126 protein-coding genes, 9 tRNA genes and 3 pseudogenes (1 of these 138 cut by a window edge) are annotated in these 165812 nt (G+C 45.0%); 88 read left to right on the forward strand and 50 right to left on the reverse strand.

Annotated elements, in window-relative coordinates:
• Together QME20_RS00770 and QME20_RS00775 are read left to right on the forward strand one after the other, a co-directional pair.
• On the forward strand, positions 1-685 hold the 3' portion of the coding sequence (locus tag QME20_RS00770; RefSeq protein WP_049586506.1) for an MFS transporter. The gene continues 638 nt to the left of window position 1, outside the view; the window shows 685 of its 1323 coding nt (coding positions 639-1323); its start codon lies off the left edge, out of view; its stop codon occupies positions 683-685.
• A 71-nt stretch (positions 686-756) separates the two neighbouring features.
• Entirely contained in the window at positions 757-1569 is an 813-nt protein-coding gene (locus tag QME20_RS00775; protein ID WP_281715251.1) for an alpha/beta hydrolase, read from the forward strand.
• A 69-nt stretch (positions 1570-1638) separates the two neighbouring features.
• Here QME20_RS00775 and glgC read toward each other — a convergent pair whose 3' ends face one another.
• Positions 1639-2925, reverse strand: a complete 1287-nt coding sequence (gene glgC / locus QME20_RS00780) for a glucose-1-phosphate adenylyltransferase (RefSeq protein ID WP_014976266.1) — start codon at positions 2923-2925, stop codon at positions 1639-1641.
• Between the two features lie 763 nt (positions 2926-3688).
• Here glgC and QME20_RS00785 point away from each other — a divergent pair.
• Together QME20_RS00785 and QME20_RS00790 are read left to right on the forward strand one after the other, a co-directional pair.
• Complete coding sequence (locus QME20_RS00785; protein ID WP_014976267.1) at positions 3689-4222, forward strand: SRPBCC family protein; 534 nt, start codon at positions 3689-3691, stop codon at positions 4220-4222.
• A 76-nt stretch (positions 4223-4298) separates the two neighbouring features.
• Complete coding sequence (locus QME20_RS00790; RefSeq protein WP_281715252.1) at positions 4299-5453, forward strand: MFS transporter; 1155 nt, start codon at positions 4299-4301, stop codon at positions 5451-5453.
• 6 nt (positions 5454-5459) lie between these two features.
• Here the strand turns inward: QME20_RS00790 and QME20_RS00795 are convergent, their stop codons facing one another.
• The 7 genes from QME20_RS00795 to QME20_RS00825 all read right to left on the reverse strand — a co-directional run bounded on the left by QME20_RS00795 (position 5460) and on the right by QME20_RS00825 (position 13918).
• On the reverse strand, positions 5460-6146 hold the full coding sequence (locus tag QME20_RS00795) for a hypothetical protein (protein ID WP_231514273.1): 687 nt from the start codon (positions 6144-6146) through the stop codon (positions 5460-5462).
• A 613-nt stretch (positions 6147-6759) separates the two neighbouring features.
• Positions 6760-7656: a hydroxymethylglutaryl-CoA lyase gene (locus QME20_RS00800; protein WP_281715300.1), complete on the reverse strand. Its 897-nt coding sequence runs from the start codon at positions 7654-7656 to the stop codon at positions 6760-6762.
• A 4-nt stretch (positions 7657-7660) separates the two neighbouring features.
• Positions 7661-9679, reverse strand: coding sequence for an acetyl/propionyl/methylcrotonyl-CoA carboxylase subunit alpha (locus QME20_RS00805; RefSeq protein ID WP_281715253.1), 2019 nt, complete (start codon positions 9677-9679; stop codon positions 7661-7663).
• On the reverse strand, positions 9669-10469 hold the full coding sequence (locus tag QME20_RS00810) for an enoyl-CoA hydratase/isomerase family protein (RefSeq protein ID WP_281715254.1): 801 nt from the start codon (positions 10467-10469) through the stop codon (positions 9669-9671). The genes QME20_RS00805 and QME20_RS00810 overlap by 11 nt, the downstream gene beginning before the upstream one ends.
• Before the next feature lie 11 nt (positions 10470-10480).
• Positions 10481-12088: a carboxyl transferase domain-containing protein gene (locus tag QME20_RS00815; protein ID WP_039229963.1), complete on the reverse strand. Its 1608-nt coding sequence runs from the start codon at positions 12086-12088 to the stop codon at positions 10481-10483.
• A gap of 256 nt (positions 12089-12344) precedes the next feature.
• On the reverse strand, positions 12345-13514 hold the full coding sequence (locus QME20_RS00820) for an isovaleryl-CoA dehydrogenase (RefSeq protein ID WP_049586522.1): 1170 nt from the start codon (positions 13512-13514) through the stop codon (positions 12345-12347).
• Positions 13511-13918, reverse strand: coding sequence for a MerR family DNA-binding transcriptional regulator (locus QME20_RS00825; RefSeq protein ID WP_014949161.1), 408 nt, complete (start codon positions 13916-13918; stop codon positions 13511-13513). Before QME20_RS00825 ends, QME20_RS00820 begins: the two co-directional genes overlap by 4 nt.
• A gap of 352 nt (positions 13919-14270) precedes the next feature.
• On the opposite strand from QME20_RS00825, the gene QME20_RS00830 reads away from it, so the two are divergent.
• The 4 genes from QME20_RS00830 to QME20_RS00845 all read left to right on the forward strand — a co-directional run bounded on the left by QME20_RS00830 (position 14271) and on the right by QME20_RS00845 (position 19799).
• The gene (locus QME20_RS00830; RefSeq protein WP_049586525.1) at positions 14271-15446 is read left to right on the forward strand and encodes an acetyl-CoA C-acyltransferase; all 1176 of its coding nucleotides are present in this window, start codon (positions 14271-14273) and stop codon (positions 15444-15446) included.
• Between the two features lie 101 nt (positions 15447-15547).
• Positions 15548-17038 (forward strand): alpha/beta hydrolase, encoded by a 1491-nt coding sequence (locus tag QME20_RS00835; RefSeq protein WP_281715255.1) that lies wholly within the window; start codon positions 15548-15550, stop codon positions 17036-17038.
• Positions 17028-18263, forward strand: a complete 1236-nt coding sequence (gene kynU, locus QME20_RS00840; RefSeq protein WP_187446445.1) for a kynureninase — start codon at positions 17028-17030, stop codon at positions 18261-18263. The genes QME20_RS00835 and kynU overlap by 11 nt, the downstream gene beginning before the upstream one ends.
• A 132-nt stretch (positions 18264-18395) precedes the next feature.
• Positions 18396-19799, forward strand: coding sequence for a transporter substrate-binding domain-containing protein (locus tag QME20_RS00845; RefSeq protein WP_187446458.1), 1404 nt, complete (start codon positions 18396-18398; stop codon positions 19797-19799).
• A 19-nt stretch (positions 19800-19818) separates the two neighbouring features.
• Here the strand turns inward: QME20_RS00845 and QME20_RS00850 are convergent, their stop codons facing one another.
• Positions 19819-21474 carry a FapA family protein gene (locus tag QME20_RS00850; RefSeq protein ID WP_014976276.1) on the reverse strand — a complete coding sequence of 552 codons (1656 nt, stop codon included), beginning with the start codon at positions 21472-21474 and terminating at the stop codon, positions 19819-19821.
• Positions 21475-21601: 127 nt separating this feature from the next.
• Positions 21602-23032 carry an exodeoxyribonuclease I gene (gene sbcB, locus QME20_RS00855; protein ID WP_187446446.1) on the reverse strand — a complete coding sequence of 477 codons (1431 nt, stop codon included), beginning with the start codon at positions 23030-23032 and terminating at the stop codon, positions 21602-21604.
• Between the two features lie 241 nt (positions 23033-23273).
• Between sbcB and QME20_RS00860 the strand changes: the two genes are divergently transcribed.
• From QME20_RS00860 to QME20_RS00870, 3 genes and pseudogenes are all read left to right on the forward strand, one after another.
• A complete protein-coding gene (locus QME20_RS00860) occupies positions 23274-27056 on the forward strand; it encodes an ATP-binding protein (protein ID WP_281715257.1) in 3783 nt (1260 codons plus the stop codon).
• A 196-nt stretch (positions 27057-27252) separates the two neighbouring features.
• Positions 27253-28272 (forward strand): annotated as a pseudogene (locus QME20_RS00865) (isoaspartyl peptidase/L-asparaginase).
• A 180-nt stretch (positions 28273-28452) separates the two neighbouring features.
• Positions 28453-28872 carry a CBS domain-containing protein gene (locus tag QME20_RS00870; RefSeq protein WP_014949170.1) on the forward strand — a complete coding sequence of 140 codons (420 nt, stop codon included), beginning with the start codon at positions 28453-28455 and terminating at the stop codon, positions 28870-28872.
• Positions 28873-29051: 179 nt separating this feature from the next.
• On the opposite strand, the gene QME20_RS00875 is transcribed toward QME20_RS00870, so the two are convergent.
• Both QME20_RS00875 and QME20_RS00880 read right to left on the reverse strand, forming a co-directional pair.
• Positions 29052-31370, reverse strand: a complete 2319-nt coding sequence (locus QME20_RS00875; RefSeq protein ID WP_281715258.1) for a phytase — start codon at positions 31368-31370, stop codon at positions 29052-29054.
• A gap of 144 nt (positions 31371-31514) precedes the next feature.
• Positions 31515-34220, reverse strand: a complete 2706-nt coding sequence (locus QME20_RS00880) for a TonB-dependent receptor (protein ID WP_281715259.1) — start codon at positions 34218-34220, stop codon at positions 31515-31517.
• 374 nt (positions 34221-34594) lie between these two features.
• Between QME20_RS00880 and QME20_RS00885 the strand changes: the two genes are divergently transcribed.
• The 6 genes from QME20_RS00885 (at position 34595) to QME20_RS00910 (ending at position 43763) form a co-directional block, all read left to right on the forward strand.
• The gene (locus QME20_RS00885; protein ID WP_281715260.1) at positions 34595-35506 is read left to right on the forward strand and encodes a diguanylate cyclase; all 912 of its coding nucleotides are present in this window, start codon (positions 34595-34597) and stop codon (positions 35504-35506) included.
• 88 nt (positions 35507-35594) lie between these two features.
• Entirely contained in the window at positions 35595-36827 is a 1233-nt protein-coding gene (locus QME20_RS00890) for a helix-turn-helix domain-containing protein (RefSeq protein ID WP_281715261.1), read from the forward strand.
• A gap of 391 nt (positions 36828-37218) precedes the next feature.
• Positions 37219-38565, forward strand: coding sequence for a Na+/H+ antiporter NhaC family protein (locus tag QME20_RS00895; protein WP_281715262.1), 1347 nt, complete (start codon positions 37219-37221; stop codon positions 38563-38565).
• 100 nt (positions 38566-38665) lie between these two features.
• The gene (hrpA, locus tag QME20_RS00900) at positions 38666-42661 is read left to right on the forward strand and encodes an ATP-dependent RNA helicase HrpA (protein ID WP_281715263.1); all 3996 of its coding nucleotides are present in this window, start codon (positions 38666-38668) and stop codon (positions 42659-42661) included.
• Between the two features lie 257 nt (positions 42662-42918).
• Positions 42919-43221, forward strand: a complete 303-nt coding sequence (locus QME20_RS00905; RefSeq protein WP_014949177.1) for a PilZ domain-containing protein — start codon at positions 42919-42921, stop codon at positions 43219-43221.
• 284 nt (positions 43222-43505) lie between these two features.
• Positions 43506-43763, forward strand: a complete 258-nt coding sequence (locus QME20_RS00910; protein ID WP_281715264.1) for a DUF2061 domain-containing protein — start codon at positions 43506-43508, stop codon at positions 43761-43763.
• A gap of 100 nt (positions 43764-43863) precedes the next feature.
• Here QME20_RS00910 and QME20_RS00915 read toward each other — a convergent pair whose 3' ends face one another.
• Positions 43864-45057 (reverse strand): class I SAM-dependent methyltransferase, encoded by a 1194-nt coding sequence (locus tag QME20_RS00915; RefSeq protein ID WP_281715265.1) that lies wholly within the window; start codon positions 45055-45057, stop codon positions 43864-43866.
• 256 nt (positions 45058-45313) lie between these two features.
• Here QME20_RS00915 and QME20_RS00920 point away from each other — a divergent pair, with 256 nt between their 5' ends.
• Complete coding sequence (locus tag QME20_RS00920) at positions 45314-46291, forward strand: NAD(P)H-quinone oxidoreductase (protein ID WP_281715266.1); 978 nt, start codon at positions 45314-45316, stop codon at positions 46289-46291.
• Between the two features lie 36 nt (positions 46292-46327).
• Here QME20_RS00920 and rnhA read toward each other — a convergent pair whose 3' ends face one another.
• Complete coding sequence (gene rnhA / locus QME20_RS00925) at positions 46328-46798, reverse strand: ribonuclease HI (protein WP_014979088.1); 471 nt, start codon at positions 46796-46798, stop codon at positions 46328-46330.
• A gap of 111 nt (positions 46799-46909) precedes the next feature.
• Here rnhA and dnaQ point away from each other — a divergent pair, with 111 nt between their 5' ends.
• The 10 genes from dnaQ to QME20_RS00975 all read left to right on the forward strand — a co-directional run bounded on the left by dnaQ (position 46910) and on the right by QME20_RS00975 (position 53794).
• Entirely contained in the window at positions 46910-47629 is a 720-nt protein-coding gene (gene dnaQ / locus QME20_RS00930) for a DNA polymerase III subunit epsilon (protein WP_014976297.1), read from the forward strand.
• A 54-nt stretch (positions 47630-47683) separates the two neighbouring features.
• The gene (locus QME20_RS00935) at positions 47684-49174 is read left to right on the forward strand and encodes a TIGR03503 family protein (protein ID WP_281715267.1); all 1491 of its coding nucleotides are present in this window, start codon (positions 47684-47686) and stop codon (positions 49172-49174) included.
• 215 nt (positions 49175-49389) lie between these two features.
• A tRNA-Asp gene (locus QME20_RS00940) sits at positions 49390-49466 on the forward strand.
• Positions 49467-49497: 31 nt separating this feature from the next.
• Positions 49498-49574, forward strand: a tRNA-Asp gene (locus QME20_RS00945).
• 31 nt (positions 49575-49605) lie between these two features.
• Positions 49606-49682, forward strand: a tRNA-Asp gene (locus QME20_RS00950).
• A 31-nt stretch (positions 49683-49713) separates the two neighbouring features.
• Positions 49714-49790, forward strand: a tRNA-Asp gene (locus tag QME20_RS00955).
• A 31-nt stretch (positions 49791-49821) separates the two neighbouring features.
• Positions 49822-49898: transfer RNA gene (locus QME20_RS00960), tRNA-Asp, on the forward strand.
• Between the two features lie 317 nt (positions 49899-50215).
• Positions 50216-51769, forward strand: coding sequence for an EAL domain-containing protein (locus tag QME20_RS00965; RefSeq protein WP_039227048.1), 1554 nt, complete (start codon positions 50216-50218; stop codon positions 51767-51769).
• 101 nt (positions 51770-51870) lie between these two features.
• Positions 51871-52581, forward strand: coding sequence for a lipoprotein-releasing ABC transporter ATP-binding protein LolD (gene lolD / locus QME20_RS00970; RefSeq protein WP_281715268.1), 711 nt, complete (start codon positions 51871-51873; stop codon positions 52579-52581).
• Positions 52568-53794 (forward strand): lipoprotein-releasing ABC transporter permease subunit, encoded by a 1227-nt coding sequence (locus QME20_RS00975; protein WP_278346636.1) that lies wholly within the window; start codon positions 52568-52570, stop codon positions 53792-53794. Before lolD ends, QME20_RS00975 begins: the two co-directional genes overlap by 14 nt.
• Positions 53795-54035: 241 nt before the next feature.
• Here QME20_RS00975 and QME20_RS00980 read toward each other — a convergent pair whose 3' ends face one another.
• Positions 54036-55382 carry a dicarboxylate/amino acid:cation symporter gene (locus QME20_RS00980; RefSeq protein WP_281715269.1) on the reverse strand — a complete coding sequence of 449 codons (1347 nt, stop codon included), beginning with the start codon at positions 55380-55382 and terminating at the stop codon, positions 54036-54038.
• Between the two features lie 114 nt (positions 55383-55496).
• On the opposite strand from QME20_RS00980, the gene QME20_RS00985 reads away from it, so the two are divergent.
• Positions 55497-58046 (forward strand): Ig-like domain-containing protein, encoded by a 2550-nt coding sequence (locus tag QME20_RS00985; protein WP_061485672.1) that lies wholly within the window; start codon positions 55497-55499, stop codon positions 58044-58046.
• Positions 58047-58124: 78 nt separating this feature from the next.
• Here QME20_RS00985 and astB read toward each other — a convergent pair whose 3' ends face one another.
• Positions 58125-59465 carry an N-succinylarginine dihydrolase gene (gene astB / locus QME20_RS00990; RefSeq protein WP_281715270.1) on the reverse strand — a complete coding sequence of 447 codons (1341 nt, stop codon included), beginning with the start codon at positions 59463-59465 and terminating at the stop codon, positions 58125-58127.
• Between the two features lie 395 nt (positions 59466-59860).
• On the opposite strand from astB, the gene topA reads away from it, so the two are divergent.
• From topA to fdhD, 6 genes are all read left to right on the forward strand, one after another.
• Positions 59861-62515, forward strand: coding sequence for a type I DNA topoisomerase (topA, locus tag QME20_RS00995; protein ID WP_281715271.1), 2655 nt, complete (start codon positions 59861-59863; stop codon positions 62513-62515).
• Positions 62516-62654: 139 nt separating this feature from the next.
• Positions 62655-63206 (forward strand): DUF2058 domain-containing protein, encoded by a 552-nt coding sequence (locus QME20_RS01000; protein WP_014976306.1) that lies wholly within the window; start codon positions 62655-62657, stop codon positions 63204-63206.
• A gap of 348 nt (positions 63207-63554) precedes the next feature.
• On the forward strand, positions 63555-64394 hold the full coding sequence (locus tag QME20_RS01005; protein ID WP_239239922.1) for a leishmanolysin-related zinc metalloendopeptidase: 840 nt from the start codon (positions 63555-63557) through the stop codon (positions 64392-64394).
• Between the two features lie 206 nt (positions 64395-64600).
• On the forward strand, positions 64601-65512 hold the full coding sequence (locus tag QME20_RS01010) for a LysR family transcriptional regulator (protein ID WP_239239924.1): 912 nt from the start codon (positions 64601-64603) through the stop codon (positions 65510-65512).
• Complete coding sequence (locus QME20_RS01015) at positions 65505-66143, forward strand: molybdenum cofactor guanylyltransferase (RefSeq protein WP_281715272.1); 639 nt, start codon at positions 65505-65507, stop codon at positions 66141-66143. Before QME20_RS01010 ends, QME20_RS01015 begins: the two co-directional genes overlap by 8 nt.
• Positions 66133-66915, forward strand: coding sequence for a formate dehydrogenase accessory sulfurtransferase FdhD (fdhD, locus tag QME20_RS01020; RefSeq protein WP_281715273.1), 783 nt, complete (start codon positions 66133-66135; stop codon positions 66913-66915). The genes QME20_RS01015 and fdhD overlap by 11 nt, the downstream gene beginning before the upstream one ends.
• 65 nt (positions 66916-66980) lie before the next feature.
• On the opposite strand, the gene QME20_RS01025 is transcribed toward fdhD, so the two are convergent.
• The 4 genes from QME20_RS01025 to QME20_RS01040 form a co-directional block, all read right to left on the reverse strand.
• Positions 66981-69305 (reverse strand): FdhF/YdeP family oxidoreductase, encoded by a 2325-nt coding sequence (locus QME20_RS01025; protein WP_281715274.1) that lies wholly within the window; start codon positions 69303-69305, stop codon positions 66981-66983.
• Between the two features lie 142 nt (positions 69306-69447).
• Positions 69448-70458 (reverse strand): pyridoxamine 5'-phosphate oxidase family protein, encoded by a 1011-nt coding sequence (locus QME20_RS01030; protein ID WP_281715275.1) that lies wholly within the window; start codon positions 70456-70458, stop codon positions 69448-69450.
• 11 nt (positions 70459-70469) lie between these two features.
• Positions 70470-71147 (reverse strand): glutathione binding-like protein, encoded by a 678-nt coding sequence (locus QME20_RS01035; RefSeq protein WP_281715276.1) that lies wholly within the window; start codon positions 71145-71147, stop codon positions 70470-70472.
• A gap of 52 nt (positions 71148-71199) precedes the next feature.
• A complete protein-coding gene (locus QME20_RS01040) occupies positions 71200-71661 on the reverse strand; it encodes a nuclear transport factor 2 family protein (RefSeq protein WP_014979105.1) in 462 nt (153 codons plus the stop codon).
• Positions 71662-71823: 162 nt separating this feature from the next.
• Here QME20_RS01040 and QME20_RS01045 point away from each other — a divergent pair, with 162 nt between their 5' ends.
• Both QME20_RS01045 and QME20_RS01050 read left to right on the forward strand, forming a co-directional pair.
• Positions 71824-72714, forward strand: coding sequence for a LysR family transcriptional regulator (locus tag QME20_RS01045; protein ID WP_281715277.1), 891 nt, complete (start codon positions 71824-71826; stop codon positions 72712-72714).
• 202 nt (positions 72715-72916) lie between these two features.
• Entirely contained in the window at positions 72917-73381 is a 465-nt protein-coding gene (locus QME20_RS01050) for a GNAT family N-acetyltransferase (protein ID WP_281715278.1), read from the forward strand.
• A 133-nt stretch (positions 73382-73514) separates the two neighbouring features.
• Here the strand turns inward: QME20_RS01050 and QME20_RS01055 are convergent.
• From QME20_RS01055 to rne, 5 genes and pseudogenes are all read right to left on the reverse strand, one after another.
• A pseudogene (locus QME20_RS01055) lies at positions 73515-74133 on the reverse strand (HAD-IA family hydrolase).
• 81 nt (positions 74134-74214) lie between these two features.
• On the reverse strand, positions 74215-74892 hold the full coding sequence (locus tag QME20_RS01065) for a response regulator transcription factor (protein WP_014949203.1): 678 nt from the start codon (positions 74890-74892) through the stop codon (positions 74215-74217).
• A gap of 86 nt (positions 74893-74978) precedes the next feature.
• The gene (locus QME20_RS01070) at positions 74979-76547 is read right to left on the reverse strand and encodes a HAMP domain-containing sensor histidine kinase (RefSeq protein ID WP_281715280.1); all 1569 of its coding nucleotides are present in this window, start codon (positions 76545-76547) and stop codon (positions 74979-74981) included.
• A gap of 207 nt (positions 76548-76754) precedes the next feature.
• On the reverse strand, positions 76755-77897 hold the full coding sequence (locus QME20_RS01075) for an oxidoreductase family protein (protein WP_049588740.1): 1143 nt from the start codon (positions 77895-77897) through the stop codon (positions 76755-76757).
• A 106-nt stretch (positions 77898-78003) separates the two neighbouring features.
• Positions 78004-81384 (reverse strand): ribonuclease E, encoded by a 3381-nt coding sequence (gene rne, locus QME20_RS01080; protein ID WP_281715281.1) that lies wholly within the window; start codon positions 81382-81384, stop codon positions 78004-78006.
• 841 nt (positions 81385-82225) lie between these two features.
• Between rne and rluC the strand changes: the two genes are divergently transcribed.
• Positions 82226-83167: a 23S rRNA pseudouridine(955/2504/2580) synthase RluC gene (gene rluC / locus QME20_RS01085; protein WP_014979112.1), complete on the forward strand. Its 942-nt coding sequence runs from the start codon at positions 82226-82228 to the stop codon at positions 83165-83167.
• A 3-nt stretch (positions 83168-83170) separates the two neighbouring features.
• Positions 83171-83878, forward strand: coding sequence for an HAD-IA family hydrolase (locus QME20_RS01090; protein WP_049588741.1), 708 nt, complete (start codon positions 83171-83173; stop codon positions 83876-83878).
• A gap of 51 nt (positions 83879-83929) precedes the next feature.
• Here QME20_RS01090 and QME20_RS01095 read toward each other — a convergent pair whose 3' ends face one another.
• Complete coding sequence (locus tag QME20_RS01095) at positions 83930-84550, reverse strand: nucleoside triphosphate pyrophosphatase (protein WP_049588742.1); 621 nt, start codon at positions 84548-84550, stop codon at positions 83930-83932.
• A 153-nt stretch (positions 84551-84703) separates the two neighbouring features.
• Here QME20_RS01095 and yceD point away from each other — a divergent pair, with 153 nt between their 5' ends.
• From yceD to QME20_RS01165, 14 genes are all read left to right on the forward strand, one after another.
• Positions 84704-85237: a 23S rRNA accumulation protein YceD gene (gene yceD, locus QME20_RS01100; RefSeq protein WP_049588743.1), complete on the forward strand. Its 534-nt coding sequence runs from the start codon at positions 84704-84706 to the stop codon at positions 85235-85237.
• A gap of 3 nt (positions 85238-85240) precedes the next feature.
• On the forward strand, positions 85241-85411 hold the full coding sequence (rpmF, locus tag QME20_RS01105; RefSeq protein WP_012518206.1) for a 50S ribosomal protein L32: 171 nt from the start codon (positions 85241-85243) through the stop codon (positions 85409-85411).
• Between the two features lie 15 nt (positions 85412-85426).
• On the forward strand, positions 85427-86452 hold the full coding sequence (gene plsX, locus QME20_RS01110; RefSeq protein WP_049588744.1) for a phosphate acyltransferase PlsX: 1026 nt from the start codon (positions 85427-85429) through the stop codon (positions 86450-86452).
• A complete protein-coding gene (locus QME20_RS01115) occupies positions 86449-87414 on the forward strand; it encodes a beta-ketoacyl-ACP synthase III (protein WP_014949212.1) in 966 nt (321 codons plus the stop codon). Before plsX ends, QME20_RS01115 begins: the two co-directional genes overlap by 4 nt.
• A 100-nt stretch (positions 87415-87514) precedes the next feature.
• On the forward strand, positions 87515-88444 hold the full coding sequence (gene fabD, locus QME20_RS01120) for an ACP S-malonyltransferase (protein WP_014949213.1): 930 nt from the start codon (positions 87515-87517) through the stop codon (positions 88442-88444).
• A gap of 9 nt (positions 88445-88453) precedes the next feature.
• On the forward strand, positions 88454-89194 hold the full coding sequence (gene fabG, locus QME20_RS01125; protein WP_187447457.1) for a 3-oxoacyl-ACP reductase FabG: 741 nt from the start codon (positions 88454-88456) through the stop codon (positions 89192-89194).
• 199 nt (positions 89195-89393) lie between these two features.
• A complete protein-coding gene (acpP, locus tag QME20_RS01130; protein ID WP_012518211.1) occupies positions 89394-89633 on the forward strand; it encodes an acyl carrier protein in 240 nt (79 codons plus the stop codon).
• Between the two features lie 80 nt (positions 89634-89713).
• On the forward strand, positions 89714-90952 hold the full coding sequence (gene fabF, locus QME20_RS01135; protein WP_049588746.1) for a beta-ketoacyl-ACP synthase II: 1239 nt from the start codon (positions 89714-89716) through the stop codon (positions 90950-90952).
• A 233-nt stretch (positions 90953-91185) separates the two neighbouring features.
• Positions 91186-92037: an aminodeoxychorismate lyase gene (gene pabC / locus QME20_RS01140; protein WP_014949216.1), complete on the forward strand. Its 852-nt coding sequence runs from the start codon at positions 91186-91188 to the stop codon at positions 92035-92037.
• Positions 92038-92150: 113 nt separating this feature from the next.
• Positions 92151-93170 carry an endolytic transglycosylase MltG gene (gene mltG / locus QME20_RS01145; protein WP_049588747.1) on the forward strand — a complete coding sequence of 340 codons (1020 nt, stop codon included), beginning with the start codon at positions 92151-92153 and terminating at the stop codon, positions 93168-93170.
• 59 nt (positions 93171-93229) lie between these two features.
• On the forward strand, positions 93230-93904 hold the full coding sequence (gene tmk / locus QME20_RS01150) for a dTMP kinase (RefSeq protein ID WP_281715282.1): 675 nt from the start codon (positions 93230-93232) through the stop codon (positions 93902-93904).
• A complete protein-coding gene (locus QME20_RS01155) occupies positions 93904-94791 on the forward strand; it encodes a DNA polymerase III subunit delta' (protein WP_168463428.1) in 888 nt (295 codons plus the stop codon). The genes tmk and QME20_RS01155 overlap by 1 nt, the downstream gene beginning before the upstream one ends.
• Positions 94792-94854: 63 nt before the next feature.
• Positions 94855-95637: a TatD family hydrolase gene (locus QME20_RS01160; RefSeq protein WP_014979120.1), complete on the forward strand. Its 783-nt coding sequence runs from the start codon at positions 94855-94857 to the stop codon at positions 95635-95637.
• Positions 95638-95672: 35 nt separating this feature from the next.
• Positions 95673-96230, forward strand: coding sequence for a pyridoxamine 5'-phosphate oxidase family protein (locus QME20_RS01165; protein WP_156086316.1), 558 nt, complete (start codon positions 95673-95675; stop codon positions 96228-96230).
• Positions 96231-96414: 184 nt separating this feature from the next.
• Here QME20_RS01165 and QME20_RS01170 read toward each other — a convergent pair whose 3' ends face one another.
• From QME20_RS01170 to QME20_RS01180, 3 genes are all read right to left on the reverse strand, one after another.
• Positions 96415-97047 (reverse strand): SDR family oxidoreductase, encoded by a 633-nt coding sequence (locus QME20_RS01170; protein ID WP_014949222.1) that lies wholly within the window; start codon positions 97045-97047, stop codon positions 96415-96417.
• Between the two features lie 193 nt (positions 97048-97240).
• The gene (locus QME20_RS01175; RefSeq protein WP_281715283.1) at positions 97241-100090 is read right to left on the reverse strand and encodes a ligand-binding sensor domain-containing diguanylate cyclase; all 2850 of its coding nucleotides are present in this window, start codon (positions 100088-100090) and stop codon (positions 97241-97243) included.
• 263 nt (positions 100091-100353) lie between these two features.
• Positions 100354-102174: a M2 family metallopeptidase gene (locus QME20_RS01180; protein ID WP_281715284.1), complete on the reverse strand. Its 1821-nt coding sequence runs from the start codon at positions 102172-102174 to the stop codon at positions 100354-100356.
• A gap of 225 nt (positions 102175-102399) precedes the next feature.
• On the opposite strand from QME20_RS01180, the gene QME20_RS01185 reads away from it, so the two are divergent.
• Complete coding sequence (locus tag QME20_RS01185) at positions 102400-102780, forward strand: gamma-glutamylcyclotransferase family protein (protein WP_281715285.1); 381 nt, start codon at positions 102400-102402, stop codon at positions 102778-102780.
• An 11-nt stretch (positions 102781-102791) separates the two neighbouring features.
• A complete protein-coding gene (locus QME20_RS01190; protein ID WP_075176436.1) occupies positions 102792-103157 on the forward strand; it encodes a DUF4870 domain-containing protein in 366 nt (121 codons plus the stop codon).
• 459 nt (positions 103158-103616) lie between these two features.
• On the opposite strand, the gene QME20_RS01195 is transcribed toward QME20_RS01190, so the two are convergent.
• The 3 genes from QME20_RS01195 to QME20_RS01205 all read right to left on the reverse strand — a co-directional run bounded on the left by QME20_RS01195 (position 103617) and on the right by QME20_RS01205 (position 105835).
• Complete coding sequence (locus QME20_RS01195) at positions 103617-103892, reverse strand: hypothetical protein (RefSeq protein ID WP_014949227.1); 276 nt, start codon at positions 103890-103892, stop codon at positions 103617-103619.
• Positions 103893-104111: 219 nt separating this feature from the next.
• Entirely contained in the window at positions 104112-104876 is a 765-nt protein-coding gene (locus QME20_RS01200) for a glucose 1-dehydrogenase (RefSeq protein ID WP_014949228.1), read from the reverse strand.
• A 44-nt stretch (positions 104877-104920) separates the two neighbouring features.
• Positions 104921-105835, reverse strand: a complete 915-nt coding sequence (locus tag QME20_RS01205) for a haloalkane dehalogenase (protein ID WP_014949229.1) — start codon at positions 105833-105835, stop codon at positions 104921-104923.
• Positions 105836-106080: 245 nt separating this feature from the next.
• Between QME20_RS01205 and QME20_RS01210 the strand changes: the two genes are divergently transcribed.
• The 3 genes from QME20_RS01210 to QME20_RS01220 all read left to right on the forward strand — a co-directional run bounded on the left by QME20_RS01210 (position 106081) and on the right by QME20_RS01220 (position 111355).
• A complete protein-coding gene (locus tag QME20_RS01210) occupies positions 106081-108204 on the forward strand; it encodes a 3-hydroxyacyl-CoA dehydrogenase NAD-binding domain-containing protein (protein WP_014949230.1) in 2124 nt (707 codons plus the stop codon).
• A gap of 160 nt (positions 108205-108364) precedes the next feature.
• Positions 108365-109546 (forward strand): acetyl-CoA C-acyltransferase, encoded by a 1182-nt coding sequence (locus tag QME20_RS01215; protein WP_281715286.1) that lies wholly within the window; start codon positions 108365-108367, stop codon positions 109544-109546.
• 9 nt (positions 109547-109555) lie between these two features.
• Positions 109556-111355, forward strand: a complete 1800-nt coding sequence (locus tag QME20_RS01220; RefSeq protein ID WP_014949232.1) for an acyl-CoA dehydrogenase C-terminal domain-containing protein — start codon at positions 109556-109558, stop codon at positions 111353-111355.
• Positions 111356-111735: 380 nt separating this feature from the next.
• On the opposite strand, the gene QME20_RS01225 is transcribed toward QME20_RS01220, so the two are convergent.
• The 5 genes from QME20_RS01225 to QME20_RS01245 form a co-directional block, all read right to left on the reverse strand.
• Positions 111736-112134 carry a DUF3718 domain-containing protein gene (locus tag QME20_RS01225; RefSeq protein WP_014949234.1) on the reverse strand — a complete coding sequence of 133 codons (399 nt, stop codon included), beginning with the start codon at positions 112132-112134 and terminating at the stop codon, positions 111736-111738.
• A 298-nt stretch (positions 112135-112432) separates the two neighbouring features.
• Complete coding sequence (locus QME20_RS01230; protein WP_014949235.1) at positions 112433-112831, reverse strand: DUF3718 domain-containing protein; 399 nt, start codon at positions 112829-112831, stop codon at positions 112433-112435.
• A gap of 332 nt (positions 112832-113163) precedes the next feature.
• The gene (locus QME20_RS01235) at positions 113164-113433 is read right to left on the reverse strand and encodes a sugar-binding domain-containing protein (RefSeq protein ID WP_049586643.1); all 270 of its coding nucleotides are present in this window, start codon (positions 113431-113433) and stop codon (positions 113164-113166) included.
• A gap of 217 nt (positions 113434-113650) precedes the next feature.
• Positions 113651-114043 (reverse strand): DUF3718 domain-containing protein, encoded by a 393-nt coding sequence (locus tag QME20_RS01240; RefSeq protein ID WP_014949240.1) that lies wholly within the window; start codon positions 114041-114043, stop codon positions 113651-113653.
• A gap of 167 nt (positions 114044-114210) precedes the next feature.
• A complete protein-coding gene (locus QME20_RS01245; protein ID WP_061094868.1) occupies positions 114211-115113 on the reverse strand; it encodes a LysR family transcriptional regulator in 903 nt (300 codons plus the stop codon).
• A gap of 231 nt (positions 115114-115344) precedes the next feature.
• Here QME20_RS01245 and QME20_RS01250 point away from each other — a divergent pair, with 231 nt between their 5' ends.
• Positions 115345-115794 carry a MaoC/PaaZ C-terminal domain-containing protein gene (locus QME20_RS01250; RefSeq protein ID WP_281715287.1) on the forward strand — a complete coding sequence of 150 codons (450 nt, stop codon included), beginning with the start codon at positions 115345-115347 and terminating at the stop codon, positions 115792-115794.
• Positions 115795-116068: 274 nt separating this feature from the next.
• Here the strand turns inward: QME20_RS01250 and QME20_RS01255 are convergent, their stop codons facing one another.
• Both QME20_RS01255 and QME20_RS01260 read right to left on the reverse strand, forming a co-directional pair.
• Positions 116069-116233 (reverse strand): entericidin A/B family lipoprotein, encoded by a 165-nt coding sequence (locus QME20_RS01255; RefSeq protein ID WP_014949248.1) that lies wholly within the window; start codon positions 116231-116233, stop codon positions 116069-116071.
• A gap of 17 nt (positions 116234-116250) precedes the next feature.
• Positions 116251-117237, reverse strand: a complete 987-nt coding sequence (locus tag QME20_RS01260; protein WP_168463577.1) for a mechanosensitive ion channel family protein — start codon at positions 117235-117237, stop codon at positions 116251-116253.
• 421 nt (positions 117238-117658) lie between these two features.
• Between QME20_RS01260 and QME20_RS01265 the strand changes: the two genes are divergently transcribed.
• The 14 genes from QME20_RS01265 to rpsO all read left to right on the forward strand — a co-directional run bounded on the left by QME20_RS01265 (position 117659) and on the right by rpsO (position 132946).
• Positions 117659-120364, forward strand: a complete 2706-nt coding sequence (locus QME20_RS01265) for a TonB-dependent receptor (RefSeq protein ID WP_281715288.1) — start codon at positions 117659-117661, stop codon at positions 120362-120364.
• A 189-nt stretch (positions 120365-120553) separates the two neighbouring features.
• Entirely contained in the window at positions 120554-120856 is a 303-nt protein-coding gene (locus QME20_RS01270) for a 4a-hydroxytetrahydrobiopterin dehydratase (RefSeq protein WP_014949251.1), read from the forward strand.
• Between the two features lie 201 nt (positions 120857-121057).
• Positions 121058-121134 (forward strand) — tRNA-Met (locus tag QME20_RS01275).
• A 53-nt stretch (positions 121135-121187) separates the two neighbouring features.
• Positions 121188-121264 (forward strand) — tRNA-Met (locus QME20_RS01280).
• A gap of 52 nt (positions 121265-121316) precedes the next feature.
• Positions 121317-121393 (forward strand) — tRNA-Met (locus tag QME20_RS01285).
• Between the two features lie 52 nt (positions 121394-121445).
• Positions 121446-121522, forward strand: a tRNA-Met gene (locus tag QME20_RS01290).
• Positions 121523-121704: 182 nt separating this feature from the next.
• Positions 121705-125040 carry an MHYT domain-containing protein gene (locus QME20_RS01295; protein ID WP_239219695.1) on the forward strand — a complete coding sequence of 1112 codons (3336 nt, stop codon included), beginning with the start codon at positions 121705-121707 and terminating at the stop codon, positions 125038-125040.
• A gap of 14 nt (positions 125041-125054) precedes the next feature.
• Complete coding sequence (locus QME20_RS01300; RefSeq protein ID WP_014976349.1) at positions 125055-126056, forward strand: two-component system response regulator; 1002 nt, start codon at positions 125055-125057, stop codon at positions 126054-126056.
• A 377-nt stretch (positions 126057-126433) separates the two neighbouring features.
• Positions 126434-126892 carry a ribosome maturation factor RimP gene (gene rimP / locus QME20_RS01305; RefSeq protein ID WP_014949254.1) on the forward strand — a complete coding sequence of 153 codons (459 nt, stop codon included), beginning with the start codon at positions 126434-126436 and terminating at the stop codon, positions 126890-126892.
• Positions 126893-126937: 45 nt separating this feature from the next.
• Positions 126938-128434, forward strand: a complete 1497-nt coding sequence (gene nusA, locus QME20_RS01310) for a transcription termination factor NusA (RefSeq protein WP_014949255.1) — start codon at positions 126938-126940, stop codon at positions 128432-128434.
• Positions 128435-128458: 24 nt separating this feature from the next.
• A complete protein-coding gene (gene infB, locus QME20_RS01315; protein WP_281715289.1) occupies positions 128459-131065 on the forward strand; it encodes a translation initiation factor IF-2 in 2607 nt (868 codons plus the stop codon).
• Positions 131066-131179: 114 nt separating this feature from the next.
• On the forward strand, positions 131180-131581 hold the full coding sequence (gene rbfA / locus QME20_RS01320; RefSeq protein WP_014949257.1) for a 30S ribosome-binding factor RbfA: 402 nt from the start codon (positions 131180-131182) through the stop codon (positions 131579-131581).
• A complete protein-coding gene (gene truB, locus QME20_RS01325) occupies positions 131582-132556 on the forward strand; it encodes a tRNA pseudouridine(55) synthase TruB (protein ID WP_281715290.1) in 975 nt (324 codons plus the stop codon). It begins immediately after the preceding gene.
• A gap of 120 nt (positions 132557-132676) precedes the next feature.
• Positions 132677-132946 carry a 30S ribosomal protein S15 gene (rpsO, locus tag QME20_RS01330; RefSeq protein ID WP_012518257.1) on the forward strand — a complete coding sequence of 90 codons (270 nt, stop codon included), beginning with the start codon at positions 132677-132679 and terminating at the stop codon, positions 132944-132946.
• A gap of 407 nt (positions 132947-133353) precedes the next feature.
• Here the strand turns inward: rpsO and rluF are convergent, their stop codons facing one another.
• The 3 genes from rluF to QME20_RS01345 all read right to left on the reverse strand — a co-directional run bounded on the left by rluF (position 133354) and on the right by QME20_RS01345 (position 136815).
• The gene (gene rluF / locus QME20_RS01335) at positions 133354-134112 is read right to left on the reverse strand and encodes a 23S rRNA pseudouridine(2604) synthase RluF (protein WP_014949260.1); all 759 of its coding nucleotides are present in this window, start codon (positions 134110-134112) and stop codon (positions 133354-133356) included.
• 142 nt (positions 134113-134254) lie between these two features.
• Entirely contained in the window at positions 134255-135067 is an 813-nt protein-coding gene (locus QME20_RS01340) for a hypothetical protein (RefSeq protein ID WP_039229603.1), read from the reverse strand.
• A 191-nt stretch (positions 135068-135258) separates the two neighbouring features.
• Positions 135259-136815, reverse strand: a complete 1557-nt coding sequence (locus tag QME20_RS01345) for a bifunctional GNAT family N-acetyltransferase/carbon-nitrogen hydrolase family protein (protein WP_014949262.1) — start codon at positions 136813-136815, stop codon at positions 135259-135261.
• A gap of 426 nt (positions 136816-137241) precedes the next feature.
• Between QME20_RS01345 and QME20_RS01350 the strand changes: the two genes are divergently transcribed.
• Positions 137242-137913, forward strand: coding sequence for a 2OG-Fe(II) oxygenase (locus QME20_RS01350; RefSeq protein ID WP_014949263.1), 672 nt, complete (start codon positions 137242-137244; stop codon positions 137911-137913).
• A gap of 208 nt (positions 137914-138121) precedes the next feature.
• Positions 138122-139807: a response regulator gene (locus tag QME20_RS01355; protein WP_049586659.1), complete on the forward strand. Its 1686-nt coding sequence runs from the start codon at positions 138122-138124 to the stop codon at positions 139805-139807.
• A gap of 119 nt (positions 139808-139926) precedes the next feature.
• On the opposite strand, the gene QME20_RS01360 is transcribed toward QME20_RS01355, so the two are convergent.
• The 3 genes from QME20_RS01360 to QME20_RS01370 form a co-directional block, all read right to left on the reverse strand.
• The gene (locus tag QME20_RS01360; RefSeq protein ID WP_049586661.1) at positions 139927-142512 is read right to left on the reverse strand and encodes an ExeM/NucH family extracellular endonuclease; all 2586 of its coding nucleotides are present in this window, start codon (positions 142510-142512) and stop codon (positions 139927-139929) included.
• Positions 142513-142841: 329 nt separating this feature from the next.
• The gene (locus tag QME20_RS01365; protein ID WP_348648714.1) at positions 142842-143132 is read right to left on the reverse strand and encodes a DUF2252 family protein; all 291 of its coding nucleotides are present in this window, start codon (positions 143130-143132) and stop codon (positions 142842-142844) included.
• Between the two features lie 140 nt (positions 143133-143272).
• On the reverse strand, positions 143273-144430 hold the full coding sequence (locus QME20_RS01370; protein WP_239257642.1) for a DUF2252 family protein: 1158 nt from the start codon (positions 144428-144430) through the stop codon (positions 143273-143275).
• A 294-nt stretch (positions 144431-144724) separates the two neighbouring features.
• On the opposite strand from QME20_RS01370, the gene ahpC reads away from it, so the two are divergent.
• From ahpC to QME20_RS01395, 5 genes are all read left to right on the forward strand, one after another.
• Entirely contained in the window at positions 144725-145288 is a 564-nt protein-coding gene (gene ahpC, locus QME20_RS01375) for an alkyl hydroperoxide reductase subunit C (protein ID WP_014949268.1), read from the forward strand.
• Between the two features lie 181 nt (positions 145289-145469).
• Positions 145470-147059, forward strand: a complete 1590-nt coding sequence (ahpF, locus tag QME20_RS01380; RefSeq protein ID WP_014976359.1) for an alkyl hydroperoxide reductase subunit F — start codon at positions 145470-145472, stop codon at positions 147057-147059.
• Positions 147060-147326: 267 nt separating this feature from the next.
• Positions 147327-149489: a TonB-dependent siderophore receptor gene (locus QME20_RS01385; RefSeq protein ID WP_281715291.1), complete on the forward strand. Its 2163-nt coding sequence runs from the start codon at positions 147327-147329 to the stop codon at positions 149487-149489.
• Positions 149490-149498: 9 nt separating this feature from the next.
• Positions 149499-150035, forward strand: a complete 537-nt coding sequence (locus tag QME20_RS01390; protein ID WP_049586664.1) for a hypothetical protein — start codon at positions 149499-149501, stop codon at positions 150033-150035.
• A 10-nt stretch (positions 150036-150045) separates the two neighbouring features.
• A complete protein-coding gene (locus QME20_RS01395; protein ID WP_281715292.1) occupies positions 150046-151530 on the forward strand; it encodes a PepSY-associated TM helix domain-containing protein in 1485 nt (494 codons plus the stop codon).
• A 314-nt stretch (positions 151531-151844) separates the two neighbouring features.
• Here QME20_RS01395 and QME20_RS01400 read toward each other — a convergent pair whose 3' ends face one another.
• A complete protein-coding gene (locus tag QME20_RS01400; RefSeq protein WP_281715293.1) occupies positions 151845-152423 on the reverse strand; it encodes a demethoxyubiquinone hydroxylase family protein in 579 nt (192 codons plus the stop codon).
• 205 nt (positions 152424-152628) lie between these two features.
• On the opposite strand from QME20_RS01400, the gene QME20_RS01405 reads away from it, so the two are divergent.
• From QME20_RS01405 to QME20_RS01415, 3 genes are all read left to right on the forward strand, one after another.
• The gene (locus QME20_RS01405; RefSeq protein WP_281715294.1) at positions 152629-153699 is read left to right on the forward strand and encodes an SMP-30/gluconolactonase/LRE family protein; all 1071 of its coding nucleotides are present in this window, start codon (positions 152629-152631) and stop codon (positions 153697-153699) included.
• Positions 153700-153952: 253 nt separating this feature from the next.
• A complete protein-coding gene (locus QME20_RS01410; protein ID WP_239257636.1) occupies positions 153953-155617 on the forward strand; it encodes a S41 family peptidase in 1665 nt (554 codons plus the stop codon).
• Positions 155617-156036: a hypothetical protein gene (locus tag QME20_RS01415; protein WP_281715295.1), complete on the forward strand. Its 420-nt coding sequence runs from the start codon at positions 155617-155619 to the stop codon at positions 156034-156036. Before QME20_RS01410 ends, QME20_RS01415 begins: the two co-directional genes overlap by 1 nt.
• Positions 156037-156127: 91 nt before the next feature.
• On the opposite strand, the gene QME20_RS01420 is transcribed toward QME20_RS01415, so the two are convergent.
• A complete protein-coding gene (locus tag QME20_RS01420) occupies positions 156128-158470 on the reverse strand; it encodes a YgiQ family radical SAM protein (RefSeq protein WP_281715296.1) in 2343 nt (780 codons plus the stop codon).
• A gap of 254 nt (positions 158471-158724) precedes the next feature.
• Between QME20_RS01420 and QME20_RS01425 the strand changes: the two genes are divergently transcribed.
• Complete coding sequence (locus QME20_RS01425) at positions 158725-159189, forward strand: EVE domain-containing protein (protein ID WP_281715301.1); 465 nt, start codon at positions 158725-158727, stop codon at positions 159187-159189.
• 89 nt (positions 159190-159278) lie between these two features.
• On the opposite strand, the pseudogene QME20_RS01430 reads toward QME20_RS01425, so the two are convergent.
• Positions 159279-159446: pseudogene (locus tag QME20_RS01430) on the reverse strand (DNA/RNA non-specific endonuclease); the annotation flags it as partial.
• 301 nt (positions 159447-159747) lie between these two features.
• On the opposite strand from QME20_RS01430, the gene QME20_RS01435 reads away from it, so the two are divergent.
• Together QME20_RS01435 and QME20_RS01440 are read left to right on the forward strand one after the other, a co-directional pair.
• Positions 159748-160494, forward strand: a complete 747-nt coding sequence (locus tag QME20_RS01435; RefSeq protein ID WP_061094891.1) for a hypothetical protein — start codon at positions 159748-159750, stop codon at positions 160492-160494.
• A gap of 50 nt (positions 160495-160544) precedes the next feature.
• Entirely contained in the window at positions 160545-161351 is an 807-nt protein-coding gene (locus QME20_RS01440; protein ID WP_187447255.1) for a DUF3307 domain-containing protein, read from the forward strand.
• Positions 161352-161468: 117 nt separating this feature from the next.
• Here the strand turns inward: QME20_RS01440 and QME20_RS01445 are convergent, their stop codons facing one another.
• Positions 161469-162299 (reverse strand): DUF4437 domain-containing protein, encoded by an 831-nt coding sequence (locus QME20_RS01445; RefSeq protein ID WP_049586677.1) that lies wholly within the window; start codon positions 162297-162299, stop codon positions 161469-161471.
• Positions 162300-162487: 188 nt separating this feature from the next.
• On the opposite strand from QME20_RS01445, the gene QME20_RS01450 reads away from it, so the two are divergent.
• Both QME20_RS01450 and QME20_RS01455 read left to right on the forward strand, forming a co-directional pair.
• On the forward strand, positions 162488-163447 hold the full coding sequence (locus QME20_RS01450) for a LysR family transcriptional regulator (protein WP_281715297.1): 960 nt from the start codon (positions 162488-162490) through the stop codon (positions 163445-163447).
• A gap of 246 nt (positions 163448-163693) precedes the next feature.
• Positions 163694-164920, forward strand: a complete 1227-nt coding sequence (locus QME20_RS01455; RefSeq protein ID WP_156078298.1) for a hypothetical protein — start codon at positions 163694-163696, stop codon at positions 164918-164920.
• 166 nt (positions 164921-165086) lie between these two features.
• Here QME20_RS01455 and QME20_RS01460 read toward each other — a convergent pair.
• A partial coding sequence (locus QME20_RS01460) for an IS66 family transposase (RefSeq protein WP_281715298.1) occupies positions 165087-165812 on the reverse strand: 726 nt, incomplete at its 5' end.

Genomic DNA, 165812 nt, shown 5'->3' on the forward strand with positions numbered 1-165812 from the left:
AGATGATGCGAATAAGCCGAGTGTAAAGTCGTCGCTCAAGATGTTACTGAAAATTCCGACGTGGTGGGGAATGGCACTGGGTATTTCCTTTGGATCATTCGGTAACTATGCCATATCGACATGGGTAATTGATTACTACGTTCGCGCCTTTGCGGGTTTAGATATTACACAGTTGCTAATCGTTTTTGGCATTATCAATGGCACCGCCTATGCGCTCGGTGTATGGCTAGGAGGCTACATTGCTGATAGATGGGGTAAGCACAATAAAAAAGCTTATGCGTTATTGCCCGCTATCGCACTTATTATTGGTGTGCCGGCATTTTATGCATCGTTACAAGTGCAAGATTTGTGGCTATCAGTAGGGCTCATGGCGCTGTTGTTATTCACCAGTGGTTCATACCTAGGCCCAAGTTTTGCGATGGCACAGACACTAGCTCCTATAAACGTAAGAGCCATGTCGACAGCGTTGTTCTTCTTTGTATTGAACATCATTGCGTTGGGCGGTGGCCCAACGCTGACGGGTATTATTAGCCAAGCATTGGTGCCATCTTTAGGCGAGACGGAGGCATTGAGACAGGCACTCATCTACCTGGTAGTTCCTTACGCGCTTTCTATTGCCGTGTTCTTATGGACGAGCACGAAGATTGTAAAAGATTGGGAAATGGCAGAAGCCAGAGGCTTATAGTATTATCGAACTTTCATGCTAAGGGGCTGATTTAAAGCCCCTTTGTTGTTTGAGTATAAAGGAGTGTTTTGGTGACGTCGTCAGAGTTGAGTTTTCATTTTGCCCATGCAAATGGATTTCCCGCAGGTAGTTATAGTGCGATGTTTTCAGCGTTGCCTAATCACTTTCATCGTCTTCATGTTGAGCGCTTTGGACACGATCCTCAGCTTCCAGTGAATGGTAACTGGCGCAATCAAGTTCAAGAACTCATCAAGCATATAAAAAAAGAGAACAAGGATCCGCGAGGCGTGTATGGTATTGGGCATTCATTTGGTGCTGTAATTACCTACATGGCGGCATGCGAGGCGCCAGAGCTGTTCAGAGGCATTATTTTATTCGATCCGCCACTTGTTGTTGGCCCGTTAAGTTACTTTTTTAAATTCGCGAAACACACGCCGTTAATTAACAAGCTAACGCCAGCAAAACTCGCGCAAACACGCAAGACCAGCTGGCCAAGCAATACTGATATGGTGGCGTACTTTCACAGCAAAGCATTGTTTAGGGACATGGATAAACGATGCGTGCGCGATTATGTAAAATCTGTAACAGCCTTAAAGGGTGACAATATTTCACTCACATTTCGTGCAGAAGTAGAAGCAGATTTGTTTCGCAATGTTCCGCACAATTTGGGTAAATATAAAGGTAAGCTTAAGTGTCCGGCCGTATTGGCGACAGGAAGCAAAAGTAACGTGTGTAAGCCCGAAATGTACTCGCGGCTTCTGAAGCATAATGCTATTGAGCATAGCGTGCTCGATGGTGGCCATATGTTTCCACTAGAACACCCTGAGCAGGTAGCGAGCTTTATTGAGCGTACATTAACGCATTGGAATAATGAGGCGAATTAAATATTACAGAGATTGATTTAAGCGTTTTAACGCCAAAATCAATCTCGCCATAACATTAGGATAAATGAGTTAGTCGTGCTTTCTAGGCTTGCTTAGTCCACCCACGGGCTGACCTAACATTTCTCGCGTCACCAGTACCACGCCTTTTTCAGATACGCGGAATCCACGAGCCTTGTCTTGCTCGTGATCGTAACCAATTGTAGTACCTTCAGGAATGACACAACCTCGATCAATAATCACCTTTTTCAGCTTACAATGGCGTTTAATTTCCACATCAGGAAGAATAACGGCGTCTTCAATAAGACCATAGGAATGTACGCGTACATTGGAAAAGCAAATAGATGAACGAAGTGTAGAGCCTGAAATTATACAGCCCCCAGAAACTACGGAGTTAATCGCTTCACCACGTCTGTCGTGGTCTTCCCAAACAAACTTTGCTGGTGGCAGTTGCTCTTGGTAAGTCCATATAGGCCATTTTCTATCGTAGAGGTTCAATTGAGGTACAGGAGCAACCATTTCCATATTGGCTTCCCAAAATGAATCGATAGTACCTACATCGCGCCAATAGGCGTTGTCTCCGCCACTTTTCTCAAAAGGATAGGCGTATACAGGGTGGTCGGCGATGATTGATGGAATGATGTCTTTACCGAAGTCTCGCTGCGAGCCCATATTTTCAGCATCAACACGTAATTGCTCGAATAAAAACTCTGTATCAAACACGTAATTGCCCATAGATGCTAAGCAGCGCGTTGGGTCATTAGGAAGTGGAGTCGGGTTAGCTGGCTTCTCTTCAAATCCGTTAATACGATAGTTTTCATCAACCGACATAACGCCAAACGCACCCGCGGCTTCTTCCAAGGGCACTGACATACATGAAACCGTCATTTTTGCACCAGACTCTTTGTGCTTGGCCAACATATCACCGTAGTCCATACGGTATATGTGGTCGCCTGAAAGGATCATGACATATTTTGGAAGCTCATCACGAATGATATCTATGTTTTGGAAGACCGCGTCTGCGGTTCCTTCATACCAACTGTCGGAGAAACGTTGAGAAGCGGGTAGGATTTCTACAGATTCGCCAAGTTCTTTTTTGAAATGACCCCAACCGCGAACCAAGTGACGAATAAGAGAATGCGACTTGTATTGGGTAACCACGCCTATTCGACGGATACCTGAATTAACACAATTTGATAGCGGGAAATCGATAATTCTAAATTTACCGCCGAAATAAAGTGCCGGTTTGGCTCGCCAATTAGTGAGCTCGTGTAGTCTAGAACCTTTACCACCCGCGAGGATGAGCGCATATGTATCGCGAGTAAGGTTACTGATGTAACGAGAACTTTGATCTGCCATTTCCTATAAACTCCTGTAATAAAGCGACAACTGTGTATCGATAGAAATATAAAAAGAAAACGAAGTGTTGCGATTGACTGCGCTATGCATGATAGGCCTGATTGAACAGGCTTTCTTGATAACCTAAATCCATATTACACAAGATAATTTAGAATGACAGCGCGATTTTCATGCTTTGTGATGAAATGGTAAATGTTTTTAAAAAATTGTAGGTTGGGGGGCTCTCGCCCTTACAGAGACACCCATCTTAATTCCCTTAATCTCATCCAATGGCATTCAACTGTTGCTCTTACAAAGACACCCACCCCTATCTCTTATTCTTAAACTGGAATAGGCTTCTTGAATTAAAATTTTAGCATGACACCCATCGCTACTATGAGTTGGTTACTTAGTAAATTTGACGATAAAAAAGTTAGCGAGACACACAACTCAATTTCATCATGCGCATCCAGAAAAGCCCTCGATCAAAGCAAGTCACTGTGTAGACACCCATTTTTAAACTGTAGAAAGTTAGTCTACACTTTGCTCGATAAACGAAGTGGTTACTTCATGCATCATAAGGTTTTATTGCCGAGTGTCCTTTCTCGGTAACGCGAAAGAGAAGGCTCATAATAGTTATTTTGAGTATAAATTTGCTTTCAACTGCGTTAAACATGACGGAATGGGTGTCTATCTAACAGTAAAATGAGCAAGAAAGATCTTTAAGTGACAAATGTTAATTAAATGTTATATTTGAAGGGTCAATTCTTTTATGGAGTCTCAGATGGGAGCGTTAAAAAAACTCTTAATGGTCGTAGGTGTTGTTATCGTATTATTTGTCGCAACAAGCTTTTTTATTCCTAAAGATTACAGCGTTGAAAGAACAATTAATATTGATGCTCAGCCATCAGAAATATATCCCTATGTCGTTGATTTGAAAGAGTGGAAGAAATGGGGCGTATGGTTCAAGCGTGATCCTGATATGAAACTTGATTATTCAGGGCCTGATAGAGCTATTGGGATGCGTTCCGAGTGGTTAAGTGAAACCGAGGGAAATGGAGAAATGGAGATTACGCAACTAGAGCATAACAGACGTGTGATGTACCGATTATATTTTCCCGATTTTGACATGGGTTCATCGGGCGTCGTAGAAATTGAGCCCACAGAAAATGGTTCTCTTGTAACCTGGAGAGATGAAGGCTCGGTAGATAATAACCCAATAAACAAATATTTTGCTTTGATGATGGACAGCATGATTGGTCCTGATTTCGAAATGGGTCTAGAAAATCTCAAAATACTCGCCGAAAACGCTGGGTAGGGCATACAACTTTCTGATCTGACTGAATAAGTGCACCGTATATGTTCAATCGAATTGCGGTGCATGCTTACCTTCCATGAAACAAAAAAAATTACTTATTACAGGCCTTTCGCTTAATAAACTAGCCGACCTACTGATCTCTGCTAAAACAACCTTGACCGCACTTCTTATTAGCATCGGCGCACCAGTTTGGATGATAGGCTGGCTGGTTCCAATTAGAGAGTCGGGCGCGCTTCTGCCTCAAGTACTTATTAGCATTTATCTTCGAAAACATACTCAGCGGCACTTGGTTTGGCGTGTCGGTATGCTCACACAAACGCTTTCAGTTTTCTGTATGCTGCTCGCGGTCATTTTATTTTCAGGGGGCTTGGCGGGTACCTTGATACTTATTTCCCTTGTCTTCTTGAGCCTGGGTCGCTCTGCCTGTTCTCTTACCGTGAAAGATATGGAGGCTGACGTAGCTAAGAAAGGAGAGCGGGGTAACCTAATCGGAATTGCATCTACCGTTTCAGGCATGGTCACCCTTGTTATCGCTATACCTTTGACAATTTACGACGGCTCTCTTTCTTCGAACGTGCTGCTGATAGTCTTGTGCGGGAGTCTTTTATCATTTGTTTTGACCCTTATATGTGTATGGCCTGTTAAAACGACGGTAGATGTGGGTGATAAAGAGGAGAAAGCGTTTAGTATTGACTTCGACGCCACGGTTTACAAATTCATTTTGGTAAGAGGGCTTTTCGTTCACTCAGCCTTGGTTGCGCCTTATTTTATGATAGAAAAAAATGGAGATGTAAAAGAGCTGCTTCCTATTTATATAGGAGCCGAAGCAATTGCTGCTCTTTTATCATCAATAATTTGGGGAAAGATTGCAGACAAAAGCGCAAAATTAACACTCCAAATTTCAGGGGTACTCGCAATAATTTCATGCATTGGTTTGCTTACATTGCAAACGACGACGATTGTAACCTCTGCACTGTTGTTTTTCTTGTTATCGGTATCCCATGCTGGCGTAAGAACCGGACGGAAAACATATAGTTTAGATGTTAAAGAAGGCCATGAACGAACAGAGCTGGTTGGCTTCTCAAACACGGCTATAGGTATGATTTTATTAGCATTCGGTGCACTTTACGCTGCATTAACCCCTGTTTTAACCTTTTCAGTGGTTTATATTATGGCTGGTATGCTGTTACTGGCAATTATCATTACTGTTATCTTACCTGACGAGAAGTAGAATGGTTTAGTCAAAGCATATCGCTGCCGAAGATATTTTGGCCATTCGTTTTCTTTTAGTATTTGCTTGGAACTTCCGCATAGATGAACCGTCTCCTGCCGCGACTGAAAACACGTTTTCGAAATCACTGATAATGTGATGCCAATGATGTTGGCATACACCAAGAGGTTTTACATGTTGAATGGGTCTCGTTTGAGCGGCTATCGAATCGGTGTTGCGCAACAGTTGGATTGACTGGTTAAGAAGATCGCAATAGTCATTCAATGTGAAATCTAAGCCGCGAGTGTTTCTACATCGTTGGTGGCTCTTTAATGGCATTAACCCTTTTATTGTCTTGTTTTGTGAAATACTCGTGTTCAATCTTTTATTAATGCTTGTGTGATATGAGTCTTGTAAGCCCGTTGCGACCTTTGCGCGTATAGGGTTTAAGTCAACATATGCCATACATGAAAGTAGAGCTTTTTCTGTTAGCAATGCTTGTGAACGGAAGCGACCTTCCCAAAATCTGCCAGTACAATCGTCCTCTTCGTTTGCTTTTCTCGCAATATACTCGTTTAAATTTCTCATGAACCAGCTTATGTCGTAGAGCCTTTTTCTATACACATCAGCAGTACTTTTAACTGTCTCATACTCACTTTCGCTCAAGATCTCGCCCTTCATAAACTTTTGAGTAAGTACGGTTCCTTTGTGCATTTTATGCCATTGATGTAACACAGTTTGTAATGACCATGAGAGCGCTGCCTCTTTATTCACGCATAAAACGATATGGACATGGTTACTCATAACAGCGTAAGCACAAATATCTATCGCGAATACCCGGCTCAAAAATAACAGCCGTTGTTCTACCCACGATTTTCGATGCTCGTAACTAACTCTATTGTTTCGGTCGTACCCGCAGAGGTAGCTACGGCGCACGCAGCGAGATATACAATGATAGTAGGGTGTATCTTTTAAACTAATGAGGGATTTTCTGCTTTGAGCCATGTTAGATAAATGCAAGGTAATTAGTCATTGTGTGACCTTAGCATTGTGAATATTCAGTTGTGACCTGACCGATGGACTTGTTTTGTTCTAGAAGAGACACCCAACGTAAGACTTTTCGCTGAAAAGCAATGAATATTTGAAGAGACATCCATTGCAAAGCTAACTTGCTGAGCGTGAAAGAATGTATTTATGAGTTTGTGCCTATAAACTTATAAAGACATCCATTACATAAACGGTGATTTTACGTGAAACTTCACAATTAGGGTGGGTGTCTTTCTTAGAGGGTAGAGGGGGCGCATTGCCGCATCCCCCCATCAGTTTTTTATTTTGCTAGAAGCGCATTAGCTACTTTCGACACGGGAGAGCGGCCTAAAAGTTCTGAAATGTAAGAAGACGCTTTTAACAACTTCGTCATGTCTATACCTGTTGATATACCCATACCGTTCAACATATATAGGACGTCTTCAGTTGCAACATTCCCACTTGCACCTTTGGCATACGGGCAGCCTCCAAGTCCTGCAACAGCTGAATCAATTGATGAGATGCCGTATCCAAGGGCAGTGTATAAATTCACTAGCGCTTGTCCATAAGTATCATGAAAATGGGCGGCAACTTTGCTGACATTAATCTCTTTCAATACTTCATCTAATAGTTGTCTTGTAGACATTGGTGTGCCTACGCCGATAGTATCGCCAAGGGATACTTCGTAACACCCCATGTCAATAAGTTCCTTACTCACCTGTGTAACGGCACTAGGTGAAATTCCACCTTCATAAGGACACCCCATTACACATGAAACGTAGCCCCTCACTTTGATTTTGTTTTCGCTTGCTAGGTCAAACACTGCCTCGAAACGCTTTAAGCTCTCGCTTATAGAACAGTTAATGTTCTTTTGTGAAAAGGACTCAGAGGCAGCGCCGAATACTGCAACCTCTTTCGCTCCCGCTTCAATAGCTGCCTCCAAGCCCTTAAGGTTGGGTGTCAATGCAGAATAATGAATCTTGTCTTCGGGGCTAAGCGCCTTAAACACCGCATCCGAGTTCGCCATTTGAGGCACCCATTTGGGCGATACAAAGCTTCCTGCTTCGATTCGGTTAAGGCCAGTTTTAGAAAGAAGTTGAATAAGTTCAATCTTTTGTTCGGCGCTTAAGGCCTGCTTTTCATTCTGAAGGCCATCTCGAGGACCTACTTCAACAATACTCACTTCTTTAGGAAACATCACATCAAACCTCGGCAGCTTCTTTAGTGGAGAACGCCAACAGTGTTGCGCCACCGTCAACTAGTTCACCGGGATTGAAAAAGAACTCTTCCACTGCACCATCGTGCGGGGCAATGATGCTGTGCTCCATTTTCATCGCTTCCATAACTAGTATAGGCTCCCCTTTTTTGACCAACACACCCTTTTCGACCAAATGCGCCACTATGGTTCCGTTCATCGGGGCACTGAAATTAGCGTCGCCATTATCATCGTTATCATCACCAAGAGATGCTGAGATTAGGGTGAACTTAGCATGGGTGTCTTTGTTGAAGAGTGTAAACACGCCATCATTATCTGAATACGTAAATGTTGATTTGTACCCATTAATTGTTGCATGCAAAGCACTATCTACCAGCTTGCCTTTAACGTTATAGGAATTGTCTCCAACAGATAGCTCCCAAGCATCTTCAGTTCCGTGACGCTGGTGTTTGACCCCAACATGCACTTCTTCTTGGTTGCAAAGCAAGGTGAGAGTTTCTGTGTGATTTGCGTTAGCACGCCACGCACCGGCGGTTGACCAAACAGATGGGGTTTTATCGCTTCTAGAAACTTTTCTATTTAAAAGTGAAAGCAATGCCATCACAGGAATGTTTACTTGGGTGTCATCGCTAGCTGCATCCTCACTTGTCGCGCTAAACAACGAATCATGGTGTTTCTCCACAAACGTAGTTGTAAGCTCAGCGGCAACGAACGCAGGGTGTGTAGCGACACGCTTTAAGAAGTCGATGTTTGTGCTTACACCGTCAATATAGTAGTCACCCAATGCACTAATTAGGCGTTTGAGCGCTATCTCACGGTTCTCTCCCCAAACCACGAGCTTAGCAATCATAGGGTCGTAAAAAACGCTTACCTCATCACCTTCAACGACACCTGTGTCAACGCGAACTACGTCGTTTTCTTTTGGCGTACGTAAAAGGCACAGCGTGCCGGTAGAAGGCAAAAACTCGTTGTTTGGATCTTCAGCATAAATGCGCGCTTCGAATGCGTGTCCTGTTAAGGTGAGTTCATTTTGTTGTTTGGGAAGGGGCTTTCCTTCGGCAATAGTTAATTGCCAGTGAACCAAGTCCTCACGGGTGATCATTTCTGTTACAGGATGCTCTACTTGCAAGCGTGTATTCATTTCCATGAAGTAAAATGAATCGTCTTCATCAAGTAAAAACTCAACCGTTCCCGCACCTACGTAGTTAATGGCTTTCGCCGCGAGTATCGCCGCTTCACCCATTTTTTCTCTCACTGACTGAGACATGTTGGGGGCAGGGGCTTCTTCAATAATCTTTTGGTGTCGGCGTTGAACTGAACAATCACGTTCAAAAAGGTATACGCCGTTGCCATGGGTGTCACAGAAAACTTGAATTTCAACATGGCGAGGGCGCGTCAGGTACTTTTCAACCAGCATGTGGTCGTCACCAAAGCTCGCCATAGATTCACGTTTGGCTGCGTTTAATGCTTGAGAAAACTCTTTTTCACTCCAAACTTGGCGCATACCTTTACCGCCACCGCCAGCAGCGGCTTTTAATAGGACTGGGTAGCCCATATCATCGGCAGCGCCTTTCAATACCGCTTCACTTTGATCGTCGCCGTGATAGCCTGGGACTAAAGGAACACCTGCTTTTTCCATAATGTGTTTAGCGGCTGATTTAGATCCCATCGCTTCAATTGCAGATGCTGGTGGGCCTACAAAGATAATATTGTTTTTGGCGCATAGATTCGCAAACTCAGCATTTTCTGAGAGAAAGCCGTAGCCTGGGTGGATAGCGTCTACACCAAGCTCCTTTGCTTTTTCAATGATCAACTCGCCTCGTAAATAACTTTCCTTCGACGGAGATGGCCCTAGATAAACAGCTTCATCAGCCATTTGTACATGAAGGGCATTTTTGTCGGCGTCAGAGTAAACGGCTACCGTCTTTATACCTTGAGTGTTGGCTGTCTTTATAACGCGGCATGCAATTTCACCACGGTTTGCAATTAGTAATTTATTTATCATTCTTAACCTCCACCCATGAAGCACTGCGCTTTTCTAAAAAGCCTGACAGACCTTCCTGACCTTCTTCAGATGTCCTAACTTGTGCGATAAGTTTGCTCGTCTTTGTGAGAAGCGCATCGTTAATCTCTTGCGTAGACACCCATTGCACTAAGTCTTTTGCTTTCGCCACTGCTTGGGGGCCGTTTTTCAGTATGTTTGATAAAATATTGTCGATAGTGCTATCGAGTTCGTCTTCTGTTACTGATTCGCTCAAAAGTCCAAGTCGTCTTGCTCTGCGCGCAGAAAATACTTCAGCGGTCTGGAAGTAGCGTCGGCATACTCGTGCGCCCATTGCTTCAACAACGTAAGGGCTGATAGTTGCTGGAATAAGGCCAATTTTAACTTCACTTAAGCAAAATTTACTGAGCTTGCTTCCAATAGCAATATCGCAACATGCAATTAAACCAACAGCACCGCCAAAAGCTGCACCTTGTACTCTTGCTATCGTGGGCTTCGGCATTTTATAAAGCGTCTGCAGCATGGTTGCTAATGCAAGTGCATCACTTTCATTTTGCGCTTCGGTATAACTGGCCATTTTTTTCATCCAGTTAAGATCGGCTCCTGCACTGAAACTTTTGCCTTCAGCTCTTAGGATTAGTGCCCTAACGCTTTTATCTTCCCCCGCTTTTTTAAAAACGCGAGTAAGCTCGTTTATCATTTCGTCGTCAAAGGCATTATGTTTTTCAGCTCTGTTTAAAGTAACAGTGGCAATGTTTCTTTCATCTACGCTGTAAATCACTGATTGTTCCATTACCTGCACTCCTACATTCTAAATATGCCAAATTGGGTGTCTTCGATAGGCTTGTTAAGCGCCGCTGAAAGCGATAGGCCAAGCACTAATCGAGTGTCCGCAGGGTCGATAACACCATCATCCCAAAGCCTTGCAGACGCATAGTATGGATGCCCTTGTTTTTCGTAAGTGTCGATGACAGGTTGTTTAAATGCCTTTTCCTCTTCTTGGGACCATGACTCGCCTGAGCGCTCTTTTTGGTCGCGCTTAACCTGGGCGAGAACGCCTGCAGCTTGTTCACCACCCATTACAGAGATTCGAGCGTTTGGCCACATGAAAAGGAAGCGTGGGTCATAGGCTCTGCCGCACATGCCATAGTTGCCTGCACCGAAACTGCCGCCGATAAGGACAGTAAGCTTTGGTACATTCGCACATGCTACAGCGGTTACCATTTTTGCACCGTGTTTTGCGATACCGCCGTGCTCGTATTGCTTACCGACCATAAAGCCTGTGATGTTTTGCAAAAATACGAGAGGGATTTTTCGCATGGCGCATAGTTCGACAAAATGCGCACCTTTAAGTGCGCTTTCACCGAAAAGTATGCCGTTGTTAGCCACAATGCCTACTGGGAAACCGAAAATGCGCGCAAAACCACAAACTAAGGTTGTGCCGTAAAGCGGTTTGAATTCATCAAAGTCTGAGTCATCCACAACACGCGCAATGATTTCTCTTACATCGTATGTCTGACGACTATCAGCAGGCACAATGCCGTATATTTCTTTGGTGTCGTAGCGTGGAGGTTTTACCTCGGCCACGTCCAGGCATTCTGGCTTCTTTCGGTTTAGTCTGGAGACAGCATTACGCGCTAATGAGAGCGCGTGGTGGTCGTTGTTGGCGAGATGGTCGGCAACGCCCGAAATTCGAGTATGAACGTCACCACCGCCAAGCTCTTCTGCGGTAACTACTTCACCTGTTGCAGCTTTAACAAGCGGTGGGCCGCCTAGAAAAATAGTCGCTTGTTCTTTTACGATAATGCTTTCATCAGCCATGGCGGGAACATAAGCACCGCCGGCTGTACAGGAACCCATTACTACCGCAATTTGAGGGATATTCTTAGCAGACATATTCGCTTGATTAAAAAAGATGCGACCAAAGTGCTCTCTATCTGGGAATACATCATCTTGGCGAGGTAAGTTAGCGCCACCTGAATCCACTAAGTAAATACAAGGTAGGTTATTTTGCTCTGCGATAGTCTGAGCGCGAAGGTGCTTTTTCACGGTAAGGGGGTAGTACGTCCCGCCTTTTACAGTAGCATCGTTAGCTACAATCATACACTCGATACCTGCAACAATACCGATACCGGCAACGACTCCGGCACAAGGTACATAGTCTTCATAGACTTCCCATGCTGCCAGTTGGCCTATTTCCAGAAAGGGCGTGTCTGGGTCAATCAGTGCGTTGATTCGGTCGCGAGGTAGAAGTTTTCCTCGAGACACGTGGCGCTCCGCCGCTTTTTCACCGCCACCTTGGCAAATTTGTTCGATTTTTTCGAGGAGATCATTTACCTGAGCCTGCATGTGTTCAGCATTTGCGATAAATGTTTCGGATTTAGTATTTATACTTGAGCGAAGAACGGGCATAACCCCTCCTTGTGTTGGGCCTAGGCGACGGCTGTCGCGTTAGCCACTAGTTAGCAAGATGATTAACAAGACACCCATGCTAAGCGCTTGCGCTGCGGTGGGTGTCTTTGCAATTCATTAGCCTATTAATAAAGTTCAGCGTTTCTAAATCTACTTTAAATAGAGTAGGGTGGGTGTCTTCCTAATTTCAATGACACAGGGAATGCCTGAGCTTTCCCTGTTTCAAACGAAGTTTGTTTCCACCCAGAACTCCGTATTACTTCGATTCGTTAAATAGCTCGCGGCCTATAAGCATTCGGCGAATTTCAGACGTTCCTGCGCCAATTTCATAAAGCTTGGCATCACGTAATAAGCGTCCCGTCGGGTATTCGTTGATGTAGCCATTACCACCAAGTAGCTGAATGGCATCTAATGCCATTTTGGTTGCCAGTTCCGCTGAGTAAAGAATAGCGCCAGCAGCATCTTTTCGCGTTGTTTCACCGCGATCGCATGATTGTGCAACGGTGTAGACATACGCGCGTGCGGCATTCATTTGCGTGTACATGTCAGCTACTTTGCCTTGTACTAGCTGGAATTGACCAATTGATTGACCAAACTGCTGACGGTCGTGAATGTAAGGTACTACGATATCCATGCACGACTGCATAATGCCTAGCGGGCCACCTGATAAAACAAGGCGCTCGTAATCTAGGCCACTCATAAGTACGCGAACACCTTCGCCTTCTTTGCCAAGAATGTTCTCAGCTGGTACTTCGCAATCTTCGAAAACTAATTCACAGGTATTAGAAGAGCGCATACCTAGTTTGTCGAGTTTCTGTGCGCGGCTAAAGCCAGGGAAATCGCGCTCTACGATAAACGCTGTGATCCCTCTTGGCCCTGCGTTAGGGTCGGTCTTAGCGTAGATAACAAATGTATGTGCATCAGGACCGTTCGTGATCCACATCTTGTTGCCGTTTAGAATGTATTTGTTGCCGCGTTTTTCAGCTTTTAACTTCATACTAACAACGTCTGAACCTGCATTGGGTTCACTCATTGCCAGTGCACCAATATGTTCACCGCTTACTAACTTAGGCAGATACTTTTCACGCTGGGCATCATTACCGTTTTTAAAGATCTGGTTAACACAAAGGTTCGAATGCGCGCCATAGCTCAAACCGATACCACCTGACGCGCGGCTAACTTCTTCCATTGCGATAGTATGCGCAAGGTAGCCCATATCAGAGCCACCATATTGCTCTGAAACAGTAACGCCCAATAGGCCCATATCACCAAGTTTTGTCCACAATTGGTTTGGGAATTGGTTGTCTGCGTCTGCTTGTTCAGCAAGAGGAGCAATCTCATTTTGTGCAAATTGATAGACCTGATCACGTAACATCTCGATGTCTTCGCCAAGTCCAAAATTTAAAGTAGGGTAGGAGGTGTTCATGCGATATTTCCTCGTTTGAGTTCTGCGAGTTCTTCACGGCAACGTGCTTCAACATCATCCAGTTCAGTCATTAACATCTGGATGTCTTCTAGCTGCTGTTTAAGCACCGCTCTTTTCTGTTCAGTCATTTCGAGCATGGCTTCTAACTGAATAGCCGAATTGGGGTTGGTGTCGTACATGTCGAACAGTGTTTTGACTTCAGCAAGGGAAAATCCTAGTCGTTTTCCTCGCAAGATCAGCTTTAAGCGCACTCTATCTTTGTTCAGATAAACGCGATTTTGTCCCGTTCTTGACGGTGACATTAGGCCTTGTTCTTCGTAAAAACGAATTGAACGAGGAGTAATGTCAAACTCTCGAGCGAGTTCGCCTATTGCATATGTTGTTTCGTCGTCGTACTTGCTCATTACACGTACCTTGTATTTCAGCGCTGTTTAACACCCTTGTTTTGACGTGGGTGTCTTTGTAATTAAATTCTCTGTAGTAGGTTGGGTGTCATTGCAATAGCACTATCGTTTTAAGGTAGATGGTTTTATATACCGCTATATTAAAACGTAGTGTTTGGTTGACACATACTTAGTACAGGTTTACGTTAACGTTAATTACATTTTACGTTAAGGTAAAGTAACATTTTGCTAACGTCAATTTTTCATGGTGAAGGCAAGACGTTGTAGCTGTTAGGGGTGTTTACTTTTGTATACATCTACGTAGCTTTCTTCACTTAACTCTATAATTTATATGAATTTTAAGGGCACGGTTATGAGTAACGAATCAGTAGTTATTGTCGCGGCTAAGCGCACACCAATGGGTGGTTTCAACGGTAATTTGTCTTCGCTTGCTGCGACCAAACTTGGAGAAGTTGCGATTAAAGCAGCCTGTGAAGAGATGGATGTCTCTGTAATTGATGAAGTCATCATGGGGTGTGTATTACCTGCTGGTCTTGGTCAATCTCCGGCGAGACAAGCGTCACTGGGGGCGGAGCTTCCGCTAAGTGCAGGTGTGACAACTATCAACAAAGTATGCGGGTCGGGCTTAAAAGCGGTAATGATGGCCCACGACTTAATTAAAGCAGGCAGTGCGACAGCAGTCGTGGCAGGCGGGATGGAAAGCATGAGTAATGCGCCATATATGTTGCCTAAAGCTAGAACGGGATATCGTATGGGCCATGGCCAAGTACTTGATCATATGATGCTAGACGGTCTGGAAAATGCCTATGACGGCAAAGCAATGGGCTGCTTCGCACAGGATACTGCTGATGAAGAAAATATTTCTCGCGGTGAAATGGATGAGTTTGCTCTAAGCTCGCTTTCCAAGGCACATGAAGCAATAAACAGCGGAACTTTCGTCGATGAAATAGTACCCGTTACAGTTTCGTCTCGTAAGGGCGATACTGTTGTTGATACCGATGAAGGCCCAGGTTCCGCTCGCCCAGAAAAAATTCCAACACTAAGACCGGCTTTCAAAAAAGACGGTACAGTCACGGCTGCTAACTCAAGCTCAATCTCTGATGGTGCAGCGGCACTGGTTGTAATGAGCGAAAGCAAAGCAAATGAACTTGGTCTAGCACCGCTTGCGCGCGTGGTTGCTCACGCTACAAATTCTATTGAACCTGAAAACTTCACTGTTGCGCCTGTTGGCGCTATGGAAAAAGTGCTGGATAAAGCAGGTTGGACGAAAGAAGAAGTCGATCTTTTCGAAATTAACGAAGCCTTCGCCATGGTAACCATGTTGGCTGTCAAGAAGCTTGGATTAGATGAAAGTAAAGTAAACGTAAAAGGCGGCGCTTGTGCATTGGGTCACCCAATTGGAGCCTCTGGTGCACGCATTTTGGTAACACTACTTCACGCGCTTAAGCAACGCGGTGGTCGCAAAGGTATCGCATCTTTATGTATTGGTGGTGGTGAGGGTGTAGCGCTTGCCGTTGAAATGCTCTAAGCCGCTATAGCTATAGATGGCAAATATGTAAAATATTTAATCACGGAGCCTAATCACATTGATTTCGCTCTGTGGTTCAATATAAAGAAAAATACAAAAGCATGAAGACAGTGACTAACGTTATCAATTCTATAACCCTTGCGGTTGCCCTATCCACTATAACGCTTGTTACGAAAGTCCAAGCTGACTCATCGTTTTCAGTAAACTCGACTTACGTAGACACCCACGATAACAATGGCACTCACTACGAGGAATCACGTTCTTTATCGAGTACTGAAGACACCCACGATGACTTAACTCTGTCTGCGCTTCACGAAACTCAATCAACCGTTGATGTTTCTAACAACGCTGTTTCGGAAGACACCCACACTAACGAAGAAAAAAAGACTTCGGATGACACCCATGCCAACAGTGCCCACGCAAACAGTGAATCGTCAGCTATTTACCCCAAGAAAATAAGCCAGGTGCCTTATTCAGCGTTGGGTGTCTTGCCAACAAGCGCCCACGCAAACAGTGAATCGTCAGCTATTTACCCCAAGAAAATAAGCCAGGTGCCTTATTCAGCGTTGGGTGTCTTGCCAACAAGCGCCCACGCAAACAGTGAATCGTCAGCTATTTACCCCAAGAAAATAAGCCAGGTGCCTTATTCAGCGTTGGGTGTCTTGCCAACAAGCGCCCACGCAAACAGTGAATCGTCAGCTATTTACCCCAAGAAAATAAGCCAGGTGCCTTATTCAGCGTTGGGTGTCTTGCCAACAAGCGCCCACGCAAACAGTGAATCGTCAGCTATTTACCCCAAGAAAATAAGCCAGGTGCCTTATTCAGCGTTGGGTGTCTTGCCAACAAGCGAAGCTGATGAACAATTCAGCTACGGCGATGACCCATTACAAACGATTTATACTTGGCACGGACGTTCGTCTACGAACGAAATGTATGCTGATAAAGCGTTAATATTTATTCACGGTGGGTGTTGGCTTAATGCCTACGGTTACGAACATGCGAAAGGGATGTATCATGCTTTAGCAGAGCTTGGGATGGGTGTCTACGTAACAGAGTATCGGCGCGTAGGTGATGAAGGCGGTGGCTGGCCCGGTAGTTTAGACGACGTGACACAAGCAATAAGTACAGCCTTAAAACGAATAGAGAACGAAGGGCGCTACACTAACATTTACATTGCGGGGCATTCTGCTGGTGGGCACTTAGCTCTGCTTGCTGCGCAACGTCTTTCTTCGTCATCCTTGAGCCTATCGCGCGCAAACATAAAACGGATTATCGGGTTAGCGGCAATTACGGACATCCAGTCCTATGCCATGGGACATAACAGCTGCCAGTCGGCTACAGCGAAATTCATGAATGGAACGCCTGAAGATGTTCCAACCGCATATCAAAGGGCGACACCACGCCCAACCCATGGCAGTTTGCCAATTACACTACTCCAAGGCGATGCTGATAGTATAGTGCCAGCGCGCCACGCTGTATTATCTGGAACCAACCCAAAAATAATTAAAAATGGTGGCCATTTCGATTGGCTTCACCCTGAATCAACATCCTTTGATGCTTTACTTGAGGTTATTAGTGAACATGATGAATAAGGTTTTTTCAGCTGAACAACTTGATATTAAAGATCCACTCCGTGACAAGGCGCAGGCGTTTTCGCTTCCCGCTAATACGGTCTATTTAGACGGGAATTCGCTAGGACCTCTTCCTAAGGCTGCGAAACAGCGAGCTGACGAAGTTGTCAATGAACAGTGGGGAAAGGGGCTCATTACAAGCTGGAACAAGCATCAGTGGATCCATCTACCTCAAATAGTGGGTGATAAGATTGGCGGCCTGATTGGCGCTAAAAGTGGCCAAGTTATTTGTTGTGACTCCATTTCTATTAATCTGTTTAAAGTATTAAGTGCGGCGTTGAAAATGCACCCAAGTCGCAAGGTAATAGCGACGACCCGCGATAATTTTCCTACCGACATTTACATGGTGCAAGGCCTGCTTGACTTACTAGGCAGCGATTACAGTATTCGCTATGTTGACGAAGCATGTATTGGATCACAGCTAACTGATGATATTGCCGTACTGATGCTGACACAGGTAAATTTCAGAAGTGGCAACAAACTCGATATGCAAACCATTACCGAGCAAGCCCATCAAAAAGGCATTTTAACTTTGTGGGATTTAGCGCACAGTGCTGGAGCATTTCCTGTCAGCCTAGACGCATGTAATGTGGACTTTGCAGTCGGCTGTACCTACAAATATCTAAATGGCGGCCCTGGTGCGCCAGCGTTTATCTATGTCGCTAAACGACATCAAGCACAGTATCAACAACCTTTGTCTGGTTGGATGGGGCACAGCTCGCCTTTCTCATTTTCCCCTGATTACGCTGGCGACAATTCTGTGAAGCAAAACTTGTGCGGTACGCCAGGAATTATTGGAATGAGCATTTTAGATGCGGCATTAGACGTATTTGAAGATGTATCACTTAAAGCTATTGATGAAAAATCCAAAAAGCTACAGGCATTTTTCATCGCTGAAGCCAAGCGCGCAGGTCTTCTGGACAAATTTTCCATTGTAAGCCCCAATATTGATAATCGAGGTAGTCAGCTAGCTTTCGCTCACGACCACGCTTACGCCATTTGCCAAGCGTGGATCGCTGAGGGGGTGATTGCAGATTTCCGTGCACCAAATATTCTGCGAATAGGTTTTGCGCCATTGTATTTAAGTTTCGTCGATATTGAAAAAGCGGTGGCAAGCCTTACCAAAATTATGAATAAAAAGCGCTATGAAATCGATGAGTTTCAGCAAAGACAGAGCGTTACCTAGCTGAAAAGCGAGATTATCAGCTAAATAATTGCAATTTTTGAATTTACGCTTAATACTTCGCGGTTGTCATCGATATCTTCACATGTTTTGGGTGTGCAGTTGAAAAAAATAAAAAAATATCTGCTTTGTACCATGTTGTTTGTAGGAGCGAATTGTTATAGCGCGCTCCTACAAGCAGAAGCTGGTCAAAAGGCGGCATCTGAACAATCTAATAATGTAACGTACTGTATAGATCCTAACTGGGCGCCTTACGAAGCAATCAGAAACGGTATCCATGTGGGGGTTTCTGCTCAGTATATGCAACTGATTGCTGAACTATCTGAATTAACGTTTACCCTAGTGCCCACTGAGAGCTGGCAACAGAGCCTAGAGTACGTTCAGCAGGGGAAATGCCAAGTTATCCCCATGCTAAATACTTCAGACTATCGAAAGCAGTTCCTCGACTTTAGCGTGCCGTATTTTGAAGCGCCCAATGTACTGGTGGCTAAGTCTGGAATGCCAATGATACAAGGCTACGCTGGAGTGGGAAATCGAGTAGTAGGGATTGTTCAGGGTTATCGCCAAGTTGAATATATTTCACGACACTATCCGGGGTTACGTTTAAAGCTTATTCCGTCTGAAGAAGAAGGGCTAAAGCAGCTGGCGAATGATGAGTTTGATGTAATGGTGGGCTCATTAATGAGCGTGAATATGCACATCAATAATTTGAAGTTGAAAGACCTCAATATTGTTGGTTACGCCGAGCCCTTCGACTCATTAGCTTTTGGTGTGAACAAAACCTATGGCCACCTGGTGGACAAGCTTAACTTTGCCATTGAGCGTATCCCAGAAACGCGAAAGGTAGAAATTTATAAGCAGTGGAATAATGTCCAAGTTCGCTATAGTCGTAACTATGTCGTTATGGTTTTGAGCACCGCGATTGTCATTTTAGTTTTCTTGCTTTTTACTTTTAGAAATAGAAACGTTAGCGGCTACAAGCGTATTATTAACCAGAAAAACGAGGAAATAGGTGCGTTACAAGCAACCTTGTTAGAAAAGAACAAGACCCTTGCTTTCTTGTCTGCTCACGACACGGTAACGGGGCTATATAACCGCAACCATATGATCCAGCGTGCGGAAGAAGAAATCTCACGTTTCCATCGATTTCACACTACGGCTTCGTTAATTGTTATCGAACTAACCCCTGTAAGCGATGACAGAGATTCAATTGAGCCCTCGGCTAAAGAAGAGGCGCTAAAAGCCGTGGCAACGAATTGTCTAAATACCGTTCGAGAAGTCGATGTTGTTTCGCGTTTTAGCGGTGAACAGTTCATTATCTTGTGCCCTCAAACCGAGTTAAACGCAGCTAAAAACCTTGCAGACAGATTGTTAGACTGCATTTCTACCCATCACTCGCTTGTCGAGAGCTTTAAAACGGCCATGGGTTTATCTGAACTCAGGGAGTCTGAGGAATTCACAGAGTGGTTTGAACGCACCATGAAGGCACTGTACCAGTCAAAGCGCCAAGGGTATGGCAACGTAACTGTGGCACAGTAACTTCAGTGAACTAGTTAGGTCAAATTAAAGGGTCGTAGTGCCATTGGTGCGAATCGTAACGAATTTGCGCCCTGTCGTATTCTCGCTCAGAACGCCAGTTACGGTTATTAAGCTTCGCCGAGACCCCGGGATAAAGACGTTTGTTTGCGATAAGTTTTATATCTGATTGGTAGTTTTCTTTTGCTGCTTTGACGTCGTTGGCTTTGTTTTCAAGCCACTCCAGCAATGCGCTCTCATTGTTAAAAAGCTCTAACGCTTCAGCTACTTTACGTTGAAGCTCTTTAGGTACTTTCTTACCTTGAATAAGGTTAATCTTTTCTTTGTGTTTAAGATTGTTTTCGCGAATTTGCTTCAACAATTCATCTAAAGAGTCTTTGCGCTCTAACAATTGGTTAAAGCCTGGGCTAAAATCAACTTTCAACGTACTGCCAGATACAGCGCCTAAAGTGCCAGCTTCAACGCGATCTTGGCTGATAATGTCACAAGCAAATAGATTTCCCATGGGCTTATCAATTTGTCCAACTATGACTGCGCCGCCGCAACGCAGGCGACTATACGCCAACTGACGACCAACGGTAATATTACCGCTACATTGAATATCAATGCCTTGACCGTGTTGAACGTGGATACTGCCGGCTGCGACTAATTGGCATTGGAATTCACCTTGGGTATCGTTAACTTTACCCATCGCGCCTTCGGTAATGATGATGTCGCCGCCAGACTCGATATACGCCGACTCCACAAAGCCGTTAATGGTTACATCTCCAGCGGCCTTGATCTGCATTTTCTCTGTAACATCGCCGTTTACCAATACTGCACCTTCGTAATTCACGTGCCCAGAGCCAACGTTCACGCCGCTACAAATGAAGGTATCGTCAATGTTCATTATCTGGTCTCGGTATTTCGGCATACCAGAAATTGCAGACATTAATAAATTGGCGTCGCTGTCGGACACCACGGTGCCGCTGCCCATTTTAAAGTTAACCCATTCGCCCGCAACGGCTGGAATTTTATTCCCTTTGATATCGAAGCCAGAACGGCCCTGAGTTGGCTCGGTTCTTCTCAGCACAGGCGTGTTCACTTTAACGCAAATAACTTCGCCTAAATTACGCATGTCCACGCGCTCGCCATCACCCGTCTGGGGTTTTAACACCCTTTCAAGTGCGTTTGGTACCAGGGGAATAAACTTTGAGTTTTTGCCATTTCTAGCTGGTAGGCCCTTCGCGACAATTTGTTCTAGTACTGTGCCTGGAGGAGACTGCCTTGCTTGGGTAAGCATAGATTCAATGGTTTTGGTGCTTAAGCCACGAATGATTCTGTTTTTTACTGCTAGAGATTTAACGGTACTTAATGAGGGAAGTTTACCGCCATAGGGTGTGGTCAGAACAAGGTTCGCCTGCATCCCATCCTCGGGAATGCGAAATTCAATTTCAGCATTTTTGCGCTCGCCAATGCGTTCCTGAACGACAGTGCTATCACCCGTCTTAAAATAATGATTAGCTGTATCACAGGCCGACTTTAACGCTTTTTCAGAAACATACAGCCGCTTAGTTTCACCGCTCTCTAGTTGCTTTCTTATTTCCCTACTATCAACTTCTGACGTGAAATCAGAAGGATTTAACTGTAAGTTAATGTAGGTTCTTGATTTGTCGAAGCTTATTGTTACGCCATTCATAACTTCTTTGTTCCCTTGCGCACGTGTATTCTTTTTATCGGCGGCATCTATCGATTACTTGACGTTGACTTTTTCTCGGCCTGTCTATTTTTTTCATCTACTAATTTAAGGCGTTCTAAAACGCCCGTCAAAGGTTTTCGGCATATTGGTAAAGTGCGCGTAAAATGGCCTGCTTCTCAGGATTGTCGCTGTGTTCATGCGCCAGTGATTCCAACCGCATCATATAGTTTTCTAATGTGATTGAGCCGTGAAAAGCTGAATCAGTCAGGCGAGCTTGGCGATGATGCTGCCACCTGGTCATTTCATCTGCGGTCAGCGTATTAGGATAATTTCTAGCGCGGTATCGAAATAGCTGCTTTCTGAGCCCTTCGTGCTGTGTTTTTTCACTCAGAGTGGCTAAATCATCGGGCTGTGCTTCAATTACACGCTCACACCACCTTCTGTCTTCGTCATTAAGAAACCCACCACTATATAGCGCGTGATCTATATCCAGTTCACCACTTTGAATGTCGTCATCATAGACATCTACGATTTTAGTGGCCAGTTCGGGCATACTGGCAAGTACTTTGTAATTGTCTAAGCAGCGCTCGCGATCCAGTCCTAGTCGTGCGGCATTGTCTTCTGTCATTGCTTTAGCTGTGGTAATAAACGGTGAGCGGTTGACGTGAATGAGCTTAAGCCCGGGTCTTTCTAACGCATCGTCAAATGTATCTGACGGGGCATAAAGCGCCTGTCTAATCTCTTCTGGTGTGTCATTCACTAAACTGTCAATGTCATGCGATAAATCGATAGCGATAAATGCGTTGCTGTTGGTTGGGTGCTTTGCCACAGGCATAACCCAAGTGCAACAGCCTTGAGAGGCAGGGAGTTTAGACGAGATATGAAGCAATACCGATGATTTAGTGAGATCAATTTGCTGCATAACCGTGTGTTTATTGCGTAACGACAGCGCATAATCGAAAAGGCGAGGCTGCTTTTCTTTTATCAGTTTAGCAAGCGCTATTGTGGCGTAGACGTCACTCAAAGCATCGTGAGCGTTTTCGTGGCCTATATTATTAGCAGCAGTTAACGCCTCAAGTTTAAAGCTTGGTGCACCATCTTCTCGGCGTGGCCAATTAATACCATCGGGTCTCAGTGCATAGCACGCTCGCGCTAAATCGATTATATCCCAACGGCTATTGCCATTTCGCCATTCACGTGAATATGGGTCGTAAAAGTTTCTATAAAACAGGTAGCGGGAAACTTCATCGTCGAATCGGATACTGTTAAAGCCCACACTACAGGTATTTGGCGTCGACATTTCCTGATAAATTCGCGCGGCGAAATCAGCTTCGTTAGAACCGTCGCGAATGGTTTGCTGCGGTGTTATGCCGGTCACCAAACACGCTTCTGGATGTGGTAAATAATCATTCGCAATGGCGCTCATGATATTTATGGGTTTACCAATCACATTTAAATCCATATCAGTTCTTACTGCAGCGAATTGGCAGGGGAGATCTTTTTGTGGGCTGGTGCCAAAGGTTTCAAAATCGTGCCACAAAAATGTAGGTGCGTGCATAACCACTATTGCGATGTTAGAGAAATATTGATGGCAGTGTACACCGCGAGAAATTGAATACCAAATGCTGGCGTTAATATGAACAGTGATTTACTTGTTCGCCATCGGCAAGACTTAGAAAAACGCGTTAATCATTGTCTTTTTTTGAGTATTTTGCGTTTTGATGTATCACGCGAAACTTGCGCACTAACAAAATGATGACTAGCTTTAAGTTATCAAAATTTATACGGATATTGCCTGTTTGTCGTTCCTTAAATCCAGTTCATCCATCAGTGAAGCTAAGAGTACTTTAGGCTTAGCGTTAGTACTTGCAACAGTGCTTGTTGTACTTGTTGTTGGTTTGTTCGAAAGTAATATCAAAGCGACGGCTGAATCTCAAACTTTCACGGCATTAGAAGAGAGTGCCGCCAGTGCTGAAAATGCTGCAAACTCTCAGGTGAGAAAGTATATCAATGCGCTTAACTTTCTACATCAGACACCACCTATAAGCGGCATCGTCCGCGCGACTGAAAATGAAAATCAAGACCCCAAAGACGGTACGACGTTGGAACAGTGGAAGCAGCGACTAGAAACGATTTTCGTTGCTTTTATCGAAAATAACGAAGAAGTGGATCAATTAAGGATCATTCAAGCCAATGAGGATGGAAGTGAGTTTATTCGGGTGGAAAGAAACGGGGGAAGTGTTTTAGTAGTTAAGGACAACGATTTACAACCTAAAGCAGCGAGAAGTTACTTCATAGAGAGTGTTAAGCGCAATAAGGGCGAGTTTTATATTTCAGATATCAATTTGAATCGTGAATATGGGAAGCTCGAGTTTCCTTATAAAAGCGTTATTCGCCTTTCTCTTCCAATCTTCAGCAGCTCTGGTGAGCGTTATGGTTTTATAATCATGAATGTAAACGCCCAGTTTCTACTGTCGCAAATGGAACAAACGCTTGTCGGCAATCAATTGCTATTTGTTACCGACAGTGAAGGCTTTTTTGTCAGTCATCCAGACAGTGATAAGTCCTTCTCCAGAGATTTAAATCCTATGGTGAATTGGGCGAGCGAGTTCGAAAGCCCTTCGAAAATAGGCAGGGCTAAAATTAAACAGACCGCACAGACAAACTCATCTTTGTATACGGTCACTCGTGCTTTTACGATAAATGGAAATCAGCAAACCGCCCCGTTTTTTCTTCATACGGCATTGTCTCAGTCAGAAGTGGCAGCCCTTATCAATGAGAAGAGGATTAGCGTTTACAGTGTAATTGGGGTAGTTACGCTAATTTTTGTAAGCGTTTTACTCTTCGTACACCGAAGTAACAGTAAAAACATTGAGCTGGCTAAGGTGCGCGGTGAGTCCGTTGCTATTATCGCTATATCTAAAGATGCGATTTTTAGCGTAGATTCTGCTGGCGTGGTGAAAAGTTGGAATATGGCAGCCGAGTCACTTTTTGGGATCCCAAGCCAGCTTATTTTAAATCATCACTATTCGTCATTTGAGCAGCTTTCTCTATTAGGGCTTGAATCGGTTCTCACCAAAGGCGGAAAGCAAAGTACCTTTACAACCCCTTACACCGATGACGAAAAAGAAGAGCACACGCTACTTATAACCGCATCTACCATTTGGGGTGAACAATCACAGTTTTCAGGTGTTGCTGTTGTAATTAGAGATGTGACTGACGAACGAAAGGCAAAAGACGCGATAGAAAGGGTAAACCTGAAGCTTGAAGAAAAAGTGGTAAGCAGGACGAAAGAACTTGTTGAAGCGACGCAAGAGGCGCGAAAAGCGAGCAAAGTGAAAAGCTCTTTTATTTCCAATATTAGCCATGAAATGAGAACACCGTTAAACGGGGTAGTTGGCTCCTTGGCGCTACTTAAGCGTCAGCCCCTTAATGAAAAAGCTGAACAGCTTGTTTCCATGATGGAAATTAGCTGCAACAATCTCAGTGTGCTGATTAACGACGTTCTCGACTTGTCTAAAATTGAAGCGGGCAATCTTGATATTAATAATCAATATTTTGATCCGCTTGCACTTATCGAGTCTATCGCCAAGGTCTTTGCCGTTAAGGCAGCTTCTAAAGGACTACAGCTTCTTGTTGATACAACAGGTCTTCCCCCGGTGGAAATAAACTCAGATCCACACAGAATCAACCAAATTCTTAGTAATTTATTGAACAATGCTATTAAATTCACTGAAGAAGGGCATATAAAGCTACAAGCATCGTTAAGTGATGTAGATGCGGGGACACAACAGCTTCATTTCAGCGTATGTGACACGTGCGTAGGGATAGCACAAGAAAATCAGCCCAAACTGTTTACCGCGTTTACGCAGGCTGATGCATCTGTTGCTACCCAATACGGAGGTACCGGACTTGGCTTGTCTATCTGCAAGCAATTGAGCCAGCTTATGGGAGGAGACATTACGTTCAATTCTGAAGTTGACATAGGCAGCACCTTCTCATTTTTCGTTACGCTTCCTGAAACAACGTACGACAGCGCGTTCGAGCATAAAATGGCGGTGGAAAACGAAAGTATGCTGCTTAATGGGATCACAATTGGTGTTTCTGCAAGTTATCCACCTTTAGAGGAAAACATCTGTTGTTTAGCCTTACACGTCGGTGCAGAGCCGCAAGTATTAGGTAAGCATTCTGAGTTAGGAACAGTACCTTGGACGCAATTAAATGCCATTATTGTGGACGAGGCCAGTTCACTCATTCGTGAGCTAGATGATATATGGCAGGCACAAGCTGCAACTAAAGACGCTGGTACGTTACCTGTGGTTTATATTCTTCAAAAACTAGAAGGGACACCTTTCCACTTTAATCACCTTGTGCCGCTTTACTTGCCAAAGCCATTATTCAGGTCGAGTTTTGCAATTGTCCAACAAGGGTTAGACGCTGCGCTGTCGGGATATACATTAAACCAGTCAGATATCTCATCAGGTAAAGGGAAAGCTGAGGACATCTCAAACGATGAAGGGGCAGCAGACGATACTGAGCAGCAATTGTCTATTGAGAATGCCAACTTATTGATAGTTGATGACAATATGATCAATCGCGAGGTGGCGAAGGGAGTGCTGGAAAGTTTACCTGTTAAATTGTTTACCTGCAGCGATGGTGAGGAAGTCGTGGCGTTCTTGACGAAATGTGAAAGCAAAGGCCGCAGAATTCACAGCATATTGATGGATTGCCAGATGCCTAATATGAATGGTTATGACGCTACCCGAGCCATACGAGAAGGTAAGGCAGGAGCGATGCACAAAGATGTACCTATAATTGCCATGACAGCCAATGCCATGCTCGGCGAAAAAGAGAAATGTTTAGAGGCAGGTATGGACGACTTTGCGACAAAGCCTGTCATGGCCGATGTACTTATTCCTAAAGTGAAACAATGGATAGTGCATCAAATAACGGCATTAGCAAGTGCAGAGCTTAACGATACTGATACGAGGTCAGGTACCGGAATTACTGCCAGCGAACCTCCACTGGTTGACAGTTTGTTGAGTGCCATCTCAAAAGAAATGGACTGCGACACGCTATCGCATTCAAGAACAGAGGCTCAGTCAAGTAAAGAGTCTGAAGTAGAAATAGCCCCCACGTTAAAAAACGCGAAAATAGCTAATGATATCGCCGCTCGCGAGGGCTCGGAGAAGGAGGCTGAAATTGATAACGTCAATCAAACTCAAGCTTATGAAAACAATTCAGAGGGGCTTGATGGATGTTGGGAAAAAGACGATGCCATTGCTCGGATAATGGGCGATAAAGCGCTATTTTCCCGTGTCTGCGACCTGTATTCCAGAAGCGCGCCTGACAAGCTTAAATTACTGCAGCAGGCTATTGATAGTCGAGACTTCGAAAAGGTTCAGGTGCTTTCATTGAAGCTCAAAGGTATGTCTGCAGATATTGGTGCCGTACAGTTACAACGAGACTTTGAGAGCTTATGGGAATTGTCAAAGGCGAAAAAGTGGGAAGACGCTGAAGCGCTACTCCCTTCCATCACCGATGATCTTAATACTTTCTTAGAGATCCTTGAGGTAGCCTAGCCTACCTAAGCTAATTGTGTCATCTTACGTCTAAGGTCGCGTAAAAATCGCATCAACAGAGCGCGTTGAATTGATTCTAGAAATCTGTACTCAAACCATCTCCCAGATTATGCGCGCACGTAAAAAGTAGCTATTAGGAGTAAAGCTTTTGAACCCATCTCGTATTTTTCGCCAGCCGAATAAAGTTCGACATGCACTGTATGCAATAGGCGCGCTTGCTGCAACGTTTGCCATTACGAGTGTTCCCGCATTAGCGGATGATTCCAAACAATTAGGAAAAACACCCGTAGCTATCGCTATTCATGGCGGAGCAGGAACCATTTAAAAATCATCGATGACGCCAGAAAAAGAAGCGGACTATAAAAGCGTATTAACCCAAGCGGTGCAGCATGGCTACGCCTTGTTGCAGAAAGGCGAAAAAGGTGAAGTGGCGGTAGTAGAAACCATCAAAATTCTTGAAAGCTCGCCGTTATTTAATGCTGGCATCGGTGCGGTATATACCTTCGACGGTGAGCACGAGCTTGATGCGTCGATAATGCACGGCGGCAGTAAAAATGCAGGTGCTGTTGCGGGGGTGAAAACAATAAGAAGCCCAATAGAGGCTGCGTTATTGGTAATGAATGAATCTCCACACGTTATGCTTTCAGGGAGAGGCGCTGAAGATTACGCAAAAGAAAACGGCCTTGAACAGGTAGACAACACCGTTTTTGATACCGAGTTTCGCAAGCAAGCTTTAGATAAAGCGAAAGCACGTATGCAGCAGGTATCGAGTGGTTACGGTTCGCAGCAAGGCAATGAGCGCTTTGGCACTGTTGGAGCCGTAGTATTGGATCAAGGAGGCAACATTGTCGCGGGAACATCCACTGGCGGAATGACGGCTAAACGGTATGGACGTATTGGAGACTCGCCTGTTATTGGAGCGGGTACCTATGCTGACAATGAAAGCTGCGCGGTATCGGCCACAGGACATGGTGAATATTTTATTCGATACAACGTGGCAGCAGATATTTGTGCGCGAATGAAGTACCAGGGTTTAACGTTAAATGACGCTGCGAACACTGTAGTTAACGACGTACTTGTAAACGCCGGTGGCGATGGCGGTGTGATTGCTATTGACGCTAAAGGTAACGTCGCTATGCCTTTCAATTCTGCGGGGATGTACCGCGCTAGTGTTGACATAAATGGTAAAGTTAAAGTGGCAATTTACAAGGACTGATCACTGAAAAACTATTTGTTATTTTAATGTTAAATGTGCTGGCTTGTATGCAACGAAAAGTCTAATCTTAAAGTGTGGGGGAAAATTGCTTTCACATGTGGTTAAAAATAATTGAAGTGCCGTAACGCCAATTAAGTCGCAGTATCGGTCACATTAGGCGCCACGGCTGGAGAATTGAAAATGGAATCGTTGCAAGTCAGTGATTATATGAATACTCACCCAGTGAAGCTTAATGTCGATATGCCCGTTGCGCAGGCTGTCGAAGTGTTATTAGCCAGTGGGCAGAGTGGTGGTCCGGTACTCGATAGCAAAGGCAGAGTGGTGGGCTTTTTGTCTGAGCAAGACTGTATCGCTCAAATGATTGCGTCAAGCTACTATCGCGAACAAATTTGTAGAGTAGGGGAAATCATGAAAACCCCTGTGATTTCTATCAAACCTTATATGTCGGTAATAGAGTTAGCGCAGTTGCTGTTAAAGGAAAAGCCGAGAGTTTACCCCATTGTTGATGATGACGGGGTACTGTTAGGCTCAATTAATCGAACGGCAGTGCTACGGGCTATTGATGTTCAATTAAATGATGGATACCAGCGCGCGGGCTAGGCTAACGCACTGTAATTTAGCTTGGTAGAATTTAGTGCTGCAGGTAGCGTAATGAATGAAGATGCGGCGCTGGGTTAGAAGGGCTAGAAGCTAGTGCGGCGCTATGTATTTTTCATATACCGGAGAGGAGGCGTTAACTTGCTTAACGCCTCCTTTTTATTTACTTTTCGAATTATTCGTTACATGTCTGAGTGGCGTTCACGCTTGGCGTTCGCTAATTTTCTGATCGCATCTTTAAGTGAGGCACCAGCAACTAGCTTAAAGTTTTGGGTCTCGCTAGGCATGACGTTTCTTCCATCTTGTACTACCCAAAGCCCTTCGGTGAACCTTCCTCCCAAGTTAGCGTTGGCTACATCAAGCCCATCTGTTTCCGACACGCCGTCAATTTGCGTGGCTTTATCTGCCGTAATTTGAACAAGCCCCATCAGCTCCAAGACTTCAGGGTTCTCAGTGTGTACGTGATAGATAGCATAGCTGTTATTACCCTGACTCGATGCGATTAGGTAAGTTTGTGAATCTACATCAAACAGAGCCAGCCCTTCAATATCAGCTTCTACCGGGGCTTCTATCTTTGCGATGAACCGGGGCTGATTGCTGTATGTTGTTAAATCTAGAGCCCAGATACCAGCACCTTCCTCACCTAAGTATGCCGTGCTCGTTTTAGTATCCACAACACATCCTTCTGGCTGTGAGGGCAGTGAAAAGGACTGTGTTAAATGTCCATCAACAGATTTGTCTGGAGCGATAGACACGCTATATCGCTCGAAGCGGCCACTGGTGTCGTTAGCAAATACATGAGCTATTCCGCCTGACACAAACAGACACATGCCGTATATATCATTGAGTGTAGTGCTTATGTGGCCAAGCTGAGTCATATGACCGCGTTTATCTATTTCAAATACAGACAAACTGTTATTCGACCGGTTTGATGCCACTGCGATATCGATAAGTGGCGTATCGCTTTGCTGTGCATTAGTTTCTGCCACAGATACCTTGTATCCCACATCAACGTTATTCACTCTGCCAACAGGAAGGCTTTGCACTAGCTTGCCGGCTAAGTCATAGCTATTTAATGCGCCTTTTTTGTCGGTGCCGATTATGCGGCTTTGTGAAGCGCTGTGCGAGTTGACCCATATGGCAGGGTCGTCAGCAGCGTCGCCATGATTTTCCACAGGGTCAGTTTCAACATCGGGTTTAACCTTGATAGTTAGGTTTGCATGTTGGGATGCGCTGTTATTTGTATATGCCTTCTCCATGTGATTTTCTTTTGGCGAGGTAGCTTTAAAATCGGTGCCGCATTGTCGATGAAGTAAAGCTGCGCTTAGTTTTGAGGGAAGTTCGGCAGAAAACACGTCGCCTGATTCATCATCATCAACAACAAGAGAAATGTGTGTGCCTTCTTCACTTAACGACAGGTGAACGAATTCAGGCTGAATAGAAGTAGACCTGTTGTTTGCTTTTAACTGGCGAGCTGCTGAGTTACTTTCGTTCGCCGTATTCATTAGCGAGACAAATTTCGTAAGACATGGCGCTTTAAGCCATACCCCGCTGGCATCCGGGCTCACCCAGGCAGCGATATCCACGCCATCTACCGTCGTTGAAGATAGGGTGGCTACACCTTCAATGGCAACATCTTGATCGTGAAAAATAAGGGTTTTTGCTAGCTCACTTTCAATATCGGTATCTAATTGCCACACACCGGCAAATTCGTCAGCAAGGTATAGCGTTTCGGTGTTGGCATTTATCGCGCAACTTTTAATGCCTGGACCTATCGCAAAGTCTCTAAGCGATAAAAAGCGCCCGTTGTAAAATTCATACTGATTCAGCGTGCCGGTCGCATCGATATTAACAATTTGCAGTTCGCCAGCGCTTGATGTTGTAGCACAAATGGCTTCAGAACCTTTGGTCAATTGAGTTTGCGGTTGATCAATCTCAAGAGACGCGGCGTTAATGCGATACACCTCTATGTACTGGGTGTTGTTATTGAACACTACTAAAGACACCCATTGTTTTGAATTAGACTCCACAACTTCGGCACGTGCTAAGGTGTAATGTCCCGCAATGAAGTGCTTTTTTCCTTCAGAGTTACTTAGTGAAATACCCTTATGTTCGTTAACGTTAATGTTGATAGCGTGGGTGTCATCGTAAACTTTATGTTTGTTGTTGGCGCGAGCGTCCTTGCTAGTGTTGTTAGCATGGGTGTCTTTGTAAGCGTCTTTGTAAGCGCTTTTGGTGTTGGAATGGTCCGCGTGCGTTTGGTAGTGCAGAGTCAGGCTTAGACCATTTTTTAGCTTTGTTAGCGGTAATGCGATGTCTTGGCTTTCTGCTTTTACTAGCTGGCTTTCGCTGTGCGCTAACTTGATATTTGCATGGGTATCTGCGCTGGTATTGGTATCGTGAGAGGCTGCGCAACTGAACAACGTCAAAAGTGCGCTTGAAAGTGCCGCTGTGGTAAATGTGGTTTTAAAAACTGTTTTGGTGTGACGCTGATTGGTCATTGTTGTTATTGTCCTGAAACTTACTGAGATCAAACCATGCATGGCGCATCGACTAAAACATGGCTTACAGATTATTAAGAGCAGGTTTGAAGGCCAAATTACCTACGGCCTTCAAACCCGATAATTAACTTTCGATATACCTGCCTAGTTAAGCTGCCAAGTAAAGCCAAGTTCGAACGTGCGGCCGTATTCTTCATACTGCGCGTTTTGGTTGCGCGTATCGAAATAGTTGTAGAAAGGTTCGTCACCTAAGTTGATGCCGTTGAAATACACCTGCATGCTGTCGTTGATGTAGTAGCGCGCCATGAAATCAACCTGTACGTGGTCGTCTTCAAATCTGAGCATGTCACCATCAATCTCTTCGAAATTGTCGCTTTTATAGGTGGTGGCTAGACGTACACTGAAGTCATTCGCTTCGTACCCAATGGTGATATTGCCAATGCGGTCTGATTGATTTGGTAACTGGGTTTCAAATTTTTCGCCATCTAAGAAGGTAGTCGCTTCAGAATCGGTAAAAGTAGCATTGGCGGAAATAATAAAGCCATTGTTGAAGGCTTTCACCCAAGAGAGTTCTAAGCCAGTTAAATCGGCAGAGTCGCCGTTTATCGGCTGTATGACTTCTTCAAAGCCTTCCCAACCAGTAGTGCCTGCAACATCAGCGTACACAACAAAATTGTCGATATTTTTGTAGAACAGCCCCGCTGAAATTACACCAATGTCACCCGGGTAGTACTCAATCGACAAATCAACGTTTTGTGCTTCGTAAGGTTGAAGGTCAGGGTTGCCAACTTCCGCCTCTCGTTCAGTAACAAAGACGCCATCATTTTCTTCCGTTTTACTCTCGATGATTTGAAATGCCGCTACATCTTCAAACTTTGGTCTTGAAATAGTTTGGGTGTAGGCAGCGCGAAGCTGAAGTTTATCTGAAACAGTGTATCTGGCATTTACACTGGGTAACCAATGATCGTAGTCGCGCTCTGCTTCCCATGGCGTATTTACCACTTCTTCCACGTCGGTTTCTTCGTTTTCTACAAGCTCTACTCGCATACCCGATGTAGAAAAGTCAGTACGTTCATAGCGTACACCTGCTACCAAATGAAGTTTATTTATATCTACGCTGCCCATGATATAAGCGGCAAAAATATCCTCTTCATTCACATAGGTCGCGCCACGAGACTCTACTTCAGAATTTAGGCTGTCTAATTCCAAGCTCTCGCGGTTTTCGTTAAAGTAGCTACGCATTTCACTTCGATTAAGCCCAGGCCCAAAGTCATCAAGAGAGTAGTCTGGACTGGCAGCTCCGAATTGCGAAGCGTCTAGGTCGTCGAATTCTCCATCAAAAATAGCGATGCTGCTGTCGCGGTCTTTTTCTCGGCTTCGGTATTTCGAGCCAATTTTTAACTCACCGATATAACCACCAAGGTTGATGGGGCGGGCGGCGTCGAATTTAATACTGGTTTCGGTATCTTTCGTGTAGTTATCTTCAAAGCTGATCTCATCGACTTCATAGGTTGATAAGTCCATGGCATCAGCGTTTTGTGACACGGTTGGACGCATAGTATTTAAGTCTGCGTCGATACTGTCATTTTCGGTTTTGAATACGTAATACAGTGCATCTGGCTCGTCTTCATCAGACTTTGCATAACCGAGCTGCCAGTTTGCTTTCCAGGTATCTAATTGGTGTTCACCACCAAGCGCCACAGTAAAAATACTCTGGCTTTCAAAGCGGTCTTTACTTTCTCTTTCTATTTCTGAGTCTTCGCCATCGAACGTGAATATATTACCTTGACGGTATTCGTCGTCAGAAAACTCACTGTAAAGTGTGCGAAGAAAGTATTGGTTGTTGAAGTCAGGACGAAAATCTATATTTAACGCACTCCCCAAACGTTCGCGAGTGATCGTGTAGTGACGTTGCTCAAGCTCATCGTCACCGTTACTTTCAACATTGTCTGAACCAAAATCTCGGTCAAAGTAGGAAATGGCGCCAGCCACCCCCCATTCAGGGGAAAGCTTCTTGGTAAACGTACCAGAAAGCTTTGGACTGGTTTCATCGCGTAAATCATTTTGACTGGCTTGCACGGTAATGCTCGCGGTATCACGAGCCTTATCAAACGCACTCACGCTTTTCACCGCGACTGAACCACCAATGGCGTCTCCGTCCATGTCGGGCGTTACCGATTTAGATACCTCCAACGTTTGGATGAGTTCAGAGGGAATAACGTCAAGGGCTACTGAACGTACGCCTGATTCAGGCGAGGGAATATTCAAGCCGTTAATGGTTACGTTATTCAAGTTGGGGTCGATACCGCGTATGCCGACGAAACGACCTTCACCCTGATCTCGCTCAATCGACAAGCCAGGTAAACGCTGTAACGACTCAGCAGCATTTTGGTCTGGAAATTGTCCAATGGCATCTGCGGATACAATAGACGAAATACGATCTGACGTTCGCTGCTGGTTTATGGCACTTGCCTGACCGCTTCGTTGACCACGTACCAAGATCTCATCGATGGTATCGCCGCTGCCAAACTCCACGGCTGCGCGCGCAATGCCGTTGTCCGTCACTTTTATCGCTTGCGTAACCGTTTCCTCACCAAGATAAGAAATTTCTAGCGTGTAAGTACCCTCTGGAATAGAGGGAAACCGAAATGTACCGTCTGTGCCAGCTTCAGTAACCAGTCCTAATTCTTTAAGCTTAATTTGAGCACCGGTATAGCTGCGCGTCTGTGCGGTGTCTTTTACTGAACCGATAATTACGCCATCAGCAGCTGAAGCAGGTATAGCGACGCTAAGGCCCATTGCCGCTATGCAGGCAAGTGTTAGAGAAGAGTACGCGGTTTTAATTTTCATTTATTTTCCAATTAATTAAGCAGTAAAAAGGCGTTTTGAATAAGTGCTAAGTAAGTGAATGAGTACCCTAAGAATCCTGCATGACAGTTATATGACGATTTGATGGAACAAGCGGTACACAATCGGTAATTGTCGCCTATTTGCAATTGGCTGAGCTAAATTGACCCTTGCTTAAATTACTGATTTTGTTTGGTTTATGTGTCTTTTTTTATGCTCCTAAAGTTCGCTGCCATCAAGATGTCACATTGCTGAGCCAAACTGACCCTCGACAGTTTCATCAGATTTGGGCAAGACTCTCGTTTTGTTATGAGCGCTGGCGGTGGCCGGACTAACGCGTGATGTATCCAATTCAAGAGATTTCCAAAGAGAGCACTATGTTTACCTTTACAAATTCAACACAATTTAGGCATCACAAGCTTTGGCTAGCATTTACATTTTGCGTAGTGGCGTTAGCGGTTTGTTTAGCTTTTATGTTTGGCAATGCAAAAGAAAGCACCGTGATATCAGGCCTCGATATTGTGGGAGAGGGAAGCATTGCTTTTTTAACTTTGGCGTGGATGCTAGCTGCGCTTGCCAGCCGTCCTCCAGGTAAAGTAACGAGCCTTCTCACGGTAGGACTCGGCTTCTTTCTATTTTCAGTCAGTTTAGATTTCTTGGATGAGTTTTTTCATTATCCCAAAGAGGCTTATTGGCTAAGCATGATTGAGTCTTATCCTGCGGCTGTGGGTATGGTAGTAATGACCGCGGCACTGTATCAGTGGCACCTAGAGCAGCGCGCGTTAAACTTGCAATTACGACGCAGAGAATGGGACTTTCGCGATCACGATGCTATCGATCCCATCACTCAGCTTTACCGCGCAGAATATTGGAAAACACAAATTAATAAATTACAGCAGTCTGGCAAGTCAGCTGTCATCGCCATTATCGATATCAATAACTTCTCTTTGTTCAACCAAAAACATGGGTATACAGAAGGCGATAGGTATCTGCACGATATTGCGCAATTGGTGATTATGAATTTGCGTCAGCAAGATTTAGCGTGCCGCTATGCCGGTGATAGGTTTGCTATTTTGATGCCAGACGTCTCGCCCATGCAGGCCGACGTTATCCTCAACGATATCAAAGTGAGCATTCAGCACCTTGCGTTTAGACACAGTCAAAATGCAAACGCTATTTACACCACCGCTCGCAGTACTCAAGTGACTTTGTTACCTAACCAACGCCTTGCGACAGTGCTTAACACCATGCTCTTTGAACTTGAGCGTGCCCATGGTAGCGCAGCGTAATTAGGCCGGTTTGGTCAGTGTATTTGGCGATAGTAATTGGTAGGGGTAACCGGTGAAGATGAATGAAGATGCCTGCAGCGAGTAACTTATGGATTTAATGTTACCAAGACTAAACGCACTACGAGACTCTGAGGACGAAGCAGCAATTGCGGGTGCTGAGTACTGTCATTCAACTCGTCTTTCTGGAGTGGGTGTCTCTCTAAAAGATGATGCTAAAGCGCTTGGCATGGGTGTCATCGATAGTGCTGGTAGTGCTGATGTAGTGATGTCTAGCCAAGATAAAGTAATAGTTGGGTATTGGTTAGTGAGGGCAGCACTTAATGTGGCGCTCTCTCGTGGCGCGAATAAAAATAAGCTCTTGCGCGGTACAGGAATTTTTGAAGACGCGTTGCAACACTATTCACTACTAAGCACAAAGCAATACTCATCGCTGTTAGTGAACGTTCAAAGTCAAGCGAGAGGCGGCGACGTCAGTTTTTTGCTGGGAGGGGCTTTCGCCTCGCAGTGGCCATCTAGTCCACTTAATGCGCTCAATGCATGTGAAAATGTAGAGCAGCTACTTTTACAGCTGACTCAACGCCACACATACCGGTGGTGTAGCCTACCGCTCTGTCAGTTTCAGCGTTTTGAGAACGCGGACCAAATAATGTTAGTGCCTCAGTTTACAGGGGTAAGCAGCAAACAGCTTCAGTTCTCCATTGAAGTGGCATTCGCAAGCGTTGTTGCACTTATGAAAAGTATAGCGAATAAGCGAATTCCTTTATCTTTCTCTTTTGCCGAGAGTCGACCAAGAAATATTGCTGATTACGAAACCCACCTTGGGCTTAAGTTATCGTTTAATCGCGCTTTTAACAGTATTTGCATTGAGAAAGACGTATTACGCCAACCTTTGGAGCTAATAGCTCAGTCGGATTGTTCTGCTGAATCACATGTTTCTCTGGAAGGTGTCGTTAGTAACAGCGCAACGCAAACAAAAGAAGGGGCTTCTATTGAATTGCAAAATCGCTTGTCTTTGCCTGATTTTGTGAGGCGTTATGTTTATGCATCCTCCAACACACAGGCAGCAAATATCGGACTACCTGAATTAGCGGAAACCTTAAACGTCAGTGTGGCTACGCTAAAGCGGAAACTAAAAGAGTACGGCACTAGCTATCGCGCGCTCTGCGAGGAAGTACAGCGCAATCATGTACTTTTACTTCTTTCGGTGCACAAAGTGAGTAACGAGACGGCGGCCAATGCAATGGGCATTAACGATTTACCTAACTTTCGACGAACGGTAAAACGGCTTACAGGTAAAACCCCTAGCGAGCTTAGAATTTAACGTAAATGACTGATAGCGCCTGTCCATATTTCTACGTAACAGAGCTATGCCACACACTTATGCCAAACATTTATGCAACACTGCTATTAAAAATAGCTGGGCGGCAGTCGCGTTCTACGGCTAAATGGTTGTAGCGTCACTCCTTTAATAACTCGAAATCCAATCGTAGCGTCTGGAACCGTGCAGATGAGTTAATTATTGGAAAGTAAATTTCTTTTCAATGCTTTAAAAACCTTTTATCCTTTGCAGCTTTAGCTTTTCACCGTTCAAGACCGTCAAAATATGGTTTCGTTGAAGCTTTTTCTTACGCATTCGCAACCGGCAGGTGGCTTTTCCGCGTAGCCTTTAAACTGTTGCTAGCAGGCAATAAAACCCAAAAAGAGAGTTTTCTGTGCACGAAAATAAAGACATTGCACCAAATTCTATTGCACCTAACCCGCTAGGTTTAACGCCTATTTTGCTTTTTGTGATCCTTGTTGTGGTAACCGGCATTACTACAAACGACATCACTGCGATGCCTATTGTGGTTGCGTTTTTTATCAGCGCTGGCTATGGGCTATGTTTAAACCCGAAAGGGAAAAAGGTCAGCTTCTCTGAAAAAGTACAAACGTTTTGCAAAGGCGGTGGCGATAAAAACATTATTCTTTTGGTGCTTATTTTCCTGTTAGCCGGTGCGTTTTATGCGGTGACTATTGATATTGGCGCTCGGGATGCCACGGTCAATTTGGCACTTCAATTTGTGCCTTCTTCACTTATATTGCCAGGCCTGTTTTTGATTTGCTGTTTCATATCATTTTCAATGGGCACGTCCATGGGCACCATTACCGCGCTCTCGCCCATAGGTGCAGGTCTTGCCACAAGTTTAGGGCTGCCGGTAGAAATGGCGCTGGGTATTGTGGTGGGGGGCGCAATGTTCGGTGATAACCTCTCGTTTGTTTCAGACACCACCATTGCCGCAACTCGTACCCAAGGCGTTCAGCTAAAAGACAAGTTCAAGGCAAACTTAATGGTTGCTGTGCCGGCGTGCATTGTCACCATGGCGTTGCTGCTTATGGTGGATGTTGATACTTCTGGTATTGTTGAAGGTGGCAGCTACGATTTTTGGCGCATAGTACCGTACTTGTGCATTATCGCTTTTGCGCTAACAGGGTTTAACGTCATTAGCGTACTTGCAGTGGGTATTGCCAGTGCCTGCGTAGTAGGCTTGCTACAAGGAAGCTTTACGCCACTTTCAATGATGCAGAGCATCCAAAAAGGGATGGGCTGGATGCAAGACTTAGCGATGATCGCCATAACCATAGGCGGCATTGTGGCACTTATGCACGCTAACGGCGGTATAACCTGGTTAATCGAGCGCTTAACTCGTAAGGTCACGTCAAAGAAAGGCGCTGAGTTCAGTATTGCTGGTTTGGTTAGCTTTTTGGACATTACAACGGCGAACAACACTATTGCGATTGTTACCGCAGGTCCAATTGCTAAAGACTTAAATGAAAAATACGGTGTTGACCCTCGTCGTACCGCATCACTTTTGGATATCTTTTCGTGCAGTTTCCAAGGTTTAGTCCCTTACGGTGCGCAGCTTTTAAGTGCCGCGGCCGTAGTAGGTATTTCACCGTTAGCTATTACACCGTACTGCTGGTATCCCATGCTGATTTTCGTGTTTGGTGTGGCGGCCATTTGGTTCGGTTTTCCCCGTTTTAAAACGCCCCAAGACGATGAATTAACCCAAAGCGCTTAAATTCTCGTAACGCTTAACACGCTGGCTTTTTAGGGCGGTATCTTCTAGGATCACCGCCCGAATTTTATTGATGATTAGAAACACGCTTTAGGATGTCACTTTGTCTTCAACACTTGCAATAAAACCTCTTTACAACAAACTAGATGATTGTTTGAGCGCAGATAAATTTCGCTTGAAGCGCCGCATTACACAGCTTGCACAAAAAGGGAATGATACATCTGGTGTTGAAGGAAAAGGCGCGGAGAAAAATGCTGCTAATTCAAAAGGTTCAAAACGTGACAGCGTGGTTAGCGAAGAAAGCTTAAAAGCGCAGTTTGAAAAGCTCGAAGGCGACATCAATGCATCGATAGAAAAGCGTAACTGGCGTAAAGACAACCTACCTAAAGTTGAATACCCACCGCTGCCAGTTAGCGATAAAAAAGAAGATATCAAAGAAGCGATTGCGAATAACCAAGTGGTGATTGTTGCGGGTGAGACTGGGTCGGGTAAAACTACGCAGTTACCTAAGATATGCTTAGAGTTAGGTCGCGGTGTAAACGGCATGATAGCCCACACCCAGCCAAGACGATTAGCGGCGCGAAGTGTAGCCACTCGTATAGCCGAAGAGCTAAACACGCCGCTTGGCGAAAAGGTGGGTTTTAAAATTCGCTTTAGCGACCAGGTAAGCGAGCGAAGCTACGTTAAGCTTATGACCGACGGTATGCTGCTAGCTGAAATGCAGCAAGACCGCTTTTTAAATCAATACGATACTATCATCATCGATGAAGCTCACGAACGCAGCCTTAATATCGACTTCTTGTTGGGCTATCTGCGTCAGCTGTTAGACAAGCGCCCTGATTTAAAACTCATTATCACCTCTGCCACCATCGACCCAGAGCGATTCTCTAAGCATTTTAATAATGCGCCTATTATCGAAGTGAGTGGACGTACCTATCCGGTAGAAATTCGCTACCACGCGCCAGAAGATAATGATGACGATATTGATCAAAGCGATGCCATCGTAAACGCAGTCGACGAGCTAATGCGTGAAGCACCGGGCGATATCTTAGTGTTCTTAAGCGGAGAACGCGAGATACGCGACACCCAAGATGCCTTGAGCAAACAGCATTATCGCAACACTGAAATTGTTCCGCTGTATGCGAGGTTGTCGGCGGCAGAGCAAAACCGCATATTTCAGTCGCACAGCGGCAGACGCATTGTACTTGCCACCAACGTGGCAGAGACCTCGCTTACGGTGCCTGGCATTAAATACGTAATTGACCCGGGTTTTGCCCGTATTTCACGCTACAGCGCCAGAAGTAAAGTGCAGCGTTTACCTATTGAGCCAATATCTCAGGCGTCAGCGAATCAGCGGGCAGGGCGATGCGGCCGTGTGTCTGACGGTATTTGTATTCGTCTTTATAGTGAAGAAGACTATTTAGGCCGCCCAGAATTTACTGACCCAGAGATCCTGCGAACCAACTTAGCGTCGGTTATTTTGCAAATGCTTGCTTTAGGGTTAGGCGATATCGCTGCGTTTCCATTTGTTCAGCCGCCTGATAACCGCAATATCAACGACGGTTTCCGTTTACTTGAAGAAATTCAAGCTATCGCGAAAGGCAAAGATAACCGAAAAACCAAGCAAAGCGGCAAAATGCAGCTTACTCCGCTAGGTCGTCAAGTAGCACGTTTACCTATCGACCCTCGCTATGCACGTATGGTGATTGAAGCCGAGCGCACGAACGCGCTCAGCGAAGTAATGGTGATTGCAGCGGGGCTTTCAATTCAGGATCCGCGCGAGCGCCCACAGGAAAAACGCCAGCAAGCAGACGAGAAGCACAGCGAATACCACGATAAAGATTCTGACTTTATCAGTCTTTACAACTTGTGGGTGGCGTTTAGAGAGCAGCAAAACGCACTGAGTCAAAACCAATTGCGCAAATGGTGTAAGCAAAATTTCATCAACTATTTACGTATGCGTGAGTGGCAGGACATTGTTAGCCAACTTAAAAAGTCTATCGCTGAGCTGGGCTTTGGCATTTCAAAGCAAGAAGCCGACTATCAGGCTATTCACCAAGCCATCGCCAGCGGCTTGCTGTCTCACATGGGCTTTAAAGATAAAGAGCGCGAGTATATGGGCTCGCGTAATTCGCGCTTTCTTATTTTCCCTGGTTCAGGGCTATCAAAGTCTCAGCCCAAATGGGTAATGGCAGCTGAGCTTGTAGAAACCTCTAAGCTATTTGCTCGTATGGTGGCAAAAATTGACCCAGCATGGGTAGAGCCTTTGGCCGAGCATGTTGTGCAAAGAAGCTATTCAGAGCCACACTGGTCTAAAAAGCGCGGTGCGGTGATTGCCTTTGAAAAAGTAACCTTGTTCGGGCTACCCATAGTAATGAAGCGTGCGAAGGTTTATAGCCTCATCGACCCGCCAATTTGCCACGAGCTATTTATCCGCGAAGCGTTAGTCGAGGGCAATACTAAGCTCAATTACAGTTTCTTACAGGAAAATCAGGCGCTGCTTGAGCAGGCTGACGAGTTTGAACAAAAGACCCGTCGTCGCGATTTGATAGTCGATGATGAAGAACTGGTAAGCTTTTACGCCAAGCGCATTCCGGTTGAAGCCAATAACGACGCGGCGTTTAAGAAGTGGTTTAAGCAACACGGAAGCAACGACAGTTTAACGTTTAAAGAAGAAGACGTATATCGTCAGCAGCCTGGGCAGTCGGTAGCAAACGCATTTCCTGATGTATGGCGCCAAGGCAATATTACGCTGCCGCTTCGCTATAACTTCGAACCTAACGCTGAAGACGATGGCGTAACTGTGGTGATTCCGCTGCCTGTGCTTAACCAAGTCGACAATATAGGTTTTGATTGGCTGGTGCCGGGGCTAAGACACGATCTAATTGTGGGTTTAATTAAAACCTTGCCTAAACGCTTGCGTCGTAACTTTGTGCCTGCGCCAAACTTTGCTGAAGCATGCCTTGCAGATATCTGTGAAACAGATAAGAACAACCGTCCGGTGCCTTTGCTTGAAGCTGTAACCGATAAGTTACGCAAAATGACAGGCGTTATTATTGAAAGCGAAGAATGGAATTTAGAACAGCTTGATAAGCACTTAAAAATGCACTTCGCGGTAGTTAATGACAACGGTGATGATATTGCCAAAGGTGACGACCTGCACGCGCTTAAACAGCAGTGTGCAGGGCAGGTGAAGCAAACCTTTGAGAAAGCCGCAACTCCGGAGTTAGAGCGAAATAACATCGAACAATGGGATTTCGAAAGCTTGCCAGAAACCTTTGTGCAGAAAGTTGGTGGGTTTGAAGTTCAGGCGTTCCCGGCTCTGGTACAAAAGGGCGATAAGGTAGATATTGCGCTAATTGAAGAAGCGGATAAAGCCCAAGTGCTGCATAAGCAAGGCGTGAATGTCTTGATTAAAAACGCGATGCCGTCGCCCCTTAATTATTTGCAAAGCAAATTACCTAATAAAGCCAAGCTGGGTTTGTATTTCAATCCATTTGGACAAGTGAAAGCGCTAATTGATGATTGTATTTTTGCGGGTATCGACGCCATTGTCAGTGATTACTGCAAAACCAATAACACCGACATTCGCAGCAAAGCCGATTTTGAGGCCTGTTTAGAGATTGCTCGTGCAAACATTAATGACAGTGTGTTAGAGATTGCCAAACAAGTGGAGCAGGGGCTTACCCTCGCGCACCAGTGCCAGAAGCAAATGAAAGGTAACGTGCCGCTGACCATGATAAACGCCTTAGGTGACTGTAAAGCCCACTTGGCATCGTTAGTTTTTCCTGGTTTTGTTTCTGAAATTGGCGAGAGCCGATTAGATGATTGGAATCGTTACATTAAAGGTTTAGCTCGTCGGCTAGAGAAGCTCCCCATTGATCCCAACAAAGACAGAATGCATCAGGTCACGGTAGAAAAGTCGATTAAAGAATGGGAAAAGGCGTGCAGCAAATACCCCAAAGGTAAAGTACCTCAAGCTCTTAATGATGTGCGCTGGATGATAGAAGAATTACGGGTTTCGTTGTTTGCGCAGCAGCTTGGTACGGCTTATCCCATTTCGGCTAAGCGTATCACTTTGCACCTCGCTGACTTTTAAAAAAGGGCGTTAGGTGTAAGGTAGCATCAATGAGCTAGGCTAGGGCATGCGGGCACATATTTGTTATCGCAAACAAAACAGCGGGCAGAAACGGCTGAGTCGCTGATTTAAGTGGGAAGGTAGTCGAAATTAGACCAAAGTACACTTTTAATAATTGTTGAATAAATATTATACAGTTCGATTGACAAGTTACCGGCATCGCCCTATAACATCAGATGTAGTCGTCAGCGTAACGCTAAAAATCAGGAGAAGTAGACATGTTGGGATACGACGATAAGCGAAATTTTTTCAGGATGATGGTAAATTCGCCTTGTCAGTTGCAAATTACTGATGATGAGTCGAGCCGCACCATGCAGGCAATGTGTAGAGATATCAGTGCTACAGGTATGTCTTTGGAAGTCGATGAACCCTCAATTGAGGTGGGTACACAAGTGAGTGTTGCAATAGAGTCATCTAGTTCGCAAATCCCATCTTTGGCAGCATTAGCGACTGTTGTGCGCTGTGAACCTGAATCCGAGTCAAGCTGCATTATAGGCGTCGAAATTTCTCAGATGAAATAGTCTAATCTAACGTTTTAGGGCGGGGTAAAAGCTTCGCCTTTTCGTGTCTAACTAAAAAGCACAAAGCGTCAGGGTCTACAGCAATGACGTCCTCGCGGTGTTGCTTCTTTCTTTACACTCCTATGTTGACCAGCCCGTTGTGGTTTGAAAACAGTCTTTCAGCTTTCATATACTAAACTGAATAGGCCGTTCAGTTTTTTCTATTTTAACTCTCAGTCTTAATTGCTAATAATTCTCATTAATGCGAAAGCAAACTGATTTAATATTTTGAGAGAGCGATGACTATGAAAAAGACGATGACCTTTGCAGTGATGCACTTTTCAGTGGCCTTTACGGTTGCCTACTTACTGACAGGAAGTGTGGTAGTAGGCGGTGCTGTAGCGTTGGTTGAGCCAGCCATTAATACCGTGGCGTTTTATTTTCACGAGATGGTGTGGAAGAAAGTTGAAGAAAAAGAGGGTGTTGTTAAGGAACAATCAGATGACAGTTCACAACAGTTATCAAGTCGCTTTTCTAACAATGAGATAACCTTTGCACCTTAAGGGAGTGGATTTACCTTCGTAAGCTTTTCGCACAACGTAATGTTAGCTCAATAGATTTCGTTAAGCGCCCTATACATCAACAAGGGCGCTTTTTTAATCGCTAGTCGTCGGTGACTTCACACACTAGACCTTTCAAGTAATAGCCTTCTGGATAGCTGCCAATGATAGGATGATCTGAGGCTTGATTAAGCCTTGCGATAATTTTGATAGTACGACCTGCATCAAGTGCAGCGTCTGCCACAACTTTCTGGAATAAATCTGCCGGCATAAGGCCAGAGCAGCTAAATGTAAGCAGCAGCCCACCAGATTTAACAGCATGTATGCCGTACATATTAATGTCTTTATAGCCGCGGGCAGCACGGTTTAATGTTGCCTTGCTGTCGACAAACTTTGGCGGGTCGAGTATCACCATATCAAACTGTTTGCCCTGCTCGTGATACTCCCTGAGTGCCTTAAACACGTCTTGGTTTACGTAATTGGCTTTGTTTTCGTCTAAACCATTGATGGCTACATGGTGCTTAGCCAAATCAAGAGCAGGCTGAGATACATCAACGTTAGTCACTGATTTAGCACCGCCAGCAAGTGCGTAGCAAGAAAACGTACCTGTGTAGCTAAAACAGTTGAGTACGTCGGCATCTTTCGCGTAGTGTGCAGCCGCCGCGCGACTGTCTCGCTGATCAAGGTAAAAACCGGTTTTATGGCCGTTCTCGATATCAACCACTATGTTGATGCCGTTTTCTTTTACTGTAACTTGCATAGGTGGTTCACCATGCAGTACACCAGTTACAGGCTCTAAGCCTTCTTTCTTGCGCACATCCACGTCGCTTCGCTCGTATATGTGTACATTAGGCATTAGCTTAGTAATTGCCCACACTATCTTATCTCTGTGTTTTTCGCCGCCCGCGCTCAAAAGCTGAGGTACTGCAACGTTGTCGTATAGGTCTATAGTGATCCCTGGAAGGCCATCACTTTCAGACGCTATCCAGCGAAACGCGTTGGTTTTGTTTGGGTCAAACAAGCGTTTGCGAAGGGCTAGTGCAGTTTCTAAACGGCGTAGGAAAAATCCGTTATCAATGCTTTCGTCTTTCTTGAATGTCCACATACGAACGCGAATTTTTGAATTTGGAGAGTAAGCGCCTCGCCCTAACCAGTCGCCTTCAGAGTCAAATACGTCTACCGTATCGCCAACTCGCGCGCGGCCCTTTAGTTCAGCCACAGCGCTTTCGAATACCCAAGGGTGTTTGCGGCGAAGTGATTTGTCTCTGGATGGCTGTAATATGACCTGTGCTGACATGAAGGCTCTCGTACTAATTTAATAAATGTGAAACAGAGTTAAGCGATTTTACTCGCTTATGAGAATGGTCGCGATTATACGCAATTTCATAAGTTCTGTGTTAATAATACCAATCTGCATAGATAATTACCCACTCAGCGAGAGTTAAAATGCTCTATCCGGACTGGTATAAACACAAAACAAACCCAAACTGTTTGATATAAAAGTACGTAGCCAAATTACGATTAGAATTTAAGACTAGGATTGGATGTAAATTATGCGATATGTCGATTTTGAAAAAGGATGCGGCCCAAGCGAACTTGTTGTAAAGGAATGTGAAGGGCTGTCGCTAGCACCAGGGAAAGTAAAAGTTGACGTAAAAGCGTTTGGGGTGAATCGTGCGGATACCTTACAACGCCAAGGGAATTACCCACCTCCACCAGGCGAGAGCGATATTCTTGGATTAGAGGTAGCCGGTGTGGTGTCAGAGGTTGCCAGTGACGTTACTGCATTTAAAGAAGGTGACGAAGTATTTGGTTTGGTTGCAGGTGGCGGCTATGCCACTGAAGTGATGGTTAATCCAGCCCATTTAATGCCCATCCCCAAAGGCATGCCGTTTTTTGAAGCCGCGGGTTTGGCCGAAGTGTTTCTTACGGCATTTCAGTGTTTGCGCACAATCGCGCATGTAAAGCCGGCTGAACGGGCGTTAATTCATGGCGGTGCAAGCGGTGTAGGGCTGGCTGCCACGCAACTTTGTCGATATTGGGGCGTACACAGTGCGGTAACGGCTTCAAGCCAAGATAAGCTTTCGTTGTGTGAAAGCAATGGCGCAGAGCATCTTATCAATTATAAGCAGCAACAGTTTGATGATGTGCTTAAAAAAGTCTGGCCTGAAGGGGTTGATATGGTGCTTGATATGGTAGGTGGCGACTACCTCAACCGTAACCTTAAAATACTGAAGCAAGATGGAAAAGTGGTTTACTTAGCGATGCTGGCAGGGAGATATGCTGATAACCTCGATATGGCTATGCTGTTAGGTAAAAGGGCGTCCATTATTGGCACGACACTTAGAAATCGAAGCGACGATTATAAAGCTGATCTAATTCGTGACTTTACTACCGTATGCTTGCCTGCTTTTGAGAATGAAGAGCTTAGGGTGAATATCGATACTCACTATAGCATTGAAGATATCAGCGAACCCCACGTGCGTTTGGAAAACAACGATACGCAGGGCAAGTTGGTTCTTTCTTGGTAAACGCTGCTTGGTAAACGCGCTTTGCAGTAAGCTTATCTAATTGCCAACGAAGCCTTCGTCGGGTTTCGTTGGATTGGCTTCTGCCGCATTGCGGGCCAGGTCGTCACAGCGCTCATTTTCAGGGTGCCCCGAATGGCCTTTTACCCAATGCCAGTTTACCTGATGCTTTTTTACCGCTTCATCTAGTCGCTTCCACAAATCTGCGTTCTTGACGGGTTTTTTATCTGCCGTGCGCCAACCGTTCTTGCGCCAGTTATGGATCCACTGATTAATACCATTTTTTACGTACTGGCTGTCGGTAGTTAATTCAACGTTGCACGGTTCGTTTAAACTATTAAGCGCTTCGATAGGGGCTAATAGTTCCATACGGTTATTAGTTGTGTGGGCAAAGCCGTCGCTCAACTCTTTCCTATGCTGCTTGTAAATCAGTACAGCTCCGTACCCGCCCGGTCCAGGGTTGCCTAAGCACGAGCCGTCGGTGTATATATGAATGGTCTTTTGAGCCACAGCGTTTCCTTTGATTTAACTGGCTTAATTTATATTATCTTTTCCCTTAGCGGTTTGCGAAGGGGTTGATATACTATCAAAAAATGAAAGTGTAATTATAGTAGAGGTTCCATGCGCCAAATTGTTCTCGATACTGAAACCACAGGTATTGACCCCAAAGAAGGCCACCGCATTATCGAAATAGGGTGTGTTGAAGTTGTTAACCGCCGATTGACGGGGAATCACTTTCACGTTTACATCAATCCGGGCCGTCACATTGAACAAGAGGCAATTGAAGTCCACGGTATAACCAATGAATTTCTTGCCGACAAGCCTACCTTTTCTCAAGTGGCTCAGGAGTTTGTGAGCTTTATCAAAGGGGCACAGTTAGTCATTCACAATGCGCCTTTCGACGTTGGGTTTATGGATCACGAGTTTGGCATGGAAGCGTCTACCAAAGGCGTTATTACTAACCAAATTTGCGATGTTCTCGATACACTTACTCTTGCTCGCCAAATGCACCCAGGCCAAAAGAACAACCTTGATGCATTGTGTAAGCGTTATGGTATAGACAATAGTCATCGTACCCTTCACGGCGCTTTGCTGGATGCGGAAATCCTGGCAGATGTTTATCTGTTGATGACCGGTGGGCAAACTAAGCTAAAATTGGCATCTAGCTCTGGCAGCGACGCTGACTCAACTGCCATTCGTAGAATTAACCGAAGCGCAAATAAATTAAAGGTTATTAAAGCCTCCGCCGATGAAATAACACAGCATGAGGCCCGCTTGGATATTGTCGAAAAAGCGGGTGGCAAATGTTTATGGCGTCCTCAGCCTGAAGAGGTGTCTTAGCAGAACATAATCAAACAGAACTAAAATAGCCAAACAATGCAGGAGCAGCGTAGCGTGAGAGTGTGGTTTTATTGGGTAATTTTTTTATCATTGTTTATACACTTAAGCGCTGGCGCTCAGTCGCAAGAAGACGAACGCGACGCTGCAAGGCAGCTTGCTGATAGCGCTGTACAAAATGCTCAATCAAGCAACACAACAACAGATACATCTCCTCTTACAGAGCTTGGTGATGAATACACCAACTCCATTCAACTGTTACAAAACCGCTTTCGCGTTGACTATAACGTTAAAGAAATCACCATGGTTTTCTTTAGGGAGTACGGTTCTGCCCCTGTAGTGCTGGTTAGACCCGATGGTTCAAAGCTATTTCAAGGGCGCGTCGACGAAGAAAAGGTGCAGTGGTACGACGCTGATACCTTTGACATGATCACCATCAAAGATCCTGTGCCAGGGCCTTGGCAAGCTGTAGGTCAAGTATTACCGCAAAGCCGTGTAATGGTTTTGTCTAATGTTGAACTTCATGCTGAGCCGTTACCGAATGTGCTGTTTGCCGGCGAAATACTTAAATCCACAGCCTATTTAACCAACAACGGCAAGCCTATAGAAAACAAACAGTTCAGAGATGTCGTCGACTTAGAGATTGAGTTTAAGAGTACCAATAACCCTAACTACGGCAACTTTGGTACAAATGACCAGCGCATAGCGACATTTAAAGACGATGGGCGAGGGATGGATGAGCGACCAGGAGATGGCGTTTTTACTGGCCAGTTCAACTTGAGAATACCGGCTGGTGAATGGAAGCCTATTTTTCGCGTAAGCACACCAATGTACACCCGCGAGCAAATAGGCGAACTTATCGTCTTACATGAAAATCCCGTGTCTATTGATGTTGAAATGGATGGAGGCGGAGAGGGCTATCATAAAATTATTATTGATGTAGACCGTGAATTAGTCGACATCGAGTCACTGCTAGTCGATGGCAAAGTGAAGTTTCCTAATTCCGATATGCAGAATTTTTCGCTAACAGAAGGCGGTGTGGATCCTCGAGAGCACTTAATTGTCGCCTACGAAGAAGGAATTTTTAGGGTAAAGCTCACTGCTTACGGCACGACAATGGATGGGCGCGATTTTATATTAGATGTCCCTGAATATAGTTTTGTGGCAGAGGGACCAGCCGAGCCTGAGGTTGAAGACCCTTTAATCAATGGAAAAGATCCTATCGTTGATGGCAGTGCACCCTTAATAACGCAACCTGAAGTGCCACAAGACGATATGCAGCCAAATTCGGTAGAAGATGAAATGGATGATGGGACGCTAACCCTCATTCTGGTGGCCGTAAATGGGTCTATAGTGCTCATCGGAGTAATCGCTGCTGCTGTAATTATTATTATGCGAAAAAAGGCGTCTGCGCCTAAGCAAGCAAATAGTACTGCAAAGCCATCGGGAGAAACCACCGATGCTGACCTTACTATGGAATCTGAACCTAAGGGGTTTAAAAAACTGCTAGGGCTATTCAAAAAGCGTGAAAAAGCTGAAAAGGAATAGCAGGGAGACCAGCGCTTCAGTTTAAGGCGTCGCTAATTTGTTCAGTTTGAATTTTATTTCGACATAATGCCTATTTAACAGGCAAACAAACCGCAGATGACAATTTTATTAATAAAAAGCGTTGACTCCACATAGGGGAATACGTATTATCTGCGCCGCAGTCAGGGGACAGGGCAACAACAGCCAAGTCAACTCACTGATAACATTGAAGATGTGGAGCGGTAGTTCAGTTGGTTAGAATACCGGCCTGTCACGCCGGGGGTCGCGGGTTCGAGTCCCGTCCGCTCCGCCATTAATCGAATAAAGCGCGCTTCCCATTATTCGGAGCGGTAGTTCAGTTGGTTAGAATACCGGCCTGTCACGCCGGGGGTCGCGGGTTCGAGTCCCGTCCGCTCCGCCATTAATCGAATAAAGCGCGCTTCCCATTATGCGGAGCGGTAGTTCAGTTGGTTAGAATACCGGCCTGTCACGCCGGGGGTCGCGGGTTCGAGTCCCGTCCGCTCCGCCATTAATCGAATAAAGCGCGCTTCCCATTATGCGGAGCGGTAGTTCAGTTGGTTAGAATACCGGCCTGTCACGCCGGGGGTCGCGGGTTCGAGTCCCGTCCGCTCCGCCATTAATCGAATAAAGCGCGCTTCCCATTATGCGGAGCGGTAGTTCAGTTGGTTAGAATACCGGCCTGTCACGCCGGGGGTCGCGGGTTCGAGTCCCGTCCGCTCCGCCATTAATGATAAGCTTTTCCTTCTTAGATAATTCCCCCTTCTGGGGACATTCAAAAAGCTCTTTTTTACTCTGTCGTTAAAATTGCTGTTCTCGCAATCGCACTTTATTTATTCTTACCCCCTTGTCATTTAGCCATTCAAGAAATTGCTCCATTTCCCAATTGCACAATGTGACACTAGAAACATTATTCCTCTTCGATTAATAGTCTTCTATAAAGTAAAAAAATATCCAACAAACAGTAACATGCCCTAAAGTCGTAGTGTCTTTTTTTTAATTTGTACTAAAGTTAGGTCGTTCACGCTAAAAAACACGGAAATTATGAATAAAAGCGACCAAAAACAGTACTTTCTTGCTGATAATTTAAAAGCAATTGGGGTGTCATTGCTAAGCGTAGTGGGTGTGACCCTATTACTCGCTATCGTTATGTTTGTGTTTATTCGAGAACAAGAGGAGAGTCGCGCTACAGAAATACTAGATAATGTGCGCGTAGTATTTAGAGATGCTGAGATCACGCTCGATTACCTAAATGCGCTTCCGTATCAAACCTGTGAAATGGATAACTTAGCGGAAATGCGAAAAACCTTGTTTCGCTCTCGATTTGTAAAAGAGATAGGTTTTTATCAAAATAACGAGCTATTGTGCAGTACTTATTTGGGCATTCTAGAAGAGCCCATGAAAGAGGTTAAGCCTGATTTTTATACTCAGCTTGGCGACGCTTTTTGGATAAATACCCCTCTTCAGCTTTTCGATAAACAAGCTACCGGTACTATAGTACAGCGCGGACGTTACAACGCTGTATTGGATATGGATAGCGTCATTGGTTACAGCTACACGCAAGATTGGCAGCTGTTCTACAATGGCGATCAGTTTTATCATATGGCAGGTAATCCTAGCCTTGTCGGTTCTACCCTTAGCCAAGATGACATGGACGCACGCACTGGCTACTTTTCCTTACAATTTATCCAGTGTGATGAACGCTACAATCATACCTGCCTAAAAGTGAAATCTGATCACGGTCGCGTACTAGATTTGCACATGGGCAAGCTGGTGTTGTTTGTGTTTGCTATGTTAATGACAGCAGCGTTGACGCATATGCTTACCTTTAACTATTTAAGACGACGACGTTCACTTGAGTCTCGCGTCAGTAAAGGGCTAAAAGAACATAAGTTCTATTGCTTGTACCAACCTTTTGTAAACTTGGAATCGGGAAAGGTCATTGGGTGCGAAGTATTGAGTCGATTTGAGGATGAATTTGGGCCGATTTACCCTGACGAATTTATTCCTCAGGTAAAAGAGCAGGATATGACCTGGGAATTTACGGTTGATATGATTACCACCGCCATGAGAGAACTCAACGAAAACCCAGAGATCCCCGAAGGCTTTAAGGTATCGTTTAATCTATTCCCCTTCGATTTTACCCGCGAAGGTTGTTTGGACCTAGACTTTGTACTAGATATGAACGTAAAGAACTTCAAGTTAGTTTTAGAGATCACTGAAGATGAGCAAATCGCCACTCATAGTGCGGTGAAGCATATTAAGTCACTGAAGAGTAAAGGCTTTTTATTTGCAATTGACGACTTTGGAGTGGGTTATTCAAATTTAAGCCAGCTTAAAACGCTAAACTGTGATTACCTTAAAATTGACCGCAGCTTTGTTATGGATATGGAAGATAACAGCATTCGTTCATCACTCATCCCTCACATTGTGAGTATTGCCGAAGGACTTAATGTTGATTTGATTGCAGAAGGGGTTGAAAACATTGATCAATGCAATGAACTGAAAGGATTAACCATCGGCTTTGGTCAAGGGTGGTTATTTGGCAAGCCACAGTCTGCGGATGCGTTGGCCAAAAGCGTTCAAGGCACGCAGTAATACAGATTGATATTTACGTTTTAGCGCTGTTATTTTTCAGTTGGTGTTGGTAGTGTTTAACGCTACCATTCACCGTCTGGAAATTAAAGAAGAATACTCGCATGCAGGACGTGCTAATTTGCCGCAATATTAATAAAACCTATCAAGATGGCAGTAATGCTACCCCCGTTTTACACGATGTCTCTCTTTCAATAAAAGCTGGCGAACATGTTGCTATTTTAGGTAGCTCCGGCTCAGGTAAAAGCACCCTTTTACATATTCTTGGAGGGTTAGATAAACCTTCTAGCGGTGAAGTCGAATTCAATGGAAGATCACTCGGTCAATTATCTGGAAATGCATTAGCAAAGCTTCGCAATGACGAAATGGGCTTTATCTATCAATTTCATCATTTACTCGGTGAATTCACAGCGTTAGAAAATGTAGCAATGCCGCTAAGAATTAGAGGGCTCTCGACCAAATTGGCCCACGAGAAGGCTCGTGAAATGTTAGATGAAGTTGGGCTTTCTCACCGCGTCGACCATTTACCATCGACCATGTCAGGCGGTGAACGACAGCGTGTGGCAATAGCACGAGCTTTAGTTACCGAGCCATCAGTAGTACTGGCCGACGAACCTACAGGAAATCTTGATGACTCGACGGGTGAGCAAATTTATAAACTGCTTACTAGCTTAAGTGATAAAAAAGGGACAGCGTTTGTTGTCGTTACCCATGATATTACCTTGGCCGGGAAAATGGACAGGGTGCTGAAGATAAAGGACGGCAGATTAGCGAGCGATACGTTATTCAAGGAGAGCCAAGATGCTCGCCTTTGAATTGGCCCAACGCTTCAGAAAAACACGTTCAGAACAGCGTTTCATCTCTTTTATTTCGATGTCATCCACCATTGGGATTGCCCTTGGTTGCTTTGTACTAATTGTGTTGCTGAGCGTAATGAACGGGTTTGAAAAAGAGCTTACAAGTCGTATTTTGAGTGTGGTTCCTCATGGTGAATTATATAGCAAGAGCGAAAGCGGGATAGAAAATTTAGACGCGCAGCTCTATCGTTTGTCTCAAGATAGCCGTATTGCCTCTGTCACGCCATACACAGGGATAACCGGAATGTTGCAGTCAAAGGGGGAGTTGAAGGCAATTAGCGTTACTGGTATTCCGGTTAACAGTGTTAGCGACAAATATGCTGAAAGAGTCACAAGTGAGGATTGGCAACGTTTTTCGACGCAGAAAAATGGTCTCATTGTAGGAAAGGGTATTTTCGCTTCCATGGACCTTAATATTGGTGACATTGTTCAAATACTCATTCCCCAAACAACTCAGGATCTAACCTTCAAAGCCCCACGTTCAATTACGCTTTCTATTTCTGGAGTGCTATCTGTTGGCGGTGAACTCGATAACCAGCTGGGTTTAATGCACTTGGAAACAGCGTCTGAAGCTATTGGTATTTCATCTAAGTCACAAGGAATTCAGTTTACACTTATCGACCCATTTTCATCTTACGACACGATGCGAGATATAGGTTACAGCTACCCTCAGGGTGTTTACATGTCTGACTGGACACGTACCCAAGGCCACTTATATAACGATATTCAGCTAGTTAGAGCTGTGGTGTATATCGCCTTGACGCTGGTCATTGCCGTTGCTTGTTTTAACATTGTGTCGTCACTGGTTATGGCGGTTAGAGACAAACAGGCTGCCATCGCAATATTAAAAACCATGGGAGCGACGGATCGTTTAATTCGCAATACCTTTGTGTTGCAGGGCGTTATCAATGGCGTTATAGGCATTACTGTAGGTGTGGTTTTAGCGCTACTGGTAGCACCTAATCTCTCTGAGATTGTTCGCTTTATTGAGGTGGCGATAGGCATAGAAATTCTATCAGGCGATATATATTTCATCGATTTCCTACCATCTGATCTACATTGGCAAGACGTTGTAGTAACCGTGGTTGTTGCTATGTTCTTGAGTGTGGGCGCTACTATTTATCCAGCGCAAAAGGCAGCCAAAGTATCACCTTCATCAGCGCTTCACTAACTTTAAGCTCAATAGGGTAAGTAATACCAGTCAGCATAGATCATTACCTACTCAGCGAGAGTTAAAATGTTCGTAATCGCGGCGTGATTACCGCAGGTATAGTGGTTCTACATCAAGGTGACACAATAAAGAGTACGGACAAACTAACTAAAAAGGCCAGCAATTGATGCTGGCCTTTTTTAGTATGCGACTGCTTCTGTAAACTCATATGTAAATCGAGCTAAAGAAGCTTTTGTAGTCGTTATTTATTCTTTTCAAAATGTTCGAAGTCCACATCTTCCTGCGTCAAACCGGCTTTAGGATCGTTATAAACGCTTTCGTCCAATGCTCCTTCGCTTTTAGCTACAATGCACGACACCATACAGTCGCCTGTAATGTTTACCGCAGTGCGTGTCATATCCAGCAGTCTGTCTACACCGATAATAAGTGCGATCCCTTCAACCGGTAGGTTCACTTGCTGCAATACCATAGCTAGCATTATAAGGCCCACACCTGGCACACCGGCGGTTCCGATAGAAGCAAGGGTGGCGGTAAGTACTACCATCATATAGTCGCCAAGGCTTAAATCGACAGCGTAAACCTGAGCAATAAAGACCGTGGCAACACCTTGCATGATGGCCGTGCCGTCCATGTTAATTGTTGCGCCTAGCGGCAGGGTGAACGACGATACCGAGTTACCTACGCCAAGCTTGTTTTTCGCCGTTTCCATAGTGACGGGCAAGGTAGCGCTACTGCTTGAGGTACTAAATGCGAATAGCGCAGCGTCACGCATTTTTTTCATCAAGATAACAGGGTTTAATCCCGATAAAGCTTTTAGCAGCACTGAGTAGGTTACCAGGCCGTGAAGGATTAACACGCCAAATACTAAGAAGAAATATTTCGCCAGGCTCAGAATTGTTTCGCCACCTATAGTGGAGAAGAGTTTCGCCATCAACACGTACACGCCGTAAGGCGCTAAGTTCATGATGATGGTAACAAGACGCATGATTACCGTATTAATATCTTCAAAGATAGCGGTCAGACGCTTGCCCGCATCACCTGTCATCGCCATAGCTATACCAAACAGTACGGCGAACACAATGATCTGTAGCATGTTGCCCTGTGCCATTGAGTTAATTGGGTTGCTTGGGAACATGTTAACGATAACGTCAGACAGGCTAGGGGCCTCTTTCGCTTGGAAAGTAGTTTCTGTTGTTAGATTTAGCCCATCACCCGGAGACACCACTAAAGCTATACTCATGGCTAGTGTTATGGCAATGGCGGTTGTGACAACATAGAGTCCGACTGACTTTGCACCAAGTCTTCCCAATTTACTAGGGTCAGACAGTGTGCTGGTTCCGCAAATTAAGGAAACAAACACAAGAGGAACCACAAGCATTTTTAAGCTGGCAATAAATATTTGGCCGAGAGTGGAAAATATACCTTCTACAAGAATGTTATACGTTGAGAACGCTAAACCGAATATCGAAAACGTAAAATCTCCGCTATCATCAAACAATAATTGGAGAAAGACACCAGTCAAGATACCGGCAGCCATGCCGATAAAGATGCGGGCGGTTAAACTATATTTATGTGCAGATGAAGACATTAATGTTCCCTGTGCATTTTTATATTTTTAATCTTTCGTAGTGTGCCAGATTCAGTTGATTTTTAAACATAAAAAACGACGCAATTGTCAATAAAAGAGGTTCAGGAACGAATTATGTCGACATTAGCGAAAACGCTAAGCCTAATTAGCGCATTATTTATGCTAACAGCATGTGGTGGGGGCGGTTCATCAGTCTCTCGAGATAACACGGACAACGGAAGCGGAGACGGCGGTACCACATCACCAACCTATTCAATCGCTTTAACACTGGAAAATGAAAGTGGAGCAAGCGACAACAGCCTTTCTGAAGACAATAGTCTGTTTGTTGTTGCGACCGTGTCAGATCAAGATGGCAATCCGCATGCAGACGCGTTACTTACCTTTACGCTAAGCAATGAACAACTAGCCGAGTTTGGCAACGACACGGGAACGGCGCGTACAAATTCAAATGGTGTAGCCCGATTACGCCTTAATGCCAGCACGGCTTCTGGAGATGGCGAAATTACCGCTGCGCTCGGTAGCGGCGAAACGGGAACTACTACGTTTTCAGCCACAGCGGTGACAAGCACCGACCCAACCACAATAAGTGTATCGCTAGCCTTACAAAATGCAGCTGGGGAAGCAGACAACAGCTTATCTTCTAGCAACGCATTGGTTGCACTGGCAACCGTGACCAATTCTGAGGGGGAGCCTCAAGCCGATTTGCTCCTAACTTTCTCATTGAGCAACGATGATTTAGCGACGTTTTCTAACGATACTGCCACTGCACTGACTAATGCTGAAGGCGTAGCGTCGATCGGTATGTCGGTGGGAAGCGCATCAGGGGATGGTGAAGTAACGGCTACTTTGCCAACGGGTGAAGCGGATTCAACTACATTCAGCTCTACGGGCAGTACAACGGTAAGTGAAGAGCCCGCGTCACTGGAGCTTTATGCTAACAGTATTCAACTCGCCTCAAGCGGTAGTGATGAAGTTGAGTTGATAGCACTGGTTAAAAATGAACAAAGTGTGCTGATGGAAGGGGTAGAAGTAAGCTTCTCTGCCGCATCAGGCGATGGGGTTGAACTTCAATTAACTCAACCAGAAACCGCCGCAGATGGTACAGCGCGCGCAATATTAACGTCTCAGAACGATGCGTCAAACCGCACCGTCACCATTACAGCAGGTGCAGGCAGCCTTACGCAAACAGTTGAAATTACCATTGCTGGTACAGAAGTCACCATCAACGGTGCATCGTCAGTTATTTTGAACGACAGCGTAGATTATACAATTCGTGTTCAGGACTCTGACGGAACATCAATTCTCAACCAAGACGTAGTGCTAAGTGCGGTTAACGGAACGCTTAGCAGCACGACTGTTAATACGGGCGCAAACGGACAAGCGACAGTGTCTTACACTGCATCAACGTCTGGCGAAGATACTATCACTGCGGCAGCACTTAACGCTGAGACAAGCTTTACGGTGCAAGTTCAGCAAGACGAATTTAACTTTGTCAACTTGCCTACAGAGGAAGTGCCGCTAGGGCAGACCCAAACTATTACGGTCCAGTGGCGTCAAGACAACACGCCTGTGGTGGGTCAGAATGTTACCTTTAGCGCGTCACGTGGTGTTATTGCGGGCAACGCAACTGTAGTGACCGATGCAGAAGGGCAAGCGAGTATTGATATCAGTGCGAATAATGCTGGTATCTCTTCAATTACTGCATCAGCGAGTGACGGAAGTGGAAATGTGTTGGTTTCAGCACTCACTCAGATTGAGTTTATTGCTACCACACCTCACACACTGATTGCCGATGCATCACCTGACATCATTGGCCCTGACGGTCAAACCAGTACCATCAGTGCAGTTGTTCGCGACGTTGATGGAAACTTAGTGAAAAACAGTGTGGTTAACTTCTCTGTATCTGACGTATCGACCGGATTTGTATCACCTTCTCAGGCAACCACCGACAGCAAGGGGATAGCGACCACCGTCTTTACTTCAGGATCGGTATCGACTCAAGACGCGGTAGTGGTTACTGCGTTTGTTGCTGACGACCCAGCCATTGACGACGAGGTTGTGTTAACAGTGGGCGCACGTGCTTTTGATATCTCGCTAGGAACGGGTAATGAGCTTGAAGAAGCCACATCGACTTCTTACCTGAAGCGCTTTGGTGTGTTTGTATCAGATTCTGCAGGTCAGCCCGTTAGTGGCGTCAACCTGACTGCGTCAGTTGCGCCGGTAAAATACGTAAATGGCGGTGAGTATAGAACCGGCTTTTGGGTATTCGACGATGATGCTTCTCAATGGGTTGCAATAGTAAATCAAAACTGTGAAACCGAAGACGTTAACGACAACGGTATTTTGGATACAACGCCAAGAGATGAAGATACCAATGAAGACGGTATGTTAACTCCTGGATTAATTGGAACCATCGCGTTTGCCAACGGTGCAGCGGTAACAGATGAGAATGGTTACGCGGAATTGGAATACCGTTATCCTCGCAGCTATGCAATCTGGTATGACGCTGTCATTTCAGTGTTCGGACAGTCTACAGGCAGTGAAGCAAGTGCGAAGATGCGTTACACCCTAAGTATCTCTGCTGACGACGTGACGGATGAAGGGGCGTCACCGCCGGCTAACCCATTCGGCGTAACTGATCAGTGTACGCTGGTCACACCATAAAGAGTTTATACTTAACAAGTAACAAAAAGCCGGCTTATAGCCGGCTTTCTTTTTCGCTTAATTTTAATCAGACTTAACTTATGCCTGTTGGAATGGGTAAACCGAACCAATTTTAAGGATTTGTGTAAGCTCATCAAGCGCAGTACGAGATTCAATTAGCAGCTGCGGATCGCGCAAGTCATCTTCACCTAATTCATCGCGATAGTGCTTGTCGACCCAAGTGTTTAGGCGAGCGAACTGTGTATCGTTGATTAACGTATTTTGATTAACTGCGGCAAGTTCTTGGTCATTCATCGCAACGCGCAAACGCAAACATGCCGGACCACCGCCATTACGCATGCTTTGTTTAACATCAAAATAATTAACCGACTTAATGGGCGTACCCAGAGTTACCAGCTTGTCTAAATAGCGCTTAACGGCTTCATTTTCCTCACACTCAGTTGGCGCGATGATGGTCATATCGCCGCTTGGAAGCGTTATTATTTGCGTATTGAACAAGTAGGTTTTCACTGCATCTTGCACTGATACTTCGGCAGTCGGCACTTCAATAAAGTGAAGCGGTTCGCTACCAAATTTAGCTTGAAGCTCTTTAAATCCAGCGTCTTTTTGATGAAACGCTTGCTCGTGGAAAAACAACACATTTTGGTTACCAACAGCGATCACATCGTTGTGGAATACGCCTTGGTCGATAACGTCTGGGTTTTGCTGCATGTAAACTACGCCATCGTCGTCTAGACCGTGTAAGCGAGCTACTGCTTGGCATGCTTCTAGCGTTTGGCGAGCCGGATATTTTTTCGGTGCTGGTTTGCTGGTATCAAATGCATGACGACCATAAACAAACAACTCTACGCCTGCCTGACCATAGTTGCTGCAAAGTCGCGTGTGGTTGGCTGCACCTTCGTCACCAAAATGCTCGTTATCTGGCAGGTGCTGGTGATGAGCAAAGTGCTTTTCATTGGCAAATGTACCGCGCAGGATATTGCCTGTAACCTGAGGCTCTAGTGAACGATGGAACTTGTTGGTTAAGTTTGCAGGGGTAAAGTGAACGCGACCATCGGCAGTATCGGCACTAGGAGACACAGTGGCGGCATTTGCAGTCCACATGCTACTGGCAGAACAACAAGCAAGGAAAATCTCGCGAGATTGCTTTGCAGCGCTTTCTAGCACGCGAGCATCAGAGCCTGTGAAGCCTAATCGGCGCAGTGCGGCGATGTCAGGACGCTCTTGTGGGGCCAACACACCTTGAACCATTCCCATATCGGCCAACGCCTTTGCTTTGGCTAAGCCTTGCTTTGCAGCTTGTTTTGGACTGCTCTTTGCGTTTGCGTTGTTCAGGGAAGCGACATTGCCAAACGACAAACCGGCATAGTTATGGGTAGGTCCTACAAGACCATCAAAGTTAACTTCAAACTGCTTCATACTTTCCCTCATTCTTGGAGTTTTGGCGCTCGACCCTATATGTTACTTTTCCATACGCACTGCGATTATTTTAATAGCAGCGGCAACGCTTTCGTTCTTTTACAGGGACAAACGATGCACTTCTTCACACCTGAACATGTTGTCAGGCTAGGTTGGAATGGCTGGCATTATACGGCTTTTAAGGCCAATGCCAATCGCGCTGTTTATTTATTGTACAGTTTTTGCGCGTGTTTAAAGCAAAGGAAAGAATAAGTATGAAGAAGATCTTGTTTTCCATTCACTTTGTAGATATATGTTAAAAAAGAGCGAGTACCCTATATACAGTGCAAGGTTGCTCCAATTTTCAGAATTTGACGTAAATAGTCATTAAAAATCAATAGGTTTAGTTCAATTATATGGCAAAATCACTGGTCATAGTCGAGTCACCAGCCAAAGCGAAAACGATAAATAAATATCTCGGTAAAAATTTTATCGTAAAAAGTTCGGTTGGCCACGTGCGAGATCTTCCGACGAAGGCTTTAGGCAAAGTAGAGCCTAAAAAACCGGCTAAAGAACTCAAAACTTTAAGCGAAGAAGAGCGTCAAGAATATCTTCGCCGTCACGAATATTTGAAGCTTGTAGACAGAATGGGTGTGGATCCAGAGAAAGACTGGAAAGCCCACTATCAAGTGCTACAGGGTAAAGAGAAAGTCGTTAACGAACTTAAAAAGCTTGCTAAAGATGCTGACACTATCTATCTCGCGACCGATTTGGACCGCGAAGGGGAAGCGATTGCATGGCATTTACAAGAGCTGCTAGGTAAAAAAGACAAAACTTACCAGCGAGTGGTGTTTAACGAAATTACTAAAAACGCGATTCAAGATGCGTTCTCAGATCCGGGCGAACTAAACATTTCTCGCGTCAACGCCCAGCAGGCTCGTCGATTCCTAGACCGTGTTGTAGGCTTCATGGTATCGCCACTTCTGTGGAAAAAAATTGCGCGAGGCCTCTCAGCAGGGCGAGTTCAATCGGTAGCGGTTAGGCTTGTTGTAGAGCGTGAACGAGAAATTAAAGCGTTTGTACCTGAAGAGTTTTGGGACGTACACGCAGATTTAACTAGCCAGCAAAAAGCGGCACTGCGCATGCTGGTAGCAAAGCACCAGGGCAATGCGTTCAAGCCTAAAAACAAGGCCGAAACTGATAAAGCGCTTGCTGACTTAGAAGGGGCTAACTACACGGTCGAAAGCCGCGAGTCAAAGCCTACGCAAAGTCGTCCTTCTGCACCATTTATTACCTCAACGCTACAACAAGCGGCAAGTACTCGATTGGGCTTTGGTGTTAAGAAAACCATGATGATGGCACAGCGCCTTTATGAGGCGGGCTACATCACCTATATGCGTACGGATTCAACCAATTTAAGCCAAGAGGCGTTGGACAGTGCTCGTGCGTACATTTCAGATAATTTTGGTGACAAGTACCTGCCTGATTCGCCAAATCGCTACGGCAGTAAAGAAGGTGCGCAAGAGGCGCACGAAGCGATCCGTCCTTCAAACGTGAGCATAAGTGCTGCAAGTTTAGGCGATATGGAACGCGATGCACAGCGTCTTTATGAGCTTATTTGGCGCCAGTTTGTGGCCTGTCAAATGACTCCAGCTAAGTACGATGCAACCACTATTAAAGTGGCGGCGGGTGATTACGAGCTGACGGCGAAAGGCCGCGTACTTAAGTTCGATGGTTGGACTCGCGTTCAACCTCAGCTTCGCAAAAAAGGCGAAGAAGAGCTCATGTTGCCTGATGTACAAAAAGGCGATGTGCTTGACTTAAAAGCGCTTGATCCTAAACAGCACTTCACCAAGCCTGTAGCGCGATTTAATGAAGCTTCGTTGGTAAAAGAGCTTGAAAAACGCGGTATTGGTCGTCCATCGACCTACGCCAGTATTATTTCGACGATTCAAGATCGCGGCTATGTGCGCTTAGAGAACAAGCGTTTTTATGCCGAGAAAATGGGCGAAATAGTAAACGATCGTCTGATGGAAAACTTTGACGATTTAATGAGCTATGACTTTACTGCCAACATGGAGCAGCATCTTGATGATATTGCTGAAGGCAAGAAAGATTGGAAGGACGTGCTCAACGACTTTTACAGCGGCTTCTACGGAAAACTGTTAAACGCTGAGAAAGACCCTGAAGAGGGCGGTATGCGCTTGAATCAGGCAGTGCCTGCAGGTGTTGAGTGCGATAAATGCGGCCGTGAAATGAACGTGAGAACCGCGTCAACTGGCGTATTCTTGGGCTGTTCAGGCTACAATTTACCGCCGAAAGAGCGCTGCACAAACACCATGAATTTAACGCCTGGTGACGAAGTCGTGAAAGTGGACGATGAAGAAGAGCTCGAAACAGAAGCGCTTCGTTCTAAAAAGCGTTGTCCTAAGTGCGGCACGGCGATGGACAGTTACTTGGTTGACGAAACCCGTAAACTTCATGTGTGTGGTAACACGCCAACATGTGATGGCACCTTAGTTGAAACAGGCACATTCAAGATAAAAGGCTATGACGGCCCCATTATTGAGTGTGATAAATGTGGCAGCGATATGGAGCTTAAAAACGGTCGATTTGGTAAATACTTCGGCTGCACCAAAGAAGAGTGTAAGAATACTCGTAAGCTACTTAGAAACGGTGAAGCTGCGCCGCCAAAAGAAGATCCGGTAGATTTACCTGAGCTTCCATGTGAAAAGTCTGACGCGCACTTTATGCTACGTGATGGCGCTTCGGGAATTTTCTTAGCGGCGCATAACTTTCCAAAGTCGCGTGAAACTCGTGCACCGAAAGTGGAAGAACTTGCTCGCTTTAGGGATAGAATTTCGCCGAAATTCTACTATCTTGCTGATGCGCCACAAACAGACCCTGATGGTAACCCTGCAATAGTTCGATACAGCAGGAAGACCAAACAGCAATACGTGATGTCTGAGAATGACAACGGTAAAGCAACAGGATGGTCTGCGTGGTACGACAATGGCAAATGGCAGGAGCAAGCCGCTAAAAAGCCAGCGACTAAAGCCAAGAAGAAGTAACGCCTTTAATTCGGAAAAGGTAAAAATAGACCTTTAATTGAAATTCACAAGCCCGACATTGTTCGGGCTTGTTACGTAGTTAAAAGACGGTAAACGTCTGCAAAGCGTATCAATAGAAACAGAGTAACAGAGAGTAATTATGGCCTCCTTACAAGACCAACTACTGAAAGCCGGTTTGGCCGATAAAGCGTCTGCAAAGCAAGCGCGTGCAGATAAACGCAAAAAACAAAAGCAAAAGAATAAGCAAAAACAACCTGTCGTTGATGAAGCGACTATTGCTGCTCAACAAGCAGCTGAAGAGAAAAAAGCGCGCTCACGCGAGCTAAACCAGCTTCAACAGCAGGAGCGAGAGAAGCGCTCAATTATTGCGCAGGTAAGGCAGCTTATTACGGTAAACAAACAACCGCGCAATGGCGAAACCTTACTTAACTTTACACACGACAACGTAGTAAAGCGTCTGTATGTGAGTGAAGAGATGCACAAGCAAGTGACAAAAGGTCGTTTGGCTGTTGTATTGTTAGATGACGCTTATGAACTAGTACCAGCCCCCGTTGCTGACAAAATTGCACAGCGCGACGAGGCTTCAGTTATTTACCGTGCTGATTTAGATAAGAGCGGAGCCGATGGTAAAGATGAAGAAGAAGATGATTGGTACGCCGATTATGAAATTCCAGATGATTTAACCTGGTAGGCCCTCTAATTGATTCTCGCAGCCGCGCTCTGTATCACAGAGCGTGGTAAGCGGGAAAGTAGACGTAAAAAAATTTCAATAATTCGCCCCCTCCCAATACGCCATTGTGCCAATGGCGAACGACTTACCGTTAAGCATTCTCTGTTAAAAAATTCAACACGTTGATCTTTAGTAATTTTTACTTTTGCCGTTAACAAGTAATCTTTCTCATAACTACTTACGGTTTTCTCTACTATAGTTTTTTTTAGTCCTAACCCTGTTGAGCTTTGAAATACAGCAAAGATGAACAGGCCTACGTTACTAATTTTATTTGCATCGAACGTTTTTTCTTAGTTTTGGAGGGGTGCCATGGGTGTCTCAATTAAGTGGTTCTTCAGTGTTGTGGTGTCGTTGTGTGTGTCTTTTTCAGCAAATGCAGGACTATTCAAAATTTCTATTAACGATCTTGGTGGTTTAACACCTTCACAATCCAGTGTTTTTGATGATGCAATCGCTTATTGGGAGTCTTACTTAATAGGCGTTCAAAGCGAGTTTAATCACAATATTGTTATAGATGCGAGTGGCGTTGCACTTGATGGTGTGGGTGGCATATTGGGTAGTGCTGGCCCAACGGGTATCACTCAGCTACCAGACAGCACTTTTGTTTATGCAAATAAAGGCCGCATGCGTTTTGATACGGCAGACCTTGCTAGCTTAGAAAGTCGCGGTACGCTTTTTGATGTCATCGTACACGAGATGGCCCATGTTATTGGATTTGGAACATTGTGGACGACCGACTTTTTTATTGCGGGCAGCCAATCTAACTACGCCAGCGGTTCAGGGCGTTACACCGGAGAGTACGCTTTGGAAATTTATCGTCGCGAGTTTGTGGAAAACGCCACATTTATTCCTGTAGAACTGGGGGGAGGAGCCGGCACTGCCAACAGTCACTGGGACGAACCTTGGCCTGGTGGTTCATCAGACCTGATGACAGGGTATTTGGGGCCATATCCAATTTCGTTAAGTGATACCACTGTAGCGTCGTTTGCTGATATTGGCTATTTGACTACGGTTACTCATGCAGTAAGTGAAGCCGCAACGGTATGGCTATTTCTATTTTCAATGGGACTTGTTGTAAGAAGGCATCATCAAAGGTCAACAGGCGCTAGTACACGTCGTCTACAAATTTTTCAGGCGATGTCGGTCTAGCAGCGTTGCAGCGCTTGCGCAGAACAAAATGCTAAATCTATGCTGGGCGAATAATCTTGAGTGATAGCTTCTATCAATCAGTATGTGCACATATCTTTGGGGTTTTTGGCTTATTCTAAAAACATGCGTTTAATGTACTTACAAGTCAAGCGTTCCATTGGTAGAATCATGATAGAAGCTATCTATCATGATTAAGGTATTGGTCTTTGGATATTCGTCAGCTCCGGTTTCTGGTCGCGTTAGATGAGACGCAGCACTTCGGTAAAGCGGCTAAGTCGTGCAATGTTACACAACCCACGCTTTCTTCACGCCTTCATAATTTAGAAGATGAGCTTGGTATTCAGTTGGTGGCTCGCAACCACAGATTCCAAGGCTTTACACCGGAAGGTGAAAGAATTTTGGCATGGGCAAGGAATATCTTAGCGGCGTGTGACGGATTACAAGCGGAAGCTGCATCGTGCAAAGGCGCCTTAGTTGGCCGACTTCGGATCGGTGCCGTTCCTCTAGCGAGTGTCGATCCTATCGACATTATTGACACCCTCTCAAAACAGCACAGTGCACTACAGTTTTCCTTACAAACACATAGCAGTGAGTATATCGTTAACGCGCTACACCGTAACGAACTTGACCTGGGTCTTTGTTACCTTGAAGGCATGAGCGCGCAACACTTCCATATTTTGCCGTTTAAAGCTACTCCAATGGTGTTGCTGTATCACCCCAATCATTACTGCTTTGAGCAAGATACCCTAAGCTGGCAGTCTCTTTCATCACTGCCACTTGGGTTATTAACACCTTCAATGCACTTTAGGCAGTCAATCACGCTAAACATGGCTAATGTGGGCGTGAACAATGAGCCTGTTATTGAATCAGACTCGGTTCATTGTTTACTGCAAGCAGTGAAAAAGGGGATGTGTTGTACGATCCTTCCAACCAACGTCGCAAAGGCCAAAGATGATTTAGGACTCGCCTATGTTACTGTTGACGATGGTAAAACCATTTCGCCTCTAGGGCTCATCATGCGAAAAGGCGAACCCAGCTCTCCCATTGCCAAGCAATGCTTTGAGTTTTTAAAAGGATATGAGGAGATTTTCAATAAAGGAGGCATATGCAGTGAGTAAAGTGAATATGACACTCATCGGTTTAGTGCTTGCGGGTGGTCAATCGCGCAGAATGGGGCAAGATAAAGCACTTATGCGTTATCAGGGCCGTACTCTCATCGATAATGCTTCGTTACTTTTACAGGCAGCGAGTTGCGATAAAGTGTTAATTAGTCGTAACGCGCCAGGCTTTTTGAATGACAAAATTGAAGATGCAGGTCCGCTTAGCGGAGTACATGCTGTTTTAGACGCACTATCTCAACCTGATAATCACAATGGCAATCCTTGTGAACTACTTGTTCTTCCCGTTGACATGCCGCAGATGACGCCCGAGCTTTTGAGAATATTAGTTTCGCGAGGGCGAGAGGCTGAAAAGGCATGTTATGTGGAAAAACGCTTTTTGCCTTTCTATATACCCGTTACTCAGGACACCAAAGCCCTCTTAGCCAACTATCTAGTTGAGCAAAGTAAAAGACGAGTGGTAGGATTTTTAGAAATTCTCAATGCAGTCTCTCTTAAAGAAGGCGACCTCAAAAAAACAGCGCGTAAAGAAGAAAGCGATAACAAAAAGCGTCTCGCAAATATGTCCAATGAAGATGGCGTAGAGTGGTTGAATGTGAATACTCCAGGTGATTGGCCACATGAAAAGTAACACTGAACAGCACGCATTGGTTTTAGATGCTGCACCCTATACTCAAAATTTTGCTCTTGCCGAAGAAGTCGCTTTAAGCATTAGTTACAACGGCATTAATTATGCCGTAATGCTGATAACCCCAAACGACATTGAAGATTTCATTGTGGGCTTCAGTTTAAGTAACGACATTATCGAACATCCTCGCCAGCTTTACGGTATTGAATTGACGCATCACAAAGAACACATCAATGCTGAAGTTGAAATTGCCAATCAGGCGTTCTGGAAGTTAAAGGAAAATAAACGGCAATTGGCGGGGGCGTCGGGCTGTGGGCTCTGCGGTGTTGAGGCATTAGACAACGCTTTGCCTCAATTGACGTCTATTGATGTATCGCCTTTGCCTGATGTGAGCTGGTTTAAAGGATTGCGAAGCCTTATATCCAATGCGCAAGCATTAGCTCAGCAGAGCGGTGCGGTGCATGGAGCGCTCTACATTGATGCTAAGCGCAATGTGCTGGCATGCCGAGAAGATATAGGAAGGCATAATGCTTTTGATAAATTAATTGGTGCTATCGTCACCCAAAAGCTCTTTCAACCTGAAGGTATTGTTGTGCTTACAAGCCGCTGCAGTTTAGAGTTGGTTCAAAAAGCGATAAGAGCTGAATTACCTTTGGTAGTGACGCTATCTGCTCCTACAGCCTTATCAGTAAAGTGGGCAAGCCGTTACGGTCTCACCCTGATCCATGTACCTAAGTATGACCCTCCAAGAGCTTACGCACCGCAAGAAAAGTAGTGCGCAGCGAGCCAGTTAGAAACAAAGGGCCTGTACTGATAAGTACCGGATAAGCAACGAAAAGCTTACACCGCAGAGACTGCTATTCGGCCATCTGATTCAGATTTCGAAAGTTTGATCGCGATAAATTTCGATGTTGGTGTGAACGTGCCATCACCGTAACTTTCTAGTGGTACTAACGGATTGGTTTCGGGGTAATATGCTGCTGCTTGACCTTGCGGGATGTCGTAAGCCACCAACATAAACTGTTTAACTTGGCGTGTTTTGCCGTCGTTCCACATTGACGTAATGTCGACTTTATCGCCATCGTTAAAACCCAGCTTCTTAATGTCACGTTCATTGACAAACAGAACGTCCCGCGCGCCAAACACGTTTCTGTAGCGGTCATCCATACCATAAATAGTTGTGTTGTACTGATCATGAGAGCGCAGTGTTTGTAAAATGAGGTCCGGCTCTTCACCTTTCGCAACGAGGTCAGCATTTAACAGTGAATCAGGCAGGGCGTTAGCAGCAAACTCGGCTTTGCCCGATGGTGTTAACCAGCGTCTCTCACCTGCTGCATTACCTAAATGAAAACCACCTGGTTGAGCGAGTTTGGTGTTAAAGTCTTTAAAACCGTCTATGGTGTCGGCAATGAGCTCACGAATATTGTCGTAATCGCTTATTAAGAAGTCCCAGTCTACCGGCGTGTTGCCTAACGTCGCCTTCGCGATACCAGCAATAATAGCGGGTTCAGAGCGAAGTTCGGGCGAGCTTGGCGGAAGTTGGCCATAAGAAATATGGACCATAGAAAACGTATCTTCCACAGTCACGCCTTGTTGCCCGCTAGCCTGCATGTCAATTTCAGTACGTCCCAAGCAGGGTAATATAAGCGCGTCTTTACCTGTGGTTAGGTGAGAACGATTTAACTTGGTGGCGATATGAACGGTTAAGTCGCATTGTGACAGCGCAGCGTGAGTACGCGGCGTATCTGGCGTCGCCTGGGCGAAATTACCGCCTAGGCCGATGAAAACTTTGGATTCACCACTTTCCATAGCCTGGATAGCTTGAATCGTATTGTGACCTCTTTCTCGTGGAACGGCGAAGTTAAACTTGTTCTCTAGTGCGTCAAGCAATGCTTTGGGGGGGACTTCGTTAATACCCACAGTTCTATCCCCCTGCACATTGCTGTGGCCACGAACGGGAGAAAGCCCTGCACCAGGCTTGCCCACGTTTCCTCGTAGTAGTTGTACGTTCACTATTTCCTGAACCGTAGCTACTGAGTGCTTGTGTTGGGTGATCCCCATTGCCCAGCACATGATCACCCGTTCTCCACGTTTGTACATGGTTGCCGCGTGACGTATTTCGTCTTTTGATAAACCGCTCTGCGCTTCAATATGCTCCCAGTTCGTCGCTTCAACGGCACTCAAATAGTCGTCCATTCCATTGGTATGTGCGTTAATAAAGTCGTGGTCGAAGACGGGAGGAGCATTGTTTGCTTTGGCTTCTTGTTCCCAAGTTAACAGCCATTTAGCGATGCCGCGCATAACCGCCATGTCACCACCAAGAGCAGGCCTGAAATAGGCGGTATTGGTTGGCTCAGAGCCATTGGTTAGCATCTCAACCGGATGCTGCGGGTTTTGAAATCGTTCAAGGCCACGCTCTTTTAACGGGTTGAAGCATACCACTTGCGCCCCTCTTCGTACTGCTTCACGAAGAGGTTCTAGCATACGAGGGTGGTTAGTTCCCGGATTTTGGCCGATAACAAAAATGGTGTCTGCTTTTGCAAAATCATTGAACGTAACTGTGCCTTTGCCCACGCCTATCGTAGGTTTCATACCTTGCCCCGACGCTTCGTGGCACATATTTGAACAATCGGGAAAATTATTTGTGCCAAATGCGCGTACGAATAACTGATATAAATAGGCGGCTTCGTTACTCGCCCGCCCGGAGGTATAAAACTCCGCCTGATGAGGGGAATGTAAACCCTTCAAGTGTTTGGCAATAAGTGCGAAGGCATCGTCCCATGATACTGGTTCGTAATGGTCTGCTTGAGCATTGTAGCGCATAGGGTGGGTGAGTCTCCCTTGTGACTCAAGCCAGTAATCGGTGTGCTTTTTCAGTGAGCCGACCGAATACTTTGAGAAAAATGTTGGGTCTACATAGCGACCGGTAGACTCCCAGTTCACTGCTTTAGCACCATTTTCACAAAACTTCACTAAACCACTTTCTGGTGATTCACCCCACGCACAGCCTGGGCAGTCAAAGCCTTTGTCTTGATTCGTTTTGAGCATGGCTCGTAAATTCTTAAGTGGCTTTTCGCTTTGGAGCCAGCTCTGGGTTACACTCTTTAGTGCTCCCCATCCGCCAGCGGGTTTGTTGTACGTTTTGATGTTACGCTTATCACTCATGTTCTGCCCCTGTGTCTAGGCGGGCATTTGCCCTTGTCTACAAAACCTAACCAAGACTTTTTGTCTAAACAGCGTAACCATTCTGGTTACGGTATTCCAATTGATTACGCTAACTAGATGATAGGGTTCATCAATTAACCGCTTATTTCCAGTCGCCTGTCTTTAGTGCATAGGGGGATATGTCTGTGATCTCATGGGAGTAGGGATACGCACCCGAAATATGTGTTACCGAGAATACCGAAAGAGACACAAAGCGCTCTGCACCTTCAAATGCGGTTATATTCGATTCGAGGGATTCGATACTCGCCTTTGCTTTAATAAACAGAAGGTCACCTGTTTCATTATCCCAAAAACACAGACCGACGCGTGGGTCTAGTAGGATGTTGCCCAAGGTATTAAAGAATTTATTACCGCTAAAATCGGGAAAGATTAACGAATTCCCTTCCACTTTAACAAAGCCTGCTTTGCCCCCCCTGTGAGAAACGTCTAGCCCTTCATTCGCTGCATGGCCTAAAGATTTATGTCGTGAGGCAATAAAAAACGTTTCAGCCCTTGATATTAGCGAGCGTGCACTTGGGGTGAGCACATTCGATGTTGAAGTAAAAAATGTAGAATCACCGGCTCCTACTGTGTTTTTCATTGGGGCAGTCTGAACGGCACGTTGTTTTTTGACTGTGGTTCGTTTGTGAATGTATTGGGGGCAGTTACCGAAACTTTGATCTACCAATACCGTAAGGTTTTCATTAGTTGCGTGACTTATCGTACCGTTCAACCGATTTCTTCGCCTTGTAGCGTATTCAATGCCGACGATTCCAATTTTGCTGCCTGAAGTCACGTCGAGATTTAACGAGTGTTGCATCATATTCCAAACTTCTACTGGTAGGCTAAAGCGCAATTGGGTAGCAGAGGGACTTTCTATGAAATCTCCTTCTCCCCAAACAGGCGTGGCTACAGGGTGGCCTTTTTCGTCTACCAAGGCGAAAACAGTGAACGGACTGGATGTAAAGAACTGCCTGTGTTGTTCCGGCATAACGCTACGGATAAAACCATTCGTCCGCTCACCGATTTCCCTGTCAATTTCCAGCTTTTTTTGCAGTGCAATTTCGCCTTGATGAAACGCTGGGTTCAAGGATGATAGCTTAGTTAGAGACATAACGACCTCAATTAACTATGCGGACTGGTATTGCGCGCTGGTGCGATGTCAGACGCTGGCATTGGGACAAAATTATCCAGACTCTCAACCGCATTTATCCAGGCATTGATAAGAGGAAATTTGGACAACGATATTCCTCCTTCAGGGGCATGAGCTATATACGAATACATAGCGATGTCTGCTGCGGTAACGTGTTCGCCAACCAAAAAAGTACTTACCGTGTTTCCTAGATGAGCCTCCATGTTTGCAAGTAACGTCTCGGTGGTGGCCAGTACTGTGGGCACATGAATCGTTGCTCCAAATACGTATTCCAATCGCGCGGCGGCCGGCCCTTTAGCAAGTTCACCCGCTGAGACTGATAGCCAGCGTTGAATTAGCGCTTTTTCTTTGGCGTTCTTTCCTAGCCAATAGTCACTGTCTGCGTATGCGTGGATCAAATAAACCAGAATGGCATTGGAGTCAGCCAAAGTGATATCACCGTCTGTTATCACGGGGACTTGTTTAAACACGTTAAGTGAGCTGAAGCGATCACTCTTGTGCTCGCCTTTGGCCATGTCAGGCTCAACGGTTGTGAAAGGGATGGCATTCAGTGTCATAAACAATGAAACTTTGTGACAGTGGCCAGATTTAGGGTTTTGAATCAAAACAATAGGGCTTTTTGGCAATGTTCTGCTTGTTGGATTTGTCATAAATTCATCCTCTCAATAGAAATGGTTAGTTGGGTGTTATTATCAACATTGTTTACAGCTCAAGCTCGGACAGAGTGGGAAAATCGTCAGGGCGTCGTTCGCCATCCCACGTGAACTTTCGGTCACTTTCTGAAATAGGATGTTCGTTGATACTGGCAATGCGTTTTTCCATTAGGCCATCAAGGTTGAACTGCCAATTTTCATTACCGTAAGCTCTATACCATTGACCAGAATCGTCTTTGTACTCGTATGCAAAGCGCACTGCTATACGGTTTGCGTTGAATGCCCATAGCTCTTTTACTAATTTATAGTTGAGCTCTTTGTTCCACTTTCTCGTCAAAAAACTCACTATTTGAGCACGTCCTTCAATAAATTCTGCTCGGTTGCGCCAACGGCAGTCAAAGGTATAAGCACCTGCAACTTTTACCGCATCTTTGGTGTTCCATGCGTCTTCAGCAAGTCGCACTTTTTGTGCTGCGGTTTCAGGTGAAAAGGGGGGAAGCGGTGGTCTCATAATTAACTCCTGTAGGCATTGGGCTGTAGTGTAAAAACGTTAACCTGAACGAAAACGTGCAAAAGCTGAGAGCGATACTAGAACTTTCCTTTTATTTAATAATTAGCTATTTTTGAAATTTATAATTTCATTGAGTGAAATAATATGGACAAGCTTTTGTGCATGAGAGTGTTTGCAGAGGCTGCTAAGTCGGGAAGCTTTGTAGGAGCTGCAGACGCGATGTCGATGTCAGCGCCTGCGGTTACTCGATGTATTGCACATTTAGAGGGACAGTTAAATACTCGATTTTTTCATCGGACAACGCGGCAAGTGAAATTGAGTGAGGTTGGTGAACATTACCTTATTCATGTTTCACGTATACTGGCAGATATTGAGCAAAGTGAAGCTGCTGTGTCTGGCATTGATTTAGTGCCCAGAGGTGAGCTTAATATCACGGCACCCATTTTGTTCGGCGAACGTTATGTAACGCCGATAATATCCCAATTTCTTAAGGACTATCCCGACATTAGGGTTAACGGGCATTTTCACGACGATGTGGTGAATCTAATTGATAGCAATATGGATGTAGCAATACGTATAGGTAACCCGAAAGACTCCTCGCTTTACGGTGTTACGGTAGGATACGTACGGCGTGTAACCTGTGCGGCGCCTAGCTACTTGGCGAGTAGCCCGGCCATAAAAAAGCCAGAAGATTTAAAACGGCATAGTGTGCTTTATCCGACGCGCTTTAACGAGCCAGCGGTATGGACGTATCACAAAAACGGCAGACCTATTGCCATTAAGCTAACACCTCGTTTTCAATCCAACCAAAACAGAGCGGCTATTAACGCCGCCATTGCAGGCGTTGGGGTTGTTCGGTTGATGTCCTATCAGGTTGCAGAAGCACTTAGAAGTGGTGATTTGGTAAGTTTGTTAGAAGATGTGGAAGACAAAAAGTTGCCTATACAGGTGGTAAGTGTTGAAGGGCGTAAGAACCTTACTAAGGTTAAAATGTTCATTGACTATGTCAAGGCAGGGTTGGCGAACAACGAGTATCTTAACCCTAGAGCCTGAATAATCCAGAGTATCTTGACCTACGCGTGTGGTGCTCAGGCTGTAGCATAAGTTGTGAGTAAAATGGGTTGCGTTACGCTAAACCAATCGTTATCGTCGCAGAGATTTCAAAGTTAGCATTTTAAAATTGACATCTATAACTTTAACAGGATCTGTTAAAGGCGCTACTCAAACGTTAATAATAAAAAATCATCGAGGCAACATGGTTTCCTGGCAATCACTTACATTTAATGAACTGACTAATCATCAACTCTTCGACTTGCTCAAGCTGCGTGTCGATGTTTTTGTCGTTGAGCAAAACTGTGCCTATCCGGAGCTTGACGAAAAAGACCGCCATCCAAAAACTCATCATTTAATGGGGTTTCAAGATAACAAATTGGTAGCGTGTGCACGATTACTTGGCGAAGGGGTTAGTTATCCATCGGTGAGTATCGGTCGAGTAGCTACCAGCGAAACTTTCAGAGGTAAAGGGGCGGGCAGAGCACTTATGCGTGAAGCCATTGATCATTGTGAGGCGTTATGGCCAGGCTGTGATATTGAAATTGGCGCGCAAGAGTATTTAAAACGGTTTTATGAAGGTTTTGGGTTTGAAGCCACCTCGACTATGTACTTGGAAGACGATATTCCTCACATCGATATGAAAAGAGCAGGCACGGCAACAGAGTAGCTCAGTGCTTAGCTCGAAATATTGGTTTGCATGACCTTTTATGGCCCAGGCGTTTAACCTAATAATTATGTTTACCCGTGCCAACCTTTAAGCTGTGCTTTTATGTGCACCTAGATACCATCAACCCTAACGCTTATTTGGCATCGGGTAATTGGGAGACTAATTCATCTAGTCCGCTTACCACCGTGTCAGGCGCTATTGCTAACGGGTAAAGTACCTTACCGGGGCGTGCAATGAACGCGGCTTGCCAGCCTGCCTGTTTAGCACCAGCAATATCCCAACCGTGGGCCGCCACTAACATAGCGTCTTCTGCTGCTATACCCATTTTTTCAATAGCCCACTCATACGTGCGTGTATCGGGCTTATAAAAGTTAATGTCTTCTACACTTAGTCGCTCGTCGAAATAAGACAAAAGATCAGCATTCTTAAATTGAGTATATACGCCTTGATTAGACGAGTTGGTAAGGCTTACTAGTTTATAACCCTTGTTTTTAAGTGCCTGTAAGCCATCGCGCACGTCAGGATAGGGTGTTAAGCTTCGCAATGGCGGTGTGGTCAAGCAAGGTCTCATTAACATCGAAAAAGATAACCTTTGGTGCTCGCAATTCCCGTGCAGACATTGCTGTATTCTTATCAGGCTGCGCGGCACCTCTGGTGTCTGTCTGAGCGAAGACTGGTGATGACAATAGACTAATGCCTACAGCGGTTGCGCAACATAGCCTTGAGAGTAATGAAGAAGGTGAGCGAGCCATAATTATCCTTTATAAAATTTGAACGAGTGTTCAAATTAGGCGGGATAACACATGAATGCAATAGCAAATGAGACGAAACGACTATTTTCTGGTGGTCAACCGATAGCCGTTGCCTCTCAGAGTTTCAATAAATATGGCATCACTGCTGTGAAGCTTTTGTCGCAGCCTACTGATATACACATCAACAACATTAGTTAGCGGATCGCTGTGACTTCGCCATACTCGACTTAATATGCGTTCTCGAGACAGCACTTTTTCAGCATTTTCTGCGAAGTAGTAGAGCATGTCGTATTCTAGTTTGGTGAGTGAAATCTCTTCCCCAGACAATGTCGCAATACGTGACTCGTCATCGATGTTTAACGGTCCGATGGTGAGGCCTAATTGGGTAACCGGTGTATTTGTCACTCTTCGGCTTAAGGCCGTTATGCGCGCAAGTAGTTCGTCAAAGTCAAATGGCTTGCACAAATAGTCATCCGCGCCTTGTTTTAAACCATTCACGCGCTCGCGTACTTCGTCCACCGCCGTTAGCAACAAAACCATAGGGGCATGGGGAAGCGACTTGATTGCGGGCAGCAGCTCTACGCTATCTTCATCACCAAACATGCGATCAAGTACAATAATAGCAGGGGCTTCATGACGAATGCGCGTGACTAAGTTGTGTAATGCCGACTCTTCGATGCACTCAAAACCTTCAGCGCTTAAGCCTCGTGATAGAAAGCGTAGCAAGGGGGCTTCGTCATCAGCAATAAGAATTTTCATTGTTGTTATGATCCTAGTCGTTCGAAGTTACTTAACGGTTGTTATTGGAGCCTGTTGACCGCTGCAAAAATGTACAGCAACGGTCATCAGGCCCTAGTCGCGTGGTCTTGTAAAACTGGCAGCGTCAACGTGAACTGCGAGCCTTTACCTAATGTGGAATGCGCACTCAATGTACCGTGGTGGGCTTCTGCTATCGCTTTAGCGATAGACAAACCTAGCCCCATTCCATTGCCTTTGCGCTTTAACCTAACGAAGCGTTCAAAAACGTGCTGCAAATCACTTGACGAAATGCCTTCACCGCTATCAATGACCGATACGTTGATATTCGGGCCTTCGCTCTCAACGCGCAGCACAATGGGCGTATCGGGATAAGAATATTTGTGCGCGTTTTCGATAAGGATGGTCAGTACCTGCGCAATTCTGTCTTTGTCGATGAGCACTTGGACCTCATTATTGGCAAGCCATTTAAGTTCTAAGTCTCTTGGCTTTGTGAGCTTTTGCCATAACGCCATATTTTGTGTAAGCAGGTTATGTAAGTCAGATTTAACCAGATCTACAGTAAATTCGTGCATCTCGGCACGCGCTAGCAGCAGCAAATCATCAACCAACTTACTTAAGTTCACGGCTTGCTCAAGTATGGTTTCTAGCGTTTCTTCATAAATCTCGTTGCTAGCCGCAGCCTGCCTAAGGGTTACCTGAGCTTCGCCACGAATAATGGTTAACGGTGTGCGCAATTCGTGACTTACATCAGCCATAAATTGTCGGCGCTTTGCGTCCAGCTGAGTGAGTTTATTGTTGGCTTCTTTTAAAGCCCGGGTTCGGCTCTCCACTTCAAACTCTAAGTGCTTACGATGGGCATCAGCCTGGTCTTCGTGTTCTTGTAGTCGCGCTATCATGGAATTTAGTGCTTTGACCAAGTCAGTAAATTCGCTATCCAGGGTTTCAGGCAATCGATAGTGGTAGTTTCCCGAGGCAATGGCATCGGTACCCGTGCGAATAACTGTAAGCGGCTGATACAGGGCATTGAATAGCCAATAACAACCCAGCAGAATGAAAGGACAGGTGATAAGGCCTAAACTGATAGTAAACCACACAATGCTGCTGTTTAGCGTTTCAATGCTAGCGTTAATGCGGGATACAACGCCTGTCTGGCGGTTTACTGCAGAGTTGATGGCCTCCCTAAACTGGTTGTCGATAGTTATTTCAAGTAATGTTTGAAGGCGCTGCTGTTGATTAAGTGGAGTACTGTCGTTACTTAGCGCAATAGCTCTAAACTCTTCCACAATGCCTTGAATCAGCGCTTCAAGTTCATCGGTATCTTCAACACTTCCTAATGTTGCCTCAAGCCCTAGTGCTTCGCGTTGGGCAAGTTCCAGAGATTTTATACGGTTCAACGAGTTTTCTATTTGTTGTTGTTTGTTTCTCACTTTCGCTTGGTTCGCATTCTTGCCAAAAATAAGCTCATCGGTTAGCTGTTTGAAAAGCCTGTAGGAAATACTTGATAACTGCTGGTGCTCTGACAGCAGGGATTGAGCGAGTTGAGCTTGCGCTAAGTTAGTGCGCGTTAAATGCGCAGATATGGCTGCACTGGCTAAAGCAATCAACAGAATAAAAGTGGAAAGTAGCCCAAAAAGGTAGAGTTTACGTTTGTACATTGGCAGCAGCGTTATGATTATTTGTCACTATATACGCTAAATGTAATTTAATGGTGCAGTTTCACGGCAATAAAATAGTAAGTCAGAGCAGATGGGCTACCAGCGACATGTCGTCTGAATTGGTGTAGAAATAGAACGTAAAAAAGGGCGCGCGAGAGAGAAAAAGTACGTTCATAAAAGTCGTGATCACTATGAAAACGTAATCGTTTAAGCCGTGCGCTCAAGAATAGACAAGGCAATATCTGTTTGATATTGGAGCTCTTCATCTATTTTCCAGTGTTCGGGGCTCCAACCCGCTAAGAACCGATAAAAGTCAGCGCAGGCGAAGGGGTACAGGTACTTCCATTCAGCAATGATAAGCGCAATATCAGCACGCTTGAAACAAGCCGAACTATCATTGTTAGCCAATCGAGTGTGTAGCGCATCTTCGAGCGCTTGAAAGTAGTTATCGAGCAATGCATCACGATGTTTCATGTGGGTTTGGGTTGATAGGGCACTGCCCAAAAAATACGCCACGTCCTTTATGCCTGCGCCATAACCCACGTACTGAAAGTCGACAGCTGCACAGTCAGAAAAATCTTCGGTAAAACAAAAGTTAGCCACTTTAGCATCGCCGTGCACCAAAGTGTGATAATGAGCGTCGCCTAACGTGGTAGATATATCGACAGCATGTTGCTTTAGTAATCCATCCGACATGGCGTTGAACTCATCTTCACGGGTTGCCAAGTGCCAATAAGTGCCTTCAGGCCATAATTGTAAACGTCGGCTATCAAATTCATCTCTCACATTGACAAAGCGTGCATGAAAGTTGGCAAGCCATTTTAGAACAGTGATGCATTGCGCAGCGGTAAGTGAAGAGGCCGTGCGAGAATAGCCGCTGTGTGCTAAGTCTTCCATAACAAGAAGGGAGGCTTCGCCCTGTTGGCTGTGCCCTAAGTATTTAGCTGTACGGCACGACGCATCAGTTTGGACTTGAACGTCGCTATAAAAACAGTTCTCTACCTTAAAAGATTGGCACTTACGGTTGTGGCTAGCTTCACCATTCCAGCCTTTAGGGTGAGAGAGCCTGTGTGGCGGAGTGGCGCATTTCACGACTACTTTTAGCGCTGCTTCGTCTTCACCTTGTTGCGCGCCAAGTGGGTTTTGTTGAGCTTGGTGATACTGGCTTTCTTGGAAAGGGCTTCTCTCGTCGTGATTCTTTGAAAAAGTATTATTAGGATAGCCCAAAGTGGCACGAAAGCACGCTCCGTAGCCACTCCAAAGAGGTTGAATCATTTGTGTGTCTAATACTTGCGCGTTACATACTTGGCTTAACCAATCTATATACTGCTGGTTTACCGTATCTGACATTTTATTCTCAACTCGGACTCGATGTTAAACGTACACTAACAAACAAAAAAGCCGCTCGAAAGCGGCTTTTACGTCAATTAGCTAGTAGCGCACTAGCGACTGGAAATTATTCAGCCACTGCTGCTACTTCGGTAACGTCATCTACCGACTGAGGAAGCGTTGTTACTGCTGATGCACGTGACGTTACGTGCGACATCGCTGCAGTTTTACCCGATACTGCGAGTGCAGGTCGTGTGTCGTCAGTTTTAGCGGTAAGCGCTACATCAACAAATGCGTCGTTTACTGCTGCAGGCAATGCCATAGGGTGCGATGCACCACGCTTTCCTTTGCCACTCGCTGCTAGGCTCGAAGAAGGCGCTGCTGTTGTTTCAGCTTTTTCTTTAGCCGCTGGCGTATCTGCTTTCGCTTCTTGTACCTGTGCTTCTGGTTCTGCAACTACAGGTGCGTCAGCCAAGTTTATTTCAACTTGCTCTGGCGATGCTGTTGCTTCGTCTTTAGCTTCTGGCGCCGTATCAGCTTGCGTTGTTTTAGCTTCAACTGCCGGTTCCGTTTGTGCTGCCGGAGCCGTTTCTTCAACGTTGCTTTCTTGCACTGAAGTTTGAGCTTCTTTAGCCGGTTTAGCTTCAGTTGTTGCGTTATCGTCTGCTGACGTTACTTCATCAGTTGAGTCTACAGCTTCCGAAGGTTTATCGTTCGCTGACGGCTCTGCATCCGCTGAAGGCTTATTTCCCGCTAAAGGCTCTGCATCAAACTGAAGTTCGTCCTGAACGGCTTCAACGTCAAGCTTTGCTTTCTCTTGCTTAGAAACAGGTTGCTCTTCAGCTGGCGCTAACTGCCCAGGCTCTTTTGCTTGTGTTTCTTCGACAACAGGTGCATCTGTCTTAGCTGTCGCTTCAACTTCTGCTTCTGGCTGCTGCGGTGACAACTCACCAGGCTGTTTAGCTTGCGTGTCTGAATCGTCAACTTGCTGCGACTCTTTCTTACGACGTTGGCCAGCCGCACGAACGTGACGTGGAGAGCGGCGTGAACGGCCACGGCCTTCACGTTTTTGACCATGCTCTTCACTGTTAGCGTCGGTATTCGCATCAGTGCCATCAACGGCATCACTAGTTATCGCTGATGAGTCACCTTCACCCTTAACAGCATCCGATACTGGCTTCGCTTCAGCAGGTTTATCCGCTGGCTTTTGCGCGGCTTTGACTGCTGGCTTTTGCTCATCCTTCTTCTGTTCAGCAGTGTTTTCAACCGGTGACTCTGCTTTCGGCGCTTTAGGCTTGGTGTCAGCTTTAGCTTTGTGCTGCGATGGCGCTTCTTTAACTACTGGCGCAGCCTGCGCTTCGTTTTGTTCAACAGTAGTTGCCCCGTTGTCATCTTTCTTCACACGGACGCTGCGGCGCTTGTCACGACGTTTTCTGCGTTCAGCAACTTCACGCTTCTTCTGCGCTTGGTTTTCTTGCTGCTCGCCGTCTTGCTTCTCGTGCTTAGGCTTTTGTTGCTCATCGCGAGGTTGTTGTGCCTTACGAGGCTTACGACCTTTGTTATTGCGCTTATCATCTTGATCTTGGCGCTGGTCTCGCTGCTGATCGCCGCGCGGTTTGCGATTATCATTCTGCTCACCATCGCGATTTTGGTCTTTACCTTGGTCTCTGTTTTGAGACTGATTGCCACGACGATTGTTCTTGTTGCGCGGCTTGCGGCGACGGTCGTCATTATTGCGGCTGCGGTTGTTTCTATTTTTATTACCAGACTGTGGCTTCTTGTCTTTATTGGTTTCTTCTTCGCTTTCGCTACCAAATAAATCGCTAATCCACTTACCAAATCGGGCAAATAGCGAAGGCACATCGTCGGCTTTCTTCGCTGGCTCTTCTTTTGGCGCAACTACAGGCGCAGCCGTTGGGGCAACAAGGCCCTTCAGTGCAGGCTCTTCGCGCTTAACCGGTGCAGAAGTCGTTGTTTCCGTCTCAGCTTCTACCGCAGGCATTAACTCTACGTCGTAACTCGCTCCAGATATAACGTCATCTGGACGTCTGCGTAATACCTGGTAGTGCGGTGTATCTAGGTTTGCATTAGGAATAAGCAGTAAATCAACACCGTGGCGCTTTTCGAGAAGCTGAATTGACTTACGCTTTTCGTTAAGTAGATAGGTCGCAACTGGAACAGGCAACTGTGCTTCAATTTGCCCTGTGTTTTCTTTAATGCTCTCTTCTTCCAAAATACGAAGAATAGACAGTGCCAAAGACTCAGTGCCACGAATGGTACCGTGACCAGAACAGCGAGGACACACGTGATGCGCTGATTCGCCTAAAGAAGGGCGTAAACGCTGGCGAGACATTTCCAAAAGGCCAAAGCGAGAAATGCGACCCAATTGCACTCGTGCTCTGTCGCTTCTCACCGCGTCTTTCATGCGGTTTTCGACTTCACGTTGGTGACGTACTGGCGTCATATCAATGAAGTCGATTACAACCAATCCACCTAGGTCACGAAGACGCAGTTGACGGGCAATCTCGTCTGCCGCTTCTAGGTTTGTGTTAAGCGCTGTCTCTTCAATATCACCACCTTTTGTTGCACGGGCAGAGTTAATATCTATAGAGGTTAGTGCTTCTGTTGGGTCGATAACAATTGAGCCGCCAGAAGGCAAACGCACTTCGCGTTGGAATGCAGACTCAATTTGGCTTTCGATTTGGTAGTGACTAAATAACGGCACTTCACCACGATAGAGCTTTACGCGATTTGCAAAGTCAGGGCGCACCAATTGAATGTGCTGTAAAGCTTGCTCATAAATACTGGTTTTATCGATAAGGATTTCGCCAATATCGCGACGTAGGTAGTCGCGGATAGCACGAACAATTACGTTACTTTCCTGGTGAATCAAGAAAGGGGCTTCACGTTCTTCAGCAACGCTAGAGATAGCTTCCCAATGGGTAAGCAAGACTTTTAAATCCCATTCTAGCTCTTCGTAAGATTTGCCAACCCCCGCAGTGCGAACAATCAAACCCATACCTTCAGGAAGGTCCAATTTGCTTAGTGACTCTTTAAGCTCTGTACGCTCATCGCCCTCTATTCGGCGTGAAATACCGCCAGCGCGAGGGTTGTTTGGCATAAGTACTAGGTAACTGCCTGCAAGCGATAAGAATGTAGTTAATGCAGCGCCTTTTTGGCCGCGCTCTTCTTTATCAATTTGAACAATTACTTCTTGGCCTTCTTTAATCACATCTTTGATGTTAGGGCGGCCTTCGAATTTGTAACCTTTAGGGAAGTAAGTGCGGGCAATTTCTTTGAGGGGTAGGAAGCCATGGCGCTCTGCACCGTAGTCAACAAAAGCAGCTTCTAAGCTGGGTTCAACGCGGGTAATTTTACCTTTGTAGATGTTCGCTTTTTTCTGCTCGTGTCCTGGACTTTCTATATCTAAATCATACAACCGTTGCCCATCGACAAGAGCAACGCGCAACTCTTCTTGCTGAGTTGCATTAATTAACATTCTTTTCATTGTATCTAACTCTGTTTTCGTACAGCCGTTAAGACACAAAATTAAAGTGACATGTGCAAACCCTCACCGCGCAACCTCACGGCTGGACGGGGACCTTGTTGTAACGTCGCATTATCCCTGGTGGGCAAACACTCACGCGAATAAACAAGCGCCTTTATCTTAAGCGCAAACCCATACGATCGTGAATTGACACGTATAATCGTACAGATGCATTCATGTTCACACTGCTTTAAGGATGTCGGGAGCGACTAGCCCTTATTACTCATTTCATTTTTTCAAGCGGCATCATTTTTGCCACTCAATTGTCATTTAATTCTGTTAGCTAAACGGCAAACTTATTTTATGTTCGCAAGCATGGCCTCGCTTTTTACGGCAGTGTAGTCGTTGCCTCTCTCGCGGGGTCGGTATGAATGTGTTATTTCATCGAACACTTATCATTGCTGATGTCACCGACGCTCAAACCATGCTTTTATCGTTTACAAGTTAAAACAACACACTCAGATGCGTGCTGATTTTCGGTCTTGTTGTTGTTTTTATAACGCTGTGTTTCACATTGTTAAAGTGCGGCAACGAAATGCCTGTTCCACACCTTTCTTTTTACGTGAATTTAATCGTGTTAAAAACATCGATAATTATCGCACTAAAAGTCAAATTTTAGCAAGGAAAGCGAATGAATAAATCCCATAAATTGAGATGTTAAATACAGAAAACATGCGCTTTGGATAAAAAGTATGCGCAAAGGTGGGTTTTCTAAGTCCTAGCTAAGCGCTGATATAATAATTATTTAGTAAAACGTAACTTTCAGTATGTTGGGCACTTTGCAATAGGGTATAATGCTTCTATGAAAGAAGAAGCTCCCCAAAAAGTACGTTTTGTAACGGTTGAAGCCGACTTGGCTGGTCAACGTATCGATAATTTTTTGCGCACCCAGCTAAAAGGTGTGCCGAAAAGCATGATTTATCGCATTTTACGCAAAGGTGAAGTGCGGGTGAATAAAGGTCGTGTTAAGCCTGAATATAAGTTACAAGCCGACGATTTAATCAGAATTCCACCGGTTCGCGTGTCGGAAGGTGCGCCTGCGCCATCGCCAAAGCTCGATAAAATTGCATCATTAGAGTCGCATATCCTTTTCGAGGACGACCGTATACTTGTTATCAACAAGCCATCGGGAATGGCAGTTCACGGAGGAAGTGGCTTGAGTTTTGGTTTAATCGAAGGCTTAAGAGCCTTGCGTCCCGATGCCAAATTTATGGAATTGGTACACCGATTAGACCGTGACACGTCGGGCTGCATTTTAATTGCTAAAAAACGTTCTGCCCTTCGCCACATGCATGAGCAGCTTCGCACTGGCAAAATGGACAAGCGATATAATGCGCTAGTTGCAGGTGAGTGGCCTAAAACCCGATTTAAAGTTAAAGCGCCGCTTCGTAAAAATGTGCTGCAATCGGGTGAGCGCATGGTAAGTGTAAGCGACGATGGTAAACCGTCAGAAACTCGCTATCGCATATTAGAGGAATACGCGGGTGCAACCTTGGTTGAAGCGTCGCCTATTACAGGTAGAACCCACCAAATTCGCGTTCACTGTTTGCATGCGGGTCATCCTATTGCTTGTGACCCAAAATACGGTGATGCGGATTTCGACGCGGCAATGCGCCAAAAAGGACTGAACAGACTGTTCCTTCACGCTCGCAGTATTTCACTGCTGCACCCAGCGACTGAAGAGCGCGTAACATTTACCGCGCCATTAGACGACACTCTCTCAAATACACTTAAAGCGCTGTAAGTTATGCATTCAAAAAAACAGGCTGTGGAAACACAGCCTTTCATTTCGTTAGATAAAACACTGCCTAAGTACAAACTTGTTATCTTCGATTGGGATGGCACGCTCATGGATTCGGCGGCAAAAATTGTTAGCTGCATGCAGCTTGCTGCAAAGCAGTGTGATATGCCTGTTCCTACCTACGACGAAGTAGGTCACATTATTGGTATAAGTTTAAAGCCTGCCATTAAACAGCTTTTTAATATCAAAGACGATGAGTTAGCCGAGCGTTTAGTCGCCGCCTATAAAGAGGCATTTGTCACTCGCGATATAACGCCGTGTCCTTTGTTTGATGGCGTTGAACAGTTACTTAGCAATTTGAAAGAAGCGGGATGCACATTGGCCGTTGCGACAGGTAAAGCGCGCCGCGGTCTTGATCGAGCGTGGGCACAAACAGGGACGGGACCTTTCTTTAGTGCGTCACGTACCGCCGATGAGGCAGAATCAAAGCCTTCGCCCGACATGCTCCTACAGTTACTTGATGAACTTTGTGTAAAAATAGAAGACGCCGTGATGATTGGTGACACAACCTACGACATGCAAATGGCGAAAACGATTGGTATGGATAGGATAGGTGTGTCATATGGCGTTCACGCGCAGGTTCATTTAGAAGCGTTGTTACCTGTAGCACTTGTACACTCTATAAGTGAACTAGAAACAGCGCTATTCAAATAGCGCTGGTTTGTAGCACTGCTTTGATACAACTGCTCTGACAGAATTAGTGGCTTACTGTGCAGCCATTGCTAATAAATCGACATCGAAGTGTGCGCTCAGTAATTCATTTAGCAGCATTATCGGAAGACCGATTAAACTGTTAGGGTCGCGGCTTTCTATTTTATCGAACAGTAATACACCCAAACCTTCGCTTTTAAAACTGCCGGCGCAATCGAGTGGTTGCTCTTTATCTACATAGGCGCGAATGGCAGTTTCACTGTTATGCCGAAAGAAAACGCGTGTTTCATCTACCTGCGTTATCGTTTTATTGGCGCTAGGTTGGTGAAGGCAAAGTGCAGTATAAAATGACACTTGCTTACCTTGGCATGCCATTAGCTGGTTTACTGCATTTTCAAACGTGCCAGGCTTGCCAAGTAGCTGCGGGCCCGCATCGGTTTGGACCAAAGCTACTTGATCACTACCTATAATAATGGTGTCGTTATTTACTTTTTCTAATTCAGCGGCAACCTTGTGCGCCTTTTGTTCGGCTAAACGTAAACTCAATGCAGTAGGGCTTTCGTTCGCAAAGGGCGTTTCGTCAATATCTGGTGCGTGGGTGTCTACCTGAATACCAATGTTGGCGAGCAACATTTTTCGGTATTGCGATGATGAGGCAAGAACAAGGGAGGCCACAATTACTCCTTTTATAAAATCAATATGTTGCGTACTTTCAGTTAGTAGTACAATGTTACATTATCACTGCGTACCACATACAGCGTTTTATTGTAGGTTAAAACGCAATTTTGCTTTGACAGGAAGGGGTTGACCCTATATCATGCGCGCCCTATGCAGAAAGTGAAACTCCCTCATTCGGTTGAACCGACTAAAAGTGCCATGAAACGTTCCGATTACCGGGGCGTGATTGCGTCTAAAGATATGGAACGATTGAGTGAAGCAGTTGTCCGATGCAATGACTATGTGGACGCAGAAGTACAGTTCGAAAAAGACGCGCAGGGTCTTACTGTCTTTCACGGCCATCTAGCCACGCAGGTAACACTTATCTGTCAAAGGTGTAATGGTGAACTCGATTATCCCGTGGAAGCGGAATTCTGTTTTACTCCAGTGCAGGGAGACGAACAGGAAAGCGATGACATCATTCCCGAGGCTTACGAACCGGTAGAGGTCAACGACCACGGAGAAGTTAATCTGCTTCAAATTTTTGAAGACGAGCTACTGTTATCTTTGCCAATTGTGCCCCTTCATGCAGAGTCGGAGTGTACAGTGAAGCAAGACGATATGTCGTTTGGAAAGATTGAACCGGAACAAGAGCGACAAAACCCTTTCGCGGTTTTGAAAGAACTTAAGCGAGACCAGGAGTAAGTTATGGCAGTACAACAAAATCGTAAAACGCGTTCTAAGCGCGGTATGCGTCGCTCACACGATGCATTGACAGGCGCGACTTTGTCTGTCGATTCAACGTCGGGCGAAACTCACCGTCGTCACCACGTGACCGCTGACGGTTATTACAAAGGCAAGAAAGTAATCGGCGCGTAATACGGCGACTACATTTTGTCTAAACTAACCATCGCGTTAGATATCATGGGGGGCGATCATGGTCCCCCTGTTATCCTTCCCGCAGCCGTAAAGGCTATTCAACTTCACCCAGACGTGCACTTCACGTTATGCGGTGATGAAGATACCATCAAAGCAGGTATACAGCCCCTTACCAACGCTGAACGAAACCGCGTTACTATTGTGCATTGCTCACAAATCGTTGAGATGGGCGAAGCGCCAACGTCAGCGCTACGAAACAAGAAAGATTCTTCTATGCGTCGCGTTATTGAACTTGTCGAAAGTGGCGAGGCAAACGCGTGCGTAAGCGCAGGTAATACCGGTGCACTGCTTACCTTATCGTTCTATTTGCTTAAAACCTTATCAGGCATTGATAGGCCCGCACTCATTAATATGATGCCTACAACAGGGCACCATAACGTATTTCTTTTAGATTTAGGCGCAAACGTGAACTGTACGCCTGAAATTCTTTTCCAATACGGCGTTATGGGCTCAGTGCTTGCGCAAGAGGTGGCGGGCATAGCATCGCCACGGGTTGCCTTATTGAACGTAGGCGAAGAAGATATTAAAGGTAACGCACAGGTAAAATCTGCCGACCAGCTTTTTAAAGATGCGCCAGGTATAAACTATATTGGTTATGTAGAAGGCGACGACATTTTCACCGATCATGCCGATGTAGTGGTAACAGACGGTTTTACTGGAAATGTAGCGCTTAAATCGAGCGAAGGGCTGGCTAAGTTAGTGATAAACGAAGTAAAACGCCAGTCACAGAAGAACTTTTATACCCGATTATTGGCAAAAATTGCCTTCCCATTACTGAAATCTATCTATAACAGCGTGAACCCCGACCAGTATAACGGTGCGAGTCTGATAGGATTGCGCGGCATTGTTATCAAGAGTCACGGAAATGCACAAAAAGACGCCTTTTATTACGCCATCGTGCAAGCAATGAAAGAAGCAAAGATGCATTTACCTGAAAAGATAAAGACAAAGATAGAAACGGTATTGTTGGAGCAGCTTTGAGCAAATATTCACGCTTTATAGGAACAGGTAGCTATTATCCCAGCGACGTGCGTACAAACGCAGATTTAGAGCAAATGGTGGACACCAGTGACGAATGGATCACTGACCGTACCGGGATAAAAGAGCGACGTATTATTGGAGCAGATGAAACCGCTGCTACCATGGGGGCAGAAGCCAGTAAGAAAGCCATTGAGATGGCTGGCATTGACCCGAAATCTATCGACATGATTGTGTGTGCCACCACGAGTGGTCGCTATGCGCTTCCAAGCACAGCATGTGAAATTCAACGCATTCTTGATATTGACGGTATCCCTGCATTTGACGTAGCTGCTGCATGTGCAGGTTACTGCTACGCGTTAAGTGTTGCTGATCAATACATTAAGTCTGGCATGGCGAAACGTATTCTTGTAGTCGGTACCGACTGTTTGAGCCGCTTGATAAACCCTGAAGACAGAACCATGGTTATCTTGTTTGGCGATGCGGCAGGCGCAACGATTATTGAAGCGAGTGATGAACCTGGCATTCTTTCCACACATATCAACGCATCAGGCTCTCATGGCGATTTGCTGTACGTGGGTAATCCAACCCGTGGTGACGAGCAGTCGGTTCACGAGAACTGGGGTGTGATGCGTGGTAATGAAGTCTTTAAGGTTGCGGTAACCAAGCTTTCAGAAGTGGTAGAACAAACCCTTGCTGCCAACGGTATGCAAAAATCTGATCTTGACTGGTTAGTACCTCACCAAGCAAACTTTAGAATTATTAAAGCGACAGCTAAAAAGCTGAATATGTCTCTTGATCAAGTAGTGCTTACGTTAGAGCAGTATGGTAATACCTCTGCTGCTACTGTGCCTACAGCGCTTGATACCGCTATCAGAGACGGGCGCATTCAACGCGGACAGCACTTATTACTAGAAGCCTTCGGAGGCGGATTTGCTTGGGCATCGGCGCTTGTACGCTATTAGCCTTGCAGATATTTGCCTTGGTGATATTTGCCTTGTTAGGGGGCACTCCAACTCCGACGTTTTCTCGCTTCTAGTAAATTAAAAATAATAAGGAATCGACATGACAAAGACAGCCTGTGTATTTCCAGGACAAGGTTCTCAAAGCGTAGGTATGCTAAAGGAACTTGCTGAGACTTCTCCGATTATCGAAGCAACGTTTAAAGAAGCCTCTGACGCGCTCGGCTACGATCTGTGGGATTTAGTCCAAAATGATACAGACGGTAAACTTAACGAAACCCATATCACTCAACCAGCGTTGCTTGCTGCTAGCGTAGCAATTTGGCGTGTTATTCGCGAGCAGGGCATCGATGTAGATTACCTAGCGGGTCACAGCCTTGGCGAGTACTCAGCATTAGTATGTGGCGGCGCCATGGATTTTGCTGATGCTATCAAGCTTGTGGAAGCCCGTGGTAAATACATGCAAGAAGCTGTACCAGCAGGTGCTGGTGCCATGTATGCCATTATCGGATTAGACGATGCCGCCATTGCGGATATTTGTCAGCAAACTGCTATTGCTACAGGCGATGTGGTTGCACCAGTTAACTTCAACTCTCCAGGCCAAGTGGTTATTGCAGGGGAAAAGAACGCCGCCGAGCAAGCTGCTAATGCGTGTAAAGAAGCGGGCGCTAAGCGCGCACTTCCTCTTGCGGTGAGCGTTCCTTCACACTGTGAGTTAATGCGTCCTGCAGCAGACAAGTTAGAAGACGCGTTATCGTCATTGAACGTTAATGAGCCTGCAATCAATATCGTGAATAATGTTGATGTCACTATTGAAACCCAAGGTGATGCAATCAAGAACGCATTAGTGAGACAACTATATTGCCCCGTTCAATGGACGCGTACTGTTGAATACTTGGCGGCAGCGGGCGTTGAGCGCGTTATTGAGGTAGGTCCTGGTAAAGTACTTACTGGATTGAACAAACGTATCGACAAGAGCCTAGAATCTCTTGCAGTTAATACACCTGATGGTGTTGAAGCATTAAAACAATAAGGAAACGCAATGAGTCAATTAGACGGTAAAATTGCGCTTGTTACCGGCGCAAGCCGAGGTATAGGCAAAGCGATTGCTACGCAGCTTGCACAGCAAGGTGCTACGGTTATCGGCACAGCAACCAGTGAAAATGGTGCACAAGCAATTAGCGATTATCTTTCTGAATTCGGCGGCAAGGGCTTTGCGCTAAATGTCACCGAAAAAGAAAGCGTAGATACCACGATTAAAGCGATTAATGAAGCACACGGTGGTATCGATATCTTGGTCAATAATGCCGGTATCACACGTGATAATCTGCTAATGCGCATGAAAGATGACGAGTGGCAGGATATTATCGACACCAACTTAACCTCAATTTTCACACTGTCAAAAGCGGTACTTCGCGGTATGATGAAGAAGCGTTTTGGTCGCATCGTGAACATTGGTTCAGTGGTGGGCAGTGCAGGTAATGCCGGACAGGCAAACTACGCTGCAGCGAAAGCAGGGGTCATTGGTTTTTCTAAATCTATGGCGCGTGAAGTGGCTTCTCGTGGTATTACCATCAACGTTGTAGCGCCTGGTTTTATCGATACCGATATGACAAAAGCGCTGACCGATGACCAAAAAGAAGCCATTTTCAAAGATATTCCGGCTAACCGATTAGGCGAGCCTGATGAAATTGCAGCCACTGTTGCCTTTTTAGTAAGCGATGGTGCAGCCTATATTACAGGCGAAACTATCCATGTAAATGGTGGTATGTATATGGGGTAAATTCGCAAAAATTGCGAATTTTCCTTAGTTTGGGGTGGTATTTACCCGAACTTGGATGTAAAAATAGTATTTTACGAATTTCGAATGTCGCTGGTTTGACCAGAAAATTTGTTTAAACTGGTGCTTGCAAGGATGCACCTTGCAAAATAAACTAGCGGCACTTTTATTATCTAGTGACGTTTAAGGGAAACCTAGAATTATGAGTAACATTGAAGAACGCGTTAAGAAAATCATCGTTGAACAACTTGGCGTGAAAGAAGAAGAAGTAAAAGCAGAAGCTTCATTCGTTGACGATTTAGGCGCTGATTCACTTGACACTGTTGAGCTAGTAATGGCTTTGGAAGAAGAATTCGATACTGAAATTCCTGACGAAGAAGCAGAAAAAATTACTACTGTTCAATCAGCAATTGATTACATCAACGCTAACAAAGACGCTTAAGTCTTAAGTAGCGACAAAACGGCTCTTCTAACAGAGCCGTTTTTGTATCTCCTACCTTAGTTCCAAAGCGAGGGCTTTTTGTGACAAAACGTCGCGTAGTGGTTACTGGTCTTGGAATGCTTTCACCATTAGGTCTTAATAGCGAAGACACATGGCGCAAATTGCTCGCGGGCGAAAGCGGCATCGGTGAAATCACCCATTTCGATTGTAGTAACTATTCAACCCGTTTCGCAGGTCAAATTAATGATTTTGATCCGCAGGAATACATTGAAAAGAAAGAAACCAAGAAAATGGACCGCTTTATCCAGCTGGGTATAGCAGCAGGCAAGCAAGCCTTGGTCGATTCTGGTTTAACTGTTTCACAAGATAATGCGCATCGTGTAGGTGTAGCTATTGGTTCAGGTATTGGTGGTTTAGAACAAATTGAACAAAACCATTTGAAACTGACAAATAGCGGTCCTAAGCGCGTATCGCCATTTTTTGTACCTTCAACCATTACCAACATGATTTCTGGCTTTTTGTCTATCATGGAAGGGTTGAAAGGACCGAATTTAAACGTTGTGACTGCTTGTACAACAGGCGTTCATAACATTGGTATTGCCGCAAGAACAATTGCTTATGGTGATGCTGATGCCATGTTGGCCGGAGGCGCAGAAGCGTCTATTACTCCGCTAGGCATGGCTGGTTTTGCCGCAGCACGTGCGTTGTCATCTCGAAACGACAACCCACAAGCAGCAAGCCGCCCATGGGATAAAGACCGTGATGGTTTTGTCATGGGTGAGGGCGCTGGCGTGGTAATGTTAGAAGAATACGAAGCAGCAAAAGCGCGTGGCGCGACCATTTATGCAGAACTGGTTGGTTTTGGCATGAGCGGCGACGCATACCACATGACTTCTCCACCCGAAGATGGTGAAGGTGCGGCAGCGTCTATGCAAAACGCGATAAATGATGCGAAGTTGGATGCAAGCGAAATCGGCTATGTTAACGCACATGGTACGTCTACGCCTGCAGGTGATATTGCCGAAGTGGCAGCAGTAAAACGCGTGTTCAATGACCATGCTCACAAGCTACTTGTTAGCTCTACCAAGTCAATGACGGGCCATTTGCTAGGGGCCGCCGGTTCAGTTGAGGCAATTTTCACTATTTTGGCACTGCGTGACAAAATGGCGCCGCCAACCATTAATTTGGATGAACCAGGTGAAGGCTGCGACTTAGACTTTGTTGCACACAAAGCAAAAGCATTCAATGAAGACTACGCACTGTGTAACTCATTCGGGTTTGGCGGTACGAACGGCTCATTGATTTTCAAGCGTATCTAATACGGCGTAATTAATATAGCGTAATTATCGCTGATTAAGTGAACTTCACGTATATTTAAAAGGCAGCTTCGGCTGCCTTTTGTTGTTTATACAGTTAAATCTCGCAGTAAATATCATAAAACTCAGGTCTCTTTGAGCACAGCTACAGCCAAATCAATTCAGCTAGACGTTGTCTGACCAACGCAAGTTGGTATACTTCCAACAACCACAATAACGGCGAACAAGAGTAGGCAGTGAGAATTATTCCTAGCGCTACGCCTATTTCATCAAGTGACAGGGCGTTTAATTATGGCGACGGTGTGTTTACCACATTGTTGGTAAGTGAACATCAAGTAGAATTATTGCCTTATCATATTTCACGTTTAGAGCACGATGCGGCAGCCATCAAGCTCAATATTGATATCCGCGCGCTTGAAGCCGCAATTGCTGAACAGGTTAAGACGATAAAGAGCGGTTCAGGTGATAACGCTTCTCCAAAATATGTGCTAAAAGTTCACGTGTCGGGAGGTCAAGCCGGAAGGGGGTATGCGCGAAGCGAAGACAGTGAAGCATTAGTCAGATTTAGCCAGCACCCTTACCCTGTCCATTACGATAGTCTTGCGAATGAAGGTGCAACGGTAATATGCGCTCAAACGCGGTTAGCCATTCAACCATTGCTTGCGGGTGTAAAGCATATGAACAGGCTAGAACAAGTCTTAATTAAGCACGAAGTAGACGACGCTGGCGTACACGATGCTATTGTTTGCGATACCCAAGATAACATTATTGAAGCGAGTGCTGGCAATGTATTTTTCTACCTCAATGAACAATGGTATACCCCGTCTTTGAAAGGAAGTGGTGTCAATGGCGTAGTCAGGCAGTGTCTTATTGATTCGCTGTTAAACGACAATTGTTCGCTTCACGTGGGGGAATATGACCTTTCTTATTTGCGAAAAGCGAGTGCAGTGGTAATTACCAATGCACTAATGGGCGTAATGCCGGTACAGAAAATACAAATGCCGGATTTCTCCTATGTCGATTTTGATGTAAGAAGCGATGCGATTGTAGCGCTAAAGACACGGCTTCAGACTGCGCTTCAAAATTAACTAAAACGCACTTCTCACAACGGGGTTCGTCAACGTTTTACGAGCTTCACCAGATTAGTAGTAAAAAGAAATAAAATGGAATGTAAAGCAATGAAGAAAGGGGAAGTTCAAGCATGAAGCGGGTAATTGTTATTCTATTATCTCTTGTCATGCTTGCCGTTGTTGGGGCAGCCTCTGGCGTAATGTATGTCTCGAGCAAGGTTACCGATGAACTAGTATTAAAAAGTGAAACCTTATTTACGATAGAGAGCGGCAGTAACGCTTATCGTACCGTGAAACACATGCGTAAAATAGGCATGACCGATGTGTCGCCCTTTGTTGCTAAGGTGTGGCTCAAATTCTTTGCAGGCAGTACGTCTGTTAAGTCTGGCACCTACATGCTGCGCCCAGGGCAGTCACTAGTAGATGTGTTTACCTTGTTTACTGAGGGCGATGAGCATCTCTTCGCAGTGAGTTTAGTCGAAGGCCTAACCCTTGCACAGTGGCTTGAGGCGCTTAAACAAAACACTGATTTGGTGTTTGATTTAAACGAAGGGAAATTAAACCAGCTCACTCAGGATAATGGTGTAGATTGGTGTTGCGAAAACGTTTCGCAGACAGAGGGCGTATATTTGGCTGATACGTATTTCTTTACCAAAGGCACAACCGCAAGCGAGGTATTGAAAAGAGCACACCGCGCGCTAATTGACTTTGTCTCTAGCGAATGGGAATTACGGGATGCCGAACTGCCGTTAGCCACACCTTACGAGGCTCTTATCTTAGCGAGTATCATTGAAAAAGAAACGGCTGTGCCTGCGGAACGTGACATGATTTCAGGCGTTTTCGTCAATAGGCTAAACAGAAATATGCGTCTTCAAACTGATCCCACCGTGATTTATGGTATCGGTCCTACGTTTGACGGAAACATTACCCGTAAGCACTTGCGAACAGCAACGCCTTACAATACCTATGTTATTAAAGGGCTCCCACCTACGCCTATCGCGATGGCAGGCAAGGCCGCCATTCACGCTGCGTTGCACCCACTGACAACGGATGCACTCTATTTTGTGGCGAAGGGCGATGGCAGCCATCAATTTTCTACGACACTAGCTGAACACAATGCAGCTGTGCGAAAATACCAGTTAAAACGATAGCCGTATTGATGCAGACAACCGATACGTTATAGCTAAATAAAAACAGAGTTTAAAAAGTAATGCGCGGAAAGTTTATTGTAGTTGAAGGCCTTGAAGGGGCAGGAAAAAGCTCAGTGATTGGGCTGATTGTTCAAGCATTAAAAGGTGCAGGAAAGCGCGTTGAGCAAACTCGTGAGCCAGGCGGCACACCGATGGCAGAAGCCATTCGAGAATGTGTAAAACACGACTGGGATGAGACCGTGAGTGAGGAGACTGAACTACTTCTTATGTATGCGGCGCGTGTGCAATTACTGACCAATAAGATCTTACCATCACTTGATGCTGGTGCGTGGGTGGTAGGTGACAGACACGACCTGTCATCTCAAGCCTATCAAGGCGGTGGTCGGGGCGTCAGTGAAAAAACGATGACGGCCATCAGCAACATCGCGCTTAAAGGGTTTAAGCCTGACCTAACCTTATACCTAGATGTCGAGCCAGCTGTCGGACTAGAGCGCGCCCGAGGGCGAGGGGAGCTTGACCGCATTGAGCAAGCGGGGCTCGCCTTTTTCGAACGAACTCGTGCTAAATACTTGTCGCTCGCTAAGCAAGATGAATCTATCGTCGTGGTAAGTGCGATGCAGTCTATGGAAAAGGTTCATCAAGACGTGACTGCTATTATCAACGACTATGTGACGACCATAAACAGCGCAAGCAGTGACATAGCGCAAAACGAAAGTATGCAGGGGAAAGGCTAATGCAAGTACTGCCTTGGTTTGCTGCAACGTTCTCGACGTTACTGTCGCGCTATTTGGCAAAAAAACTTCACCACGGTTTACTGCTGACAGGGCCGAAAGGGATTGGAAAATACCAACTCGCGCTAGGGTTAAGCAGCACGTTATTGTGTAAGCAACCAAGCATAGATGGGCCATGTGAACAGTGTCAAAGTTGCCATTTGAGGCAAGCTGGAAACCACCCAGACTTTCATGTTTTAGAAAGTGAAAAGCAGTTAGGTGTGGATAAAATTCGCGAGGGCATTGGCAAGCTATCAGGTACTGCGCAAATGGGGGGCAATAAAGTGTTGTTGATTCCCCGTGCCGATACCATGACGGAAGCGGCAGCTAATGCACTGTTGAAAACCTTAGAAGAACCCACAAATAATACCTTCTTGCTGCTGATCACTGACAGTATCAATAAAATTATGCCGACCATATTAAGTCGATGTGAACGGCAGATACTCTCACTCCCGTCAGTGTCAGACAGTTTGAACTACTTAAACGCTAAGGGAGTAGAAGATGCAAGCGAAGCGCTATTGGCAGCTTATGGCTATGCCCCTCTTCGCGTAGAAGAGGCTCTCAGTGGTGAAGAAGACATTAGCTATCGCAATTTTAGCGATGGTATGCAAGCGCTCTTAGCAGGCGATGCAAATTTGCAAGTACAAACGCTTGCGAATAAGTGGCAGGACAATGCGCCTCAAATCGCATTGTGGTGTCAACAGATGGCCCATGACGAATACATAAAACGTCAACAGGCTGTTGATTTTAAACGCTATGAAGCGTGTGTTGATGCGGTAAGAACGCTGCAGCACGCAGGTGTAAACAAATCAATGGTACTTTTTGGGTTACTAAAGCAATTTCAACGTTAATAGGCAAACGCTGGCTTGTCGAAGCCCTTTTGTCTGACAGCAATTTTTTAAAACAGGTGTAGTTTGTTCGTAGATTCTCATTGTCACTTAGACCGACTTAAGCAAGGGCCAGAAGAGCTGGCTGAAACCTTAAATTTCGCAAGAACCCGAGGTGTTGAACACTTCCTTTGTGTGTGCGTATCTGTTGGTGATTACGACAGCATGTTAGCAGCTGTAAGTCAGTTTGAAGATGTATCAGTATCTTGTGGTGTGCACCCACTACATCAAGATGAAGCGTGTAGCTATGAAGAACTGTTAGAGAAGGCGCAGCGTGAAGAAGTGGTAGCCATTGGCGAAACTGGGCTGGACTATTTTTATAGTCCGGAAAGTAAAGAAGTCCAGCTAACGTCTTTCGTCGACCACATCAAAGTAGCTAACGAAACTAAAAAGCCGTTAATTATTCATACGCGGGATGCAAGGGAAGACACCATTAACTTACTCCGCCAACACAAAGCTGCGCACACTAAAGGTGTTTTGCATTGCTTTACTGAATCATTAGACATGGCGCTGGCAGCAATAGAGATGGACTTCTATATCTCTATTTCAGGCATCGTAACCTTTAATTCAGCAGATGAATTGCGTGAAGTGGTAAAAGCGATCCCTTTAGAGCGACTACTTATTGAAACTGACTCACCATGGCTTGCGCCAGTTCCTCATCGAGGTAAACAAAACCAGCCAGGTTACGTGGTAGAAGTGGCAGAATTTATTGCTGAGCTTAAAGGCGTGACGGTAAAAGAATTAGCGGAAATTACCACGCAAAACTTCTACACGCTGTTTTCTTTAGCTGCGAAGAAGAAAGCCGCGTAGCGGTAAACCAGGCGATTTTACTCTCGGAGGTGGTTATGCCCCAGTGGCGACAAGGGTTGACAAAGAGTCTTCACCAAACCCGCAGTATGCCAGAAAGTCGTTACTTTCAGTTAGCTACTGTGGACGGTAGTGGTGTACCGTACTGCCGTACCGTGGTTTTTAGAGGGATCACCGACGACAACCAACTGGTGGTTATTTCTGACACCCGCTCAGATAAGTATGACCAGCTTGGCCAGAATCCTCACTCGCAGGTTTGTTGGTATTTTTCTAAAACCAGGGAGCAATATCGCTTCTCTTGTACTGCAACAATAATAACGTTACATCAAGATGCTGACTTAGTTACTCAGCACTGGAATAAATTGTCAGATGCGGGCAAAAAGCAGTTCTTATGGGGCGAGCCAGGCACGCCAAGAAACGATGGCTCGGCACTTCAGGTTGAAGGGGACTTTGGTGTAGTTCCACCTCACTTTTGCGTGATCATGCTGGCTATCGATAGCGTAGATTACCTGAATTTGAGAGGTAACCCTCAAAGTCGAGAGTGGCATCAAAAAGACGGAAATGGCAACTGGGTTAGCCAGTCATTGATACCGTAGGTAACCACCTCTAGTCTCTAAGTAGGACATATTAAGTGCGTGATACTGCCTATTCTGAGCACCACCTAAGTCAGCAGTATACAAACAGGCGACCTAAGCAAAAAGTAAGCCCTCTCTAGCTTGGATAGACGCGATAACGCATTGGCAAATGAGAGGGCGCCGATCACCTAGAAAAGTCGCTCACCTAGAAAATATGGGAAATTGGTGTATCACCTTTAAATAAATAAGTGATCAAGTCAGCATTACTTTCTCTTGCAACGCTTTCGACAATAGCTGTCGCTACATCTTCTCTTGGTATTACAGCATCGTCCCTATTGCTTGGCATATCGGTTCGTACTAAATGCGTGCCCGGTTCATTTAATAAAGTGCCAGGTCGAAGAATTACGTGATGTAAGCCGCTATTAATTAAATGCTCGTCGGCCATGTGTTTGGCAACCAAATATGGTTTTATTGCTGACTCCACGGCGTCAGGATCGTCTGCACCAATAGAACTAACCATAACAAATTTGGGTGTACCCGCCGCTTTTGCATAGTTAACCGCGTTGCGGGCCGCCCAAAGATCAATCATAAGTGTTTTATCTGCGCCGGTGCTACCGCCTGAACCTGCTGTGAATACCGCAACGTCCACACCTTCAAAGTGTGCTGAAAAATCTTTTTCTAGATCCTGCTCAACCACTGTGAGGTTGGCATTTTGGATATCTGACAGTTTGTCTGGGCTTCTTACTGGCGCTACGACTTTGTGACCGGCATCCAACAATTTCACTGTTGCTTGCTTACCAATTTGGCCTGATGCGCCGATTACTAATACATTTGCCATGTTTTCATCCTCCTTGTGGGTGATTTCGCTCATCTTAAGCTACTTAAGAATTCACAATACATAGGCGGGTAAAAAGGAAAGCGATCAATTACTGCGATAAAATGCATGACAAAACGTTTGCCTGCATGCATTGCCGTTTAAACGGCAATGCAATGGGAGAGAGAAACTAATGAGTATGATAATCAGCCAGCGGCTATTTTATCACCGTATTTCGGCCTGATTCCTTTCCGACATATAGCTTTTTATCGATAGCGTGAATGCAAGCCTCGACGCTATCGTAATCTCGTATATCTGCTACACCGCAGGTTATGGTAGCTGATACCGAGTAGGGGGGAGCATCGATTTCGTAATCAGCGACAGCTTTACGTAGCTTTTCTGCCACCCAAAATGCTTCTTGAACCTTTAATGAAGGCAGCAATATAAGAAATTCCTCACCGCCCCATCGCGCAATAACGTCACTTTCTCTTAAACTATCTTCCAGGATCCGAGCGATTTTGACCAGTACTGTGTCACCCACATGATGACCGTATTCATCGTTAATACGCTTAAAGAAATCAATATCAACAATTAGCAAGGAGAAAGTATGATTATGGCGTTTATAATTTTGCCATGCTGCCTTGGCTCTTTGTATAAAGTAGCGACGATTTTTGAGACCCGTCAATGCGTCCTCAGTTGAAAGCTGCGTTAACTTTTCTACGACCGCTTCTAGGTCTCGGGTTTTTTCCTCAACTTTTAGTGCGAGTTCAGCGGAGCGCTTTTTCAACGACGCTATCCTCAGCCACACCATCGATGAAATCAACAGCATGCCTAGCAGGGTAATTGTCACACGCCATATAGGCTTATCCCACCACGGTGGAACCACAACTATTTCAAGTTGCGCTGCATTGGTGCTCCATTCATTCTCTTGATTTATAGCTTTAACAGTGAAGCGGTAGCGTCCTGGGTCCAAGTTGGTGTAGGTGGCCGTTCTTGTCTTGTAGTCAGTAAAGCGCCAGCTGTTCTCAAAGTCTGCGAGTTTATAGGCATACCTAAGTTCGTTTGCATTCATATAATCAGTGGCGGCAAATTCAATAGTGAGCGCAATATCGTTATCTTTAAGTTCGATTACCTCGTCTAGGCGCTGTCTTTGCTGATAGGTTGTCCCGTTTTGCTCGTTCCTACTCACCGTTTCAACGTTTGTGAGGTGCACTTCAGGTGACCACTGTACATTTGCCACTTGTGAAGGAGTAAATTGTGTTACGCCTTCCGTTCCACCAAACAATATTGTGTTATTTTCAGTTACAGTGACAGAGCCAATATAGTAACCCGAAGACAGTGCGCCGTTTTCTGCACCGAAATAAGAAAGGGTAGACAAGTCAGGTGCTAAATACGCAATCCCTTTAATTGTAGAGATCCAAAGCCCATATTCATCATCTTCAACAATTGCCCCGATGGATACATTGCTCAATCGACTTTCAGGCTTAATTTGTGTCACTTTAATCGTTGATAAATCACTGCCTTCTTTAGACATAAAGAAGAGCCCAGCTGCTTGAGTTCCAATCCAATAACCACCGCGTTTTGACTGAGAAATCCACGTCACTACAGTTTGATCTGAAATCTTGTCCGTAAACTCACTGACGCTGGTTAAGTCGCCAGTCAGTTTATTCGCAACAAATAAACCGGATACCGTACTTAACCACGCGTTTTCATTGTCGTCCAAAACAATTCTCGTTGTCAGCGACAATGGCCATTGTTTTATCACTCTATCTTCTGAGGGGCGATATACAAATAGCCCATCGCTGTAGCCGCCATACCAAATGTCTCCGTCATCATCGATATTAATGCTGTAACCCGACTTACCATTCAGCGCAACGAATTCTAGGTTTCTGGTCTGAGGGTTCAGTTTGGCAAGACCTGTGCGTGTGGTTACCCATAAGGCATCGCTCTTTGTATGATAAAACACGCTCAACAGCTTATCGTTAGTGTCTTCGCTACTCGCCAATGCACCATGGGAAGTAAATGGGCCTTCTTGAGTTTTACTTATCGTGTCGTAAAGCCAAAGGCCCTTTTCGTTCGCTACCCATACTTGGTTATCTTTGTAATTCGATAAAGAGGAGATTATACGTCCTGCGCCTATTTCCTGAGAGTAGAAGTTGCTAAGCAGAGGGTTACTAATCGCAAACCCATCGTCTGTGGTGCCAACGACAACCAGCCCAGCTTTCGTTTGATAAAGGCTTGAAATTCTCTCTTTGGCCGCATCTTTCTCGTTAATCGGTGCACGCAGCACAGAGTTAGGGTTATGTGACGTTAAAATATTCAGCCCACGCTGAGTAGAAACCCATATATCACCGTTGTCCTTTAATAAGATGTCTGTAACGTAGTTATCAGATAATCCGTGAGTTTCAGATGTACATCCTTTGTCGATGGTGGTGCTTTGGTCGTCGGGGTTGAACAAACATGCACCGCGGGTAGCGGTACCCAACCAGAATCGAGATTTCTCTGCTGCCACCAGTCGAGTAAAGTTCGTGTTTTCAAAAGCCACTAACTCAAGTGACCTCTTAAACGGGTCAAGTTTATAAAGGCCCGAGGTGGAAGTGACATAAAGCGTGTTACCGATAAGCTCTATGTCTGTCAGCGTACTGGTGGTACTGGGAAGGTAGCTAACCAGTTCTACACTGTCTGATTCTGGAGAGTATGTGTAAAGGTTTCGTTCAGAGACTATCCAAAGCTGGCCATTGTGGGTGGTCTTGATCCTATTAATTACCTGTTTATTGAAAGGCTCTGACGCCGGTAACGTGTAGTGCTTGAACGACTCAGTATCAACATCTATACGGCTCAGCCCGCTGTATGTCCCCACCCACAGGTATTGACCATCTAAGCTTGCCTCTATCTGAAGGGCGAACAGGGTTTGGAGGCCTGTTGACTTGTCTTCTCCCCACAAGCCGAAGTTTCGAAATGTATAGCCGTCAAATTTATCGACACCAGACTGCGATGCCAACCACAGAAAACCATACTTATCTTCCGCAATATCTGAAATGGTTACGTGGGCGATACCACTATCCATATTGTAGGAATGAAACGCTGGGGCAATAGGTTGCGCGCGCGCAGGTAGGCTGCAAGTTGAAGCAAAAAAAATGAAAAGCGAAAGTACCAACAGGGGGCGCATAATATAATCAAAAATCACATGAAATTTATACACTAACGTTACGCGAATCTACCGCTCTTACAATGGTACAAAACTTTAAATTCAACAAAAAAGCCTCGAAATTCGAGGCTTTTTGGACTGCATCAATTATGTTAGCCAGTGGCTAATCATAACGGATATAGTTACCAGCCACACTGGCGTGTAGCATTTTGCTCATCTAACCACGTTTTTAGTGGAGCAAAGTAGTCAGCGATAGTACTGGCATCCATTTGCGGTGAGCCTGTCAGTGTTTCTAACGCATTTTGCCAAGGTTGGCTCATACCCATCTCTAGCATTTCGTTAAGTGCTTTACCGGCTTCTTCACTGCCGTAGATAGAACAACGGTTAAGCGGGCCCTCATCACCTGCAATGTCACACAGTGCTTTATGGAACTGGAATTGAAGGATATGCGCTAGGAAATAGCGTGTATAAGGTACGTTAGCAGGCACGTGATATTTTGCACCCGGATCAAACGCGTCAGCGCTGCGCTCAACAGGGGCCATCACACCTTGATACTTTTCTCTCAATTCCCACCATAGTTGATTGTATTGTTCAGGTGTTACTTCACCTGACATCACTTTCCAGCGCCATTGGTCAACCATCAGACCAAAGGGAATGAAGGCAATCTTGTCTAACGCAACTTGCATTAACATACCGATATCGTTTGATGCGTCTGGGATCTCATCAATTAACTCGATTTGCTTAAGATACTTAGGTGTTATTGATAAAGCGATGGTGTCGCCAATAGCCTCGTGGAAGCCGTCGTTTGCCGAACCACGGTAAAGAAGTGGTTGGTCTTTATAAGCGCGTTGATAGTAGTTGTGACCTAATTCGTGGTGAATAACGTTAAATTCTTCGCCAGTCTTTTGAATACACATCTTTATACGAAGATCGTCTTTGTCATCTAAATCCCACGCAGAGGCATGACACTGAACGTCACGGTCTTCTGGCTTTTGAAACATAGAGCGTTCCCAAAAGGTATCTGGAAGTTCTTCAAAGCCAAGCGATGAGAAAAATGACTCTGCTTGTTTAACCATGGCAATTTCGTCATAGCCCTGTTCAGCTAATGCGCCTGTAACATCAGGCACTTTCATTTCTTGCTGAGGTTTAACGATATCGTAAATATTCCCCCACGACTGTGCCCACATGTTACCTAATAAATGGGCTGGGATTGGTTTGTCTTGAGGTACTACGTCTTCGCCATAGTGTTCACCTAGCTTAGCGCGCACATGGCAATGTAGTGACTCGTAGAAAGGCTCTACTTGCGTCCATAAGCGATCCAATTCCTTGGGAAATTCATCTGCTGGCATATCGTACTTTCCACGCCACAAGGCGCTGACGTTTTCAAAACCTAGCTCTGCAGCGCCTTCATTGGTAAGCGATACTTGTTCTGCATAGAGTCCTGCCATTGGTTTAGATACTTCACGCCAGCCTGTCCAATATTCTAATAGCTTGTCAGCATCGCGTAGGGTGGCCATTTCCGAGCTCATTTCAACCAAGCTTTTACACGTACCATCTTCGCTGCAATACTCACCAGAGCCGTACATGGCACTTAAGTCAGAACCAATTTTCGCAAGCCGCTCTGCTTTTTTGGCATCTGCCGGCGGCGGCATTGTTAAACTGTTTTTAAGTAGATCAAGCTGTCTGCGGGTGTCGGCATCTACGTCTACATCGTTAAATTTCGCCGCTTCTTTAGCTAACTTTGCAACCTTGGTAGAAAGCACTTCATTAAAATAAGCACTGACTGCTGCTGTATCGAAATTGATATTCGTGGCGTAGCTCCACTCGGCGTGCGCGGCAGGAACTTGCATTTTTGCAATATCATTTTGCGCCTGTGTTAAAAACTGCTTTGCGTCTTGTGCAGTGAGTTGTGGTTTAGTTTCTGTTTGTGTTGTACTTTCGCCACATCCCATAAGCGAAACGCTTACCAATGCTGCTATTAGAGTACGTTTGTGATTGAGCATACTTTGTCCTTTAATTATTGTGTTTTTTACGTGAATCGACGTTCACATAGACATGCTCTTGCATTGTGTAACGCTGTGTTGCTTTTGTAAAACAAATTCGATATTACTCTCACAAAAGCACTGGCTTTTTTAGGCAATTTATAACTAGCAATGCGAACGGTTGGGGCCTGTTTTTAAATTTGCCTCAACACCTGACGAAAAGTTTTTTAGTAATGGGTCAAAGTAATGCAAAACAATGACAATGTAACGTCTGCTACACCTGATTTAGAAAGGTTGTTTATCTACGGAAGCCTTGCTCCTAATTGCCCAAATCACCATATCGTCGCTCATATTGATGGCCAGTGGCAGTCTGGTACGGTAGAAGGGCACTTAGTTCAACAAGGGTGGGGAGCAACTATGGGGTTTCCAGGAATTGTTATTTCTGATCTAAGTGAAGCAAAAGAAGAGGTGAAGGGCATGATGCTAACGTCTACTCAACTTGCCGAAAACTGGGCCATGCTGGATGAGTTTGAAGGTGCTCAATATGAGCGGGTCATTGTTCCTGTTAAGCTTGATGCCGGTCACACTGAAAACGCCCATATTTATCAAATCAAACCAACACAATAAAAAGGACCATTATGTCAACGGAAGAACCACTCTACTGGGGCTTGAACGCTCGAAGCTACTGTACACTCATTCATGTTTCTCAGTTATCCAGTTTCATTATACCTGGCTTAGGTATCATATTGCCTATCGTGCTATGGATTGCTCACAAAGATCAAAACGAAGACATCAATCAGCACGGCAGGGTGACAGCGAATTGGTTAATAAGCTTGCTCATATACTCTGTTATTTGTTTTGTCTTGACGCTGGTTATCATAGGAGCCCTAGGCTTCATCGCTCTTGGATTAATGAACATCGTCTTTGCTATCGTGGCAGCAGTCAAAGCGAACAAAGGAGAGTTGTGGGTGTATCCGCTAAGCTTTGAGTTTTTTAAACGTTAACCTAAAGAATCCTACGTCACGTCTAGCAAGAAAAACTACTACTGACGAGCGCTTTCGAAGGGCGTTTCCATGTTGAAACGCCTTCGTGCTTATCCCATTGCAGATACTGCAATTGCCAGCGTGAACAATAACGCGATGTGTTTTGGTTTTAAAAGCATGTTCACCTCTTTCCTGTGACTTCTTCTACCTGTGGTAATCTTGAAGGTAGTTTTCAAATAGGTGTCGCGCTATTCACAATTAGTATAATTAACTCATATGTCGCTAATGTCGTTACGAGGGCGTTATTTTTTCAAAAGCGCTATGTCGGCGGTTAGCACTTATCTATGCGGATTAATGGTATAAATATTTGATTCGTAGAATACTATTGCTGCGTGTGCGATTGAGTAAAAAAGAATAATAAACGCAAAGAAATGACGTTATATAAAGGATTAACCTGATAGACGAGTACTCGCCTAAAAATTACTTAGCGCTGAAGCGGTGACTTGGCAGTGCGCTATGAATAAGGTATTGGCTTTTGGATTGTTTGGTGGTTTGAAGCGAAACATCAGTACCGCGCTTCACCGTGCTTAGTGCTAGCGGTTTATTTTGACGTTGCTTCTTTAATAGTTGCGAAGAAGGCACTTCCTTCATATTTACAAGCGTAGATTGGGCTTCTTGCGCAATACTAACGTTAATCAACGAATAGGTTATACAAAGTGTGGTAGCTAAAAAAATGTTTTTACTTGGCTTTTTCATCACATTTTTCTCTTTTTGTTCAACTTAATCGCTAAATAAAATTATTGGGTTTTACTTGATAGGGGTTCGATTGCAGAGGCGGTTGCACTCGCCTCATTCATCGATTTTGTTTGTTCCTCTTCATTACACCTTAAGTAGAACGAAAGAGAAACATGATGAGTCATACAAAGGTATGTCAAAAAATACCTTTGCATGTATTTCGAAACTGCGAGATAAAAATTACCACGCTGTAACACCACCATCTACTGCTATGGTTTGCCCGTTCATGTAAGAGTTGCCAGGGGAAAGCATCAGCATCATGGTGTTAACGATTTCTTGCGGTTCGCCTAGACGTTTCATAGGACTTCCCATGCCTAGTTGCTCGCGCGCTTCAGGGGTGTTGTACCCGTCTACGTTCAAAATATTGGTAGGACTATAGAATGGGCAAATTGCATTAACGCGAACATTTTTTCGGCCGTATTCCACCGCGGCTGTGCGGGTTATCCCCGAAACCGCGTGTTTTGCTGCAGCATAAGCACCGCCTTTAGGGGCTCCACCTAGTCCTGCAAGTGAGCTTACATTTAAAACGTGCCCTTGCTTTTGTGCAAGCATAACGGGTATTTGGTACTTCATTCCAAACATAACGCCTTTTACATTCACAGCGAACTGCGAGTCCATGATTTCCTCTGTCATTTGATGAATTGGTGCAGGGTTATGCGCTATGCCTGCATTATTTACGGCTATATCCAGTTTGCCAAAGGTTTCAATGGCTGTTTCAACCAGCGCCTTATTTAGCGACTCGCTAGCAATATTACCCGCTAGCACCACGACATCAGTGAGTGCTTTTACATCCTTTTTCGTTTCCTCAAGGGCGGTTTCGTTAATGTCTGAAAGAACGAGTTTTGCTCCTCGGTTGGCAAGACCTAGCGATAACAAGCGGCCAAAGCCACTGCCTGCGCCGGTAATTAATACAACTTGCCCTGAAAAGTCGAGTAGAGCATCCATGGTAATCTCCTATTGGTAACTGTTTAATGTTTTTTGAAACGTGGCTATTTCAGCTGCGTTTGGTTTATAAATTGAATGAGTAATTTGGCTAGCATTTCCCCTTGGTCTTCCTGGATAAAGTGACCACCGTTTTCTACAAGGGTATGAGCCATGCCGCTGCTGCCAGGAATGAGCTTTTGAAATACCTTATCGCCACCTTTAGTGACAGGGTCGCTATCACCGAAAGCCGTAACAAAAGGTTTGTTATATTGCTTTAGCTTTTCCCATGCCTGTCTATTCGCCTGTGCCTCAGCATTGTCTGGGCTTGTAGGAACAAGAATAGGGAACATACGTGCACCTGCTTTAAAGCTTTCGTCTGGAAAAGGGGCGTCGTAAGCAGCAAGCGTCGCCTCATCTAGAACAGTGGTTGTGGCGTTTTGAATGATCGTAGATGTGGGAAATACGGCGACATCCTGTGAGAATCGGCGCCATTTGATGAAAGCATCACTTGGCGGGTGGTCTCCAGTGGGCAAACCGGTATTAGACACCATTACACCCGAAAAACGCTCAGGCATATCGGCGACAAGTCGCAGGCCTAGTAGACCTCCCCAGTCTTGACAAAATAGTGTAACGGGGCCTTTAGTAGCCTGTGAAAACCAGTCTTTTAGCCATATCACATGACGAGCGTAGGAGTAGTCCTCCTTTCTTACTGGTTTATCTGAGCGCCCAAAACCAATGAGATCCGGCGCGATGACATTGAATCCCGCATCAGCCAATATGGGCATCATCTTGCGGTATAAATAAGCCCACGTCGGTTCGCCGTGTATTAATAGCACGGTATGTCCATCTTTCGGTCCACATTGATAATGGGCCATTGTTATTTCACTGCTTACTGTGTCTGTTACTTCAGTGAAACAGGGGGAGTAGGGAAAGTCAGTGATCGTGTCGAAGGCGCTTTCCGGTGTTTTAAGCACTTGCATAGCCAATCATCCTTTTGTAAATAAAATGTAATTACAAGTGTTGCCTGATTAACAAAAACACCGGTTTTATTTTCTGTCAAATAAACCTTAGGCAAGGTAGGACAGGCTCTGCGCAGAGAAATGAATTCACAAAGGGGCTGGCGGTCAATATTAAATATTATGATAAATGTCTATAACACCAATAAACTTGGATGATTGACAACACTGCAATAACATCCAGTTAACGTGATAAACAGGACATGGTTATGACTGAGATGGAAAATAAAGCCGTAGAATATGCAGTACAACAGGGTGTTGCCACGCTGACAATGCAAAGTGCGCCCGTTAATGCGCTGTCACGCGCTATCAGAGTAGGGTTGATAGAAGGCATAAACAATGCACTAGATGACGACAGCGTACGTGCCATTGTTATTACTTCTTCACTACCTATTTTTTCGGGTGGAGCTGACATCAGCGAATTCTCTGGTGGCGATTTGTCTCCCATGCTGCCTGAGGTACTAGACAAGATTGAAAATGCGTCTAAGCCGGTTGTTGCTGTTCTCCCTGGACCAGCATTCGGCGGTGGCTTAGAAGTGGCGTTAGCTTGCCATCATCGCATCACCTTTGCCGACAATAAGGTGGGTCTTCCAGAGGTAAATCTAGGCATATTACCGGGCGCAGGCGGTACTCAGCGCCTTCCTCGTTTAGCCGACGCACAAACATCGTTAGAAATGATCGTAACAGGCAAGCCTACGTCGGTGGTCAAACTTCCAGGTGTCTTCGACAAAATTTCTGATAAGCCTGAGCATTTACTTGAAGATACAAAAGCGTATTTACAAGCATTAACGCCAGATAAAGCGATTAAACGCACCAGTGATATCACGCTGTCCATGTCTGACGAAACGCAGGCGGTGTTTGATGCAGTAACTGCACAAACTAAAAAAGCGACTCGTGGTTTCTTTGCTCCATTAAAATGTATCGAAGCGGTACGCGGCGCTTACACGCTCGCTTTTGAAGATGGCCTTAAAAATGAAGGCAAGCTTTTCATGGAGTGTATGAATACGCCACAGGCGCGTGCCCAGCAGCATTTCTTTTTTGCTGAACGCGCAGCAGGTCATGTGAGCGATTTCGACAAAAATACTCCTGAGCGCAACATTGATAAAGTTGCGATTATCGGCGCCGGAACAATGGGCGGTGGTATCGCTATGAACTTCGCCAATGCCGGCATTCCAGTCACAATGCTTGAGCTCAAAGAAGAAGCGCTAGAGAAGGGATTAGCGCTTATTAGAAAGAACTACGAAAACTCAGCGAAAAAAGGCAAGTTAACCCAAGAGCAGGTAGAGAGCCGCATGGCACTGCTTTCAGGTACTACGTCGTATGACGACTTAGCTGATGTTGATCTCGTCATCGAAGCCGTTTTCGAGAAGATGGAAGTAAAGAAAACCGTATTCTCGACGCTGGATAAAGTGTGTAAGCCAGGCGCCATTTTGGCTTCAAATACGTCAACACTGGATATAGACGAAATAGCGACAGCCACATCCCGTCCTGAAGATGTAATTGGTCTTCACTTCTTCTCGCCAGCGAATGTGATGAGACTGCTAGAAGTGGTTAAAGCAGAGAAGACATCTGCTGAAGTCATTAAAACCTGCATGAAGATGGCTAAACGCATCAAGAAAGTAGCGGTGTTGGTAGGCGTTTGCTTCGGATTCGTAGGTAACCGCATGATTGAGCCTTACGGCCGTGAAGCTAACCGCTTACTGCTTGAAGGAGCAACACCTGAGCAAGTTGATCGTGTTTTAACCGAGTTTGGCATGCCAATGGGGCCGTTCACTATGGGTGATATGGCTGGATTAGATATTGGTTACTATGTACGACAGTCTCGACAAGAGCACATTGCACACGACCCCGCTTACGGTGCAGTGGCAGATCGCTTGGTAGAAAAGGGGCGCAACGGACTCAAAACCGGACGCGGAGCTTACAACTATGAACCTGGGAGTCGAGTTCCTGTCCCAGATCCAGAAGTACTAGAAATTGCCAAGCAAGAAGCAGAACGTTTAGGCGTGGTTCAGCGTTCAGACATTAGCGATGAGGAAATTCTAGTACGCGTCATGTACTCATTGATCAACGAAGGTGCTGCCATCTTAGAAGAAGGCATTGCAGCTAAATCTAGCGATATCGATGTGATTTATGTTTACGGTTATGGCTTCCCTGTGTATCGCGGCGGCCCTATGCAATATGCCGACGAAGTAGGGCTAGGCACTATTTTAGATAAGCTGACTACCTATCGTGATCAATTGGGTGATTACGGAAAGATGTGGCTTGAACCAAGTGATTTGTTGGTGAAATTAGCCCAAAGCGGCGGCACGTTTAAAAGCTATAAAGCGAAGTAGACAAGGCTCTCGTTAGCGAGAGTTAATCGACGGTGAGAGCTAGCGATAGCTCTCGTTACCCGACATCCGAATTTGGTAAAGCTAGGTAACTTCGAGAGGAAGCACATAGGCCTAGCTAAACTTTGGCTGAACTTTCAGCCCAACTGAAAGGAATATGAAAATGCGCGATGCAGTTATCGTAAGTACAGCACGTACGCCAATCGGGCGCGCTTATAAAGGTGCACTGAACAATTTACCAGCCCCTTCATTAGGTGGCCATGCTATTCAAAACGCAGTAGCACGCGCAGGGATCGACCCTGCCAGTGTCGACGACGTGGTAATGGGCGCAGCGTTAACCCAAGGCAGTGGCGGCATGAATATTGGCCGCTTGGCTGGTTTAGCGGGTGGTTTACCGGTCACCGTAGCGGGCATGACACTCGACCGCCAATGCAGTTCTGGCATGTATGCCATTGCTACCGCAGCGAATTCAATTCGTACAGGCGATGCCAACATTATGGTTGCGGGTGGCTTAGATTCTATCTCTTTAGTGCAAAACAAAAATATGAATATGTTTCGTGCAGTAGACCCTGCACTGGTTGCTAAGCACAAAGATATTTATATGCCAATGCTTCAAACTGCGGAAGTGGTGGGTAAGCGCTACAACATTAGCCGTGACGTACAAGACGAATACGGTTACCAAAGCCAAATGCGCACAGCAGCGGCTCAAGAAGCGGGCAAGTTTGATGATGAGATTGTACCTATCACAGCAACGCAAGCCTTATTTAATAAAGAAACAGGTGAAACCTCTGAGCGTGAAGTGACCTTGTCGAAAGACGAAGGAAATCGCCCAGAAACAACGCTAGAGGGGCTTAAAGCGCTTAACCCAGTGATAGAAGGTGGTTGTATTACCGCAGGTAATGCAAGCCAGCTTTCTGATGGAGCCAGCGCGACAGTGATTATGGATGAGCACTCAGCGGCAAAAGGCAATGCTCAACCTCTTGGTATTTATCGCGGTATTGCAGTGGCAGGCTGTGAGCCAGATGAAATGGGAATTGGCCCAGTGTTCGCCATTCCTAAGCTATTAAGGCAGCATGGATTGACCATGGACGATATCGGTCTATGGGAGCTTAACGAAGCGTTTGCGGTACAGGTACTTTATTGCCGCGATAAGTTAGGCATTCCAGACGAATTATTAAACGTAAACGGTGGTGCCATTTCTATTGGTCACCCATACGGCATGAGCGGTGCTCGCATGGTGGGTCATGCACTCATCGAAGGTAAACGACGCGGTGCGAAATATGTTGTTTGCACCATGTGTATCGGTGGCGGCATGGGCGCTGCTGGTCTATTTGAAGTAATATAGGTATTGGGTATGGAAGGTTATAAAGCTCCACAACGTGACGCCATGTTTGTAACACATGAGCTACTAAATTATCAAAATCACTATCAAAAGCTAGGTTTCGACGAAGCATCTGAAGATCTGGTGTCGGCGATTTTCGCTGAAGCTGCAAAGTTTTCAGAGAACGTACTGGCGCCCATCAATGCATCAGGTGATGAAGAAGGGTGTAAGTGGGTTGATGGTGAAGTAACAACGCCTAAAGGTTTTAAAGAAGCTTATCAAACGTATGTTGAGGGCGGATGGCCAGGAATGTCTCACCCTGAGGAATTTGGCGGTCAGGCACTACCATATTCATTGTCATCTATCATTGCTGAGTGGTTCTCAGGCGCAAACCATTCTTGGGCGATGTACCCAGGTCTAAGCCAGGGCTGTATGGCAACAATAAAAGCCCATGGCTCTGAATTGCTACAAAAAATGTTCCTTGAAAAACTGGTTAGCGGTGAGTGGACAGGTACTATGTGTTTGACCGAGGCACACTGCGGTTCAGACCTTGGCATGTTGAAATGTCGCGCGGAGCCTCAAGAAGATGGTACCTACAGCTTAACAGGAACGAAGATTTTTATTTCGGCAGGTGAACACGACTTGTCTGAAAATATCGTACACATTGTGTTAGCTCGATTGCCAGATGCGCCAGAGGGTACCAAAGGTATTTCACTATTTGTTGTGCCTAAGTTTAACGTGTCTGAAGATGGCGAAAAGCAAGATAGAAACGCAGTAGGATGCGGAAGCATTGAACATAAAATGGGGATCAAAGCCAGCGCAACCTGCGTGATCAACTTCGATGGTGCAAAAGGTTATTTGATTGGGCCACCAAACCGCGGCCTAAATTGCATGTTTACGTTCATGAATACCGCACGTATTGGCACTGGTCTAGAAGGCTTGGCATCATCTGAAGCAGCATTCCAAGGTGCGCTTCGCTACGCAAAAGACCGCATTCAGTTCCGTTCATTAACAGGGCGTAAAAATCCTGATGGCCCAGCTGATCCTATTATAGTGCACCCTGATGTACGTCGTATGCTGTTAACGCAGAAAGCGTTCGCGGAAGGCAACCGAGCGCTTGCCGCTTACTGTATGCAGTTAGTTGACGTTACTTTGTATGGTAGCGACGAGGCTGAGAAGCAACTTGCGGATGCAAAACTTGCATTCTTAACGCCTATCGTAAAAGCCTTTTTAACTGAAACCGCGCAAGAAGCCACAAGTTACGGTATGCAGGTTTATGGCGGCCACGGCTTTATCAAAGAATGGGGTATGGAGCAGCTAGCTCGCGATACCCGTATCTGCACCATGTATGAAGGTACTACAGGTATTCAAGCCGTTGACCTATTAGGTCGTAAAGTAATGGGCTCTAATGGCGAATTGCTTAATGTGTTTGTTCAAGAAGTGCGCGACTACTGTAATTCATTGCGTGACAACGCTCAGTTTAGTGCTTGGACTAACGCGCTAAACTCTCATCTTGACGAGTGGCAGCAGATCACTATGGATATCGGGAAGGCAGCAGCATCGAACCCAGATGAAATTGGTGCAGCGTCTGTCGATTACTTAATGTATTCAGGTTATGTCACCGTTGCTTACTTCTGGCTAAAAATGGCAGTGAAAGCACAAGAACAGCTTGATGCAGGTAGCACCGAAACCGAGTTTTATAAGAGTAAAATCTTAACAACGGGCTTCTACTTTGACCGTTTGTTAACCCGTACTCGCTCACTGGTTTCGGCAATGCAATCAGGCGCAGACAACTTGATGTCTATGCCAGAGAGTATGTTCGCTATCGAGTAACGACATAAAAGTAATACACGTGCGTTACTAAAAGACGTACGAAAGGCCGAGAAAATAATGTAGCCGAGAAAATGATTTAACCAAATAATCATTTGGATACGTTATTTTGCTCGGCTTTTTTGTTTCTTAAAAACAACATAGAGGAAGTGAGCACAGTGGTTGTGTCAAAGTACGTGAATGTTGAGGGAGCCAGCCTTCATTATTTATCCCGAACGCGTCGCACTGGTTACACAGGGAAAAACCTGAATGGGTACAAAAAGAAGTGATAAATTTTATAGGGTTCTAGAAAGGGGTGAGGCCCCTAAAAGGGGCCTCCAGTGCGGCGTCCTGCCGCTACCATGTTGAATCGTTACATCACATGGTGTGATTAATTAGTTATATTAGATTCTGCCGTTAAGCTCTGTTGAAATAGGAGAGCTTTGAAGACCTTGTTCAGCAATCCACGCTTGAAGTGTCTTACCGTCTGACTCAGGCTCTGCTAAGTCTTTGCTTGGCATTTTCTTAACCAGTAGAGTACCTACTTCAACCGCATTGCTAGTAAGAGCAGTGCGAATTAGGCTTTGGCCGTTACAAGAAATGCCAGAGTAGTAATCGCGAAGCTTAAGTTTGTAGTCTGATTGAACGCTACGCATTTTCTTACGTAGTTCGCCCTTGTCATCTGCTTGAACAATCGTGCAAATGTTTGCAAGTGCTTCGTTGATGTCATTAGCCTGAGCTGCGTTAGAAAAAGCTAAAGTTGATGCTGCAATTACTAGAGAAGTTTTAACGATTTTCAACATGGTTAAATTCCTTCGGTTGTTGTTATTAAGATTGTGTTCGTTCGTTGAGATGCATTAAACCCGAATCTAACTATTTGAAAAACATGTTGTAAAATAACATGGTATGTCAAACCATACCTAAAGGGGGAGCTTGCGTTACGAGCTCACGCATACCGTAGCTTGATTACCTAAGTCACTGGGTTGAAGAACGTGAAAATTTAAAGAGACAGAAAGTAAAAAGGCCCCGTAGCGGGGCCTTTCATTGCAGCTGACGCTGCAACCATGTTGAATCGACTCACATGGCTATGTGAATTAGTGCTTAGATTCTATCGTTAAGCTCAGCAGAAATTGGCGAGCTCTGTAAGCCTTGCTCTGCTATCCACGCTTGAAGTGTTTTGCCGTCTGATTCGGGCTCAGAAAGGTCTTTGCTTGGCATTTTCTTAACAAGCAGTGTACCTACCTCAACTGCGTTGTTCGTTAAGGCCGTGCGGATAAGGCTTTGACCACCGCATGAAACACCTGAGTAATAATCACGTAACTTTAATTTGAAGTCAGACTGTACGCGACGCATCTTCTTACGCAATTCGCCTTTGTCGTCAGCCTGAACAATAGTACAGATGTTTGCTAGTGCCTCGTTTACGTCATTTGCTTGTGCTGCGTTTGAAAAAGCTAATGTTGATGCTGCGATGACTAGAGAAGTTTTAACGATTTTCAACATGGTTAAATTTCCTTCGTTATATTTGTTTAATTAATCGGTTTGTCTGTTCGGGATTAATTAAAAAACAATCAGGTCGAATGAAAAACATTCATTCAAATAACAAGGTATATCGAATAATACGTTAGACTAAAGATGTAACAGGTATAAAATGCGCTGTAGCCTTTAGTATTAAAGGGCGTAGGCAAACTAAGTTGAACTGCAATCGAAGATCAAAAAATAGCCAAATAAAGTGCAAAAAAACAACGTTAATGCTGTTTTTTTGCTTTTTGTTGAAGTTAATGCGTATTAAAAATGTACGCAATAGGCATTTTATTAATAAGAAAAGAACGAAATTAAGAAGTAAGCAGTGCTGAGGCAGTACGTTCTGTCGTGATGAGCCCATTGAGCAATTTCGATCGCAGAGCGCCTCTTATAGCGTGCAGTTTGTTGTCGCCCGCTGCAACACCCACTACAGGCTTTTCTGGCGTTGCTTTCAACTTAAAGCTCGTTACTCTCTCGTTAATATCGCAACTAATCAGCGCACCTTCTTCATTAAAGATCCAGCTTATGATGTGGAGAACGTTCAAACGGGTATTGTTCACATTGATGTTGGTGGTTTTCATCGGCCATATGAAGCCATGTATGTAGACAGAATAACGCCTGCATCCACAAATGACGATATCGCAACGTTAAAGGCTCAGGGAGTAGGGAATACTCTCCTTTTTTATGCATTGAATTTTATCAACTGATACAAAAGAAAAAAGCGACCCGAGGGTCGCTTTCTAAAGTGCAGATTTCTCTGCAACCATGTTGAACTGGTTCACATGGTGTGAAACTGTTTTATAGGCGGTCGTTGATAACCGCAGCAATTGGGTTGTCTTGCAGACCGTTTTCCGCAACCCAAGCTTGAAGTGTTTTTCCATCAGCTTCAGGTGCTTCTAAATCACTTTTTGGCATTTTCTTAACAAGTAACTCGCCAGCTTCTAAAGCATTGTTTAGCAGTGCTGTACGAATTAGGCTGTTACCGCCACAGCTAATTGCTGAGTAGTAGTCCTTAAGTTTCATACGGTAGTCTGATTCGACTGAACGCATTTTCTTACGTAGTTCGCCTTTATCGTCCGCTTGAACGATAGTGCAAATATTCGCTAGTGCTTCGTTAACATCAGCCTGTGCTACGCCCGACACACCTAATGTCGCTGCGATAACAAGAGAAGTTTTAACAATTTTCAACATGGTTAATTCCTCAAGTACTTCTATAGATTGTTTGTTTGTTTGTTCGAGAGGATTAAACGACAAAAATGAAATCTTGAAAACGTTCTAAGCGATACCTAGGTATGTGGTCTTATAAGTATGTGGAGACAAAAAAGCGCCCATAACGAGCGCTGTTTGGAGAAGTGGCGTTAGTGAGGTTTATAGTTGCTCGCTACTTCCATTATTTGTTCACGCATCCACATATGAGCGTGATCATGGTCGGCGCTTACGTGCCAATAAAGGAAATACTCTACAGGCGGTAAATCAAAAGGAACCTCGTACAACGCTAGATCGTAATGTTTAGCAAGGTGAAACGGCAGGCACGCGATTAAGTCTGTCTTCACTATCGTACTTGGTACGGTTAAAAAATGTTGACCTCGCATAACTTCCTTGCGTCTTTTGCCCATTTTATCTAACGCAATATCTATTGGGCCCACACCAGATTTACGCTGTGACACATTAATATGGCCTAATCGTAGAAAGGTATCTAAGTTAAGTCCGTTTTTGAGCGCAGGATGATTTTTACGCGCTAACACAACAAGTCTGTCTTGGGCGATTTTTTCTTTACACAAATGAGGGTCTGTAAATGTCGATGCATCTGAGTAAAAGTCCAACGTGCCCGATGCCATCGCCGAAACAACTTGGCTTCTAGGAATCTCGTAGTTGGTTAACCCGATATTTGGCGCCAGATTCTGCAAACGTGAAATGAGTCGAGGCATAATGCTTACTTCAAGCAAATCACGGCTGGCAAAGTTAAAGGATTTCTCGGCTGTGAGAGGGTCGAATGTATGACTTTCTTGCACACTTCTGCGTAGTAAGGCTAAGGCTTGTCGAGCTGGAACAATAATATTTTGCGCCACGGGGGTAGGCGTCATACTGTGGCCAGTACGAACGAACAGCGGGTCGTTAAGCATTTCTCTTAGCCTTGCTAAAGAGTTACTTACCGCTGGTTGAGTAATGCATAAGACATCTGCTGCCTTGGTTAAGCTTCCTGCCGTGTAAATGGCGTCGAATACTGCAAAAAGGTTCAAATCGATTCTATTGAGATTCATAACTAATCCTTTAAGAGCGAGTGCCCTGAAAAAAGCCAATAGATGAAGAGGCGCTAGTTTGTATCACGGTGCGTTTAATCGAAAGCTGTGATCCAATGCTACATAGCATCTACGAATAATTTACGTTAGTGTAACAAGAATATTTATAAATACCTATTATTAAAAGTTAATTGAAACATTCAAGGTAATAATAGTAGTTTTATCGTCAATAAATGGAGATTGGACTGAAAAATGAAAACACTTTTAGACTTAGCAGTGGGAGATATCCTTGAACAACCTGAATGGCTGACGGTTACGCAGGACATGATCAATCAATTTGCAGACGCTACCGGCGATAACCAGTGGATACATTTAGATGCTGCGCGCTGTGAAAAAGAAAGTCCCTTTAAAACAACAATTGCTCACGGCTTCTTGACTGCCAGTCTCATGCCTAAAGCATTCGCTGAAGTGATCGCGCCAAGCGAACGTATTGCGTCGATGATTAATTATGGCATTGATAAGTTACGTTTTCTTGAACCAGTAAAAAGTAATGACGCCGTTAAATACCAATTCAAACTTGTCGAAATCACTGAAAAGGCGCAAGGGAAGCTTTATAAAGTAGAGGCAAGTTGCCTGCTTAAGTCGAATGGGAACCCAGCGCTAATAGGTGGCTTTCTCATGCTCGCGGTACTTAAGCCTTGATAAATTGCTGTTTTACGCAGTAAAAGTGGCCGTACAGACTAGTACGGCATATTGCCGAATGCGTTCTACGGTGTGTGTACTATGTCGTTGTCTAGTTGATACGTCGCACCGTGTATTGCAAAAACATGGTGCCACAAAATAAAAAAGCCTGAGATGCTGGCGTTTGTTGACCTTTGATATATAGCAAAGGTCAACAGGGCCTAGTTTAGCGATCGTCAGGCTTTTACCTACACAGTCCTACTTTATCGGCAAGACCTATATCGACAGAAACGAGTTAGTTAGACGCTTCTTCGGCACCTTCTTCAATGGCTTCTCCAGCACTTTGAATATCTTTACCGGCCCCTTCGACTGTTGCACAACCGCCTAAACTCCCAAAACTGGCTGCGAGTATAAGTACTAAAAAAGCGTGTTTAAGTGTTTTTGAATTTAACATTTCCATTTGCATCTCCGTTAGTTTCATTCTTCTGCGGGTTGCTCAGGGTTATCACCCGCTTTCACATCAGACTGCTCAGTTGATGAATTTGTATTACCTTTACTTGAACTTCTCTCATCCTGCTTTTTAAGCATGCTATTAAGCTTATCTCCCCCTTTAGCATTGAAATCCAATGTTCTGATAGGGAAAGGAATAAGAATATCGTTTTCTTCTAATACCGTTTTTACTGTACTAATCGCGTCGTGGCGTACGACCATAAATCCAGGCTCTCCTGGATATCGAATCCAAAACCACAGTAATAGGTTGATACTTGAATCGCCAAAAGACTCTGCGTATACCGCGGTTTCTTCTTTTTTAATGACATAATCTTTTTCATTCATAGCATCCGTAATAACTTTGGCGGCTTCTTCTATATCATCAGCGTAAGAAATGCCTACAGGGACCTCTATTCTTCGATAACCAAGATATGAATAATTGGTCAATATATTTCGGAAAAGAATCTTGTTGGGTATAACTTCAAGTTGACCATAAAAGGTTTCAACTAAGGTGTTTCTAAGGTTTATTTCCTTTACGTTACCAAATACACCTTCTGCCTCAATGACGTCGCCAATCTCAAAGGGTTTTCGAATTCCCATGGCCACACCGGCAATGAAGTTTTCCGTCATGTCCTGAAACGCAAAACCAATGGCCAACCCGACAATACCTGCGCCTGCAAGTAAAGAGGTAACAGTACCTTTGAGGCCAACAAAGTCTAGCGCAATGAAAATTCCCGCTATTAAAACGATAGATTTGATTATGGAGGTGAGGAGGCTTGCAATTTGTCGAGACTCAAACGTTCTGCGCATAATCTTGCCAGCAACGTTGCCGATCACTTTGGCGATAATGCCAAAGGCTATTGCAATAAAAAATGCGACAACAATGTTAGGAAGAAGCGTAATGCCGCTCTCTACCCAAGACTCTAGCTTTTCGCTGAGTAATTTATAAACCTCATCTATTTTTGGAAACTCCATAGACCTCGTGCACCTTCATATAAAGTGTTCCTGATGTTTCAAGAATCATTCCTTTCAAAATAATCTTGTAACGTATTGAAAGTTAGAGGGTATGCCTGATTTTTGAGGTGCGCGATCAATCAAGCGTAATGAATAAATTTCCCATATTGGGAAACATATTCTCAATTGGGATATGGCTAAATTCAGTGGAGAGGCTTCAATTTATCCTAAAGGATATCTGGTCAGACCATGTGTAAAATTAATGTAAACATATTATTCACAATAAATTTACAAAGGTGAAATTCAAGCATAGTATCAATTGCGTAGGTCAATATTTGTTCATGGCCTCAGACAATAACAACACGAAATCGAACAGCCTGTCGCTAGCGGAAAGTGTGGGTAGTAATGCCGGTAGTGATAAGCCCAGATTTGGAATCACACTATGAAATTTAAAACGCGTAAGACAGCAGTGGCGGCAATGGTCGGTACTGCTTTATTTTGCTCTCCTTATATCGCATCAGCCCAAGAAGCAGACGTTGAAAGTGAGCAAGAAGCTAAGAAAGACGTAGAACTCATTTTGGTTACCGGTAGTTTTGTTCGCCGTAGCGAAAACTTCGAATCTCCTTCTCCACTAGCCGTGGTAGATAGCGTGGCTATCGACGCGATTGGCGCAAAGAATATTGCGGATATTACACAAACACTCACTATTAACACGGGTGCTGAAAACAACCCGGATGCATTTACGCAAAACGCAACAGCGGGTACGTCGAATATTAACCTTCGTGGTTTAGGCGTAGCGTCTACTCTGGTTTTACTTAACAATAAGCGTCAGGTCGTTACAGCGCAACCAACGAACGAAGGCCTGAACTTCGTCGATACCAGTTCGCTTGTACCGATGATTGCCATTGATCGTATGGAAATAGTTAAAGATGGTGCGTCGGCTCTATATGGTTCGGATGCCGTTGCAGGTGTCGTTAACTTTATCACCAAACGCAATTATGACGGAGCAATGGTAAGCCTTGACTATCAAGATGGTGCGCATGGCGACAACAAAGAATACATTTTACAAGGTTTATGGGGCGCAACCGGAGATAACGGAAGCGTACTAGCGGCGATAAGCTATACCAACCGTTCGCCGCTTTTTCTCAGCGATAGACGACTAAGTCGTCCCCAAGACGATACAAGTGCTCTGGGTAACCCAGGCTCTTTCTTCTTAAATATCCCAGGTGCAGGGGCACTGCCTATTATCGACCCTTACGGATGTGAGGAGTTTGGTGGCGCACCCGATTTACTTGCGCCAAGTGGTACAGTGCCAGGTTTAGAAATTGGTTTTTGCGGTTTTGATTTCGGTAAATTCTATTCATATGTTGCCGATGAGAGCCGAACAAATGCTTATGTACGTGCAGACTACGAGTTCGATAACGATATTACATGGTCGGCTGAATTCAGTTTAGCGAGAAACCGTGCAGAACGTGGTGGAGCACCGAGCTTCCCAATTTTAACCTCTCCAATTGTTCCGGATTACCATCCGCAGAATCCATTTGGTCAGCCTGTTGCTTTCTTCGGCCGCGCTGAAGGTAACGGCTTCCCTGGTGACCCAGCTAATACCGAATCAGATACCTTTCGCTTTAGCACCAGTTTACAAGGTGTGACAGATACTGGGTTCTGGGAAGTAAGCTATACACGTGCGGTTAACGATTTTGTATTTAGGGTTCCTGACGTACTAAATACCGAGTTTCAGCTTGCGCTATACGGTCTAGGTGGCTCTAATTGTGATCCTATCGCAGGAACGCCAGGGGTAGGGGATTGCGAATTCTTCAATCCATTTGCAACGTCTTACACAACGGCACCTAACTCTGATTATGTGGTTAGCTCCTTTACGGGAACCGAAGTGATTGACTCTAAAGCGGACCTTGAAGTTTTCGAAGCGATTACATCGTTTGATGTGTTCGAAATGGGCGGTGGCTTTGCGGCGTTAGCTTTGGGTGTTCAATATCGTGAAAACCAGCTTAGCCAAGATTACGATGATCTTGCTAACCAAGACAGTTTCACATTCGTTATCGGCAACCCTGATATTGATGGTAGCCAGGATGTATGGGCAGCGTTCGGTGAACTTGCATTACCAATAAATGACGAGTTAGATGTTCAACTAGCGGTTCGTTATGAAGATTACGGCGGTACCATTGGAAGTACGGTGGATCCAAAGTTAGCGATATCGTGGCGTGCGACTGATGAGTTTTCACTTCGCGGCTCGATATCTACGTCGTTTAGAGCGCCAACAGTGTTCTTAGCACAAGGTGGCGCAACGTCGTTGCAACAGCTTATTGACCCCGTTCAAGGTGCTACGGCATTTGTGGCTGTTAGAACATCGGGTAATGAAGAGCTAAAACCCGAAGAGTCGACAGCCTATAATATTGGCTTCTCATACGAGCCTTTCAGAGACTTTTCTGTTGAAGTTGATTATTGGAATTTCGAGTTTGAAGACCTAATCATTCAAGAGAACGCGCAGGCGGTACTAAATGAAGACCCGACTAATCCAGACCGCGTTATCCGTGCTGGAGACCCGATGACTGGGCCTGTTCTTCAAGTAAATAACACGTATGTTAACGCGAGTTCTATGGAAACATCGGGTATTGATTTTGTAACCAGTTATAAAATAGAGACAGACTTCGGTAACTTTACACCTACGTTGAATGCGACCTACATCACTAAGTATGACTTGATGGACCCACAGGCAGGAAACATTGATGGTGCTGGACGCCGTAACTTCAATAACATTGGAGTGTCTTCACCTGAATTACGTGCGAACTTGGGGCTGGCTTGGCAAAACGATATTCATGCAGCCAATATCTTCCTTCGCTACATCTCATCGTATGACGATGATCAAAATTGCGCGGACGGTAATGCTAACGTGGGTGGTTGTTCAGGTGGCTATTACGAAGTGGATAGTCACTTGACGGTAGATGCTCAATACAACATCGACTTAGGTGGCTTATATGATACAGAACAAAGTTATGTATTGACGTTAGGCGCAATTAACATGTTCGACGAAGAGCCTCCACAGCTATTCACTAACAGCGGGTTTGACTCTAAGGTTCACGATCCACGAGGTCGTCAAATCTATGCGCGCTTAGCTATCGAGTTCTAATCTGTTAATAAGGTAGAAGTATCGCCCCCCTTTGACTATAGAAGTTAAAGGGTGGCTTTTTGTAAACCTTAGCCTCCACTCCTCTTTGTGATTTTGTCTCCAGTCTCTTCTAATGTTAAACCAATCGATTAAAGTATCTCGTAGTAGGTAAGACTTTTACGTAATCATCAGTGATTGAAGGAGATAAGAATGGCGACGAAGCTGTCTGATAATGAAATTAACGAAAAATTGAAAGCGCTCAATGAACTGGTTTCCGATGACACACCATGGGAGCAAAGTGGAGACACTATCAAAAAGACGTTTATGTTTAAGAGCTTTATCCGAGCTTTTGGGTGGATGTCTCAAATTGCGATTTGGGCGGAAAAGCTAAAGCATCATCCGGAGTGGTTCAATGTTTATAATAAAGTAGAAGTAACATTGACTACGCACGACGCTGGTGGGCTAACAGAATTAGATTTTTCGTTGGCTGAAAAAATGGAAAAATTTAAATAGCTTGAATCTACGTGTGTAAATAGGAGCTGAAAATCGGTTAATTCGTATTAACTTTGTTCATGTTGGTCAATTAAACCGCTAACAGTCAGAAAAATGAAATATTTCGCATGCTGGTACTTGTGTTGCGAAAGTCCCTATGTATAATACGCACCACGTTGAAGCGAGGCATTAAATGACGCGCTTACAACAATAATTTTCTGGCGCGGGATGGAGCAGTCTGGTAGCTCGTCGGGCTCATAACCCGAAGGTCGTAGGTTCAAATCCTGCTCCCGCAACCACATAAAAAAACCAGAATTTCAAAGCATTGCAAAGGCAAGCTTTACCGTACAATCGCGGGATGGAGCAGTCTGGTAGCTCGTCGGGCTCATAACCCGAAGGTCGTAGGTTCAAATCCTGCTCCCGCAACCAATTTGAAAACCAGAATTACAAAGCATTGCAATCGCAAGCTTTACCGTACAAGCGCGGGATGGAGCAGTCTGGTAGCTCGTCGGGCTCATAACCCGAAGGTCGTAGGTTCAAATCCTGCTCCCGCAACCAAGAAAATAACCAGAATTACAAAGCATTGCAATCGCAAGCTTTACCGTACAGTCGCGGGATGGAGCAGTCTGGTAGCTCGTCGGGCTCATAACCCGAAGGTCGTAGGTTCAAATCCTGCTCCCGCAACCACTTTAAAAACCCAGCTTTTGCTGGGTTTTTTCTTTTCAGCAAAAAAACACTTTGACTTCTTGTTTTACACGATAATCTTGAATTAATTGCTACGAATTGATAACCGCACTTCATATGTGAATGTGCTAAGTTATAGCTGTCGCACCATTAGAAATTAGATTAATAGGTAGTATGGCCGCGTTATGATATCCCGTTTTTTTACTTTTGAAGAACACGCCACCTTAATAGAAGGTGCTTATCATGTTCCTTTGGTCATTCTATCGCTTATGGTGGCTGTGTTTGCTTCATATATGGCGTTTAATGTGGCAGGGCAAGCCGCGATCACCGAACACAAACTTCGACGAAATACCTTATTAGGCACCGGCAGCGTTGCATTAGGCGGTGGTATTTGGTCTATGCATTTCTTAGGGATGACCGCTTTTGATTTATGTCTGCCCGTTGACTATGATCCACTCATTACTGGGCTCTCTGCCGTTCCCGGGTTTGCCGCTGCTTGGGTGGCGCTTCACCTTTTAACTAAGTCCCGTATTAGCCTCGCTGAAATAATGATAGGCGGTGTACTGGTAGGTGCCGGTATTGGCACCATGCACTATAGTGGTATGGCCGCTATGGAAATGGCACCGCTTCTTCGTTATGACCTCGGTATGTTTGCTCTTTCTATTGTAGTCGCTGTGTGTTTAGCCATGCTGTCACTCTGGATTAAGTTTGGTATTACTGCTGCGACTAAAGCTAAGAGACTGTTAGGTAAACATGTATTGCTAGCCAGTATTATTATGGGCTTGGCCATTTCTGGTATGCACTATACCGGTATGGCAGCTGCTAGGTTCGTGTTACCACCTGGCATGGAAACTTCCGGTCAGTCCTCAGATATAGCGGTTTTCCTCGCTATTTCCATTGCTATTGTTACTTTGATACTCATCACTATGGTACTGGGCATTAGCTTGCTCTTTAAATACCGCGATGTAATGGTTCGTGCCATCGAGAGTGAGCGCATTCAAAGCGCGATAACAGATACTGCTGTCGATGCTATCCTTACTGTAGATGATAAAGGTATTATCAAAACCGCGAATCCTGCTGTTGAACGTATCTATGGTTACACTCAGCAAGAAATTATCGGTATGCACGCGCTCGACATTGTGACGCCTGAGAGACGCCACTTATACGGTGATGACTTTTTTAGTCAGCGGGTAGTACCAACAGAACAAATTATTGGCGCTGGCAGGGAAGTTGAAGTTTTACGTAAAGATGGCGAGAGAATACCCGTTAGTGTAGGGGTAGGTTATGCAAAAGTTGAAGGGAAGCCTGTTTTCGTGGCGTTTGCTTCTGATTTGCGTAAACGCAAAGAAATGGAAGATGCTTTGCGTGAAAGTGAGGCTAAGTTTAGAAGCCTTATTTCAAACATTCCCGGTATGGCGTATCGCTGCTTGAATATGCCAGGCTGGCCTATGGTATTTATCAGTGACGCTGTATTAGAGGTCACTGGCTACCCGCCGGAGGATTTTACTTTACCTAATCCGAAACGCTCATTTGCTGATCTCTACCATCCTGAGGATGCTGAACGTCTCTCTACCATAAGCCCTGAGGTAGGAGAATTTTCACATGAATATAGAATTATTGCGAAATCTGGCGAAGTTAAGTGGGTTACAGAGCATGGCGTTCAGGTTAAAGATGACGAAGGCATGGTACTGTATGTCGACGGCTTCATATCTGACATTACGCACAGAAAAGTCATGGAAAATGAGCTAAAAGCAGCAAAGGAAAAAGCTGAACAAGCCGCCGCCGCACGTACTGCTTTTCTAGCGAATATGAGCCACGAAATTAGAACGCCAATGAATGCAATTATTGGTTTTAGTGACTTGATGTTAGGCGAGTCGCTTCGGGAAGAGCAGAAATCCCACCTTACTACCATTAATCGCTCTGCTCGTTCATTACTCCACCTTCTTAACGACATCCTCGATAGTGCTAAGCTAGATAAAGGAAAGCTCGACTTGGATTATCGCGATTTTCTTATTCGCGAAGAGTTAGATTTGGTCATTTCTACATTTTGGTTAGAAGCTAAACGCAAGAAAGTTGGACTTGTACTCAATGTGGACGATTCAGTAGCTAATGGGTATAGAGGCGTACCCGAGCGCATGCGTCAGGTACTCAACAACCTTATTGGTAACGCAGTTAAATTTACCCACGAAGGTGAGGTGACAATTAACGTAAAAAGCGACGATAAATTTGTGTACTTTGATGTGTCAGATACGGGTATTGGCATGACGCAAGAGCAAGTGGAACGCGTATTCGATCCATTTACGCAAGCCGATGCGTCAATGAGTAGAAAATACGGTGGCACGGGGCTTGGCACTACTATTTCCAAGCAGTTGGTCGAACTGATGGGCGGGAGTATTTTCGCACGCAGTGAAAAAGGCAAAGGCACAACATTTACATTTAGACTTCCGCTGAAAGTTGTGGAAATAGATGAGCATATTTCGAGTGACACAACGTCAAAAGCTACGCGAATAGAAACCACATTAAATGTACTTGTTGTCGATGACGTCCAACAAAATCTAGAGCTTCTTTCATTGTTATTGAAGCGGGCTGGTCATAATGTAGATACCGCAACTGATGGTTTGATTGCATTTGAGAAAATGCAATCACAGTCATATGATGTTGTGCTAATGGATTTACAGATGCCCAAGCTAGACGGTTTGGAAGCAGCCAAACAGCGTCGAGAATTTGAAAAGGAAAATAGCTTACCTCCTACGCCCATTGTTGCGCTGACAGCTAGCGTATTGGTGCAAGATAAGCATGCTGCACAGCAAGCAGGCATGGAAGGCTTTGCCAACAAGCCAGTCGATTTTGCACAGCTGATGGAAGAGGTGGCTCGCGTACTCAATATAGATACAAACGTGATAGATAATGCCAAGGAAAATCCAGTAATTGGCACATCTGAATCATCGCATAAAGTCGATAAAAATGTATTGGATTTGAAAAAAGCGGTGGATTTGTGGGGAAGTGAAGAAGCCATCTTACAAGAAGTTGATAAATTCTCATCAACATGCAGAGATAAGATAGATGAGCTAATGGGAGCGGCTATTCGTGAAGATTACAAAGCTGTCGCTACGCTGTCCCACGGATTGAAAGGAACGTCAGGTAACCTCTGTTTAACCACTTTTTACCATACCACCAGAGAAATTGAAGCGCAGGCTTTAAAATCGACAGTGAATATTGAAGAGATCAATCGTCTTCGCGATGCGCTAGAAAGAATCGAATTAATGCTAAGTGAATCGCCACTGTACGCCGAGAATGCAATTAATGAAAGTATCGACAATGCGTTGCTGCTTAGTCATCTGGAAGCTATGCTCGATAGTGTAGAGCAAAACATGGTAGATGAAGATGAATTGTCATTTTTACGCGAGGTTGGGTGTTCTAGTCACAAAGAACAGATAACTCAAATTCTCTTAGATATCGATGATTTTGAGTTCGAGTTGGCGCATGAGCGCATCTCTACATTGATACAAGAATTAAAGTAGCCAAGAGACGCGGCATGTTAAATATTGAAATCACAAAACCTACTTTATTACTCGTTGACGATGAGCCAGTAAACCTAAGGGTTTTAAAGCAACTTCTCGCTAATGATTATCAGCTTATTTTTGCGAGAAATGGCGAAGAAGCGTTAAAGCTCACTGAGACTAGACAGCCAAATTTGATATTGCTTGACGTTATGATGCCAGGACTGACGGGTTTTGAAGTATGCCGCCAGCTTAAACAGCAAGCAGATACAAGGCACATTCCCGTTATATTCGTCACCGCCTTAAATGATGAACACGAAGAAACGGAAGGCTTCGAAGCGGGCGCTGTGGACTACATTACTAAGCCTATATCTCCGGCCATCGTAAAAGCGCGGGTTAAAACCCACCTCAGTTTGGTGCAAGCTGACGAGCTACTTGATAGCCGTTTACAAGTTGTACAGCGTTTAGGTAGAGCGGCGGAATATAAAGACAATGAGACGGGGATGCATGTCATGCGCATGAGCCATTATTCGAAAGAGCTTGCGCTTGCCTATGGACTTACAGATAAACAGGCTGAAATTCTGCTTCATGCTGCACCGATGCACGACATCGGCAAAATTGGTATTGCTGATAGTATAATGTTGAAACCAGGGAAGCTGACAGACGAAGAGTTTGCCACCATGAAAAACCACCCTGAGATTGGTGCGGAAATCATTGGTGATTGCGGCGATTCTTTGTTGTTGAAAGTTGCAAAGTCTGTTTCGCTTACCCACCATGAAAAATGGGACGGGTCAGGCTATCCTAAAGGGCTTGCGGGTGAAGATATTCCCATTGAGGGGCGTATTTGCGCCATTGCTGATGTGTTCGATGCCTTAACCAGCAAACGTCCTTATAAAGACGCCTGGAGTATTGAAAAAACGGTAGATTTTCTTCAAAGCCAAAAGGGAAAGCATTTCGAACCCAGACTTGTCGATTTGATGATAGAAATTATGCCTAAAATTCTTGATATTAAAGCGACATTTAAAGACGAAGACTAAGTCTGCTGGACTAAACGGCAATTAAAATACTTTCATGCAGGCCGAATTTTACACAGAAAAAATCGATACCCTCCAGTGTGTGCGCCTATTGGCTGTTGCTTAATGCGACGGCTATACGTATAATGTGCTCATTAAGTGATGAGAGCGGGCTCCCTCAGTACAGGAAAGTAACGCACTTATCATTAGCAAGCTATCACCTAACGGTGGTTTTACCCATAGGTTTGCAACTGCCCTTGTTGGCAGGTATGGGTTCAGAATTTTAATAAAAGCCCCGCTAGTCCGGGGCTTTTTGTTGTATTAAAACCTGGAGTCAGCCTCGCTGAGCCGGGTGATGACAGGTGGGCTTTAGGCCCTTTTTTCGTTTTTGGAGGTTTGCATTGGCAAAACTTGAAGAGAAACTAACCGAAATGCTAGAGCCAGGTGTTGAAGCACTGGGTTTTGAGTTGGTTGGGATCGAGTTTGTACGAGCGGGGAAGCATTCTATTCTTCGCGTTTTTATTGATCATGAAAACGGTATTACCGTTGATGATTGTGCAGATGTAAGTCATCAGGTTAGCGCAATTTTGGACGTTGAAGATCCAATTAGCACTGAATACAACTTGGAAGTGTCATCACCGGGTATGGACAGACCGCTTTTCAAAGAGAAGCACTATATCGAGTCTGTGGGTGAAGTGGTTCAAATTCGTTTGTCTATGCCAATGGATGACAGACGTAATTTTAAAGGCAAAGTACTCGCGTGCGAAAATGGCATCGTAAGTATTGAAGTGGATGGCCAGCAGTTCCAGTTAGCTGTGGCGAATATCGAAAAAGGTAACGTTGTTCCCACGTTCGATTAACGGAACAGCTCTGCTTTCATCGACGAAAGCAAAAGAGAGGCGAAAATGAATAAAGAAATTTTGTTAGTGGCGGAAGCCGTTTCAAATGAAAAACAAGTGCCTAGAGAGAAAATTTTTGAAGCGCTAGAGTTTGCGATCGCTAGTGCAACAAAAAAGAAAAACGAAGGCGAAATTGAAGTTCGTGTAAGCATCGACAGAACGTCTGGTGACTTTGATACATTCCGTCGCTGGTTGGTTATCCCTGATGATCAAGAACAGGAAAACCCATTTGCTGAAATTACGATTTCTGCTGCACAAATCGACGAACCAGAGATACAACTCGGCGATTATGTGGAAGAACAGATTGAATCTATTAAATTCGACCGCATAACTACGCAGACCGCAAAGCAAGTGATTGTACAAAAAGTACGTGAAGCTGAGCGTCAGCAAATGATTGCTGAGTACGAAGACAAAGTAGGTGAGCTGGTTACAGGTACGGTTAAGAAAGTAAACCGCGACAACATCATCATCGACTTAGGTAACAACGCTGAAGGTGTTATCTACCGCGATGACATGCTTCCTCGTGAAACTTTCCGTCCGGGCGACCGTGTACGTGGCCTTCTTTACGTTATTCGTCCAGAAGCTCGTGGCGCACAGCTATTTATTAGCCGTACGCACCCAGACATGCTAGTTGAGCTTTTCCGTCTGGAAGTACCAGAAATTGCGGAAGAGACACTAGAAATTAAATCTGCAGCGCGTGACCCAGGTTCTCGTGCAAAGATTGCGGTTAAAACTAATGACAAACGCTTAGACCCGGTTGGTGCGTGCGTTGGTATGCGTGGTTCACGTGTACAAGCCGTATCAGGGGAACTTGGCGGTGAACGTGTTGATATCGTGTTATGGGACGAAAACCCAGCGCAATTCGTTATCAATGCTATGGCTCCCGCCGAAGTGGCGTCAATCGTTGTTGATGAAGACAGCAACAGCATGGACGTAGCGGTTGAAGCAGACAACCTAGCACAGGCGATTGGCCGTAGTGGTCAAAACGTTCGCCTAGCTAGCCAGCTTACAGGCTGGGAACTTAACGTGATGACGGTTGAAGATCTCAACAAGAAGCACGAAGAAGAAAACGCGAAGGTACTTGATCTATTTACTGCTGGTTTGGACATTGACGAAGAATTCGCGTCTGTCTTGGTAGATGAAGGCTTTACAACGTTAGAAGAAGTGGCATACGTGCCTGCAAGTGAGCTTCTAGCGGTTGAAGGGTTAGATGAAGAAATGGTTGAAGAGCTGCGCAACAGAGCGCGCGCTTTCCTAACCACGCGTGCACTGGCGAACGAAGAATCGCTTGAAGGTGCAGAGCCTACAGAAGCCTTATTAAATCTTGAAGGTATGAGTAAACACGTGGCCTATGTGTTGGCCAGCCGCGGTGTTACCGACCTGGAAGAATTAGCAGAACAAGGTACCGATGATATCAGTGATATCGATGAACTAGACGAAGAGAAAGCCGGTGCGTTAATCATGGCGGCTCGTAATATCGTATGGTTCAGTGAAGAAGAGTAAGGTCAACAGGGGGAAAATTACGTAATGGCAGATGTATCTATTGAAAAGCTCGCCAGCGACATTGGTACGACCGTTGACCGATTGGTTGGCCAGTTTAAAGACGCGGGTATCACTAAGAGTGCCGGCGCTCAGGTAAACGAAGACGAGAAACAAAAACTATTGGATCATTTAAGTAAGCAACACGGCAGCGCAGCTGAACCAACGCGTATGACACTTAAGCGTAAGACAACAAGCACGTTAAGTGTTGGTAAGTCTAAAGAAGTGAAAGTAGAAGTACGTAAAAAGCGCACTTACGTTAAGCGTAGCGATGTTGAAGAACAGCAGCGTCAAGCGGAAGAAGAGGCGAAGCGTCTTGAAGAAGAAGCTCGTCTGAAGCGCGAAGCGGAAGAAAAAGCAGCAGCTGAAGCGAAAAAAGCCGCTGAAGAGAAAGCGCGTAAAGCTGAAGAAGCGAAGAAAGCCGCTGAAGAAGAGCGTGCCCGCCGTGCAGAACAAGCAAAGAAAGAAGCTGAAGCACGTAAGGCAGACGAGCCAGAACTGACTGAAGCTGAAAAAGCTGAAGCTGAAGCTGCGCGTCAGGAAGAAGAGCGTCTGCGTAAAGCGCAAGAAGAAGAAGCGCAGAAGAAGCTTGAAGAAGACGCGAAGAAAGCGGCTGACGAAGCGCGCAAGCTTGCTGAAGAAAACGAGCGTCGCTGGAAAGAAGAAGAAGAGCGTCGTAAAAAAGCAGAAGCTGAAGAAGTTCACTTGCACTCTAACCGTTACGCGCAAGAAGCGGAAGACGAAGAAGACATGCAGGTTGAGCGTTCATCACGCCGTCGTCGTAAGTCGAAGAAAAACGCGGGTGAGCACCTTAAGCAAGGCTTTAACAAGCCAGCTGCACCTGTAGAGCGTGTTGTTAAGCTTGGCGCAACCATCACCGTTGGCGAACTAGCAAGTAAGCTTGCTATTAAGTCTAACGAAGTTATCAAAACGATGATGAAGATGGGCGAGATGGCAACCATTAACCAAGTACTAGACCAAGATACTGCGGTACTAGTGATTGAAGAAATGGGCCATAAGTACGAGCTTGTTAACGACAATGCGCTTGAAGATGAGTTGTTGGCAGATGGCACTGGCGGTGAAAAAACCACTCGTGCACCTGTTGTAACCATCATGGGTCACGTTGACCACGGTAAAACCTCATTGCTTGACTACATTCGTCGCGCGAAAGTTGCAGACGGTGAAGCCGGTGGTATTACCCAGCACATTGGTGCATATAAAGTAGAAACAGAAAATGGCGAAATCACGTTCCTAGATACACCTGGACACGCCGCATTTACCGCAATGCGTGCTCGTGGTGCTACGGCGACGGATATCGTTATTCTTGTAGTTGCTGCAGATGACGGCGTAATGCCTCAAACGAAAGAAGCGGTACAGCACGCTCGCGCTGCTGGCGTACCTCTTATCGTTGCAGTGAACAAAATGGATAAAGAAACAGCTGACCCGGATCGCGTTAAAACTGAGCTATCTCAACTAGAAGTTATCTCAGAAGAGTGGGGCGGTGAGCACCAGTTCTGTAACGTTTCTGCGAAAACAGGTATGGGCGTAGACGAACTGCTTGAAGCTATCGTTCTACAAGCTGAAGTTCTAGACCTTAAAGCAGTAGCTGAAGGCCCAGGTCGCGGTATTGTTATTGAATCTCGCCTTGATAAAGGCCGTGGTCCAGTAGCATCTGTATTGGTTCAAGAAGGCCAATTACGCGCTGGTGACATTCTACTTTGTGGTGAAGAATACGGCCGTGTTCGTGCAATGCGTGACGAAAACGGTAATGAAATTAAGATTGCTGGTCCTTCTACGCCTGTGGAAGTACTTGGTCTGTCTGGTGTTCCGGTAGCGGGTGAAGACGCAGCCGTTGTTAAAGACGAGCGTAAAGCGCGTGAAGTAGCAGCGAAACGTCATCAGAAGAAACGTGAACTTAAACTTGCTCGTCAGCAGAAAGCGAAACTTGAAAACATGTTTGCGAACATGGAATCAGGTGACGTTAGCGAACTTAACATCGTACTTAAAGCTGACGTACAGGGTTCTGTAGAAGCAATTTCTGAATCACTTGTTAAGCTTTCTACTTCTGAAGTAAAAGTGAACATTGTAGGTAGTGGTGTAGGTGGTATCACTGAGACTGACGCAACCCTTGCGGCTGCATCAGGCGCTATCGTACTAGGCTTTAACGTTCGTGCCGATGCAACAGCGCGTCGCGTACTAGAAGCTGAAGAAATTGATTTACGTTACTACAGCGTTATCTATAACCTAATTGACGAAGTGAAAGCGGCCATGAGTGGTATGCTTGCACCAGAATTCAAGCAGGAAATCATTGGTCTTGCAGAAGTACGTGACGTATTTAAGTCACCGAAACTGGGCGCAATTGCGGGCTGTATGGTTACTGAAGGTAACGTTAAGCGTAGCAACCCAATCCGTGTACTTCGCGACAACGTAGTAATTTACGAAGGTGAACTAGAGTCACTGCGTCGCTTTAAAGATGACGTACAAGAAGTACGTAGCGGTATGGAATGTGGTATCGGCGTTAAGAACTACAACGACGTGAAAGTAGGCGACCAAATCGAGGTCTTCGAAATCGTTGAGGTTAAGCGCGAAATTTAATTGCCTTAGTTAATTCGGCATGTGAAAAACGGGGGCCGAGTGCTCCCGTTTTTGTCTGTATACAGTAAACAGGCTTCACGCATGCCCAGCGTTAAATAAGGAAAGGAGAGTATAATGGCCCGTGAATTTTCACGTACCGACAGAGTCGCTCAGCAAGTCCATAAAGAAGTGGCGAGCATTCTGCAAAATGAATACAAGCACCGCGTTGGCGACATGCCCTTGATCACGGTTTCTGACGTAGATGTGTCGCGTGACCTAGCGCATGCAAAAATCTTTGTGACTATCTACAACAGCACCGAAGAAGAAGGTAAAGCGCAAATTAAACAACTGGCAGAATACAAAAAGTTTATTCGCAGTATTCTAGCTAAACGTATTCGCATGCGCTCAGTGCCTGATCTTCACTTCTTTGAAGATAAATCGATTGTTGAAGGTATGCGTATCTCTAATCTTGTGTCTCAGACCATCGCAAAAGATGAGTCAAAGCGCGATAAAGACGATCCACAAGAGCAGGAGTAAATGGCAAGACGTCGTAAAGGCCGTGAGATTAACGGCATAGTATTGCTTGATAAACCGCTTGGTGGGTCATCTAACCAATTGCTTCAAAAAGTGCGCTGGCTGTACAAAGCTGCGAAGGCCGGGCATACAGGCGCACTTGATCCACTTGCCAGTGGCATGTTGCCGCTGTGCTTGGGTGAAGCTACGAAGTTTTCTCAGTTTCTTCTGGATGCAGAAAAGACCTACGAGGTAACTGCTCAACTGGGTGTTCGCACCACCACGTCTGACGCCGATGGCGAAGTGGTTGAAGAAAAGCCTGTTGATGTAAGCGAAGAACAAGTACGTGATGCGTGCTTGGCGTTTCTAGGTAAGAGCAAACAAATTCCATCCATGTTCTCAGCGCTTAAACATCAAGGTAAGCCGCTTTATCACTATGCACGTCAAGGCATAGAAATTGAGCGGGAACCCCGCGATATTGAAGTGTATGAACTGGATGTACTGCGTATTGAACTGCCGTTTGTAGAAATGCGCATTAAATGCAGCAAAGGCACCTATATTCGCTCTATCGTAGATGATTTAGGTCAGAACCTTGGCTGTGGCGCCTACGTGACTCGCTTACACCGTACGGAAGTAGCAGACTATCCTACGGATAAAATGGTCTCGCTGGATAAGTTAATTGAAATTCAGGAATCACTGGAAGAAGGTGACTTTAAAGCGCTGGATGACTTATTAATTCCTATGGATACCGCTGTAAGTCGTTTGCCATTTGTGACCATAAACGACGCTGAAAGAAACCGTTTTGATAACGGCCAATCAGTAAAAGGGGTTTGTAGCGAAGCGCTGGGTGAAGGCGTGTCTTACCGCGTTTACCATGGCGACGATACCAGTGGTGTTTTCTTAGGTGTAGGGGAAGGGGTTCTTGACCCGAAAGACCAAGGTATCCCTAAACAAGAAGTGTTTGTTAACCCAAAACGTCGAGTTGTTTATCCATTGTAGCTGCGCCGGTAAATAAAGACGGTTTATGGCTTGCTAAGTCTGTAAACGTCATTATAATACGGCGCTCATTCCGCTTTGCTGAATTAGTGATCGGCGAAGCATTAATATTAGGAGAATGATATGTCACTAACTAAAGCAGAAACCGCAAAAATCATTGCTGAGTACGGCGTTAAAGAAGGCGACACTGGTTCACCAGAAGTTCAAGTTGCTTTGCTTACTCACAACATCAACAAGCTTCAAGGTCACTTTGCTGATCACAAGAAAGATCACCACTCACGTCGTGGTCTTCTACGTATGGTTAGCCAACGTCGTAAGCTTCTAGACTACCTTAAAGGCAAGAACGCAGAGCGTTACCTTGACCTTATCAAGCGTCTAGGTCTACGTCGATAAGACTAGGTTTCAAGAAAAGCGCCCAATGGGCGCTTTTTTTTTGCAAAAATGTACAGCGAAGTGCAATACACCCTAGTACATGTATGAAGCCATCCAATTAACTTTGTGTTTGTACTACGCGTTAGTTCGACGATATGTTTTGCGTTTTGTATTCAAACATCCGCTCATCTGCAATAATGCTCGCTCATTTTGTAATTCTGTTTGCGACATCTTTGCAGAAAGAACGAAAGAGATAAGGGAAGCAGATATTGCAATAACAACAGAAGCCACCACGAAAAATACATCGTAGTTAGCCAATATTTCAGCACTAGGGGGAAAATCCTTTACCGAAAAAAAATGATAATGTCCGTTTTTCAAAGTCTTAAATTGTCTTATCAATAAACTACTACTAAATGTAGTAGTTTCATTTATTTACGCAACTCAACTTTGCTCGCTGTTTTTGTAGAAGAGCGAACTGCATTTTGCATAATAGTTAGTTCACGGCTTGTTAGGTTACGCCACTGGCCAGGTTTTAGTGAGCCGAGTTCAAGGTGCATGATTCGGGTTCGTTTTAGTTTGGTGACCTCGTACCCTAAAAACTCACACATTCTGCGGATTTGTCGATTAAGACCCTGAGTTAGAATAATGGTAAATGTATTTTTGCCCGTGGGTTTAACCACACAAGGCTTCGTCACCGTCCCTAAAATTGGTACTCCGCGAGACATACGGTTGACGAAGCGCTCACTGATTGGTTGGTTAACCGTAACTTCGTATTCTTTGTCATGAGCATTTTCAGCGCGCAGGATCTTGTTCACGATGTCCCCATCGCTGGTTAAAATGATTAAGCCTTCCGATGGTTTGTCTAACCTTCCTACGGGGAAAATACGTTCCTTGTGACCGATAGCGTCAATAATGTTGCCTTTGACATGACGCTCAGTTGTACAGGTGATACCAATGGGTTTGTTATAGACAATATATACGCGATCTGACTTGTCTGAGGCTACTGCGCCTACAACTTTACCGTCTACCTTTACAGTGTCACCAGGCCCCACTTTCGTACCCAGTTCAGGTGGTTGGTTATTAACGGTAACGCGATTTTGCTCAATGAGTTTATCCGCTTCACGGCGAGAACACAGGCCAGTGTCGCTAATATATTTATTTAAACGTTTGGGCGCTTGCTCACTCATTGCGCATTAGGTCCTATAGATTTCAAAAGAGGGCAATATTATCACGGCAAAAAGAAAGGGGCGATTCGCCCCTTTCTTTTTTATGCGTTAAACCGTGGTTTTTATTCTCGGTTGTATACTATTGCAACAGATTTAATCTGGTTTACTGGTTACCTGCAGCTGAAGGAGCCGAACCACTTCCACCCGTTGAACCACCGCTAGATACTACTTTGGTTGCTATATCGCGAATTTCGTTTTCCAAACTGGTAATGCGGCCAGATAAGGTCGTATTGCGTTGCTCTAACACAGACAGTTTGTCGGTTAAATTACGTACGCTTTGCTGAGCGCTTTGTTTATCGCTTGCTGCTTGCTCAAGTTGAACATTAACAGCGAGCAGTTCATCAGCTAACGAAGCAAGTTGATTCTTAACCGAGCCAATGGCCGCTGCTTGCGATTTTACATTTTCTGAAACTGAGTTGATGTTCTTATTCAAGGCGTTTTGAACGTTACCTACGCGGTCGCCAAGATCAGCAATCTCTTGTTGATTACGACGCCAAGCTGACGCCCACAACTTATCCATTTGTTCCCAAAGCTCGTTTGTCTTGTTGGTTAGCTCAGTAACTTTAACTTGCAGGGCAACAGTAGATTCACCAATTTCTTCACCTGTAGCAGATAACTTGTTTTCTAACTGTAATATGCGCTGCTCCGCTTGCTCAGCAACCACTTTTTGTTGCTCAAGCATGGTGTACAGGTAATAGCAACCACCACAGGCGGCTAAGGCGATGACGGCAACGAATACAACCCAGATTCCATTACCGTTTCCACCACCAGAGGGTTGGCGGTTTGCTGATGGGGCAGATGAAGGTGGAGGCGTTGCTTTTGTTGGCGCCGCCTGACGTTTTGTTTGGTAATCACGACGGTCTTCTTCATCCAATCTAATGGTTGGAAACTCGTCGTTTTTCGAATTATTTGCCATAGTAAATTTATAATCTCGTTATGTAGTACTAACTTCATCGCATTTAGATGCTTTAACTCAATAAGAAGACAGCACATTTATATTTGCGCGCTAAAGCATGTTATCGCTAAATTAAAGGAAATTCTACGGCTTATGCTCAATGTCAATTATACATAAGCCATAAAATCCGAGAGTTTCCTTAAAGCGTAGCGCTACTGCTTATCGCCGATCCATTCAACGCGATACAAATCTCGTCTTCTATCAAGATAATTCCGCACAGAGCCTTCATTTTGAAGCTTAGTGAGTTTATCCAAATCCAAATCAACAATGAGCGTCATTTCTGTGTTTGGCGTGGTCTCAGAGACAATTGCGTCATGTGGGAACGCGAAATCACTTGGCGAGAAAACCGCGGTTTGCCCATATTGAATATCTACGTTGTCCACTTTGGGTAAGTTACCTACGCTACCTGCAATTGCCACGTAGCATTCGTTTTCAATAGCGCGGGCCTGCGCACAGCGTCGCACGCGCAAATAACCGTTTTTGGTATCTGTCCAGAAGGGGACAAACAAAATTTGCATTTCCTGATCGGCAAGAATACGCGCAAGCTCTGGAAACTCCACGTCATAGCAGATCAAAACGCCGATTTTGCCGAAGTCGGTATCAAATGTCTTAAGGCTGTTTCCGCCTTTCATTATCCAATCTTCTTTTTCGTGAGGTGTTGGATGAAGCTTATACTGGCTTTCAATCGTGCCGTCGCGTTTGCAAATGTAGCTGACGTTATAGAGCTCTTCCTCTTCTACCACAGGCATAGAACCTGCGATAATCGTAATATTGTACGATACGGCCAAATGAGACACGGCAGTTAAAATCTCATCGGTATAGGTCGCTAAATGCCAAATTGCATCAATGGATGAATCTGACGGGCTCAGGCCCATTAATGGCGCGTTGAAAAACTCAGGGAACAGGGCAACGTCGCAAGAATAGTCAGACAAGGCATCGACGAAGTACTCTACTTGTTGTAAAAGCTCTTCTACATTATTGAAGTAACGCATTTGCCATTGAATACATCCGATTCGCGCGCTGGTCTTCCTGCTGGCGATGAGGGAAGGCGTGCCCGGTTCATAATAAATATTGTGCCACTGAAGTAGCGTCGCATAACCCTGTGAGGCTTCATCCTCTGGAAGGTAAGCCGACATGACTTGCTTGACTTCAAATCCATTTGAAAGTTGAAAAGTTAAAATGGGGTCGTAGATGTCTTTGAGCTTGACTTGCTCAATGTATTCATAAGGCGACAGCTCATGCGCATGGTTTTTGTAGTTCGGGATTCGACCGCCCGCCATAATGGATTTTAGATTCAAATTACGACAGAGCTCTTTACGCGCTTCGTAGAGACGACGACCAAGGCGTAGACCTCGATACTCGGGTGAAACAATTACCTCAACACCATAAAGCACATCACCGTTAGGATCGTGTGTGGTCAAATAAGCATCACCCGTAATTTCATCGTAGCTATGTTTATCCCCAAACTGGTCATAGTCTACAATCACTGAAATGGCGAAAGCGACCACTTTGCCTTTATCTTCAATACATATTTGCCCATCGGGAAATGTAGTAACTTGGGCTTTATAGTTAGAGTAAGGCCATGCGCCTCCAACGTTGGCGTATACCTCATCCATTAACGCTTTAACATCGTTGTAGTCGTCCAGTCTCAAATTTCTTAAGTCTAGATGATGTTCCGTTTCTTCTATTTGTGTTTGATCTTGACTCATGGGTTACTCTTTTTGCTAAAAATTTTAGTACGTACATTGCATATATCTTTACTAAACCGCCTTGCCATGCGTTTTTCAACTGTTAATTACAATCCGTATGTGCAGACGTAATGGCAACGGAAACAAGGGCAGAAGAAAAGTCTCTCAATCAACCCTCTTAAAATATACACCTCGGTTTACTTATTGATTTAGTTTACCTTTACCGTCATTTGCTCACTTTAAAATTGATATTAAATAAGCAAGAAGCGTGCGACTTCTTAACGACAAATAATTTTTCTTTTATCGATAAAAAAATAGCGCGGAAAATGCGTGGTGATGCAATTGCTATAGGATTCAACCCCGCGTATAAGTTCGCTAGTTTTTTAACATACACAACCCGCTCCTAACTACACGATTAGTTAACCGCTCAAAGGTAGAAATGCTCTGATGAATAGAGAACAACTTGCGTCGTATCAGCCTCTTCACGTTTTCGATGAAGCCATATTTGAAAATATCGTCGATGACTTAGTCACGAAAGGCTTTTCTATTCAAGAGCATGGTTTACCTGATTTCATTACACAAGCACTTTTGGCCTGCCAGCGTTCGATCTCTGAAGCTGAATATCAAGCGGCAGGTATTGGTCGCGCAGAGAATTATCAAAAAGCTGAAAAAGTTAGAGGGGACGAGATTTGCTGGATTACAGGTTCATCTAGCGAAGGCGCTTTGTGGCTTTCATGGTGTGAAGCCATGCAGCAGTATGTAAATCGTTCGCTCTTTATGGGGCTTTTTTCTTTTGAAAGTCATTTTGCCTGCTATGAGCCGGGTAAATTTTACAAACGCCATGTAGATGCGTTTAAAGGCCAGGGCAATCGCGTGTTGTCTTTAGTCGCCTATTTGAATGACGACTGGACTTCAGAAGATGGGGGAGAACTCGTGCTCTACGCTGATGAAAGTGATCTAATTGGAACAAGAGTGCTGCCAACGAAAGGTACTTTCGTTGTCTTTTTGAGCGAACAATTCCCTCATGAAGTATTACCTGCTGCCCGCAGCCGTCACTCGGTTGCAGGTTGGTTTAGGGTTAACGGAAGCGTTAACGACGCGATTGATCCGCCTCGATAAAAGCACTAATCACGTTGTGAAACGCACGTGTATCTAAAAACCAAGACTTATGTATAATAAGTTTAGGCTGTATGCGCGCTATTATTACAAAACTGGTTTGAATTATGGGCCAGCTCCTCTCGCGCACAGCTCGCGCAACATTGTGCCGTCGCAATAGCAAGTATTCTATTACGACGCTTAGGGAAAAGACGTTAGAAGTGATTGGTAAATGCTGGAAAAAATACCTGCCCCAACCCCAAGAGAAGAATTACATGTGCTGGTTATCGATAACCAGGGGCTTGTACATGATGTAGTGTCATCAGCTTTGCATGAAATTGGAATAAAAAACGTAAGCAGTGCTTTTAATGCCTTTCACGCGAAAAGGTTATGTGCTGCAAGACAATACGACTTTGTTTTACTGGCGTTTAACGTCAGTCACGACAAAGATGGCTTTCACCTTTTTGAAGAATTAAAACACCTTAATCACATCAACGACACCACCACGGTCATTTTTCTCAGTGCAGAGACATCGCCTGAATTGGTTAATTGTATTGTTGAATTGCAACCGGATGACTTTTGGGTCAAACCTCTTCAGCGCAACAAAATTGAGCTGCGTTTGGAATACCTTATCCAAATAAGGTTAAAGCTACATAAAATGCTTCATTGTATGCAGGTGGGGGACTATTCCACCGCTATGTACTATGCAGAGCGCCAGTTAAAAGATCCTTCGCTATCGGAGTATCACACCAGAATTAAACGCTTAATTGGTGATTGCTTATTGCAGCTTCGCGATTATCAAACTGCGGAAGACTACTTTAGAAGCTTATTGCAGAGCATGGATCATGCGTGGGTTCACATTGGTTTAACCCGGTCGTTGCTTCGACAAGATGAATTAGAAGAAGCCCAGCTACTGGTTGATGACTTATTGCAGCGCCACGACACGCGATTCTTAACCTTTGACTTGCTTGCTCAGTATTTTATTGAGAAAGAGCAGTTCGATATTGCCTACGAACAAATGAAAGAGGCGAGTAAGCTAGCACCTCGCAATATTGAGCGTAACAAACGGTTATGGGATCTTGCTCGATTGAACCACGATAAGGCAGGGCAACTTTCAGCCGTTCAAAATATGGCAAAGTTTGCTAAAAATTCTATCCATGACTCACCTCATCTAACGCTCAATGTTATTCGTTCAACCATTGATTTAGCCACAAGCCTTGGCAGTACGGAAGGCGAACGCTATATGAAACGCGCAGAATCTGAACTAGAAGAATTGAAACAACAAAAGGGCATGCAGTCTCAGCTTGGCGAGCAGATTGACGTCGTAAAAGCGCGTGTCTTGTGCTTGCGAGACGACAAAAAAGGGGCTGAAAAGTTGATGAAGGATCGTTCGGCATCTACCGACGGACTCTCGATGGAAGATAGCCTCGATAAAATGAAAGCATTTCACGAGTTAGGAATGCGTGAACACTGTGTGAGTATTTTAGATAAGCTTAGAAAGCAAATTGAAGGGGACACGTTTACTTCTCAAGTGGTAAATGAATACCTGAATCAAGAGTCGATTGAACGTACTGAAATTCAATTTACCACAAAAGAGCTTAAGCAAATGGCTGCGGTTAACTACAAAGAGAATCGGTTGTCGCCAGCCTTCAACAATTTACGCCAGGCACTAACACTGTCCCCTAAAGACAAACAAGTTGCACTGAGCTTGTTAAAAGTTATTACTCAAATCCACTTAGGGGATAATTTAACAGACGAGCAGATGGAAGCGGCCCATAAAGCGGCGAAGCTTCTTTTAAGTAGTGACTTGTCGCCAACCCAGGCTGAAAAGCGCGATCAGTATATAAGCCGAATCGGCATTGAGGTGGATGACAGTAACGCTGCTGACTTAGTCGGTGTGGTAGCCGTTAAAGCATAACGGTTACTACACAGACTGTTATTGAAAAGAGTACCAACAAAAAAGCTGCCTCCATTGAGGCAGCTTTTTTTACGTGAATGAAGCACACCCGTTAAGCGTGTACTTCATTCTTTCACTTTTTACTTCTTAACAGTAGTCGAACGACGACGAAAGCCAATCGCTGCAGCTAGCAGGGCAAGAATTCCTCCCATTGCTCCACCTGAGCTATCATTGTTTTCTTCTTCTTCCTCTTCAACTACGTCTGCTTGTAGGTCAAAGGTTGCGATGAATGGGTCGTGATCTGAGCTTCTAAATGGACCAACATCAGTAAAGGCGTAACCGTCTTCATCTGGGTAATAACGAAGCGCTTGATCGTACTGCAACTGGTAAGCTTCAACTGAGTTGATGTTCCAGTGAGCACCGTCAATGGCGTCTGCAAGCATAGCTTCACTTGCTAGTACGTGATCTAAACTACCCACCTGTTCAGTTCCGTAGAACCAATATGAGAAGCCTTCTGCATCAAACTCTTCAGCCAAGTTGTGATAGCCGAAGCTAGACTCTACGTCCACTGACGAGCCTTCATCCATACCTGTATTGACCGCAGTCGTAATAGTGTATCCACGAGATTCAGGTGTGTAATCGGTAAGTACAGCTACTGGATCTTCAGCGCTATAAGCGTTTAAGTCGCCTAAGATAACCTTGCGCTCTGGCAGGCTCTCATCACTTAGCGCGTTGCCTAATGTGATAGCCGCCGATACACGAAGTGCGTTACAGCTACCCTGAATCGTGGTAATTTCAGACGGCGCTTCTGCCACATCTTCTGCACACTGTGAACCTTTTGATTTAAAGTGATTCACGGCAACAAGGAACGATTTGCTGCTTTCAGTGTGTACAAACGATTGAAGAAGGCTTGGGCGCATGCGTGCCAGGCTATCTTCATCAATTTGTTGCTCTGGCATAGCAACTACCATGGCATCATTTTCTGGCGTCACTACTGTAGCTTTGTATAACAAGCCTACAGTAATTGCATCCGTACCAATTTCACTGCCATCACTGGTTGCGATGAATGAGTATTGCTCGGTTTCACCAAGTTCGGCGTTAATAGCATTAACTAGAGATTGGATAGCGCTATCTTCACCAAAACCATCGTTTTCGATTTCCATCAAACCGACAACGTCTGCGTTAAGGTTAACGATAGCTTCAACGATACGACCCTGTTGCAATTCAAACGCCACTTCATCGTCTGCGCCGCGGTTTTCGTCATAATCGAAATTTACGTCGCCATTTGCATCTACTTCACCATTAAAGTAGTTAAGCACGTTGAACGTAGCAATAGATAGGTTGCCTTCTGTAACCACTGGGTTTGCTTCGCGAGAAGACGTTACTTCGATAACGTCGCTTGGATTAATTCTGTAAGTGCCAAAACTGTAGTTTAGTGGGCCAGCAGCAGAAACCGAATCACCAATGCGAATGGCATTAGCGTAGCTGAAAGTAGGGAAGTAATTAAGTGCATCTGGGTACTGCGAGCTGCTGTTATCTTCGATTGTAAGAAGGCTTGTCTCGCTCGCTTCTTCTGCCGCAGTATAAGCTTCTGACAGAGGCGCAGCTACGTCGCTTGGTTGGCGTTTAATTGTATCGCTAACAACGATTTCACCAAAACGCCACAGGTTGTTTGTACTCGTCACTGTTGCATCAGTCACGCTAACAACCATACCTTCAACGGTTTCAAGGTCAAGTTCGTACGGCATAGAAAGTTCTACCGCTGCTACAGCATCCGCTGTACCACAATCAAGTGCAGCCACATCACTATCCATAGCAAGTGTGGTCATACCGTAGTTTTCTTCTACTTCACCGTAAAAGCGAACCAGGTTACCTGTTTCAACGTCGACAGAACCTTCTACAAATAAGCCTTCAGACGTGGCGTCGTCAGCGTCGTAATCAGACGCTTCTTCTTGGACAAAGAAGCCGCCAGCACGTGTGCCAGTTACAATAGCTTCAATTATAACGTTATTGCCAACTTCAGCAGAGCTGCTTTCACTGCCCTGTATAGCACTAATAAGTGTCGCGTCTGCACCGCAAATACCTAGCTCAACAGCAGGCTCTTCTGGAACTTCTACAACGTCACCGCCACCTTCAGTGGTAAATGTACCCGCTGGAAACGGCGTTGCAGCGTCAGTGTTAGTGGTCGAGCCATCAAGCGCGTCAACACCACTGTAAGTCCAGTTAGATGCTTCGAAACTGCCGCCATTTGCTGTTTGACCTGACGTACGGTATGCCCAACCGTCTAGGTACTCCCACGCGGTGCCACTACCGTCGGTGTTGATATCGCCAAACGTGTCAATAACGCTGCCATCTTTAAAAAGCTCAATAGCGTCGTCACCATTAATACCCATTGATGAAGTATCGTAGTCTGGTGCAGAACCGAAAAACGCAGTAAATCCATCAATTTCTGATGCTACGTAGATATAAGTACCAGCGCTTGCAGACGCACCAGCTGGAAACGTAAACTCTTCGCCATCAGTACCGCCGCCGTTGTTTGCAGTTCCAAGGGCATAGGTAGATAAATCTGCTATGTCATTGACTACGAAAAGTTCAACTGCTTTTGGAACACCACCGCTTAACGGTCCATCGATAACACCACTAATGACTAAATCGTTAGCTTGGATGGCGGTTGAAGAAAGTGCAGAAATGATTCCTGCAGATAGTAAAGTTAATGATGTTTTCACGTCATTTTCCCTTTGTAGTTTTCATTATTTTTAATTCACATAAATACTGCTTCTGCTTTTGCCGAAATAGAAAAAACAGAGTGATATGTGAAGCGCAATTTTCTTATTGCTTGAACTACACTAAGGGCATTTGTAATGGATAGGAATGACTTAACCTTATTCAAGCTGTTTTTAAAATATTACTTAAATATCAAGTTCTTATCATCTATAGGTAAGTTTACTCATACCTTTAACTCTTAACCAAAAGCTAATATAGGTGTTAAGTAATGCTAACGACACGTCTATGACAACAGTTCGCCTGGTAAAAAATACGCTTTTTATTGATATCTTTATTTCAGCGCACGAGTGAACAGCGCATGATCATCAACTACTTGTTCTGTATAAAGATTTGCTATTTTTACGAGCAGGCTTTTTACTTGAGAAAAAGACGTTGATGCTGACGACGCGAATCGTGTACTTCTTCTTCCGCCTCGGCAGTGAGCTAGCGCAAGGCTATACCCGCACAATTCGGCAAGATACCAATCCGCACAGATAATCACCCACGCAGCGAGATTTAAAATGTTCGTAATCGCGGCGTGTTGCCGCAGGTATAGTGGCTCTACATCAAGGTAACACAACAAAGAGTACGGACATTTTAAACTCGCCCTTCGGGAAGGTCTGGCAAGCTTCCTAGCTTCATTCTGGGAATTTGAAAGGGAACAGCCATTCCTGCATTCCCACGCTTCGCTAGGAAACTTGCCAGCGCCTTCTGAGTGGGCGATTATCTGTGTGCATTGGTATTATACTCAAAGCCACCATTTATCGCTTTATTTCCCATTGCAATATCTTGTGGGTCGATTCCCACTTTAGCGTGATGTCGGGAGCGAACCAGGTAATGCGCATTTTCAAACTTAACTTCATCAAGCACTAAGTCGGGTTTTCTTTGCATTCTTCGTTGGCATCGAGCTGTAAGGTGTGCCGCATTTAGGCGATTAACCGGGTTAAAATCTGGAAAATAATAAATAGGCGCCGCAACACGTTGTTGCTTAACCTCTACAATATGACAATGCGCAAAGCTTGCTGAATTATGTGGTTTTGCTGGTCCTACTAAAAAGTAGTAGCGCGCCATATTTACCGACCCGGTGCCCGCGTCCAGGCGTTTCACTATATCGACTACCGCATCGTCCATGTAGGGAGCAAAAGCTTCTAGTAGCGTGGCGTATTCTTGTGGGCTTAGGGTAGAAAATTTTTCACTGTTGGCCTTAAACCCCAAGGTCTTGCCATCAAAATGAACGGCTTTAGCCAGCGCACTTTTAACCGTGAAGTCTTCTCCTCCTGCGCTGCGGGCTTTGGCTTTTTTATATAGTTTGGTCAGCTTGCTTGGCACGGCATCTGGGCAGTAGTCTACGGCTTCGTTAATCACCATGGCGTTTTCTACTACTTGGCTACAGGTTTCTACATAACGCTCAATAAATGCGTATTGCGCATTAATAACCTGCTGGTGGCTGACAACAGGTTTAGTGATGTCGATGTTATCGCACGCATACTTTCCATCAACGGTGCCTAGGCAATGTATCTGGGCAAGGTGCAATGAAGTGAGATAACGAAGCACATCCCAGTGTGCTTTGCCGACACACGCATCATCAAAGTCGTTGGGTGAGAAGATCACTGTATCTCCGTGAGACCCTTCTTCTGTGAGAAAGCCAAAATTGGAAGTATGACAGTCTCCCATCACGCTGGTGAGGGGAACTGTCTCGCATTCTTTAGGAAAATTGATAAGGCCAGCTTTTATGTCAGCGTAAAACAACTGCGCACTGCCTCTGTAGAAAACAAAGGGGCTGGCCTCCATTTTTGCATGCTTTGCCAAAGTGCGAGATGGCGCGTGTCCATCGATTAGCATTATTTCGTGGGAGATGCGCTGTAGTCGGGAATGGGTCATAGTTTTCTCATTCAGCAGAGTTTAGCCGGTGAAACCGTATTGCAAAACAATCAATCTATTTTTGGCTCAATTTTCATCGTTCAATTAAATAACCTGATTAAGCGATTCATTTTTACCAATTAGTTTTTTGTGATTGTGCGCGCTATTCTTATCACCAGTTTCGAGAGACATGAATTTTGCGTTACGTGATTATCTTCACAAAACTGCAAAACCATGTCGACACAATAAACGTAAAGTTTGTATTCGTATGTGTTTAACGTGCGAAAATAATTTAAACCAAATGGAGAATTAAACATGGCATTGATTAATACTGCTATCAAACCTTTCAAAGCAACTGCATTTAAAGACGGCGAGTTCGTAGACGTAAGCAGCGAAGACATCAAAGGTAAATGGGCAGTTTTCGTATTTTACCCAGCTGACTTCACATTTGTTTGTCCAACTGAGCTTGGCGACATCGCTGACAAGTACGAAGAACTTCAGTCACGTGGCGTAGAAGTATTTTCAGTATCTACTGACACTCACTTCACTCACAAAGCATGGCACGATTCTTCTGACACGATCAACAAGATCAAATTTGCAATGATTGGCGACCCAACAGGCGAAATCACTCGTAACTTCGATTGTATGCGTGAAACTATGGGTCTTGCTGACCGCGCTACATTTGTTGTTGACCCAGAAGGCATCATCCAAGCGATGGAAATCACTTCTGAAGGTATCGGCCGTGACGCAGATGACCTAGTACGTAAAGTTAAAGCTGCTCAGTACGTTGCAAACAACCCAGGTGAAGTTTGCCCAGCTAAGTGGAAAGAAGGCGAAGCAACTCTAGCACCTTCACTTGACCTAGTAGGCAAAATCTAAGCAGCACGCTTAGCGCTTAATATATGAAAGCTCAGCGCTTCGTGCATTGCACAGTATTAAGCAAATAATTTGTAGGGAGTGGGTCTCCACTCCCTGATATTAATTTCCAATTTCCGCTTATGTTGTTGACCCTTCAAAAGGTTGGCGGGGATCGGCGTGTCGAAAATAAGGCAGAATAACCGTGTTAACTAAAGAAATTTTACAAGCATTGAAATCATATGCAGAGTCAATGCAAAAAAACGTAACCTTTGTCGTACAGACCGGTGAACATAGCAAGCGTGAAGAGCTTGTGACGTTTCTGTCCGACATTGCTTCAGTAAGCGAAAAATTAAACGTAGAAGAGCGTGACACAAATGGTGAGTTGCGCAGTGCAATCAGCTTTTTGTTGGAAGCTGACGGCGAAGATACGGGAATTCGTTTTTCTGGTATCCCTGGTGGTCACGAGTTTAACTCGCTTGTACTTGCCATGCTGCATGCAGCGGGTACTGAACTTAAGCTAGACGATAGCGTTAAGTCGATGGTGAAAGCGGTGAATGAACCACTTAATTTTGAAGTGTTCATTAGCTTAAGCTGTCACAACTGCCCTGAAGTCGTACAGGCACTTAATCAATTTGCTTTGATTAATCCTAACATCAAGACCGAAATGATCGACGGCGGGTTATATCAAAATCTAATTCAAGAGCGCGACATCCAAGGTGTTCCTAGCGTATACCTTAATGGCGAGCTATTCGCGAATGGTAAAGTTGATGCCTCTGTGCTTATCAACAAGTTAATTGAACGCGACCCTAGCCTTAAAGAAGCAAACAAAGGCGATGCGTTACCACTTCAAGACGTAACGGTTATCGGTGGTGGTCCAGCAGGCGTTGCTTCGGCGATTTACAGTGCCCGTAAAGGCCTTAAAGTTGCCATTGTTGCTGAAACTTTTGGCGGCCAAGTTAAAGATACCATGGGTATCGAGAACCTTATCTCAGTACCTAAAACAACGGGCCCTGAGCTTGTTGGTAACTTGATGGAGCACGTACGCGATTACGACATTACGCTCAAAGAGCACGTACGCGTTGATAGCATTGAGAAAGGCAATATTAAAACCATTACGCTTTCTTCTGGCGAACAGATCCGCACTCGTACGGTTATTGTTGCGACAGGCGCCCGCTGGAGAGAACTTGGTGTTCCGGGCGAAAAAGAGAACATCGGTAATGGTGTTGCGTACTGCCCACACTGCGACGGCCCTTTCTTCAAAGGTAAAGACGTAGCGGTCATTGGCGGTGGTAACTCAGGTATTGAAGCGGCACTTGACCTTGCAGGCATTGTAAAATCGGTGACGGTATTTGAATTTATGCCAGAACTAAAAGCGGACAAGGTACTTATCGATCAAGCTCAAAAGCGCGATAATATTACCATTATCAAGAACGCGGCAACGCGCCAAATTACTGCTGAAAATGGCAAAGTGAACGCAATTGAATACCAAGATCGCTCAACTAACGAAGTGCACACCCGTGAACTTGCAGGTGTATTTGTTCAAATTGGACTTGTACCAAACAGTCAGTTTATGAAGGGCACGGTAGACATGACGCAGTATGGCGAAATTATTGTTGATACTAAGTGTCATACATCTGAGCCGGGTATATTTGCAGCCGGTGACGTAACAACAGTACCGTATAAGCAAATTGTTATTTCGATGGGTGAGGGCGCGAAAGCATCGCTTGCTGCATTTGAATACTTATTAAGCCATGAAGTGGTTGAGTCTGAACAGGAAAGTGAAGCGGCATAGTCATTAGCCTTTCAGTTCTCATGAGAGTTAAAGCCGAGCTAACGCTGTTAGTTCGGCTTTTTTGTATGCGCGTATCTTTATGTTACTTAACAACCTCGGTTAACGCGTTTTCTGTTACTTATTGATGTTAATGTGAATGATACTGGTTATCATTTGTGTAAATTTTTGCTAAATTAGACGAAAGTACTAATGCAGCCTTCAGTTCACTTCATTCTTGTAATAGGCGAATTGATGGGTCTTAAAAATTAATAACAGAAAACACTCAACATGAATAAGAAATTACTCAGCTTGGCGGTAGCGGCTATCTTAGTGTCTCACGCACATGCTCAGGAAGATGAAAGTGGCGCTGGCTTAGCTATAGATAAGCGAGAAGCAACAGGGGAAAAAGCAGAAGCGAATGCAGTAGAAAAGATTGAAGTAGTGGGCATGCGTTCTCCGTTTGGCGCAACAAAAACAAATACACCGATTGTTGAACTCGCCCGTACAATTTCCATTGAAACCGCATTAGATTTAAAGCAAAAAGGTGTGTTAAATCTTTCTCAGTCTGCCACCTATATGGCGGGCGTGACGGGGGAGTCATACGGATACGCCACCCGAGTCGATTCAATCTCTTCCAGAGGATTAAGTATTCCGCGCTATCGCGACTCAATTCAAGAGTTGTTTGGCAGCTATAATTCTACGCGAGCTGAAATTTACACAATGGAACAGGTTGAGTTGCTTAAGGGGCCTGCCTCTGTACTTTACGGTCAGGGCTCTCCCGGTGGCATAATGAACTATGTGTCAAAAACGCCCACGTTAGGCAAAGGAAGCGAAGTGGTGTTGTCCTACGGAAACTTCGACCGCGCGCAAGTTGGGGTGGATGTAAACGGCAGCCTGTCTGAAGATGATAGGTGGATGGGGCGTTTTGTTGGTATATATCGTAATGCTGACTCTCAGGTTGATTATGTTAGCGATGACACCCAAGTATTCATGCCGTCACTTTCCTTCATGCCTTCTGACGATACAACGCTAACGCTAATCGGGTTATTCCAAGATACTGATAGTGATACAGCAGCGCAGTTTATTCCTGTGGAAGGGACATTATTGCCTTTGGCTGACGGCACTTATTTACCCGACCAAGATGTTTACGCAGGTGAACCAGGGTTTAATAAATTTGATACTAAGTCGAACCAAGTTACTTTGCTTGGCGAGCACTTGATTAACGATACAACGTCACTTTCATTTACTGCCTTATGGCGAGATGGTGAGGCAGACTACCACCAAGCGTGGCCCACTTTTACGGGCGGTACTCGCTATCTAAACGCTTTTGTAGGGGCACCGGTCGCGCCTACCGATACCTTTGTGCCGAGAACGTTTTATCAAGCAGACAATACGTTTAATCAACACGCTTTTGATATTCGTGCAAACAAGGGCTTTGTAACAGGCGCTTTCGAACACGAGTTATTAGCGGGTGTACAATATCAACATGTTAAAACTGACGCCAACTCTGCTTACTATGCTGGTGGTGGGGTATTACAAGGTGATTTTAGGTACATTCTGGACTTGGCTAACCCTGAGTACACAGGCGCACCAGAGCAAGCCATTTTCGACGCAATTTACAACGATGCGCCTGAACAGACAGTCGCGGACACGGGGTTATACCTGTCTGATCAAATTTCCTATGAAAACTGGCGGGTAACGCTAGGCCTACGTCACGACCGCGTTGATAATGATACAGGCGTAACTGAGCAGGATGACACGCAAACATCATACTCAGCTGGAATTTTGTATCGTTTTGACAACGGCATTTCTCCCTACCTTAGTTACGCTGAGTCGTTCGAGACGGTAGTGGGACTAGATAATAATAACAACCAGCTTAAGCCAGAAGAAGGCCGTCAATACGAGGCAGGGATTAAGTATGAACTCTCGTCAGTTCCTGGTTTTATCACGCTGGCGTATTACGATATTGAAGTTTCAAACCTTCCTAATCCTAACGGATTACCAGACGAAGCGGCGCAACAGCAAGGCGTAACGACCATTGAAGGGATTGAGCTAGAAGGGCGCGTAGACTTTGGCCAGATAACAGCGCAGTTTGCGGCGTCGGTCTTGGATGCAGAAGATCCTAACGGTTTTTCGTTGTCAGCACAGCCAGACAGCAATGCGTCGTTGTGGGTAAATTATTCTCCACTTGAGCTTGAAGCGCTGACGGTAGGAGTTGGTATTCGCTACGTGGGAGAATCAGTTTCTGAGAATGGTGTCATCGGATACGACACACCTAGCTACACCCTTGGTGACCTGATGGTGTCGTACGAGCTAGCAGATAATTTGAATTTGCAGCTGAATGTAAGAAATGTGACCGATAAAAAATATCTCACGTCTTGCTTATTCAGAGGTGACTGTTTCCCTGGTGTACGCAGAACAGTGAACGCGTCGCTAACCTATTCGTTTTAAGGATTTATCATGCTTTCAGTTGCAGCGGGTGGTTTAACACTTGCAGCCTTAGGTGTTATTTATAAAAGTTGGCGCGCTCAAGCGTCAACGTATCTTTATTTGGGTCTTGTCGTATGGCTGGTTGCAGCAGTGTGCTGGTCTTATGCTCAGGGGTGGGAGTTTGGCGTGCTATATGCGCTGTGTATTCCTTCCATTTTAGTGTGGCCTTTTATTGCGTTTAACCAAACGCATTTACCTCAGCCAAAAAATGTACCTCAGCCGAGGAGCTTTGATTTCTCGCGACGTACAGTTCTAGGGAACATCGCAAACTACATCGTGGTGCTGGTTGTTTTATTGGTTGTGAGCGTGTTATTGACGCTAGGACTATGTGCGCTACTTCCATTCTCAATAGCAGGGAAGTTGGCTACAGGTATCGTGCTGTTGCCAATTTTTTGGGGTCTTATTGTTTATCACTACCTTGCTACCGCCCACAAAATTAAAGTTGTTGTTGCTTACGCAGTTTTGGCTGCGCTTTGCCTACCAATACTTATTTTCTTCCCCATGTAGGTGAATATCGATGGATAAAATAACAAAACAAAATGCATTAAATGCACATACTTGGGTAGGCGTTTTTCTAAGTGTACTTCTCTTTTTGGTGTGCTTATCTGGGACCGTTGCGGTTTTTCACTTAGAGTTTGAAAGGTGGGAACAGCCGCAAATTGAAGAAATGAAGAATGTTTCTCCTGATGTTGTTGAAAAGGCGATGGACACCTTTTTAGCTCAGAATACGCAAGAGTCTCACCATCTTTATGTGGTTTTCCCTACATCAGATATCCCTCGGTTGGTGGTAGAAAACGATCATGCTGCTTACTTTGCCGACAGTGAAGGTAACTTATTAGAGCAAGAAAGCGTGTCTTTTACCGAAATGCTTGTGAACTTGCACTTGTATCTCAATTTGCCACAAAGTTGGGGAATGATTTTGGTCAGCGCTTTGGGCGCTATCATCTGTACCCTTGTCGTCACTGGAATTATTGCTCACAAACGAATAGCAAAAGATGCTTTTAAACTTCGACGGGGTGGCAACGGTCAGCAAGCTCAAATTGATTTGCACAACCGTTTTGGACTATGGGCAGCGCCTTTTCATTTAGTTATAGGTATAACAGGCGCATATTTTGGTATGGCAGGGATCATTTTGGTGGTTGTTGCCTCACTAAATTACGAAGGCGATCGCGACGCGGTTATCCAGAAAATCTTTACGCCAGACCCTGTATTAGCGCCACAGGAAGGTAAACCGGCTATTGGTAGGGCGTTTGCACAAATGGAAACGCTAGCGCCAGAAAAGTCGCCAATATTTTTAACGGTACACGAAGTTGGTGAACCAGAACAGTTCATCGAAATATATGCCAAGGCGCCCAATAGAATGATCTACGCCGAAGGCTATCGATTCGATACGGCGGGTAACTTTATCGGTGTGGCCGGCTATGAATTCGGTGAATGGGGTAAGCAGTTGGTATGGGCAATGTACCGTTTGCACTTCGGTGACTTCGCCGGCCTTACCAGCAAATGGCTGTACTTTGTTCTTGGTGTAATGCTGACCATGCTTTGCGTGTCGGGTATGGAGATTTGGCTTTCTAAGAAGGCACATCCGCCGTTAGCAAGCAGGCTTTGGTACAGCACGGTGTGGGGGAGTGTGAGTGCACTCGCATTAACTGCTGTAGCAGATATGTTTTTTACAGGCTCGCTCATCGCCGTTTTTTGGTGCCTTATGCTATTTAATACCGGCATTACAGTGGGAGTTAAATCACTCACAAAGCCGATATGGTTGCTTATATCAGGCTTAAGCGTAATGGTGTTACTCATAGCCTATGCGGCTGTGCACCAAAGCGCGACGCTATCGGTTGCGTCACTTCAGCTTAATATACCTATGGCGGTGTACGTGGTGTGGAGTGTTTATCGTGCTAATACGCTGATTAAGCGAGCTAAAAATGCAGAAACTCAGATTGAAGCCGACGCGAGTAACAACGCGCCTCAATCAGCGCAAGAAAAAAGAGTGAATGCGTAAATCTTATCGTAACTATTAGGGGCTCACAGGAAGCCCCTTAGTTACGCTTCTTTCTTTTCCACGTACCGCCATACATATAGCCATTGCTGGCCTTTGCTCGTTCTTGACAAGCTTTGCATACTATACGCCACGTGTCTTCATCACCACATCGAATACGAAACTGTGTGTCGGCATTGATACCGCAGTTGTCACAGGGCTTTGATGGCCTAACTCTGTTCTTTTTCCCCACTTCAAGCACGTCTCTTTCGTTTTAATTAACAGACTTTCTGATACCTATTTTGTAATTACAGGTCACCGCACATAAGCTCAAAAACTTAAATCACTTTTGCGATTGCAACGGCAATTGAAGAGCCTTTTTCAACGGCTGCGCCCCATAATTTCATTAATAACGACGGCCTTTTCGTCATTAGGAGCAGCGCTTCATCTCTGTGATGTTGTTCATCTGCTTGGCATTGTCTAAACCGATTTATTACGTTTGAAGGGGGGATGGCTAACGCAGAAATGCGCTTACATTGTTCTTCGTAATGCGAATCTACGAACTGCTCTACTCGGTAAATGGTGTAGTAAAAGCAATTTATACCGCAAAGTCTTGGAATAAAGCCGGTGATAAACCCAGAAGCTATCCATAAAGGTAAAATAAAACTTCCCCTGAAAAGCGGCATTTCGTTTTCAAAGACGGCGAGGTGTCGTCTTTCCGTTTTAAGGTGCTCATGTATGAAGGGTTGTGCCTCGCTTTTTGTGCCAGAAAGATTAACCAGTTTTAAAACACATTCGGCGAATAGAGCACCACGGTATATCCAAACGGCTCCCGTTTCTCCCGCGTGGCTCGCACGTAGTTCTTTGTCTACTTGCTTAGCGTGATTATCTCCGAGTGTTTTTGCATAAAATGGCATGACGTACCTCTGTAGCATTTTATAAACAAACGATCTGAAGGGGGGAATGGATGCTACCTAACGAATTTGTAATGCATATTCAAATATGCGCTATTTAGAAAGCTCTGGATGATAGTGTTCTATTTATAAACGAAAGCAGAGTATCGGACGGTTGCTTGCTATGGTTGATAGATACACAACATGCGTTGCTTGCAGGAGAGCATAAATGAAGGTATTCGGTGGCGTTGTCATTCTTGTCTTAGGGTATTTACTATTGTGGCCAGTCCCCATTGCGCCAATAAGCTGGCAAGCACCGAGCAGTAGCGGATTTTCGGGGGAGTTTATTGAAAACAACCGTTTGGCGGGCCTTTCGTTTATTGAATTAGGCGAAGATAAAGGGCCGGAGGATTTTGCGATTAACGCTGCGGGAACTATTGCAACCGCCACTCATTCTGGTGCGGTATTACTCAAGAAAAAAGGTGAGGCAACATTTACTCCGTGGATTAACACTGGTGGACGTCCGCTCGGTATCGAGTTTGATACCAACGGCAACTTATTAATCGCCGATGCTCATCGCGGATTGCTAATTGCAGACCCTGAAGGTGAGCTAACGGTATTGGTTAACCAAGTAGAAAACACTAACGTTGTATATGCGGACGATGTGGATATTGCCGACAACGGCAATATTTACTTCACTGACGCAACTACCAAGTTCTCTGCCAAAGAGTATGGGGGAACGCTGCAAGCGAGCCTGCTAGAAATTTTGGAACATAGAGGCAATGGCAGGCTTATAGAGTACGACCCAGTACGTAGAACGAGTAATGTACTGATGGATGGTTTGGTTTTTGCGAATGGTGTCGCAATAAGCCATGATCAAAATTCAGTGTTGGTCAACGAAACCGGTAAATATCGCGTGTTGCGCTATTGGCTAGTTGGGCCAAAACAGGGTCAAGTGGAGGTCGTGATTGATAATTTGCCCGGATTCCCAGACAACATCAGCCAGGCAACGAGCGGCGCGTACTTTCTGGGTCTTGCTTCGCCTCGCTCCGCTCCCGTTGACGCTCTATCTGACAAGCCTTTCATTCGTAAAATTGTACAGCGTCTGCCACAGTTCATGCGCCCACAAGGTCAAGCATACGGGCACCTTGTTAAAATAAGCGAAAGCGGAGAGGTTTTACAAAGTTATCAAGACCCTAGTGGTGCATTTCCCTTTGTTACAGGCGCAATACAGACAGATGAAGGTGTATATGTGAGTAGCTTAACTGCACGGTCGGTAGGTGTGTTGCAGTTAAACTAGAGACGATAATAAGCATATTGTTACGGCAGAGTAGGTAGTCTTCTTTTCTACCGCGATAGAGCGATACGCGTCACGAATGAAACTTACTCATCAACTCTGCAACACGTTTTCTTACATTTCGAAACATTTTAAACTTTTGTTATGTAGTTACGCTTAGAAGGATATGTCACTATCGGCTATGCTAATAAAAGTTGTTTTTAGCACAAGTTTAGTAGTTTTGGGCTAGCCGTTTTAAAAGGATATTTTCTAAATCATGAAAGCGTATACGTATTCTTCTGTTGCACTTGCAGTCACGATTTCTCTTCTAGCTGGATGTGGAGGCGGTTCAGGCTCGTCTAATACCCCTCCTGTGGTGACAACGCCTACCACGCCAACGACACCTGTAACAACAGAGCCAGAATGGGAAGCGGGGGTGTATGAACCGCAATCTCAATATCTAGCGAAATGTGAGACTCCTAGAAGCGGTATTGATCCTTTTACTAATAGGGCATACCCAGATACACAAGGTACCGCCATGGATGAAAAGCTGTGGCTACGTACTTGGACTAATGACACTTACTTGTGGTACGACGAAGTAGATGACAATGACCCTGCAAATTTCTCAGTGTTGGGATATTTTGATCAGCTTAAAACCAATGAGCTAACGCCAAGCGGTACGCCAAAAGATAACTTCCACTTTTCACAAGACACTGCCGAATATAACGAACTGTCTCAATCGGGGATTTCATCGGGCTATGGGTTTGATTGGGAATTTGGTTCAACAACCGTGCCGAGAGTACTAACAGTGCGATTCACTGAGCCGGGTTCACCTGCAGCTACTGCTGGCGTGCCTCGCGGTGCGACCCTTTCGCGTATAAACGGCGTCGACTTCGTCAATGACAACACGCAGCAGGGCGTCAATGCGATTAATGCTGCGCTGTTTCCGGAAGACGCAGGTACGGTTACAAGCTTTGAGTTTGTGCAGGTTGATGGTTCAACTCTCTCAGTAGACATCACCTCCGGCGATATCAGCGTAACGCCGGTTCAAAACGCAAAGGTACTCGATACCGAAAACGGCAAAACGGGCTACTTCCAATTCAATACCTTTATCGTTACCGCGCAAGAAGGATTAATTGATGCGTTCGATATGTTTGTTGAAGAAAATGTGACCGAGCTCGTTATTGACCTTCGCTACAACGGCGGAGGACGTTTGGCGCTAGCTTCACAGCTTTCCTATATGATAGCGGGTCCGAACCAAACCAATAACGCAACCTTTGAAACATTGCGTTTTAACGATAAAAACCCAAACACCAACCCTGTCACCGGAGAGACCATTCGTCCAACACCGTTTTACCGCAATGTTATTGACTATAACGCAGGGCAACTTACCGACACGCTTCTGCCTAGCCTTTCGCTGACGAAGGTTTACGTTTTAGCCACGGGTGCAACATGTTCAGCAAGTGAAGCGGTAATGAATGCACTTCGTGGTATTGATGTAGAAGTAGTGCAAATTGGCTCTACTACTTGTGGTAAGCCGTATGGGTTCTACCCAACAGACAATTGCGGTGAGACCTACTTTACTATCCAGTTCCAAGGGGTGAATAACAAAGGGTTTGGTGATTATGCTGATGGTTTCATGCCTACCACCACGCCTAATTTCGATTTTGAGTTGCCGGGGTGTGAAGTTGAAGATGACTTTACCGCAAGCTTGGGTGATCCAAATGAAGGGATGCTGTCAGCTGCATTGGAATATGCTGCTACAGGCTCATGTCCCGAAGTTGTCACGTCAAACGGCGTGGCGGATGTCAAAGCACTGCGCAGTAACCAAAGTGCGTTAGGGGACGAAAAGCTCATTCCTATCGACAAGCCTGAACAACGCAAAGAGAACTTTATTTTACACAACAAAATAAATCAGCCTGTTATTCAGGAGCGCAAGTAATGTCGCTTCTTAATAAAAAAGGAAAACTGCTAAAAGGAAGACTGCTAGCAGCACCTCTCGCCATACTTTTGCTCTCGGCGAGCGGATGCGCGACAACGCAGGAGGCTGAGTTACACGAGGCAGTAACCAAATCCATTAGTGTGAGTCAAAAGCAAGCTATTGAAAGTAAGATCAGCAACTGGTTTGGTGGTCTAAACATAACGATAGCCGATGATGCATTTAGTCAAACCGCGAGCATAACGATTGAGCGTAAAGCAAAGGTAGATGGCAGGGGATTACCTATTGACGGAAGGCACGACAACCCTGTTTATAGCTTTACGCTGCTAAGTGATGGTGAACAGTGCGTGTTGCGTAACGACCAAAGTGGGGAACTTACCAAGCTTGAAAATGTGACCTGTTATATAGTGGACGAGGCATAAGTCGGGATAAATCGACGAAAGCGCAATGTCATCGTTGACAATAGGCCTTAAAAAAACGCCCAGAGTCTACAAGCTCTGGGCGTTTTTGCTGCTATCGTTTGTGCATGCTTGGCTGCTTTTGCGTGCGGCCGCGACTGTTGCCGCCGCTATTATTTCCTTTCGATGCGTTGCCTCTATTCTTATTCCCGCCGGTGTCGTTACGCTGCTGTGCTGTGTTTCCATGACCTTGCTTGTTAGCGTTGGAATTACGTCGGCTCTTATTTACGCCGTTACCGCCTTTGCTGCTCTTGCCCTGAAAGGTAGGAGGAAGCCCAGTATGTTTAGTCAGTGCGCGTTCACCACGACGGCCTTTTTGCGCTTTTTGGCGTTTTTCATCTGCCGTTTCTGGCGGAACAAGGTGTTGAGGACCACGGCCTATTAAGTCTTCACGCCCCATACGCGTAAGGGCTTCGCGAATTTGCGCAAAGTTTTTCGGGTCGTGATAACGCAACATCGCCTTGTGTAATCGACGGTGAATTTCACCTTTTGCAGAAGGCACCTCTTCACTGTCTTTAGTGACTTTGCGAAGGGAATTTACCTCGGTATGGTACATGGTGGTAGCCGTTGCCATTGGCGACGGATAGAAGTTCTGTACCTGATCGAGCTTAAATTTGTTTTCTTTAAGCCAAATCGCAAGGCTTAGCATGTCTTCGTCGGTGGTACCCGGGTGCGATGCAATAAAGTAAGGAATTAAGTACTGCTTTTTACCTGCTTCTTGTGAGTACTTATCAAACAGCTCTTTGAAGCGGTAGTAGCTGCCCATGCCCGGTTTCATCATTTTTGAAAGCGGACCATCTTCGGTGTGTTCTGGAGCGATTTTTAAGTAGCCGCCTACGTGGTGAAGGGCCAGCTCTTTCACGTATTCCGGGTCTTCTACTGCTAGGTCGTAACGTACGCCTGAAGCAATCAATATCTTTTTAATTCCAGGCAACTCACGAGCACGGCGGTATAAGTCGATAGTTGGCTTATGGTCCGTATCCATGTGCGCACAAATGCTAGGGTACACACAAGACGGCCGACGACATGTAGCTTCTGCTTTAGGGCTCTTACAGCGCAGGCGATACATGTTCGCCGTCGGGCCGCCTAAGTCTGAAATAACACCAGTGAAGCCCGGTACCGTATCGCGTATTTGCTCAATTTCTCGAATAATAGAGTCTTCAGAACGGCTTTGAATAATACGCCCTTCGTGTTCAGTAATAGAGCAGAAGGTACAGCCACCATAGCATCCGCGCATAATGTTGATACTGAAGCGGATCATGTCGTATGCAGGGATTTTAGCATCGCCATAGACAGGGTGAGGCACACGCTGATAGGGTAAATCAAATACCGCGTCCATCTCTTCGGTTTCAAGCGGCATGGCCGGTGGGTTAATCCAAATGTGTCTGTCACCGTGGCGCTGCATGAGGGCTCGAGCACAACCAGGATTGGTTTCTTGGTGCAAAATACGCGACGTATGTGCGTATAACACCTTGTTGTCTTTCACCGTCTCGTACGCAGGTAGCTTAACGTACACGTTTTCCCAAGGCTTACGCTTTTCTTTCTCTTTTTGCGCAGGCTGAATAACAATGGGCGCAGCTTCTGGCGCTTCACTGCTTTTGGCGTCTTTATCCTGCGAATCGCACTCGGGCTCCATCTGGTAGGGGCTTGGAATGGCGTCTATCTTGCCGGGCCTGTCTAGAGAGGTCGAGTCAACACCTTGCCACTCTGGTAAGGCTTCTTTAACGATAATCGCAGTACCGCGAATGTCTCGCAAATCGGCAATATTTTCACCTGCCGCTAAGCGATGAGTGACTTCAACAAGAGGACGTTCGGCGTTACCGAAAAAGAGCATGTCCGCTTTGGAATCGAACAGTACAGAGCGGCGTACTTTTTCACTCCAATAGTCGTAGTGCGCAATGCGACGTAAGCTGGCTTCTATGCCACCAACAATAACAGGCACACCTTTAAACGCTTCACGGCAGCGCTGTGAATACACGGTAACCGCACGATCAGGGCGCTTGCCACCTACATTGCCTGGCGTGTAAGCGTCATCGTGACGAAGCTTTTTGTCAGACGTGTAACGGTTGATCATAGAGTCCATATTGCCGGCTGTTACGCCGAAATACAGGTTGGGTTTACCCAACTTCATGAAATCGTCTTTGCTGGTCCAGTCTGGCTGAGAAATAATACCCACGCGAAAACCATGCGCTTCAAGTACTCGGCCAATCACCGCCATACCAAAACTAGGGTGATCTACATACGCATCGCCCGTTACCAAAATAACGTCACAGCTGTCCCAGCCAAAGGCATCCATTTCTTCCTTCGACATGGGGAGAAACGGCGCAGTACCCAGGCAGTGTGGCCAATATTTAGGGTAAGAAAACAGACCGCGATCGGCCTTAATGGTGGCTTGCATAGTAATCACATCTAGATAAATCAGAGAGTTGCTGAGCTTAAATAAGGCTGTAGCTCAGAATAAGTGCGTAATTATAGCAGTGTTGGCCAAGCTAAGGTATAGCACTGTCATTAAATTAAAGAGCTTTGTATACTCACTTAAAGCAACAAGCTGCAAAGCTAGCCATGAGTGCAGGTTTTTATAAGCGCTTCAAATGCCCGCATTTAGCGAATGAAAGGCTTGTCTATTTACAACGAAGAGAATTAACGACGACTATGGCGTATTGGCTATTTAAAACAGAACCTGATGCATTTTCAATCGATGACTTGGCAAACCGCCCAGAACAAATGGAACCGTGGGACGGCGTAAGAAATTACCAAGCGCGTAACTTTTTACGAGACGGCGTTAAAAGGGGTGACAAAGTATTTATCTATCACTCAAGTTGCAAGCTGGTGGGCATTGCAGGTGTTGCTGAAGTGGTAAGAGACGGCTACCCGGACACCACGCAGTTTAGCCCTGAATCAAAATATTACGACCCTAAATCAAGTCAGGATAACCCCCGCTGGTATCGCGTTGACGTGAAATTTGTAGAGAAATTTTCAAGCGTTCTGCCGCTTTCAGTGATTAAAACGATGGACGGTATTACTGAACTGCCATTGGTCAAAAAAGGTGGAAGACTGTCAATCATGCCTGTAGAAGAGGCTGAATGGCAGCAACTGTATGCTGCTGCCAAACAGTAAGTTAAATGCTAAAAAGCGTAGCCGTCATATCTTGTTAGCTTGCTAAAGATAAATATAAGGGCTATCGCTATGCGCTAACTGTTAACATCGGTAATGACGACTTTAAAATATCCACTAGGAATACTGTGCGACTCATCTGCCTCTGGCAGAGTAGCGAAATACCATTCATATAACGGTCCAGAAACCACATAAACATCTTGCCCAGTTCTCACCACATCACGCACCGCATTTTCTAGATCCACCTAAGGACCTTGGTGGCCGCGGTCAGTACCAATTGTAAACACAGTTATCAGCAAACGCGTTAAATGCGCAAATTGTTAGTGTGAACGTGATTTACAGTGGCTTTTCTTATAATGCCTTGGCTTTATGTTAGTGATAGATAGCCTTAGGCTCGCCCGTTCACCTGCTTTTACGTTTGCTCTGTGCAGCATGTTTTGCTTCATGTTACCCAATTCATTCACGTGTAGTTTTGTGATTAATAATAATCACATTTTGCTGTGTGATTGTTTTTGAATTTGAGGTAGTAGCGTGTCATAGTGGACCTCTAAACGGAAAAAAGTGTCTATTGAAAGCAGAAAAGACAACGCGGCGCATAGTGAAATGACAAGAAAGAGTGCTTTAACAAGCAATACAAAAAAGCGCGCTGGTGTGATTACCGGTGACGTCTCCAACTCTCAGTCTTATTCTGATGCTGAATTCAGAGAGATAATTGCTACGCTGAGAGAGCGTTTAACATACTACGCCGAGTACTACGGTGGAGACTTTGATATTTATCGAGGAGACGCATTCCAGCTAGTTGTTGCACAACCACAGCATAGCATTGCAGCCGCAGTTGGATTGCGGCTAGCTCTTAAGGCGCATGCTTCAGGAGTAGATGTGAGAATGAGTGTTGCTGTGGGAGAAGCGCAATTTCGCCCTTCAGAAGTAAAAACTGGCACTGGAGACGCGTTTGTGTTGTCAGGACGAGGGTTAGATAACATAAAGCCGCACCATCTTACTTTTTGTAGCGGTGAACAAACACTCGACGACAAAACGCAGCTCTTAACACGTTTTGCCGACGCGCATATCAATGGACTGACACAAACCCAGTCGCAAACCTTACTCGCGTATCTTGAAGCAACGGATAAGAGCCATGAAAGTGTAGCGGCCATACTAGATAAAAATCGCAGTAATGTAAGTCGAATTCTCAATGCCAGTAACTATAAACTGATAGCAGAATATCTCGACTATATGGAGAGAGCGCTTATTTTATGGGTTCAAGGTGGAACCTCATTAAAAACGGAACAATTGACCAAGGAAGACTAATGTGATGACGAATAACACGAAAAACATAATGCTTGTGACAGGAGAGCCACGTGCTTGCTGAACCTCAACTGCTGGTGGCACTTGTGTTAGCGCATCTATTAGCAGACTTTTATTTTCAACCGTTTACCTGGGTACAGCAAAGAAACGAACGACACGCACTGGCTTTGCCCTTATACCTACACGCAATCATACACGGTATACTTGCGGCAGCAGCAATGTTCTTGTTTTCATCAACGATAAGTATCGCAAGTATAGGTATTGGGGCAATTGTAGTCGCCGTTTCTCACTTCAAAATTGACGTTATTAAATCGTATTGTAAGCAAAACACTACGTCTTTTGTTGTCGATCAAATAGCGCACATTGTCGTGATCTTAGGCGTATTTTTGTATGCCACTAATCAGTGGCACGAGGCAGTGGGACTACTTCAGCAGGTAGGTACATCGCACCTATTAGTGGTCTTGGCCTATTTGGCGGTACTCAAGCCCAGTTCAGTTATTATTAAACAGCTGCTGTCGCCTTGGAGCGATGAAGTATTAGCTAACAAAATGCCGTCTTCTCACCCCAATGATCCGCCGACAATAAGTACAGAGGCACAACAAACTTTATCACTGGCAGGTCAACGAATTGGCTATTTAGAGCGTGTGCTCATGCTTACCTTTGTATTGCTAAATCAATTTTCTGCCATAGGTTTTCTTATTGCGGCTAAATCTATATTTCGCTTCGGCGACCTCACTAAACACCAAGACAGAAAGCTAACTGAATATGTACTTTTGGGCACCTTCACCAGTGTGGCGATGACGTTTGCCATTGGCTTGGCATGCGCAGCGGCATTAGGGCAATTACCCATAAAGTCTTAGCAAACCTCCTTAACGTACTGCTTTTGCAAAGGCTTGTTGACTATGATTGCTGAATACCTAGAAAATACGCGAAGCAAGCGTGGAAATGCCCCGCGTAAGTGAGCTGAAAAAAGCGTACTAATCTGTAACGCTAAATTTTGACGACGTTCTTACGTATACAATGGTTTCGCTTTGGTTTGCGTTTTCAACAGAATGGTGTGCGGCAGTTGATGATTCAATGTAACCTCCTGCGTTTAATTCAATCTGTCTGGGGGGATTGTTTTGGGTATAATTGATACTTCCCTTGATAACCACTGCCTTAAATTCATCACCATTAGATTTTATTGAACCTTTAAATCCTTTTGGAAGCTTGACAAGGGTGCCGTATACACTACTTGTCTCGCCCCACAAATAGGCAACAGAAACACCGTTGGCCGCTATATTTACAAGGTCGCTTTTTTGCAGCCACACCATATTGTCTGCGTGAACGTTGATTGGCCTTTCGCCGTTGTCAAAATGTTCTTTTGATGGCTTTACAAGGTATGGGCCTTCATCAATTTCCAGGTAAATCAGGTTGGTTTTGTCGTTTGCCGCAGTGGTGTGATCTTCACCTGCAGGTTGAGTCCAAAACGAACCTGTTGGCATCCACATCTTTGCTGCGTTTGGATCGTCATTGTGCATTTCACCTTCAATCACAATACTTCTATAGGTTATGTTGTGAATGTGCGGTGGCGATTCAAAGCCTTTGTTAAATCGCACTAACATCCCCGTTGCCGTGTCTTTTGTTCTGTCTCCCCACAAGTCTGCTGCCCCGGGGCTTTTGTCGCCACGGGCTGGGTTCAAGTAACCCCATTCGACATCTTTAGCTGCAATAACTTTGTCTTGTGCTTGTGCGCCGGGTACAAGAAGAAAACAGGTGCTCAATAATAGCGATGCTATTGTAAGTTTGTTTCGTTTCGTTGGTTTCATTCAAACCTCCTAATTGTTGGTCGTAGGTTTTATTTAACAGACAGGCACAGTCTATTATTTCGAATAAGTCTCATAAACGACCAAAATCAATAAAGGCTTTCCTGAAAATGTGGATAATAGAGGTGATCAATTTTGCTTTGTCTTTTTCGCCTTGAAATCAAAAGAGTGAAATAAACGTTGAGGGAAGTATGAAAACCGAAGACCTGTCTGTGTTCGTAAAGGTGGCTGAAGTGGGCTCGATAACCACTGCTGCGATAAAACTTGATATTAGCTCATCTGCTGCAAGTATGGCGGTTAAACGTTTAGAAGAGCAGCTTGGCGTAGCGCTATTTGTGCGAAGTACACGCAAAATTCGATTGTCACCTGAAGGAGAGCAGTATTTGCCTATGGCAAAGCAGGCACTCGACACCTTACAGCAGGGCCTTGCACTAGTGACAGAGCAGAAGCAGAGCATTCATGGTGAGCTTCGCATGGTGATGTCTTCGGAAATGGGTCGCAACTTAATGCGTGAACTGCTAAATAAAGTGCAACGCGAAAATCCAGAACTTTCATTGCGATTACATGTGAGCGACAGTCGGGTGGACTTCTACCGCGATGGTGTAGATGTAGCACTTAGAGCCATGACAAAAGAAGCGGTTAAAGAATCGCAGATGTATGGTTTTAAAGTGTGCAATATTCCGCATGTGATTTGCGCGTCTCCCGATTATTTAGAAAGAAACGGTGAGCCTACAACTTTGACTGATTTAGCGCAGCACAACGCACTTCTTTATAAGCTCTACGACCAAACCCACAATACGTGGGAACTTATCAACGAGGGCGAGAGGGTTAAAGTGAAAGTGAACAGTAATCGCGCTGTGAATGACGGTGATATTGTTCGGCGCTGGTGCGTAGATGGAGAGGGGATCGCTAAAAAGTCATGTATAGACGTTGCGGGGGATTTACTGAGCGGAAAGCTGCAGCGTATTTTGACTGGTTACCACGTACCGCTAACTGAAATGTGGCTCATGCTGCCTAGCCGGCATCTTATTACGCCAGCGGTAAGATTAATTAGAGATGAACTAAAACAGGTTATTGAAAGTAAGCGTCAACGTCTTATCAATACATATATTTTGACGGAGCGAGAGTGGCCTGTCTCCAATGAAATTTGAGCTCGTTTTTAGATACTCATTTGTTTCGATGCTAAGTGACTAAAAAATAAACTAAAAACAGAATCTTATAATTGAAAAAAAGACTGGAATATCCTTTAATAGTGCTCGCAAGGGATTGCGACATTTCAATAGTACACTCAACTATGCAGGACGGCATGGTGAAGTCTCGTCATGTGCAATCCTTTGTTTTCATAAAAAAGCTTCAGTTCTAAATATTTTAGCTAAAGCGAAAAACAGAGAAAACACATGAATGCAAAACTATTAGTTCCATCTTTATTAGCAGTTTCACTTCTTACTGCGTGTGGTAGTACACCACCCTCGCCAGAAGAGCAGGCAATGGCGAACCAAATGAAGCAAGCGTTTCTTGCGAAAATTCAAGGCATGTCCTTACCTGTTGCTGCCCAACAGCAACAGCAAGCTGCACCCCAGCCGGAAATCGTTATCAGTGCGACTGAACTTACAGCACAAAAACAGAAAATTGACGAAACCGGCGGAGCAGCGATTTTTTATCGTAAGAAAGATGGCATCATGATAGATGGGGAGATGTTTCATGACTTCGAAGGACAAGTTGCCAACTTCGGAGGTAATAGGTTTACTGGTGAGTTTACCTATGCGGTAGAAAATTTCGATGGCTCATTTACACTCAAATATCACAAAGCAAAATCAACTGAAGCACCTATAAAAATTGCAACGGTGTGGAAGCGTGGTGACCGGTATGAAGTAAAAACAGTTACCGGAAAAACTGCAACAGGTAGCAGTGTAATTCCTACTTCAGACGGTTTTATTATTGGCCGTCCGGGGTCTGCTTTTCGCTATTTTATAGACAATGATAACGTAAAAAATATAACACTCTTAGATAACTATCACATCGCTAAACATCAGAAGGGCGATGCTGCATCTACAGGTTTTATTTTGTTAGAGAAAGATCCTCGAGACAAAGGCGACAGTGTGGGCGGATTGCTAGACTCCTTTAAAGAAATAGGTAATACGTTTGGACTTAACAAGTTTGATGACTATGTTTTAGTTAGCCTAGACGGGAAGACCATCGTTCCAATGGATGTTGGATTAGGAGGTAAGGATGTTGCAGAATACTCAAACTGCGAACGTCAAAATGCTGTGATGAACAAGTGCGAAAACGTGGATTTTAAAGAGTCGCTGTACACAAAACTTGGCTTACCTAATTACAGTCACTATTTCTGGTCAATCAATTGGGTACAAACGCAGTCAGGTCCACTGGCTATATACAGAACATCGACGAAAATTAAAATTGTCGATATCAACAATAATCAGGTTCACACTGCATTTTCGCGCACCTTAGGTGTAAACGAGTTTGATATCATTGAAAACGCTGACGGAACTACTGGTATAGAAGCAAGACTCGGATTTTCTAAAGAGAAAATTAACGATATAGAGTCATTTATCAAGAATAATACGTCTGACATCGAGCCGATTCAGACTTTACAAAACTCTTAATTTACACAAAAATTAAACATTCAAAAGTCGTAGTAAGGAAGCGGTAATAAGTCCCGCTTCCTTTTACGTTAAATTCTAGACCTTAAAAGCGATAGGCGGCGGTAAGCCTAAAGCGTTGAGGCGCGCCAGGTTCAACCCACACATCGTAAGCGTCTGGCAATCCCACCTAACGCTTCGTAAAGTGCCATGGTAGAAGTTGCTCGATATCGGCGTTGGGCCGACTGAGTTCATCAAGGCAAGACATCACATACTCGAACACATTGAGGTCGTTGGCTTTTGCGGTTTCGATGATGCTGTAGAGGATGGCGCTGGCATTGGCGCCGGTAGCGGTCTGGCTAAACAGCCAGTTTTTTCTGCCTATCACGAACGGTTTAATCGCGCGCTCAGCGCGATTGTTATCGATATTCAGTAATCCATCGAGTGTGTAGCGTGCAAGCTTTTCCCATTGGTTCAAGCAGTATTGTATCGCTTCACCTAATTTGGTTTTCGGTAGCACTTGTTGTACTGATTTCTCTAGCCATGTATGGAGCTGGTTGAGCAACGGCAGGCTCTTTTCTTGTCTGGTAAGGTAGCGCACCTCCACCGTTTTATCTTTTAATTGAGTTTCGATGCGATAGAGTTTTTGGATGTGATTGAGTGCCCAGTCTGCTTTGCCGCTGCCTTTTTTACCCGCGCCTTTCTTTGCTTCCATAAACTTACGACGTGCATGGGCCCAGCAACCGATAAGGGTTGCTTGCGTTTGCTCGTAGCCTTGATAGCCATCCACTTGTAAGTAGCCGTTATAACCATTAAGGAAATCTACTGCGCATTGCCCAGCGCGACTATTGTGATAATCGTACAACACGATATTGGATGTCGCTGTATCGGGGATATGACCGCTAGGTGAATCAGC

Origin of the sequence: Alteromonas sp. CyTr2, from assembly GCF_947311905.1 — a bacterium.
In the GTDB taxonomy this organism is placed as follows: Bacteria; Pseudomonadota; Gammaproteobacteria; order Enterobacterales; family Alteromonadaceae; genus Alteromonas; species Alteromonas macleodii.

What these genes read in the sequence shown, in the direction of transcription:
- QME20_RS00820 (WP_049586522.1), bottom strand. Translation starts at nt 13,514, where the DNA reads ATGAACACCTCCTACCCTACTTTAAATTTTGGACTTGGCGAAGACATC.
- QME20_RS01250 (WP_281715287.1), top strand. Translation starts at nt 115,345, where the DNA reads ATGAAAACACTTTTAGACTTAGCAGTGGGAGATATCCTTGAACAACCT.
- QME20_RS01415 (WP_281715295.1), top strand. Translation starts at nt 155,617, where the DNA reads ATGTCGCTTCTTAATAAAAAAGGAAAACTGCTAAAAGGAAGACTGCTA.
- QME20_RS01165 (WP_156086316.1), top strand. Translation starts at nt 95,673, where the DNA reads ATGCCCCAGTGGCGACAAGGGTTGACAAAGAGTCTTCACCAAACCCGC.
- QME20_RS01200 (WP_014949228.1), bottom strand. Translation starts at nt 104,876, where the DNA reads ATGGATGCTCTACTCGACTTTTCAGGGCAAGTTGTATTAATTACCGGC.
- QME20_RS01370 (WP_239257642.1), bottom strand. Translation starts at nt 144,430, where the DNA reads ATGACCCATTCCCGACTACAGCGCATCTCCCACGAAATAATGCTAATC.
- QME20_RS01040 (WP_014979105.1), bottom strand. Translation starts at nt 71,661, where the DNA reads ATGAGACCACCGCTTCCCCCCTTTTCACCTGAAACCGCAGCACAAAAA.
- QME20_RS01395 (WP_281715292.1), top strand. Translation starts at nt 150,046, where the DNA reads ATGGATAAAATAACAAAACAAAATGCATTAAATGCACATACTTGGGTA.
- acpP (WP_012518211.1), top strand. Translation starts at nt 89,394, where the DNA reads ATGAGTAACATTGAAGAACGCGTTAAGAAAATCATCGTTGAACAACTT.
- QME20_RS00790 (WP_281715252.1), top strand. Translation starts at nt 4,299, where the DNA reads ATGAAACAAAAAAAATTACTTATTACAGGCCTTTCGCTTAATAAACTA.
- QME20_RS00880 (WP_281715259.1), bottom strand. Translation starts at nt 34,220, where the DNA reads ATGAAAATTAAAACCGCGTACTCTTCTCTAACACTTGCCTGCATAGCG.
- QME20_RS01455 (WP_156078298.1), top strand. Translation starts at nt 163,694, where the DNA reads ATGAATGCAAAACTATTAGTTCCATCTTTATTAGCAGTTTCACTTCTT.
- QME20_RS01175 (WP_281715283.1), bottom strand. Translation starts at nt 100,090, where the DNA reads ATGGATAGTGGTATCGCCCACGTAACCATTTCAGATATTGCGGAAGAT.
- QME20_RS01410 (WP_239257636.1), top strand. Translation starts at nt 153,953, where the DNA reads ATGAAAGCGTATACGTATTCTTCTGTTGCACTTGCAGTCACGATTTCT.
- QME20_RS01070 (WP_281715280.1), bottom strand. Translation starts at nt 76,547, where the DNA reads ATGTACAAACGTAAACTCTACCTTTTTGGGCTACTTTCCACTTTTATT.
- fdhD (WP_281715273.1), top strand. Translation starts at nt 66,133, where the DNA reads ATGAAAAGTAACACTGAACAGCACGCATTGGTTTTAGATGCTGCACCC.
- QME20_RS01215 (WP_281715286.1), top strand. Translation starts at nt 108,365, where the DNA reads ATGCGCGATGCAGTTATCGTAAGTACAGCACGTACGCCAATCGGGCGC.
- QME20_RS00875 (WP_281715258.1), bottom strand. Translation starts at nt 31,370, where the DNA reads ATGACCAATCAGCGTCACACCAAAACAGTTTTTAAAACCACATTTACC.
- QME20_RS00815 (WP_039229963.1), bottom strand. Translation starts at nt 12,088, where the DNA reads ATGCCCGTTCTTCGCTCAAGTATAAATACTAAATCCGAAACATTTATC.
- QME20_RS00805 (WP_281715253.1), bottom strand. Translation starts at nt 9,679, where the DNA reads ATGATAAATAAATTACTAATTGCAAACCGTGGTGAAATTGCATGCCGC.
- QME20_RS01385 (WP_281715291.1), top strand. Translation starts at nt 147,327, where the DNA reads ATGAATAAGAAATTACTCAGCTTGGCGGTAGCGGCTATCTTAGTGTCT.
- QME20_RS01240 (WP_014949240.1), bottom strand. Translation starts at nt 114,043, where the DNA reads ATGTTGAAAATTGTTAAAACTTCTCTTGTTATCGCAGCGACATTAGGT.
- QME20_RS01190 (WP_075176436.1), top strand. Translation starts at nt 102,792, where the DNA reads ATGTCAACGGAAGAACCACTCTACTGGGGCTTGAACGCTCGAAGCTAC.
- QME20_RS01220 (WP_014949232.1), top strand. Translation starts at nt 109,556, where the DNA reads ATGGAAGGTTATAAAGCTCCACAACGTGACGCCATGTTTGTAACACAT.
- QME20_RS00905 (WP_014949177.1), top strand. Translation starts at nt 42,919, where the DNA reads ATGTTGGGATACGACGATAAGCGAAATTTTTTCAGGATGATGGTAAAT.
- QME20_RS01030 (WP_281715275.1), bottom strand. Translation starts at nt 70,458, where the DNA reads ATGTCTCTAACTAAGCTATCATCCTTGAACCCAGCGTTTCATCAAGGC.
- QME20_RS01235 (WP_049586643.1), bottom strand. Translation starts at nt 113,433, where the DNA reads ATGAAAACCACCAACATCAATGTGAACAATACCCGTTTGAACGTTCTC.
- rluC (WP_014979112.1), top strand. Translation starts at nt 82,226, where the DNA reads ATGAAAGAAGAAGCTCCCCAAAAAGTACGTTTTGTAACGGTTGAAGCC.
- QME20_RS01420 (WP_281715296.1), bottom strand. Translation starts at nt 158,470, where the DNA reads ATGCAAGCCACCATTAAGGCCGATCGCGGTCTGTTTTCTTACCCTAAA.
- QME20_RS00920 (WP_281715266.1), top strand. Translation starts at nt 45,314, where the DNA reads ATGCGATATGTCGATTTTGAAAAAGGATGCGGCCCAAGCGAACTTGTT.
- QME20_RS01355 (WP_049586659.1), top strand. Translation starts at nt 138,122, where the DNA reads ATGCTGGAAAAAATACCTGCCCCAACCCCAAGAGAAGAATTACATGTG.
- QME20_RS01245 (WP_061094868.1), bottom strand. Translation starts at nt 115,113, where the DNA reads ATGAATCTCAATAGAATCGATTTGAACCTTTTTGCAGTATTCGACGCC.
- rpmF (WP_012518206.1), top strand. Translation starts at nt 85,241, where the DNA reads ATGGCAGTACAACAAAATCGTAAAACGCGTTCTAAGCGCGGTATGCGT.
- topA (WP_281715271.1), top strand. Translation starts at nt 59,861, where the DNA reads ATGGCAAAATCACTGGTCATAGTCGAGTCACCAGCCAAAGCGAAAACG.
- QME20_RS00965 (WP_039227048.1), top strand. Translation starts at nt 50,216, where the DNA reads ATGAATAAAAGCGACCAAAAACAGTACTTTCTTGCTGATAATTTAAAA.
- QME20_RS00830 (WP_049586525.1), top strand. Translation starts at nt 14,271, where the DNA reads ATGAGTAACGAATCAGTAGTTATTGTCGCGGCTAAGCGCACACCAATG.
- QME20_RS00845 (WP_187446458.1), top strand. Translation starts at nt 18,396, where the DNA reads ATGTTGTTTGTAGGAGCGAATTGTTATAGCGCGCTCCTACAAGCAGAA.
- ahpC (WP_014949268.1), top strand. Translation starts at nt 144,725, where the DNA reads ATGGCATTGATTAATACTGCTATCAAACCTTTCAAAGCAACTGCATTT.
- QME20_RS01390 (WP_049586664.1), top strand. Translation starts at nt 149,499, where the DNA reads ATGCTTTCAGTTGCAGCGGGTGGTTTAACACTTGCAGCCTTAGGTGTT.
- astB (WP_281715270.1), bottom strand. Translation starts at nt 59,465, where the DNA reads ATGAAGCAGTTTGAAGTTAACTTTGATGGTCTTGTAGGACCTACCCAT.
- QME20_RS00810 (WP_281715254.1), bottom strand. Translation starts at nt 10,469, where the DNA reads ATGGAACAATCAGTGATTTACAGCGTAGATGAAAGAAACATTGCCACT.
- glgC (WP_014976266.1), bottom strand. Translation starts at nt 2,925, where the DNA reads ATGGCAGATCAAAGTTCTCGTTACATCAGTAACCTTACTCGCGATACA.
- dnaQ (WP_014976297.1), top strand. Translation starts at nt 46,910, where the DNA reads ATGCGCCAAATTGTTCTCGATACTGAAACCACAGGTATTGACCCCAAA.
- QME20_RS00975 (WP_278346636.1), top strand. Translation starts at nt 52,568, where the DNA reads ATGCTCGCCTTTGAATTGGCCCAACGCTTCAGAAAAACACGTTCAGAA.
- rluF (WP_014949260.1), bottom strand. Translation starts at nt 134,112, where the DNA reads ATGAGTGAGCAAGCGCCCAAACGTTTAAATAAATATATTAGCGACACT.
- QME20_RS00795 (WP_231514273.1), bottom strand. Translation starts at nt 6,146, where the DNA reads ATGCACAAAGGAACCGTACTTACTCAAAAGTTTATGAAGGGCGAGATC.
- QME20_RS01000 (WP_014976306.1), top strand. Translation starts at nt 62,655, where the DNA reads ATGGCCTCCTTACAAGACCAACTACTGAAAGCCGGTTTGGCCGATAAA.
- QME20_RS01445 (WP_049586677.1), bottom strand. Translation starts at nt 162,299, where the DNA reads ATGAAACCAACGAAACGAAACAAACTTACAATAGCATCGCTATTATTG.
- rpsO (WP_012518257.1), top strand. Translation starts at nt 132,677, where the DNA reads ATGTCACTAACTAAAGCAGAAACCGCAAAAATCATTGCTGAGTACGGC.
- QME20_RS00980 (WP_281715269.1), bottom strand. Translation starts at nt 55,382, where the DNA reads ATGTCTTCATCTGCACATAAATATAGTTTAACCGCCCGCATCTTTATC.
- QME20_RS01265 (WP_281715288.1), top strand. Translation starts at nt 117,659, where the DNA reads ATGAAATTTAAAACGCGTAAGACAGCAGTGGCGGCAATGGTCGGTACT.
- QME20_RS01350 (WP_014949263.1), top strand. Translation starts at nt 137,242, where the DNA reads ATGAATAGAGAACAACTTGCGTCGTATCAGCCTCTTCACGTTTTCGAT.
- QME20_RS01050 (WP_281715278.1), top strand. Translation starts at nt 72,917, where the DNA reads ATGGTTTCCTGGCAATCACTTACATTTAATGAACTGACTAATCATCAA.
- mltG (WP_049588747.1), top strand. Translation starts at nt 92,151, where the DNA reads ATGAAGCGGGTAATTGTTATTCTATTATCTCTTGTCATGCTTGCCGTT.
- QME20_RS01260 (WP_168463577.1), bottom strand. Translation starts at nt 117,237, where the DNA reads ATGGAGTTTCCAAAAATAGATGAGGTTTATAAATTACTCAGCGAAAAG.
- QME20_RS01345 (WP_014949262.1), bottom strand. Translation starts at nt 136,815, where the DNA reads ATGAGTCAAGATCAAACACAAATAGAAGAAACGGAACATCATCTAGAC.
- QME20_RS01195 (WP_014949227.1), bottom strand. Translation starts at nt 103,892, where the DNA reads ATGAAAAAGCCAAGTAAAAACATTTTTTTAGCTACCACACTTTGTATA.
- sbcB (WP_187446446.1), bottom strand. Translation starts at nt 23,032, where the DNA reads ATGCACGCACCTACATTTTTGTGGCACGATTTTGAAACCTTTGGCACC.
- tmk (WP_281715282.1), top strand. Translation starts at nt 93,230, where the DNA reads ATGCGCGGAAAGTTTATTGTAGTTGAAGGCCTTGAAGGGGCAGGAAAA.
- QME20_RS00885 (WP_281715260.1), top strand. Translation starts at nt 34,595, where the DNA reads ATGTTTACCTTTACAAATTCAACACAATTTAGGCATCACAAGCTTTGG.
- QME20_RS00890 (WP_281715261.1), top strand. Translation starts at nt 35,595, where the DNA reads ATGGATTTAATGTTACCAAGACTAAACGCACTACGAGACTCTGAGGAC.
- QME20_RS00835 (WP_281715255.1), top strand. Translation starts at nt 15,548, where the DNA reads ATGAAGACAGTGACTAACGTTATCAATTCTATAACCCTTGCGGTTGCC.
- QME20_RS01065 (WP_014949203.1), bottom strand. Translation starts at nt 74,892, where the DNA reads ATGAAAATTCTTATTGCTGATGACGAAGCCCCCTTGCTACGCTTTCTA.
- QME20_RS01210 (WP_014949230.1), top strand. Translation starts at nt 106,081, where the DNA reads ATGACTGAGATGGAAAATAAAGCCGTAGAATATGCAGTACAACAGGGT.
- QME20_RS01300 (WP_014976349.1), top strand. Translation starts at nt 125,055, where the DNA reads ATGTTAAATATTGAAATCACAAAACCTACTTTATTACTCGTTGACGAT.
- QME20_RS00850 (WP_014976276.1), bottom strand. Translation starts at nt 21,474, where the DNA reads ATGAATGGCGTAACAATAAGCTTCGACAAATCAAGAACCTACATTAAC.
- kynU (WP_187446445.1), top strand. Translation starts at nt 17,028, where the DNA reads ATGATGAATAAGGTTTTTTCAGCTGAACAACTTGATATTAAAGATCCA.
- fabD (WP_014949213.1), top strand. Translation starts at nt 87,515, where the DNA reads ATGACAAAGACAGCCTGTGTATTTCCAGGACAAGGTTCTCAAAGCGTA.
- QME20_RS01450 (WP_281715297.1), top strand. Translation starts at nt 162,488, where the DNA reads ATGAAAACCGAAGACCTGTCTGTGTTCGTAAAGGTGGCTGAAGTGGGC.
- QME20_RS01090 (WP_049588741.1), top strand. Translation starts at nt 83,171, where the DNA reads ATGCATTCAAAAAAACAGGCTGTGGAAACACAGCCTTTCATTTCGTTA.
- QME20_RS01170 (WP_014949222.1), bottom strand. Translation starts at nt 97,047, where the DNA reads ATGGCAAATGTATTAGTAATCGGCGCATCAGGCCAAATTGGTAAGCAA.
- QME20_RS01180 (WP_281715284.1), bottom strand. Translation starts at nt 102,174, where the DNA reads ATGCTCAATCACAAACGTACTCTAATAGCAGCATTGGTAAGCGTTTCG.
- rbfA (WP_014949257.1), top strand. Translation starts at nt 131,180, where the DNA reads ATGGCCCGTGAATTTTCACGTACCGACAGAGTCGCTCAGCAAGTCCAT.
- QME20_RS01155 (WP_168463428.1), top strand. Translation starts at nt 93,904, where the DNA reads ATGCAAGTACTGCCTTGGTTTGCTGCAACGTTCTCGACGTTACTGTCG.
- QME20_RS01425 (WP_281715301.1), top strand. Translation starts at nt 158,725, where the DNA reads ATGGCGTATTGGCTATTTAAAACAGAACCTGATGCATTTTCAATCGAT.
- QME20_RS00825 (WP_014949161.1), bottom strand. Translation starts at nt 13,918, where the DNA reads ATGAGCAAGTACGACGACGAAACAACATATGCAATAGGCGAACTCGCT.
- infB (WP_281715289.1), top strand. Translation starts at nt 128,459, where the DNA reads ATGGCAGATGTATCTATTGAAAAGCTCGCCAGCGACATTGGTACGACC.
- QME20_RS00910 (WP_281715264.1), top strand. Translation starts at nt 43,506, where the DNA reads ATGAAAAAGACGATGACCTTTGCAGTGATGCACTTTTCAGTGGCCTTT.
- nusA (WP_014949255.1), top strand. Translation starts at nt 126,938, where the DNA reads ATGAATAAAGAAATTTTGTTAGTGGCGGAAGCCGTTTCAAATGAAAAA.
- QME20_RS01205 (WP_014949229.1), bottom strand. Translation starts at nt 105,835, where the DNA reads ATGCAAGTGCTTAAAACACCGGAAAGCGCCTTCGACACGATCACTGAC.
- QME20_RS01270 (WP_014949251.1), top strand. Translation starts at nt 120,554, where the DNA reads ATGGCGACGAAGCTGTCTGATAATGAAATTAACGAAAAATTGAAAGCG.
- truB (WP_281715290.1), top strand. Translation starts at nt 131,582, where the DNA reads ATGGCAAGACGTCGTAAAGGCCGTGAGATTAACGGCATAGTATTGCTT.
- QME20_RS01005 (WP_239239922.1), top strand. Translation starts at nt 63,555, where the DNA reads ATGGGTGTCTCAATTAAGTGGTTCTTCAGTGTTGTGGTGTCGTTGTGT.
- QME20_RS01230 (WP_014949235.1), bottom strand. Translation starts at nt 112,831, where the DNA reads ATGTTGAAAATCGTTAAAACTTCTCTAGTCATCGCAGCATCAACATTA.
- lolD (WP_281715268.1), top strand. Translation starts at nt 51,871, where the DNA reads ATGCAGGACGTGCTAATTTGCCGCAATATTAATAAAACCTATCAAGAT.
- QME20_RS01225 (WP_014949234.1), bottom strand. Translation starts at nt 112,134, where the DNA reads ATGTTGAAAATCGTTAAAACTTCTCTAGTAATTGCAGCATCAACTTTA.
- QME20_RS01025 (WP_281715274.1), bottom strand. Translation starts at nt 69,305, where the DNA reads ATGAGTGATAAGCGTAACATCAAAACGTACAACAAACCCGCTGGCGGA.
- QME20_RS01340 (WP_039229603.1), bottom strand. Translation starts at nt 135,067, where the DNA reads ATGGCAAATAATTCGAAAAACGACGAGTTTCCAACCATTAGATTGGAT.
- QME20_RS01400 (WP_281715293.1), bottom strand. Translation starts at nt 152,423, where the DNA reads ATGCCATTTTATGCAAAAACACTCGGAGATAATCACGCTAAGCAAGTA.
- yceD (WP_049588743.1), top strand. Translation starts at nt 84,704, where the DNA reads ATGCAGAAAGTGAAACTCCCTCATTCGGTTGAACCGACTAAAAGTGCC.
- rne (WP_281715281.1), bottom strand. Translation starts at nt 81,384, where the DNA reads ATGAAAAGAATGTTAATTAATGCAACTCAGCAAGAAGAGTTGCGCGTT.
- QME20_RS00870 (WP_014949170.1), top strand. Translation starts at nt 28,453, where the DNA reads ATGGAATCGTTGCAAGTCAGTGATTATATGAATACTCACCCAGTGAAG.
- QME20_RS01045 (WP_281715277.1), top strand. Translation starts at nt 71,824, where the DNA reads ATGAGAGTGTTTGCAGAGGCTGCTAAGTCGGGAAGCTTTGTAGGAGCT.
- QME20_RS01405 (WP_281715294.1), top strand. Translation starts at nt 152,629, where the DNA reads ATGAAGGTATTCGGTGGCGTTGTCATTCTTGTCTTAGGGTATTTACTA.
- QME20_RS01075 (WP_049588740.1), bottom strand. Translation starts at nt 77,897, where the DNA reads ATGTCAGATACGGTAAACCAGCAGTATATAGATTGGTTAAGCCAAGTA.
- QME20_RS00800 (WP_281715300.1), bottom strand. Translation starts at nt 7,656, where the DNA reads ATGTTTCCTAAAGAAGTGAGTATTGTTGAAGTAGGTCCTCGAGATGGC.
- QME20_RS00985 (WP_061485672.1), top strand. Translation starts at nt 55,497, where the DNA reads ATGTCGACATTAGCGAAAACGCTAAGCCTAATTAGCGCATTATTTATG.
- QME20_RS01255 (WP_014949248.1), bottom strand. Translation starts at nt 116,233, where the DNA reads ATGGAAATGTTAAATTCAAAAACACTTAAACACGCTTTTTTAGTACTT.
- QME20_RS00785 (WP_014976267.1), top strand. Translation starts at nt 3,689, where the DNA reads ATGGGAGCGTTAAAAAAACTCTTAATGGTCGTAGGTGTTGTTATCGTA.
- QME20_RS01295 (WP_239219695.1), top strand. Translation starts at nt 121,705, where the DNA reads ATGATATCCCGTTTTTTTACTTTTGAAGAACACGCCACCTTAATAGAA.
- QME20_RS01185 (WP_281715285.1), top strand. Translation starts at nt 102,400, where the DNA reads ATGCAAAACAATGACAATGTAACGTCTGCTACACCTGATTTAGAAAGG.
- QME20_RS00915 (WP_281715265.1), bottom strand. Translation starts at nt 45,057, where the DNA reads ATGTCAGCACAGGTCATATTACAGCCATCCAGAGACAAATCACTTCGC.
- fabG (WP_187447457.1), top strand. Translation starts at nt 88,454, where the DNA reads ATGAGTCAATTAGACGGTAAAATTGCGCTTGTTACCGGCGCAAGCCGA.
- QME20_RS01035 (WP_281715276.1), bottom strand. Translation starts at nt 71,147, where the DNA reads ATGACAAATCCAACAAGCAGAACATTGCCAAAAAGCCCTATTGTTTTG.